Here is a 230,686-nt window from a genome sequence, read left to right as displayed (position 1 = left end):
CCCCCGAGGCCGGGACCGGACGCGGAACCGCCGCCCGACGCCGTACCGGCCCAGCCGGTGCTGCCGGGGCCGCCCGCGACGGTGCTGCCGGTGGTGGGGCCGTCGAGCTCGGGACCGCGCGGGTCGGGGTCGGTCGGTCCCGGGCAGCCGATGGAGACGGGCGGGTCGACCACGGGTGGGTGGTGGATGACGACCGGCGGCTGCTGCTGGGGTGGCGGCGTGGTCTCGGGGTGGTGGACGCCGACCAGGGTGCCGTTCGGCGGCGTGTACGACCCCCCGCTCGGCGTGCTCCCGCCCCCACCGCCGGGAGGAGTGCCGCCCCCGCCGCCGGAGGTCGGGTCGATCATCACGCTGTCCTGCGGCGCCTCGACCGGCATCTGCTTGGCGGCCGAGCCCATGTCGGCGTTGAACGTCGCCAGCACCTGCTGGGCGGCCGCCTCGCGCTCGGCCTTCTTCGCGTCGACCGCGGCCTCGTAGCCGGTGACGTTGAACGTGCCGCCGCCGGACGGCTGGTACTGCGTGCGGTCGACGTCGGTCGAGATGGAGCGCACCTGGGCCGAGTACGCGGCCATCGCGGTGCTGCCCGCGGTGGCGGCGTCCTGGAGGCCCTTCTTGATGTCCTCGATCTCGCCGGCCCGGCTGTCGAGGGCCTTGGCCAGCTCGTGGAGGGTGCCGTACGCGGCGGTGGCGGCGGGGCCCTCCCACGGCGGGTCGGCGCCCTGGAGCTTGGTGATGACGCCGCGGACCTCGGCGGCCAGACCCCTGACCCCGTCGGCGGTCTTGCCCCAGTCGGTGGCGGTGTCGCTGACGATGTAGGTCTGGAACCCGTAGATCCTGTGCAGCATCCGCTCGTGCGGACCGGCGTCGTCGGGCAGTGCTGGGGTGTAGCCCCCCTCGTCGGGAATGACCATCAGTACTTCCTCCCATCGGCGCTCGTGGCGCCCCGGCTCTGGTGTGCTGCGGTGTCGTCGGTGGGGACCGCGAGGTCCCCGGGGTCGGTGGGGGGCCCCACGGTGGCGGGGTCGGCCGTGGTCGTCGCGACCGCTCGGGCCCGCCCGCGGAGCACGAACGCGGCCGCGCCGGCGACCAGGACGACCGCCCCCACCAGGAGCAGGACCAGCGCTCCGGGGCCCGAGCCGCCGGGGGTGTCGTCGACCGCCGGGGCCGCCGCCGTGGACGGCGACGGCGAGGGCGAAGGCGAGGCGGAGGCGGAGGGGGTGGCGCTCGCGGCGGTCGAGGAGGCGGCAGCGGTGGCCGCGGCGATGGCCTCGGGCGACGGGCCGTTGACCACGTCGTCGGTGCGCACGAACGGGTTGGCGGTGGGCAGCGTCGTGGGGTCGACCTCCACGGCGTCGGCCGGGTCGAAGACGCCCCAGCCGTAGGCGGGGTTCTTGGCCGTGACCTGCGGCAGGCCCGTGCCGACCCGGCGGAACCAGGTGCGGTAGCCCGACCCGTCGTCCTTGGCCCGCAGCCCCACGTTCTGCCGGACGGCCTGCAGGACCTGGCCGGCCGAGGCCTGCGGGTGCGCCGACCAGAGCGCCGCGATGCCGCCGCTGACGAGGGCGGTGGCGACGGAGGCGCCGGACCCGACGGTGGTGCTCCGCCACCCCGAGCCGTCGTCGGCGCCCGCCATCACGTCCTCGCCCGGGGCGGCCAGCCCGATGGCGCGGTCGCCGGTGACCGAGAAGTCGGTGGTGCGGGCGTCCTGGCCGACCGGGTTGACCAGCACGACGCCGTTGCCGAGCCCCGGCCACTGCACCCGGCCCTTGCCGTTGCCCGTGCCCGCCACGACGATCGCGCCCTCGCGGTACGCCGTGAGCAGGCCGTCCTCGATCTCCTGGCCGAAGCCGGTGACGAGGCTGAGGTTGATGACGTCGGCGCCGTCGCGGGCGGCCCGGGCGATCGAGAGGCCCAGGGCCTTCTCGACGTCGTCGGTGGTGCGGAAGTCGACGCCGCACGCCTTGCGGTCGGCGTCCTCCGGGTCGTCGTAGAGGACGGCGTAGTGCCGGATGGTGGCGTCGGGGGCGATACCGCGGATGCCGCGACCGCCGGGGCCGGTGCCCTTGCCGGTGCCGGCGATCAGCGCGGCCATGCTGGTGGCGTGCTGGGCCTCCGGGCCCCGCCCGGTCGAGGACCGCAGGACGTCGGTGCTCCGGGTCGGGTCGAGGCACAGCGTGCTGGACGAGGCGACCTTGCCGGCCAGGTCGGGCACGTCGGGCTCGATGGGGCCGTCGATCACGGCCACCGTCATCCCCCGACCGGTGCCGGCGGCGTGCAGCTCGTCGACGCCCATGGCGCCCCACCACCACTCGCCGGGCAGCGGGGCGACGGCCGCGGGCAGGGCCCCGAGAGCCGCTGCGGCGTGCGGCGCGGCGTGCGCACCGGAGGGCGCCCCGAGGAGGCCGGCGGCGACACACGCCGCGACCGCCCCGAGGAGCCGCTTCCGGGCGCCGTCAGCCATTCGCCGGGGACCCCCCGGTCGTCATCGTGTCGTCCGCCGGCGGCGTGCCCCCGGCGGACGTGGCCGGGCCGGGGCCGGTGGGCCCGGCCTCCGTGGTGACGGTCGTGTCGGTGGGCCCGGCGCCGGGCTGGCCCTCGAGACGTTGCATCGCCTGGGCGCCCTCCCGCACGGGCTCCTGCTGCTCGGCCTGGTCGTGCTGCTGGGCGCTGGTGAAGCCGCTGCCGTCACCCCACTGGGCGTTGAGCTGCTGGAAGGTGTCGGCGCTGGCCTCGTCGCGCTGGCGGATCTCGGCGCCGGCCCGGGCCAGGGCGGCGCCGGCGGCCTCGAGGTCGGTGCGGATGCCCTGGAGCGTGGCCTCGTAGACGTGCTGGGCGGCGCGGTACACGGCCGCGAAGTCCTGGGCGGCCGGGATCTGCCCGAAGCTCTGGCTGGAGGTCAGCGAGTTCTGCACGCGCTTGACCTCCTGGTGCGCCGAGGTGGACCAGTCGGTCTCGTACGTCCTGCCCAGGGTCTCGACGACCGGCGGGTACTCCACCGTCCGGCCGTGGCCCGCGGGTCCGTCAGGGGTGCTCATGTCGGGTCCTCCTCGGTCGTGCTCGTCGGGGGGCGCCGGGCCCCGTCACGCCGGTCGTGCCGGCACCCGACCCGGGTGCCGGCACGAGGCGTCGTGCGTGCGGGGCGGTTCAGCCCCACATGTTGGTGTTGCGCAGCTCGCCGTTGAGGTAGTCCTCCTTGGACGAGATGACCGCGGTGCGGACGTCCTCGAGCAGGAGGCGGCACTCCTCGATCTGCTTGTCCCAGTCGGCCTGCGCCTGGCGGTAGGCCGCGCGGGCCGAACCGTCCCACTGCTCCACGTAGGGGCTGAGGTCGTTCTTCATGTCACCCAGGCGCCGCTCGAGCGCCCCGAGGCCCGTCTTCATGTCCTGGACGAGGTTGTCGATGCCGGCCCCGCCGACCTTGATGCCGTCACCACTCATGATCGTTCCCTTCCTTCGCTCAGTTGCCGAGCATGCTGGAGTACTTGCTGAGGTTCGAGGCCGCACTGGCGTCGTCGGCGTCGTACTGACGCTGCGTGCCGGTGAGGTTGGCCTCGAAGGTGTCGAGCACGTCGACGATGTCCTGCGTCTGCGTCTTCCAGGCCTCGCTGACCTGCTGGAAGCTCTGCGCCCCCTGGCCCTCCCAGTGCGCCTTGACGGCCTCCATCTGCGTCCGGAGGTCCATGACCTGCTTGCGCAGGTCCCCCCGAGCGACGGAGACGATGTCGGCACTGGCCTTGACGACGCCGGCGCCTGCCCTGAACTGGTCACCCATGATGTGTCCTTCCCTTGTGCGACGTCCTGATGTGCCGCAGCCGATTTCACTGACCCCCTGAAAGGGCTGGTGTCCTGCGGACCGGGTCCCCAAGGCCCTTGTCCCGCCCTCGACACTACGGTGCCATGGGGATGCGGCCAATGGGGAGAACTCCCCGAAGGTCGGCCCTCTATGCTCGGAAGCCGTCGGTCCCGCGCCACCTCCGTGGCGCCCGTCGGAGGGGAAGCAGATCACCGTGAGCCAGACCAGCGCCGCCGCCGCGTCCCTCGTGCGCGTGTCGGTGTCCTCGGGGACCCGGCGCGCCGATCTCGGTGTGCCGGGCGGGATTCCGGTGGTCGAGATCGTCCCCGAGCTCGCCCGCGAGCTGGGCGTGCTCGACAGCGCCCAGGCCTCGCACGGCTTCCGCCTGGTGGCCGGCGGGGGCACCGTCGTCGACCCCGACCGCAGCCTCGCCGCCCAGGGGATCGCCGACGGCACCATGCTCTCGCTCGAGGTGGTCGACCCCAGCACCGACAAGGTCTACGACGACGTCGTCGAGGCCGTCGCCGACGTGGTCGAGACCCAGTTCGCCCCCTGGACGGCCCGGCACAGCGCCGGCACCGCGGTCGGGGCGGCCACCGTGTTCTTCCTCTGCGCCGCCTGGGCGCTGTTCACCGCCCGCGACTCCGGCGCCCTCGTGGCCGCCGTCGCCGGGGCCGTGGCCGTCCTGCTGGTCGGCGCCGCCGCCGTCCTCGGCGCGCGCACCCAGAGCGCCGGTGCGCTGGCCCTCGCGCTCACCGCGCTGGCCTTCGCCGCCACCTCGGGCAGCGCGGTCGCCGCGGGCGACGACCTGTGGGGCCGGGACCTGCTGTGGGTGGGGCTGTTCGTCGCCGTGGTCGGGCTGCTCGGCGCGCTCGCGGTCCCCCAGCACCGGCTGGTGCTCGCGGCGGGTGCGGTGGTGGGCGTCGTGGCGGCCGCGGTCGGGGTGGTCACGGGCGTGCTCGGGGTGGCCATGCCCACCACCTGCGTGGTGGTGTTCGTGCTGGCCGTCGTCCTCGGCAACGTCCTCCCCTGGCTGGGGCTGTCGTCCAGCCGCCTGTCGACCCACGCGCCCCGCACCGAGGCCGAGATCGACGCCGCCGTCCCCGAGATCGACCGCGCCCAGGTGCGCGCCCAGGTCACGCGCGGCCACGACGTGATGGTCGCGACCTCGCTCGCCACCGGCGGCGCCGCCCTGCTGGTCACCCCGCAGCTGGCCGCCTCGGGGGTGTGGGGCACGGCGCTGGTCGCCGCCGGCTGCGTCGCCACCCTGCTCCGCACCCGCCACAGCCGCACCCGCACCGCCGTCGTGCTGGCCATGACCACCGGCATCGTGGGGGTGGCGCTGGCTGCCGTGGTCGCGGCCCTCGCCCATCCGGCGTGGCGGCCCGCCCTGGCCGTGCTGCTGGGGACCACCGGCGCCGTCGTCGTGGCGCTGGCCGTCCTGGCGCCGCGCACCCGGGTCCGGCTGGGGCGGGTCGCCGACGCGCTCGACGGCGTCGCGCTGGTCGCGCTGGTGCCGCTCGGAGCCGCTGCCATCGGGGTCCTCTGAGCCATGGCCACCAAGAAGGACCTCGTCGAGGCCCAGTCGTTCAGCCGGCGACGCCTCACCACCGCCTTCGTCAGCGGCGCCCCGGGCGGCCGCGAGGTCGAGCCCGACCGGCCGCTGCGGGCGGTCGTCGGCGGTCTGGCGCTCTCGGTCGTGCTGGTGCTCGGCAGCATGGCCTTCGGCTGGCTGCGCTCGTCGCTGCCGGACGACTGGAAGAACGAGCGGCTCGTCATCGCCGAGGACAGCGGCGCTCGCTACGTCTCCATCAAGAGCGTGCTGCACCCGGTCGTCAACACCACCAGTGCCCGCCTGCTCATCCCGGCCGACAAGTTCAAGGTCGTCGCGGTCCCCGACGAGGAGCTCGCCGACATCAAGCGCGGGCCGACCCTCGGCATCCTGGGGGCGCCCGACTCGCTGACCCCGCGCGACCGGCTCGTCGACAGCGGATGGCTCTCGTGCCTCGGCACCGGGGGCCAGGTCTCCACCGCCGTGGGCCCGCAGCGCGCCGGGCGCCCGGCCACCGATGCCGCGGTGCTGGTCCGCGCGGCCGGGAAGACCTTCGTCGTCGCCGGGAACCTCCGCTACCCGGTGGCCGCCCGCAACGTCTCGGCGGTGGCGGTCGCACTCCGCCTCGACGGCCGCCCACCCATCGAGGCGCCCGCCACCTGGCTCAACCTGGTGCCCGAGGGCCCGGCGCTGGGCCCGCTCTCGGTCGACGACCTCGGCAAGCCGCTGCCCGGGCTGCCGGCCGGGGCCACCGTCGGCTCGGTCCTCAAGCTCGACAGCGACGGACGCCACTACGTGGTCACCCCGCGCGGCGACCTCGAACCGCTGCCCGACGTCGCCCTCGCGATGTACCGCCTGGGGTCGGGCGCCTCGTCCACCGAGATCCCGGTGCAGGCCGCCCAGATCGCCCGCCTCCAGGTCAGCCCGCAGCAGATCGCCCCCCGCGAGTGGCCCGAGGCCCTGCCGACCGGCCTCGAGACCACCCCGTGCCTCACCCTGACCGCGGCCGCCGGCACCCCGCCCGAGGTCACCCTCACCACGGTCGTCGACCAGCCGCCGGCCTCCGAGCGCGGCCGCACCACCGTCGACACCGGCTCGGGCGCGCTCGTCCGAGCCGTCACCGGGCAGGTCCTCGGCAAGGGTCCGGTGCTGGCGATCGACCAGACCGCCACCGCCTACGCCATCGACTCCCCCGACAAGGAGGTGCTCGCCCGCCTCGGCTACCGGCCCGACGACGTCGTCCCGGTGCCCCAGGCGTGGGCCGAGCTGTTCCGCTCCGGGCCGTCGCTCGGCACGGCGGCCGCCGGGACGATCGTCAGCGGACAGTCGTGAGCGGTCGGCGCCGGGCCCTGGTGGCCCTGGTTCCCGTGGTCGCGGCGCTCGCGGCGGGCACCGCCCTCCCCGCCGCGGCGTCCCCCGTCCCGGCCGCTCGGGCCGGGGTCCCCGGCGCGGCGCCGCCCGCCGCGGGCGAGGCCTGTGAGGAGGGCCGCACCCAGTACGTCGCCGACACCCCGGCCGGCCTCATCCGGCTGGCAGCCACCCGCGCCTGGCCGTTGGCCACGGGGCGGGGCGTCACCGTCGCGGTCGTCGACAGCGGCGTGGCGGCGGCGAACGCGCACTTCCCGAAGGGGTCGGTCCTGCCGGGGCGCAGCTTTGTCGGGGGCTCGGCCACCACCGACAAGCGCCTGCACGGCACCGCCGTGGCCGGCATCATCGCCGCCCGCCCCCTCGCCTCCCGCTCCGGGGTGCAGGGCCTGGCCAAGCGCGCGACGATCCTTCCGGTCAAGGTGGTCCCCGACGAGCAGGATGACCGGGCCGCCGACGCCGACGCCGGAACCCTCGCCGAGGCCATCGTGTGGGCGGCCGACCAGGGCGCGAAGGTCATCAACGTCTCGCTCAGCACCACCCGCGACGACCCGCGGCTGGCCGCGGCGGTGGCCACGGCGACCTCCCGGGGCGCCCTCGTCGTGGCGTCCGCCGGCACCGCCACGGCCGAGGACTCGCTCCCGGTCACCGGCGTGCGCTACCCGGCGGGCTACCGCGACGCGCTCGGGGTCGCCGCCACCGACGCCGACGACACGGTCGCCAGGACGTCGGTGCGCGGTGAGCAGGTCGACGTCGCGGCGCCGGGCGTCGACGTGCTGACCACCTTCGGCGCGTGGGGCGACTGCTACCTCAGCGCCGACGACGGCTCCACCAGCTACGCCACCGGCTACGTCTCGGCCGCCGCCGCCCTCCTCGCGCAGCGGTTCCCGGCCGAAGGGCCCCGCGGCTGGGCCCACCGGCTCGAGGCCACCGCCGCCCGCGAGCGCCGCGACGCCCGCGACGACGCCGTCGGATGGGGCCTGGTGCAGCCGGTCGAGGCGCTCACCGCCGTCCTCGACGCCGGAGTCGCCGGACCACTGCTGCCCGGTGCGACCCCCACCGCATCGCCCCGGGCGGTCTCCCGCCGGGTCGCCGTGGGCGAGGAGCCCGACCCGCTGGCGGCCGACCGGCGCCAGGTGCTGTGGGTGGCCGTGGCGGGGACCAGCCTCCTGCTCGGGCTGGCCCTGGTGCGACTCCAGCGGCGGCGTCCGACCGCCTGAACCCGGATGAGCCGCGGCCCCACCGTCTGGGAGGATGTGCGGCATGACCGAGCACCTCTCCCCATCCCTCGCTGCCTCCGTCCCGGACCGACCGTCGCTCGACGGCCTCGAGGACAAGTGGGCCGCGGTATGGCAGGAGCAGGGCACCTACGCCTTCGACCGTGCGGCCGCACTGGCCGGCCCGCGTTCGGCGGTGTTCTCCATCGACACCCCGCCGCCGACCGCCAGCGGCTCGCTGCACATGGGCCACGTCTTCAGCTACACCCACACCGACTGCATGGCGCGCTACAAGCGGATGGCCGGCTTCAACGTCTTCTACCCGATCGGCTGGGACGACAACGGGCTCCCCACCGAGAAGCGGGTGCAGAACTACTACGGCGTGCGCGGCGACGCCACGCTGCACCACGACCCCGCGTTCGAGCCGCCGTTCCGCGGCGACGCCAGGAGCACCAAGGCGGCCGACGAGACGCCGGTGTCGCGGCAGAACTTCATCGAGCTCTGCGACGAGCTGACGGTGCGCGACGAGGAGGCCTTCGAGTCGCTCTTCCGGCGGATCGGGCACAGCTACGACTGGTCGATCACCTACCGCACCATCGACGACCACTCGCGGGCCACCGCGCAGCAGGCGTTCCTGCGCAACCTGGCCCGCGGCGAGGCCTACCAGGCCGAGGCGCCCGGGCTGTGGGACGTCACCTTCCAGACCGCCGTGGCCCAGGCCGAGCTCGAGGCCCGCGACTACCCCGGCGCCTACCACCGGGTCGCGTTCCACGGCGCCGACGGCCCCGTGTACATCGAGACCACCCGCCCCGAGCTCATCCCCAGCTGCGTGGCCCTCATCGCCCACCCCGACGACGAGCGCTACCAGCCGCTCTTCGGCACCACGGTGCGCACGCCGCTGTTCGGGGTCGAGGTGCCCGTGCTCGCGCACCCCGCCGCCGAGATCGACAAGGGTGCGGGCATCGCGATGTGCTGCACCTTCGGCGACCTCACCGACGTGCTGTGGTGGCGCGAGCTGCGGCTGCCCACCCGCTCGGTCATCACCCGCACCGGCCGGGTGCAGTCGGAGGTGCCGTCATGGCTCGCCGGCACCCCGGGCGAGGCGCTCTACGCCGAGGGCCTGGCCGGCAGGACGGCGTTCGGTGCCCGCGAGGCCGTCGTCACGGCGCTGCGCGAGTCCGGCGACCTCGACGGCGAGCCCAAGCCCACCCAGCGCAAGGCCAACTTCTACGAGCGCGGCGAGAAGCCCCTCGAGATCGTGACCTCGCGCCAGTGGTACATCCGCAACGGTGGCCGCGACGTCGAACTCAACGCGGCCCTGGTGGCGCGCGGCGACGAGATCGACTTCCACCCGGGGTTCATGCGCTCGCGCTACACGAACTGGGTGAGTGGCCTCAACGGCGACTGGCTGGTCTCGCGCCAGCGCTTCTTCGGCGTGCCGATCCCGGTCTGGTACCCCCTGGACGCCGACGGCGAGCCCGACTACGCCCACCCGATCGTGCCCTCCGAGGCCGAGCTGCCCGTCGACCCGGCCGCCAACCCGCCCGCCGGCTACGACGAGACGCAGCGCGGCGAGCCCGGCGGCTTCGTGGGCGACCCCGACGTCCTCGACACCTGGGCCACCTCCTCGCTCAGCCCGCAGATCGCCGCCGGCTGGCGCGACGCCGCGGGCACGGGGACCGACCCGCTGTTCGAGAAGGTCTTCCCCTTCGACGTGCGCCCCCAAGGCCACGACATCATCCGTACCTGGCTGTTCTCGACGGTCGTGCGCGCGCACTTCGAGCACGGCACCGTGCCCTGGACCGACGCCGCCATCAGCGGCTGGATCCTCGACCCCGACCGCAAGAAGATGAGCAAGTCCAAGGGCAACGTCGTGACGCCCGAGGACCTGCTCAAGGAGCACAGCGCGGATGCCGTGCGCTACTGGGCCGCCAGCGGGCGCCTCGGCACCGACGCCGCCTACGACGTCGGGCAGATCAAGGTCGGGCGCCGCCTGGCCATCAAGGTCCTCAACGCGAGCAAGTTCGCCCTCTCGTTCGGCGACGTCGACGGCGAGCTCGCCGCGCTGGTGACCCAGCCCATCGACCGCTCGCTGCTCACCGGGCTGCGCGACGTCGTGGCCAAGGCGACGGCGGGCTTCGAGGCGTGGGACTTCACCCGGGCCCTCGAGGTCACCGAGCAGTGGTTCTGGGCGTTCTGCGACGACTACCTCGAGCTGGTCAAGGACCGTGCGTACGGGGCGCAGGGCGATGCCGCGGCCGCCAGTGCGCGTGCGACCCTGCGGATCTCGCTCGACGTCGTGCTGCGCCTGCTCGCTCCGGTGCTGCCCTACGTCACCGAGGAGGTCTGGTCGTGGACCCACGACGGCTCGGTGCACCGCGCGGCGTGGCCCACCGTCGACGAGGTCCCCGGTGGCGGCGACCCGGCGCTGCTCGGGTCCGTCGGCGCGGCCCTGGCCGTGGTGCGCAAGGCCAAGTCCGAGGCCAAGGTCGGGATGCGGGCCGAGGTGCCGACGCTGACCATCGTGGGGCCCGAGGCCGCGCTCGATCACGTGCGGGCGGCCGAGGCCGACCTGCGCGCCGCCGGCAAGCTCACCGGGACCCTCGACCTCGCCGCCGGTGACGAGGTGGCGGCCCGCGACGTCGAGCTGGTGCCGGTCGCCAAGCCCACCGCCTGACCCCCGCTCCAACTTTTTCTCCCCGTGCGGGAAGGTTCACCCTCGCCGCGCAACGGTTCCGCGGCGATGGTGAAGGTTCCAGCACCGGGCGAAAAAGTGGGGATGTCGGGTCAGGCCGGGGCGGGGCTCGGCGCCACCGCCCGCTCCCGCGTCTCGACCCGCCGAAGACCGTTCGGGCGCACCGCGACCCACGGCACGTCCCAGCCCGACAGCCCCATGCGGTGCTGCACCAGGGCGTCGCGCCGCAGGTGGTCGACCCGCCCGGTGCCGGGGTCGTAGACGTCGAGCATCCGGTCCCCGTCGCCGGGCAGCACCAGCACCACGTGGCGGGGCAGGAGCCGCGAGCCGATGTAGAGCAGGCCCGGCTCACCGTCGGCCACGCAGTCGACGAGCCGGTCGAAGGCCTCGACCAGGGCGTACTCGTCGAGGCCGCGCACCGTGTCGAGGACGTACTCGGTGCCCGCGCGGGACGCGCCGTACTCGAGCTCGTGCTTGGCCCCCCAGGGCGGGGTGCCGAGGGCCCGCGGCCACGGGAGGTTGAGTCGGTGCCGCCCGGCCAGCAGCCCGTTGGTGCGCCGCATCACCACCCGCTCGTAGGCGGCGAAGCGCTCGGCCGGGGTCGACCCGGCGGGCGAGCCCGGCGGGTGCGGCTCGCCGGTGCGGACCCAGGACGCGAAGACGGGGTCGACCAGCATCCGGGCCACCGTCAGGCACGCCGAGCCACACGTCACGGGTGACTGCTGGACGGGGCCGGTGTCACCCGCACGCAGGCGGAAGGTGGTCGCCACGGCCCCATCGTGACGCCAACCGGCTCCCGATGCCATCACCGGGTGTGCTTGGGTGTGTCCGTGCTCTCCCGTCGCGCGCTCCCGCTCGGCCGTGGGGCCGTCGTCACGGCGGTGGGGACGGTCACGGTCCTCCTCGTCGTCTGGGCCTCCGCCGTGCCACTCCCCGCCCGGGTCATCTCGAGCCCCACGGCCACCTTCACGAACGACCCCACCGCCCCGCTGGACGACTCGCAGGCACCGCAGTCGCAGATCAACGCGCCGCCGTTCACCGGCACCCGCCGCGACGGCGGCCTGCTCGACGCCGTCCTCGGCTACGGCACTGCAGTCCTGCTGGGCGTCGCGGTGCTCTTCCTGCTGGCCCTGGTCGCCCGTCAGCTGCTCGACGCCTACCGCGACCGGGGCGTGGTCGTGGGCGACGCCACGGCCGGGCCGGACGTCGACCGGGTGGCGGCCACCGTCGCCTCCGACGCCTCCGGACGCCTGGCCGCCCTGTCGGGCGGCAGCCCGGCCGAGGGCATCGTCGCGGCCTGGACCCGCCTCGAGGCGAGCCTGCGCGACGCCGGCCTGCCGATGCCGCCCTCGCGCACGTCCACCGAGACCACCGTCGCGGCGCTCGGGCGCTACGTGGTGGATGCCGGCGCCCTGCACGCGCTCGCCGCCCTCTACCGCGAGGCGAGCTGGTCGCACCACCCCCTCACCGAGGACGACCGCACCCGGGCCGAGGACGCCCTGCGCGCGCTCGACGCCCAGCTGGCTCCCGCGCGGGAGGCGGGCGTGCGCCGTGGCTGACCTCCCGAGCCCGCGGGCGCGCGCCGGACTCGCCGCGGGGGCCGTCGTCCTGGTCGTCCTCCTGACCCTGGTCCGCGGGCCGGTCGTCCTCCAGGCGCTCGCCGCGGCTGCGGTCGGGGTCGCGCTGATCGCCCTGGTGCCGGTGCTCGTCCGCCGTGACGACGTCGACTGGGCCTGGTTCCCGCGCCGCGCCGACGACGTACCGCCCGAGCCCGGCATCGCGACGCTGCGCCGCACGCTGCAGCCCGAGCCCCGCGACACCGGCGCCTCCGAGCGCCTCCACGACATCGTCACCCGCATCGCCGACGACCGCGCGCCCCACGGCGTCCCGCCCGGCCCGCTCGCCACGTACCTGGCGGCGCCCCCGCGACCCACCTCGCTCGAGGAGGTCGAGCGGCTCGTGACCGAGCTGGAGGCCCTCTCCCCCGGCGCCACCCGTTCCAGCACCACCCAGCCCGGCCCCACCCCGGCCGACCCGTCCCGTCCGAAGGAGAACCCGTGACCGACATCCCCACCGCGCACCGGCGAGCGCTCGCCGTCCTCGACGAGGTCGACACCGTCGTCGTCGGCAAGCGCTCCGCCACCGAGGTCGTCCTCGCGGCGGTGCTGGCCGGGGGCCACGTGCTGATGGAGGACTTCCCGGGGCTCGGCAAGACCCTGGCGGCTCGGACCTTCGCGACCGCCCTCGGCCTGGACTTCACCCGTGCGCAGTTCACCCCTGACCTGCTGCCCTCCGACCTCACCGGCGCGTTCGTGTTCGACCAGAAGGAGGGCGCCTTCGAGTTCCGCAAGGGCCCGATCTTCACCGGCCTCCTCCTGGCCGACGAGATCAACCGCACCCCGCCCAAGACCCAGGCCGCGCTCCTCGAGGCGATGCAGGAGCACCAGGTCACGGTCGAGGGCCAGACCTTCCCGCTGCCGCGCCCCTTCCACGTGCTCGCCACGGCCAACCCGGTCGAGTACGAGGGCACCTACCCGCTGCCCGAGGCCCAGCTCGACCGCTTCCTCGTGCGCGTGGCCTTCGGCTACCCCGGCGCCGACGAGGAGCTCGAGGTGCTCCACCGACGGATGTCGCGCCGCCAGGAGGACCAGCAGGCGCGCCGCGTGGTCGACGCCGCCGAGCTGCTCGAGCTGCAGGCCGCCCTCGAGGACGTCACCGTCTCGCCCGAGGTCGCCCGCTACTGCGTGGCGCTGGCGCGCGCGACCCGCGAGCACGAGCAGGTACTGATGGGGGCCTCCCCCCGCGGGTCCCTGGCGCTGCTGCTGGTGGGGCGCGGCTACGCCGTCATCCGGGGTCGCGACTACGTGACGCCCGACGACGTCAAGGCCGTGGCGCCCGCCGTGCTCGAGCACCGGGTCGTCGCCCGTCCCGAGCTGTGGATGAGCGACGTCGGGCCCCGCAGCATCGTCGCCGACGTGCTGCGCACGGTCCCGGCGCCGCGGGTCGCGGTGCGCTCGGCGTGAACGGCGGCTGGCGCCCCACCCGGGCGTTCGGCCGGGCCGCCGCCGTCGGGCTGGCGCTGCTCGTCATCGGGACGGGCCTGCGCCGGGGCGACGTGGCGGTGCTGGGGGTCCCGCTGCTCGGGGTCGCCCTGTGGTCGGTGCTCACCGCCCCCCGCACCGCGCCCACCGCCCGCAGCCGGCTCGAGGGTGGCCCGGTGCACGAGGGCGAGAGCCTGACCTGGCGGGTCGACGTCGAGCCCGTCGCCGGCCTGCGCGAGGTGCTGGCCCACCTGCCCGCCGACCGCTGGACCGAGACCACCCCCGCCCACGGGCACGTCGTGGGCACCGCGAGGGGCGACGGCACGGCGGTGCCGGTGGCAGTCGGCGTGCGCCCCGCCCGCTGGGGGGTGCGGCGGATGGGGCCCGCGCAGGTCGCAGCGGTCGGTGACCTCGGCTCGTTCGTGTGGAGCTGGCCCGAGCAGCACACCGAGACCCTGGTGGTCGTCCCGAGGCCCGGTGACTTCACCTCCCGGGCCGCCCTGCCGCACCCGGTCGGCCTGGTGGGTCAGCACCGCTCCACCCGTCCCGGCGGCGGTACCGAGCTCGCCGACATCCGCCCCTTCCGCACCGGCGACCGGCTGCGCCGCATCCACTGGCCGGTGTCGCTGCGCACCGGCGCCCTGCACGTGACGACCACCTACGCCGACGAGGACGCCGAGGTGCAGGTCGTCGTCGACGCCGTGCGCGACCTCGGGCACCGCGACGTCGCCCGTGGGCGCCTGACCAGCCTCGACGTGGCCGTGGAGGCCGCGGGTGCGGTGGCGGCCCACTACCTCTCGACGGGTGACCGCGTGGGGCTGTCGGTACTCGGCGGTGGCGGCCTGGTCGAGGTGCCGGCCGTGGGCGGCCACCATCAGCTGGCGCGCGTCCTGGTCGGTCTGGGGCGTGCCGAGCCGGCCCGCGGGACCCTGGCCGAGGAACGGCTGCTCCAGGCCCAGCTGGCCCGGGCCGTCTCGCCGGGGGCGGTCGTGGTGCTCCTGTCGGGGCTGGTCTCGGTCGGCCCGCTCGGCCAGGCCGTGCGCCTGGCGCGCAGCGGGCACGTCGTCCTCGTCGTCGACACCCTCCCGGCCGCGCTGGCCGGCACCGGCGTCTCCGCCGAGGACGCGATGGCCGCGACCGGCATCGGGGACCCGCGGCTCGCCCGGCTGGTGTGGCGGCTGCGGCTGCTCGACCGCGAGCGCGAGGTGCGGCGCTGCGCAGCGGCCGGCGTCCCGGTGGTGCCGTGGCAGGGGGCCGGGTCGCTCGACGCCGTACTGCGCGGCCTCGGCCGGCGCCGGCGCTCCACGGCGGTGGGCCGATGATCCCGGCGACGCTCTGGCGCCGGCTGGCCCGCGGCACCGTGGTGGCCAGCGACGTGCTGGTCCTGCTCGTGGCCATGGCCGAGCTCCCCGGGGCGCTGAAGATCGCCGGCCCCCTGCTCGCCGGGGCCACCGTCTGGGCCCTGCTCGCCCCGGCGTCGTGGGGCGCGCTGGTACTGCTCGCGCTGCAGGCGCTGGTGCTGGCAACCTCGCGCACGGTACCGGCCTCGGTCACCGACTGGTCGCTGGCAGCGCTCGGCGCCACCCTGCTGCTCGTCACGCACCTGGCGCTGTCGCTGCTGGCGGCCTGGCCGCCGGGGGCGATGCTCCCCCGCTCCACCGCCGCCCGGTGGGCGCGCCAGACGGGTGTGCTTGCCGCTCTCGGCGGCGGGTGTGCGGCCCTGGGGCTCCTGGCCTCGCGCACGCCCGTGGGCTGGGGCCCGTGGGTGGGCGCCGTGGCCCTGCTGGCCGTCGCCGGGACCGCGGCCCTGCTGCGCGCTGCGGCGGGCCGCCGGGCCTGATGCCGACGACGCCCCGCCGGCATCCGGCGGGGCGTCGTGTCGGGGCTCGACCGCGGGTCGACCCGGGTCAGGCCGAGCGCTTGCGCGGGGTGCGCTTGCGGGTGGAGTCGGCGTCGTGGCGCACGATGGTCGGCAGCACGTTCTCGAGGACGACCTCGCGCGTGACGACGACCTTGGCGATCTCCTCGTCGCTCGGCACGTCGAACATGGTGGGGAGGAGGACCTCCTCCATGATCGCGCGCAGGCCACGGGCGCCGGTGCCGCGGGCCAGGGCCTGCTCGGCCACGGCCTCGACGGCCTCGTCGGTGAACTCGAGGACGACGCCGTCGATCTCGAACATCTTCTGGTACTGCTTGATGAGGGCGTTGCGCGGCTCGGTGAGGATGCGGACGAGCGCGGCGGTGTCGAGCGGCGCGACCGTGGTGATGACCGGGACGCGGCCGATGAACTCGGGGATCAGACCGAACTTCATCAGGTCCTCGGGCATGACCTCGTGGATGCTGTCGGCCAGGTCCTTGGGCGTGTGCAGCTCGGAGCCGAAGCCCAGGCCCTTCTTGCCGTTGCGCGACTCGATGAGCTTCTCGAGCCCGGCGAACGCACCCCCCACGATGAACAGCACGTTGGTGGTGTCGATCTGGATGAACTCCTGGTGCGGGTGCTTGCGGCCGCCCTGCGGAGGCACCGAGGCGGTGGTGCCCTCGAGGATCTTCAGCAGCGCCTGCTGCACCCCCTCGCCGGACACGTCGCGGGTGATGCTCGGGTTCTCGGACTTGCGGGCGATCTTGTCGACCTCGTCGATGTAGATGATCCCCGTCTCGGCCTTCTTGACGTCGTAGTCGGCGGCCTGGATGAGCTTGAGGAGGATGTTCTCGACGTCCTCGCCGACGTAGCCGGCCTCGGTCAGGGCCGTGGCGTCGGCGATGGCGAAGGGGACGTTGAGCATCTTGGCCAGGGTCTGGGCCAGGTAGGTCTTGCCGCAGCCGGTGGGCCCGATGAGCAGGATGTTCGACTTGGCGATGTCGACGTGCTCGGCGTCCTTCTTGCCGGAGGCCGCGGCCTCGCCGGCCTGGATGCGCTTGTAGTGGTTGTAGACGGCGACGGCGAGGGCCTTCTTCGCGACGTCCTGGCCGATGACGTAGTTCTCGAGGAAGTCGAAGATCTCGCGCGGCTTGGGCAGCTCGTCGAGGCCCAGCTCGCCGGTCTCGGCCAGTTCCTCCTCGATGATCTCGTTGCAGAGGTCGATGCACTCGTCGCAGATGTACACGCCGGGGCCGGCGATGAGCTTCTTGACCTGCTTCTGCGACTTGCCGCAGAAAGAACACTTGAGCAGGTCGCTGGTCTCTCCGACGCGTGCCACGAACGGGTCCCTTCCTCGGCGCTGACGACGCCGCCGACGCTACCTGTCGGCGGGTGGTGCCGCACCCATTGAACCGCCGAGCGGTGCGGCGCGTCGCACTTGTCCGCTGTCAGCGCAACGGCCCCACGGCGCGCGGCGCGGCGGTTCGAGGGCCCGCCCACGCGGGCGCGGAGGGCTATGGCCTGGACGCCTGCTGGGGTCATCCTGCCGCGCACCGGTCACGCTGCCGCACCCCGGCCCCAGGTGGCCGGTGCCCGTCGCAGTGGCCGGTGCGCTGCGGGATACCCGGTGTTCGGCCGGATGCCCGGTGCGGCCTCCGGAGTCACGCCGTCGGCCTCCCGAGGTCGAACCAGGTGCAGCAGGCCGCGGGGCGTACCCCCACCTCGGCCAGGACCCGTGCCAGCGCGGGCGGGTCCATCGCCACCGCCCAGATCCAGCGCGCGACCCTGACCTGACGGCGCAGCCGGTCCTCTCGGCGCTTCTCGGCCCACACCACCTCGCCCGCCCGGCGGGGGTCGGCACCCTCCGGCACCCGGTACTTGACCTGCCCGTCGAACTCCCCCGCCACCCCGGGCCACCCGAAGTCGGCCAGCCCGATGACGCCGTCCGCGTCCGAGTGCTCGACCTGGAGCCGGGGCCTGGGGAGGTTCAGCCGGAACATCTGCACCCGCGACAGGCTCTCCCCCGCCGACATGCTGTCGGGGTCGGCGAGGTCCCGCACCAGGGCGGCGGCCGTCCGGCCGCGGGTGCGCCGTGGCAGGACCGCGACCTCGGCCGCCAGCTCGTTCTGCGTGCACAGCCGGTGCCGCAGGGCGTGGTCGGCGGCGGCGACCGCACTGGCCAGCGACCCGGTGCGGGCCAGGTCGACGATCGTGCGCGGCACCGGAGTGACCCGCACGCCCGCCACGTCGACCGGGTCGACCTCGGGACCGACGAGCGGCCGCAGCAGGTCGGACCCGCTGACCCGGCCGGACGGCGCGTGCACGACGACGGCGGGCGGCCAGTCCTCGATGCGCGGCAGGCCCCAGAGCGCGGCGGCCGAGACGCCCGAGACGACGTGCCCGCTCCCCGGCCGGCAGCGCAGCAGGGAGGCGTGCACCAGGGACGCGTGGCGCTGCCCCGGCGTCAGGGCGCCCCAGACCGGGCGCGGTAGCCACACACCGTGCCGGACCTGGTGCCAGGACGTGCGGTCCTGGGCCGGTTCGACGCCCCTGCGCCGCAGGTCCGACCCCAGCCGCAGCCGGCCGGGGTCGAAAGGTGGTGGGGGCGCGGAGCCGAGCATCGCGTCAGCGTGCCAGGTCGGCGCGCCGGCCCCGTGGCGTCATCCACAGGCCCGTGCCCGACGCCGGTAGGCCTGCGCGGCACCGGTGATCCTGCAGGGCATCAGTCGTCCTGCCACGCACCGGCGACGCTGCCACGCACCGGCGACGCTGGCGAGCACCGGCCCCCTGGGACCGGTGCCCACCGGAGTGACCGGGGCGCGACGGAGCGGGCGGTGCGCACCGGACGCCCCGCACGCGGCGACGCCGCCCTCGCGGGTGCGGGGGCGGCGTCGTCGGAGGGTCACCGCGCGGGCGACCCCTGGGTCAGTTGGCCTTGCGGGAGGCGAGCACCTCGTCGATGAGGCCGTACTCCTTGGCCTGCGCGGCCGAGAGGATCTTGTCGCGCTCGATGTCCTTGCGGACGAGCTCGACGTCACGCCCGGAGTGCGAGGCGATGGTGTCCTCGAGCCAGCCGCGCATCCGGATGATCTCGTTGGCGTGGATCTCGAGGTCGGAGGCCATGCCACCGGTGCCCTCGATGGCCGGCTGGTGGATGAGCACCCGGCTGTTCGGCAGGGCGAAGCGCTTGCCCTTGGCGCCGGCGCCCAGCAGCACCGCGGCCGCCGAGGCCGCCTGCCCGATGACGAACGTCTGCACGTCGGGGCGGATGTACTGCATGGTGTCGTAGATGGCCGTCATGGCCGTGAACGAGCCACCGGGGCTGTTGATGTACATCAGGATGTCGCGGTCGGGGTCCTGGGACTCGAGCACGATGAGCTGGGCGATGACGTCGTCGGCGGACGCGTCGTCGACCTGCACCCCGAGGAAGATGATGCGGTCCTCGAAGAGCTTGGTGTACGGGTCGAGGCGCTTCATCCCGTAGGAGGTGCGCTCCTCGAACTGGGGCAGGATGTAGCGGCTCTGGGGGCCGGGCACGTGGAGGCGGCCGGTCAGGTCTGCGTTCATGTCTCTCTCTCGCGTCGTCTCGGCCGGGTCAGTCGGCGGTCACGGGGTTGTCGGCGTGCGCGCCGGCCATGTCGGCCTTCTTGATGACGTGGTCGACGAAGCCGTACTCCTTGGCCTCGGCCGCGGTGAACCAGCGGTCGCGGTCGGAGTCCTGCTCGATCTGCTCCTTGGTCTGGCCCGTGTGCTCGGCGATCAGCTCGGCCATCTGCTTCTTGATGTGGATGAGCTGCTCGGCCTGGATCTTGATGTCGGAGGCGGTGCCGCCGATGCCGCCCGACGGCTGGTGCATCATCACGCGGGCGTGCGGGGTGGCGTAGCGCTTACCCGGCTCGCCGGCCGACAGGAGGAACTGGCCCATCGAGGCCGCCATCCCCATCGCCACGGTGGCGACGTCGTTGGGGATCCACTGCATGACGTCGAAGATCGCCATGCCGGCGGTCACCGAGCCACCGGGGCTGTTGATGTACAGCCAGATGTCCTTCTCGGGGTCCTCGGCGGCGAGGAGCAGCATCTGCGCGCAGATGGCGTTCGCGTTGTCGTCGCGCACGTCGGAGCCGAGGAAGATGATCCGCTCCTTGAGGAGACGGTTGTAGATGTGGTCGTCGAGGCCGGCCCTCTGGCCGTCGCCCGCGGCGACGATCTCACTACTGGTCACGACTCGTCACTCCTCGTTCGTCAGGGTTCTTCTACCTTTCAGTGACCCTAACGCCCGGCCCTGTCGCCCGTACTCCCCGACCGGCGCGTGTTCGCCGTGAGCACAACCCGTGCCCCGGCGCCGCGCGAGGGCGGGCCCGCGGGATGTCCGCGGACCCGCCCCGGGTTCCCCCGGGATCAGCCGACCGGGCGGTCGGCGGCGGGGTCGGTGGGCCGCGGCGCGTTGCGCGGCAGGCCGTCGTGCTCGCGCACCGAGGGCACGACCGACAGGGCCAGGACGGCGAGGGCACCGACGACGAGAAGAGCGTGCAGCACGCCCACGTGGTCGCCGAGGAAGCCCAGGAGCGGCGGCCCGGCGATGAACGCGACGTACCCGATGGTGGCCACGACCGACATCCGCGCGGCGGCCCGGGCGGGGTCGTCGGCCGAGGCGCTCATCCCGACGGGGAAGCCGAGCGCGGCGCCGACACCCCACACGGCCGCGCCGACGAACGCGAGCCAGTCACTGCCGAAGACCACCAGGGCCGCGCCGACGACGGCCAGCGCGAAGCTGACGCGCAGCACGGGCACGCGGCCGTGGGTGTCGAGCAGGCCGGTACCGACGATGCGGCCGACGGTCATGAAGGTGAGGAAGGTGGCGAAGCCCAGGACGCCCACCCACTCGGGCACCTCGTGACCCTCGGTGAACGCGACGGCCAGCCAGTCGTTGGCCGTGCCCTCGGTGAAGGCCGCGGCCAGCACCACGACCCCGATGAGCAGGGTCCGGGGCTCCAGCCAGGCCGACCCCGGCCGCGCCGCGGGGGGCCCGTCGCCGTCGTCGACACCGGACGCGGCGACCCGTGGCAGGAACCGCGGCAGCGCCCAGGCGGCGAGCGCCACGGTGACCACGGCGGTGCCCAGGAAGTGCACGACCAGCGGCACGCTGGCCCACGACATCCCGGCCCCGACGAGCGCCGACAGCACCGTGCCGCCCGAGAACGCCGCGTGGAAGTGCGGCATCACGGACCGCCCGAGGGCGCGCTCGACGACCGCCCCCTCGAGGTTCATCGCCACGTCCCAGAAGCCCACGCCGAAGCCGAGGAAGAACAGGCCCGCGGCGACCAGCAGGGGCGGCCCGCCCGCGCTGACGACGCCGCCCACGATGACGAGACCGACGACGCCCGAGACCATGCCGACGGCCACGGTGCGGGCGGGGCCGATCCGGTCGCTGACCCGACCGGCGAGCGGCAGGCCGGACACCGAGCCGACGCTGGCCGCCAGCAGGACGGTGCCGAGCTGGCCGGCCGAGAGCCCCAGGGTGGCCTTGGTGTCGGCGATGCGCGAGGCCCACGAGGCGAAGACCAGGCCGGCGAGGGCGAAGGCGACGAAGACCGCCGTACGGGCCGTCACGAGCCGCTCGCGCGACAGGGGCGGGGCGGACACCTGGGTCGTGCTGGTCACCGCGGTCTCTCCTTCGGGGGTGGGCCGCGTCGGTCGGGGGCGGCGGATGCCATGGCGCCGGGAGCGGATCGAATCGATTCGATCGAATCGATTCGATATTGTGTCGCCCATGCCGTCCCAGCGTCAAGCCGAGCCTCGCCGGGCCACGTTGCGCGACGTCGCCGAGCGGGCCGGGGTGTCGACCTCGACCGCGTCGCTGGTCTTCAGCGGCAAGGGACCCGTCGCCGCCGCCACGGCCGACCGGGTACGGGCCGCCGCCACCGACCTCGGGTTCGCCGGGCCCGACCCGCTGGCGTCCTCGCTGCGCCAGGGCCGCGTGGGCACGGTCGCCGTCATCGTGGAGGGCCCGTTGCGCTACGCCTTCCGCGACCCCTTCGCCCTCGGCGTCCTCGACGGCCTGGCCGAGGAGCTCGACCTGGCCGGGCGCGCGATGCTGCTCGTGGCGCAGCCCGTCGAGCATCCCGAGCAGGCCGTGGCGCAGCTGGCCACCCAGGCCGTCGACGCCGCCGTCTTCCCGCTCTGCGGTACCGGCACCAACCCGCTGGTCGAGCATCTGGCCGCGCGCGGCGTCGTGATGGTGGGCAGCGGCGCACCGCTCGCTCCGGGCGTCGCGCACGTCCTCACCGACGAGCGGGCCGGGCAGCGCCTGGCGGCGCAGCACGTGGTGGACCTGGGCCACCGCCGGCTGGCGCACGTGTCGATGATGCTGCGCCCGGGCGTCGCCACCGGGCCGATCACCGCGGCCGACCTGGAGGACGCCGCCTACCCGGATGCCGCCGGGCGGTCCCGCGGCTTCCTCGACCTGGCACCGGCAGGCTCGCCGATGGTGCAGGTCGCCGAGCTCACCGTGGGGGCCGGGGAGGAGGCCGGGCGGCTGCTGCTGGACCGGCCCGCGGCGGAGCGGCCGACCGCCGTCGTCTGCCAGGCCGACGTGCTGGCCGCCGGCGTGGTGCGGGCGGCCGAGTCCCTCGGCCTGCGGGTACCGGACGACGTGTCCGTCACCGGCTTCGACGGGGTCGACCTGCCGTGGCTCGGCACCACGCTGACGACCGTGCTCCAGCCCGGGGTGGCCAAGGGGCGGGCCCTAGGGGCGATGGTGCGCCGCCGGCTGGAGGGCGAGGGACCCGTCGACGAGCCGTTCGCGGTGAGCCTCCGGGTCGGGACCAGTACCGCTCCCCCGCCCGGCTGAGCCGGCGGCTCGGACGCCTCAGTCGGCCCAGACGGCGGGGCGCTTCTCGAGGAACGCGGCCATCCCCTCGCGCGCCGACGGCGTCTGCGAGGCGTCGGCCATCGCGGCGAGCGCGACGTCGTAGGCCTCCTCCTCGGGCCGGTCGAGCTGCGCGTAGAGCACCTGCTTGCCCCGGGCCTTGCTGGCGCGGGCGCCGCGGGTGGCACGCGCCATGAGCGCGTCGACCGCGGCGTCGAGGTCGGCGTCCGGGACGAGCCGGTTGACCAGGCCCCAGTCGAGCGCGGTCGCGGCGTCGACGACGTCACCGGTGAGCGCCATCTCCATCAGCCGCTTGCGCCCGATGGCCCGGGCCACCGGCACGGCCGGGGTGTGGCAGAACCAGCCCCCCTTGCCGCCGGGCAGCGCGAAGCCCGCGGACTCGCCGGCCACGGCCAGGTCGCACGAGGCGACGAGCTGGCAGCCGGCGGCCGTGGCGAGGGCGTGCACGCGGGCGATGACGACCTGCGGCATCGCCTGCACCTGCTGCATCACGTCGGTGCACAGGCGCAGCAGGTCGCGGACGCCGTCGAGGTCGCGGGCGGCGACGTCGGCGAAGTCGTGCCCGGCGCTGAACACCGGCCCCTCGCCGCCGATGACCACGCCGGCGGCGTCGGTGCCGGCGGTCGCGCGCAGGGCGTCGAGCAGCTCGCGCAGGTGGTCCTCGGAGAGGGCGTTGCGACGCTCGGGGCGGCGCATCGTGATGCGGACGACGTCACCGTCGCGGACGACTCCCAGGGGCTGCGGCATGGGCCGAGGGTACTCCGCGGGCCCCCGCACGGCCGAGGCCGCGCCTCCCTCTCGGGGGCGCGGCCTCGGTGGTGCTGCGGGATGCGGCGGTCAGGCCTTGGCCGGGGTCTCGTCCTCGGCCGGCGCGTCGTCGGAGGCCGGGGCCTCGTCGACGACGTCGGCGACGTCCGTGACCTCGTCCTCGTCGGCGCCGCCCACCAGCTCGTCGAGGTCGATGACGGTGCCCGTGCTGTCGGTGACGACGGCCTCGTCGAGCACGGCGGCCAGCGCCTTGCGGCGGGCGACCTCCTGGACCATCGAGGGGATCTGGCCCTGCTGGTCGATGGCCTGCGCGAACTGGTTGGGGTCCATGCCGTACTGCTGCGCGCTCATCACGAGGTACTCGATGAGCTCGGGCTGCTCGACCTTGACCTCGAGCTTCTCGGCGATGGCGTCGAGGAGGAACTGCGCCTTGAGCGCCCGGCGGGTCGACTCGTCGACCTCGGCCCGGTGCTCGTCGTCGTCCATCCGGTTCTCGCCCTCGAGGTGGCTGTCGACCTCGGCCTTGACGATGCCGTCGGGGACGGGGACGTCGACGGTGTCGAGGAGGTGCTCGAGGACCTTGTCGCGGGCCTGGATGCCCTGCTCGTACTTCTTGGCCTGCTCGGCCTGGCTGACGACGTCGGCGCGGAGCTCGGCGAGGGTGTCGAACTGCGAGGCGAGCTGGGCGAAGTCGTCGTCGAGCTCGGGGAGCTCGCGGACCTTCACGCTCTGGACGGTGACGACGCAGTCGGCGTCCTGGCCCTCGCGGTCGCCGCCGGCCAGCGGGGCGGTGAAGCTCTTGGTCTCGCCCGCGGCCATCCCGACGAGCGCGTCGTCGAGGCCCTCGAGCATGTTGCCGGAGCCGACCTCGTAGGAGACGTTCTCGACGGAGTCGATCTCGTCGCCGTCGATGGTGGCCGACAGGTCGAGGGACACGTGGTCGCCGGTCTCGACGGCGCGGTCGACCCCGACCAGCGTGCCGAAGCGCTCGCGCAGCGAGGTCATCCGCTGCTCGACGTCGTCGTCCGAGACCGCGACGTCGTCGACGGTGACGGCGATGCCGGTGAGGTCGGGAAGCTCGATCTCGGGTCGCACGTCGGTCTCGACGGTGAACTCGAGGTCCTGGCCGTCCTCGAGGGGGACAGCCGTGATGTCGACCTCGGGCGCCCCGATGGCGCGCACCTCCTCGGCCTCGACGGCCTCGGCGAAGAAGATCGGGAGGGCCTCGTTGACGGCCTCCTGGACCACGGCGCCGCGGCCGACGCGCTGGTCGATGATGCGGCTCGGGACCTTGCCCCGGCGGAAGCCCGGCACCTGCACCTGGGACCCGATGGTCGCGTAGGCCTTGTCGAGGAGCGGCTTGAGCTCCTCGAAGGGGACCTCGACGGTCAGCTTGACCCGGGTCGGGCTCAGGGTCTCGACGGCACTCTTCACTGCGGGCACTCCACCTGGGGTGTCGGGGTTGACGGTCGGGCGCCGCACCCGGCCCGATGGAGGCCGGGCCGCCGGGGGCCACGCGTCGCGCGCGCCCGGAGCGACGCCAAGGGCCCATGCTAGCGGCCCCCGCGTGGCCGACCGAATCGACATCGGCCGTCACGGGCCTCCCCCGCAGGCCCTGCGGCCAGTACGGTCCCCTCGTGCACGTCCAGCAGGAGGAGCGTGCCCGAGCCGAAGGATCCACCATGCTCTCAGTGACCACCCGGGGTCGGATGTCCGCCGCCGGTGCGCTGGCCGCGGGGCTGCTCGTCGCAGCCTCGGTCAGCGGCAGCACCGTCACCGCCACCGCCGCCCCGTCCCCCGCCGTGCAGCAGTGCGACGCGGGTGCGGGCTCCAGCGCCGCCCGCGTCGCCGACGGCTCGAAGGCCGTCGAGCCCAAGCTCTACCCCGACAACGAGGCCAACGCCTACGGCGTCCTCCCCGACGCTCCCTACCTGGGCGACGGCGCCATCACCATCAGGACCGTGTTCCACATGGTCTCCGACGACGGCTTCACCGCCGCCGAGAAGGCGCGGTGGAAGACCCTCATCGCCGACCAGATGAAGGTCCTCAACGACTCCTACTCGGGGGCCACCGCCGCGGACGCGGCCGACACCCCGTTCCGGTTCCGGCTGGCCGACACCACGTGGACCACGAACCCGGCCTGGTACACGGTCGTGCCCGGCAAGAACGAGCGAGACATGAAGAAGGCGCTCCACCAAGGCGACTCGCGGGTGCTGAACGTGTACGCGGCCAACATCGGCGGCGGCCTGCTCGGCTGGTCGTACTTCCCGAAGGGCTACAACAACGGGCGCGACTACGTCGACGGCGTGGTCATGCTCGACGAGTCGATGCCGGGCGGCGTGAACCCCGACGACCCGACGAAGCCGTGGAAGTACGGCGAGGGCGACACCCTCACGCACGAGGTCGGCCACTGGCTGATGCTCGAGCACACCTTCGCGCACGGCTGCTCGGCCTCGGGCGACTACGTGGCCGACACCCCGCGCGAGGCGCACCCGCAGTTCGACTGCCCCGTGGACGCCGACACCTGTTCGGCGCCCGGGCTGGACCCCATCCACAACTTCATGGACTACACGCAGGACTCCTGCATGAACATGTTCACGGAGGGCCAGGCCGAGCGGATGAGCGACGCCTGGGTCGCCTTCCGGGCCGGCGGCAACGGGGGCAAGTAGCCCCCGCTCCCTCCCGCGCACGTCCCCTCGCGCCGGGCCGCCCCTCGGGTGGCCCGGCGCGGTGGTTCCTGCGCCAGACTGGGCCGGTGCTGTCCCTGAGCATCTCCGTGCCCGCCCGGCTGACCGACGACGTCCTCGCCGTGCTGCAGCGCGACGACTACGTCACCGGGCTGGCCGTGATGCGCGGCGCCTCGATCCTCCCGCCGGGCGACGTCGTGACCGCCGACATCGCGCGCGAGGGGGCCAACCCGGTGCTCGACGCCCTGCGGGAGCTGGGGGTGCACGAGGAGGGGACGATCCGGGTCGAGCGGGTCGCCACGTGGCTCTCGCAGAGCGGGCTGGATGCGGAGCGGCGCGCGCCGGGGGCGAGTGCCGACGCCGTGGTGTGGACCGAGGTGGGGGCCCGGGCCTACGAGGACTCGGAGCTGAACTGGACCTACCTGTCGTTCATGGTGCTCGCGACGCTGATCGCCGGCATCGCGATCGTGCTCGACTCCCCCATCCTCGTCATCGGCGCGATGGTGCTGGGGCCGGAGTTCGGGCCGGTGGCGGCGGTGGGGCTGGCGCTGGTGCGTCGCAAGGGGCACCTGCTGGGGCTGGCCGTGCGCACGCTGGTGCTGGGGTTCGTGGCCGGGATCGTGATGACGTTCCTCGCGTCGCTGCTGGGACGCGCGCTGGGCTGGGTCACGTACCAGGACGTCGTCGGCAGCCGGCCCGGCACGGCGTTCATCTACACCCCCGACAAGTGGAGCTTCGTCGTGGCCGTCGTGGCGGCAGCGGCCGGGGTGCTGTCGCTGACGTCGGACCGCACCGGCGGGCTGTCCGGCGTGTTCATCTCGGTGACCACGGTGCCGGCGGCCGGCAACGTGGCCCTCGGTCTGGCCTTCGGGGCATGGCACGAGGTGGGCGGAAGCCTGGCGCAGCTGGGGCTCAACCTGACCGGGATGGCGGCGGCCGGCTGGCTCACGCTGCTGGCCCAGCAGACGGTGTGGGCCCGGGTGCCGGCCCGGCGCCGGACGCTGGTCGGTGGGCTCGGGCTGTTGGGGCACCCACGGGACTGAGCGCGTCTGGCTGCCGGCCACGATCGACGCGTCACCTCCGCCTGGTCACGCTGATGGCGCGGAAGCCCGCTCCTGACCTGGATACATCCGCGCCATCGACCGGTTTCCGCGTCCTCGCGGTGACCGCGTGCACCGACGACGGGGGTTCGGCCGCTGCCACCGGGACGAACCCTGCCTGTCCTGCGTCGACTCTCGGAGCGGGCGACGGGAATCGAACCCGCGTAGCCAGTTTGGAAGACTGGGGCTCTACCATTGAGCTACGCCCGCGCACCTCGTCGGCGTGCACCGCGAGGCAGCGCTAGCCTAGGGCGGCGCGCACGGGAATCCGAAATCTCCACCGGTCCGACCGGACGGTTCCGCGTGCCGCGGGGTATGGCGCAGCTTGGTAGCGCGTCCGCTTTGGGAGCGGAAGGCCGCCGGTTCGAATCCGGCTACCCCGACACGTTGACGGGCCCGGCGACGAAGGAGCCGGGCCCGTGACGTGTCGGGAACGGATGACGGGAGCGGGCGCCCGCCAGCCGGGTCCCACGCTCTGCGTGGGCGGGACGAGGTGGCGGGCCCCGCGGGTCCGGCTACCCCGACACGTTGACGGGCCCGGCGACGGAGGAGCCTGCCTCGTCAGCGCACGGTGCAGCGGAACTCCGAGATCGTCCGGCCGGCGCGCAGCCCCTTGGCCTCGAAGCCGTCGTCGGGGCGCCACGCGGGCCGCTCGCCCTCGATGACGTCGAAGCCGCCGTGGGCCGCCAGCTGGCGCCGGGTGTGCTCGGCGTACCGGTCGATGTCGGTGGCCACCAGCAGCCGGCCGCCCGGTCGCAGCCGCGAGGCCACCAGGGTCAGCGTGTGCTGCTGCACGAACCGCCGCTTGGCGTGCCGCTGCTTGTGCCACGGGTCCGGGAAGAACAGGTGCACGGCATCCAGCGACGCCTGCGCCACCCGCTCGCGCAGCAGGGGCAGCGCGTCGCCGACGTACGCCCACAGGTTCGGCACCTCGGCCTCCTCGGCGGCGGCCAGCATCCGGGCGATGCCCGGCACGTGGACGTCGACCGCGACCACGTCGGCCTCGGGGTGCTTCGCGGCGTAGGCGATGGCGGCCGCGCCGTGACCGGACCCGATCTCGACCACCACGGGACCGGTGCGCCCGAACGCCTCCCGCGGCACCAGCGGGCCCTCGGGGACGACCCGGCCGGGCAGCAGCGTCGCCATCTGTTCCTCGACGAGCGGGCGGGTGCGCCAGCGGGCGGTGAAGGTGCGCACGCTCTCGCGGGGCGCATGGTCCAGGAGCGGGCCGGATGCCACGGGACGGTCTCCTCGGGGTCGACGGGCGGGGGCGCGGCCGCCTCAGACGCGCCGGACGGCGAGGGCGGCCCGGTCGTCATCCTCCCCCGAACGGGCCGCCTCGCACACATCGCGGGCCACGTCGCCCTCGCGCAGCACGGACATGGTGGCCACGCCGAGCATCCGGTCGATGCCGTCGGTGAGGTCGCGGTCGCGCGCCTCGACCACGCCGTCGGAGTACACGAGCAGGGCGTCACCCCGGTCGAGCCGCCCGCTCTGGCGGGGGAAGGTGCTGCCGGGGACGACCCCGAGCAGCGGGCCCCGCGCGCCGTCGAGGACGGTCCAGCGGGCCCGGCCGCCGGTATAGCGAGCAGGGGCCGGGTGCCCCGCGTTGGCCACCGAGTACTCCCCCGTGCCCAGGTCGAGGTCGATGTGCACGGCGGTGGCGAACCCCTCCTCCCAGCGCTGGCGGAGCAGGTAGTCGTTCGCGACGCGCAGGAAGTCGGCGGCGGGCACCGCACCGAGCAGGGCCCCGAGCGCGCCGGACAGCAGCAGCGACCGGGTCCCGGCCCGCGTCCCCTTGCCGCTGACGTCGACCAGCGCGACCTCGAGCCGGCGCCCGCACGGGTGCAGGTGGGCCACCACGAAGTCGCCGGAGAACCGGTCCCCGTGGGCCGACAGGATGCACGAGGTGGCCGCCCACCCGGCGGGCAGGTCGGGGACCTGGCCGACGGTGACGATGCGGTCGCGCAGCTCGGCGAACATCCTGTCGCCGCTGAGGCCCCGCGTCCCGACCTGGGCCCGTGAGCGCGCGACCAGCAGGCTCAGCCACATCACGGCCGCGATCGAGACCAGCGCACCCAGCAACCTCGACACCGAGATGCCGGAGTTCGGCGCCCACACCCCCACCACGACCGCACACGCGGCCAGCGCGACGTACAGCCGGCGGGGCTCGAGCAGCAGCCCCGCCACCACCAGCAGCGGGAAGACGAACGCGATCGACACGATCTCGGGGACGAGGAAGACCCCGAAACCCATGGCCGCGAGCAGGATGACCAGGGCGGGCAGGATGAAGCGCGAGGGGTCGAGCCCCGCGAACCGGGACGCGACGACGCGGCGGGTGCCGGACCCTCCGGACTCGCTGCTGCTGAACCTCAGGGACATCCCGGCTGCCATCCGTCTCCCCTCCCACCGTCGATCGGGGCCGCGCCCGACCCTAGCCGCCGGTGCCCACGCCCGCTACGAGTTCGCGCAGGTCAGCCCGCCGGTCATGCGGCAGGTCCGGCTCGGCCGGCCCCGGTCACGGCAGCGGCGGGAGCGTGCCGTCGGCCTCGAAGGCCTCGAGCATGGCGAGGCGGCGCGCATGGCGCTCCTCACCGCTGAACGGGGTCGCCACGAACGTGCGCACCATCGCCCGGGCCAGCTCGGGGTCGGTCATCCGCGCCCCGATGCTGATGACCCGCGCGTCGTTGTGCTCGCGCGCCAGGCGGGCGAGCTCCTCGTCGTAGCAGAGCGCCGCGCGCAGGCCCTTCACCTTGTTCGCGGCCATCTGCTCGCCGTTGCCCGACCCACCGAGGACGACCCCGAGGCTGTCGGGCTCGGCCGCCACCGCCGCGGCTGCCCGCAGCACGTAGACCGGGTAGTCGTCGAGGGCGTCGTAGGTGTGCGGCCCGTGGTGGACCACCTCGTGCCCCTCGGCCTCGAGGAACGCGGCGAGGTCGCCGAGCATCTCGAAGGCGGCGTGGTCGCCGCCGATGTGCACCCGCGTCATCTCAGCCCTCGGTGTCGAAGATCGGGCCCTCGGTCCGCGAGCGCTTGAGCTCGTAGAACCCGGGGGTGCGTGCCACGAGGACGCAGCCGTCCCAGAGCAGCCCGGCGGCCTCGCCCTTGGGCGCCGGGGTGACCACCGGGCCGAAGAAGGCCACGCCGTCGACGGCCACGACGGGGGTGCCCACGTCGTCGCCGACCATGTCGATCGCGCGCTGGTGGCTGGCCCGCAGCGCCTCGTCGTGCTCCTCGGAGGAGGCGGCCTCGGCCAGCGACGCCGGGAGGCCGACCTCGGCCAGGCCACCGGCGATGGCCTCGTCGAAGCCCAGCGTCTGGTGGTGGATGCGCGAGCCGATGGCGTCGTAGAGAGGCTTCACGACGTCGTCACCGTGCGCGGCGCGGGCGGCGGTGATGACGCGGACCGGGCCCCAGCCCTGGTCCATCAGCGCGCGGTACTCCTCGGGCAGGTCGCGGCCCTCGTTGAGGACCGACAGGCTCATGACCGACCAGGTGACGTCGACGTCGCGGACCTTCTCGACCTCGCCCATCCAGCGGGAGGTCATCCAGGCCCAGGGGCACAGAGGGTCGAACCAGAACTCAGCGGCGGCGCGGGGGGGTGCGGTGGTTTCGCTCACGAACTCATCCTGCCACCGCTCGGGGATGCGGGGACGGCCGCCCGCCCGTGACAGGATTGGTGGCTGCGTCCGGACCGGACGCCCGCCGCACCCACAAGGAGCTCCCCGTGCCGGGCACGAACCTCACCCGCGTCGAGGCGGCGGCCCGCGCCGCCCTCGTCGCCGTCGACACCCACGACGTCGAGCTCGACGTCACGACGGGCGCGGAGACGTTCGCGACAGCCAGCACCATCCGGTTCACCTGCTCCGAGCCCGGCGCCGAGACCTTCCTCGACTTCATCGGCGCCTCGGTCGAGGAGATCGTCCTCAACGGCACCTCGCTCGACCCGGCCGAGCACTTCGCCGACAGCCGGGTCCGCCTGCCCGGGCTGGCTGCCGACAACACCGTGACCGTGCGCGCCACCGGCCGGTACACCAACTTCGGTGAGGGGCTGCACCGGTTCGTCGACCCCGTCGACGACGAGGTCTACCTCTACACCCAGTTCGAGGTGCCCGACAGCCGCCGCGCCTTCCCCGTGTTCGAACAGCCCGACCTCAAGGCCGCCTTCGCCTTCACCGTCACCGCGCCCGCGCACTGGCAGGTCGTCTCGAACTCGCCCACCCCCGAGCCCACCCCGGCCGGCGAGGGCACCGCCACCTGGGCCTTCGCGCGCACCCCCCGCATCTCGAGCTACATCACCGCGCTGGTCGCGGGTCCGTACGACGTCGTGCGCGACAGCGTCAGCACCCGCGCCGGCGAGGTCCCCCTGGGCATCTTCTGCCGTCGCAGCCTCAGCCCCTACCTCGACGCCGACAACCTCTTCGACCTGACGAAGAAGGGCTTCGCGTACTTCGAGGAGGAGTTCGACTGCGCCTACCCGTTCGCCAAGTACGACCAGCTGTTCTCGCCGGAGTACAACATGGGCGCGATGGAGAACGCGGGCTGCGTCACCATCGCCGAGATCTACGTCTTCCGGTCCAAGGTCACCGAGGCCCTGGTCGAGCGCCGGGCCCTCACCGTGCTGCACGAGCTGGCCCACATGTGGTTCGGCGACCTCGTCACGATGCGCTGGTGGGACGACCTCTGGCTCAACGAGTCCTTCGCCGAGTGGGCCTCGACCACCTGCCAGGCCGAGGCCACGGAGTGGACCGACGCGTGGACCACCTTCTGCACGCACGAGAAGGACTGGGCCTACGACCAGGACCAGCTGAGCACCACGCACCCGATCGTGGCGCCCATCGAGGACCTGCGCGACGTCGAGGTGAACTTCGACGGCATCACCTACGCCAAGGGCGCCTCGGTGCTCAAGCAGCTCGTGGCCTACGTGGGCCGCGAGCCGTTCCGCGACGGGCTGCGCACCTACTTCCGCACCCACGCCTGGGGCAACACCACCCTCGACGACCTGCTCGTCGAGCTCGAGACCACCTCCGGGCGCGACCTGCGCACCTGGAGCAAGGCCTGGCTCGAGACCGCCGGTGTCAACACGCTGCGCCCGAACCTCGAGGTCGACGAGCACGGCCGGGTCACCGCCGCGGCGATCGAGCAGACCTCGGCCGAGCACGTCGGCACCCTGCGCCCGCACCGGCTGCGGGTCGGCCTCTACGACGTGCGCGACGGGGCGCTGGAGCGCACCGACACCCTCGAGGTCGACGTCGACGGCCCGGTCACCGAGCTGGCGGCCCTGGTCGGCCGCCCGCAGCCCGACCTGCTGCTCGTCAACGACGACGACCTCACCTACGCCAAGATCCGCCTCGACGAGCGCTCGCTGGCCACCGCGCTGGCGCACCCGCGCGGCTTCGGCTCGCCGCTGCCCCGCGCGCTGGTCATGGCGTCGGCCTGGGACATGACCCGTGAGGGTGAGATGGGGGCCCGCCGCTACGCGGAGCTCGTGCTGGCGACGCTGCCCGGCGAGAGCGACTCGACGCTGGTGCGCACCCTCATCAGCCAGCTCCGCGTCGCGGTCTTCCAGTTCACCGCCCCCCAGCACCGTGACGCCACCCGCGCGGCCACCCGCGACCGTCTCTGGGAGATCGCCCGCGACGCCGAGCCCGGCAGTGACGCCCAGCTCCAGCTGGTCACCGCCGCCGCCGGGTTCACCGCGGCCGGCGACGACCCCGCCGTCGTGCGCGGGCTCTACGAGGGCACCACCGTCCTCGAGGGCCTCGACGTCGACTTCGAGGTGCGCTGGGCCCTGCTCACCGCGCTGGCCGCCACCGGCACCGCGGGCGAGGCCGAGATCGCCGCCGAGCTGGCGCGCGAGGACACCTCGACCGCTCGCGAGCGTGCGGCCCGGGCGCGGGCCGCGGTCCCCACCGCCGAGGCCAAGGAGCGCGCCTGGCGGGCCGGGGCCGTCGACGGTGGCCTGCCCGCCGCGGTGGTCGAGATGATCGGCCTCGGCTTCACCCGTGCGGGGACGCCGGCCGAGCTGCTGCGGCCCTACGTCGAGCGCTACCTCTCGATGCTCGACACCGTCGAGCAGCAGGGCTCGCACGCCCTCATCGAGGCGCTCGTGCTGGGCTTCTACCCCCGCTCCCTGGCCGACGCCGGGCTGCTCGACGCCACCCGCACCTGGCTCGACGAGCATCCCGACGCCCCCGCCGCGCTGCGCCGCCTGGTCGCCGAGAACCGCGACCCCGTGGCGCGCGCCCTCACCGCCCAGGAGCGCGATGCCCGTGACTGACGCCACCCCCGCCCTCACCCTGCCCGGCCTGACCGGGCTGAACGCCGACGTGCTCGCCACGGTCGCCGAACGCGCCCAGCAGTGGCTCGTCACCGACGGCGTCCGGGTGCTGCTCGTGCTGGTCATGGGCGTCGTGGCGCGGTGGCTGCTGCACCGCCTGATCGGCCGGGTGGTGGCCACCATGACGTCGCGGACCGCGACCCGGCTGGCCACCAACGTCGCCGCCGGGCGGATCCTCGCGGCGGCCGCCACCGGCGTCGCGCACGAGCGGCACCGGCAGCGGGTCGAGACGATGGGTTCGCTGCTGCGCAGCATCTCGACGTTCGTGGTCGGCGTCGTCACCCTGCTGACCGTCATGGCCCTGGTGGGGCTGCCGCTGGGGCCGCTGCTGGCCTCGGCCGGCGTGGGCGGCGTCGCGATCGGCTTCGGCGCGCAGAGCCTGGTCAAGGACTTCCTGTCGGGGATCTTCATGATCTTCGAGGACCAGTACGGGGTCGGCGACGTCATCGACACCGGCGAGGCGATCGGCACCGTCGAGGAGGTCACCCTGCGCGTCACCCGGCTGCGCGACGCCGACGGCATCACGTGGTACGTCCGCAACGGCGAGATCGTCCGCATCGGCAACCGCTCGCAGGGCTTCTCGGCCGCGTGGGTCGACATGCCGGTGTCGTACCGCGAGGACATCGAGAAGGTGCTCGGCGTGGTGCGCGGGGCGTCCGAGGCGTTCGGGGCGGACCCCGAATGGTCCGACAAGCTCCTCGAGGCGCCGACCGTGCTGGGCGTCGACTCCATCACCGGCCAGACCGTCACCGTGCGGGTGCTGGCCAAGTGCCTGCCGGGCGAGAACTTCGGGGTGCAGCGCGAGCTGCGCGCCCGCATCAAGGCCGCGTTCGACGCCCACGGCATCCAGGGGCCCCCGCTGCCCCCGTTCTCGGCCGGGCCGCCGCGATGAGCCTCTACGACGAGGTCGGCGGGGCGCCGACGTTCGAGCGGCTGGTCCACGCGTTCTACGAGGGCGTGGCCGCGGACGCCCCCCTGCGGGCGCTCTACCCGGAGGAGGACCTCGCGCCGGCCGAGCGGCGGCTGCGGATGTTCCTCACCCAGTACTTCGGCGGCCCCAACACCTACAGCCAGGAGCGCGGCCACCCGCGGCTGCGGATGCGGCACGTGCCCTACCCGGTCACGCTCGACATGCGCGACCGGTGGATGCGGCACATGCTCGACGCCGTCGAGCAGGCCGGCATCCCCGAGCCGCAGGCCGAGCAGATGCGCGACTACTTCCTGCGGGCCGCGCACATGCTGGTCAACACCGACGACGGGCACGGCCACCCGCCGCTCACCCCCTGACCCGATCCCGCCCGGGCCGGCGCCGGTCCGCGTTTCGTCCCGGCTGCGGGATGGGGAAGCATGGGCGGGTGACCGAGACCACCCTGGCCCCCGCCGCTGTCGGCGCGACCGTGCACGCCGCCGACTCCCCCGACGCCCCCTGGTGGCGCGACGCCGTGATCTACCAGATCTACCCGCGCTCCTGGGCCGACGCCGACGGCGACGGCATCGGCGACCTGCCCGGCATCACCGCCCGGCTGCCGTACCTGAAGGACCTCGGGGTGGATGCCGTGTGGCTCAGCCCGTTCTACGTCTCGCCGATGCACGACGCCGGCTACGACGTGGCCGACTACCGCGACGTCGACCCGCGCTTCGGCACCCTGGCCGACGCCGACGCGATGATCGCGCGCGCCCACGACCTGGGCCTGAAGGTGCTCGTCGACCTCGTGCCCAACCACACCAGCAGCGAGCACGAGTGGTTCCGCGCGGCCCTGGCGGCGGCCCCCGGCAGCCCCGAGCGCGACCGCTACGTCTTCCGTGACGGCCGCGGGCCGCACGGCGAGGAGCCCCCGAACAACTGGCCGTCGGTCTTCGGCGGCCGCGGCTGGTCGCGGGTCACCGAGGCCGACGGGACGCCGGGCCAGTGGTACCTGCACCTCTTCGACACGACCCAGCCCGACCTGAACTGGCACAACCCCGAGGTGCGCGCGGAGTTCGAGTCGGTGCTGCGCTTCTGGTGCGACCGCGGCGTCGACGGCTTCCGGGTCGACGTCGCCCACGGCCTCGTCAAGCGCGACGGGCTGCCGGACTGGCACGGCGCCGTGGGCCTCTACGACGAGGTCCTCACCGAGGACGGGCCCGACGCCGTGGGCGACCCCGCGGTCCTGGACCACAACGCCACCGGCGACGCCCCGATGTGGGACCAGGAGGGCGTGCACGAGATCTACCGGTCGTGGCGGGCGGTGCTCGACTCCTACGGCTCCCCCGGCCGCATCCTGTGCGCCGAGGCGTGGGTCAAGCCCGAGGAGCGGCTGGCCCGCTACGTGCGCCCCGCCGAGATGCACCAGGCGTTCAACTTCGACTTCCTCGAGACCCCCTGGGACGCCGCGCGCATCACGGCCGTCGTCGAGTCCTCGCTGCGCAGCAACGACGCGGTCGGCGCCCCCACCACGTGGGTGCTCTCGAACCACGACGTCGTGCGGCACGCCTCGCGGCTCGGCCTCGACCAGTCGCTCCCCCGCACCAACGGCATCCGCGCCGGTGAGCCGCAGCCCGACGCCGCCCTGGGCCTGCGCCGGGCCCGCGCGTACTCCGCCCTGATGCTGGCGCTGCCCGGCGGGGCCTACGTCTACCAGGGCGAGGAGCTCGGCCTGCCCGAGCACACGACGATGCCCGACGACGTCCGCCAGGACCCGACCTTCCACGCGACCCAGCGCGAGGTGACCGGCCGCGACGGATGCCGGGTGCCGATGCCCTGGACCCACGACGGGCCCAGCCTCGGCTTCGGCCCGGGCGACCACCCGTGGCTGCCCCAGCCCGAGGCCTACGCCGGCCTCGCCGTCGACCAGCAGGACGGCGTCGAGGGCTCCACCCTCGAGCTCTACCGCACGCTGCTCCGGCTGCGGCGCGAACACCGGCTCGGGGGCGGCTCGCTCGCCTGGGACGCGGCGGCCTCGGCCACGGTCGTCGCGTTCCGGGTGGCCGCCCAGGGCGACCCCGGGGTCCTCGTGGTGACCAACACCGGCGCCGACCCGGTGACGCTCCCCGACGGCGAGGTCCTGGTCGCCTCCGGCCCGCTCGACGACGCCGGCACCCTGCCGGCCGACACGACGGTCTGGCTGCGGGTCGCGGCGGGCTGAGGTGCGCGCCGAGGACTACGCCTACCTGGCGGCGCCGCGGCCGCTGGCCCTGGCCCACCGCGGTGGCGCGCGGCTGGCCGCCAACGCCGGCCTCGAGAACACCCTGTCGGCGTTCGCCCGCGCGGTGGCGATGGGCTACCGCTACCTCGAGACCGACGTGCACGCCACCGCCGACGGGCAGGTCGTCGCGTTCCACGACGCCGCCCTCGACCGGGTGACGGACGCCGCCGGCCGCATCGCCGACCTCCCGTGGTCGGCGGTGCGCGAGGCCCGGGTGGGGGGCCGTGAGGCGCCCCCGCTGCTGTCCGAGCTGCTCGAGGCCTTCCCCGAGGCGCGGTTCAACATCGACGTCAAGGCCGACGCCGCCCTCGCCCCCACGGTGGCCGTGGTGCGCGCGCACGACGCCGCCGCGCGGGTGTGCCTCGGCTCGTTCTCGCCCCGGCGCATCCGGGCGGCCCGGCGCGCCCTCGGTCCGGGCGTCGCGACGGCCGCCGGGCAGATCGGGACGGCCGCCCTGCGCTTCAGCCCCGGGGTCGTCAGCCGGCTGCTGCACACCCCCGCCCCGGTGCTGCAGATCCCGGCCGAGCACCGGGTCGGCGGCCGTACCGTGACGCTCGTCACCCCGGGCCTGCTGCGCCGGGCCCACGCCCTCGGCAAGCACGTCCACGTGTGGTTCCACGACGGGGCGAGCGAGGACGCCGCGGAGTTCCACCGGCTGCTCGACCTGGGCGTCGACGGCATCGTGGCCGACCGTATCGACGTGCTGGCGGACGTGCTGGAAGTACGCGGTCACCCCCTCGGTCCCAGGTCGGAGGGCTAGATTGGCGAGGATGCGCACGGACACGACGACGACCACCGAGGGCGGCCCCCTCAGCCGTCCCTACGTCGAGGTCACCGTCGCCGTCCTGGCCCTGGTCACGATCGTCGCCTTCGAGTCGATGGCCGTCTCCACGGCCATGCCCGACGTCGCCCGCGAGCTGCACGCCGTGCGCTCCTACGGCTACGCCTTCTCGGTGATGCTCACCGCCCAGCTCCTCGGCATCGTCGTCGCCGGCGTCTGGACCGACCGCTCCGGCCCGCTCCCCGGGGCGCTGGTCGGCCAGCTGCTGCTGGCCGCGGGCGCCGCCACGTGCGGGATGTCGATGCGGCTCGACCTGTTCCTCGTCGGGCGGGCCCTCACCGGCCTCGGCGGCGGCCTGTTGGTCGTGATGCTCTACGTCATCGCCGGGCGCGTCTACCCCGAGGCCATCCGCCCGCGGCTCTTCACCTACATCAGCGCCGCCTGGGTGCTGCCCTCGCTGGCGGGGCCGCCCGTGTCGGCCTGGGTCACCGAGAACCTCTCGTGGCGCTGGGTCTTCCTCGGCGTCGTCGTCCCGGTCCTCGTGACGATCGTGGCGCTCGCCCGGGCCCAGCGGCGGGTCGACACCAGCCGCCTGCGTGAGGTCGTCAGCTCGCGCGACCACCACACCCACGTACGCACCGCCTGGGCCGGGCTCGGCGTGGCGGTGGCCGCCGGCGCGGTGCAGCTCGGCACCCACGAGCTCGTCGTCCAGTGGTCGCCCAAGACCGTCGTGGCGCTCCTCGGCCTGGTCGGGGTCGGGGCCATCGCGCCGGTCCTGCTGCCCAAGGCCACCCTCCTGATGGGGCGCGGCCTGCCCAGCGTGGTGCTGGCGCGGGCGCTGCTGTGCGCCGCGTTCTACGGCGGCATCACCTACGTCCCGCTCTTCCTCGTGGGGCAGCGGCACGCCAGCCTCCAGGTCGCCGGCCTCGTCCTGGCGGTCGGCGCCATCGGCTGGGCGGTCGGTGCCTGGTACCAGGGGCACGACAGCCTGCACCTGCCGCGCTACCGCCTGGTCGAGGTCGGCGGCGGCCTGCTGACCGCCGGCCTGCTCTGGCTCTCGCTGGTGGCGTGGCTCAACCTGCCGGCCTGGCTCAGCGTCCTCGCGTTGCTCCTCGCCGGGCTGGCGATGGGCGCCGGGGTCACCACCACCACCATCGTCGGCCTCGAGGTGTGCGGGGTCGAGCAGCACGGTGAGACCTCGTCGGCCCTCCAGCTGGCCGACGTCCTCGGCAGCGTCCTGGGCATCGCCGCCGTCACCGCGGCCTTCGCGGCGGTGCACCGGCCCGGGCACGACAACCCGCTCTTCGGTGCCCTCTTCCTCGGCCTGGCCGTGGTCGCCCTCGTCGTGGTGCCGGCCGGTCAGCGCATCAGGACGTGACCGCCGGGCGCGGTCAGCCGCGTCCACCGGTTCGACCGGAACACCCGCACCGGGCTGCCCGGGCGCAGGAACCCGAGCGAGAACGCCGCGAAGGCACCGCCCGAGCGCAGGCCGGGGACGACCTCACGGCCCCACACCCGGTCGCGCACGAAGCCCGCGGCCGCGCCCCGCTCGCGCACGGCGGCGGTGACCTCCTCGAGGCCCTCGCGCGCGGCGGCGGCCAGCTCGTCGGCATCCACCTCACCGGCCGCCTCCCAGCCCGAGCGCGGCGGGGTGACGGCCGACCAGGCGGCGATGGCGCGGGTGGGCGGCAGCGGCAGCTCGGCGGTGCCGGCGTGGCGTGAGGTGCGGTCGGTGACGGCGCCCAGCGGCACGACCACGTCGCACTCGGCGGGCGCGTCGAGGCCGAAGGTGCGCAGGCCCAGCACGGTGCCCTCGGCCAGGATGCCGCTGCCCTGGAGCACCCCCACCCAGGCGGCCAGCACCCCACCGCCGGCCTGGAGCCGCATGGCCCCCTGGTCGTCGAGGGCGCGGGCGCGGGCGGCGTAGCGGCCCAGGTCGCCCAGGGCCGCGCTGTCGACGAGCCGCAGGACCTCGCTCACCGCCGGTTCCACCGGAACGCCACGGCCTCGCCGGTGTGCGCGGCCAGCTGCTCGCGCGCCTGGGGTTCGAGCCGCCGGGGGCGCGAGGTGGCGAAGTCGTAGAGCGCCAGCCCCGTCTCGGCCACGGCGTACGTGGCCTCCCCCACGCCGGCCGGGTCGCGCACCACGTAGCCGAGGTCGAACCCGGCGCCGTGCACCGACGTGACCCACATCGCGACCTCGACTGGGTCGGGCCGGTAGGTCAGCGGCGCACGGTACTCGATGGCGTGGCGCGTGACGACGATGCCCTCGTCGAGCAGGGCCGGGCGGCCGGGGAACCACTCGCGGAACCCGATGACGCGCGCGTCCTCGAGCAGGCGCAGGTACTGGACGTTGTTCACGTGCCCGTAGGCGTCCATGTCGGACCAGCGCAGCGGCACGTCGACGACGTAGGGGTCGGCCATGGCTCCATCCTCGCAGTGTTCGGGCCGGGTGCGGTCCTAGGGTTGGGGCCGTGGACCTCGACCCGCGCACCGCCGCCCGCCTCGACCACCGCCTCGCGACCGCCCAGCGCGACGGCCGGCTGCCGTCGGTGGTGGCCGGCATCGTGCGTGGCGGCTCGCTCGTCTGGCAGGGCGCGGTGGGGACCCTCGACGGCCGGGCCGACGGCCGGCCGGCCGACGGCGACACCCAGTACCGGATGGGCTCGATCACCAAGACCTTCGTGGGGGTGTGCGTGCTGCGGCTGCGCGACGCCGGGCGGCTCGACCTCACCGACCGCTTCGAGGAGCATGTGCCCGGGTCGCCGTTCGGGCGGGCCACGCTCGAGCAGCTGCTGTCGCACGCGGGCGGGACGCCGGCCGAGACCGAGGGGCCCTGGTGGGAGCGCACCCCGGGCGGTGACTGGGACGCCCTCGTCGCCTCCCCGACCGCGCCGCGCTTCCGGGCCGGGCGCCGGTTCCACTACTCCAACGTGGGGTTCGGGGCGCTGGGGCGCCTGCTCGAGGTGCACCACGGCCGCGGCTGGGCCGACGTCGTCCGCACCGAGCTGCTCGAGCCCCTCGGGATGTCGCGCACCACGACCCGGCCGACCGGGCGCGCGGCGCAGGGGCTGGCGGTGCATCCGTTCGCCGACGTGCTGCACGCCGAGCCCGAGCACGACGGCGGGGCGATGGCGCCCGCGGGGCAGCTGTGGACCACCGTGCCCGACCTCGCCCGCTGGGCCGCGTTCCTGGCCGGCGACACCGCGGGCCTGCTCGCCGCCGACACCCTGGCTGAGATGTGCGAGCCGCACCACGTCGACGACCAGGCCGGCCAGCCCTGGACGGGGGCCCATGGCCTCGGCTGGCAGCTGTGGAACGTCGACGGCGAGCGCTTCGCCGGCCACGGCGGGTCGATGCCGGGGTTCCTCGCCGGGCTGCGGGTGCGGCTCGACGACGGCGACGGGGTGGTCGTGATGGCCAACAGCACCGCGTCCCCCGCCTTGCGCACGCTGTCGGAGGACCTGCTCGGGCTGTACCGCGACGAGGTGCCGGCACCGGTGACCGCCTGGTCGGCGACCGGGAACCCCGCGCTGCTCGAGCTCGTCGGCGCCTGGCACTGGGGGTCGTCGACCACCACGGCCCGGGCGGTCGGCGAGCACCTGGTGCTGGGCGAGCCCGGGCAGGCGCGCGGGTCACGGTTCGCGCCCGTCGGGCCGGACGCCTGGGTCGGCCTCGACGGCTACCACACCGGCGAGCCGCTGCGGGTGGTGCGGCGGCCCGACGGCACCGTCTCGCATCTCGACCTCGCCTCGTTCCTCTTCACCCGGACGCCCTACGACCCCACGGCCGACGTGCCCGGCGGCGTCGACGACCGCGGCTGGCACTGACCTCAACCTTCTCGCCCGAGCTCCCCCGCCCGGCGGCCTGTGGACGACGGGCGCGGGGATGTCGGGCGGTCGGCATACGGTGGGCGGACCATGACGACACCGACCGACGCCGCCGCCGTCCCCCTCGCCGCCGCCCCCTCCCCGGAGCTCGCCGACCGCGCCCGGGTGGCGCTGCGCCGGCTCGTGGGCCGCGACGACGCCGACTTCCGCGACGGTCAGCTCGAGGCCGTGGCGGCCCTGGTCGAGCAGCGCTCGCGGGTGCTCGTCGTGCAGCGCACCGGGTGGGGCAAGTCGGCGGTGTACTTCGTGGCCACCGCGCTGCGGCGGGCCGAGGGCGCGGGCCCCACGGTCATCATCAGCCCGCTGCTGGCGCTGATGCGCGACCAGATCGCCGCCGCGGGGCGGGCCGGCATCCGGGCGGTCACCATGAACTCCGCCAACGCCCAGGACTGGGACGAGGTCCGCACCGCCCTGGCCGACGACAGCGTCGACGTCCTGCTGGTCAGCCCCGAGCGCCTCAACAACCCGCGCTTCCGCGACGAGCAGCTGCCCGACCTGGCCCGCCGCTGCGGGCTGCTGGTGGTCGACGAGGCGCACTGCGTCAGCGACTGGGGCCACGACTTCCGGCCCGACTACCGCCGCATCAAGGACCTGCTCGAGGGGCTGCCGGCGGACGTGCCGGTGCTGGCCACCACCGCCACCGCCAACGCGCGGGTGGTCCACGACGTCGAGGAGCAGCTCGGGGTCGGCGGCCGGCCGGTGCTCACGGTGCGCGGCGGCCTCGCCCGCGACTCGCTGCGCCTGGGGGTGCTGCGGTCGATGTCGCCCGAACAGCGGCTGGGCTGGCTGCTCACCCACCTCGGCGACCTGCCCGGCTCGGGCATCGTCTACGCCCTCACGGTCTCGGCCGCCGAGGACGTCGCGGCAAGCCTGCGCGAGGCCGGGCACATCGTCGCCTCCTACACCGGCCGCACCGACCCCGCCGACCGCGAACGGCTCGAGGAAGCGTTGCGGCACAACGAGGTCAAGGCCCTGGTCGCCACCTCGGCCCTGGGGATGGGGTTCGACAAGCCCGACCTCGGGTTCGTCGTGCACCTCGGCGCCCCCAGCAGCCCGGTCGCCTACTACCAGCAGGTGGGCCGTGCCGGCCGCGCCACCGACCGCGCCGACGTGCTGCTCCTGCCCGGCCCCGAGGACAAGGACATCTGGCGCTACTTCGCCAGCGTCTCGATGCCGCGCGAGGACCAGGCGGCCGCCGTCCTCACCGCCCTGGCCACCGCGGGCCGGGCCCTGTCGACCGCCGCCCTCGAGACGGCCGTCGACGTGCGGCGCACCCGCCTCGAGCTGCTCCTGAAGGTGCTCGACGTCGACGGGGCGGTGCAGCGCGTCTCGGGCGGATGGGTCAGCACCGGCGTCCCGTGGCAGTACGACGCCGAGCGCTACGAGCGGGTCGCCGCCGCCCGGCGCGACGAGCAGCAGCTGATGGTCGACTACGAGGCCACCGCCGCCTGCCGGATGGCCTTCCTCCAGGAGTGCCTCGACGACGACACCGCCGTGCCGTGCGGCCGCTGCGACGGGTGCGCCGGCCCCTGGTACCCCACGGACATCCCGGACACCGTGGTCGGCGCCGCCCGCGAGCGGCTCACCCGCGTCGGGGTCGAGGTCGACGCCCGCGCGCAGTGGCCCACCGGGATGGACCGGATCGGGGTGCCGGTCAAGGGGAGGATCCCGGCCGACGAGGCCGTCCTGGGCGGCCGCGCCCTGGCCCGGCTCTCCGACCTCGGCTGGGGCCAGCGGCTGCGCGACGTGCTGCGCGAGGACGCTCCCGCCTCCCCCGAGCTGGTCCGGGCCTGCGTGCCCGTGCTGGCCGAGTGGGGCTGGGCGCAGCGACCGGTGGGCGTCGTCGCGATGCCGTCGCGCAGCCACCCGCAGCTGGTCGGCTCGCTGGCCGCCGGGCTGGCCGAGATCGGGCGGCTGCGGCTCCTCGGCACCCTCGACCTCGCGCACGGCGGGCCCACCGGCGAGATGGGCGGCAACAGCGCCTTCCGGCTGGCCGGGGTCTGGGAGCGCCTGGTCGTCGGCCCCGAGCTGGCCGCGGCCCTGGCCGGCTCCCCCGGCCCGGTGCTGCTGGTCGACGACGTCGTCTCCTCCCGCTGGAGCCTCACCGTCGCCGGGCGGGCCCTGCGGCGGGCGGGAGCACCGGCGGTCCTGCCCTTCGCGCTGGCCGTCGACGGCTGACGGGCGCCGCAACCCTCACCAGCCGGGCTCGCCTCGCGGAGCCCGACGTCCCGGGCCCGCTCGCAGCGCCTAGCGTGGAGCGGTGAGCCAGGAGACCGAGGAACGCGCGGCGCCGCCCCGCGACGAGACCCCCGACCCGCGGCGGTGGCGCGTCCTCGGCGTCACCCTCGTCGTGGGCTTCATGGTGCTGCTCGACGTCACCATCGTCAACGTCGCCATCCCCTCGATGCGCACCGGCCTCGACACCAGCGCCGGCACCATCCAGTGGGTCGTGTCGGGCTACGCGCTGGCCCTCGGCCTGGTGCTGGTCAGCGGTGGCCGACTCGGCGACACCTACGGGCGGCGGCGGATGATGCTCGTCGGCCTCACCGGCTTCGTGCTGGCCAGCGCGGCCGCCGGCCTCGCGCCGCACGTGGTCGTGCTCATCCTGGCGCGGCTGGTGCAGGGGTTCGCGGCCGGCCTGCTGACGCCGCAGAGCTCCGGCCTCATCCAGACCCTGTTCAGCGGGCGCGAGCGCGGCATCGCGTTCGGGCTCTTCGGGTTCACCGTCTCGGTCTCGTCGGCCATCGGCCCCATCCTCGGCGGCCTGCTCATCGCGGCCTTCGGCGAGCAGAACGGCTGGCGCTGGATCTTCCTGGTCAACGTCCCCATCGGTGCGGTGCTGCTGGTCGCCATCGCGCGGCTGGTGCCGGGCCGGGCGGACGCCGACGCCGCCGCCGACCGGCAGCTCGACCTCGGGGGCGCGGCCCTGCTCGGGGCCACCGTGCTGGCCCTGCTCTACCCCATCGTCAGCATCGAGACCGGCCAGCGGCTGTCGCTGCTGCTCCTGGTCCTGGTGCCGGTCCTCGCCGTGGCCTTCGTGCGCTGGGAACGCCGCGTCGTCGCCGCCGACCGTGCCCCGCTGCTCGACCTCGGCCTGCTGCGCACCGCCCCGGGCTACGCCAGCGGCATCCTCATCGGCGGCCTGTACTTCACCGGGTTCACCGGCATCTTCCTGGTCCTCAGCGTGTACCTCCAGGACGGCCTCGGCTACACCCCGTTGCGGGCCGGCCTGCTGCTCACGCCCTTCGCCGTCGGGTCCGCGGTCGCGTCCCCCGTCGCAGGGCGCCTGGTGAGCCGGGTCGGCCGGCCGCTGACCGTGGGCGCGCTGGTCGTGATGATGGCCGGCCTGGTCGCGCTCGCCACCCTGGCCCCCGGGGCCGAGCGCAGCGACCGGCTGTGGCTCGTCCTGGCCCTGCCGCTGCTCGTGGCCGGCCTCGGCGGGGGCGCCGTGGTCTCGCCCAACATCACCCTGTCGCTGGCCGACATCCCCCCACGGATGGGCGGCGCGGCCGGCGGCGCGCTGCAGACCAGCCAGCGCATCGGGTCCGCCATCGGCGCGGCCGTGCTGATGACGACCTACCAGGTCGTGGCCTCGCACTCCGGCGCGCCGGGGCCGGCACTGCGATGGGCCCTCGGCGCCTCGCTGGTGCTGCTCCTCGGCGCGCTCGCGGCCGCGGTCTGGTCGTGGCGCTCCGAGCCCGACTCCCGGCTCTCGCCCGGAGCGAGCGACCCGGCCTGAGCCCGCACGGGCGGGTCGACCCGCACCGTGAGCAGCGGCAGGAACAGCTGGATGACCGGGCCGATGACCAGCGCGTACAGCACGGTCCCGATGCCCAGGACGCCGCCCAGGAGCCAGCCGAACACGACGACCGTGACCTCGATGGCAGTCCGCACGAGCCGGATCGAGCGCCCGGTCCGGCGCGACAGGCCGGTCATCAGCCCGTCGCGAGGCCCCGGGCCCAGCTGGCTCCCGATGTACAGGGCGCCGGCGAACCCGTTGCCGACGATCCCGACGACCATCAGCGGGATGCGCGCCCCGAGACCGTCGACCGGCGGCAGCACGCCGAGCATCACGTCGGTGGCGAGCCCCACGACCACGGCGTTGAGGACGGTGCCGAGGCCGGGCCACTGGCGCAGCGGGATCCACAGCAGCAGCACCACGAAGCTGCTCGCGACGACCATCTGGCCGTACGACAGTGGCAGGTGCACGGTCAGGCCGTAGGTGAAGACCCCCCACGGCTCGAGGCCGAGCCCGGCCCGCAGCATGCACGCCATCGTCACGCCGAACAGGCTCAGCCCCACCAGCAGCTGCGCCACCCGGCGCACCAGGCGGCCGGCGCGGAGCTGCTCGAGAGGGGTCATCGGGACGAGGTCGACGCGGCGGCGGACGCCGTTGCGGACGAGCTGGAGCGGGGTCACCCGAGCATCCTGACGCAGAAGTGGCATGGGAATCGAGGGCCAATCGTGCCACAGTGGACCCCATGACCGACCCCACGCCCGTCGTCGGCGCCGCCCGTACCGCCCGGCTCGTGGGCGACCTCGGCAGCGCCCGCCCGGCCTACCGCGCCCTGGCCGACGCGCTGCGGGTCGCCGTCGCCGACGGCCGGATCGCTCTGGGCAGCCGCCTCCCGAGCGAGCGCGAGCTGACCGGCGCCCTGGGGGTCAGCCGCACCACCGTGAGCCGGGCCTACGAGGTGCTGCGCGACGGGGGCTACCTGGTCTCGCGACGCGGCTCGGGCTCGCTCGTGACCCTGCCCGAGGGCTCGCGCCGCCGCGGCTCCTCGAGCCTCTTCCCGGCCGACCCGCGCGACGACGTCATCGACCTCACCTGTGCCGCCACCCGCGCCCCGGTCGGGGTCGTCGAGGCCTACGAGCGAGCGGTCGGCCTCCTCCCCCGCTACCTCACGGGCGCGGGCTACCTCGTGTTCGGCGTGCCCGAGCTGCGCGAGGCCATCGCCGACCGGTACACGGAGCGGGGGCTGCCGACCACGCCCGACGACGTCATCGTGACCTCCGGCGCGGTGGCCGGCATCAACATCGTCACGAGCTCGCTGGTGCACCCTGGCGACCGCGTGGTCGTCGAGAACCCGGGCTACCCCAACACCCTCGACGTCCTGCGCCGGGCCGGGGCGCGGCTCGCTCCGCTGCCGATGGACCCCGACGGCTGGGACGTGCAGGGCGCCGTGGCCACCGTCCGCGCGGCCCGCGCCCGCGCCGCGGTGCTGGTCCCCGACTTCCAGAACCCCACCGGCGCACTGATGGCCGACGACGACCGGGCCCGGCTGGCCGCCGCACTGCGGGCCGCCGGCACCACCACGCTGGTCGACGAGACCATCGTCGAGGTCGACCTCGAGGGCGGCCCGATGCCGCTGCCCTTCGCCGCACACCTCCCCGGGGCCGTCACGGTCGGCAGCGCCTCGAAGTCGCACTGGGGTGGCCTGCGCACCGGATGGCTGCGGGCGCCTCGCGGCGGCACCGCCCACCTCGTCGAGTCCCGCGCGGCCAGCGACCTCGGCGCCCCGGTGCTCGAGCAGCTGGTGCTCCTCGAGCTCATGCGCGCCGCCCCCGGCATCACCGACGAGCGGCGGCTCGACCTGCGCGCGTCACGCAGTGCCCTGCTCGAGGCCCTGTCCCAGCACCTGCCGGACGTGCGCACCACCCCCGCCCGGGGCGGCCTCTCGCTCTGGTGCGAGCTGCCGCCCGACCTGCCGTCGAGCCGGCTGGCCGTCGCGGCCGAGGACGAGGGGCTGCTGGTCGCGGCCGGCCCCCGGTTCGCGGTCGACGGCGGGCTCGAGCGCTGGCTCCGTCTCCCCCACGTCCTCCCCGGTGAGGCGATGGCCGAGGCCGTACGGCGGCTGGCCGTGGCGGCCGGGGCCGTGCGTGCCGACCGGGGCCGCGGTCGCGCGCGGCCGGCCCGTCCGAGCAGCCACGGGCTCGTCGCCTGAGGCCGGCGCGCGGCATCCGACGGGCGTGGTGGGCCGGGCCCGGCACCTCGGTAGGGTGACGCCCGTGACCGCCGAAACGCCCGCCTCCCTGGTCGAACTGCTCGGCATCCTCGACCTCGAGGAGCTGGGGTCGGCGCAGGTCAGCGTCGGCCCCCACGGCCAGCGCACCGACACCGGGGTCGAGCTGCCCGAGACCTTCGCCGAGGACATCACCCTCTTCCGAGGGCGCAGCCAGAAGCAGCCGCACGGCCGGGTGTTCGGCGGCCAGGTGCTGGCGCAGTGCGTCGTCGCGTCGGGCCGCACCGTCGAGTCGCTGCCGGGCGAGCGCCGCCGCCTGCACTCGCTGCACGCGTACTTCATGCGCCCGGGCGACGACACCCAGCCCATCACCTTCAGCGTCGAGCGGATGCGCGACGGCCGGTCGTTCTCGACCCGGCGGGTGCACGCGGTGCAGCACGGCAAGCCCATCCTGTCGATGAGCGCGTCCTTCCAGCTGCCCGACGGCGGGCTCGACCACCAGGACCCCATGCCCGACGTCCCGGCCCCCGAGTCCGTTCCCTCGCTGCGCGACTCGCTCGAGGGCGTCGACGACCCGCGCGCCCGCCACCTGGCCGACCGGGCCATCGAGATGCGCCACGTCGAGGGCAACCTCTACACCGGCGACGGCCCGCAGGTGGCGGCCCAGAACGTGTGGATGCGGGCGGTCGGCACCCTGCCCGACGACCCGCTGCTGCACGAGGCCGTCCTGGCCTACGCCTCCGACTACAGCCTGCTCGAGCCGGTCATGCGCCGCCACGGGCTCCCCTGGACCCAGCCGGGGCTGAAGATGGCCAGCCTCGACCACGCCATGTGGTACCACCGGCCGGCCCGCGCCGACGAGTGGGTGCTCTACGCCGAGCAGTCGCCGTCGGCCCAGGGTGGCCGCGGCCTGGGCATCGGCCGGATGTTCACCGCCGACGGCACGCTGGTGGCGACCGTGGCGCAGGAGGGCATGGTCCGCGTCCCGGGCTGACCGGGGTGACCCGCGGGTGGGTCGTCGTCGGGTCAGCCGGCGGCCGGAGCCAGGTGGCCGTCGGCCATCTCGAGCACCCGGTCGGCGATCGACAGCAGCGCGGGGTCGTGCGTGGTGACGAGCGTCGTCATCCGCTGCTCGCTCGCCAGCCGTGCGATGAGGGTCATGATCTCGCGCCCGGTCTCGGAGTCAAGCTGGCCGGTCGGCTCGTCCGCGAGGAGCACCCGTGGGCGGGCGACGAGCGCCCGGGCGATGGCGACGCGCTGCTGCTGACCGCCCGAGAGCTCGCCCGGCCGCTGGTTCACGTGCCCCGAGAGCCCCACGTGCTCGAGCGCCTCGGCCACCCGCTCCTCGCGCTCGGCCGGGTCGACCTCGAGCAGGCGCAGCGGGACCCCGACGTTCTCGCGCGCGGTGAGGATGGGGACCAGCCCGAAGCTCTGGAAGACGTACGACACCGTGCCGCGGCGCAGCGCGAGCAGGCCGTCGTCGTCCATCGCCGTGACGTCGGCGCCGTCGAGCACCACGCGCCCGGCATCGGGGCGGTCGAGGCCGCCGACGACGTTGAGCAGCGTGGTCTTGCCCGAGCCCGACCGGCCGCGCACGGCCAGCAGCTCACCGGCCGCGGCCGTCAGCGACACCCCGCGCAGGGCCTCGACCCGGGCCTCGCCGGTGCCGAAGCCGCGGCTGACGTCCTGCACCACCAGCATGTCGCTCATCCCTGGTCCTCCTCGCGACGGCCGGCGGGCCAGACGCCGATGTGGTCGGTCTCGAGGTCGAGGCGGACCCGGTCGCGCAGCTCGAGCGCGGCGGTGAACTGCCGGGGCAGCTGGAGGCGGCCGGCCCGGTCGAGCACGGCGAACTCCTCGGCCACGAGCCCCTCGTTGCCGTGCTCGTCGACGGCCGTGCGCCGGCGTACCTCCGACGATGTGCGGCCGTCGCGGATGCCGACCGTGCGAGCCACCTGCTCGCTGACCTGGGCGTCGTGGGTGACGACCAGGACCGTCGTGCCGAAGGTGTCGTTGGCCCGGCGGATGGCGGCGAACACCTCGTCGCTGCTGCGGCTGTCGAGCTCGCCGGTGGGCTCGTCGGCGAGCAGCACCCCGGGGCGGTTCGCCAGCGCCACCCCCAGCGCCACCCGCTGCTGCTGACCGCCCGACATCTCGTGCGCCCGCCGCGCGGCGCAGTCGGCGACCCCGAGCACCTCGAGGGTCTCGGCGGCCCGGGTGGCCCGCTCGGAGCGCGGCACCCGGGCCAGCGACATCGGCAGCTCGACGTTCTCCTGGGCGCTCAGGTAGGGCAGCAGGTTGGCGGCGGCCTGCTGGTGGAGGAACCCCACGGTGCGCCGCCGGTAGTGCAGGCGGTCGCGGGCCGACAGCGTGAGCAGGTCGCGGCCCGCCACCCGCACGACGCCGGCACTGGGGGTGTCGAGCCCGGAGAGGATGGCGAGCAGGGTCGACTTGCCCGAGCCCGAGGCGCCGACGAGCGCCACGAGCTCGCCCTTCTCGACGGTGAGGTCGAGCCCCTGGAGGGCGACGACCTCGACGCCCTCGGCGCTGAAGATGCGGACCAGGTTGTCGCACAGGATGTACGGCCCGTCGCCGCGGCGGCTGCGGGTGGCGGAGGTGGCGGAGGTGGCGGTGCTCATGCGGAGTCCCCTCTACGGAGGTGCTGGGCGAGGTCGCCGCGCCGGGCGGCGGCGGCGTCGACGAGGAGTGCGAGGGCCCCGAGGGCCAGGACGGCCGCGGCGGCCAGGACCACCGCGAGCGGACGGGGCTCCAGGGGCAGCCGGGTGACGGCGCCGGTGACGGCCGACAGGTCCAGGGCCGGCCCGACGGCCAGCGGTGCGGCCACCCCGGCGACGGCACCCGCCAGGACACCGACCACGACCACCGGCATGACCTCGCTCCAGGCCAGGCGGCGGTCGGTGCCGGGGGCCAGGCCCAGGGTCCTCAGCCGGATGACGAGCTGGATGCGGGCGGGGCGGGTGGCGGCGAGCAGCAGGAGGAGCGCCAGGAGGGTCAGGGCGCCGCCGACGACCGAGGCGGCCAGGTAGGTGGCGCCGACGAAGGACGCCAGTGCGCCGCCCGCGACCTGGTCGACCAGCCCGTCGACGGTGGTGACCCCGGTGACGAGACCGCCCAGGCGGGTGGGGTCGTCGTGGGCGTCGGTGGCCAGGGCGGCCTGGGCGTCGCGGTCCGCCGCGAGGTAGACCGCGTTCGGCTGCACGGTGGGCAGGGCCGCGACCAGGGCGTCCAGCGGCACCAGGGCGACGACGCTCTCGCGCCCCGCCACGACCCGCGCCAGACCGGGCACGGTGGCGACGCGGTGCGCGGGCAGGGTGGTGCCCCGCACGACCAGCCCCAGGGGGCCCGGCCCGGCCGGGCCGCCGCTGAGCACCACCGGCAGCCCGTCGCCCGGTACGGCCGCCGGCGGGGTGAAGGCCAGCGGGGTGTCGCGCAGCAGGTCGGCGTAGCGGGCGGGGTCGACCGCCAGCACCGTGACCAGCGACTGGCGCCCGTCGACCTCGATGCCGCCGGTGGTCTCGACGTAGGCCGGGACGGCCGAGCGCACCCCGGGCCGCGCCGCCAGGGCGGCGACCTCGGGCGCGTCGATGCGGCCGGCGTCGACGCGGGCGTCGGCCCCCACCGCCAGCCGGGCCGCGAGGTCGCGCTGGACGCCCAGCGAGGAGCCCACCGTGGCCGTGAGCGCGACCAGGGCCGTGCCCACCACCAGGGCCACCACGGGCACGGCGGCGTCGGCACCGGTGCGGGCGGCCCGGCCGAGCCCCAGGAACGCGACCAGCCCGCGGCGCCGCTCGGCGGCCCGCGCCAACACCCCCAGCGGCCACGGCAGGAGGCGGACGGCCAGCACCCCGGCGGCCAGCGCCACGAGCACCGGCGCGACGGCGGCCAGGGCGTCGGCCCGACCGGCCACGATGTCGGCACCCCGGCTGCGCACCGTCGTGAGGGCGAACACCGCCAGCGCCACCACCAGCAGCTCGAGCACCAGCCGGCGGGCCGCCCGGGCCGGCGAACGGGTCTCGTCGGGCACCTCGCCCAGCCGGCGCACCCCCACCCACGTCGCTCCCAGCACGACCAGCCCGGGCAGCACCGCCACCGCCGCCACCTCGACCCACGCCGCCCCCGGCACCGGCCCGTCGACCAGCAGCCCGGTGGCCAGGGCCGCCAGCAGCGCGGCCGGCACCGCGGCCCCGGCGGTCCAGCCGGTGACCAGCCCGAGCACGCGGGCGGTCGAGGCGCCGCGCACCCGCAGCAGGCGGACCTGGCCGCGGCGGCGCTCGGCCCCGAGCAGCGCGCCCAGCGCCAGCACCAGCACGGCCAGGGCCGTGCCGCCGGCGGTGACGAAGGAGGCCATCACGTCGGTGACCGCGAGATCGCGCTCGTAGCGGTCGAGCAGGTCGGAGAGGCCGCTGACCACGGCGGGGCGGCGCGGCACGTCGCTCCAGAGGGCGGGGTCGCTGCCGAGGCGCACCAGCAGTGCCCGCAGAGGGGCGACGTCGGCGCGGGTGAGACGGCCGGGGTCGAGGGCCCAGCGCCAGGTGTGGGTCAGCGCCGGGGACGCCTCGGGCGGCGCGCCGGCGGGGATGCGCCACAGCCCGTCGGCCAGCGCCGCGTAGCTCGAGAGCGGGGCGAGCAGGGCGGCCTGGTCGATGATGCCGCCGTCGGCCGCGGGGATCTTGGCGACGCCGAGGAGGCGGGGCTCGGCGGCCCACGCCGGGTCGTCGGCGTCGGTGGGCTCGAAGGTCCCGGCCAGGACGACCGCGGTGGGCGTGGTCCGGCGGGTCGCCTGCGATCCCTGGCGCAGCTCGAGGACGTCGCCGACCCGCATCCCCCAGGTGCGCGCCGTGCGGTCGCGCAGGGCCGCCGGCACCACCTGCACGAGGTGGTCCTGCCCGCTGATGGTGCCCAGGGTGCGCCGCGTCGTGGCCGCGCGCGGCGCCGCGCCCTCGACCCAGCGGACCTTCTCGTCGTACGCGTCGTCCAGCCGCACCAGCGCCTCGGCCGCGCTGACCCCGAGGGGGCGGGTGCGCGCCACGACCGTCATCGGCTCGCTCTGCGCGGCGAGGTCGGGGCCGTGGTCGAGGCGGGCCCCCGTGGCACCCGCGGCGGCGGCGACGGCCCGCGTCACGGGGTCGAACGGCGGGACGGCCTCGACGCCCGGGTCGGTGGAGGGCAGGGCCACGCCCTGGGTGGCCGGCGGCACCAACCGCAGGCCGAGGTCGCGCGCGCCCGGCGGCGCGGCCCGCACGACGTCGCCGAGGGCACGGTCGCCGGCCCCGGCCGCGAGCTGCGGCACCGCCACCACGAACCCGCAGGTCAGCGCCGCGACCACGGCCAGCAGGACCGCCGTGCCGCGGCCCGAAGCGACGCCACGCCGGAGAAGGAGGAACGGGCGCGGTCGCGTCGACGCGTGCCGGCCGGTCACGACGCCTCCCCCCGCCGCAGCTCGGCGGCGACGTCGGCCGCGACCCGGCGCAGCACCAGGACCCCGACGGCACCGAGGGCGCCCGTGACCACCACCGCGAAGAGCAGCAGGCGGCACCCGGGCACGTTCACCAGCACCGACGGCACCTGCCGGTGGCCGTCGCCGCCCACCAGCACCGGCACGACGGCCACCGCCGCCAGCACCCCCAGCACCGACCCGACGGCGACGGTCAGCACGACCACCGCGACCCGCTCGGCCTCGAGCACGGCCCGGATACGGCGCGGTGAGGCGCCCAGGGCCAGCAGCACGGCGTTCTCCCGGCGTCGCTCACGGCCGAGCGCGGCCGTGGTGGCGCCCAGCCCCACGGCCGCCAGCAGTAGCGCCGCCCCCGTGACCAGCAGCATGGCGGCCCGCATCCCCGCGTTCACCGGGTCGGCGGTGCGCTCGGCGAGCACGGCGGCCGTGGTGGTCACCGTGCTGCCCCCGGGCAGGGCCGACCGCAGGGCGTCGACGTCCAGGGCGCCCCCGGGTGCGACCCACCATTCGGTGGGCTCGACGACCCGCAGCGACGGGCGCCGGTCGGCCGTGCCGCCCTCGCCGGTCGCGAGGACCGTAAGGAGGTCGAGCAGGACCGCCCGCGTGGGGTCGGCGGCGGTGGGGAGCGAGCCCACCACGGCGCTGACCACGAGCGGCACCGGCCGCCCGGACACCTCCACCTCGAGGCGGCCACCGACGGCCACCCCGGCCGCGTCGGCGACCCCGGCGGTGACGACCGCGGGGACCGCCTCAACGGCGGCCGCGTCGCCGGCCAGCAGGACGTCCGCACCGCGGGAGCGGTCGCGCAGCACGCCGAGACCGGTCAGCGGGCCGGCGTCGGTGCGGGCCCGGTCGAGCGCGAGGCGCAGCGGGGTCGCCGATGACGAGCCGTCGCCCGCCCCGGCCAGCCCCGTGGGCACGGTGGAGAGGACCGCGAGCAACGTGCTCGGGCCACCCCGGGCGGCGGGCAGGTCGACCGCCAGCTCGCGGGCGGTGACCCCGACCGCACCGAGCGGCAGGACCATCTCGAGGCCCGAGCCCTCCCGCAGCAGCACCGAGGCGTCGAGGGTGAAGCGAGGGTCGAGGACCACGCCGGGCTGCGCCTCGACCCGCAGTGTCAGCACCAGCGAGCGGGCCGGGGTCGGCAGCCCGACCCCGGTGGGGGCCGCCCGGTCGGCGACCAGACCGCGGGTGAGCGCCGCCCACGACCGGCCGCCCAGGGTGTCGGGCCGCGGGTCGGCCACTGCGGCGAGGGCCGCGGCGTCGGCCGCCAGGACGGTGACGCCGTCGACCGGGCCGATGCCGGTCGTGGTCCGCGCCACCGGCGCCACCCGGCCCTGCGCCCCGGCCGCGCGCACCAGGGTCGCGCCGGTGGCGGCCACCGTCGCATCCCCCAACGCGCCCGTGACCACGCGGACCGGCCCCCCGGTCTCGTACGACGACTGGTCGAGCAGGGCCCGGTCGGCCGTCGCGGAGCGCGACAGGGCGAGGGAGCCCATGGTCACGGCGAGCAGGACCAGCAGGACGGTGCCCGACTGGCTCGCGAGCCGCCGCGACAGCTGCCAGCCGCCCCACGCGAGGTCGAGCCCGCGCCCCCGGCCGGTCACCCGGGCCACCTGGCGCGACAGCACCGGCAGCAGCCGCAGGCAGAGGACCGCCGAGCCCGCCACGACCAGGGCCGGCGCGGCGACGCTGAGGGGGTCCGTCCCCCCCGCGTCGGAGCCCGCGCCGTCGTACCGGCGCAGCTGGACCACCCCCAGCACGCTGAGAGCGACCAGGGCGACGTCGAGGCCGGACGACCCGAGGACCCGCAGGAGGCGGACCGCCCCGCCCGCCCGGGGCGCGCCACCACCGCGGCCGACCCGCAGGGTGGTCCCGACGACCACCAGCACCCCCGCCAGGGCCATGAGCGCGACGACGACCAGCAGGGACCGGATGCCGTCGGCCGCCGTGCCCGGCAGGTCGACCCCCGCCCGGGACGCCACGAGGCGGGCCAGCGGCGGCGCCAGGAGCAGCGCCAGGACCGAGCCGACCCCCACCACCACGGCGGCGTCGGCGAGCGCGAGCACCGCCAGCCGACGCGTGGAGGCACCGCGCATCCGCAGCAGCCGCGTCTCGCGGTCGCGCAGGGTGGCCAGCAGCGAGGCGGCCACCACCAGCGACGCCGTCCCGAGCAGGGCCAGCAGCACGGTCGGGGCCAGCAGGGCCACGGTGACCCGTGCCCGGCTCAGCTCGGCCGCGGCCAGGCGGGCGGGGAGCCCGGTGGTCACGTCACCGTCGCGCAGCGGCTCCCCGGTGGCGGGGGCCGCACCGCCGACGCCGCCGAGGCGCTGCAGCCCGTCGACGACCCGCGCCACCCGGGCGCGGGTGGCCTCGCCGGACGACGCGTCGAGCCCCCGCAGGTCGGGCACCCAGCGCCAGGTCACCGTCGACGCCGGGACGAGGCCGGTGTCGAACGCCCCCGGGCCCGTGACGAACGGCCCGTAGGTGGTGAAGTCGGTGCGCCGCACCCCGGCCCCGCCCAGGGGCTCGTCGACCCAGCGGCCGGCGGCGACCTGGGTGGGGCGGAAGACGCCGGTCACCCGCACCCGCAGGGGCGCGGCGTCCGGGGCGGTGAGGTCGGTCAAGGCGAGGACGTCGCCGACGGCCGCGCCGAGCGGGGCGGCCGCGTTCTCGGGCAGGGCCACCTCGACCACCCCGCCCGGGGCCGCGGGCGTGCGGGGCCACGCGCCGGCCACCAGCCGGGCCTGGCGCGGGAGGTCGTCGAGGTCCAGCAGCTGGGCGCGGTCGGTGGCGGCCCGGCCGGCGATCCCCCGTGCCGTGGCCGTGGCGGCACGGGTCAGGAGGCCGTCCCCGCCGGTCGCCACCACGGCGCGGACCCGACGGTCGGCCGGCGCCAGCTCACCCGGCCGCAGCCCGGCGCTCAGCGCCACCGAGCGCTCCACCACCGGCCCGTCGACCTCTCCCCGCACCGCGGCGTCGGCGATGCCGCCGGCCAGCAGCTGCAGGGTGGCGACGACCAGGAGGGAGGTGAGGACCGATACCGCCACGGCCACCACGGCGGCCGGATGGGCCCGCGCGCGCCGCGCCAGGAGCGTCCACACGCCCGTACCCCTCCCCGTCCACCGTGCCGGTCCGCGCCACCCTAACGGCGGGTGGGGGCGGCACCGAGGACCGCCCGGCACCGTCTCCGGATCGTGACCCGGGGCCGGCCCGGACCGGCGCCGGGAGGCCGGCTCAGCCGACGGCGAGGACGGCCACGGACGCGGCCGGCAGCCGCACGCCGCCGGCGGAACGCTGGGCCGAGGACCACGACAGCAGCACCTCGCCGGCGTCGGCCACGGGGACCTGGCACGGCTCACCACCGAGGTTGACCGCCACCGCGTACGCCGGCGCGCTGCCGGGCGCGTGCCGCAGGACGAGCCAGCGGGCGTCCTCGTCGAGGGTCACCGCGACGTCGGCCAGCCGGGTGGGGCCGGCCGGCACGAGACGGCGGCGGAGCGCGACGAGGTCGGTGTACCAGCGCAGCATCCGCGCGTGCTCGCCCTGCCCGACCTCGGCCCAGTCCAGGACGGACCGGTCGCGGGTGGCCGGGTCCTGCGGGTCGGGGACCTCGAGGGAGGCCCAGCCGTGCGAGCCGAACTCGGCCCGCCGCCCGTCGCGCACCGCACCGGCGAGCCAGTCCTCCTCGAAGCTGGTGAAGAACTGCCAGGGCGTGGAGGCGGCCCACTCCTCGCCCATGAAGAGCATCGGGGTGGTGGGAGCCAGCAGGTAGAGCGCGGCGCCCGCGGCCTGCAGCCCCGGGTCGGCGACGAGGGCCGAGATGCGTTCCCCGGCAGCGCGGTTGCCGACCTGGTCGTGCGTCTGGAGGTAGCCCAGCAGCCGCCGCGCGTCGACGCCGACGCGGTCGACGGGCCGGCCCCAGGTGCTGCCCCGGAAGCTCGAGTACGTGCCGTCGTGCAGGAACCCGTGGGTCAGCACCTTCGCGAGCACCGCCAGCGGGCCGCGTTCGGGGCCGTCGGCGGTGCCGCCGAAGTCGGCGTAGTAGCCCTGGGTCTCGCCGGTCAGGGCCACGTGCAGCGCGTGGTGCACGTCGTCGTCCCACTGCGCCGTCATCCCCCGGCCGCCGTCGGTGACCGGGGTGACCATCCCCGTGTCGTTGAGGTCGGACTCGGCCACGAGGTCGAGCGGGCGGCCGAGCTCGACCGCCAGCGCCGCGACGGCGGCCGAGAGCTGGGCCAGGTAGTGCTGGGGCGAGTCGTCCTGGAGCTCGTGCACGGCGTCGAGGCGCAGCACGTCGACGTGGAAGTCGCGCAACCACCGCAGCGCGTTCTCGACCAGGAAGCGCCGCACCTCGGGCGACCCGTCGTCGTCGAGGTTGACCGCGGCGCCCCAGGGGGTGTGGTGGGCCTCGGTGAAGTACGGCCCGAACCGGGAGAGGTAGTTGCCGCTGGCGCCGAGGTGGTTCTCCACGACGTCGAGGCACACCCCGAGGCCGCGGGCGTGGCAGGCGTCGACGAAGCGGGCGAACGCGGCCGGGCCGCCGTAGGAGTCCTGCACCGCGTACAGCCCGACGCCGTCGTAGCCCCAGCCCCGGTCGGTGGGGAAGGCCGCGACCGGCATGACCTCGACGACGTCCACGCCCAGCGCGGCCAGGTGGTCGAGGCGTCGGGCAGCGGCGTCGAAGGTCCCCTCGGGGGTGAAGGTGCCGACGTGCAGCTCGTAGAACACCCCGCCGAGGCTGCCGGCGCCGTCGCGCGGACCCGCCCACGCGGCGTCGCTCCACGTGAAGGCGGCGGTGTCGACGGTGCGGCTCGGGCCGTGCACGCTGCCCGGCTGCCACGCGCTGCGCGGATCGGGCAGCGCCGGCTCCTCGCCGTCGAGCACGAAGGCGTAGTCGACCTGGTCGATGCCGGCGGGCAGCGACCAGCGCCACCAGCCGTCGCCGGTCGGCGTCATCGCCTCCCGGCGTACCTCCCCTGAGCCGTCGGGTGATCCGGGGATGGGCGACCACTGGATGTCGACCCGCTCGGGCAGCGGCGCCCAGAGCTCGACCGACCGTACGGTCACGAGGACGCCCCGTCGGCCTCACCGCGGACCAGCAGGGCCACCGGCCGGTCGGCCAGCACCTCGGCCAGCGGCACCCCGCCGCCGTCGCTCGCGTGCGCGCGCCCCAGCAGCAGGTCGCGCCACTCCCCCTCCGGCAGCGCCACGGTGGCCTGGCCGAACCCGCCGGCGGCCTCGAGCCTCCCGGCCGCCCGGGTGACGACCACGACGACGTGCGGCCCCCCGGCGTCACCGCGGGCGAACGCCAGCGCGTGCTCGCTGCCGGTGTCGAGGCCCTGGTAGGTGGCCTCGGGCCCGACGAACCACTCGGGATGCTCGCGCCGCAGCCGGAGCGTCAGCGCGGTGACCCGGATCTTGTCGTCGTCGAGGTCGAAGGCGGGCTCGTCGTCGAGCACCCGCGACAGGCGCAGCGCCCGGTCGGTCCAGTCGACCGGCCGCCGGTTGTCGGGGTCGACCACGGCCAGGCGCCCGATCTCGCAGCCCTGGAACACGTCGGGCACCCCGGGCATCGCCAGCTGCACGAGCTTCTGGCCCAGGATGGTCGCGCGCACGGAGGCGTCGTGGGCGGCGGTCCAGGCGTCGAGGTGGGCGTGGATGCCGGGGTCGCGCCCGACGGCGCGGGCGAACGCGACCACCTCGTCCTCGTAGTCGGCGTCGCCGTCGACCCACGCGGTGTGCACCTTGGCCTCGCGCACGGCCTTGAGCAGGTACTGCTCGAGCCGGCCGCCGGTGATCGGCCAGGTGCCGACGAGGGTCTGCCAGACGAGGTACTCGGTGGGGGCGTCGACCCGGTCGGTGCGGTAGGGGTCGGCCAGCCCACGCGCGACCTCGAGCCAGGTGGCCCAGCCCTCGGCGTCCTCGGCGAGCACCATCAGGCGGGCCCGGGTGTCCTCGGAGCGCTTGGTGTCGTGGGTGGTCAGCGTGGTCATGGCGGTGGGCCACTCGGCCTGCTGGCGCTCGCACCACGCGTGGAAGGCGGCGGCGTCGATCGAGAGCACCTCGGGGTCGCCCCCCACCTCGTTGGCCCCCGAGAGCCGGAACCACCGGTAGAAGGCGGTGTCCTCGATGCCCTTGGCCATCACCGGGCCGCAGGTCTGCTGGAAGCGCACCCGGAAGTCGTCGGCGGCCGCGCCCACGTCGGCGCGGGCCCCCGGCAGGTCACGGTCGAGCACCAGCGCGACCACCACGTCGAGGGCGTCGTGGTCACTCGGGGCCAGGATGCCGCGGGCCCGCTCGGCGGCCTGGTCGACCACCGCGGCCTGCTCGGGCTCGACGCCGCGGCCGGGCACGACGTAGGCGCGGTAGCGGTCCATCGACACCAGCAGCGCCTCGAGCGCGTGCCGCAGCCGCGGGAGGTCCTCGTCGGGCAGCACCCGGCGCACCAGCCGCATCAGGCGGTCGACCTCGGCCGCCTGCACGTCGTCGACGACGAGACGCTTGCTCTCGGTGACGACGGCGTCGAGGTCGGCCAGCTCGGGCGCGACCTCGGCCCAGAGCCGGTCGAGGGTGCCGCTGTGGTCGGGCGGGGTCAGCACCTGCTGCACGCGCAGCAGCGCGTCGTACCCGGTGGTGCCGGCGCAGCGCCAGGCGTCGGGCAGCCGCTCCTCGCCCTCCAGGATCTTCTCGACCACGACCCAGGCGTCGCCGGTGGCCCCCGCCAGCCGCTCGAGGTAGCCCCCGGGGTCGGCCAGGCCGTCGGGGTGGTCGATGCGGAAGCCGTCGACCTCGCCGTGGCCGTGCAGCGCCAGCAGCAGGGCGTGGGTGGCGGTGAAGACCACCGGGTCCTCGACGCGCACCGCCATCAGCGAGGTGACGTCGAAGAAGCGCCGGTAGTTCAGCGCCTCCCCCGCCTCGCGCCAGCTCGAGAGCCGGTAGGCCTGGGCATCGACCAGCTCGGCCAGCGGCAGCTGCTCGGTGCCGGCGCGGACGGGGAACTCGTGGTCGTAGTAGCGCAGCACCGGCTCGGCGCCGCTCGGGCCGCCGTCGTCGGCGAGGGCGATCTCACCGCGCTCGAGCACCTTCGCGAGCGTGTCGCCGAGGATCGGCATCAGCAGCCGGTCGTCCTCGGCCACCCAGTCGACGTCGAACCAGCCGGCGTACGGCGAGCGCCGACCCTCGCGCAGCAGCGACCAGAACGGGGCGTTGAGGTGCTCGGGCGCCGGCACGGCCATGTGGTTGGGCACCACGTCGACGACGACCCCGAGACCGTGCTCGCGGCAGGTCGCCACGAGCCGCTCGAAGGCGGCGCGGCCCCCGGCCTCCTCGTTGATGCGGGTGTGGTCGAGGACGTCGTAGCCGTGCAGGGACCCCGGCGCGGCCTCGAGGACCGGCGACAGGTACACGTGCGAGACCCCGAGGGAGGCGAGGTAGGGCACGTGCGCAGCGGCGTCGTCGAACCCGAAGCCACCGTGGATCTGGAGGCGGTAGGTCGACGTCGGGACGACCCGCGAGGGGTCGGGGCGGTGGGCTGCCACCGGCGTCAGCTCCGGCTGGGGATCGCGGCCGAGGTGCCGGAGGCGGGCGCCGCAGCCCCCTCGCGGGGGTTGCGCAGCACGACGACCGAGCGGGCCTGGACGAGCACGGTGCTGTCGGCGTCGTGCCAGTGGGTGTCGACGTCGTCCACGGCGGTGTCGACCTCGACGCACCAGTGGTCGCCGTACTCGTCCCCGGGCAGCACGAAGTCGTGGTCCTCGTGGTCGGCGTTGAAGAGCACCAGGAAGTCGTCGTCGACGACGGGGCGCCCGTGGGTGTCGGGGCTGGGGATGGCCGAGCCGTTGAGGAAGACCGTCATGGTGCGGGCCTGCCCGTTGGACCAGTCCTGCTCGCCCATCGGCTCGCCCGAGGGGCGGAACCAGGCGATGTCGCCCATCTCGGACTGCCCGCCGTGGTCGGCGCTGCCCGCGAAGAACCGCCGGCGGCGGAACACCGGGTGCTCGCGGCGCAGCGTGGCGACCGCCCCCGTGAACGCGAAGAGCCGGCGCTGCATCTCGTCGAGGTCCCAGTCGACCCACGACAGCTCGTTGTCCTGGCAGTAGACGTTGTTGTTGCCGCTCTGGGTGCGGCCGATCTCGTCGCCGTGCGCGATCATCGGGACGCCCTGGCTCAGCAGCAGCGTCGTGAGGAAGTTGCGCTGCTGGCGCACCCGCAGCGAGAGCACCTCGGGGTCGTCGGTCGGGCCCTCGACGCCGCAGTTCCAGGAGCGGTTGTGCGACTCGCCGTCGCGGCCGTCCTCACCGTTGGCGTCGTTGTGCTTGTCGTTGTACGACACCAGGTCACGCAGGGTGAAGCCGTCGTGGGCGGTGACGAAGTTGATCGACGCGATGGGCTTGCGGCCGTTGTGCTCGTACAGGTCGCTGGAGCCGGTGAGGCGGGAGGCGAACTCGCCGAGCGAGCCGGCCTCGCCGCGCCAGAAGTCGCGCACGGTGTCGCGGTACTTGCCGTTCCACTCGGTCCACAAGGGAGGGAAGCCGCCGACCTGGTAGCCGCCGTCGCCGACGTCCCAGGGCTCGGCGATGAGCTTGACCTGGCTGATCACCGGGTCCTGCTGGATGAGGTCGAAGAAGGCCGAGAGCTTGTCGACCTCGTGGAACTGGCGGGCCAGGGTGGCCGCGAGGTCGAACCGGAAGCCGTCGACGTGCATCTCGGTGACCCAGTAGCGCAGGCTGTCCATGATCAGCTGGAGCACGTGCGGGTTGCGCATCAGCAGGCTGTTGCCGGTGCCGGTGGTGTCGTAGTAGTGCGACCGGTCCTCGTCGACGAGGCGGTAGTAGGCCGCGTTGTCGATGCCGCGGAAGCAGATGGTCGGGCCCATCTCGTTGCCCTCGGCGGTGTGGTTGTAGACGACGTCGAGGATGACCTCGATGTCGGCCGCGTGCAGCGCCTTGACCATGGCCTTGAACTCGGTGACCTGCTCGCCGCGCTGGCCCCGCGAGTACCCGTTGTGCGGCGCGAGGAAGCCGATGGTGTTGTAGCCCCAGTAGTTCGACATCCCGCGGGCCTGGAGCGAGGTGTCCTGCACGAACTGGTGCACCGGCATGAGCTCGACGGCGGTGACGCCGAGCTGGGTCAGGTGCTCGACGATCGCCGGGTGCGCCATCGCGGCGTAGGTGCCGCGGATCTCCTCGGGGATCTCGGGGTGGGTCTGGGTGAGGCCCTTGACGTGCGCCTCGTAGATGACCGTCTCGTGGTACTCGTGGCGCGGCGGCCGGTCGTGGCCCCAGTCGAAGTAGGGGTTGGTGACGACGGCCAGCATCGTCTTGCCCAGGCTGTCGTCGGTGTTGCGCTGCTCGGGGTCCTCGAAGTCGTACGAGAACAACGCCGGGTCGTTCGCGACCTGGCCCTCCACGGCCTTGGCGTAGGGGTCGAGCAGCAGCTTGCTGGGGTCGCAGCGGTGCCCGTTCTCGGGGTCGTACGGGCCGTGCACGCGGTAGCCGTAGCGCTGGCCGGGCTGGAGCCCGGGCAGGTAGGCGTGCCAGACGAAGCCGTCGTGTTCGGGCATCTCGAGGCGCGACTCGGCGCCCTCGTCGTCGATGAGGCAGAGCTCGACCTTCTCGGCGACCTCGCTGAAAAGGGCGAAGTTGACGCCACTGCCGTCGTACGTGGCGCCCAAGGGGTACGCCGTCCCGGGCCAGATCTCCACTGGTCGCCTTCCGTGAGGGGTGTCACTGCAGGCCAGCGACGTTGCCGGCGGCGCGCGGGGCGGCCCGCGCGAGGAACCAAACCTACCCGCCGCCGGGGGTCCTCGAACCCCGGCGTCCAGGGTGGGGCCTCGGCTACTGTCGAGGCGATCCCGTGCCGACGTCCCCGAGGAGCCCCGTGTCCGAGCCGCTCGGCGCCCCCCGGGACACCGCGGTCGACATCGGCCGCGGTCTGGCCATCGTCATGATCGTCCTGGGGCACGTCCTACGGGGGGCGGCCGGGGCCGGGTTGGTCTCGGGGGGCGAGCCGTTGTTCGACGAGCTCGACAGCGCCCTCTACCTGGTGCACCTGCCGGTGTTCGCGGTGCTCGCGGGGGTCTTCGTCGGCCCGTCGGTCCGGCGCGCGGGGGCGGGGCCGTTCCTGCGGCGCCGCGCCCTGCTGTTCGGCTGGCTCTACCTGGTGTGGACCGTGCTCCAGGGGGCCGTCAAGCTGCTCACCGGCTCGCTGGTCAACACCCCGACCTCCCCGGCCGGTGTCCTGCGCCAGCTCGTCGCCCCCGACTCCCAGCTCTGGTGGCTGGGGCTGGTCCTGCTCCTGTCGGCGGCCGCGGCGCTGGTGCGGCCCTGGGAGGGCGGCGCGCGCGCGTGGGCGAGCGGGCTCGTCGCGCTGGTGGTCAGCGGCCTCGCCTGGGGCCACCAGGGCACCTACCTCTTCCTCCAGGGCCTCGGGCTCACGGCGTTCTTCTGGGCCGGGGCCGTCGCGGGCACCGACGGTTGGCGCCGGGCCACGCGGGGCGCACCGGTGGTCCTCGTCGGGGGTGGGCTCGTCGCGGCCGTGCTGCTGGTCCTCACCGACCCGATGCCGCCGACCTCCTGGACCCGCGGGCCCGACCCCACCGCGCTGGCCCTCGGCGTGGTGGCCTCGGTGGCCGGCACCGGCGCCGTCCTGGCCGTGGGGGTCCTGCTCGCGCGCGGGCCGGCCGCGCTCTCGGCCGTCCTCACCCTGCTGGGCCGGCGCAGCCTCGAGATCTACCTCGCGCACATCGTGGCAACGGCCGGGGCCCGCGTGGTCCTGCTCCAGCTGGGCGTCGGCGACCTCACCGTGCACCTGCTGGCCGGCACCGTGGCCGGCCTGGTGTTCCCGCTCGCCCTGTGGTGGGGGGCCGAGCGCCTGCACGCACCCTGGCTCTTCCGGCTCCCGTCCCGCCGTCCCGCCCCCTCGACCCGAGAGGTCGCCGCCCCGTGACCACGCCGCCCGCCGGCCCGGCCGTCAGCGTCGTGCTGTGCGTGCTGAACGGCGCCCCCTGGATCGGCCGCCAGCTCGACGCCCTGGCCGCGCAGCGCACCGACGTGCCGTGGGAGCTCGTGGTGGTCGACAACGGCTCCACCGACGGCACCCAGGACCTCGTCCGTGCCCGCATCGGCGGCTTCCCCGCCCCGCTGCGCCTCGTCGACGGCTCCGACCGGCCCGGCCTCCCGCACGCCCGCAACGTGGGCGCGCTCGCGGCCACCGCGCCCACGCTGGCGTTCTGCGACTGCGACGACGTGGTCGCGCCGGGCTGGGTGGCCGCGGCCCACCGCGCCACCGCCCACGCGGCGCTGGTCGGCGGGGTCAACCGGGTCCTCGGTGAGCCCCTCGACCCGGACGCCGAGATCCTCAACCCGGGCGGCGTCATCCGCGGCTCGTTCGGCAACGCCGTCCTGGGCTGCAACTTCGCCGTCCGCCGCGCCGACTACCTCGCGATCGGCGGCTTCGACGAGTCCCTGCCGCCCTACGGCTGCGACGACGTCGAGTTCTCGCTGCGGATGAACGAGGCCGGCCGCACCGTGGTGGGCGACCCCGACCTGCAGATCCACTTCCGGCGCACCACCGGCACCCGGGCCCTGCTGCGCAAGACCTACCTGTCGGGGCTGGCCGAGACCGTGGTGTGGGCGCGGCACGCCGACCGCTACGGCGACCAGCTCCGCGGGCGGCGGCGCATCGCCTCGCTGCTGCGCTGGCCCGGCGACACGGTGGCCGTCGCCGTGCGGCAGCGGGCGCTGCCGGGCCGGTCGGCGGCGCGCGACCTCACCACCCGGGTGGCGCGGGTGGTCGGCTGGTGGAGCATCACCCACCGCCGCTCGCTGCCGCCGCCCGGGCTCCTCGAGCACGACGGAGACCCGGGCCCCTGAGGGGCACCGGGCCTCGCGTCGGTCGGGCTCAGAGGCCGAGGTCGCGGCCGATGAGCTCCTTCATGATCTCGTTCGAGCCGGCCCAGATCTTCGAGACGCGGGCGTCGCGCCAGGCGCGGGCCACGCGGTACTCGTTCATGAAGCCGTAGCCACCGTGCAGCTGGACGCACTCGTCGAGGACCTCGTTCTGCACCTGGGCGCTGAACCACTTGGCCTTGGCGGCGTCGACCGAGGTCAGCGTGCCGGCGGCGTGGGCGGCCACGCAGTCGTCGACGTAGGCCTGGGTGACCTCGAGCTTGGTCTGCAGCTCGGCCATCTTGAACTTGTTGTGCTGGAAGGACCCCACGGCCTGCCCGAACGCCTTCCGTTCCTTCGTGTACTCGACCGTCTCACGGAAGATCTGGAAGGCGTGGGCGGTGTTGGCGACGGCCGCGCCGATGCGCTCCTGCGGGAGGCGCTGCATCATCGCGATGAACCCCATCCCCTCCTCGCCGAGGCGGTTGGCGTCGGGGACACGGACGTCCTCGAAGAAGAGCTCGGAGGTGTCCGCCTCCTCCTGCCCGACCTTGTCGAGCTTGCGGCCGCGGCTGAAGCCGGGCATGCCCTCCTCGACCATGAGCAGGGTGATGCCCTTGGCGCCCTTGCTCGGGTCGGTGCGGGCCGCGACGATCACGAGGTCGGCCTGGTAGCCGTTGGTGATAAAGGTCTTGGAGCCGTTGAGGACCCAGTCGTCGCCGTCGCGCACCGCGGTGGTCTTCAGGGCCGCGAGGTCGGAGCCGCCCGAGGGCTCGGTCATGGCGATGGCCGCGATGAGGTCGCCGCTGGCCATGCCGGGCAGCCAGCGCTGCTTCTGCTCGTCGGTGCCGAGGTCGACCACGTAGGGCGGGCACACGTCGGAGTGGATGCCGAAGCACGACGACACGGCGAAGTTGAAGCCGGCGATGACCTCGGCCGCGACGGCGTTGAAGCGGTAGTCGCCCGCGCCCATCCCGCCGAACTCCTCGGGGATGTCGAGACCGAAGAGGCCCTGCTTGCCGGCCTCCTTCCAGAGGTCGCGCTCGACCTGCTTGACCTCGAGCATCTGCTCGGCGCGCGGCTTCAGGGTGCGGTCGACGAACTCCTGCACCGAGGCGCGGAAGTCCTCGTGCTCGGCGTCGTACACGTTGCGGGGCATGGGGAGACTCCTCGGCTGGGCTGCGGCGGCGGCGCGTGGGGCCGCTCATGACTAAGCGCTTGCTTAGTCTGCCGTCGGGGGCGGCGCGCTGTCAAGGGCGACGGCGGCAGCGGGCCCCCTCCTAGGGTGGGCCCGTGGCGGACACGCTGGTGGTCATCTACCCCGGGCGGCTCCCGGTCGCCGGGGGCCGTGGCGCGTTCGTGACCAAGCGGCTCGAGGGCGTGCGCGAGTACGTGCGGCACTGGCCGGGCGAGGTCGTCCTGGTGGCACCGCCCGCCCCCTGGTCCGACGCCGCCCCCGGGTCGGAGCCGCTGCCCCTCGACGAGGTCGGCCTCGACGTCGAGGTGACCGACGACCCGGGCGCCGCCGTCCGCCGCCGGGCCCCGCGGGTCGTGCTCGCCCCGTTGAAGCCCGAGGCAGCGGCGCTGCTCGGCGCGGCGCCGCTGGTCCTCGTCAGCGACTACGCGGGCCCGGTGCGCTGGCAGAACGCGCGGTCGGACGGCACGCCCGCGTGGCGGCTGCCGCAGGTGGGGCTGGGGCTGCTGCGCCTCGAGCGGCGGCTGCGGACGCTGGCCGCCGCCGCCGACGGTCTGCAGTGCAACGGCCCGCACACCTACGCGCGCCAGGCGCGCTGGTCGTCCCGCCCGCACCTGTTCCACGACACCCGGGCCACGGACGCCGACGTGGCCGCCGCGCTCGCCGGGCCGCCCGCCGCCCCCGGCCCCCTGCGCCTGGCCTTCTCGGGTCGCTGGGTGCCGCAGAAGGGGGTGCTCGACGCCCTCGCCGTGCACGCCGAACTGGTCCGCGGCGGCGTCGACGCGCACCTCACCGTGTTCGGGGGCGGCGAGCTCGAGCCCGAGGTCCGCGCACGCGCCGGCGCCGGCGCCGGGGTCACCGTGGCGGGCCGGGTGCCCTTCCGGTCCGCGTGGGTGCCGCGGGTGCGCGACGACGTCGACGTGATGGTGCTGCCCCACCACCAGGGCGACTCGGCCTCGACCTTCCTGGAGTCGATGTCGTGCGGCACGCCGGTGGCCGGCTACGACACCGTGTACTGGTCGGCCCTCCAGCGGCGCACCGGCGGCGGATGGGTCGGCCCGGCCCGCGCCCCGAGCGCCCTCGCCGAGCTCGTGGCCGGCCTGGCCGCGGACCCGGGGGCGGTGCTCGCCGCCCGGCGGCGAGGCCTGACCTGGGCCGCGGAGCACACCGTGGAGAAGGAGTTCGCCGGCCGGGTGGGGCACCTGCGCGAGGTGGCCGGGGTGTGACCGGCGGGACAGCCCGACTAAGCGCTTGCTTAGTGCCGCCCGATCGGGCAGGCTGACATCCGTGCCCAGCCCGACCCCGCTGACCGAGACCGACGTCCTGGCCGCCATCGCGCCCGAGGGCGGGCGGCCTGGCGGCGGGGCCGACGCGTCCGACACCGCGGTGCGCATCATGCTGGCCGCGGCCGACGCCTTCGCCGCGAACGGCTTCCCGGCCACCACGACCCGCGACATCGCCTCGCGGGCCGGCCTCTCCCCCGCGGGCGTCTACGTGCACTTCGCCTCCAAGGAGGTGCTGCTCTTCGAGCTGAGCCGTCGCGGCCACGCCCGCGCCCGCGACCTGCTGGTGGAGGCCGCCCGCGACACCCCCGACGCCACGACCGCCCTGCGCGCCATCGTCGGCGGGTTCTCGCGCTGGCACGCCGAGCACCACCAGCTGGGCCGCATCGTCCAGTTCGAGTTCCGCCACCTCAGCGACGAGCACCAGGCCGAGGTCCTCGGCCTGCGCAAGGAGATCGACCAGGTCGTGGCCGACGTGCTGCGGGCCGGCGTCGCCGCCGGTGAGTTCGAGGTCGACGACGTCCGCACCACGGCGCTGGCGCTGCTCTCGATGGCCATCGACGTCGCTCGCTGGTACGTGCCGGGCGGGCGCCGCACCCCCGAGGCCATCGAGACCACGTACGGCGAGCTGGCCGTGCGCCTCGTGCGCCGCTCCGTGCGCTGAGCGGCCCCTCGGGGTGCGTCGGCCGTCCGGCCGGACTTCCCGTGTCCCCACCGACCGGCGACGGGCCGCGGATACAGTGACGCCCGTGAGCACCGTCCTGTCCAGCGCCCCGGACGCGGTGGCGACGCCGCAGCAGGACCGCACCCTCACCGATCCCTCGAGCGAGCCCACCCGCCTGGTCGACGCCCTGCTCGGCTCGGTCCTGCTCTTCGGCTGGGTGCCCGCGGTGGCGCCGTCGTTCCTCTCGCTCGGCCTGGCCGCCACCTCGGCCCTGGTGCTCGTGGCGACCACCCGGCCCCCGGCCCGTCGTCTGTCGGGGCCTCCGCACCGGCTCGGGTGGCTCACGCCCTACGTGCTCGGGACCTTCGCGTTCGTCCTGCTCGTCACGGTCCTGACCCCCGACGACTCGATCTTCGGCTGGCAGAAGCGAGCGCTGCGCCTGGTCCTCATCTTCGCGTACCTGGCGTTCCTCGCCACGGGGCGCATCCACCTCCCCTCGGTCGTGCGCGGGATGGCGGTGGGGCTGGCCGTCAACGCGGGGCTGTTCTTCGCCGGGCTGGCGCCCGACAACTACGGCAAGTACCTCTCGGGGTTCCTGCTCGACAAGAACCAGGCCGGGCTGTCGTACGCGGTGGTGGGCCTGCTGTTCGCGGGGCTCCAGCCCAGCCACCGGCGCCGCAACCTGGTGCTGGGCGTGACCGCCGCCCTGGTGTGGACCACCGGCTCGCGCGCGTCGCTGGCGGCCCTCGCCTGCGGCATCGCCTGGATGGTGCTGGCGCACCGGTTCGGGCGGTTCGGCCGCCTCGTGCTCGCCGTGGCCATCGCCCTCTTCGTGCACACCCTGGAAGCCTCGTACGCGCGGGTCGGCGTCTTCGCCGACCGCAACGGCACCGACTTCCTACGCTCGCGCATCGACGGCGCGTCCCGAACCGGGCGCGGCCCAGCATCGGCTCGAGGTACTGGCCCATGATCCACAGGGCGTACATGTTGAGCGCGATGTGCAGCAGCCCACCGTGGGCGAACCCCGAGGTGAGGAACCGCCAGGGCTCACTCCGGCCCACACTCGCGGCGAAGAGGATCTGGCTCGTCAGCCCCGGCACGACCTGCTGCAGCAGGTAGACCGCCACGCAGATGCCGATGAGCACCATCGTGACGACGGGCCGGCCGTCGGTGGCCGAACCGCCGAAGACGGTGCGCGCCTGCCGCACCGTCCTGGCCCCCTCGCGCACGCAGTCGACGCACTGGATGCCGACGGCGGCCGGCCGCTGGCACTCGGGGCACGTCGGCCGGCCGCAGCGCTGGCAGCGCACGTACGACTCGCGGTCAGGGTGCCGGGGGCACACCGGGACCTGCTCCTGCGGCGGCGGGGTCGGCGTCGGCTCGGCCACGGTTGTCCTCGGGTGGTGGGACCCGGGTCAGTCCTCGATCTCGACGCGCTCGATGACGACGTCGTCGAGCGGCTTGTCCTGGGCACCGGTGGGCACCGCGGCGATCGTGTCGACGATCTCGCGGCTCGGGCCGTCGGCGACCTCACCGAAGATGGTGTGCTTGCCGTTGAGCCACGTGGTGGGGGCGACGGTGATGAAGAACTGCGAGCCGTTCGTGCCCTTGCCCATCCGCGTGCCGGCATTGGCCATGGCGAGCAGGTAGGGGCGGTCGAAGCTCTTGTCGGGGTGGATCTCGTCGTCGAACGCGTAGCCCGGGCCGCCCGTCCCGCGGCCGACGGGGCAGCCGGCCTGGACCATGAAGCCGGGGATGATGCGGTGGAAGATCAGGCCGTCGTAGAACTTCGTCGGGTTGGAGCGACCGGCGTCGTCCTTGTACTCCTGCTCGCCCGTGGCGAGGCCGGTGAAGTTCTTGACCGTCTTCGGGGCCTCGTTCGGGAAGAGCTCGACGACGATCGGGCCGTGGTTCGTGTGCAGGGTTGCCTTCATGGCTCGATCCTCTCACGCGACCCCGATGCCCGAGATGTCCGGCCCGGCCCCCCATCAGCTGCCCCTGATGTGCCCCGAGCAGCGGAAACAGGGCAGGATGGGGGAAAGACGTCCACTTCGAGGAGGACCTGTGTTCCGCAGCAAGAGCAAGGCCGAGCAGGCCAAGGATGCCGTCGCCGACGCCACCGAGCGCGTGAGCGCCACGGCCCAGGACGCCGCCTCGCGCGCCTCCGACACCGCCCACGACCTGCGCCGTCAGGGCTCGTCGGCGACCAAGGACCTCAAGCACGCCCGCAAGGCGGCCGAGAAGGACCTCAAGCAGGCGCGCAAGGCCGCGGCCAAGGAGTACGGCAACGCCCGCGACCGCGCCTCCGACTACGCCGGTTCCGCCCGCGATGCCGCGGGCACCGCCCGCAGCCGCGCCCACGACTACGCCGATGTCGCCCGCGACACCGCCGACGACCTGCGCAAGCAGGCCCACGACGCGGCCGAGACGCTCGCCCCCAAGGTCGAGCAGGCCCGCGACACCTTCGTCGAGGACGTCGTCCCGAAGATCGCGACCGCCGTGGCCGCCATCCTCGCCGGCGCGGCCACTGCCAGGGAGCAGGCCGCCGAGGCCGCCGAGCGCGCCCCCGACGCCTACGCCGTCCTCAAGGGCGACGCCCGCGCCAAGAAGAACCGCGGCAAGGGTGGCTGGGTCCTGCTCCTGGGGGCCGTCGCCGCCGGGGCCGCCGCCTACGCCTACCGCAAGAGCACCGAGCGCCCCGACCCGTGGGCGAGCGCGGGCTCCTACACCCCGCCCAAGGCCGCCTCCACCCGCGTCAGCGACACGGTCGAGGCCGCCAAGCAGAAGGCCGGCGAGGCCAAGGACGCCGCGACCGCGAAGGCGGGCGAGCTCAAGGACAAGGCCGCCGACGTCAAGGACAAGGCGGCCGAGAAGGCCGGCGAGGTCAAGGACGCCGCCGCGACCAAGGTCGAGGAGGCCAAGGCCGCCGCCGGGCACGAGGCCGACCAGGGCACCGCCACCTGGAACGACGCCGGGACCGGCAGCAGTGGGGTCCCCTCCACCACGGGCACCTCCGAGAGCTCCGACCTGTCGACCCCGCACCTCGACGAGGGCTCCGACAAGGGCTGACCCTCCCCGCGCACGACGACGCCGGCCGCTCCCGTACGGGGGGCGGCCGGCGTCGTCGCGTCGCCTCTGATCGACGGATCGGCGCCCCCGCATCCGGCGGCGTCGCCCCGTTCGTCGGGGCCGGCCGCTCGCTGGCTGAGGAGCGGCCGGCCCCGACCACCACGGATGCTCCGACTCCCCTGCAGAGCCGAGCGTCCGGACCGTCCGCGGATCGGGGCGCCCGCGGAGGTCTCCGTCGTGACCGGACCTCCGAAGAGATGTGGAGCGACGGCAGTTGCGCCACGGGCCGGGAACGGCGGGCCCGCCGGCTTTCCGGAGCGAAACCCCGGCGGATGGGGCGAGCGTAGGACTGATCGGCCGCGAGCAACATGGCTCGACCGGGCCATGGGCGCGCCATCGCGTCGGAGGGTCGGCGCCGTGGACCCCCCGCGCGCACCGCCCCGCTGGTGACGCAGGTCACACCAGATCCTGCGTGGGCACCCTTGCCAGCGGGCATCAAGCCTTCCGACGAGGAGTCGTCCCGCCAGCGGGGCCGCGGACCCATCGCGCGGCCTCCCGGGCACCGCCCTCCGTCACCTTCGGTCAAACCGCGGCCGTGCGCCCCTCGGGGCGCCGCACGTCGCCCGGGCACCACTGCCGGGCCGCCCCGCCGGTGTCGCCGACGGGGTCCCCCCAACAGGAAGTCCCCTCATGGACAACGCCCTCACCCGAGCGCTCGCCGACATCGCGACGTTCATCCCGAAGCTCGTGCTCTTCCTCGTGATCCTCGTCATCGGCATCATCGTGGCCAAGGTCCTCGCCAAGGCCGTGAACGCGCTGCTCGAGCGGGTCGGCTTCGACCGCGCCATCGAGCGCGGCGGCATCGGCCGGATGCTCGAGTCGTCGTCCTTCGACGCCTCCGACGTGCTGGCCAAGATCGTCTACTACGCCGTGCTGCTGTTCACCCTCCAGCTGGCCTTCAGCGTCTTCGGCCCGAACCCCATCAGCCAGCTGCTGACCGCGATCATCGCGTTCCTGCCGCGGGTGTTCGTCGCGATCGTCATCATCGTCGTCGCTGCGGCCATCGCCGCCGCCGTCAAGACCCTCATCCAGGGCACCCTCGGCGGCCTGTCGTACGGCAAGGCGCTGGCCAACATCGCCGGCGTCTTCATCCTCGGTCTCGGCGTCATCGCCGCGCTGAACCAGGTCGGCATCGCCACCTCCGTCACGACCCCGGTCCTCATCGCCGTGCTCGCCACCATCGGCGGCATCCTCGTCGTCGGTGTCGGCGGTGGCCTCATCAAGCCCATGCAGCACCGCTGGGAGGGCTACCTCAGCACCGCCGAGGCCGAGGCCCCCAAGGTCAAGGCCCAGGTCGACGCCGCGCCCAGCGTCGCCGACCAGGCCCGTGCGGCCCAGGACCGGATGCACCAGCCGGCGGCCCAGGTCGACAGCCCGGTCTACGACCAGACCGGCGACACCCGCCCGTTCACCGGCGGCCCCACGGTCTGACCCCAGGCCCGATCCCGCTCGACGCCGCGGCGCCCGCACCCCCTCGGGGGCGGGCGCCGCTCGCGTGTCCCGGGAGCCTGCCGTCCGCTGCCGACGGGCCGCGGACGAGACCACGCCGTGGCCTGCGACGGGTGGAGGATGGGCGGCATGACCTCGTTCGCCCGCCGCGCCGAGCGCGTGCAGCCGTCGGCCATCCGGGAGTTCCTGGCGCTGGCCGGGACCCCGGGCATCACCTCGTTCGCGGGCGGCTACCCCGACGCGTCGCTCTTCCCGATGGACGAGCTGCGCGGCATCTACGACGCGCTGCTGACGGCCGGCGACGGGTCGGCGCTGCAGTACACCGCGTCCGAGGGGCTGCCGGCGCTGCGCGCGCTGGTCGCCGAGCGGCTGACCGCCGACGGGATGCCGTGCACCGCCGACGACGTGCTCATCACCCAGGGCGGCCAGCAGGGGCTCGACCTGGTGGCGAAGCTGTTCGTCGACGCCGGCGACGTCATCGTCACCGAGCGGCCGACGTTCCTCGGGGCCCTCATCGCGTTCAACCCCTGTGAGCCGCAGTACCGGTCGGTGCCGATGGACGACGGGGGGATGGACGTCGACGCGCTCGAGGAGGTGCTGCGCACGACCGAGCGGGTCAAGATCGTCTACACCGTGCCCGACTTCCAGAACCCGACGGGGCGGACGATGAGCCTGGCACGGCGCCGGCGGCTGGTCGAGCTCGCCGAGGAGTACGACGTGGTCGTGCTCGAGGACTCGCCCTACCGCGAGCTGCGCTACGAGGGTGAGCGGCTGCCGACGATCAAGAGCCTCGACACCACGGGGCGCGTCATCCACCTGGGGTCGTTCTCGAAGATCCTGGCGCCGGGGCTGCGGCTCGGCTGGGCGCTGGCCGAGCCCGAGGTGCGCGAGAAGCTGGCGCTGCTCAAGCTGGCCGCCGACACCCAGAACGGCACCCTCAACATGCGCGCGGCGGCGGCGTACCTGGCGCAGTTCGACGTCGAGGCGCACATCGCCGGGATGCTGCCCACGTACCGGCACCAGCGCGACCTGATGCTCGAGACGATGGCCCAGCACTTCCCGGCCGGGATCACGTGGACGCGCGCCGAGGGCGGGCTGTTCACGTGGGTGACGTTCCCGGAAGGGTTGGACCTGGCCGCGTTCCAGCGCGACGTGCTGATCCCGCGGGCCGGGGTCATCGTGGTGCCCGGGGCGCCGTTCTTCTCGGAGGCCCCTGAGGCGCACCACGCGCGGATGAGCTACTCGGGCGTGCCGGACGAGCGGATGGTCGCCGGGGTGCGGGCGATGGGCGCCCTCCTCACCGAAGCCCTCGCCTGACCGACAAGCCAGTGTCAGCACCGATGTCGGGGGCAGGGCCGCCATGGCGTGATGGTTCGGTCCCTGACCCGCGCTGGATGCGGGCCGCTCATCGAACAGGAGTTGATCGCATGTCCGTTCGCACCGCCATCGCCGTCACCGCCGTCACCGCGCTGGCGACGGTCGCCACCGCGGCACCGTCCCTCGCGTCCGCCACCTCCGAGACGAGCCACGTCACCCTCCCCGCGGCCGGGAGCACGTTCGCCTGCCAGGGGGGCGACCTCGTCGTCACCAGCGGAACGATCGACATCACGATCTCGACCACGGTCGACGGACGTGGCGTCTTCCACATCACGGGCACGATCGTCCCCCACGACGTCGTTCTCGCCGACGCGGCCGGTACCTCGTTCTGGCTCAGCGGCGCCCAGTGGTTCGGGGGCAAGGCGACCTCGCCGGACGCCGAGCCGGTCGTGTCGACCGAGACCGACCACTTCGTCGTGCACCACGCCTCAGGAGGGGTGTACGCCAAGGTGTCGGCGGTCACCCACGTCTCGCCCGGGTCCGCGTTCGCCCTCGACAAGGGTCAGTGCGAGCAGCCGGTCGACGCGGGCGCGTGACCATCGTCAGGGCCGGGGCCGCGGGGCGGTCCCGGCCCCGTCCGGGGCGGGGTGCCCGGGGTCAGCCGCCGAGATAGCGCAGCACCGCGAGGACACGACGGTTGTCGTCGTCGTTGTCGGCGAGGTCGAGCTTGGTGAGGATGCTCCGCACGTGCGTCTCCACGGTGCGCTCGGTCAGCCAGAGGCGGCCCGCGATGGCGGTGTTGCTCCGCCCCTCCGCCATGAGACCGAGCACCTCGCGCTCTCGAGGGGTGATGCGTTGCAGCCCTTCGGCACCGGAGCGCTGCCCCATCAGTCGCTCGACGACCATCGGGTCGAGCGCACTCCCGCCGGCAGCGACCCGCTCGAGCGCACCGAGGAAGTCCTCGACGTCGAGCACCCGGTCCTTCAGCAGGTACCCGAAGGCCCCGAGGGCGACCAGATCGCGGGCGTGCCGCACCTCCACGTGCTGCGAGAGCATGAGGATGCCGATGTCCGGGCGCCGCATCCGGATCCTGCGGGCCGCACGCGCGCCGTCGTCGGTGTGGTCCGGCGGCATCCGCACGTCGACCACCACTACGTCGCAGGGGGTCGACGCGACGACCGCCTCGAGCTCGTCCGCATCGCTCGCCCGGCCGACCACCTCGTGGCCGACGTCGGTGAGCAGGCTGGCGAGGCCCTCCCGGAAGAGGGCCGTGTCCTCCCCGATCACGACGCGCACGGCAGCACCGCGCGCACCGAGGTCCCCTGGCCCCTCGGGCTGACCACCGTGACCGCCCCCGCAGCGGCGGCGACCCGGTCGGCCATCCCCGCCAGGCCGGAGCCGCCCGGGTCGGCCCCGCCCACCCCGTCGTCGGTGACCTCGACCTCGAGCACCTCGTGCTGCCGGCGCACCCGCACGACGACGCGCCCGGCGGCGGAGTGCTTGACGGCGTTGGTCACCGCTTCGACCACCACGAAGTACGCGGTCGCGACGATGTCGTCGGGCAGGGGGATGTCGTCGACGTCCAGCAGGATGGGGAGTGGGGCGGTCGCGGTCAGGCCGGCCAGGGCCGGCGCCAACCCGTCGTCGAGGCACGACGGGCGGATGCCGTGGGCCAGCTGGCGCAGCTCGGCGACCGCCGTCCCGAGCTCGGCGACCGCCCGGTCGAGGACGGCGTCGACGCCGCCGGAGTCCCGCCCCAGGTGGCGTTGGGCCACGCGGAGCGACATCCCCAGCGACACCAGACGTTGCTGGGCGCCGTCGTGCAGGTCGCGCTCGAGGCGTCGACGCTCCTCGTAGCCCGCACGCTGGAGTCGCGCCCGGCTCGCCTCGGCGTCACGCCGGGCGAGGTCGGCGAGCAGCCGGGCTCGCGCAAGCTCGGCGAGCGGCGACGCCGTGCGCGTGGCCTCGTGCAGCAGCGCCGGCTCGACCACGGTGGACGTCACGTACGCCGCGACCGTGTGGCCGCTGGTGAACAGGGGCACGGCGTCCTGGGGCAGGGGAGCCACCACACCGTCCCGGTCGACCACCGACCCGTCCGACGTCAGCGAGTAGAACACCCGCAGCGACGGGTCGTCGAGCGCCTCGCGCAGCACGCTCTCGAGCCCGGTCGGGTCGGCCCCCTCCTGGTGCACGCGCCGGGCGAGGTCGTCGACGGCCTGGCGCAGGCGGTGGCGCCGCGGGTAGGCGACCCGGTCGATGACGGCCGTGACCGGGCGGCGGAGAGGGAGCACCGCGAGCAGGCTCAGGGCGGCCACCGCGGCGGAGACGACCGGGTGGCCCTGGCCGAGGAGGGCGCCGAGCGCGACTCCCACCGCCGTGGCGCACGCCAGGGCCAGCGCGCTCAGGACCGCGTAGGTCGCGGTGGCGCTGAGGGCGCGGTCCACCCCGTAGAGATCGTGCCGCACGACGGCGGTCACCGTCGCCCCCGGGATGGCCAGCCAGGTGATGACCAGCCCGACGAGGACGAGGTCGGGCACGCCGAGGACGAGGTAGCTGAACCAGCACAGCAGCAGGGACACGGGCAGCCCCGCAGCGCCGAGGGTGAAGGCCCGCACCTGCCGCCGCACGCGCTCGTCACCGTGGCGGTGGCGCACGACGGGGGCGGCGACGGCACCCATGAGCAGCACGAGCAGAGCCAGGGGGAGGCCCACGGCCAATGGCTCCGCGACGGCCGCCCACGAAGCCGGCAGCGCGCCGAGGACGTGACGGCTCGAGGTGTAGGGCGGGGGAAAGCGCTCGGGCTGCACCGCGAGCAGGAGGATCCACGCAACGGGCACGGCGAGGAGGCCGTAGAGGACGCAGCGCCACCGGGGGCCGACGAGCCGCCCGTCGGGGAAGAGGAGCACCAGCAGCGCCGCCGGTACGTAGAGCAGCATCCACGAACCCTGGGACAGCGCGACGAGCAGGTCGTTCACCGGCACCTCGCGGTGCCTGGCCACGGCGGCCGCCCAGCCGTCGCCAGCCGCGACGACGAGCGGCGAGACGGCGAGGAAGCACAGCAGGCCGCCGACGAGGTGGTGCGGGTCGTGCCGGAGCAGGAACCATCCCGCCGCGAGGGGGACGAGGGCCAAGGCGACGATGACCAGCACGTACGCCGTCATCGAGGGACCCATACCCTCCCCGGCCGCGGTGAGCGTCGCCGCAGCCAACGCACCCGCCACGAGTGTGGAAGCGGCGCCGACCACCAGGGGCCGCGTCATGAGGGAACGGTAGCGCCGGCGGGAAGCCGCGTCACGGGTCCGCTGCGGCGACTGCCGCGCCGGCTCATGCCGCCGGGAGCGGGCTGGCATCCCGGGTGGTGGCCGCCGAGGCGTGGTCACCGCTGTCGTCGCCCGCCCGGAGCGCTCGCCCGGCGACGGCGAGGGCTGCGAGCGCGAGCAGGGCGAGCCCCGCGAGGTCGACCGCCTTGAGGTCGACGACGTGCGAGAGCAGGCCGGCGACGGAGGAGGCGGCCAGCGCCGGGCCCGTCCACGCGGGCGCGGCGTGGCTGCGCCACAGCGCGACCCCCAGGACCACCGGGCCGAGCAGCATCCCGGCGAGGAAGACGACGAGGACGATCGGCAGCGCCCACGCCCGCGACGAGGTCAACGCGTCCGAGACGCTCGAGGACCCTGCGAGCGGCGACAGGAGGACGTCGTACTGGTCGGAGACGACCTGGAGCATCCCGGCGACGTACCCCGCAATCGCGAGCGCACCCCCGGCGAGGGACGCCGCGGGGGCACGCCCCCGGGTCAGCCGCATCACGACCAGGAAACCCGGCACCGCGAGCAGGATCCCGAGGAAGGACAGCAGGTCGGCCAGGTTCGTGGCGCCCGCCTGGGAGGCCGCGCGGGCCAGGGTCTGGGCCTCCGAGTCGGCGGCACCGTGCCACGGCGCGAGAGCCTCGGCCGTGAGCAGGAGCAGCGGGAAGGCGGCCAGGCAGAGAGCCGGGCCGACGTGGCGGATGGTGGCGGCGGACATGGCGCCTCCCTCGGGTCGTGCCGGCGGGGCTCTCCCGCCTTCCGGCGACGCTACGGAGCCGGGCCGGCGCGCACCTCAGCGCCAGCACGGGGATACCCGGGTCCCATCCGGCCCGGACTCTGCCCGGGCGCAGAAGATTCGGGGTCGACAGGCCGCGGCGACGAGCGGACAATGCTCGACAGCAGCGAGCCGACCCGCACCCAGGGAGAGGTCATGACCAGCACCTCCGCGCCGCATCGCCCACAGGTCGTCCGAGCGATCCTCCGCACCATCGCCGCCGCGGCGTTCGCGGCCCTCACCATCGCCTTCCTGGTCGAGCCGACGTGGCTCGAGGGGGCCACCGGCGCCGAGCCGGACGGCGGGAGCGGGGCTCTCGAGCTCACCCTCGTCCTGGTCGCCGGTGTGGCGGCCCTGGCGACGTCCGTCGGTGCCGGGCTCGCCTGGCGTCGCGTCCTCACGACGGGCGGTTGACCGTGCGACCGCTCGCCGACCTCCTGCGGGCGCTGCTCGCCATCCCCGGTGCCTTCGCCCGGCTGCTCCGCCAGCTGCTGCGTCTGCTCCTGGCCCTGTTCCGGCCGCGGCCGCACCCTCCCGACCGGCAGGACAAGGCGGCTGCGAGCCGGTGCGTGCCCATCGACGATCCCGCGATGCGGGTGCCCGACCCGCTCGTCTACTCGCAGCAGGACCTGATGGCGCGCGGGCTGCCGGTGACCTGGCAGAACCCGGACTTCACCATCCTCGACGGCGGCACGCCCGTCGGCTCGTACGACCTGCAGCCTGACCACATCTACACCGTCGACGTCCGGGTGTCGAACGCGGCGCCGGACTGCCCGGTCGTGGCGATGCCGGTCCACCTGTCCTACCTCGACTTCGGGATGGGGACGGTCAGCGTGCCGGTGGCGACCCGGCTCGTCGACGTGGGCGTCCAGGGCGGCCCCGGCAACCCGTCGCACGTCGCGTTCTCGTGGCACACCCCGGCGGCCCCCGGGCACTACTGCCTCCAGGCGCTGCTCGACCCGGCGAGCGACCGGAACCGGAACAACAACCTCGGGCAGCACAACACCGACGTCGTGCAGGCCCACTCGCCGGCGGTCGTCTCTTTCACCCTGCGCAACGAGACCAAGCGCGAGCACCGGTACCGCTTCGAGACCGACGCCTACGTGCTGCAGACGCCGAGGTGCGAGGACCTCGAGGAGTACCGCAAGGACCTGGCCCGCCACCTCGTGGCGACCCCGCTCCCGGCCGGCTGGGCCGTCGAGCTGGCCCCCGACCAGCCGGTCCTGGCGCCGGGCGGCCTCGTCTCCGTGACGGCCACCGTCACCCCGCCCGCCGGGTTCGACGGGACCCAGCGCATCAACATCCACGCCCTCTACACCGAGGGCTACCAGGACGTCCTGGCCGGGGGCGTCAGCGTCGACGTCGTCAAGCAGCCGTGAGGTGACGTGATGGCCGGATACAAGCAGTACACCCTCTGCAGCCAGCCGATGTCGTGGATGTCGCCGGCCGCCTACATCGCGACCGCCACCGCTGCGATCGCGGCCATCTTCGCCCTGCTCGGCTACGGCACCTTCCCGTGCGGGCTGATCCTCATCGAGGCGTTCGCGGCGGCCGGCGGGGTCGCCTTCTGCGACTGGTGGCTGAACATCCGGCTCGTCTGCCTCGGCGGCGACGAGAGCGTCATCGGTGCGGTGATCAGCGTCGAGACCCCCCAGGAGAAGGTCGGCAACGTGGACCTCGGTGACCCGAAGACCATCGCCAATGCCCTCGACACCGACTACTCCATCAACCTGCTCGTCTACCCGACGATGCCCGGCGTCGACCAGGCCCACCTCGAGACCAGCGTCCCGTACGGGTACCTCGCGGCCGAGACCGACGGGGTGCGCGACCACGTGGGCTTCTTCACCGGCGAGAAGGCCCGGGACAAGAAGGGCGTGCTGCCCTCGACCGCCGTCCTGCACGCCGAGTTCGAGGGGGCCGGCATCGCTGACTTCCGGGTGGGGCTGCTGGTCGCCTACGGGCTGGCGCTCGCGGCCTGGGCCCTGTGCGTGGCGCTCCCCCCACCGTTCGGCTGGATCGTGGGGGGCATCCTCGCGCTGCTCGCGCTCCTGGCCGCGCTGCTCGGAGGGGCCATTGGGGTGGGGGACGCCGGGTCACCGTCGGACGTCGAGGGCGCGCCGACCGAGATCCACCAGCCCGACGACAAGGGCCTCGGCTCCGACCTGCTCTACGTGCGGGGGCGCTGGGTCTTCGACTCTCTGCACACTGGCTGGAACGAGCTGCACCCCATCAAGGCCTGCACCGTGGTGGGGAGCTGGGATGGCGACTGGTCGTCCGACACCGTGGGCGTCAAGGACCGGCTTGATGCGGCCTTCGACGCCGCCGAGCGCGACGACGTCATCAAGCGTCAGGGGAAGACCGAGCACCAGTGGCGCGTGCACCCGCTGGTGGACGGGTGCGAGCTCAGCACCGAGCCGGCGCCCGATGGGGGTCCGGTCCTCCGCTGAGAACCGGCAGTCCGCTCACCAACCCGACCAAGTCGTGGAAGCAAGCGTGGTGCGCGGCTAAAGCCTCCCTGGGACTGCGAGTTCGAAGTAGGTGGCACGTATGAGGTCACACGCCACAGCAGCGGGGGTGTGCTCCCAGATCCGGAGGGGAGTCGCGCCCAGCTCCCGGAGCCGGTCATCTGTGTCTCGGTCCCGCCGTCGGTTGGACTCAATCTTGGCAACCCAGAAGTCTGTGCGGGTCTTCGGAATGACGAAGTGCTTCGGGCAACCGTGCCAGAAGCAGCCGTCCACGAAGACATACAGCCCCACCCGCGTGAACCCAAGGTCCGCTCGCCTTCGACGGTCGAAGGGAAGTGGCAGGTCGACGCGGTAACGAAGGCCTGCTCGGTGTAGCCGCGACCGGATGGCGAGCTCCGGCCCGGTGTCGCGTCCCCGGTTCGCGCGCATCGTGCTCCGCGCCGCAGCGCTGACCGGCGGTGACACGAACGTCTGCGCCGTCAAATACCCTAGGCGCGACACGCCCCCGCCGCGCAGGACTGCTCGCTTCTCGCCTGGCATGCTTTCAACTCTAGGAGGTTGACAGGGATGGCAGGACTCAGAGCATTGCAGGTTGCACCCTCTGCCGCACGGCTGACCGGATCACTGCGTGACATCGGGTACGACTTCACCACTGCGATCGCCGATCTCGTGGACAACTCGATTGCCGCCGGGGCGTCGCGAATCAATGTCTTCACCCAGTTCGTACCTCATGACTCCTATGTACTCATCAGCGACGACGGTCGCGGCATGTCGCAGGGCGAGTTGGTGGAGGCGCTTCGGTTCGGCACGCGACGCGACTACAAGAAGAATGAGCTGGGTAGGTTCGGACTCGGCCTCAAGACCGGCTCGTTCTCGCAGTGCCGTCGCTTGACGGTTGTGAGTCGCACCGCTCCGACGCTTGCCCGTTTCCAAGTGATGACGTTGGACCTCAACCGGATCGCGACGACCGACAGTTGGGACATCACGGTTGACGAGACCTCTCCAGCGATCGAGCGGGCAAAGGACCTGCTGCGCGAGTCCCCGGGCACGGTCGTCGTGTGGGAGGACCTAGATCGCGTCCTTCCGGAGCGCTATGCCGAGACGGGGTGGGGGCGGCGCCGCCTCAGTTCGCTCGCGTCCCGTACCGCCGACCATCTGGCCATGGTGTTCCACAGGTTCATCGCCGGCGAGGTCGGCCGCGGCGACCCGGTCGTGATCTGCGTCGATGACGCGAAGTTGGAAGCGTGGGACCCCTTCGCCCCGCACGAGCGGGAGCGGACGGTCCTCCCGGAACAGATCTTCGAGGTGGAGAACGGCTCCGGCAGCTCGGAGGTGCGCTTCCAAGGCGTCGTCCTTCCGGCCCGGGATCGGTTCTCCTCGCTCGAGCAGTTCGAACGGCTCTCCGGGCCGCAGAAGTGGAACCGACAGCAGGGGTTGTACATCTACCGGGCGGATCGCTTGGTGCAGCACGGTGGCTGGTCAGGCCTGAGAGGGATCGACGAACACACGAAACTTGCACGTGCGAGTTTGGATTTTGGAACGGACCTGGACGAGGACTTCCAGATAAACGTGGCCAAGATGCACGTAGCCCTCCCCCCTATGGTTCGGCAGATGTTGGAACGCCCGATACATGAGTTGTGCGTTCTTGCGGACGATGCCTACCGACGGTCAGCCAACACGACGGCGAGGGCAGAAGCCACGCCCAAGGGGTCCAGAGCCTCGGATATGGCGCTCCGCGACATAGGAGTTGCTTTGAAGGCGGCGCTGATCGATGACCGAGAACTAGGCGACTACAGCTCTGTTCTGCATCTGCTCCGAGCGCGGCACCCCGAGCTGGCTGATCAGTTGAGCCTTTAGCAAGCACCCTCAGCGGTCAGAAGCGTACCTACACCATGAGACGAGCGGGCAGACCCGGCACTCGGGCGCCTTGGGCGTACATACCTTTGCGCCGACCTCAATCAACGCTACTTGGGCCTTCGTACTTTCTTCGTCGAATCCGATCAAGCGTCCGACCGCGATCCGCCCATCTGAGTTCCGGTTCTTGAGCCACCTTTCAGTCCCTTGGAAGTAGCGGCCAGCAACGCGCAGAGCGCCTGTGTTGGCAACCACTGGCTCCTCTCCTTCGGGGACCGTAAGCATCGCCAGTTGAGCGGTCGTCGCGCGGAGCGTTCCGCTCGTGACCAGCCTGTTCAGCTGGGCGTCGTCGAGCGATCCCCCCGAGGCCACCACCGCCATTGCAGCTTCGACCAGTTGATCCGCCAAACCTGGCCGCCCCAGCCAGCCGACGATCTCGATGGCGCGGCCCTGATTCTCCAAGAACTTCCGAGCGGATTCCCAAGCGGACACGCTGGGCCAAAGAGCCGCGATCACGGTCGCGGATTCTGAGCCGAGAATGGTATCCCCCAGAACCACCATCCAGCGAGAGTCCGTTCGGAGCCAAGGGCTGATCGCGCTCGAACTCTGGAACCAAGCCGCCAACGCTGCCTTCGTGTCCGAAGTGGTGACGGCAAGTCGAGGTGCACCCCGCTCCACCACGTCTACAACAGCGGCTCCGACGGCGCGCGCGAGGCGAGGCGGTACAGCGTTTCCGATCTGACGGAAGGCCGACGTAGGTGATCCCGCGAAGCGGAAATGGTCCGGAAAGGTCTGGATCCGGGCCGCTTCTCTGATCGTCAAGGTCCGGTTCTGCTCCGGATGGATGTACCAGTACCCGTCTTTGGCGATGTGCGCAGTGATCGTACGCGACAAGTCATTCGCGTCAAGTCGCTTGTACTTGTCGTCAAAGATGTCGTCCCGATAGCGCTTGAGTTCCACTGGCAGCTCTGAGTAGCGGGTCTTGGTGTCGAGCTGCTCGAAGGCAGCCTCATCGTCAGGCCTCACGCGTCGCGTCACATGGTCGTAGACGCGATCTGCTTGGGCCGGGGCGACTGAACTTCGCATCTCGCGCTGGAACTCTGTCTTCGGCCCCGCATATTTTCGCCATCCAGCCTGATTCGCCTCAGAGACCCATCCGTCCTGGGGATCCACAGGTGGCAGATCTTGGATCGCATTCCCCAGAGTCACCTTTTTGCTCGACTCTGGGGGCCACGTGAACGCGAGACCGCCCAAAATCGCGACCAGTATCAAACGCTGACGGAATTGGGGGACGCCATACCGATAGGTGTCCACTACGCGAGGCTGAACCGAGTACCCCCAGTCCTCAAGACGGCGCACTATGGAGCGAAGGATGAACATCTCACGGTCGAGCGCCATATCGGGCACGTTCTCCATGATGACCGCGCGAGGTTGCGCCAAGCGAACGATCTCCAAGTAGGACTGCCAGAGGTCCCTGCGCTTGTCGTGGCGCTCTCGCACACCGTGCTTCACGAGGTAGCGCATCCTTGAACGACCAGCTTTGGAGAACGGTTGGCATGGGGGACCACCGGCCACGACGTCGATCTCGACCGAGCGAAGGATGGCACCCACTTCTTGGACCCGCTCGGGGTCACCCAAGTCCCAACCGACAGACATCCCCGCGAAGTGATGGGCGTGCGTTTCTAGGGCATCTGCATCGAAGTCAGCACCGAAGATGACCCGCATGCCGGCCTGCTCCAGGCCGAGACTCATCCCCCCCGCCCCCGAGAAGAGGTCTGCCGCCAACAGCGGGCTGTCCGCTGAGGACCGCATCCGCCGCACCAATTCCAACAGCTCTGCGGGCTCGCTGCAGTGGTCCGCGTTCCGTCGTAGGCGCAGTGCCTGACCACGCGCGAAGCGCGAAACGTTCGGATTCTCTACGGCGGTCATCGGCAAGAGTGTACGAGGAGCCGGCGACAGGCTCCTCCCAGCCAGCCGAGGACTGGGACGATCTGCACAGACCACGCGAGAAGGTAGCTGACGATCGACTCCCGAGGCCTCGAGGCCCTTCCCCACGACGACTGTTGCACCCCTTCGGCTTGACCCCTCTGTTCGGCCCCCAGAGGCTGCTGCGGATGCCTTCGTGTCGCGTCAATCACGACGCGACAGAGAGGCAGTCACAACTGACCTGTCCGACCGGCCGCGCGGGAAATGGTGGTGCTCGGAACCAGTTTTTCCCGCATAGACGGGGCTCAGTCGAAGCCGTGGTCGAGGGCGCGTTGGCGGATACTGAGGAGTCGCGCAGCTTGGCGTTCACTCGGAACCTTCGGTCGCGATCCTGTCATGAGCCCGACAATGTCGTTATCGGCAGGGGAAAGAAGGCCGTTCTCACGGCAGAACGAGTGCATGCGCCTCCATTCGTCTACCTGAACCTCGAAGACTTTGGACTGCGCCGCGATCGTGTCGTCAATTTTTTGTGTAGCACGTGCATCCCTGTGGACTTGACTCATGGCTTCGGCCGAAACCAATTCGTCCGAGAGGGACTTTGGAAGACTGTATGGGATTGACTTCACCAATTCCCAACACTGCTCGCGCTTTGCCCATTCCGTCACATTCTGGATCGGGCGATGCTCGGACGTAAGCGCTTGGAAGCACAGATGAGCGACCTCGAGGCTCGCATCAAGCACTTTGTCGGGGACGCACTGCTGATTCCATATCCCTAGAAAGTCCAAACGCGCCCCCCGAGCCTGCGAGGAGATCGTGTGAGAAAGTTTTGACATTGTGTAAGCCACGATGTTGGCAAGGTATCCGGACTGGTACCACTCGCTTCTAGCGACGCGGGTGCGAATCGTCTGAAAGAGTATGGCCTTCGCCACCAGCTCTTTGAAATACGCCTCGTTGAATTGCGAATCGTTGCACCCCCAAAGGCGCGCGACGGAATTCGCAAAGGCAAGGAAGTTTTTCTGGGCCCCAGCACTCACCTTGTGAGGCTCTTGACCCCAAGACACGGAATACTTGGCGGCGTCAGTCTTAGTCATGAGCTGAGAGCGGGGGTACACCGCTTCGAACTTCTTGGCCTCGGCCTGAGTCAGTTTTGCCTTCTCGTTCTGATATTGGCCTCGGGTTCGCTCGTAGAACCACTTCGTTTGGAAATGCGTCCCAGCCATGCTCGGAACGAGGACCTGTCGGGACAACGTCTCCATGCGAACGTGGAAGGGACTGTTGGAGAAGAAGTCCGCCTCGCTGATCCGGTTCTGACTGTTCGCGAAGCGCGAGACGTTCGGAACGAGATCCCCCGCTGTCTCAGGTTCGACAACAACGAGTTTCATCTGGACGTGGACCTTGGAGAGGTCGGGCTTGGGCGAGGTGTCACGACGCACGTAGAACAGGGAAGCTGTCGTCTGACCGCCGTTCACTATCTGGAGGTCGCGGAGTCCCAAGATCGCACCGTCGGAGCCGGTCTCCACCGCGGTGGCCGTCGCGGTGACACCGTTGTTGTAGGCGAGGAACAGCAGTGGCTCGCTGAGAAGCGTAGTTCGTATTCCCTTGTTTATGTTCCCCCGCCCGCTGAGGAACGAACGAACGTTGCTCTCCAGCAGGCGACTCCCATAACGCCCATACAGATCGGCGAGAAGATGTCCGGGGACTGCCGCCAAGTACGTCTCGAACTTTCCTTCCCCAAGGACGCTCAGGGCCGGAACTCCGCTTGGGCTCCACTCCGTCAGGTCAAGATCCAGCTGATCGCGCCCTTGGGATGACGTCGCAAGCGCCTCTAACCGCCGCAGGTCCCAGACGTGGAAGTCGACTGGGATACCGCCGACGCTGGTCGAGGGAAGCTTGGCCACTCTGGAACCCAACGCAAGGTCAGTGAACAGATACAGACGGAATCGCGTGATGGATCGTCCCCTGCTGTGGAGGTCGCGCGCCAATTGGACTGCCGGTTCGGAGGGCTCGCGGTCGTCGGGGAAAGTGCCGGCGACGGCATCGACCAAGTACGCCTCGAGCAGGCCGAAGAGGCGCTGGATCTCAGCGTTACCGATTGTTCCTCCTCCGCCGGAACCATCAAAGTGCGCGATGGCCAAGGCGACAGAGTCATCAGTATCGCCCAGATCGTGTCCATCGACCCCGCTTCGACGGCGCCCACTCTGACCCCGGAAGTGGATGGGGACGAGGTTCTCGATCTCCTCCGCCGCGGCCATCCGGTCGGCCATCTCGGCCACGAACGCTGCGGCGGTGAGATCGTTCTCGACGTCGGCCCGCACCTCGACGGTGTTCAGTAGTTCTGAGAGGAAGTCACTCACGGCTGGTCCCATCACCTTCCACGATCCACGACTCCAGTCCTCGCACGTCGAATTGGTATCTCACCGCGCTGACAGGGCTCGGCATGTCAGCGGCTCGGAGGCTGGGGAACTCCCCGTTTACCCGAAACACGGTCATTTGCTGCAGCGTGAAGCATGTCTCCTCGTAGTAGGGATCTGAGAGATCGACGCCCAAGCGTGAGATCAAGAGGTCCAGTAGGTGGCGCTCAGCCGGGTTGGCGCCGAGCTCCTCCCTCCAAGCCCGTACCAGGTCGACCAAGGAGCGGGCGCCGTCAAAGTCGGACGATCGTTCGTCGAGGTCCAGCACTACCAAATGCAGTGACTTGTCTGCTGGGTCGAGCTGCTCTGCCGACGAGACCTTGACCGTGGTGGCCTTGGATCGCTTGGCCTTCACCTCCCAGACATGCCCCGACGGAAACGTGTAGTCCTGAACACCGCCGAGTGGACCGGACCACGCACGCACGAGCTCGTCACGGGGTTTGCCCTCGCCGACTACGGTTTCGCCGGCCCACAGCTCAGCGACCAGACCGCGGAGCCGTTCCAAGTTGAGTCGTTTGGGCGGTCGTGGTCGAAGAAGCACCTGCCATTGCGCGAGGGCAAGGAGGAACTCATCGATAGCAGTGTGAGGGGGCGTGGGAGTGGCGGACCTATGAGCGAGGTCCACACCGAGCCGGACGAAGGTGGGGAACAACGACTGGTCCCCGAGCGTCCAGGTGGTCGCCCACCGCCCGTCCTCGCGTCGCGAGGAGTGCGTCGAGACATCCCGACTGACGTCGTCCAGCTTTGGATCTTCAGGAGTGATCAGCGCCATCACCGCTCGACCACGATCGTCGGCGCCAAACAGGAACTCGAGTGGATGCTCGGGATCGAAGTACTTCTTGGCCGGCGACTTCTCCGAGCACAGACGAGACCACTGTTGCTGGATGTCGTCAGTCTGCATCGGTCCCCCATTCCAACTGTGCGAGCCAGCCCTGCTGTGCAACCGTGTTGATGATGTATTCAGCGTCCGTGGAGGTGTCGTTGACGTTCACGTGTCGCCCGGGAATGGCGATCTTGGTTGCCACGACTAGGTGCCCGTCGACGTGCTCGAACCCAAGAGGTGTGACAGAGTTTTTCCACTTGGCTCGCAGCGGGTAGAGCATCAGCACAGGACGCGGCAAGCAGTGATAGACCGCCGTTTCCGGAACGTTCTTCGGGCGCTTGCCCTCTGGCCACGTCCGTGAGTCCCAGAAGGCTGCTTCCGCTGCTTCCCGGGCTTTCGTGGGAATGAAATTCAGCGACGCGACGTCTGTGGAGCCGGCCAGTCTGGCCGAAGCACCCGACACCCTGAGGACATCACCGTCAGACACGGAAAGTGTGCGCTCGGGAGGATGAAAGGAGACTCCGAGGCTCGTGTCGGGAGCACCGGTCTTCTTGCCGTTCACCAATACCACGTCCCATTTCTGCATGCTAGGTGACTTAGCGTTCCGGACGAAGGTCTGGAGGTTCTCCCCTGTCCAGATGAGTTCCCCTTGATCTGTCACCAAGGCGTCCAAGTAGTCGGCAATCGTCGACTTGGCGACTCCACGCCAACCTGGCCAGTTCATACGGTTCGCCGGTTCGGCTGAAGCACCGAGGTCCGCCAGCAGTGACTTGATGGCCGACTCATTCGTAGAGAGGCTCCCATCACTGCCGTTGAGCCGTACCGTTTCAATTCGCCGGCCGCCCAAGGAGACAGACTTCTTGAAGGTGGTCGCGGCCTTCATCTTGTTCCGAGCCGTCACCAACAAGCTCTCTGGGTGCTTCTTCACTGCCAGCCCGAAATCCGCTGGAGTCAGACGCTGGGCCTTCATCTCCGCGAGGTCATCCCGGAGTTCCCGAACGGCGTCATCGACGAATCGGAACTGATCGGCAACATCCGTGGTGATCCACAGTCGAGTGAGGTCCTCGTACCCGTCGCGGTAGCCGAACCAACGCGCCATTTGCATCAGGGTGTCGAAGGCGCCAGCACGCCGATAGAAGTAGCTGGTCGTCAGACCTTCGAGCGTCAGTCCTCGGCTCAGGACGTCCCCTCCCACGGCGATCATCCGGGGCGGCTTGTCCCAAGCCATCTCTTGGTCGATCAGGGCCTTGTCCCTGTCGGAGTTCACCAAGGTGACGCGAACGTCCGCCACGGAGGTCCACAGTGCATCAAGTATCTGCGCCCAAGAGAACCCGACTTCCGAGTACACCTGTACGTAGGTCTCTTCGATGGACTCGAGGTGTGCGTTGGGCCGCCCGTGGGCGTAATCAGCGGCGTGGAACTCGACCGCATTGCGAAGCTCGACGGCGTACTGCTCGACCAGCTCGTGAACCTGACGCTGGACGTTCTTGAACCGTGACACGTTCACCAACATTGCGCGACCTCCACCGTGGCCGCGGAGGTCTCGGACCGCGGTCGCGATGAAGAAGGTCCGGATCGCCAGTTTGAGGCTCGGCGGGAGTCCAGGTACCGAATCGTTCGGCTTGTGCTGGCGCGGGACGTAGGCCTCGGCGTCAGTCACATCCATGAGCCCGCCCTCGAATACGTCGTCGCTCGTGCCGAACGTCGCGGTTGCTCCCACATAGTTGGTGGGCGTTTCAAGGCTGTAGACGTAGTCCCTCGGAAACAGATCGTTCTCGTGGTCGTGGTCGATGAAGATGTTGGCGAAGGGAGTGGCCGTGAACGCAATGTATGAACTGCGTGTGAACTTGGCGAGGATCCCTCGGATTGCTGCGTTGATGGCCGTGGGGGAGTCCTCATCGGCCGTATTGACGGACGCATAGTCGGACTCGTCGTCGAGCAACAGCAGAGGTAGGTCTATCCGGCCGCTGGCGCCGGCCTGTTGACCCAGCCAATCCTGCACGGCGTTGAGGACGCTCTTGTTCTTCTTGAGGACAAAAACGTACGGCGATGGGGTGTTCTCCGACACCGTGATGCTCGAGGCCATAAGGCTCGACTTGCGGAAATCCTGCATCACCGTAGTCATGCTCTGCGCGTCGGCGATCGTCTCGTTGAGAAGACCGATGCCGAGGAACTTCTTGCTCGCGTGCTGGTTGGTCTGTCCGCCCTTCTGCGCGATCAGTCGGGTGTCGCGACCGATGAAGGCTTCATCCAGTCGCTCCTGTGTCTGCTGTCTCAGGCTCTCGGTGCTGCCGGCTAGCACGATGATCAGTCTGTATCCCGCGTCAGCGGCCTTGTTGAAGAGTCCCAGGTAGGTGCCAGTCTTTCCAGACTGGACCTCACCGATCACCAGGCCCCGACGCCCCCACGTGCCCCCTGCCTTGGGATCGCCGACGAGATCCAGGATCTCATCGGTCAGGTGACCCAGCTTGTCCACGATCTTCGGAGGACGGTCGTTCTGGAGCAGCCACTGCTTGTAGGCCTTCCAGCGTGTCCACTCGATCTCGCCTCGCCGTTCTGGAAGCCAGGACACGAAGTCCTCGGATGTCACCGCGGTGCCTAGGTCGACATCGATCTGCAGCCTCTGAATGAGCTCACGCGTCATCGAGTCGATCTCGTCGTCCGAAGCGGCGGGAGCCAAAATCGGTCGCAGAGCGGCGACCATGTCGCGGAGTTGCTGCTCCGTGTGCAACCCCGTGCTGAGGGCGCCGCTCGTGGCGAGCTTGAGTCGCTCCATCGCTTCGGTCTCAGCCACGCGTTGCCTCCTTGAGGATGTCAGCGCCGCGGGGGTGGTCGCTGAAGGGTTCGACGTTGATCATCGCCGCGACAAACGCCACGTCAGTCGCTGCGGACCCCGGGACTGCCGAGTAGGTCGTCCACATGTCACGGGCGATCTCGGCGATAGCAAGGTCTTCCAGCCGGTTCTCCAATACCTGATCCTTGGCCAACCGATTGAAGATGTCGTCGCCGGGCATCGTGCCCTCGATAAGGGTGAGAAGCCGCCCGAGCTCTGCCTCTCCCTGTCCCCCAGAAGCCACGAGTGCGGCGTCCACGGCCGGATGGCTCCGATTGAGCGCGTAGCTGAATCCGTGCTCGTGGGTCACGAGCTGCCAGACGTGCTGGGTCGGGCCACTCTCTTTGCGGCCTTGCCAGTTGAGGGTGTTCTTGCTCGGAACCGTCACGCGCTCGGCGAACTTCTTGAGCCGCCGCCGGACTTCAGGTGGTGGCTGCGCAGTGGCCTTCTTGATGTCCAAGGCCCATAGGTGGTCGAGCGTGTTGGGGACGTCGACTTGGACTCTCGAAAGCTTCGCCATGTCCTGCCTGGGAAGGATGCGAAACCAGGTTCCCCAGATGACGAGGCGACGAGCCCTGTAGATGTAGAACCCTTGGCTGTCACGGAGTTGGCCGGCCACCTGCAGACTGGCACGGTCGGCTGAAGACAGGGTTGTCAGTCGTGGCACGGTGTACGGCTGAACTGTGACTGTCGAGCCCTCGACCTTGAAGGACTCGGACGGCAGACGCTGCGTTCGTCGGTGACTCGAGAGGAACGGGTCGACGGCGGGAATCCCGCGACCGTTAAGCCGGATGGCGAGTGGGCGTCTGGAATCGCCGATGAAGCGGTGGAAGACGAGGCCGAGGTGATCGCGCACGCCCACCATCACTGCGTCGAGCTCGGACGCAGACGATCCGGCATGTGCTCGCAGCTGGTCGAGGTCGCGCCAGAGAACGAGAGTGCCCGTCTGCTGGGCGAGGAGCCGCTCAACGCAGGGCAACGCAGCAACCTCGGCCTCGTCCAGCAGGAGGAGGGACCACGTGCCTTCGCGGAAGAGGTGATCCAGATTCCAGGAGTAGGCGACCACTCCCTCGGGTGTCTTGCTCACCAACGTCAAGTCCCGGCATTGGGAGAGGGAAGCCGTCTTGAGTCCAAGGCCGAAGCGCCCGAGGTCCTCAGCCGAGCGCTGTTCGGTCGAGCTGCGAGCCGCCAGACGCATTGCCTCGCGAGCTGCGTCACGCGACATACCCTCTCCATCGTCGAGGACAGCCACGAAATCAGTAGGTTCGCTGGCGAACAAGATGTCGATGCGTGATGCGCCCGCAGTGATCGAGTTGTCAACGAGATCGGCGATAGCCGCCTCCAACGTGTACCCCACAGAACGCATGGAACCCATCAAATGCGGCTCAGGGGGGATGTACTCCTCAGTTGCCATAGATTCGCTGCTTCAGCTCTCAGTCGTATCCGCAAGCCCGGACGCAGAAGTGGCGCACCTCGCCGGTGGACCACTGGCCAGCCCCGGGCCCTCCACCATGCCATGTTGACGCGCATTGGTGGGCAATTGCGAGAAGCCGGCATCTTTGTCGAGGTTCGAGTGATCGCGTGTTCCGAGACGGCGGTTGCACACCTTGACAGCTGAGTCTGAAGTTGAGTCCCTGATAGTGGTGTAGCGCGGTCGCCGTCCTCGGGTTGGGGCTGGACGTGGATGCGGCCACCGCGTGATCCTTCGAGTGAACCTCTCACAGCACTCTCGAACGGAGCATCACGATGACCGCACCACACATTGTCGACCCTGCTGGGCTGCTTGGCGAGGCGTTGGCCGAAGCCTCGCCGGACCTGATGCGTTCGCTGCTGCAGTCGATCATCAACGCGTTGCTGTCCGCGGATGCGGATGCGGTGGTCGGCGCGGAGTGGGGACGCCCCAGCCCGGAGCGGGTCGCGCAGCGCAACGGCTATCGCCACCGCGAGCTGGACACCCGGGTCGGCACGATCGACGTGGCCGTGCCCAAGCTGCGCACGGGGAGCTACTTCCCGCAGTGGCTGCTGGAGCGTCGTAAGCGCGCGGAGTCGGCGCTGGTCACCGTTGTGGCCGACTGCTACCTGGCTGGGGTGTCCACCCGGCGGATGGACAAGCTGGTCAAGACCTTGGGGATCGACTCGCTGAGCCGTTCGCAGGTCTCGCGGATGGCCGCCGACCTCGACCAGCAGGTCGAGGACTTCCGCCACCGCCCGCTGGGCCCGGCCGGGCCGTTCACGTTCGTGGCCGCGGACGCGTTGACGATGAAGGTCCGCGAGGGAGGACGGGTGGTCAACGCGGTCGTCCTGGTCGCGGTCGGGGTCAACGGCGACGGGCACCGTGAGGTCCTGGGCATGCGGGTGGCCACCAGCGAGACCGGGGCGGCGTGGAACGAGTTCTTCGCCGACTTGGTCGCCCGCGGCCTGGCCGGGGTCAAGCTGGTCACCTCCGATGCCCACCCCGGGCTGGTCGAGGCGATCGCGGCGAACCTGCCCGGCGCGTCCTGGCAGCGCTGCCGCACGCACTACGCCGCGAACCTGATGAGCATCTGTCCCAAAAGCATGTGGCCGGCCGTCAAGGCGATGCTGCACTCGGTGTACGACCAGCCCGACGCCGCGGCCGTACACGCCCAGTTCGACCGGCTGATCGACTACGTCAGCGACAAGCTGCCCGCGGTCGCGCAGCACCTGGCCGCCGCCCGCGAGGACATCCTGGCCTTCACCGCCTTCCCCAAGGACGTGTGGACCCAGATCTGGTCCAACAACCCCGCCGAACGCCTCAACCGCGAGATCCGCCGCCGCACCGACTCCGTCGGCATCTTCCCCACCCGAGAAGCGATCGTCCGCCTCGTCGGCGCGGTCCTGGCCGAGCAGACCGACGAATGGGCAGAAGGACGCCGCTACCTCGGCCTGGAAGTCCTGACCCGCTCTCGCCTGACCCCCCTCACCACCACCGACCCCGAGAACGGAGCAGAACCCATGTCCGCCCTGACCGCCTAACCCAACGAAGATCACGCAGCGTTACACCACCACCGGGGACTTGACCGAGTCTGACCGCGGGACTCTCGTAGCGGGCGCTCACAGCTGTTGCAGTCGAAAGAGTCCCGTGGAGTGGTGGGCTTTGAGGTCATCTCGATGCCGACCGGTCAACCCTCGGTGAGGGCGACAGGGTCATCATGCTCGGTGGTGCCGATCTTGGCCATGGATTCTTCGGAGAGGTAGCGGCGTTCGTCGGTGGCCCATTCGTCGTGGGTGTCGGCCAGGACGGCTCCGATGAGGCGGATGACGGCGGCTTCGTTGGGGAAGATCCCCACGACCCGGGAGCGGCGCTTGATCTCCTTGTTCAGCCGCTCCAGGGGGTTGGTAGACCAGATCTTGCGCCAGTGCTCACGGGGGAACGCGGCGAAGGCGAGGACCTCGGCTTTGGCGTCGTCCATCAAGGGGCCGATCTTGGGGTAGCGGGCGGCGAGCTCGTCGCGGACCTTGTCCCACTGCTTGCTCATCGGTGCGAGGCTGGGTTGGGCGAAGATCGTGCGGAAGACCGCGGCGACCATCTCGGACTCGCCCTTGGCCACGTGGGCCAGGACGTTGCGGATGAAGTGGACCCGGCACCGTTGGTGTGAGCTGCCCTGCAGGGCACGGGAGATGGCCGCGGTCAGGCCGGCGTGCTGGTCGGAGATCACGAGCTTGACCCCGGTCAGGCCGCGCTTCTTCAACCCGGTCAGGAACGCCCGCCAGAAGACCTCGTCCTCGCTGTCGCCGACGTCCAGGCCCAGGATCTCCCGCCGGCCCTGGCTGGTGACGCCGGTGGCCACGACGACGGCCTTGGAGGTGACCATGGCCTGCTCGGTGCGCACGTGCAGGTACGTCGCGTCGAGGTACACGTACGGGAACTCGACATGGTCCAGGCGGCGGGTGCGGAACGCCCCGACCGTCTCATCCAGCCCGGCACAGATGCGGGACACCTCGCTCTTGGAGATCCCCGACCCACCGAGAGCGACCACGAGGTCGTCCACGGAGCGGGTGGAGACGCCGTGGACGTAGGCCTCCATGACCACCGCGTACAACGCCTGGTCGATCCGCCGGCGTGGCTCCAGGATGCTCGGGAAGAACGAGCCCGCGCGCAGCTTGGGGATCGCCAGCTGGACGTCCCCGGCATGGGTGGTCAACAGCCGCGGCCGGGACCCGTTGCGTTCGGTGGTGCGGGTCTCGGACCGTTCGTAGCGGCCGGCGCCGACCGCGGCCGCCGCCTCGGTCTCGATCAGCTCCTGCATCGCCACCCGGACGCATTCACGGATGAAATCGGTGCCCTCGCCGGTGCGGAACACCTCGAACAGCTCGGACACGGCAGACTGGGACAAGGCCATCGGTGAGGTCTCCTTCGATGCGTGCTTGGCGGTACACATCGAGAATCTCGCCGGTGGCCCCCTTCTATTCAGGACGCCGCGCCGTCACCCCAAACCCCACCACTCCACGGGGCGCTGTCTTGCAGTCGCACCCACGTCCAGAGGGGGATGGGTCGCGGTGGCACTCGGACGACATCTCACAGATTAAGCGAATGCCTGTCGCTTGGGGAGCGGTCAACGCAGTCTCCAGCCCCCAGACCGACGTCCCTCTTTGGAGGCGAGCACGCCGTCGTTCCTCAGATTCTGAGCCGCCCACCGAAGGTCGTACTGCCATGTGTAGAAGAGGTCGCCCGAGGCCCTGAGCTCCACCTCGTGGTGCTCCCACACATGTCGTGCAACGTCAACGATGGACAACTCTCGTCCTGCGTCGCCCAGTGCGTCGACGATCCAATTCTCCAGCTCCGCTTTCGTGGCCATGGACGAAGCTTGGCATCCAAGTCGCGCAAGGGTGGCGCTGGCCGTTCTCGGCGTCGTTCGGGAAGGCACGGAGGCTGTGTCTTCGTTGGCCTCGCCCGAGAGCAGAGGCTGTGTAGCGCCGGCGACCGTCGCTCTGCCGAGAACGGCGGGTCGCGCCGCATCCTGCCGGCGTGGGTCGACGAGTACGTCGCGATGCGCCCGGCCGAGGCGGAGGCGGACTGGCCGTGAGCCGGCCGCCGAACGGCGAGGGGTCGATCTACCCGTACCGGAACGGCTTCGCGGCGCACGTGTGGATCGTGACGCCGAAGGGTCGCCGGCAGCGCAAGACCGTCTACGGGAAGACCCGCCCGGAGGTCCATGACAAGTGGCTTCGGCTCCACGAGCAGGCGCGGCGGGGACCGATGCTTCCGGTCTCCCCGCGCCTGCGGGACTTCCTCGAGCGATGGCTGGAGGAGACCGTGCAGCCCACCCTGTCGCCTGCCACCACCTCGAACTACGAGATGTTCTCCCGGCTGTACATCGTCCCGGACCTCGGCGACCGCAAGCTCGAAAAGCTGATGGTCCGCGACGTCCAGGTATGGGTGAACACGCTGCGGGTCCGCTGCCAGTGCTGCTTCCAGGGCAAGGATGCCGCGCGCCCCGAGCCGCAGTGCTGCGCCCTCGGCGCGTGCTGCCACGAGGTCGCCTCGGACTGGACGGTCCACCAGGCGTGGCGGGTGCTGCGCGGTGCGCTGACCCAGGCGATGCGCGAGGAGCTCGTCTTCCGCAACGTTGCCGCGCTCGTGCGGGTACCCATGCCACGGTCGAAGAAGATGCCGGTGTGGACCGTCGACGAGGCGCGGCGGTTCCTGGAGTCGGCGCGCGCGGATGGTGACCCGATGTACGCCGGGTACGTCCTGCTGCTCACGCTCGGACTGCGTCGCGGGGAGATGCTCGGGCTGGCCTGGGAGGACGTCGACCTCGAGGCTGGCGAGGCGCTCATCGCGTGGCAGGTACAGCGCGTCGACCACCAGCTGCTCCGGCGACACACGAAGACGCCGTCTTCAGATGCCCCGCTGCCGCTGCCGGAGATCGCGGTGCGGGCACTCGAGCGGCATCGGGTCGAGGAGGCCAGGCGGCGGCTCGCGGCCGGCGACATGTGGGGCGACTGCGGCTTGGTCTTCACGACCCGGCTGGGCGATCCGGTCGACCCACGCAACTTCCACCGCGACTTCAAGCTGAGGGCCGCGAAGGCCGGCGTGCCTGTCGTCCCCATCCACTCCACTCGGCGGACCTGCGCCACCCTCCTTGTTGCCCTCGATGTCCACCCGCGCGTCGCGATGGCCGTCCTCCGGCACAGCCGCATCGCCCTCACTATGGAGATCTACTCCCAGGTCTCCTCGACATCGACGCGTGATGCACTCAAGCGTCTTGGAGGCGAACTCTCTGGAACTTGACGGTCGAGCCGTGCGCCTGGCTCGTGTGGCGCTGCCCGAGTCTTCGAGACCCGAGTCGATCCTTGGCAGGGCTAGGGGGATCGGCAGCGAGGACACCCAGCACCCACCTCGAAGGGAAGAATTGGCGCGCGACCTTGCTCCCCCCACCGGCAGTTGGCGGTAGCCCTTGCACGTGGTCTTGCAGATGGCCTTGCACGTGGGCTAGCAGGTTCTATCAGACACCCGCTGTGGCAGCAGTTCACTGCCGTTCAGCCGATTCTTGTTGGGCCGACCCAATGCGCTATAAATGGCACGTGAGCAAGACGGAAGCGGCATCAGGTAGCGGTAGCGGGACAGTCCCCGCCACCGCTCGCGACACACGGGATTACCTGATCCTGCGGGCGGGGCGCCCTTTCGCCCCAGTCCCCAACGTGTTCGTCCAGACCCCGAGCAAGAGCGGGTCGAAGCCCGGTCCTCTGGCCGAGTTCGTCCGCAACGGTGACAAGCGCGGTCTGCTCGCCTTCCTCTTACTGCACACCATCATCAGCAGCGGCGACCGCGACGACGGCTGGTCTTCCACGCTCGACCTTCGACTCTGGGCGCGGGCGCTCGGCACGGTGGAGACGGCCGAAGCGGGCTCGGCATCGTCGGCCGCCACGAAGATCCTCGGTCGCCTCGTCGACCGCAAGCTCGTCACGCGGCGTCGTTCGGGTCGCCAGCGAGCGGTCACCATCACTCTGCTCAAGGGTGACGGCACCAACACCCCGTACACGCGACCACAGGGGAAGTCTCCGGAAGACAGGTTTCTCCGGCTGACCACTGAGTTCTGGAACGGCGATTGGGACCAGACCTTGAGCCTTCCGGCGATCGCGATGCTTCTCGTCGCACTCAAGGAGAAGCCCGAGTTCACCCTGCCCACCGAGCACATGCCGGCTTGGTACGGCTGGTCTGCAGACACCGCCGAGCGCGGTTTCAAGGAGTTGCGTGATGCGGGCCTGCTGGATGTGGTCCAGGAGCAGTTCCCCAACCCGCTCTCCCCCACGGGGTTGTCGACCCGCAACATCTACGAGCTGCAGCCCCCCTTTGACCGCGACAGCATCACGGATGCCAAGGCCGCCCACGCTCTAACGCGCAAGAAGGCAACCCGCGGCCGGCGCCGGGCCAAGAAGAGGACGTGACTCATGTCTGCACCTGAGCCACCAGCCTTTCGGGCGTGGGTCGACGAGTCCGGATCCGACCGCGCCCAAGACCCCGGCACGTACATCCTCGCCGCCGTGGTTCTCGAGACCATCCTTGAGGACGACGTGCGCAAGACCATGCGCTCAATGCGGCTACCCGGTCAGGAGAAGCTTCACTGGCGGGACGAGGATGCGCGGCGCCGGCGCAAGATCGCGACAACCGTGGCCACCGTTCCGGCCCACAACTTCGTGGTTGTTCGCAGCACGCCGCTCGTGCTGCCCCATGACCCCGAGCGTGCACGCAGGAAGTGTTTCGAACGGCTCATCTGGGAGTTGGCTCAGATGGGCGTCGACGAGGCTGTGTTCGAGTCGCGCGGAAAGGCAGATGACGGACGCGACGCAGCAATGCTTGACAGCATGCGTCGGGCTAAGACGCTTCCGCGCCGCATCCACATGAACCACGTCCGTGGGAGGCTCGAGCCGATGCTGTGGGTGCCCGACGCCGTGTGTGGGTCGATCGTGGAGCTCCGCTGCGGCAACGAAGACAACTACGACCTGATCGCCTCAACGACCACGTTGCACGAGATCAATTAGTCTGGGGAATGACGCGAGCCCCAGGCCCTGTCGTCCGGCAGGAAGTCCTGGAGCTCACTTCCGGTTCTCACCTCAATGGAACCGGCTACGACACGATTCTTGCACAGTTCCGCGTTCTCTTCCAGTGAGATGACCGAGCAGCAGAACCCACCACAAGCACCCACTACCGCCGATCGAGCGCTTCGGCTCGCAGACCTCTGACTTGGCCTACCTCGCCCCAAGCGGACACGCGCGTCCACGTCGACCCAGCCATGTGAGAGCGCTTGGTCACTGCAGTACTTCTCTGGAGTACCGACGCGATAGAGGCCCCTCCCGAGGAGCGGAAGGGGCCTCTGACCTGCGGTGGAGCCAAGGGGACTCGAACCCCTAACCCCCTGCTTGCAAAGCAGGTGCGCTACCAATTGCGCCATGGCCCCCGGTCGGCCACCCCAAGCGCGCACAGCGCCACAGGACGACCAAGAAGGGTGATCAGCTGCGGGGGGAGTCCGTGGCCTCGGCCCAGAGCTGGTTCTCGGCCTTCTTGTCCCTGATCTGCTTCGAGATCGCGAACGCGCCGGCAGCCGACGCGACGAGGACGAGGAGCTTCTTCACGAACATTCACCGCCTGATGGGGAGGGGGTCGGTGGTGGGCCTAACAGGACTTGAACCTGTGGCCTCTTCCTTATCAGGGAAGCGCTCTAACCGTCTGAGCTATAGGCCCGTTCGCCGACCGGCGGCGCCCTCCGTGGAGCGGGAGGGCACGGTCCACGAGATTACCCCACCCGCACCCTCCCGCCCAAAACGGTTCACCGCCGGCGCCGGGAGCGCAGACGCGACGGAGGCCGGGACCATCCGGCCCCGGCCTCCGTCGGCGCGACCCAGCGGCCGCGGCAAGCATCAGTCGTCGGTGAGCGTGAGCTTCAGGCCGCCGACGAGTGCGCTCGAGATGTTGTAGAGGAACGCCGCCAGCGTGGCGATCGCGGTCATCAGGATGACGTCGACGACCCCGATGACGATCGAGAGCGACACCACGCGGGTGAAGCCGACGAAGTCGAGGATGTCGAAGCTGTTGCTGCCGTCGGCCACGACCTGGCCGATGACACCGTTGATCTGGTCGAAGACGCCCATCGCATCCAGGACGGTCCACAGCACCGCGGTGGCGATCACGCCGGCGATTCCGAGGGCCACCGACAGCAGGAACGACACCTTCATCGCCGACCAGGGGTCGACGCGCGAGACGGTCAGGCGCACCCGGCGGGCGGATGCCGGCCGGCCGGCCGGGCGCTGAACCCCACCGGCCGGGCGCTGGCCGGCCTCGACGGGACGCTGCACCGGAGCGGCGCCGGTACGGGCCGGCGCACCCTCCCGACCAGCAGGAACGGGACGGGTGGCCTGGGACTCGGTGGCCTGACGGGCGCCGGTGTCACGGCGCAGCGTGCCTCCGTCGCCCCGCCCGGCGGCGCTGTCAGCGCCCCGGGTGGCGCTCGTCGCGCCGGCGCTCGCCGTCGGAGCGGTGCGCGGCGGAGTCGATGAGCGCAGGGGGCGCCCCGCGTGGTCTGCGGTGCTCACTCACGGCCTCCTCGGTCGGTGGTCTCGTCGTCCGACGGTACGGCATCGTCACCGTCGTCGGCGACACGAGCCGCGCCCGACTCGGCCGTCGTGACCGACTCTTCACCGGCCCCACCGGAGGCCTCCAGAGCCTCGTCACCTGCGACATCGCCGGCCCCGGCACCCTCGGCGCCGGACACCGCACCGTCACCACCGGTCACAGGAGCCTCATCGGCCTCGCCGACGGCGTCGTCCTCGTCCTTCTCGGGGTTGCGCGCCACGGCCTTGACCCGGTCGCCCTTCGGCGGCTTCACCAGGATGACGCCCTGGGTGTTGCGGCCCTTGGGCGCGATGCCACTGGTGGTGGCCCGCACGATGTTGCCCTTCTCGAAGACGATGAGCAGCTCGTCGTCGCCGGTGGTCGTCAGGGCACCGGCCAGGTCGCCGTTGCGGTCGGTGATCTTCGCGACCGCGACGCCCAGGGTGGCGCGCCCCTTGGCGTTCCACTCGGTGGCGGAGGTGCGCTTGGCCATCCCGTTCTCGAACACCACGAACACGTCGGGCTCGGTGCCGTCGGCGATCACGGCCATCGCGAGCAGGGTGTCGTCGCCGCGGAACTTCATGCCGGTGACCCCGCTGGTCCCGCGGCCCATCGGGCGCAGCTGGGCGTCGTCGGCGTGGAAGCGCACCGACATCCCCTTGCGCGAGACCAGCAGCAGGTCGTCGGACGGCGAGACCAGCCCCACCCCGACCAGCTCGTCGTCGTCGCGCAGGTTGACCGCGATGAGGCCGCCCGTGCGCGGGCTGTCGTACTCGGAGAGGCGCGTCTTCTTGACCAGCCCACCCCGCGTCGCGAGCACCAGGTACGGCGCGTCCTCGTAGGAGCGGATGGCCAGCACCTGCGCGATCTCCTCGCCCGGCTGGAACGCCAGCAGGTTGGCCACGTGCTGGCCCTTGGAGTCGCGGCCGGCATCCGGCAGCTCGTAGGCCTTGGCCCGGTAGACCCGGCCGAGGTTGGTGAAGAACAGCAGCCAGTGGTGCGAGGTGGTCGCGAAGAAGTGCTCGACCATGTCCTCGCCGCGCAGCTGCGCCCCACGGACCCCGCGCCCGCCCGGCTTCTGTGCGCGGTAGGCGTCGACCCGGGTGCGCTTGGCGTAGCCGCCGCGGGTGATCGTGACGACCACGTCCTCCTCGGGGATGAGGTCCTCCATCGACATGTCGCCGTCGAAGTGGGTGATCTTGGTGCGCCGGTCGTCGCCGAACTTCTTGACGATCTCGGCCAGCTCCTCCGACACGATGTCGCGCTGGCGGCCGGGCTTGGCGAGGATGTCGGTGAAGTCCTCGATCATCGCCTGGAGCTCGTCGTGGTCGTCGATGATCTTCTGCCGCTCGAGGGCCGCGAGGCGGCGCAGCTGCATGTCGAGGATGGCCTGGGCCTGGACCTCGTCGATCTCGAGCAGCTCGATGAGCCCGGTGCGGGCGGCCTCGACGTCGGGGGAGCGGCGGATGAGGGCGATGACCTCGTCCAGCGCGTCGAGGGCCTTCAGCAGCCCGCGCAGGATGTGGATGCGCTCCTCGGCGCGGCGCAGCCGGTAGGCGGTGCGGCGCTGGATGACGTCGAGCTGGTGGTCGACCCAGTGCCGGATGAACGCGTCGATCGGCAGGGTGCGCGGCACGCCGTCGACCAGCGCGAGCATGTTGGCGCCGAAGTTGGTCTGCAGCTGGGTGTGCTTGAAGAGGTTGTTGAGCACGACCTTGGCCACGGCGTCGCGCTTGAGCACGATGACCAGGCGCTGGCCGGTGCGGCCCGAGGTCTCGTCGCGGATGTCGGCGATGCCGCTGAGCCGGCCGTCCTTGACGTGCTCGGCGATCTTCTGGGCCAGGCTGTCGGGGTTGACCTGGTACGGCAGCTCGGTGACCACCAGGCACTGCCGGCCCTGGATCTCCTCGACCTCGACGACCGCGCGCATGATGACCGAGCCGCGGCCGGTGCGGTAGGCGTCGTCGAGGCCCTTGGTGCCCATGATGAGCGCGCCGGTGGGGAAGTCGGGACCCTTGATCTCGCGCATCACCGCCTCGAGCATCTCGTCGCGGGTGGCGTCGGGGTGGGCCAGCACCCACTCGGCGGCCGCGGCGACCTCGCGCAGGTTGTGCGGCGGGATCTGTGTCGCCATCCCGACCGCGATGCCCGAGCTGCCGTTGACCAGCAGGTTCGGGAAGCGGCTGGGCAGCACCGACGGCTCGAGGGTCTTGCCGTCGTAGTTGGGGCGGAAGTCGACGGTCTCCTCGTCGATGTCGCGCACCATCTCCATCGACAGCGGCGCCATCCGGCACTCGGTGTACCGCGGGGCCGCGGCCGGGTCGTCGCCGGGGGAGCCGAAGTTGCCCTGGCCCTGCACCAGCGGGTAGCGCAGGCTCCAGTCCTGGACCAGCCGGACGAGGGCGTCGTAGATCGCACTGTCGCCGTGGGGGTGGTACTGGCCCATGACGTCGCCGACGACGCGGCTGCACTTGTTGAAGCCGCGGTCGGGCCGGTAGCCGCCGTCGTACATCGCGTAGAGGACGCGCCGGTGCACGGGCTTGAGCCCGTCGCGCACGTCCGGCAGCGCGCGGCTGACGATGACGCTCATCGCGTACTCGATGTACGAGCGCTGCATCTCGGTGTTGAGGTCGATCGGCTCCGTGCGGTCGGTCTCGATCGGCGGCTGCTCAGTCATGGACATCCTTCGTGCGGTTCTGGCGTCGCACCGGAAGGTTCAGCGTCGCTGGGGATCCGTTCCCCGGCTGAGGTGAACCTTCCGGCATGGGGCGGGGAAGGTGCAGGGGGCTCAGATGTCGAGGAAGCGGACGTCGCGGGCGTTGCGCTGGATGAAGCCGCGCCGGCTCTCGACGTCCTCGCCCATCAGGATCGAGAAGATCTCGTCGGCCGCGGCGGCGTCGTCGAGGGTGACCTGGAGCAGCACCCGGTGATCGGGGTCCATCGTGGTCTCCCACAGCTCCTGGTAGTCCATCTCGCCCAGGCCCTTGTAGCGCTGGATCGGGTTGTCCTTGGGCACCCGCCGGCCCTTGCTCTGGCCCTCGGCCAGGAGGGCGTCGCGCTCGCGGTCGGTGAACGCGAACTCGTGCGGGGCGTTGCTCCACTTGATCCGGAACAGCGGCGGCTGCGCGAGGTAGACGTAGCCGGCCTCGATGAGCGGCTTCATGAACCGGAACAGCAGCGTCAGCAGCAGGGTGCGGATGTGCATGCCGTCGACGTCGGCATCGGCCATCAGGACGATCTTGTGGTAGCGCGCCTTCTCGATGTCGAAGTCCTCGCCGATGCCCGTGCCGAAGGCCGAGATCAGCGCCTGGACCTCCTGGTTGGCCAGGGCCTTGTCGAGGCGGGCGCGCTCGACGTTGAGGATCTTGCCGCGGATCGGGAGGATCGCCTGGGTGAACGGGTTGCGCCCGCGCACTGCCGAGCCGCCGGCCGAGTCGCCCTCGACGATGAAGACCTCCGAGACCGCGGGGTCCTTGGCCTGGCAGTCGCGCAGCTTGCCGGGCAGGCCGCCGCTCTCGAGGACGCGCTTGCGGGTGGCCTCGCGGGCCTTGCGCGCGGCCATCCGGGCGGTGGCGGCCTGGATGGACTTGCGGACGATGTCCTTGCCCTCGGTGGGGTGGCGCTCGAGCCAGTCGCCGAAGGAGTCGGTCATCGCGCGCTGCACGAAGCCCTTGACCTCGGAGTTACCGAGCTTGGTCTTGGTCTGGCCCTCGAACTGGGGCTCGCCGAGCTTGACGGAGATGACGGCGGTGAGGCCCTCGCGGACGTCGTCGCCGGTGAGGTTCTCGTCCTTGTCCTTGAGCTGGTTCTGCTTGCGCGCGAAGTCGTTGACCAGCTTGGTCAGCGCCGCACGGAAGCCCTCCTCGTGGGTGCCGCCCTCATGGGTGTTGACGGTGTTGGCGTAGGAGTGCACCGACTCGCTGTAGGAGGTGGTCCACTGCATCGCGAGCTCGAGCGAGAGCGCGCGCTCGGCGTCCTCGACCTCGATGCTGATGACCTCGGGGTGCACGGGCTCGGTCTTCTTGCTGCCGACGAGGTGGTGCACGTAGTCGACCAGGCCGCCGTCGTAGCGGTAGGTGACCGAGCGGGCCGTGGTGCGGCGCGCGCCGGTGGTCTCCTCGGTGTCGTCGACCGCCTCGACCTCGGCGATGTCGCCGTCGACGCCGTCGAGGTCGGGCTCGCCGTCGTGCACGACGCGCTCGTCGGTGAGCGAGATGGTCAGGCCCTTGTTGAGGAACGCGGTCTGTTGGAAGCGCGCGCGCAGGGTCTCGTAGTCGTACTCGGTGGTCTCGAAGATCTCCGGGCTGGCCCAGAACGTGACGGTGGTGCCGGTGCGGTCGCTCTCCTCCATGCGCTGGAGGGGCCCGGTGGCGACGCCGCGCTCGAAGGTCATCCGGTGGGCGAAGCCCTTCTGGCGCACGCACACGTCGAGGCGGGTCGAGAGGGCGTTGACGACCGAGGAGCCGACGCCGTGCAGGCCACCGGACACCTTGTAGCCGCCGCCGCCGAACTTGCCACCCGCGTGCAGCTGGGTGAGGACGAGCTCGACCGCGCTGACGCCCTCGGTGGGGTGGATGTCGGTGGGGATGCCGCGGCCGTTGTCGCGCACCCGCACCGAGCCGTCCTCGCGGAGCACGACCTCGATGGTGTCGGCGAAGCCCGCCAGGGCCTCGTCGACCGCGTTGTCGACGATCTCCCAGACCAGGTGGTGCAGGCCGCGCGCGCCGGTGGAGCCGATGTACATGCCCGGGCGCTTGCGGACGGCGTCGAGCCCCTCGAGCACGGTGATGGCCGCGGCGTCGTAGGCCGGGCCGCCGGCGTCGGGTGCGGAGGAGCTGATCGCCGGGACGTGCGGGGCGTCGGCCTCCGGGGTGGCCGTCTCAGGGGCGTCGAGGGCCTCGGTGGGCTCGGGCACGTCGGGGTTCTGGTCGGGCTGGTCGGCCACGGATCTCCTTCGGGCAGTCCACACCGGCCGGGCGGTCGGGGTGGCTCACGGCTCGCGTGGGAGCACCTGTGCCCCGCGACGCGATGTCTGCCCTCCATCCTACCGGTCGGGGCGGACAGAACACGGCCTGGGAGGCCCGTGGCGGCCATTTTCCGGTGCTGTCCCCGTGCCTGATGACTCCCCACCCGCACCAGGGGCCCCCAGCGGCCCTGACCGGCCTTCGTGACGCGCGGCGCGGTCAGCCGTCATGCCGGGCGTCGAGGGTGCGCTCGAGCAGCCCGCGCACGTCGTCGGGCAGGGCCGGCTCGGGCAGCCGCACCGCCAGCGGCGGAAGCGCGCAGGAGACGTCGTAGCAGAAGGCGTCAGGGACGTCGCGGGCCTCACGGGCGGCCTCGGCGACGCTCTGCAGGCGCCCGGTCGCGAGCAGCGAGCGCCAGTGCCGGGTGTCGGCCTCGGGCAGCGCGGCCAGCGGGACGGTGCTCTCGCGGACCATGCCGGCGATGCCACCCGTGCGCCGGACGGTGACCTCGGTGGAGTGCCCGGGGGCGGGAGAACCGCCATCCGGCGGGGAGCCGCCGCCCGGCGTCGGGGCGGGGGCCGCCACCCCCGCGGTGACACCCACGCCCTCCCAGGCCGCCGTGACGGCCGCCGCCTCGGCCGAACCCTGGCCGTAGCGGGCGGAGGCGGCCGCGACGGTCAGGGCCGCGAAGGCCGCGAAGTCGCAGTCGGCCTTGATGTCGCCGGTGATGGCGTCGTACCAGATCCGCCCGGCGACCTCCCAGGCGTTTCCGCCCAGCGCCACCGCCAGGTCGTGGAAGGCCTTGTTGGGGATGCCGGAGTTGGTGTGCACCCCGCCGTTGTCGTCGGAGGTCTCGACGTAGTCGCGCAGGTGCGCCGGCTGCGGGTCCTTGCCGAGCCGCGGGTCGTCGTACGCCGTGCCCGGCGCCGCCATCGACCGCAGGGCGACACCCTGGACCCCGGGCGCCAGCAGGTCGGCGCCGATGAGCCAGTCGGCCTCGGCGGCGCTCTGCCCCAGCAGGCGCTGCTTGACGAGCACCCCGAAGACGTCGGAGACCGACTCGTTGAGCGCCCCCGACTGCCCCTGGTAGTTGAGCCCGGCCGTGTACTGGGTGACCCCGTGGGCGAGCTCGTGGCCGATGACGTCGACGCTGCGGGTGAAGCCCAGGAAGATCGTGCCGTCGCCGTCGCCGAACACCATCTGGCTGCCGTCCCAGAAGGCGTTGTCGTAGTCCCTGCCGTAGTGCACGCTCGCCAGCAGCGGCAGGCCCTTGTCGTCGAGCGAGGCCCGGCCGTACGCGTCGTGCCAGAGCCGCCACGTGGCGCCCAGCCCGTCGTAGGCCTCGGTGACCGCGGCGTCGGCGGTGGCCGGGCCGCCCTCGGCCCGCACCCGGGTGCCGGGCAGGTCGGTGGTCCGGGCCGCGTCGTAGACGGTGCGCTGGGGCGCGTCGCGGGTGGCCCGCGGCGGCGGGGGCGTGGCACCGGGATGCCCGGGCCGCAGCTCGGCCGTGACCCGCCCGCGGCGCAGCTCGGCGTCGACCGCGAGGGTGCGGGCCGCGCGGCCCGCGAGGTCGGGGTCGTCGCTCTGCGCCAGCGCAGCGAGCAGGTACGGCGGGACGATGGTGCAGCACGGGACCGTGAGGTGCGCGGAGCGGGGCGAGGTCGTCATCCCTCCACGATGCCCCCGGGTACCGACACCCGCGACCGGAGCGGCCGTGGTCGCGGGAGCCCGGCGATGCACGACCTCGGCCGTCAGCGTTTCAGCGCCGCCGCCATCCGCTCCTGGGCGATCTCGGAGTGGAAGAGGCGCCCCGACAGCGTCGCGGTGGCCGGCCCCTCGGTGTCGAACAGCCCGACCAGGTCGGCGGTCAGCAGCCGCTTGGCCACCGTCAGCCCCTGCCGGACGCCGGCGCGGAGGTCGTCGAGGACGGCGGCGACGGCGGCATCCATCCCGGCCTCGTCGACGACCCGGGTGACGAGGCCGCCTTCGAGCGCCTCGGCCGCGGTGAACGTGCGCCCGGTCAGGAACCAGTCGGAGGCCGCGCGGGCCGTGAGCCGGTGACGCAGCGGGATGGAGATGACGGATGCCGCGAGCCCGAGGCGCACCTCGGTGAGCGCGAACGACACGTCGTCGCGGCACACCACGAGGTCGGCGCTGGCGACCAGCCCCAGGCCCCCGGCGCGGACGGGCCCGTCGAGCCGGACGACCACCGGGACCGGCAGGGCCGCGATGCGCCGCTGGAGGTCGATGATGCCGAGCGCCGACTGCTCCATGTCGACGGTGGCCGCCTCGGCCAGGTCGGCACCCGAGCAGAACACCCGGTGCGACGAGCGCAGCAGCACCCCGTGCAGCGACTCGTCGTGCGCCACGGCGTCGAGGTGCTCGCCGAGCTCGGCCACCAGGCGGCGGCTCAGGGCGTTGCGGTTGGCCGGGGAGTCGAGGGTGATGACGGCGATGCGGTCGTCGTCGGCGCGCGTGACGAGCGGCGCGTCGGCGGCGGAGGGCTGGGAGGTCGGGTCGTCCACCATCCGACCGACCCTAGTGCCGCCGCCCCCCTCGTCGAAAGGAGGCGACACGCACGGCATCCGGCCCGGACGTCCGCGTGTCACCTCCACTCGACGAGCGGCAGGACCTCCGGCGAGGACCGCCGGCGAGGACCGGCGGTTCAGCCGTAGGTGTCGCGCGGGCCGCGGCCGTCCTGCACCCGGTGCCGCCCGCGGGACCAGGGCGGCGCGCTGGGCCCGACGATGCGCAGCTCGGTGACGGTGCCCTCGCCGACGTCCTCGGCCAGCCGGCCCATCAGCGACGTCTCGAGCATCCGCAGCTGGGTGGCCCAGGCGGTGGAGTCGGCCCGCACCGTGAGCACGCCATCGGCGAAGTCGGTGGGATGGCAGTGCGCCGCGACCTCGGGCCCGACGATGGCCGGCCAGCGCCCGATGACAGAGCCGACGGCGACCTCGGCCGCCCAGCCGCGCTCGGCCACGAAGCGGCCGATCTGGTCGCCGAGCAGCTGCGGGTCGCGGCCCCCGTCCTTGCGCCGGTCGGCCGGGACGTCGCGCTGGCGCCGTCGGGGCTTCAACCCGGGGCGCAGCCCCTTGGCGCGCGCCCCGGCGCGGGCGCGGGCCAGGGCCTCGGCGGTGGCCAGCACCGGGTCGGCGACCTCGGGGCGCACGGCCTCGGGCTCCGCGGCATCCGCCACATCCCCGGCACCCCCCGCACCCCCCGCATCCCCGGCATCCCCGGCGGCCACGTCGGGCTCCGCGCCGTCGTCGGGCTCAGGCGTCATCCGCCACGACCTCCTCGACCGAGCCCAGCGTGACCTTGAAGGTGCGCCCGGCCAGGGCGGCCGGGACGTCCTCGGGCACCGCGGCGGTCACCAGCACCTGCTCGGCGTCGCCCACCATGGCGGCCAGCCGCTCGCGCCGGCCCACGTCGAGCTCGGCGAAGACGTCGTCGAGCACCAGCACCGGGTCGTCGCCGAGGTCGGTGCGCAGCAGCTGGAAGGCCGCGAGCCGCAGCCCGAGCGCGAACGACCACGACTCGCCGTGGCTGGCGTACCCCTTGGCCGGCAGCTCGCCGAGCGAGAGCAGGACATCGTCGCGGTGCGGCCCCACGAGGCACTGGCCGCGCTCGACCTCCTGGTCGCGCACGGCGGCGAGCGACGCGAGGATCTCGTCGTGCAGCTCGGGGATCTCGGGCACCTCACCCGCGGCCAGCCGGGCCGCGGTCCCCTCGCGCAGCGACGAGCGGTAGCTGACCCGGGCGTCGGACTGGCCGTTGCTGACCTCGTCGTAGGCCTTGGCGAGGTACGGCCCGAGGTCGCGCAGCAGCCGCAGCCGCGCGTACAGCAGCGAGGAGCCGACCGTGGCCAGCTGGGCGTCCCAGATCTCGAGGGTGTGCAGCGCGCTCGCGGCCTCCGACGCGGGGTCGAGCGCCTCGGCCCCCGGGCGCGGACGCCGGCCCCGGGCCCGGCGCGAGAGGTAGGGCTGGGCCGACTTCAGCAGGGCCGAGCGCTGCTTCACGATGCGGTCGTACTCCTGGCGCACCCCCGCCCAGCGGGGCTGGCGCGCCACCAGCAGGTCGTCGAGGAAGCGGCGCCGCTCGCCGGGGTCGCCCTTGACCAGCGCCAGGTCCTCGGGGGCGAACAGCACCGTGCGGAGCGAGCCCAGGACATCACGGGGGCGCACCGGCGAGCGCCCGAGCCGGGCCCGGTTGGCGCGCCCCGGCGTGATCTCGAGCTCGACCATCGTCTCGCGGCCGTCCTGCATCACCGCCCCGCGCACCACCGCCCGCTCGGCCCCGGCCCGCACCAGCGGGGCATCGGTGGCCACCCGATGGCTCGACAGCGACGCGAGGTAGCCCAGGGCCTCGACCAGGTTGGTCTTGCCCTGCCCGTTGAGGCCGACCAGGGTCGTGACGCCGGGCTCCAGCGGGAGCTCGGCGGTCGTGTAGCTGCGGAAGTCGGCGACCGACAGGTGCCGGACGTGCACCCTCCCGCTCAGCCCTTCTTCGTCGTGCGCTTCCGCGCGTCGCCGGTGGTGCCCGGGGAGGCGGGGCCGGCGGTGGCCGCCCGCGCGGCCTTCTTGGCCGCGGTCTTCTTCGTGGGGGCCTTCTCCTTGGGCTTCGCGGCCCGGCGGGAGGCATCGGCGCTGGCCGGCCCGGTGGCGTCGGCGGCGCGCAGCTTGCGGCCCTCGGCGAGGGTCATCACCTGGTGGCCGCCGAACCCGCCGCGCAGCGCCGCGACGGCCTGCATCGTCGGCGAGACCTCCTGGCGCGAGGCGAACCGGGCGAACAGCGAGGCCGAGATGACCGGCATCGGCACGGAGAGCTCGATGGCCTCCTCGACCGTCCAGCGGCCCTCGCCGGAGTCGGCGGTGTAGTCGGAGACGTCGTCGAGGGTGGGGTTCTCCTCGAGGGCGTCGACCATGAGGTCCAGCAGCCAGGACCGGACGACGGTGCCGCGGCTCCAGGCCTTGAAGGCCCCCGGGACGTCGTCGACGATGTCCTTCTTGGTGAGCAGCTCGTAGCCCTCGGCGTACGCGGCCATCAGGCCGTACTCGATGCCGTTGTGCACCATCTTCGTGTAGTGCCCGGCGCCGACCTTGCCGGCGTGCACGAAGCCCTCGTCGCGCGGGCCCTCGGGGCGCAGCGCGTCGAAGATCGGCATGGCCTTGCGCACGTTGGCCTTGGTGCCGCCGGCCATCAGGCCGTAGCCGTTCTCGAGGCCCCAGATGCCGCCGGAGACGCCGCAGTCGACGTAGCCGATGCCCTTCTCCTTGAGCAGCTTCTCGTTCTCGAGGTCGTCGGTCCACTTGCTGTTGCCGCCGTCGATGACGAGGTCGCCCTTGTCGAGGAGGTCGGCCAGCGCGGCGACGGTGTCACGGGTGGGGGCGCCGTGCGGCACCATCACCCACACCACGCGGGGGGCCGAGAGCTGCTTGACCAGGTCGGCGAGGCTGGAGGAGTCGGAGACGGCCTTGTTGCGGTCGTAGCCCACGACCTCGTGGCCCGCGCGCCGCAGCCGCTCGCGCATGTTGCCGCCCATCTTGCCCAGGCCGACCAGTCCCAGCTGCATCCGAAGCTCCTCGTGTGGGTGGGGTGAAGCGGTGCGTCCCCAGCAGGCTACTCAGGTCGCGGGCGCGGGTCAGGAGGCGTAGCGGACCGGCATCAGCACGTAGCGGTACGAGGTGTCGGCCTCGCCGTCCTGCTCGGGCTGGCCCGAGAGGACGGCCGGGCGCGAGGCCTGGGTGAACGAGATGCGCGACCAGTCGGTACCGACGGCACCGAGGCCGTCGAGCAGGTACGTGGGGTTGAACGCGATCTCGATCTCGGGGCCGGTGAGGGCGCACTCGACGGCCTCGGACGCCTGCGCGTCGTCGCCGGTGCCGGCCTCGATGGCGACCTGCCCGTCGCTGAACCGCAGCCGGACGGGGGTGTTGCGCTCGGCGACCAGGGCCACGCGCTTGACGGCCTCGACCAGCTCGGAGGTCTTGATGACCGCCTCGGTGTCGGAGGTGGTGGGGAAGATCGAGGAGACCTTGGGGTACTCGCCGTCGAGGAGGCGGGTGGTGGTGCGCCGGCGCCCGGCCTCGAAGCCGACCAGGCCGTCGCCACCGGCGGCGGCGCCCAGCGCCACGTCGATCGAGCCGCTGGCGCCGAGGCTGCGGGCGGTCTCGCTGAGGGTGCGGGCCGGGATGAGGACCACGTGGTCGACGTCGGTGGCGGTGGGGTTCCAGTGCAGCTCACGCATGGCCAGGCGGTACCGGTCGGTGGCGAGCAGCGTCATGGTGTCGCCGTTCACCTCGACCCGCACGCCGGTGAGGATCGGCAGGGTGTCGCCGCGGTCGGCCGCGATCGAGACCTGCGCGACGGCCTGGGTGAAGAGGTGGCCGTCGACCGAGCCGGTGGGCTCGGGGCTGGCCGGCAGGGTGGGGTAGTCGTCGGCCGGCATCATCAGCAGGCTGAACCGCGAGGCACCGCAGGTGACCTGGACCTTGTTGCCCTCGGTGGAGACGTCGATCGGGCGCGCCGGCAGGTTGCGCGAGATGTCGGCCAGGAGCCGGCCGAGCACGAGCACGGTGCCGGCCTCGGCGACGTCAGCGGCGACCGTGACCCGGGCCGAGACCTCGTAGTCGAAGGCGCTGAGCGTGAGGGTGCCGTCGTCGCCGGCCTCGAGGAGGATGCCGGCGAGGACCGGGACCGGCGGGCGGGCCGGCAGCCCGCGGGCCACCCAGGTGACCGCCTCGGCCAGGACGTCGCGCTCGACGCGGAACTTCACGGCATACCGCCCTATCCGGCGCGGCCTGCCGCGCCCATGTGGTGCATCGGGATCGTGCCCGTCCGCACGGGCGCTCGTCGGCGCCCCCGAGGCAGACGGGAGCATGACATTAGTGCACCGGCACCGGGGGCGGTACCGATGTCGCTGCATCCGGTCGGCATGGCTCCTCCCGCCGTGCTCGGAGGGTTCTCTCCTCGTTCCCGGGCGGGTCGCAGCAGGGACCTGATCGGGGCGGACCCCTTCATCTCCAGGTCTCATCGTTGTTGTAGGAGCTGTGGATCCTGTGGACGACTCGCTGTCGGTGCAGGTCAGCGCGGCGCGCCGGGGTGTGGACGGGCCCGGGACGACTCGGTGCACGACGGGCGCTGCCTGTTGACGGCCAGCGGGCGTTCACATCCGGTCCACCGACCGGCGGCGCGTCGTCCACGGCGACCCGCCGTCCGTCCACAGCCGTCCACAGGGCCTGTGGACAACTGGGGGCCTCGGGCGCTGGTGGGACGGCTGGGGCCGGAGTTTTCCACAGGCTTGTACCCATGGGTGGATGACCGTTGTCTAAGGTTGTCGGCCGCGGCCGGGCCGGTGGCGGCCTGCGTCCGTGCGTGTCGGGCGGGCCCGGCGCTCGACCGTGGCGGGGCTCGTCCTGTGGACGGGGTGGGGAGGAGCGGGGGGTTGTCGAAGGTTCGGCTGTGGACGAACCGTGTCCGACGGGGGACGGCGTGCGTCAGCGCGACTGCTGCTTGATCCGGTTGGTCAGCTCGGTGACCTGGTTGTAGATGGCGCGCCGCTCGGCCATCAGCTGGCGGATCTTCTTCTCGGCGTGCATCACCGTGGTGTGGTCGCGGCCGCCGAACTGCTGGCCGATCTTGGGCAGCGAGAGGTCGGTGAGCTCGCGGCACAGGTACATGGCGATCTGGCGGGCGGTGACGAGCACCCGGCTGCGCGACTGGCCCTGGAGGTCCTCGATGGTCAGCCCGAAGTAGGCGGCCGTCTGGGCGATGATCGTCGCCGGCGTGACCTGGCTGGTGGAGTCGTCGGGGATGAGGTCGCGCAGCACGATCTCGGCCAGGCTCATGTCGACCGGCTGGCGGTTCAGGCTGGCGAAGGCCGTGACGCGGATGAGGGCGCCCTCGAGCTCGCGGATGTTGGTCGAGATGCGCGAGGCGATGAACTCGTGCACGTCGTCGGGGACGCTGAGGCGCTCCTGGATGGCCTTCTTGCGCAGGATGGCGATGCGGGTCTCGAGGTCGGGGGGTTGGACGTCGGTGAGCAGCCCCATCTCGAAGCGGCTGCGCATCCGGGCCTCGAAGCCGGTCAGCAGCTTCGGCGGCACGTCGCTGGTGATGACGACCTGCTTGCTGGCGTTGTGCAGGGTGTTGAAGGTGTGGAAGAACTCCTCCTGGGTCTGCACCTTCCCCTGCAGGAACTGGATGTCGTCGATGAGCAGGACGTCGACGTCGCGGTAGCGGCGTTGGAAGTTGGCGGCCTTGTCGTCGCGGATGCTGTTGATGAAGTCGTTGGTGAACTCCTCGGAGTTCACGTAGCGGACCTTGACGTTGGGGAACAGCGCGCGGGCGTAGTGGCCGATGGCGTGTAGCAGGTGGGTCTTGCCCAGCCCGGAGTCGCCGTAGACGAAGAGCGGGTTGTACGCCTTGGCCGGCGCCTCGGCCACCGCGACCGCCGCCGCGTGCGCGAAGCGGTTGGACGCGCCGATGACGAAGGTGTCGAAGGTGTACTTGGGGTTCAGCCGGGTCAGCTCGACCTGCTCGGGCACCTGGGTGCCGGGCCGGGGGCGCCGCATCCCGGGGACCTCGACCAGGGCCGGACGACCGTGGTGGTCGCGACCGGCGCCGCTCTCGTCGTCGTCGATGAGCTCGAGGTCGTGGATCTGCTGGCGCCGGTCGGCGGCCCGCTGGTCGTGCCCCGGGTCGTTGTGGTCGGCGGCGTCGTCCGCGGCGCTCCCGGCACCGGGCTCGCGGCCGTCGAGCGGGAGGTCGGCCAGCGAGGGGTCGACGGTAACGGCCAGGCGGACGTCACGGCCGAGGCGCTCGCTGAGGACGTGAGTGACGCGGTCGCGCAGCCGGGTCTCGACCTGGTCCTTGGTGAAGTCGTTGGGGACCGCGATCAGGGCGGTGTCGTCGAGCAGGCCGACCAGCCGGGCCAGGCCCAGGAACGCGCGCTGCTGGACGGGGATGCCGTCGTCGTCGAGGGCCTCGAGTGTGGCGGTCCACAGCTCGGTCATCATCCTGTCCGCCACGTGTTTCCCGTCCTCGTTCCGCGTATCGTCGCCGTGCGGCACCGTGTACGGGTCATCCGTCCACACGGTTGTCCACAGGTTGTGGGTTCGGCGCGGCGCGGGCGCTCCCCGGAGTGTCGTCGCTGGATCCGCCGATGCTCCGTGCGATGGTAGAGGGTTCCTGGTCCCGTGGCGAACCGGTGCACGGGTTTGGTCGGGGCGCTCCGCTCGGGTACCGTGATGCGGTCTGTTCGTCGGCGTTTTTCGCCTGCCCGCGGCCGCCCCACCACGGGGCTCCCGGGCCTCCGATGACCGCCGATCAGGCACCCCCGACCCGCGGGCCTCCCGGCCCGTCCACCGCGAAAGAGATCATCGTGAGCAAGCGGACCTTCCAGCCCAACAACCGCCGCCGGGCCAAGACCCACGGCTTCCGTCTCCGGATGCGGACCCGTGCGGGCCGCGCCATCCTCGCGGCCCGTCGTCGCAAGGGCCGCTCCGAGCTCTCGGCCTGAGGCCGCTCGGTGCTGCCGGCGCCGAGCCGACTGCGTGAGCGGGCGGACTTCGCGACGGCAGCCCGCGGCCGCGGCAGTGTCCGCGCCGGCTCACGGCTGCTCGTGGTCCACGCCACCCGAACCGACGCGCGTGCGGATTCCCCGCCGCGGGTCGGTTTCGTCGTGTCCAAGGCCGTCGGCAACGCCGTGGTGCGCAACCGCACCAAGCGCCGGCTCCGCTCGCTGGTCGTCCCACTCCTCGGGGGCACACCCGCCGGGGTCGACGTCGTGGTCCGGGCCAACCCGGCGGCTGGTGCCGCGACCTTCGGCGACCTCCAGTCGGCGCTGAACCCGTTGTGGCACAGGGTGATCGGTCGCTTCGGGAGTTCGTCGTGAGCCCCGGCCGGCTGCTGGCATGGCCGGTGCTGGTGCTCATCAAGGGCTACCAGCGCTTCATCAGCCCGCTGCGGCCGCCGACCTGCCGGTACTACCCGTCATGCTCGGCCTACGCCGTCACGGCCATCGAGCGTTTCGGCCCGCTGCGCGGCGGGTGGATGGGTGCGGCCCGGCTGCTGCGCTGCCACCCGTGGGCGGCCGGCGGCGTCGACCACGTGCCCGACCGCGACCCCGGCACCGGCCGGCCGGTGCCGGGCACCACCGGGTCGAAGCCCTACGCAGGAACTCCGGCAGCCCCGGGTTCGTCCCACATCTGACCATCCCGTCACCGCGGTGACATCATCCGCCGGCTCCGGCCGGCCCGTCGAAGGACACCATGGGCGATCTGTTCAACAGCATCCTGGCCCCGATCGAGTGGCTCGTCGCCTGGATCATGTTCAGCTTCCACCAAGCGCTCACCGCCATCGGCATGCCCGAGGCCTCGGGCTGGACCTGGGGGCTGTCCATCGTCGGTCTGGTGATCGTGATGCGGGCGGCGATGATCCCGCTGTTCGTCAAGCAGATCAAGGCCTCGCGCAAGCTCCAGCTCATCCAGCCGGAGATGCAGAAGATCCAGAAGAAGTACAAGGGCAAGACCGATCCCGAGTCCCGTCAGGCGATGACGCAGGAGACGATGGACCTGTACAAGAAGGAGGGGACCAACCCCTTCTCCTCGTGCCTGCCGATCCTGGTGCAGTCCCCGTTCTTCTTCGGCCTCTTCCGCGTGCTGAACGGCCTCCAGAAGATCTCCACGGGGGAGACCGACCCGATCGGGCCCATCACCAAGCAGGTCGCGAGCCAGGCCGAGAAGGCCTCGATCTTCGGGGCGCAGCTGTCCGACCACTTCCTCGGGGCGGACAGGCTCTCGACCCAGATCGTCACGATCGTGCTCATCGTCCTGATGTCGGCCACGACGTTCACCACCCAGCGCCAGCTGATGACCAAGAACATGCCGCAGTCGGCGCTCGACAGCCCGTTCGCGAAGCAGCAGAAGATGCTGCTCTACATCTTCCCGGTCGTCTTCGCCGTCTCCGGTGTCAACTTCCCCATCGGTGTCCTCATCTACTGGTTCACCACCAACGTGTGGTCGATGACGCAGCAGTTCTACGTCATCCGCCGGATGCCGGCGCCGGGCTCTGCGGCCGAGCGGGCCTACCACGAGCGGCTGAAGAAGAAGGGCAAGGCCATCCCGGGAGCCCCGGTGGTCACCGAGGCAGAGGCGGCCGAGATCGACGAGACTCCCGTGGGCCAGCGCGTGCAGCCGAAGTCGAAGAAGCGCGCCAAGGGCTCCGGCAAGGTCGTGGCCCCCGGCTCGGCTGCGGTGAAGGACCCCGCGGCGGCGCCTGCGGCACCGAAGACGGCGCCCCAGCAGAGGGCCGCCGGAACCGTCCGTTCGGCCAAGTCCGGCACGAAGTCCGGTGGGGCCAAGAAGCCCAAGAAGTCCGGGCAGAGCTCGCCGTCGGCGGGCTGACGCCCCCGGGCCGGCACGGCCCGCCCCCAGAACCCCTTCACCCCAGCACCTTTTGGAGAGCCCATGAGTGAGCAGCGCACCGAGGACAGCGAGCACGTCACCGACGAGGCCGCGGCCGTCAGCGACACCCCCGAGACCGTGGTCAGCAGCGATGTCGACACCACCGAGCCAGCGACGGACGTGGCGGACGAGTCCCTGATCGAGCGGGACGAGGACGAGAACGAGGGCGCCGACTCTGACTCTGACTCTGACGAGCGTGCGGGCGACGAGGGCGCCACCGGTAGCCGCCGGGGCGGCCGTCGGGCCCAGCTCGTGCGTGAGGGCGAGGTGGCGGCCGACTTCCTCGAGACGCTGCTGGACATCTGCGACCTCGACGGTGACCTCGACGTGGACGTCGACGGCGACCGGGCCGCGGTGTCCATCGTCGACAGCGAGGACGGCCGGGTGCCGCGTCGCCTCGTCGGACCCGACGGCCAGGTCCTCGACGCGCTCCAGGAGCTCACGCGCCTCGCGGTCCAGTCGGAGACCGGTGAGCGCAGCCGCCTGATGCTCGACGTCGCGGGCCACCGCGCTGAGCGCCGGGCCGCTCTGGTGACCATCGCCAAGGAGGCCATCGCCAAGGTGAAGGACTCCGGCGAGTCGACCTCCCTGTCGCCGATGAGCGCGTTCGAGCGGAAGGTCGTGCACGACGAGGTGCTCGCGGCTGGTCTCGTCTCCGAGTCCGAGGGCTCGGAGCCGCGACGCTACGTCGTCATCGCGCCGACTGCCTGAGGAACCGTTTCACGTGAAACACGACGGGCCAGACCCGATCGAACCGCCGGCCGCACCTTCGGGTGCGGCCGCGGTGTTCGGGGAGCGCCTGGAGCTGGCCGAGCGCTTCGTGGCGATCCTGGCCGACACCGGCGTCTCGCACGGGTTGATCGGGCCCCGAGAGGTGCCGCGCCTCTGGGAGCGGCACGTCCTGAACTGTGCGGTGATCCAGGACGCCTTCCCCGACGGGGCGCGGGTCGTCGATGTGGGCTCGGGCGCCGGGCTTCCCGGTGTCGCCCTGGCGATCGCACGGCCCGACCTCGACATGCACCTGGTGGAGCCCATGCTGCGCCGCACGACCTGGCTCGACGCGGTCGTGACAGAGCTGGGCCTGAGCGGGGTCACGGTCCATCGAGGCCGCGCCGAGGAGCTCGCCGGCACGGTGGAAGCCCCCTGGGTCACGGCGCGGGCGGTGGCGCGGCTCGACAAGCTGGCCCGCTGGTGCGTCCCCTTGCTCAGCCCGGGCGGCACCGTGGTGGCGATGAAGGGACGCAGCGCGGCAGAGGAGCTGGAAGAGGACCGCCGCGCCCTGGCCCGTCTCGGCCTGGCGACGGCGGTGGTGAGCGAGCACGGCGCCGAGGTCCTCGAGGAGCCGGTACTGACGGTCGACCTCACCTTCGGCCCGACGCGGTCCAGCACCCGAGGGGGCCGTACGACGACCGGTCGCCGGAGCGGCAAAGGACCGCGCAGGGGGGCCAGCGGGCCGGGGACGAGCGGCCCCGGACCCACCAGCGTCTGAGGCCTACGCCGGCCCACCGACGGTGCCGTGGGGATGTCCTGGGCGTTGGGTCTGTTTCACGTGAAACAACGTGGTCCCCAGGGCGCGGACGCCAGCAGCGGGCGCCCGTGCTCGGAGTGGATCGGCTCCACCGCGTTTCACGTGAAACACATCGTCGGCGGTGTGCTTGGCCCCGCGTCCGGAGGGCCGCGCTCCCGCGTTTCACGTGAAACGGCACAGTGAACGGGGCACTCCGCCGATCCGCCATCCACAAGTTATCCACCACGTGCCGGACCAGCGGCGCGGGGTGCCGCCGGTGCCAAAGGCGCACAACGGTGCGGCACTTCGCCGCGGGTTCGCCGCGGAGGCGCGCTGACGGGTGACACCGTCCACCGGTTGTCCACAGCGGGGAGGGGCTCTTGGCGTGTCGGGCGGCTGTGGGGTTGGATGGGTTCGTTGTCGTCAAGGAGGGTGGTCGTGTGAGCGCGGTCGCAAGCAGGGAAGCAGTGACCGTCGCGGGGGGCTTGGGTTTCCCTGGTCCGGCCGGAGAACCATCAGGGAGGCTGGGCTGGCCTCGCACCGTTTCACGTGAAACGACATCGACCCCGCATCCCGCCGAGCCGTCGGGTGACGATCCCTCGGCGACCTCCTCGGCGCTCACAACGAGTACTCTCGAGGACGGTGTCGACCGCCGGGTCACCGCCTCCGCCGGGGGGAGCGCGCCGGCTGCCGTCACCGGCAGCCCCGAAGGCGACCGCCGTGACACCAGGTCGCCGGATCGGACCCACGACGACACCGAGGAGCGAGCAGCCATCGCCGCATCCATCCCTGGCGCCGACGCCATGACCCCCCTGGCGCAGGCCGTGGCCGCCGACGCCCGTAAGCGGATCACCCTGAGTGGCCGCACGGTGCCCCGCCCGAGCCGTACCCGCGTGCTGACGGTCGCGAACCAGAAGGGCGGGGTCGGTAAGACCACCACCACGGTCAACATCGCCGCCGCCCTCGCACAGGCCGGCAGCACGGTCCTGGTCATCGACCTCGACCCGCAGGGCAACGCCAGCACCGCGCTCGGGATCGACCACCACTCCGAGGTGCCGAGCATCTACGACGTGCTGGTCGACGGGGAGCCGCTGGCCGACGTGGTGCAGGCCTGCCCCGACATCCCGCGCCTGCTGTGCGCGCCGGCGACCATCGACCTGGCCGGTGCCGAGATCGAGCTCGTCTCGCTCGTCGCGCGCGAGACCCGTCTGCAGAAGGCCGTCGCGGCGTACATCGATCAGCGCGTGGCGGCCCAGGACCAGCTCGACTACGTGCTGGTCGACTGCCCGCCGAGCCTGGGCCTGCTCACCGTGAACGCGTTCGTCGCCGCCACCGAGGTGTTCATCCCGATCCAGTGCGAGTACTACGCCCTGGAGGGGCTCTCGCAGCTCCTGAAGAACATCGAGATGATCCGCAACCACCTCAACCCCTCGCTGCACGTGTCGACCATCCTGCTCACCATGTTCGACGCCCGGACCCGGCTCTCGGCCCAGGTCGCCGACGAGGTGCGTACGCACTTCTCCGAGCAGACCCTGCGGGCGACGGTGCCACGCTCGGTACGGATCTCGGAGGCGCCGAGCCACGGTGAGACCGTCATGACCTACGACCCCAACAGCAGCGGGGCCCTGTCCTATCTCGAGGCGGCCGTCGAGCTCGCCGAACGGGGCGTGCGCGCCCAGACCACGGAGGAGTCCGCGTGAGCGAGAAGCGTCGCGCCCTGGGTCGCGGGCTGGGTGCCCTCATCCCCACCCAGCCGGCCACCGACCGTCCTGTCGACGTGTTCTTCCGCGACCGTGACGAGGGCCCCGCGGGCGCGCAGCAGAACGGGCAGCCCGGAGCGGCCGGCCAGAGCGCCGACGCCGCGGCTCCGGCCGCGTCCAGGCCTGACGGTCCGGTCCTGAAGCCGGTGCCGGGCGCCGAGTTCGCCGAGATCCCGCTGGACGCCATCCGGCCCAACCCCCGCCAGCCGCGCACCGTCTTCGACGAGGACGCGCTGGCCGAGCTGGTGCACTCGATCCGCGAGATCGGGGTGCTGCAGCCCATCGTGGTGCGGCCGGCGCCGGACGCGACCGCCGACAGCGAGGTGCGGTTCGAGCTGATCATGGGGGAGCGGCGCTGGCGCGCGTCACGTGAGGCCGGCAAGGAGACGGTGCCCGCCATCGTGCGGTCGACCGACGAGGACGACCTCCTGCGGGACGCCCTGCTCGAGAACCTGCACCGCAGCGAGCTCAACCCTCTGGAAGAGGCGGCCGCCTACCAGCAGCTCCTCGACGACTTCGGCTGTACCCAGGAGGAGCTGGCCCGCCGCATCGGCCGCTCCCGGCCGCAGATCTCGAACACGCTGCGCCTGCTGAAGCTGCCGCCGGCCGTGGCCCGCCGCGTCGCCGCCGGCGTGTTGAGCGCGGGCCATGCCCGCGCGCTGCTGGCCGTTCCCGACGCCGCCGCCATGGAGCGGCTGGCGCAGCGCATCGTCGCCGAGGGGCTCTCGGTGCGCTCGGTCGAGGAGATCGTGGCGGTGGGCGATGCCGACACCCCGCCCGCTCGTCGCAACACCCCGCGGGCCGGAGGCCGGCGCCCACAGCTCGACGACCTGGCCGCTGACCTGTCGGACCGGCTCGAGACCCGGGTGCGCATCGCCCTCGGCCAGAAGAAGGGGCGCCTGACGGTGGAGTTCGCCTCGGTCGAGGACCTCAACCGCATCCTGTCGGCCATGCACCTGCGCGAGGAGACCGACCGCGCGTCCTGACTGTTCAGCCGAGAACCGTTGCCGCGCAACGGTTCACCAGAAGGCAGTACCTCCGGACCGCGAACGGCCCCGACCCCTCAGGGGGCCGGGGCCGTCGTCGTGCGACGAGCTGTACTCAGCCGAGGAAGGCCTCGAGCTCGCGCAGCAGGACGGGCTTGGGCTTGGCGCCGACGATGGTCTTGACGATCTCGCCACCCTGGTAGACGTGCATGGTGGGGATGCTGGTGATGCCGAGCTTGCCGGTGATCTGCGGGTTCTCGTCGGTGTTCAGCTTGACGACGGTGACCTTGTCGCCGTGCTCACGGGCGATCTCCTCGAGCACGGGGGCGACGGCGCGGCACGGGCCACACCAGGGAGCCCAGAAGTCGACCAGCACGGGCTTGTCGCTCTGGATGACGTCGGCGTCGAAGGTGGCGTCGGTGGTCTGCGAGACGTCTGCCATGGGATGTCCTTTCGTGGCCTGCGGCCGGGGTGGGGCGGTGGTGCGGGGGCGGGGTCCTGGTCCATCCTGCCGGGCGGTGCCGACAGCGGGACCGGGGGTCAGTGGGCCAGGAAGCGCTCGGCGTCGAGCGCCGCTGCGCACCCGGAGCCGGCAGCGGTGATGGCCTGCCGGTAGGTGTGGTCGACGAGGTCACCGCAGGCGAAGACCCCGGGGACGTTGGTCTTGGACGTACGACCCTCGGTGAGGACGTAGCCCTCGGCGTCGAGGTCGACCAGTCCCTTGACCAGCTCGTTGCGCGGGTCGTGCCCGATGGCGATGAACAGCCCGGTGACGGCGAGCTCGCTGGTCTCCCCGGTGACGGTGTCGCGCAGCGTCACGCCGCTGATCTTGCTCTCGCCGTGGATGGCGTCGACCGCACTGTTCCACGTGAAACGGATCTTCTCGTTCGCCTCGGCGCGCTCGACCATGATGCGGCTGGCGCGCAGGGCGTCGCGGCGCACGATGACGGTGACGGAGCGGGCGAACTTCGTGAGGAAGGTGGCCTCCTCCATCGCGGAGTCCCCACCGCCGACCACGGCGATGTCCTGGTCGCGGAAGAAGAACCCGTCGCAGGTGGCGCACCACGAGACGCCGTGGCCGGAGAGCCGCTTCTCGTCGGGCAGCCCCAGCTCGCGGTAGGCGGACCCCATGGCCAGGATGACGGCCCGGGCGCGGTACTCGTTGCCGGCGGAGTCGCGGACCAGCTTGACGTCGCCCTCGAGCTCGACGTGCTCGACGTCGTCCGTCACGATCTCGGCCCCGAACCGCTCGGCCTGCGCGCGCATGTTCTCCATCAGGTCCGGACCCATGATGCCGTCGCGGAAGCCGGGGAAGTTCTCGACCTCGGTGGTGTTCATGAGTGCCCCACCGGCGGTGACGGCACCCTCGATGACCAGGGGCTCGAGGTTGGCACGGGCCGCGTAGACGGCAGCGGTCCACCCGGCGGGGCCGGAGCCGATGATGATGACGTTGCGGACGTCGGAGGTCACGAGACACATCCTGTTGTGGTCGAAACGGCGGAGAACCGCTATATGCGGTGTTGTCGGAACCGATCCTAGGGCGCGGATGTTCCCGCCGTCCGGCCGCCTCGCCGGGAGCGGTCGCCCGCTGTCGTCAGCCGGCCGGGACGGGACCCGCCAGGACCTGCGGAGCGGTCGCCGAGCACCCGGGCCGGACCGCCCAGGCCGTGCGCGCCCCCGAGGCCGAGGTGGCCAGCACCAGCACCGCCGGCTCCCCGTCGACGGTGGCGGACGCCAGCAGAACGCGGTCGCCGCGGGGGATGCCGAGGGCCGAGGCGCAGGCCCGACCGCCCGCCGGGGTCGCGGTGGCCAGACCGCCGGCGGCCGGGGCCACGCCAGGGGGCGCCGCGTCGCTGCGGACCGTGGGCACCGACGACGGGAGCTCGGTGGCGACGGCGGCGAGATCGGCCGAGGACAGCACGAGGCCCCCGCCGACGACCTGTACCCGCAGGGCGTCGGACCCGACCACGAGGGTGGAGGCCGCCGTGAGGCCGCTGGCGTCCTCGCTGCGTTCGACGGCCGCGGACCCCGCCTGCCCGCCGCCGGCGGTGTCGGCGAACCCCAGGGCCGCGGGGAGGCCGCCCGGGCGGGTCGTCCCGAGGACGAGACCGCCGGCGCCCAGCAGCACGACGGCGGCAGCCGCGGCCCCGAGCAGCCGCAGGGAACCCCGTCGGCGGAACGGCACCACCCGGCCGGCACCCGCGTCGACCCCGGGGCCTCCGCCGGCTGCCGCACCGGCCGTGCGAACGGCGCCGGGCAGGGCCACGACTGTGGAGCGGTGGCCCTCCTCGTCGGCCCGCAGCTCGGGCGGGCACTCCGGGGCGGCCCAGCCGGTGGCCAGCCGCGCCTCGTCGGCCAGGGCGGCCTCGATGCGCCGCACGAGGCCGTCGGGCATGGGTCCGGGGTCGGGAAGGCTCCCGAGCAGCGCACGCATCCCGGTGGGGTCGTGCTCGATCGGGTCGCTGTCGTCGTGGGGGTGGTTCACGAGCTGCTCCAGCGGGGGCCGAGGGCGGACAGGGGGCGACGCTGGGGGCCAGGAGGGGGGCCCGCACAGACGCCTGGTCGGTGGTGGGACGTCACGAGGCCCCCTGCGGTTCCGTGCGACCAGGCACCGGCGGCGGGGGCGGCGGCTCCATGCCGGCGCCCGCCGTGTCGGGCCGGGGCCGCAGCATCGCCGCCAGGGCCTCGCGGCCGCGGAAGCAGCGGGACTTCACCGTGCCCTCGGCCACGCCGAGCACCGCGGCCGCCTCGGCGACCGACAGGCCCTGCATGTCGACCAGCACCAGCGCCGCCCGCTGCGCCTCCGGCAGGCGTCCCAGCGCATTGCGGACCACGATGGCGGTCTCGGTGGACGCGTGGTGGTCGTGGCGGTCGGGCAGGTCGATCTCGGCCAGGTCACCGGCCCGCCGGACCGCCGCCGTGCGCTCGCGGCGCAGCCGGTCGAGGCAGGCATTGACGACGATGCGGTGCAGCCAGGTCGTGACCGCCGCCTCACCCCGGTAGCCCTCGGCCCGCCGAAAGGCCGAGACGAAGGCCTCCTGCACGGCGTCGGCGGCCATCTCGCGGTGGCCGCAGGTGCGGATCGCGACCGCGTACATCCGGTCGCGGTGCCGCCGGAAGAGCTCACCGAAGGCGGCCCCGTCGTCCCCCTCGACGTGCCGCGCCACGAGGGCAGCGTCGTCGAGCTCGCCGAGGTCCTCGATGGTCACGGGCGCCACACTCAGCCGGTGACGACGACCTCGTTGAGCCACGCACGCCGCTGGCGGTTCTCGTCGACGTGGAGGCTGGTGTACCAGAGGACGATGTACTGGCCCGAGACGTCGGCCGGGACCGGGAAGTCGAGGCGGCCCTTGGCGTCGGTCTTGGCGCCGATCTTGGTGGCTCCCTCGAGGGAGGCGTCGGCCCCCACGTAGACCTCGACGTCGACCGCCTTGGGCACCGTGAGCTGCACCTCCTGGGGCTTCTTGTTGGGCCCGAGGTCGACGATGAGGCCGACCCCCTTCTTGAGGCCGCCGAAGTCGTCGGTGCGGTACTGCTCGGACTTCCAGCCGGTGTCGGGGTTGCCGTCGTAGGTCTTGGGGGTGAGCTGGTCGTTCTCGTTGTTGTCGCCCTCCGGGTCGTAGGCCGACACCTTCAGGATGGCGAGCGGCTCGGCGGCCCCGGCCGACCCACTGGCGGAGGGCTGCGCGGAGCCGCTGGGCGAGGGTGACGCGCCGGCTCCGGTGACGGCGCTCGGGCCGGACAGGCCGAGGTCGGTGCGCGAGCCGATCTGCTTCACCCCGATGACGCCGATGACCAGAGCCAGCACGAGGAAGACGCCCACGATCGCCAGCGCCAGCTTGGACTCGTCACGGGTCAGCGGCGCCGCGGGCTCCATCGGGGCGGCCGCGTGCGGACGCTCGGTGTCGGGGCTGAGCTCGGAGACCTTGTCGACCGCCCGCTTGGCGAAGTCGGTGACGGCCGAGCCCACCGTGCCGAACGCCGCCGCGGCGCCCGTCGCAGCACCCGCCGACCCGGGGTCGGTGCGGCCGCCATCGGCCGGGCCGGCGTCGGTCGCCCCGCCCCCGCTCCAGACCGCGTGGCGCTCGGCGGGAGCATCGGCGTCGTCGGCGACGGGCTCGGCGCGGCCCTCGGTCTCGTCATCGGTCCCGCGCACCGCGGCGGTGCGGGCGCTGAACCAGCCCCCGACAGCCGCGGCGGCGCCGGCGGCGACCCCAGCGGCACCCGCGGCCATCCCGGCAGCGCGGGCCCCGGCCCCGGTGGGCTCGTCGGCCACCGGCACGTCCGCGGCATCCTCGTCGTCCAGCCACGCCGGGGGCGGGGGGCGACGCGGGCCGTCGGCGAGGGGTGCGCCGGCCTCGGGAGAGGTCGGCTCGTCGAGAGCGGTGAGGTCGGCGGTGGACCCGCCGGGATCGGACGACGGGTCGGCGTCCCCTCCGATGACGGGGAGGGTGGCGGTCGAGCCGAGCGCGGCGTCCGCGGCCGCACCCTCAGCGGTGACGGACGACGCACTGGGGGCGGACGTCGCGGTGGCGGACGAGGCAGGCGGCGTGGCAGCGGCCGGCAGGAGCGGAGCGACCGGCGCGGGCGGAACCACCGGCGGCCCGGACACGGGCTCGACGGTGGACGGTACGACGGCATCCTGCGGGCGCTGTGCGACGACGGGTCGGCCGACCACCTGGCGCGACGGCCACGGCGCGACCTGGCGCGCGTAGTCACCGGGGCTGGTGGGGCCCTGGTCGTCGTTGAGGGTCAGGCGGCACAGGGCGTCGAGGTCGCGGGGCACGCCGGCGGAGATCTCGGACGGCGAGGCGACGCCGCCGGGGACGCGCGGGGCCGGGCCCAGCCCGGAGCCGCCGGCACCCAGCGGCCACAGGCCGGTGAGTCCCGCATAGGTCAGCCCGACGACCCCGACGGCGTCGCGGCGGCTGGCCTCGTCGGGCTCGAGGCCGTCCTCGCCGGCGCGCACCCCGGCGACCTCGAGCCCGCGCAGGACGTCGTCGGGGGTCAGGTCGAGGTGGTGCACGCCGCGCTGGCGGGCGGACTCGAGCGCCGAGGCGACCTCACCGGTGATGCGGCGGACCTCGTCGCCGGGGATGCCGCCGTCGGTGACGAGCTGAGCCAGGGTGCGGGCGTCGTCGAGGCTCTCCTCGACCACGAAGGCCACGTCGGCGTCCTGGCCGACGTCGAGGATGCGCACGAGGACGGCGTGCGAGATGGCCCCTGCGCGCCGGGCGGCATCCAAAAAGGCTGCCGCGCGGTGGTCGTCACGCGCGATGACCATGACCGAGACGGAGCGTCCGAGGGTGGAGTCCTCGGCGGTCCAGCGCTCGGTGCCGCGGTCCTGCGCGAGGCGGCGCTGCACCGTGTAGCGCCCACCGAGGACGGTGCCGGGGCCCACACCCTTCACCGTGGCTCCTTCCGGTCGTCCGTCACGGCTGCCCCACCGGTCACGCGGCGGAGTCCGACCATCGTAGGGGGTGCCTCAGCCGCGGCGGAGCCCGCGCAGCCGCCTCCCCACGGGTGCGAGCAGCGCGTCGACCTCCGGGACCCGCAGCAGGTGGGCGACCGCCCAGGTACCCGCGAGCATCAGCACGCCGGCGACCCCGAGCACGACGACACCCTCGAGCAGCGCCTGCGGCCCGCGGTCGGCACCGAGCCCGGGCAGCAGCAGGTGCACGGCCAGGGCGAGCACCCCGGCGATCACCGCCGAGGGCACCGCCAGCTTCACGTAGGTGACCGCGATGGAGCGCAGGCCCAGGGAGCCGTGCTGCCGGCGCAGCACGACGAACCCGATGACCGAGCCCACGAGGTAGGCGAACGCCTGCCCCAGCCCGACCGTGAAGGCGGTGGCCCGCGGGTCGACGAAGGCCGCCGCGAGCGTCACCAGGGCGGCGGTGGAGGTGACGACGCACTGGATGCGGAAGGTGAGGTGCGTCTGCGTCTGGGCGTACAGCACCCGGTCGTTGAGGAAGCCCCAGCCCATCGGGATCATCAGCCACAGCACGCCGTAGAGCACCACGGCCACCTGCGCGGTCTGGGCCAGGGTGTTGGTGAAGAACAGCGAGCTCGCGACCAGCGGGGCGAAGGCCAGCAGGAAGGCCAGCCCCGGGACGAGCAGCACCGACGGCGCCCGCATCCCCTGGTCGTGGTAGCGCAGCACGGCGCGGTGGTCGCCCACCGCCGCGGCCTCCGACAGGCGGGTGTACAGCGCCGTGATGAGCGAGACGGTGACGAGCCCGTGCGGGAGCAGGACGATGAACTGGGCGTTGGTGAAGGTCGCGAGGCTGGGCACGCTCTCGCCGAGGCGCGCGCCCTCGGCGCCCGCGCGGGTCAGCACCCGGCTGGTGACGATGAACCCCAGCTGCTGGACCGCGATCGAGCCGATGGTCCACTTGGCGATCGAGCCCATCTCGCCGAAGCCGTGCCCGCGCACCCCCCACAGCCAGCGGTAGCGGAACCCCATCCGGTGAAGCGCCGGGAAGAGCCCGAGGCACTGGATGACGATGGAGAGCGTGGCGGTCCCGGCCAGGATGCCGATCATCGTGCCGGTCCACCGGCCGGGGGGCGCCGACAGCGGCAGGTCCACCGCGCGGAACCAGAGCAGCCCCGCCACCGCCACCACGTTCGCCAGCGCCGGCGCCCAGGTGAAGGCCGCGAACCGCCCGTTGGCCGTCAGCACCTGGCCCAGCACGGTGTAGAGGCCGTAGAAGAACAGCTGCGGCATGCAGATGACCGCGAACACGACCGCCAGGCGCACCGCCGCGGTGTCGCTCGGGCTGTAGAAGATGCGCACGACCAGCGGCGCGAGCGCCGTGAGCAGGACGGTGGCGACGCCGAAGAACACGACCGAGACGGTGACGACGCGGTTGACGAACTCGTCCCCGTCGGGGCGCTGGCGGGCCCGGACGATCTGGGGGACCAGCACCGCCTGCACCGCCCCGCCGGCCAGCAGCAGGTAGAACTGGTTGGGCAGGGTGTTGGCGGCGGTGAAGGCGTCGGCGGTCAGGCCCGAGAGGCCGATGACCGAGGCGAGCAGCGAGGTGCGGGCGAGCCCGACGACGCGGCTGACCAGCGTCGCGGCCGCCATCACCGCCCCGGAGCGTCCGACGCTCTGGGCGGGGGCGGGGGCGCTCACCCGGCGTCCCCGGCCAGCCGTTGCCAGGCGAGGCGGGCGATGCGCCGCTCGTTGGGGAAGGTCAGGTGGCGGTGGGCGTCCTCGAGCGCCAGCCACGCGACGTCGATGGCCTCGTGGTCGGGGTCCTTCTCGATGGTGAGGAAACCGCCGGTGGCCTCGAGCAGGTAGTGGTGCACGTACTTGTGGATGCGCCGGTCACCGGCCGCGAACCAGTAGTCGATGGTGCCGAGCTCGATGAGGACGCGGCCCTCGATGCCGGTCTCCTCCTCGACCTCGCGCACGGCGGTCTCGGGCAGGGTCTCCTCGCCCTCGATGTGGCCCTTCGGGAGGCACCACTCGACCCGGCCGGCCCGGTTGCGGCGGGCGATCACGGCGATGCGGGCGCGCCCCTCGTGCACGTCGACGACCACGCCGCCGGCACTGCGCTCCTCGACGGCCGGGAGCCGCCGCGGCGGGACCCCGGTCGGCTCGGCGGCGGCGTGACTCATCTGGTCACTGTAACGAGTGGGCCGCGGGGGACCGGGAGGCTCGGAGGGGCGCCGACGCGGCCGGAGGCGTCCCGCGGGGCCGCCGTCACCGCCTACCCTTGACCATCGTGTCCACCCGCCAGCCCCCGGCCGCGCTGCTGCGCCAGGCCGTCGCGCATCTCGCGCCGGTGCTCCCCGTCCTCACCGAGCTCGGGCAGCGCTTCGCGGACGCGGGGCACGAGCTGGCGCTGGTCGGCGGCCCGGTGCGCGACGCGTTCCTCGGGCGCGTCTCGGCCGATCTCGACCTCACCACCTCCGCCCGCCCCGACGAGACCGAGCGCCTCCTGAAGGCCTGGGGCTCGGCCACCTGGGACATGGGGCGCGCGTTCGGCACCATCGGCGCCCGCCGCGGCCAGCACGTCGTCGAGGTCACCACCTACCGGGCCGACGCCTACGACGGCGTCACCCGCAAGCCGGTCGTGGCGTTCGGCGACTCCCTCGAGGACGACCTGGTGCGGCGCGACTTCGCCTGCAACGCCATGGCGCTGCGGCTTCCCGAGGTGCAGTTCGTCGACCCGCACGGTGGCCTGACCGACCTCGAGAACCGGGTCCTGCGCACCCCCACGACGCCGGAGGTCTCCTTCGGCGACGACCCACTGCGGATGATGCGGGCCGCGCGCTTCGTGGCCCAGCTGGGCTTCGTGCCCGACCCCGCCGTCCTCGTGGCGATGCGCGAGATGTCGGCGTCCATCGAGCGGGTCTCCGCCGAGCGGGTGCGCGACGAGCTGGTCAAGCTGCTGGTGGCCGACCACCCGCGGGCCGGGCTCGAGCTGCTGGTCGCCTCCGGGCTCGCGGCCGTCGTGCTGCCCGAGCTGCCCGCCCTGCAGCTCGAGGTCGACGAGCACCACCGGCACAAGGACGTCTACGTCCACTCGATGATCGTGCTCGAGCAGGCCATCGACCTCGAGGGCCCCCCCGGCTCCACACCCGAGGACGTCCCCGGCCCCGACCTGGTGCTGCGCCTCGCCGCGCTGCTGCACGACATCGGCAAGCCCGCGACCCGCCGCTTCGAGGACGGCGGCGGCGTCTCGTTCCACCACCACGAGGTGGTCGGCGCCAAGCTCACCGCCAAGCGGATGAAGGCACTGCGCTTCGACAAGGAGACCATCAAGCAGGTCGCCCGCCTGGTCGAGCTGCACCTGCGCTTCCACGGCTACGGCGAGGGCCAGTGGACCGACTCGGCGGTGCGGCGCTACATCACCGACGCCGGCGACCTGCTGCCCCGCCTGCACCGGCTGACCCGGGCCGACTGCACCACCCGCAACGTCCGGAAGGCGCGGCGGCTCTCGACGGCGTACGACGACCTCGAGACCCGCATCGACCGGCTGCGCGCCGAGGAGGAGTTCAAGGCGCTGCGCCCCGAGCTCGACGGCCACGAGATCGGCGAGGCCCTCGGCATCCGGCCGGGGCCGGTGCTCGGGCGGGCCTACGCGTACCTGCTCCAGGTGCGTACCGACGACGGACCGGTCGGCCCGGACGCGGCGCGCGAGCGGCTGCTGGCCTGGTGGGCCGAGCAGCCGGAGTCCCGCCAGAGCTGAGGGCCGCCGCCCGGACCTACTCCTGCGGGGTCGCGTCGGTCTCGGGGGCGCGCTTGATCGCGGAGATCTCGAACTCGAGGGTGATCCGCTCGGAGACCAGGACCCCGCCGGAGTCCAGCGCCATGTTCCACTGCAGCCCGTAGTCGCGGCGGTTCACCTTGCGGGTGCCCTCGAAGCCGGCCCGCATGACCCCGAACGCGTCCTTCTCGACGCCGGTGAGGGCGATCGGGATCGACAGGGTCTGGGTGACGTCCTTGATGGTGAGGTCGCCGGTGACGAGGTAGGCGTTGTCCTCGACCTCTTCGACGCGGCTGCTCACGAAGGTGATGTCGGGGTAGGTCTCGACGTCGAAGAAGTCGGCGCTGCGCAGGTGCTCGTCGCGCTGCGGTGTGCGGGTGTCGACGCTGGCGGCCTTGAGGGTGATCTCGACGTGCGAGTTCGCCATGTCCTCGAGGTCGGCGTGCACATGACCTTCGACCTCGTTGAACGAGCCACGCACGGTCGTGATCATCGCGTGGCGGGCCGAGAAGCCGATCCGCGTGTGCTGGGGGTCGAAGTCCCAGTCGCCGCTGAGCGTGGTTGCGGTGTCGGTCATGGCGCCTCTCCACCAGGTCGGGTGCAGCGGACGCTGCTCGCGGCAGTGTGGCAGAGGGGGCGGGGGTTGCACGAGGGTTCGGAGGGAACTGGCCGCGCCGGGTCCGGCCGGCGGGGAGTCCTCCCCATCGCCGCGACCCGCGCCGCGGTCTAGGCTCTCGGAGTCCACCGTCGTCCGAGGGGAGCACCTCGTATGCCCGTCCTCGCCCATCCGGGCCCGAGCGCCCCCGCGGCGCCGGCCGTGCACCTCGAGGCGCCCGACGGGTGGGCGGCCGTCCCCGCCGGCGACGCCCTGCTGCGGCTCAGCGGGCCCGGCTCGCAGGAGCGCCCCGTCGAGATCGTCGTGCGCCAGCTGGTCGAAGCCCCCGACACCACGACCGAGACGGTGGTGGCCGACGCCACCGCGGCCCGCGGCGGCGAGGTGGAGGACCCGTTCGTGGTCGACCTCGGCGGCCGGGAGTGGCACGCCCGCAACGTCTCCTGGGACGAGGACGGCACCCCGGTGGTCGAGGTGCACCTCGCGACGCCGCTGCCGGCCGCCGATGGCTGCGCGCCCCACCTCCTGGTCGTCGGGCGGGTCGGCGGCGCCGGCCTCGACGACGACTACGACGCCCTGCAGGCGGTCCTGGAGTCGGTGACGGTCGAGGACGTCCCGTGACCCCCGCCGGGCGCGTCCTGCGCGGCAGCTCGATGCTCGTGCGGGCCGCCGCCGCCACCGACGTGGGCAAGGTGCGCGAGCACAACGAGGACAGCATCCTGGCCGGCACCCGCGTGTTCGCGGTCGCCGACGGGATGGGCGGGCACGCCGCGGGGGAGGTCGCCTCGAAGATCGTCGTCGAGGCGCTCACCGAGCTCGAGGACCACCCGCCCACCCGGCCCGAGGACGTCGCCGAGGCCCTGCGCGAGGCCAACCGCCGCATCCTGCGGGCCCAGGCCGAGCACCCCGAGCTGCGCGGGATGGGAACCACCGCCACCGGGGTCACCGTGGTCGACACCGGGGGGCGCGAGCACTGGGTCGTCTTCAACGTCGGCGACTCGCGCGTCTACCGGGTCGCCGACCACCGGATGCACCAGGTCACCCGCGACCACTCCGAGGTCCGTGAGCTGCTCGACGCCGGGCTGCTCGAGCCGTCGGAGGTCGCCGGGCACCCCCTGCGCAACGTCATCACGCGCTCGCTGGGCACCGACCCGGGACCGGAGATCGACGTGTGGATGCTGGCGCCGACGCCCGGCGAGCGTTTCGTGATCTGCAGTGACGGGCTGTCGGGCGAGCTCGAGGACCGCGACATCATGCTGCTCGCGCGCCAGCACGCCGACCCGCAGCGCGCCGCCGACGAGCTGGTGGCGGCCGCGGTGCGTGCCGGTGGGCGCGACAACGTGTCGGTGGTCGTGGTGTCGGTCGACGCCGGCGCCGAGGACGACGACGCGGACACCCACCCGCGCTCGGGGCTGCCCCGGCGGTGACCCGCACGACCCACCGGGTCGGGTCGGGTCGGGTCGGGTCGGGTCGGGTCGGGTCAGGAGGTGTACAGGGTGTGCACGCGCTCGAAGATGGCGCCGTCGTCGCGGTGCACCCGGCTGAGGACCTCCACGCCCTCGAGGTCCCACTCGCGGCTGCGGTAGCGCTCGAGCTTGTCGACCAGCGCCTGGAGCACCGGCAAGGTCGTGCCGGCGGTGACGCGGGCGACGGTGAACTTCGGGACGAAGCGGCGCCGGTCGACGTAGAAGCCGAAGTCGCTCACCATCGGGGGCAGCGCCTTGGCGACCGCGATCATCCCGTCGACGTCGCCGACGATGCCCAGCGAGACGGTCGGGTCGTCGGGGGACTCCAGGGCGACGGCGCCGGCCAGCCCGATGCGCGGCGTCATCCCGATGCCGGCCACCAGCTCCACGAGGTGCTCACAGAGGGCCTCGACGTCGGGCCGCGTGAGGTTGCCGAGCCCGATGAGCGGCAGCCGCAGCGCGCCGGTGGGCACGACGTCGAGCTGGGCCCGCGCCCCGGGGGTGCCGTCGATGATCGCCTCGATCTCGTTGACGACACCTTCGGGCGGGACGAGCGCCACGGAGACCTGCACCGACATACCTCCTGAGCCATGGTCGACGAACGGCTCATCGTCGCACGAACCCGGCCGCCACGGCGGCCGGACCGGGACGCCGGTGGGCCGTTCGACGGCGATGGTCCGACCGGGCGGCCGAGGGCGCGAGTCGCCGTTACCCTGTGGCGTGTTCGCCACCCCGCCCCGTCGCCCGAGGAGCTGCACGTGACCTCCGTCCGCTCGGCCCTGCGTGAGGGCTACGTGGAGATCACGGCTCCGGGGATCACCGCGGTCGTCGAGGTCGCCGACCGCCACCTCGACGCCCTGACCAACGCGGCGGGCGACGGCGTGATGCCGCTGTTGGACCTGCTCTGCTCGCGCGGGCTGCTCGTGATGCCGTCGTTCGGCATCGTCACCACCGGCGGGGACGCCGTGCGCGTGCTGCTGCACGGCCCGGTCACCGCCGTCCTCGGCGACGGCCGGGTGGTGTCCTCGGGCGGCCGCGAGCCGTGGAGCGACATCGACGTCGCGGATGCCGGCGACGAGGTGGTCCTCACCGTCCCCGAGCCCGAGCCCGCCGTCGCGCGCGGATGGCGTCGCCCGGCCCGCCTGCGGACCGGCGCGGTCGCGGCGGCCGAGACCGCAGCCGCCGAACCGCGTGTTCCCGAGCAGCGGGTGGAGCCGGAGCCGGAGCCGGTCGTCGAGCTCGAGCCCGTTCCGGAGCCGGAGCCGGAGCCCGTCGTGGAGCCGGAGCCCGTTCCGGAGCCGGAGCCGGAGCCCGTCGTGGAGCCGGAGCCCGTCGTCGAGCCCGAGCCCGTTCCGGAGCCGGAGCCCTCCGCCCCGCTGGCCGCGCCCGTCGTCCCGGCCGACCTGACCCTGCCGCCGCCCGAGGACGCCGCCGGCAGCTCCCCCGCCGAGCGGGTGCCCCCGTCGGCGCCGCCCGAGCGCAGCATCATCGACTCGGTGCCGTGGCGCCGCGGCGGCGCGGAGTCCCCGGCCCCCGCCCGGCCGGTCACCAGCGTCTATGACGCACCCCCCGCCCCGGGGACTGAGGTCCCGGTCGCCGAGCCCGCACGCCCGGTCGCGCCGGAGGTCCCGGACCCCCCGGCCCTCCCGGAACCCGCCCCGGCCCCGCCGACCCCCGTGGCCGAGGAGTCGCCGGTCGCCGACGTGACCACCTCGCGCGACGCGCTCCCGCGCAACGACGAGGACCTCGACCGCCCGGTGGTCCTGGCGGTGCTCTGCCCGGCCGGCCACCACTCCCCGCCGCACGCCGGCCGGTGCCGGTCGTGCGGGCGCGAGATCCCGCCGCAGCAGCCCACTCCCATCCCGCGCCCGCAGCTGGGGGTGCTGCGCATCTCCAGCGGCGGCAGCGTCCCCCTCGACCGCGGCGTCCTGCTCGGTCGCGCCCCGCGCGTCAACGAGGAGCTGCCCCCCAACCAGCGCCCGCACCTCATCCGGCTCGGCGGCGACCGGGACATCAGCCGCAACCACGCCGAGGTGGTCCTCGAGGGCTGGCACGTCCTGGTGCGCGACCTGGGCTCGACCAACGGCACCACCGTCGCCCTGCCCGGCGAGGAGCCGGTGCGGCTGCGGCCCACCGAGGACCAGGGCATCGAGCCCGGCACCGTCATCACCCTCGCCGACGAGGTCTCGCTCACCTACGAGGTCGAGGGATGAGCGGAACCGCCGCGCCGGACATCCCCGGCCTGGAGTTCGTGCGCCCGCTCGGCTCCGGCGGGTACGCCGACGTCTACCTCTACGAGCAGCAGCAGCCGCGGATGAACGTGGCGGTCAAGGTGCTCAAGCGCCAGGGCCTGACCGCCGCCATCCGCCGCCAGTTCGTCGACGAGGCCAACACCATGGCCCAGCTCGCCGACCACCCCTTCATCGTGCAGGTCTTCCGGTCCGACCAGACCGCCGACGGCGGCGCCTACCTGGTCATGAAGTACTACCCGCCGCCGAACCTCGCGCAGCGGGCCAAGGCCGAGCGGCTCTCGGTCGAGGAGGTCCTGCGCAGCGGCATCCAGATCGCCAGCGCCGTCGAGACCGCCCACCGGGCCGGCATCATCCACCGCGACATCAAGCCCGCCAACGTGCTGGTGAGCCAGTACGGCCAGCCGGGGCTCACGGACTTCGGCATCGCCGGGCGTGGCGGGCACGCCGAGGACGTCGACGAGGACGTGGGGGTCTCGGTGCCGTGGTCGGCGCCCGAGGTGCTGTACGGCCAGTCGAACGGCGACGCGCGCAGCGACGTGTACTCGCTGGCGGCCACCCTGTGGCACCTACTGGTCGGGCGCTCGCCGTTCGAGCAGCCCGGGGGCGACAACTCCGCCTACGCCCTGATGCCCCGCATCCGAGCGACCCCGGTACCCGCCACCGGGCGGGCCGACGTGCCCGTCTCGCTCGAGCGGCTGCTGTCGCACGCGATGGCCAAGAACCCCGACGGCCGCCCGCAGACCGCACTCGAGCTGGCCCGTGGGCTGCAGGCGGTCGAGCGCGAGCAGCGCCTGCCCAGCACCGCCGTGGTGGTGCTCGACGAGACCGGCCGGACCGCGGTCAGCGCGCTGCCGCAGGCCCGCGGCGCCGACGACCACGACCGCACCAGCGTGCGTGCCCTGTCGGTGCCGACGGCGCCCGTACCGGTCGGCGCCCCCGCGCACGGCGAGGACGAGGACGACGAGGACGCCCCCGCCACCATCAGCGGCGGCGTGGTGCTCGGCGTGCTGGCGCTGCTGGTGGCCGTCACCGTCGGCGTGGTCGTGTGGGCGGTGAACCGCGGCGGCGACGAGGGCCAGGCGCCGGTGGCACGGCCCACCCGCTCACAGACCGGCGCTCCGAGCCGGGCCGTCGACTACCCCGAGCAGCCGGCCATCGACGCGCGGGCGGTCGCGGGTGGGGTCACGTTCTCGTGGAACTACGTGGGGGCGGAGAAGGGCGACTTCTTCCAGCTGCGGGTGGGGGCCTCCGAGGCCGCCGTCCCCGAGGCCGAGGTCATCACGGTGAAGACCGGCTCGCGCTACACGGCCAAGGCCGCCTCCGGTACGACGGTCTGCGCCCAGGTGAAGGTGTCGCGCAGCACGGGGGTGCCGTCGCCGTACTCGACGATCCGCTGCGAGGCCGCCGGATGACGACGACGAGGGGGGCACGATGGGTGTGACGGTGGAGTTCTGCGGCGAGGAGTTCGCCGCCCCGGAGGACCGGCCGCTGACGATCGGGCGGGTGGCCGACGTCGAGATCGACGACAACCCCTACCTGCACCGGGTCTTCCTCCAGGTGCACCACGAGCACGGGTTGTGGTGGCTCACCAACGTCGGCTCCACGCTGACGGCCACGGTGGCCGACACCAAGGGCCTGTTCCAGGCATGGCTCTCGCCCGGGGCGCGGATCCCGCTGGCGCTGGAGGCCTTCACCGTCTGGTTCACCGCCGGGCCGACCACCTACGACTTCGACATCCTGGTCGAGGACACCCCGTTCGTGTCGGTCGAGACCGCCGCCGACCTCGAGCCCGAGGACTCCGCGGGGCAGACCACGGTCGGGCGGGTGTCGATGACCCCCGACCAGAAGCTGTTGGTCGTGGCCCTGTGCGAGAGCTTCCTGCGCACCACGTACGCGGGGGGCGGCCAGATCCCGTCGTCGGCCGACGCCGCCGCCCGGCTCGGCTGGACCGTCACGAAGTTCAACCGCAAGCTCGACAACGTGTGCCAGAAGATCGCCGACGCCGGCACCCGGGGGCTGCACGGGGGGCCCGGCAAGCTCGCCAGCAACCGCAAGGCGCGCCTGGTCGAGCACGCGCTCTCGACCCGGATGGTGACCGAGGCCGACCTGGCGATGCTGCCCGAGGCCGCCCCGCGCGGCTGAGGCCGCGCGGACCTTCGGACGGGCCCGGCCCAGCGGGGAGACCTCCCCTCCCGACTCGCAGAGAACGGGGCGCTCGCGCGGTTACCCTTGTCCGCGGGGTGCCGGTGGATGGGGGTCCGTGCGAGCACCCGGGGAGCACATCGACGTTGGGAGAGAACGTGGCACGGGCCGGAGTGGCACGCGCTCGCGCGGCCCGCAACCGCGCGCGCCGGCGCACGGCGGCTGCCCTCGTCGTCACCCTGATGGCCGGCGGCCTCGCGTACGCCGCGGCCGCCAGCGACGGCAGCACCGTGCACGAGACCGACCTCAACGACGCCGGCGTCTGGGTCAGCTCGGCCGCGCAGGCGAAGTTCGCCAAGGCCAACGTCCCCATCGGCCAGCTCGACACCGGGGTCGCCACCGACGCGGGCAGCGGCGCCGGCCTCGACGTCCTCCAGGACGGCGCGGTCGTCCTGGGCATCGGCACGGGTACCGGTGAGCTCTTCCCCATCGACGTGCGCACCTCCACCGCCGGCGACCCGGCCGCCACGATCCCCGCCGTCCCGGCCGGCAAGGGCCGGTTCGTCCCGCGCCCGGTCGACCTGCGCGGTGGCACCCTGGCCATGCTCGACCCCGCCGCCGGCAAGGTCTACGCCCAGCGCGTCGACCCCGAGGCCGGCACCGACAACTTCCCCGGCGTCGCCGTGGGCGCCAAGCCGGTCGCGACCGTCGGCCGGAACGGCGCGCTCGCCGTCGGGCTCGACGGCGTCGTCCACGTCGTCTCCGGGGCCGACGGCTCGGTCACCTCGGTGGCCCCGAGCCCCACGGGGTTCGGACGGCCGGTCGTCACGCGCACCGCCCTGCGCACCGAGACCCCCGACATCACCGCCGTCGGCACCCGGTTCGTGGCCTACGACGCCGCGAAGGACCGGGTCTACACCGCCGCGAAGCCCGACGGTTTCGACGCCCAGGTCACCGTCGACGGCGCCCGCCTCGCGGCGCTGCAGCAGCCCGGGCCGGATGCCGACACCGTCGTCGTCGAGTCGGCCGACCGCGCCGTGCAGGTGCCGCTCGACGGCGGGCCGCCACCCGGCGGGGTCGTCGTCGGCGAGCAGGTCAACCGCGTCCCCGGGGCCGTGCTGGTCACCCGCCCGGTGGTCCTCGACGGCTGCGTGCACGCCGCGTGGGCCGAGCAGGAGCGCGTCTTCTACGGGGCCAACTGTGGCCGCGTCGGTGACGAGCCCACCACCACGCTGCCGGCCGACGGCAAGGAGCCGACCCGCGACGGCGTCGCCTTCCGGGTCAACCGTGGGCTCGTCGTCCTCAACGACCTCGACAACGGCGGCGTGTGGGACCTCGAGGACAAGCCCACGAAGATCGATAACTGGGATGCCCTCACCCCGCCCACCCGCCAGGACGACAAGAACACCAAGAAGGACCAGAACCTGGTCGACGAGGCCGCGCTGGAGCAGCCGCCCACGGCCAAGCCCGACCCCGAGACCGTGCGGCCGGGCCGGACCAGCAAGCTCCACGTGCTTGACAACGACACCGACACCGCGGGGTCGGTGCTGGCCATCGACCAGCGCGACGTCACCGCGCCGTCGATGAAGGGGGTACGGGCCACGGTCTCGGCCGACGGGCAGGCCATCGACGTCGCGGTGCCGGCGAACACCGCCGGCGAGCAGTTCGAGTTCTCCTACAAGGTCAACAACGGCAAGAAGACCTCCAAGACCGCCGCCAAGGTCTCGGTCCGCATCGTCGGCGATGACGTCAACGGCGCGCCGGCGCTGCGCCCCGGTGGGTCGCGGGCCGCCCAGCGGGCCTACCCCGTCATCGCGGGCAAGCGGCTGTCGGTGCCGGTGCTGGCCGACTGGCGCGACCCCGAGAACGACGTCCTGGCGGCCCGCGCCGACGTCGAGGGCGGGGTCGTCGACGGCCAGGGCCGCATCACCCTCAGCGCCCCGGTCGACCCCGGCCGCCAGCCCGTCGCCTACGTCGTCACCGACGGCCGGGGCGGCACGACCAAGGGCAGCGTCAACGCCCTGGTGATCTCTCCCAGCGGCGACTCGAAGTTCGTCGCCCCCACGACCCAGCCGGATGCCGTGCGCGGGGTGGTCGGCAAGCCGCTCGAGGTCGAACCGCTCGGCAACGACATCGCCGGTGCCGACCCCGGCGAGCCCGACGCCACGCTGACGCTGCGCTCCGAGGTGCGCCCCGTGGGTCCGCTGCAGGTCGACACCGACCTCGCCACCGGCCAGGTCACCGTCACCGGCTCGGCCCCTGGCACCTACGAGCTCATATACTCGGCCACCACCGGCGCGGGCGCGGCGGCCGGCCGCATCCGGGTCGACCTCGTGGCTCCGCCCGAGGGCGCCCCACCCGTCGCCGTGCCCGACACCGCCACGCTCCACGACCAGTCGGCCACCCTCGTCGACGTCCTGGCCAACGACTACTCCCCGCGCGGTGACGTGCTGGTCACCGCCTCGGTGCAGGCCACCGGCGAGAACGGCTGGCTCCAGCCGTCGATCTACCAGGGCCGGTGGATCCGGCTCGAGGCCCGTGAGCCGGGGCCGGTGGGCACCGACGCCGCCCGCCGGGGGCAGGTCGTCTACACCGTGAGCGACGGCACCCAGCGCACGACCGGGCAGATCGACGTCCTCCAGCAGGGCCCCGACGACACCGCCCTGCCGCTCCTCGAGGACGACCGCGCGACCGTGCGCGAGGGCGACACCGTCTCGATCCCCGTGCTCGACAACGACACGATGGCCGATGGCATCCCGCTCGTGCTCGACCCCGGCAGCGTCAAGGTCATCAGCACGGGTGACGAGCAGCGGGCGTTCGCCTCGGGCAACGTCATCCGCTACGTGCCGGAGGCCAAGGGGCTCACGGCCGACACCTTCGTGACGATCGAGTACGCCGCCTACGCCGAGGGGATGAAGGACCGCGCCCAGACCGCCCGGGTGCGGGTGCAGGTCACGCCGCTGCCGAACGCCCAGCGGATCGACCAGGCGCCGGTGGCCCGCAGCTTCACGGCCACCGTCACCGCCGGCGACCCCATCACCATGACGGTGCCGACGTTCGGGGTCGACCCCGACGGCGACAGCGTCAGCGTGACCGGCGTCGTCGGCGCCGACGGGGGAGCGGTCGACCTGACCCTCGGCCGCGTCGTGCGCATCGGGCCCACGACGATCACCTACGAGTCGTTCCCGCTGGCGGCCGGCACCGAGGTCGTCACCTACGAGGTGCGCGACCGCTTCGGGGCCACCAGCCGGGCCTCGGTACGGGTCGGCGTGGTGCAGCCCGGAGACCCGCAGCCCCCGGTGGCGGTGGCCGACGAGGTCCTCGCGGCGCCCGGCAAGACCGTCACCGTCAAACCGCTGGTCAACGACCTCATCGCCCGCGGCGACGTGGTCGACCTCGAGACTGCCTCGCTCAACGACGCCGCCACCCTGCGCCAGTGGCGCGTCGACGACAACCGCACCGTCACGACCAAGGTCCCCGACGACACCACCACGCCGCACCGCCTCGTCTACGGCATCAGCAACGGCATCTTCGACCCCTCGCGGGCCTCCATCCTGGTGCGTCCCGTCAAGGGCTGGGTCAACCCGCCGGTGGCCAACGACGACGTCGCGGCGCCCAAGCCCGGCGAGACCGCCACCCTCGTCGACGCTCTCGCCAACGACACCGACGTCGACTCCGACCCGGCCACGCTGCAGATCGTCGAGGTGCTCTCGCCCGACGCCCGCTACGACCCGTCGACCCGGCGGGTGTCGGTGAAGGTCCTCGACCATCCCTACGCCGTGCCCTACGTCATCGAGGACGAGGACGGCGCCCGGGCCATGGCCGTCATCAACGTTCCTACCGGGGCCAACGGGCAGCCCTTCGTGGTGCAGAACGGCCTGATCGAGATGGACCCCGACTCCACGCTCACGGTGCCGCTGAACGACTACGTCAAGAGCCCGCGGGGCCGCGTCGTGTCCGTCACCACCGCCCGCACGGTGTCGTCGTCGCCGGCGGAGAACCTCGAGGTCACGGCCACCGACAACCGCACGCTGCAGCTCACGTCCCGCAACGGCTACGTGGGCCCGGCGGCCGTCATGCTCCAGGTCACCGACCAGGACGCGGTCGGCCAGAAGGACTTCGGCACCGCGTACGTGTCGGTGCCGGTGCAGATCGGCCCCAAGGTGCCGTTGCTGCGCTGCCCCGACGGCGCCGTCACCCTCCTGGCCGGCGGTCTCGAGCGCACCATCGACATCCCGACGTTCTGCCACGCGTGGCTGCCGGTGGGGGTCACGTTCGACAACGTCGACTTCGAGACCCGCTGGGAGACGAAGGCCGACGCCACCCTGCGCACCGACGGCGAGGGGGGCCGGCGCATCGTGCTGGGCGCGGCCTCCGACGCCACCACGTCGCAGGGCCGCCTCGTGGTCTCCTCGCGCGGGATGCCGACCCCCTCCGGCATCAACGTGCGGGTGCTCGGCGGCGAGGCGCAGCCGCCGGCGCGCCTGCGCCCCATCACCGTCAGCGGGCTCACCGAAGGCGAGTCGCGCACCGTCGACGTCTCGGCCTACCTCGACTCCCCGCTGCGCGACCCCTCGTGCTCCATCACCGCTGCCGCCGTCGAGAGCGGGACCGGCCTCACCACCTCGGTCTCGGGATGCCGTCTCACCCTCACGGCCGGGGCCGAGCCCTCCCTCACCGCGTCGGTGGCCATCACCGTCAGCGACGGGCCCAACCGGGCGGCCGACGGCCGGGTCTCGGTCACCCTGCTCGGCCGTCCCGGTGCCCCGCGCCAGGTGGCCGCGGTCGCCGACCGCGACGCCGGGGGCCAGGCGCGGGTGGCGTGGCTGCCGCCCACCTACGACGGGGGCTCGGCAGTCACCTCGTACGTCGTGCGCTGGACCGGGGGCTCGTCGGGGCAGCTCAGCTGTTCCGCCTCGCCCTGCACGGTCACCGGCCTGACCAACGGCAAGGACTACCGCTTCACCGTCGCCGCGGTCAACGGCATCGGGGAGGGCGACCCGTCGGCTCCCAGCGGCGCCGTCCGGCCCGACACGCTGCCGCGCCAGGTCACCGGTGTCGCGATGGAGAGCCGGGGCGACGGCACGCTCGGCATCCGCTGGGATGCCCCGGAGAACGAGGGCAGCCCGCTGACCAAGTACGTGGTCCGGCTGATCTCCTCGACCGGCCAGACCAGGACGGTGGACGTGCCGGCGAGCTCGCTGCGTACGACCGTGACCGGCCTCGACAACATGGCCGAGCAGTCGGTGCAGGTGCAGGCCTGGAACGAGCTCGGCGCGGGGCCGTTCGGGCCGGCGGTCACGATGCAGTCGGCGGGCACCCCGCCCGCCCTGCCGGCCCCGGGCATCCAGGCCAGCGGCCCCGGCCCGGCGCAGGACTCGGCCACCCTGACCATTACCTGGGAGCAGGGCTCGCCCAACGGGCCGCCGACGACGAAGTACACCCTCTACCAGTCGGTCGGCAACGGCGCCTGGACGGCGGTGCAGGACACCGCGCCCGACGTGCGCCGCGCCGATGTCGTCATCCCCTACGACGGCAACACCTACCGCTACACCGTCACCCTCACCAACGGCGCCGGTCTCGAGGGGCCGCGGACCAACTCCTCGTCGTTCACGTCCGTCGGCCAACCCTCGACCCCGACGCTCAAGGCCAGCACCCCGGGCCCGGACCGCCGGGTCACCCTGACCGTGGGTGTGGGCCAGCCCCGAGCGGGCTCGTTCTCGTCGATCCGCTGGTCCGGCGGCGGCCAGAACGGCACCTACACCTGTGGGTGCACCCCCGGCTCGCAGGTGAGCTTCGCGGTGGGTCCCTTCGACACCTCGCCCACGAAGAGCTACCAGTTCACCGTGTGGACCGTGAACTCGGGCGGCAGCCAGTCGAACCAGGCGAGCGACGGGGGCGTGCCCTACGGCAACACCCTCACCCCCACCGGGATGGGCGGCTCGCGCAACGCCAGTAACGACATCACCTGGAGCTGGAACCTGCCCACCAACGGCCGCGCCGTCAGCGCCGTGCAGCTCGAGGTCGACGGCAGCCAGGGCGGGTGGCAGGCGCCCCGCACGACGTACACGATGAACAGCGCCGCACCGGGCAACCACACGGTGCGGGTACGGGCCCGCTCGAGCGACGGCGCGGCTGACTCCGGCTGGGCCGGAGCCACCGTCAACGTGCCGAACCCCACGCCCGAGATCTACAACGTCCGCAAGGGCACGAACGGCACCGACCCCAACGGCATCGGCTCGTGCCGGTACTCGCCGGGCTGCCCGCGCGTGCTGTTCGACATCCGCAGCTTCCCCGGCAACACCTCGTGGAAGGTGCGGGTGTGGACCGGCGGAGGGTACGTCGACTCCTCCGTGACCCTGGTCACCAACGGCGCCGGCAACGACTACTCGTGGCCGACCACCGGTGTCATCGTCGCGAACGGCAACGGCCCCGTGGCCGTCCGCCTCTGCCCGGTCGGCGGCGGCGCCTGCTACACGTCCAGCTATGTCTCCTGGTGAGCCCCCCCACACCTCGACGCACCACCGGAAGGAACTCCCACGCATGACCGTCACCCCTGACCAGGCCGCCTGGTTCTCGCAGACCTTCGGCGCCATGGTCGCCAACGTCGACAAGGCGGTACTGGGCAAGGAGCACGTCATCCGCCTCGCGCTGACGTGCATGCTCTCCGAGGGGCACCTCCTCCTCGAGGACTTCCCGGGCACCGGCAAGACCCAGCTGGCCCGCGCCATGGCCGGCACCGTGAAGGGGACGAACTCGCGCATCCAGTTCACCCCCGACCTGCTGCCCAGCGATGTCACCGGCGTCACGATCTACGACCCCAACATCAAGAAGTTCGAGTTCCACCAGGGCCCGATCTTCGCGACCATCGTCCTGGCCGACGAGATCAACCGCGCCTCCCCCAAGACCCAGTCGGCGCTGCTGGAGGTCATGGAGGAGGGGCACGTCACCGTCGACCGGACCCGGCACAGCGTGGGCGAGCCGTTCATGGTCATCGCGACCCAGAACCCCATCGAGCAGGCCGGCACCTACCGCCTCCCCGAGGCCCAGCTCGACCGCTTCCTGATGAAGACCACGCTCGGCTACCCCGACCACGAGGCCACCGTGCGGGTGCTGCGCGACGCCGCCACCCGTGACCGCACCAAGGCGCTCGAGCCCGTCGTCACGTCCGAGGTCATCTCGGACATGGCGGCCCTGGCCGACGACGTGCACGTCGACGACGCGATCCTCGACTACGTCTCGCGGCTGGCCGAGGAGACCCGGCGCCACGTCAGCATCCGGCTCGGGCTCTCGGTGCGTGGCTGCCTGGCCTACGTGCGGTGCGCCAAGACCTGGGCCATCAGCCAGGGCCGCGACCACGTCGTCCCCGACGACGTGAAGATGCTGGCGCAGCCGATCCTGAACCACCGGCTGCTCGTCACCGCCGAGGCCCAGTTCGCCGGGATCACCGTCGGTCAGGTGATCGACCAGATCCTCGCCGAGGTGGCACCCCCCACGGAGCGCATCCCCGCATGAGTGGCACCACCGGGGCGGAGGAGGCCGAGGCGACGGTCCGACGCTCGGACCTGACGCCGCCCCCCGCCGGGCCGTCACGCTCGGCCCCTACGACCGAGCCTCCGAAGCAGCCCAAGGCGCCCAAGGCACCCAAGGCCCCTCGCGCCTCCCGGCGCGGGGGTCGCAAGGGCCCGCGCATCGCCCTGCCGACGCTGCGCACCACCGGGCCCGGCCGGCCCCGCGCCGCCGAGCCCGCCTCCGGGGCACGGGTCCGCCGCCGGGTCGACGGCGAGACCCGCACGATCACCCTGCCGCGCGTGCAGGTACCGAGCGCCCTCACCGACACCGGCGCCCGCATCCTCGTCCTCACCGGCAGCCGCATCCGCCCGATCGCCGACCAGACCCGCCCCGTGTGGCACCCGGTGATGCAGGTCCTGCGCTGGGTCTCGCCGCTCGGCTGGACGGTGCTGGTCGTCGGCCTCGTCGCCTGGTGGCTGTCGGCGCGCTACACCTGGGTCGAGCTCGCGATGGTGGCCACCGGCTGCCTGGTGCTGGTCCTGGCCTGCGTCCTGCTGGCGATCGGCCGCTCGAAGCTGCTCATCCGGGCCGAGGTCGAACCGACCCGCGTCACCGTCGGGGACCCCGCCACCGGACGCGTCACGGTGCGCAACACCGGCCGCCGCGGGATGCTCCCGCTGCTGCTCGAGCTGCCCATCGGCCGGACCGCCGCCCGCTTCACCCTCCCCGCCCTCGGCGCCGGCCGCACCCACGAGGAGCTCTTCGTGGTGCCGACCGCCCAGCGCGGCGTGGTCCCCGTGGGGCCGGCCACCACCGTGCACGGCGACCCCCTGGGCCTCGTACGCCGCACGGTGGCCTGGACCGAGCGCACCGAGCTCGTCGTCCACCCGCGCACCGTGGGCCTCGAGAGCCTCGGCGCCGGCCTGCTGCGCGACCTGGAGGGCCAGGTCACCCCCGACCTGTCGATGTCGGACCTGGCCTTCCACGCGCTGCGCGAGTACCAGCCCGGCGACGACCGGCGCTACGTGCACTGGCGCTCGTCGGCCAAGCACGGGCGCCTCCTGGTGCGCCAGTTCCTCGACACCCGCCGCTCGCACCTGGCCGTCATCGTCGACACCGACCCCGACGTCTACGCCGCCGTCGATGAGGACGTCGAGCTCGCCATCTCGTGTGCGGCCTCGCTGGCGCTGCGCTCCATCCTCGACGAGCAGGACACCACGGTCGTCTGCCACGGGCAGACGGCCTCGCGCACCACCGGCCCCCTCACCCTCGACGCCCTCGCGCGCGCCGCCGTCGGCCGGCTCGACCTCTACGCGTCGGTCGGGGAGGCCGCGGCCCTGGCCCCGGACGCCAGCATCGCCGTCCTCGTCACCGGCGTCGAGCGGCCGTTCATCCAGGTGCAGCGCACCCTCGACCAGTTCGAGCCGGAGGTCGTACGCGTCGCCCTCGTCGTCGACCCCGACGTACCGGTCGGGGTGCGGCGGCTGGGGTCCATCGTCATCCTCCACGTGCGCGAGCTCAGCGACCTGCGCCGCGTCCTCTTCTCCGGAGCCCTCGCGTGACCGCCTCCACGCCCGACCAGCCGGCCGCCCCCAGCCTGGCCGCCGCGCTGCGCGGCGGCGACAAGCCCCGCCGTCGGCGCCGCGACCCCGAGGCCCCCGCGCGCTGGCGCACCGCCGTCCCCGACCGCGACACCCTCGTCGACCTCGGCTTCGCCGCCGTGCTCTGCGCCATCGCCCTGGTCGGGATGCGCACCGGCTTCCTCGGCGCCGAGTGGGTCGTCGCGGCGGGTGCCGGGCTGGTCCTGGGGCTGCTGGTCGGCCACCTGGGCGCAGCCTTCCGCTGGATGGCGCTCACCACCTTCCTGGTGCTGGCGGCCGTGTACTTCCTGCTGGGCGGCCCGTTCGCGGTGCGCGACAGCCTCCTGGGCGGGGTCGTCCCGACGCCGCAGACCTTCGTCGACCTCGCCACCTGGGCGGTCACCGGCTGGAAGAAGTGGCTGACGCTGCTGCCCCCCGTCGACGCGCGCGGCCCGGTGCTGGCCCTGCCCTGGCTGGCCGGCCTGCTGGGCGGCGCGCTCACGCTGGGGTTCGCGCGGCGGTGGGCCAACGTGCCGCTGACCGCGGTCGCCCCGCTCCTGCTGCTGGCCGCCTCCATCGCCTTGGGCACCGAGGAGACCGCGGCCCGCTTCGTGCAGGGCGTCGGCTTCGCCGCCGCGCTCGTCGCGTGGCTCGTGGTGCGCTCGCAGCGCAACCGTCCCCCGATCCAGAACGGCGCGGGGCAGCAGGCCCGCCTGCTCACCGGCGCCGGGCTCGCGGCGGTGGCACTGCTCGCGGGCGCCGTGGCCGGCCCGGCGCTGCCGGGGTTCGACGGGGCCGAGCGTCGTGAGGTGGTGCGGGCCCGGCTGGTGCCGCCGCTCGACGTCTCGCAGTTCGCCAGCCCCCTGCCGGGCTTCCGCCGCTACACCGAGCCCAACGACGCCAAGCTCTACGACGAGGTCGTCCTGCGCGTCCAGGGCCTGCCGCCGGGCCAGCTGGTCCGCTTCGCCACCCTCGACCGCTACGACGGCCTGGTGTGGGGCGCCGCCGACCGCGACGCCGACGGGCTGCCCTTCCAGCAGGTCGGCTCGCGCATCGCCGCCACCGGCGGGGGCCGCCACGTCGATGTCGACGTCACCGTCCCCGACGGCGGCTACCGCGGCAACTGGCTGCCCACCGTCGGCGCCCCCACCAGCATCGAGTTCAGCGGCCCGCGGGCCGAGGAGCTGGCCGACGCGCTCTGGCTGAACACCGGCACCGACACCGCGGTGGTGCCGGCCGGGCTGCTCGGGGGCGAGAGCTACCGGATGGGCGCGCTGGTGCCACCGATGCCGGCCACCACCCTCCCGGAGGACCTCGACGTCGCCACCGGGGCCTCGCCCGGGGTCGACGCCGACTTCCTCGACGCGCGCATCGACGCCTGGACCAGCCGCGCCGACGGCGGGGCCTGGTCGAAGCTGCGGGCCTTCGCCACCGCCATGCGCACCGAGGGGACCTACACCGACGGCGGCACGCCCAACAGCTACGAGAAGGTCTACCTGCCGGGGCACGCCATCTCACGGCTGACCCGCTTCGTCGGCTCGAGCAAGCTCGCCGGCAACGACGAGCAGTACGCCGCCACCCTGGCCCTGGTCGGCCAGCGGCTCGGCATCCCGTCCCGCGTCGTCATGGGCGCGGCGCCGGAGGCCAACGGGGACGTGCGCGGCAAGGACGTGCACGCCTGGGTGGAGGTCCGCCTCGACGACGGGAGCTGGTACGCGCTCACCCAGCAGACCTTCGTCCCGAGCCGCGACAAGGCCCCGAGCGAGCAGCAGCTGAAGACCGAGGAGCAGAAGGTCGGCGCCCAGGTGCCGCCGCCCGCCGGGGTCAGCCCGCCGTCGGTGCTCCAAGGCCCGGACCAGGCGCAGAACGCCACCGACGTCACCAAGCGCAGGAAGAACCCGTTCGACGTCACCGCGTGGCCGCTCTGGCTCCAGGTCCTGGCCGGCCTGGTGCTGCTCGCCCTGCTGGTCGCGTTCTACGTGCTGGCCCTGCGCCGGCTCAAGGGACGCCGCCGGCGGGCCCACGCCATGACCGGCCCGGTGCCGACCCGGGCGGCCTGGGTGTGGCGCGACCTGGTCGCCGAGGCCCACTCGCTCGGGGTGGCCGTGCCGCGCGGGGTGACCCGGCGCGAGCAGGCCGCCGACATCGACGCGGCCGTGGCCGCCTCCCTCGCCGCCCGCACCCCGGCCGAGGGGGCACAGCCCCCGCCGGTCCCGCCGGTCGCCACCGGTCGCCCCGGGGTGGCCGCCTCCGAGGTGGCGGCGATGGTCGACGCCGTCGTGTTCGGGCCCGGCGAGGGCGACCCCGAGCGCACCGCGGCACTGCACATCGAGAGCGAGGCCGCGCGCGCCACGATGCGCGCCGGGGTCGGCCGGTGGACGCGGCTGCGCTCGGACGCCGACCCCCGGCCCTACCTGGTCCGCGCCGAGACCCGGGGCCGCCGAGGGCGCTGGTGGCGACGGCTGCGGCTGCCGGCGCCGGCGCGACGCGGGGCCGGACCCCGCACCGCCTGACCGGCCGGTGCGGCACACGACGGAGCGGGTGACACCTCAGGGGTGTCACCCGCTCCGTCGTCGTCCCGGCCATCGGGCCGGCCGCGGACACGCCGGGTCACCGGCTCGCCCGACCCGACCTCCGGGACGTCGTGCTGCCCTCGGTCAGCAGACCGCGCAGTGCCCGTACTGGATGGCGCTCGCCGGTGCGGCGGAGGCGACGGCCGCCGGGGTGGCGACGAGGACGGTGAGGAGACCGAGGACGGAGAGGAAGCGGCGCATGATAGATGTCCTTTCAGAGGGTGATGGGCCGAACGCGAACATCTTGGCAAAGTTCGGCGCCCACGTCGCCCGCGGAGGGCGCGTGGCCCCCGATGTCGTCCCGGCCGTAGGGTTTGGGCCATGACCGCCGAACGGCACCTGCGGCACCTGCACGCGATGTCCGCCGACCCGGCGCGGTTCGACCTGTTCGAGCAGCTCAAGGTGCACGAGCGGCCGATGACCACGGCCGAGCTCGCCCGGCTGGTCCCCACCGCCCGGCGCGGCATCCAGGCCCACCTGGGCGCGCTGGCCGACGGCGAGTGGATCGAGCGGGTCGAGGGTGAGGGCCGGTCGGCGGTCTGGCAGGCCCCGCAGGTGGCCATCGAGTGGGCCGAGGAGGACGGCTCCGACCCCGCGGTCGCCCGGGCGCTCGAGGACCTCTACTGGATCGCCCTCCAGCGCCGGATCAACCGCATCCGCCGCTTCGACGCCGAGCGGCAGACCGGTGAGTGGCCCGAGGAGTGGGTCGCGGCCACCATCGGGCGCGACTACTCGCTGTGGCTCACGGCCGATGACCTGCACGAGCTCGACGCCGCCCTGGTCGAGCTGTTCGAGGGCTTCCGGGCCCGGTCGGTGGCGCGGCGGGTCGCCGAGGGCACCGACCCGCCCCCCGGGGTCGAGCTCGTGTTCGTCACCAGCTCGGCCTTCCCGCTCTCGCACGACTGAGCGAGCCGCGGCGGTCAGCCGCGCTGCCCCCGGGCCTGCATCGTGAGGCGCTCCAGGGCCAGGTCGAGCTCGCGCTGCACCCGGGCGCGGGTGGCCGGGACGAAGAAGTAGTCCATGGTCACCTCGACCGGCGAGTGCTCGTTGACCACCTGGATGACCGCCCACAGCACGCTGGTGCGCGGGTCGGGCTGGGTCCCCTGGCGGATGCGCTGGATCTGCACGTGCGGGGTGGGCCCCCGCAGGGCCGAGACGGCGCGGGCCAGGTGCACGTTGTTGTCGAGATCGCGCAGGACGCCGTCCTCGTCCAGCCACTTCACGGTCGTCAGCAGCCGGTTCAGGGCGGACGCGATGTCGGGCAGCGGCACGGTGGTGTCGTCGGCGGACGGCGGCTCGGTGACCATGGCCGGCTCCTTACGGGGGTCCGAGGACGGGGCCCACCCGCATCGTCTCACCGTCGGGAAGAACTTGCCCAGCTCGTGAGCCCCTACGGAGACGACGGCGCACTACTCTGGCATCCGCAGGTCGTTGCTTTTCATCCGTGAAAAGCTCTTGCAGGAGGAACGGCCGGCCGCACGCGGTGGAGCGGGCGACCCGCAGGGGGTTCGCCCGCTCCGCCCGTGCACCGAGGACGACGCGGTCAGCGCTCCTCGGTCCCCGCGATGAAGGCCTCGAGCTTGGCGCGGCCGAGGTCGTCGGGCCGCTGCTCCGGCGGCGACTTCATCAGGTAGGACGACGCCGACAGCAGCGCCCCGCCGATGCCGCGGTCCTTGGCGATCTTGGCCGCCCGGATGGCGTCGATGATGATGCCGGCCGAGTTGGGGGAGTCCCAGACCTCGAGCTTGTACTCGAGGTTCAGCGGCACGTCGCCGAACGCGCGACCCTCGAGGCGCACGTAGGCCCACTTGCGGTCGTCGAGCCACGCCACGTAGTCGGACGGGCCGATGTGCACGTTGCGGTCACTGGTCTTGCCGGCCAGCGCCCCGGTGAGGTTCGAGGTCACCGACTGGGTCTTGGAGATCTTCTTGGACTCCAGGCGCTCGCGCTCGAGCATGTTCTTGAAGTCCATGTTGCCGCCGACGTTGAGCTGGTAGGTGCGGTCGAGCCGCACGCCGCGGTCCTCGAAGAGCTTGGCCATGACGCGGTGGGTGATGGTCGCGCCGACCTGGCTCTTGATGTCGTCGCCGATCACCGGCAGGCCGGCGGCCTCGAACTTCGCGGCCCACTCGGGGTCGGAGGCGATGAAGACCGGCAGGGCGTTGACGAACGCGACCCCGGCGTCGATGGCGCACTGGGCGTAGAACTTGTCGGCCTGCTCGGAGCCCACCGGGAGGTAGGAGACGAGGACGTCGACCTTCGCGTCGCGCAGCACCGAGACGACGTCGACCGGGTCGGCGCCGGACTCCTCGATGGTCTGGCGGTAGTACTTGCCGAGACCGTCGAGGGTGTGGCCGCGCTGCACCGTGACGCCGGTGGTGGGGACGTCCGCGATCTTGATGGTGTTGTTCTCGGAGGCGTTGATGGCCTCGGCGAGGTCCTTGCCGACCTTCTTGTCGTCGACGTCGAACGCGGCGACGAACTCGACGTCGCGCACGTGGTACTCGCCGAACATGACGTGCATCAGGCCGGGCACGGTCGTGGACGCGTCGGCGTCCCGGTAGTAGTGGACGCCCTGGACGAGCGAGGACGCGCAGTTGCCGACACCGACGACGGCGACGCGGATGGAACCCATGGTTTTCTCCTACGGGGGCTTGCAGCGGGATGGACGGGTGGACGGGTGGTCCCGAGCCGACGGGGGGTCGGCGACCCGGGGCCTACGGCTGGGGGCCGGGGTCGGTGGGGTGGCGCCGTTCGGCGTCGATGAGCTCGGTGAGCCAGCGCACCTCGCGCTCGGCGGTCTCCTCGCCGTGCTGCTGGAGCGCGGCGGTGTAGGCGTCCAGGCGCTCGCGACCCCGGCTGGAGCGCTCGCGCACCCGCTCGAGGTTCTCCTCGAGGCGCGAGCGCCGGCCCTCGAGGATGCGCAGCCGCACGTCGCGCTCGGTGCGGGCGAAGAAGGCGAAGCGGACGTCGAAGCCGTCGTCCTCGTAGGCGCTGGAGTCGGAGCGGGCGACGAGCTCGGCGAAGTGCTCCTTGCCCGCGGCGGTGAGCTCGTAGACCACCCGGGCGCGGCGCCCGCTGGGCCCGGGGTCGGCGGTCTCGGCCACCAGGCCGCGCCCGAGCAGGGACTTCAGCGCGGGGTAGAGGGTGCCGTAGGACAGGGCGCGGAAGGGGCCGAGCGCGGTGTTGAGCCGGCGGCGCAGGTCGTAGCCGTGGGTCGGGCCCTCGTGGAGCAGGCCGAGGACGGCGAGCTCCAGCAGGTGTGCGCGACGCGTGACCACGACGACTCCTTCCCGGGGACGAGCTGGGGACCGACCGGCCCTGCTCTGACGTTCCCCGGCGAACGGTAGCACCGATATATCGGAGCGATACATACGGGTGGGGGTCGCGACACCCTTCGTCCGGCGCTGCCGGGTGGGCGGGCCGGCCCCCGGTCGACGGCACGTCTCCGTCCCCGTCGTTGGGGTTTTCCCAGGCTGGGCGGTCATACTTGCCTGCGGACGTGGCTCAGCCGCGCCCTCTTCGCGCCCCGACCCCGAAGGCCCCATGAGCGATCGACAGCCCCGTACCCGAGCCGACGCCCGGCGTGCCCGTGCCTCCCGCGGCGCCTCCACCGCCCCCCGCGGCCGAGGCGCCGCGGCCCGGCCGTCCCGCCGGCGGGTCTGGCTCAAGCGGAGCCTCTGGGGGGTCCTGGCCCTGGGTGTCCTCGGCGCCATCGGGATCGGGATCGCCTACGCGATGACCGACATCCCCAAGCCCAACGAGATGGTCACGGCCCAGGCGAGCATCGTCTACTACGCCGACGGCAAGAACGAGCTGGCCCGGCTGTCGGACGACGGCGGCAACCGGGAGTCGGTGAAGCTGTCGGAGATCAGCCCGAACATGCAGCACGCCATCCTGGCGGCCGAGGACCGCAACTTCTACCAGAACAGCGGCATCAGCCCCACGGGCATCGCACGGGCGATCTGGGTCGCGGTCAAGGGCGGCTCGGCGACCCAGGGCGGCTCGACCATCACGCAGCAGTACGTGAAGAACTACTTCCTGACCCAGGACCGCACGATCACGCGCAAGGCCCGCGAGATCCTCATCTCGCTGAAGATCGACAAGCAGCAGTCCAAGGACCAGATCCTCGAGAACTACCTCAACACCATCTACTACGGCCGCGGGGCGTACGGCATCCAGACCGCCTCGAAGGCCTACTTCAACAAGTCGGCCAAGGACCTCACGCCGGCCGAGTCCGCGCTGCTGGCCGCGGTCATCCGGGGGCCCTCCCTCTACGACCCCTCCCTCGGGGCCGAGCAGAAGGCCAACGCGCAGAGCCGCAGCAACTACATCCTGGACGCGATGGTGTCGCAGAAGTGGCTCACCCCGGCCGAACGGGCGAAGGCGACCTTCCCCGAGGTCCAGAAGCCGCGGACCCGCAAGCTCAGCGGGGTGCAGGGCTACATCGTCGACCTGGTGAAGAAGGAGCTGGTCAACAAGTACAAGCTCACCGAGTCCGACATCCAGCGCGGCGGCCTGCGGGTGGTCTCCACCATCGACCGGGCCAAGCAGAACGCGGCGATCAAGGCCGTCGCGGACGAGAAGCCCGCCCAGGCCGACGTGCACACCGGGCTGGTGTCGATCACCCCGGGTGACGGGGCCATCCGGGCGTTCTACGGCGGTGAGGACTTCGCCAGGCGCCCGCTGAACAACGCCTCGCAGGCCAAGATGCAGGCCGGGTCGACCTTCAAGATCTTCTCGCTCATCGCGGCCCTCCAGTCCGGCGACGTCAGCACCGCGAGCCGCTTCGACGGCTCCAGCCCCCAGTACTTCCCGGACTTCGCCGACCCCAACGGCACCACCGAGGCGGCCCGGCGCGGCCGGGTCACCAACTTCGGCAACGAGCAGTTCGGGCGCATCGACCTGCTGACCGCCACCCAGCACTCGGTCAACACCGTGTTCGCGCAGGTCAACAAGATCGCCGGCCCCGAGAACACCATGAAGGCCGCCCAGGCCGCGGGGGTGCGCTCGAAGCTCGCCCCCAACATGTCCAACGTGCTCGGCACCGACTACGTGACCGTCGTCGACATGGCCGACGCCTACGCGACCATCGCCGCGCAGGGGGTGCGGGCCGAGCCGTACTTCGTGCGCGAGATCCGCTTCCAGGACTCCTCCATCCCGACCATCAAGGTCGAGAAGAAGACCCAGAAGGTGTTCGACACCAAGCTCATGGCCGACGTGATCGACGCGATGCAGCAGCCGGTCAAGCCCGGCGGCACCGCGCAGTACGTGGGCCAGAACCTCGGCCGCCCGGCGGCCGGCAAGACCGGGACGTCGGAGTCCTTCCGGTCCGCCTGGTTCGACGGGTACGTGCCGCAGCTGGCCACGGCCGTGGGCCTCTACCGGTCCGATGCCAAGACCGGCGACGAGCTGCCCATGGAGAACCTGCCCAAGGACGGCGACATCACCGGAGGCACCTACCCGGCGCGGATCTGGACCGCCTACATGAAGGCGGCGCTCGCGGGCCTGCCCGTGGCCGACTTCCCGGCGCCGGCGCACATCAACAAGGACGCCCTCCCGCCGACCCCCACGACCACCCAGGCTCCGCAGACCACGCAGGCCCCGGCGCCGACGACGAGCGCGCCGCCGACCACCAGCGCACCGCCCACGACGGTCGCACCCCCGCCCACGCCGACCCCGAGCAAGACCAACGGGCCGCCGACGTCGCCGGGCCCGTCCCCGTCGACGACCGTCACCCTGCTCCAGCCGACACCCGGCCCGAGCTGACCCCGCCGTCGCGGTGAGCGTCGGTCCCGGCCTGCGCGCCCGGCTCCCCGAAGGCCTCCTCACGGCCATCGGGGGGCCGCGCGGCGTGCGTGCCGCGCGGCGACCGGCTCGCACGGGCGTCCCCCCCGCCCTGGTGCTGCTCCTCGTGCTGCCCCTCGGGGTGGCCGCGCTGCGGCAGGCGTCGTGCGCCGCCGACGGCTGGGCCGGGCGCGCCGCGCTGTGGCGGCAGTGCGCCTCGCCGCTGATGACCGCGGTCGGCGTCGACGGGCCCCAGGGCCTCCTGGCCTACCTGACCGGCCGGGTGGGCGGCGACCTGCCCCTCGTGCCGGGGTTCGTCACGTCGGCGCTGACCACCCTGGCGCCAGGGTCGGGCCTCCAGCAGCAGCGGGGGGTGCTGGTCCTCTGGGCGGTCGCGGCGGCCGTGCTGCTGGCCGGGCTGGTCGTGGCGGTCGCGACGGTGCGCGACACCCCGCGGGCCGACGCCGTGGCCCTCGCGCTGTCGCCGGTGCTGGCCGTCTCGGTCCTGCTGTCGGTGCAGCTCGTCCCGGTGGCGCTCGCCGTGGGCGGCCTGTGGGCGTGGCAGCGCCGGCGGCCCGAGCTCGCGGGGGCCCTGCTGGGGGTCGCGGTCCTGGGCGGACGGCCCGCCCTCCTGGTCCTGCTCGCGGTGGCGCTGTGCCCGCCTGTGGGCGTGGCCGACGCCGTGCGCCGCCTGCTGCGCGCCGCAGGGACGGCGCTGCTCCTGGTGGTGGGCCCGGTCGCGGCCGTCGACCTCGGGCTCGTCCTGCGGCCCCTCTCGGCCTGGTGGGGCGGCGGGGCCGATGCGGGATCGCCGTGGTTCGTCCCCGAGCTGGCGCGCCATCCGCTGGGGTCGGTGCCCGTGGCCGTCGTCTCGCTGCTCGGGATGCTGCTCGCCGGCGGCCTGGTCGCGGTCCTGGCCACCCGGCGCCCGCGCCCGGTGGCCGCCGACCTGGCCCTGCTGGGCGTGGTGGTGGTGCTGCTCACCGGCGCCTCGTTCCGGCCCGCCGACGCCGTCTGGCTGGTGCCGTTCGTGGCGCTGGCCGGCATCCGTTGGCGTGACCACCTCGTGTGGGCGGGCGCCGAGGCCGCCCACGCGGTGGCCCTGTACACCTGGCTCGACGCCGCCACCGACCCCGCCAAGGGTCTGCCCGCCGGGTGGTACGCGACCGCCCTGTCCCTGCGGCTGCTGGCCGTCGGCCGCCTGGCGTGGGTGGTCTGGGCCCGCGCGAGTTGGGAGGTGCCCCCACCGGCGGGTACCCTTGAGCGGTTGCCCTCCGAACGCCCTGTGGACAGATCCCGGGTCGTTGTGGGCGACGATGCATACCCTCCTGTCACGGAAGGACCGTGACCGCTCAGACCGAAGGAGGCGGGTTAACGCATGCGTCAGTACGAACTCATGGTCATCCTCGACCCCGAGCTCGACGACCGGACCGTCCAGCCCTCGCTGGAGAAGTTCCTCAAGGTCGTCACGACCGACGGTGGCACCGTCGACACGATCGACGTCTGGGGCCGGCGCCGCCTGGCCTACGAGATCAAGAAGAAGGCCGAGGGCATCTACGCCGTCGTCAACTTCACCTCCGAGCCGGCCACGGCCAAGGAGCTCGACCGCCAGCTCGGCCTCAACGAGTCGATCATGCGGACCAAGCTCATGCGCCCCGGCGCCTGAGCCTGCGGTCTCCGGTCAACGACCAACCCCAGAAGGGACACCCGTCATGGCAGGCGACACCACCATCACCATCGTCGGCAACCTCACCGCCGACCCCGAGCTCCGCTTCACCCCTTCCGGTGCGGCCGTCGCGAACTTCACCGTCGCGTCGACCCCGCGCCAGTTCGACCGCCAGTCGAACGAGTGGAAGGACGGCGAGACCCTCTTCATGCGCTGCTCCATCTGGCGCGACGCGGCCGAGAACGTGGCCGAGTCCATGCACCGGGGCACCCGCGTCATCGTCACGGGGCGGCTGAAGTCGCGCTCGTACGAGACCAAGGAGGGCGAGAAGCGCACCGTCATCGAGCTCGAGGTCGACGAGGTCGGCCCGTCGCTGCGGTACGCGTCCGCGAAGGTCACCAAGGCCGAGCGCGGGAGCGGCGGCGGCGGTGGCTTCGGCGGTGGCGGCGGCTTCCAGCAGAACGACCCGTGGGCCACCGGTGGCTCCGCCCCCCAGGGCGGTCCTCAGGGTGGCGGCCAGCCGGGCGGTTTCGGCGGTGGCCAGCCGGCCCCGCAGCAGCCGGCCCAGGGTGGCCAGCAGGGCGGCGGCTGGGGCCAGGCACCGAGCTACGACGAGCCTCCCTTCTGATCGTCGGGGCCCCCGGGCCCCGACCGCACCGAACGCACCACCAGACATCCATCCCTGGGAGACCAGGGCTCATCCGCCGGGCCCGCCCGGCAGAAGGAGAGCACCACGATGGCCAAGCCCGCCATTCGCAAGCCGAAGAAGAAGGCCAACCCGCTCAAGGCGGCGAAGGTCGAGAACATCGACTACAAGGACGTCGCGCTGCTGCGCAAGTTCATCTCCGACCGCGGCAAGATCCGCGCCCGGCGCGTGACCGGTGTCTCCGTCCAGGAGCAGCGCCTCATCGCCAACGCGGTCAAGAACGCCCGCGAGATGGCGCTCCTGCCGTACTCGAGCTCGCCCCGCTGATCCGACGCCAAGGAGCATCGAACGATGAAGGTCATCCTCACCCACGAGGTCTCCGGCCTCGGTACCGCCGGTGACGTCGTCGACGTCAAGGACGGGTACGCGCGCAACTTCCTCTTCAAGCGCGACCTCGCGACCGCCTGGACCAAGGGCGGACAGAAGCAGGTCGACTCGATCGCCAAGGCGCGCGAGTCCCGCGCCGTGCGTTCGCTCGAGGAGGCGCAGTCCATCAAGGGCAACCTCGAGTCCAAGCCGGTCACGGTGACCGCGCACGCCGGCACGAGCGGCCGCCTCTTCGGCGCCGTCTCGACCGCCGACATCGCGGCCGCCGTCAAGGCCGCGGGCGGGCCCGAGCTCGACCGCCGCCGGATCGAGGTCCCGACCCCGATCCGCGCCACGGGCGGGCACACCGTGCTCGTCCGCCTCCACCCGGAGGTCCAGGCGAGCGTCGACCTCGACGTCGTCGCCGGCTGACGCACCGCACACCAGCACCACCACGAAGGCCCCGGACCCCGGTCCGGGGCCTTCGTCGTGCCCGCGCGGTCGGTGTCGGTGGCGCACCGTAAGGTCGGCCGCATGGCAGGGACGACGGCACGACGCAGCGCTCGCGGCACCGCAGCGTACCGCTGCAGCGAGTGCGGCTGGCAGACGGCCAAGTGGGTCGGCCGCTGCGGCGAGTGCCAGGCCTGGGGTTCGGTCGGCGAGACCGGGGGCGTCACCGCCCGCACCAGTGCCACCACGGTCGAGCGCCCTGCGGTCCCCATCGGCGAGGTCGACCTGACCCGCGCGGCCGCGCGCCCCACCGGGGTGGCCGAGTTCGACCGGGTGCTGGGCGGCGGGCTGGTCCCCGGCGCCGTGGTGCTGGTCGCCGGCGAGCCCGGCATCGGCAAGTCCACCCTCCTGCTCGACGTCGCCGGCCGGGCCGCCCGCTCGGGCGAGCACGGCGAGCGCCGGGTCCTGTACGTCAGCGGCGAGGAGTCGGCGGCCCAGGTGCGGTCCCGGGCCGAACGCATCGAGGCCATGGCGCGCACGCTCTACCTCGCCTCCGAGACCGACCTCGGCACGCTCCTCGGCCAGGTCGAGCAGGTCGAGCCCGAGCTGCTGGTCGTCGACTCGGTGCAGACCATCTCCAGCGCCGAGGTCGAGGGCTCTGCCGGCAACGTCGCGCAGGTCCGCGAGGTCGCCGCCTCCCTCATCCAGGTCGCCAAGGCCCGCGGCATCGCCGTGCTCCTCGTCGGCCACGTCACCAAGGACGGCTCGATCGCCGGCCCCCGCGTGCTCGAGCACCTGGTCGACGTCGTCGTGCAGTTCGAGGGCGACCGGCACTCGCGGCTGCGGCTGGTGCGCGCCGTCAAGAACCGCTACGGCCCCACCGACGAGGTCGGCTGCTTCGACCTCTCCGACGTCGGCATCGTGGGTCTCACCGACCCCAGCGGCCTGTTCCTCTCGGGGCGCACGGCGTCGGTCCCCGGCACCTGCGTCACCGTGACCCTCGAGGGGCGTCGGCCACTGGTCACCGAGGTGCAGGCGCTGGTCACCGCCTCCAGCCTGGCCACCCCGCGCCGCGCCACCAGCGGGCTCGACGCCGCCCGGGTCAACATGGTCCTGGCCGTCCTCGACAAGCGGGCCCAGGCGCCCATCGGCGGCAGCGACGCCTACCTCTCCACCGTCGGAGGGGTGCGGCTCACCGAGCCCGCCGCCGACCTGGCCGTCACCCTGGCCCTGGCGGGCGCCATCACCGACCGGCCGCTGCCCGGGGGGACCGTCGCGTTCGGTGAGGTGGGGCTGGCCGGTGAGGTCCGCCCCGTCACCGGCGCGCACCGCCGGCTCGCGGAGGCGGCAAGACTGGGCTTCACCCGGGCCGTCGTGCCCCCCGGGGTGCTGGGGGCAGGCCCGGTGCCCGAGGGCATCTCGGTGCTCGAGGTCGGCACCGTCGCCGAGGCCGTCGGCCGGGCGTTGCACGACGTCCCGGGCCGCTGACCGCCCCCTCCCGGCCGGCCCATCCGGGCGCCGAGATCGAGACCGCGCCGTGACACGACGCCGGATAGGATCCTGCGGGACCGTCGGCGTCATCCGCCCCGGCACCGGGGACCACCCACGACCGAGGAGGACGCATGGCCGGCTCGCCCAATGACGACGAGCTCCTGCGCACCACGCTCGCGGCCGTCGCCCCCGGCACCGAGCTGCGCGACGGCCTCGAGCGCATCCTGCGCGGCCGTACCGGCGCCCTCATCGTCCTCGGCCACGACCGGGTGATCGAGCAGATCGCCACCGGCGGCTTCCCCCTCGACATCGAGTTCTCCGCCACCCGCCTGCGCGAGCTCGCCAAGATGGACGGCGGGGTGGTGGTCGACCGCGACGTCACCCGCATCCTGCGCGCCGCCACCCAGCTGCTGCCCGACGCCGGCATCGAGACCATGGAGTCGGGCACCCGGCACCGTACCGCCGAGCGCGTCGCCAAGCAGACCGGCTTCCCCGTGGTGTCGGTGAGCCAGTCGATGCGCATCATCCAGCTCTACGTCGCGGGTCGCCGCGTGGTCCTCGAGGACTCCAGCGCCATCCTGTCCCGCGCCAACCAGGCCCTGCAGACCCTCGAGCGCTACAAGTCCCGCCTCGACGAGGTCACCGGCACCCTCTCGGCCCTCGAGATCGAGGACCTCGTCACCGTCCGCGACGTCGCGAACGTCCTGCAGCGCCTCGAGATGGTGCGCCGCATCAAGGACGAGATCGCCGAGTACGTCGTGCAGCTCGGCACCGACGGGCGCCTGCTCAGCCTCCAGCTCGAGGAGCTCACCGGCGGCCTGTCCGACGACCTGGGCCTGGTCATCCGCGACTACCTGCCCGAGACCAAGGCGGGCTACTCCCACGAGGAGGCCGTGGCCAACCTGACCGCCATCGACAGCACCGAGCTGCTCGACCCGGCGGCCGGCGCCAAGGCCATGGGCTTCACGGTGGTCGGCGACTCCCTCGACTCCTCGGTCAGCCCCTTGGGGCACCGCCTGCTCTCGAAGGTGCCGCGCCTGCCCGGTGCCATCGTCGAGCGGCTCGTGGTGCACTTCGGCTCGTTGCAGAAGCTGCTGGCGGCCAACATCGACGACCTCATGGACGTCGACGGCGTCGGCGAGGGCCGCGCGCGCCTGGTCCGTGAGGGCCTCTCGCGCCTGGCCGAGACGAGCATCCTCGAGCGCTACGTCTGACGTGCCGGGCGCTCCCCGCGTGGCGGCTCCCGTCTCGGTGCTCCACGAGCGGGTCCTGACCTGGTTCGACGCGCATCGGCGCGTGCTGCCGTGGCGCGACGGCCGCACGGACGCCTGGGGAGTCCTGGTCAGCGAGATCATGCTGCAGCAGACCCCGGTGGTACGGGTCGAACCGGTGTGGCGGGCCTGGATGGAGCGCTGGCCGACCCCGGCCGCGCTGGCCGCCGAGACCCCGGGCGAGGTGGTGCGGGCCTGGGGCCGGCTCGGCTACCCGCGGCGGGCGCTGCGGCTGCGCGAGGCGGCCGTGGCCGTCGTCCGCGAGCACGACGGCCGGGTGCCCGACACCGAGGAGGCGCTGCGCGGGCTGCCCGGGGTCGGCTCGTACACCGCGGCCGCCGTCGCCGCGTTCGCGCACGGGCGGCGGACGGTGGTGGTCGACACCAACGTGCGACGGGTGCTGGCCCGAGCCGTGCAGGGACGGGCCCACGCCGCGCCCGCCCTCACCGCCGCCGACACCCGCCTGGCCACCGCGACCGTGCCGGCCGACGTGGCGACCTCGGTGCGGTGGAACGTCGCCGTCATGGAGCTCGGGGCGGTGGTCTGCCGCGCCCGTGGGCCGCGCTGCCCGGAGTGCCCCCTGCTGGACGTCTGTGCCTGGGTGGCCGCGGGCAGCCCGCCCGACGACGGGCCGCCGCGCCGGGGGCAGGCGTGGCACGGCACCGACCGGCAGGTCCGGGGAGCACTCGTCCAGGTGCTCCGGGAGACGAGCCGGTCGGTACCGCGCGACGACCTCGTGGGCCGCGCGCTCGAGGCCGCCGGCCTCGACCCGGCCCGCCACCGGGAGCAGGCGGACCGGTGCCTCGCGGGGCTGGTCGAGGACGGCCTGGTCGAGCCGGTGCGGGGCGGCCGCTTCCGGCTCCCCGCCTGAGCCCGCGATCAGGCGGCGTGGGTCACGGCAGGTAGTAGTTGGGGTTCGGCACCTTGAACGTGCGGTCGGCGTACCCACCCACCAGGTCGCTGTACTGGTCGCCGAAGTTCGCCACGATGTCGTAGCCCAGCGACTCGATGTGCGCGCGGGTGGCGGCCTTGTAGTGGATGGTGGTGCACTTGCCGCCCGGGTCGGTGGCGCAGGCCTGCTTCAGGTAGTCGGGGTAGGCCGCGACGTCGGGCTTGGTGAACAGGCCGTCCTCGCCGTCCGGGAGCGTGGTCGGGGCCGGGAAGCCGGCGTCGACGCCGACGCCGTCGGCGGTGAGGTTGCCCAGGGTCGCGGCCTCCTGCGAGGTCGGGCGGCCGGTCAGGAAGAACACCGCGTAGCCCTCCTGGGCGGCGTGGGTGGCCATCGCGACCATCCCCGGGGTGGCCGGGAAGCGCTGCTCGGTGACGAACTGCCCGTTCGTGGCCGGGTTGTAGGCCCAGTTGCTCGCGACCTCGTAGTTCCAGGTGGTGAGGCTGGTGTCGTCGACGTCGAGGACGATCGCCTTCGTGGCGCCCGAGCCGCGCGTCCCGGCGTGGCGGCGGGCGTCGAGCCAGCGCTGGCCCGCGCGGGCCACCGACTCCGCCTCGAGCGCGTAGTTGCCGTCGGGGGCGAAGGTGCCGGTGCCCAGCGGGTCTCCGTAGTAGTTGCGGATCTGCTGACGCAGCACGTCGATGTTGGTGACCTGGTCGGCGTGCCGCGGCGTGGTGGTCCGGATGGCGGGCTGGGCGGTGGCCGCGTAGGCGACACCGCCGCCGACGAGGGCGGAGCAGACCACAGCGGTGGCGACGGTGGCGCGGCGGCCGAGGGACAGGGTGCGGACGGTCATGGGGTTCTCCTCGCAGCGGAACGTGACGGCGGCACGCTAGCCGCGGGAGGGGTCCGGTGGCGGGGCGGCGACGGGCGGCTCGCCGGTGCCGCTCAGGGGTCTCTCAGCCCCCGACGGGTAGGGGTCTCCGGCCCGCGCGGGCCCGTGGTGCCGCAGAATGCCGGCATGCCCGAGGGACACGCTCTACGCCCTGGCGCGCGACCTGCACGCGGCCTTCGCGGGGACCTCACCGGTCGTCACGAGCCCGCAGGGCCGCTTCGCCGAGGGTGCCGCCCTGGTCAGCGGCCGCCGGGTCCTCGGCGTGACCTCGCGGGGCAAGCACCTCTTCCTCGAGCTCGAGGGCGACGCCTGGGTGCACGTGCACCTCGGGCTGATCGGCACCTTCACCGTCGACCACGGCGCCTGGACCGCCGAGGCGCCCGTCGTCGGCCAGGTGCGGATGCGGCTGGCCACCGACCAGCACGTGGCCGACCTGCGCGGCCCGACGGTGTGCGCCGTCGTGACCCCCGAGGAGGTGGCGGCCGTGCTGGGCCGCCTGGGGCCGGACCCGCTGCGCCCCGACAGCGACCCCGAGGTCGCGTGGCGGCGCATCTCGCGCTCCGGGCGCAGCATCGGTGAGTTGCTGATGGACCAGTCGGTGCTGGCCGGGGTGGGCAACGTGTACCGCTCGGAGGTGCTGTTCCGGCAGCGGCTGTCGCCCGCCACCGAGGGCCGGCGCTTCCGCCGCGCCTCGTGGTCGCTGGTCTGGGACGACCTCGTGCGCCTGCTGCCCCTCGGGGTGGCCACCGGGCGCATCGTCACCGTCGAGGACCAGGTGCTCGAGGTCGAGGCCGCCCTCGGCCGGGGCGAGGTGCCCCACCTGGAGGAGCGGACGTCCTCGGTCTACAAGCGCGACGGGCAGCCGTGCCCCCGCTGCGGCGCGCGCATCCGCACCCGGGTCGTGGCGGGGCGGAACCTGTTCTGGTGCGGTGGCTGCCAGCGACGCCGCTGACCGGCCTCCGGCTGTACGCCCAGGGCGAACGCGCAGGCCCGGCGGAACACCCCGGGACCGGGTGTGCGTTGTGCCCCCTGTAGGACGCCACCACCACCCCTTCGACAACCGGGGGGACTCGGTCAGGTGGCGCGACTAGCATCGAGGGGACTCGACGTCAGGAGTAGCACCATGTTCGAACGGTTCACCGACCGCGCCCGCCGCGTCGTCGTGCTCGCCCAGGAGGAGGCACGAGGCCTCAACCACAACTACATCGGCACCGAGCACATCCTCCTCGGCCTCATCCACGAGGGTGAGGGCGTCGCGAGCAAGGCGCTCGAGAGCCTCGGGATCAGCCTCGAGGCCGTCCGCGAGCAGGTGCAGGAGATCATCGGCCAGGGCCAGCAGGCCCCGACCGGTCACATCCCGTTCACGCCGCGGGCCAAGAAGGTCCTCGAGCTGAGCCTGCGCGAGGCGCTGCAGCTCGGCCACAACTACATCGGCACCGAGCACATCCTCCTCGGCCTGATCCGTGAGGGCGAGGGCGTGGCCGCGCAGGTCCTCGTCAAGCTGGGCGCCGACCTCTCCCGCGTGCGCCAGCAGGTCATCCAGCTCATCTCGGGCTACCAGGGCGGCAAGGAGGGTGCCTCCTCCGGCCCCGGCGCCACCCAGGGCGGCCCCGCCGAGGGCACCCCCGCGGGCTCGCTGGTCCTCGACCAGTTCGGGCGCAACCTCACCCAGGCCGCGCGCGAGGGCAAGCTCGACCCGGTGATCGGGCGCGAGAAGGAGATCGAGCGGGTCATGCAGGTGCTGTCCCGCCGCACCAAGAACAACCCCGTCCTCATCGGCGAGCCCGGCGTCGGCAAGACCGCCGTCGTCGAGGGCCTGGCCCAGGACATCGTCAAGGGCGAGGTGCCCGAGACCCTCAAGGACAAGCAGCTCTACACCCTCGACCTCGGCGCTCTGGTGGCCGGCAGCCGCTACCGCGGTGACTTCGAGGAGCGGCTGAAGAAGGTCCTCAAGGAGATCCGTACCCGCGGCGACATCGTGCTGTTCATCGACGAGATCCACACCCTCGTCGGGGCCGGCGCGGCCGAGGGCGCGATCGACGCCGCGTCCATCCTCAAGCCGATGCTCGCGCGCGGTGAGCTCCAGGTCATCGGGGCCACCACCCTCGACGAGTACCGCAAGCACATCGAGAAGGACGCCGCCCTCGAGCGCCGCTTCCAGCCGATCCAGGTCGCCGAGCCCACGCTGGCCCACGCGATCGAGATCCTCAAGGGGCTGCGCGACCGCTACGAGGCCCACCACCGGGTGTCCATCACCGACGCCGCCCTGGTGGCGGCGGCCAACATGGCCGACCGGTACGTCAACGACCGCTTCCTGCCCGACAAGGCGATCGACCTCATCGACGAGGCGGGCGCGCGACTGCGCATCCGCCGGATGACCGCACCGCCGGACCTGCGCGAGTTCGACGAGAAGATCGCGGCGGTCGTGCGCGAGAAGGAGTCGGCCATCGACGGCCAGGACTTCGAGAAGGCCGCGCGGCTGCGTGACGACGAGAAGAACCTGCGCAACGAGAAGGCCAAGCGCGAGGCCGAGTGGAAGTCCGGCGACATGGACGTCATCGCCGAGGTCGACGAGGAGCTCATCGCCGAGGTCCTCGCCGCGTCGACGGGCATCCCGGTCTTCAAGCTGACCGAGGAGGAGTCCAGCCGCCTGCTCCACATGGAGGACGAGCTGCACAAGCGCGTCGTCGGCATGGACGAGGCCATCAAGTCGCTCTCGCAGGCCATCCGCCGCACGCGGGCCGGCCTGAAGGACCCGCGCCGCCCCGGTGGCTCGTTCATCTTCGCCGGCCCCACCGGCGTCGGGAAGACCGAGCTGGCCAAGACGCTGGCCGAGTTCCTCTTCGGCGACGAGGACAGCCTCATCCAGCTCGACATGTCGGAGTACAGCGAGAAGCACACCGTCTCGCGCCTCTTCGGCTCGCCTCCCGGCTACGTCGGCTACGAGGAGGGCGGCCAGCTCACCGAGAAGGTCCGGCGCAAGCCGTTCTCGGTCGTGCTGTTCGACGAGGTCGAGAAGGCCCACCCCGAGATCTTCAACAGCCTGCTGCAGGTGCTCGAGGACGGCCGTCTCACCGACAGCCAGGGCCGGATGGTCGACTTCAAGAACACCGTCATCATCATGACGACCAACCTAGGCACCCGCGACATCTCCAAGGGCACCCTCGGCTTCTCGGCCGGCCCCGACACCCGGTCCGACTACGACCGGATGAAGGCCAAGGTCACCGACGAGCTGAAGCAGCACTTCCGCCCGGAGTTCCTCAACCGCGTCGACGACACCATCGTCTTCCCGCAGCTGAGCCAGTCCGAGATCGTCCAGATCGTCGACCTCGAGATCGCCAAGCTCGACAAGCGGCTCAAGGACAAGGACATGGGCATGGAGCTCACGCCCGCGGCCAAGAACCTGCTGGCGACCAAGGGCTACGACCCCGTGCTCGGTGCGCGCCCGCTGCGGCGCACCATCCAGCGCGAGATCGAGGACGTGCTGTCCGAGAAGATCCTGTTCGGCGAGCTGAAGGCCGGCGAGATCGTCGCGGTCGACGCCACCGGCGAGGAGAAGGACGCCACCTTCACCTTCCAGGGCACGCCGCACAGTCGGGGCATCGAGCTCCCGATCGTGGCGGCCGAGGTCTCCGAGGCCTGAGGCAGGCCCGCCCGTCACCCGAGGCCCCCGACCACCCGGTCGGGGGCCTCGGGCCGTGCTGGGGCCGCCCACGCCGGGCCCCGCGCGGGCCGGTGCACGCAAATGCCTCCGGGGAATGTCGCCCACCCTCCGCGAATTCTCCGGATGCATTCTCGGGCGCCCGCCGGCGGCCCCGATGTGCGGACCAGCGGCGTCCACCGGCCCCAGGAAGACGGGACAATGAATGGTCAACGATCGGCCAGAACGATACGACGAGGAAACCTTGACGGTTTCTTTACCCACAAATGCACGTCTCTGGCCCATCATTTGAAGAGCAAGGGCCTCCGGGGCCTCTTGCAGCGGCCCGCCACCACCCCTGCGGTGGCGGGCCGCGCCCTTGCCCCCGGCCGCCGCGGCGCCGAACCCCCCGGGGCCGGCGACGCGCCGGCCGCACTACAGTGCCGATCGTGACCTCGGACGCCGCCGCCCCACCTCCGCCCCCGGGGGTGCTCGTCCGACCGGCCCGCACCGCCGACGTCCGGGCCATCCGCGCGCTGGTGGCCCCGCTGGCGGAGGCCAGGGTGCTGCTGCAGAAGGAGGCGGTGGCGTACTACGAGTCGGTGGTCGACTTCGTGGTCGCCGAGGTCGACGGGCGGGTCGTGGGCTGCGGGGCGGTACACGTGCTGTGGGAGGACCTGGGGGAGGTCCGCACCCTCGCGGTCGAGGCGGGCGTCGTGGGCCGCGGGGTGGGGTCGGCCATCCTCGTGCGGCTCGTCGAGCGGGCCCGTGAGCTGGGCCTGTCGCGCCTGTTCTGCCTGACCTTCGAGACCGAGTTCTTCGGGCGGCACGGCTTCACGGCCATCGAGGGCCAGGCGGTCGAGCCCGAGGTCTACGCCGAGCTGCTGCGCTCCTACGACGAGGGCGTAGCCGAGTTCCTCGACCTCGAGCGGGTCAAGCCCAACACCCTCGGCAACGTCCGGATGCTGCGGGTGCTCTGAGCCCGGCGGCGCGAGCGGCGCACGGCCAGCACCACCGCGCTGCCGAGGGCGGCCACCAGCAGCAGGGCCGCCGCCGGCAGCGCGGCGCCCAGGGCCGGCGCCCAGCCGGCCCGGTGCGACACGTCGGCCGCGGCCGCGACGGCCGGGGCCACGCGGCCGTCGGCGAGCAGCGCGGTCGCGTGCGCGGTGCGCTCGGGCACCTCCAGGAGGCGGGCACCGAGCTCGCTGAACGGGTCGTCGAGGGCGGCGGCCCGGGTGCGGGCCCGGGCGACGGCGGTGATGGCAGCAGCCGCAGCGGGCAGGGAGGTCCCCAGCGCCCGGTAGTCGTCGTCGACGCTCGCGCGCTCGTAGGCCTGCCGCACCGCCGCCGGTACCGGCAGCCCGGTGCGCTGCGCGGCGTCCTGGACGGCCGCGGCGCCCGCCCCCAGGGGCGCGATCTCGCCCCGCACCGCCCGGCTGCGGTCGAAGTCCCAGGAGCTGAGGGCGTCGCGCAGCCCCTCGGGTGGCAGCCACGCGCCGTCGGCCTCGTCGAGCGCGGAGTAGGCGGCGCGCTCGCGGGCGCGCGGCGCGAGCAGGGCCACCTGCTTGCCGTCCAGGACCCAGGTGGTGAAGACCTTCGGTGCGGTCGTGACGCCGCCGCGGGTCTCGACCAGGTCGAGCCAGTCCGACCAGGAGGTGCGCCCGGCGCTGGGGGTGACGGTGCCCGGCGGGTCGTACGCGCGCTCACCCCGGATGCCCGCGCCGACCACCGCGGCGAAGCGCTGGTCGTCGAGCGACCCGAGCAGGGCCTTCATGGCAGCGTAGGAGGCCGGGTAGGCGTAGGTCTCGAGGTCGGTCGAGCGGCTCCCGGCATCCCCGTCCCAGTCGTTGAGCGCGACGGCCCCGGTGCCCCGGCGCGAGACCACGGGGTGCTTCGTGGGACGGCCGCCGGTGCGCTGCACGGTCCGCTCGGCGATGACCTGGGCCAGGCCCTCGTAGAGCCAGCGCTGGTCGAAGCGGTCGCCGGACACCCAGGCGTGCGAGAGCTCGTGGTAGATGAGGTCGTCGTCCAGCTGCTCGCCGACGACGATCTCGTCGCCCTGGGGGTCGAACCAGCCGTCGTACCCGCGCAGCGACGGCGAGGCGTCCTCGCGGATCTGCTCGAGGCCGCCGGGCCACGGGTTGCCCACCAGGGTCTCGAGGGTGGGCAGGCCCGTGCGGACGGTGGTGGACACGAAGGAGGACCACAGGTCGTCGTCGGGGAAGGCCGACAGGGTGAACGACAGGTCCTCGACGCGCACCGTGCTCTCGCGCACCTGGTCGGGGTCGCGCAGCGAGACGACCGACCACAGGCCACCGTCGAAGGTGTTCCGGGTGGCGGTGTACGTGGAGACGCCGCCGCTGGTCTCGTCCTCGAAGCCGTCGACCGTGCTGGTGAACGACATGGCCGACGGCGCGACCACCTCGACCCGGTTGCTGCCCTCGTCGCCCGGGCCGTAGGCCACGAACGTGGCGTAGCCGGGCCCGACGCGGGTGCTGTCGGTGGAGCGGGGCGCGCGGCCGCGGATCTCGTACGTCAGCACGATGCGCCGGCTCTGGCGGTAGCGCAGGTCCGGGAAGGTGATGCGGGCCAGTGCGATGCTCGGGTCGTCGGTGCCGCCGACGCGCACGTCGAGCCGGGAGCCGTCGCTCTGGGCCCGCACCCGGGCCGAGCTCTGGGGGATGGGGACCGAGTAGCCCTGGAAGAAGTAGGTGTAGACACCGCCGCCGCTCTGGCGGTCGGGGCTGACGTTGCTCAGGTCGAGGGTCATGGTGGCCCGCACGACCTGGGCCTCCGCGTCGTAGACATAGCGGCTGGTGGCCGCGACGGTCAGGCCCTGCTCGGCCCGGGCGACGGGCGCGCCGACGACGAGGGTCGCCGCCACCACGCCGGCGGCGGCCAGCGCCCCCAGCGCACGGCGCAGCGTCGTCATGGTCATCCCTCCGCGCGCGTGCTCGGCCCCACCCCGGCCGATGGCTCCGGCCACGATGGTAGGTCTCGCGCGCCCCGGCGGCACGGGTTTCTCGCGGGACGCGCCCGGGGCGGGGGCGGTCCTCGATGCCGCCCGACTCAGCTGGCCTTCTTCTCGGCCTTCTTGGCGGCGGTCCGCTTGGTCGCCGACTTCTTGGCGGCGGCCTTCTGGGCAGGGGCCTTCTTGGCGGCCGACGTCGTGGTGGCGGTCTTCGACGCCGTGGCGCTCTTCGCCGGGGCGGGTGCCTCGCCGCGGGCGGCCTTGGCCTTCTCGACCGAGCGCGACAGGGCTGCGAGCAGGTCGACGACCTCGCCGGACTCCTCCTCCTCGACCGCCGCGACGCGCACCTCGCCGCCCTCGACCTTGGCCCGCACGAGCTCCTTGACGGCGAGCGCGTAGTCGTCCTCGTACTCGCCCGGGTCGTAGTCGCCCGCGAGCTGGTCGATGAGCATGCGCGCCATGTCCATCTCCTGCTTCGAGGCGTGGGTCTCCTCCTGGACGTGCGCGAACTCGGCGGCCCGCACCTCGTCGGGCCAGAGCATGGTCTGCATGACGATGACCCCGTCGCGCACCCGGAGCACGGCCATCGTCATCCGGGTGCGGATGGAGACCGTGACGATGGCGACGCGCTTCTCGCTCTCGAGGGCGTCGCGCAGCAGGACGTAGGGCTTGGTGGCGGACTTGTCGGGCTCGAGGAAGTAGGACTTGTCGAGCCACATCGGGTCGATCTGGTCGGCGGGGACGAACTTGGTGACCCCGATCTCCTTGGAGGTCCTCGAGGGGAGGTCGGCGAAGTCATCGTCGGTGAGGACGACCATGTCGCCGTCCTCGGTCTCGTACCCCTTGGCGATGTCGTCATAGCTGACCTCCTCGCCGTCGATCGAGCACATGCGCTTGTAGCGGATGCGGCCGCCGTCCTCGCGGTGCACCTGGCGGAACTGCACGTCGTGGTTCTCGGTGGCCGAGTACAGGCGCACCGGCACGTTGACGAGGCCGAAGGAGACCGCGCCCTTCCAGATCGCTCGCATGCCCAGCGCCACCTTCCGGTCCTGCTCGTCGTCGTCCCTGGTCAGCCTAGGCCCGGACGGCGTCCCGGGGGAGGGGCCGCCGCACCCGGGTGGGTGCGGCGGCCTCCGGTCAGCCCTCGCCCGCAGCGACGGTCCCGACGTCGTCGGGGCCGTCGAGGCGGAGCACGACCGTCGACCCCGGCGGGGCGGACTGGACCAGCCGGATGCGGGCCAGCGCGGGGTGGCTCTCGAGGAGTCGTGCGCCGTTCGCGAGCGAACGCAGCGCCGCGCTCTCGGCCCGCGCGGCCTCGAGCTGGGCCGCGCCGCGCGAGCGCGCCGCCACCAGCTCCAGGGCCGCGGACCGCAGCTCGCCGGGCAGGACGACGTCCTTGACGACGACCTCCCGGACCTCGATCCCGACCTCGCGCGCCACGGCGTCGACCGCCGCCGTGAGCGACCCCAGAGGCAGCGCCGCGCCCCGGCGGCCGAGCTCCTCGGCCCCCAGCCCGGCCAGCGCCTCGCGCAGGGCCACCTGGGCGGCCAGGTAGACGGTGCCGCCCGGGTCGGACGACCGCTCCAGCCACGCCACGGGGTCCACGACGGCCCACCGCAGGGTGGCGGAGACCCGCACGCTCACGCCGTCGGCGGTCAGGACCTCCTGCGGCGCGAGTGCCAGCAGCGACTCGCGGCGGTCGACCGCGTGCCGCAGCACTCCGCGGCGCCGGCGGTGGCGGCCCGGGCCCAGCACCCGGAGCAGCGCGCCGTGGCGGTACTCGACCACGGACTGGTGGGTGGGGACGGTCAGGTGGAACAGGGACATCGGGCACCTCCTCGGGGGCCGGGTGGGACGGAACGGGTGGGACGGAACGGGTGGGACGGACGGAGGGAACGAACAGGACGGGACGGACCGGGGTGACGCCACCGGGCGGCGGCTGCCGACGGCGGGGTGCCGGCGCTCCGGACGGGCAGCACCGGACCGCAGGGCCGCAGGCGTCCGAGGTCCGACCGGTGGCGCCTGGGGAGTCGAACCCCGGACACCAGGTGCCCGCCGGTGGAGGGCTGAGGATCCACCACGGACGGGCGACGCGCAGGACCGTCCCGGTACCCCGGGGTGGGCTGCTTCCCGACCGTTGTCCGTCGAGAAGGATACCGCCCCGGCGGGGCGCCCCGCCACCGGTTTTCCGTCGGTCAGGGCAGGGGTACGGCGGCCGCGGCCGCCACCAGGGCGTCGAGCGGGGCGGGGAGGGCGCCGGGGTCGAGGCGCTCCACCAGCCGGGCGGCCAGCCGGGCCTTGCGTCCCGACCCGGAGCCGGCGAAGCGGTGCAGCTGGTCGGCCACGGGGCGGCCCCGCCACTGCGGCATCCGGGTGAAGGTCTCGAACGCCGCCCCCTCGCCCATCCCGGCCAGGGTGTCGACGACGGTCCCGGGTCCCAGCCCGCGGATGAGGACCTCCTCGAGGTCGCGCTCGCAGACGAAGACGCCGTGCCACGCCAGCTCCTCGACGCTCTCGGCCCGGACCCCGTGCCGGCGCAGCGCCCCGGTCGCGAAGCGGGTCTCGCCCTGGTCGACCAGGGCCAGGACGTGTGGCCCGGGCCCGCCGAGCCGGTCGAGGAAGCGCAGCAGGTTGGTGACGCCGCCCATCGGGGTGACGCCCACCCCGGGGGCCCGGTCGCGCAGCAGGGCGCGCACCACCACCGCGTCGCTCTCGCCCTCGACCAGGACGACGGGACGCGCCACGGCACCCGGGCGGGGCGGCTCCATCCGCGGACGGTAGCCCAGTGCGCGCCGCGTCCGGGCCCGGGCCACGCGCCGCACGGCAGGATGGGCCCATGCGCCCGATGCTCGCGACCGCCGCCGACGCGCCGCCGCGCGGGCCGGAGTGGGTGCACGAGGTCAAGTGGGACGGGATGCGGGTGCTCGTCGACGTCCGCGGCGGCCGGGTGGTCGTCACGTCGCGGACCGAGCGCGACGTGACTGCGGCCTTCCCCGAGCTCGACGGCCTGGCCGGCACCTACGACGACCTGCTGCTCGACGGCGAGGTGGTGGCCATGGACGAGGGGCGCCCGAGCTTCCACGCCCTGACCGAGCGGATGCACGTCACCCAGCGGCGCAAGGCCGAGACGCTGGCCGCGACCCGGCCGGTGACCCTCATCGTCTTCGACCTGCTGCGCCTCTTCGAGCAGGACCTCACCGGGCAGCCCTGGACCACCCGGCGCCGCCTCCTCGAGGAGCTCGACCTCACCGGCCGGTCGTGGCAGGTGCCCGAGGTCCACGACGACGGCGACGTGCTGCTGCGCGTCACCGACGAGCAGGGCCTGGAGGGGGTGGTCAGCAAGCGCCGCAGCGCCCGCTACCTCACCGGCCGGCGCTCCCCGGACTGGCGCAAGGTCGCCCACCGGCGCACCTACTCGGTGCTGGTCGGCGGCTGGCGTCCCGAGGCGGGCTCCGGCGCCTCGTCGGCCGACCGGCTGGGGGCGGTGCTCGTGGGGTTGCCCGACGGCGAGGGCGGCTGGCGCTACGCGGGCCGCGTCGGCTCGGGGCTGGCCGGGGCGGCGGGCGAGGCCCTGCTGCGCCGCCTGCGGCCCCTCGAGTCCGACACCCCGCCCTTCGCCGACGAGGTGCCCCGCATCGACGCGTCCGGGGCCACGTGGGTGCGCCCGGCCCTGGTCGTGGAGGTCCGCACCCTCATGCTCACCGCCGACCACCGCCTGCGCCAGCCGACCTACCTCGGCGTCCGGCACGACCTGACGCCCGCGGAGCTGCAGGAGGTCGAGGATGGCGGCTGAGCCCTCGGTGACCCGGGTCGAGGTGGGGGGCCGCCGGCTACGGCTCACCAGTCTCGAGAAGGTGATGTACCCCGCCACCGAGACGACCAAGGGCGAGGTGCTCGACTACTACGCGCGCGTGGCGCCGGTGCTGCTGCCCCATCTGGCGGGGCGCCCGGTCACCCGGGTGCGCTGGCCGCACGGGGTCGCCGACCAGATGTTCTTCGAGAAGAACGTGCCCTCGGGGGCGCCCGCCTGGCTGCCCCGGGTGGACGTCGACGACGTCACCTACCCGCTGGTGCCGGGGGTCGCCGAGCTGGCCTACCTGGTCAACCTCAACTCCCTCGAGCTGCACGTGCCGCAGTGGACGGTCACCGACACCGGCGAGCGCGAGAACCCCGACCGGCTGGTCATCGACCTCGACCCCGGCACCCCGGCCGGCCTGCACGAGTGCGCCCAGGTGGCCCTCCTGGTGCGCGAGCGGCTCGAGCGCCTGGGCCTGGACCTGTTCCCGGTCACCTCGGGGAGCAAGGGGATGCAGCTCTACGCGGCGCTCGGCGGCGACCTGACCTCGGACCAGGTGCGCGACCTCGCGCAGCAGCTCGCGCAGGAGCTGACCAAGAAGCATCCGGGCCTGGTGCTCTGGAAGATGACCAAGTCGCTGCGCCCCGGCAAGGTGTTCCTCGACTGGAGCCAGAACGTCGCCGCCAAGACCACCATCAGCCCGTACTCGCTGCGCGGGCGCGAGCTGCCGCACGTGGCGGCGCCGCGCTCCTGGGACGAGGTCGAACGCGGCGCCGACGCACCGGGTGCGCTGACCCAGCTGATGTTCGACGAGGTCCTCGAGCGGGTCGAGCGCGACGGGGACCTCGTCGCCGACCTGCCCTGACCGGGGCGCCCGGCCGCCAGGGGCGCGCCCGGCGGCTCAGGACCGCTTCGCGAGCCGCAGCCAGGTGTCGACCACGGTGTCGGGGTTGAGCGACATCGACTCGATGCCCTCGTCGAGCAGCCACTCGGCCAGGTCGGGGTGGTCCGAGGGGCCCTGCCCGCAGATGCCGACGTACTTGCCGCGCTCGCGGCAGGCGCGGATGGCCATCGAGATGAGCGTCTTGACGGCTGGGTCGCGCTCGTCGAAGGACCCTGCGACCAGGGCCGAGTCGCGGTCGACGCCGAGGGTCAGCTGGGTCAGGTCGTTGGACCCGATCGAGAAGCCGTCGACGTGGTCGAGGAAGGCGTCGGCGTTGACGGCGTTGGAGGGCAGCTCGCACATCATCACGACCTGCAGGTCGTTCTCGCCGCGGGTCAGCCCGTTGCGCCCGAGCAGCTCGATGACGCCCTCGACCTCGGCCACGGTGCGCACGAACGGGATCATCACCTTGACGTTGGTCAGGCCCATCTCGTCGCGCACGTAGCGCAGCGCCTCGCACTCCATCGCGAAGCACGGGGCGAACTCCTCCGACAGGTAGCGGGCCGCGCCGCGGTAGCCCAGCATCGGGTTCTCCTCGTGCGGTTCGTAGCGCTCGCCGCCGAGCAGGCCGGCGTACTCGTTGGACTTGAAGTCCGAGAGGCGCACGATGACCGGCTCGGGCGCGAAGGCGGCCGCGAGCATCGAGACCCCCTCGGCCAGGCGCTGGACGAAGAACTCGCGGGGCCCGGGGTAGGCGGCGATGCGCTCCTCGATCTCGGCGCGCAGGGCCGGCTCCTGGTCCTCGAGCTCGAGCAGGGCCCGGGGGTGGATGCCGATCTGCCGGTTGATGATGAACTCCAGGCGCGCCAGCCCGATGCCCCGGTGCGGCAGGCGCGAGAACTCGAAGGCCTGCTCCGGGGTGCCGACGTTCATCATGATCCGCGTCGGGATCTCGGGCATCTCCTCGAGCGTGGTCTCGGCGACGCTGAACTCGCGCAGCCCGTCGTACACGTAGCCGGTGTCGCCCTCGGCGCACGAGACGGTGACCTCGCGCCCGTCGGCCAGCTCGGTGGTGGCGCTGCCGGTGCCGACCACGGCCGGGATGCCGAGCTCGCGGGCGATGATCGCCGCGTGACAGGTGCGGCCACCGCGGTTGGTGACGATGGCGGCGGCGCGCTTCATGATCGGCTCCCAGTCGGGGTCGGTCATGTCCGCCACGAGCACCTCGCCCGGCACGAACTCGTGCATCGACCCCACGTCGCTGAGGACGCGCACCGCGCCGGCGCCGATCTTCTGGCCGATCGCCCGGCCCTCGACGACCACCGGCCCGCGCTCCTCGAGGCGGAACCGCTGCTGCACCCCGCCGGCCGCGCGCGACTTGACCGTCTCGGGCCGGGCCTGGAGCACGTAGATCCTCCCGTCGACCCCGTCGCGGCCCCACTCGATGTCCATCGGGCGGCCGTAGTGCTCCTCGATGCGCAGAGCGGTGCGGGCCAGCTCGGTGACCTCGTCGTCGGTGAGGCTGAGCCGGCGCTGGTCCTCGGCCTCGACCGGGACGAACTCGGTGGTGCGGCCCACCGTGGCGTCGTCGGTGTAGACCATCTTCGTGGCCTTGGCCCCCACGCCCCGCTTGAGGATGGCCGTGCGGCCGGCGCGCAGCGCGGGCTTGTGCACGTAGAACTCGTCGGGGTTGACCGCGCCCTGCACGACGCCCTCGCCGAGGCCGTAGGCGCTGGTGATGAACACCGCGTCCTCGAAGCCGGACTCGGTGTCGATGGTGAACATGACCCCGGAGGCGCCGACGTCGGAGCGGACCATCCGCTGCACCCCGGCCGAGAGCGCGACGACGTCGTGGTCGAAGTCGCTGTGCACCCGGTAGGCGATGGCCCGGTCGTTGTAGAGCGAGGCGAAGACGAGACGGATGGCGTGCAGCACGTTCTCGATGCCCCGCACGTTGAGGAAGGTCTCCTGCTGCCCGGCGAACGAGGCGTCCGGCAGGTCCTCGGCCGTGGCGCTCGAGCGCACCGCCCAGCTGACCTCGCCCCCTGCGTCACTGGCCTCGCCGACCAGCTGCTCGTAGGCGGCCCGGATGTCGCGCTCGAGGTCCTCGGGGAACTCCTGGGCCTCGACCGCCTCGCGGATCTCGCGCCCGACCTCGGCCAGGCGGCGAGTGTCGTCGACGTCGAGGTCGCGCAGCAGCGTGGAGATGCGCTCGGCCAGCCCGGTGTCGCCGAGGAAGCGGCGGTAGGCCTCGGCCGTGGTGGCGAAGCCGTCGGGCACGGCCACCCCGGCGGCCGAGAGGTGCTGGACCATCTCGCCGAGCGAGGCGTTCTTGCCCCCGACGGACTCGACGTCGTCGAGGCCGAGCTCACGGAACCAGCGGACGGTGGTGCTCATGGGCGGGGGTCCTTTCGGGGGCGGCGCGACGGTGCGGCGGAGGACAGGATGACAGCCCTGGTCAGGCCGAGCCCGTGAGCTGACGCGTGTGCATGATCACGGCCGCCATCTCCTCGACCGACATCCCGGCGGAGTCGATGACGGGGAGCTGGTGGGCGCGGTAGAGCTCCTCGGCCCGCTTCAGCTCCCAGGTGCACTGCTGGAGCGAGGCGTAGGTGGAGCCGGGGCGGCGCTCGCTGCGCACCTGGCTGAGCCGCGCCGGCGTGGAGGTCAGGGCCACGCAGCGGTCGAGGAAGGGACGCACCGGCTCGGGCAGCACGGTCGAGCGCAGGTCCTCGTCGACCAGCGGGTAGTTGGCCACCTTGACCCCGTGCTGGAGGGCCAGGTAGAGCGAGGTCGGCGTCTTCCCGCAGCGCGAGGGCGCGACGAGGATGAGCTCGGCGTGCTGGAGGTTGCGCAGGCTCGCGCCGTCGTCGTGCTCGAGCGAGAAATCGATGGCCTTCATCCGCCGCTCGTAGCGCTGGATGTCGCCCAGCCCGTGCAGGGCCGGCACCTTGGGGCTGGCGTTGACGTGCAGGACCCGCTCGACGATGTCGAGGTGGGTGCCGAACAGGTCGATGAAGGCGCACCGGGTGCCGAGCAGCACCTCGCGCAGCTCGTCGTCGGCCACGCTGGAGAAGACGATGGGCGTGACCGACTCGGTCATCGCGGCGTCGAGCTCCTCGACCACCCGGTGGGCCTGCTCGACCGTGCGGATGAACGGGATCTTGCGCCGCACGAAGGCCACGGTGGGGAACTGGCTGATGATCAGGTTGCCGAGGGTCTCGGCCGAGATGCCGGTGCCCCCTGCGAGGAAGAACACCGGGGTGGCCGGCCCGGGCTCGTCGGTCGACGCCGGGCGGGGGTCGGGCGGATGCTCCATGACAGGACCATACGGACCGGACCGGCCGCACGCGACGCCCGGCTGCCGGGGATCGTCGGCGGAATGGTGGTGATCGAGGAAATAGGGGTCTCGGAACCGTGGCCACCGATTCCGGGTCCCCTTTCCCGGGCCGGGAATCGAGCCCCGCGGAATCAGGGGTTCGAGCGGGGCACAGGGGGTGCGCTCAGGCGGGGGCACCCGGCGCACTCGGCACACCCGGGAAGGGCGTAGATCAGGCAGCAGGACGCGCGGGGGAGGACGCCCGGCGCGAGCCGGCCGGTCGCCGCCTCGGCCTCCCGGCGGGCGGCGTGCCACATGTCGTCGACCAGGGCCGTGCGGGTGTGCGCGCCGAGCCGCACGCGGGAGGGGTACTCGGCGGCGATCGGCCCCGCCACCGCCCGGTAGTCGGCCTCGGCCGCATCGAGGCGGCCCGCGAGGTCGCGTCGGTCCGCGACCAGCCCGGGCAGCGCCACGACGTCGGGGACGAGCGAGCCCCCACGGGAGAAGGTCAGGCCGGCCAGGTCACGCACCCGCCAAGGCCCCGCGGCGGCGGCGTGGGCGGCGGTGTGGGCCGGCACCTGCAGCAGCCACTGGAGCACAAAGACCGCCGCGACCGCGGGCGGCGCCGCGCCGTCGTACCAGCGGGCGTGCAGGCGCGAGAGGGCGGCGGCCCAGTCGAGGGCGCCGGTGGTCGTGAGGGGGTGCTCGAGCGGGCGCGGCCCCACCCGGAAGGTGAGCCACGCGTGCCGGGCGGACATGCGAGCGGCGGCGACACCCGGGTCGGGTGCCGCCGCCGTGGTCGAGCGCTCGCTCGTCAGGAGGTGGCCTTCTCGTAGGCCTCTTGGACCTCGGTGGAGATGCGGCCGCGGTCGCTGATGTCGTAGCCGTTCTGGCGTGCCCAGTCGCGGATGGCGCCGACGTCGCGCCGGCCGGGGCGGGCGGTGGTGGTGCGGGCGGTGCGGCGACCGCCGGTGCGCTCGGCGTGGCCGATCCACAGGGCGAGCGAGTCGCGCAGCTTGGACGCGTTCTCCGTGGTGAGGTCGATCTCGTAGCTGACGCCGTCGAGAGCGAACGTCACGGTCTCGTCAGCCGGGGACTCCTTGTCGACGTCATCGACGAGGAGGACCTGAACCTTCTTGGCCATGGGGTGTTCCTTCGGGGTGGGTTCTCATTTCCGGGGCACACGAGAGCATGCACCAGAACGGGTATCGACAGACGATAGTCCAGGTAAAGCCAGGGTAAAGAAGAAACCGGGAAAACTCTCAGGAATCAGCCGGCGGGGCGCTCACGATTGTCCGGGTCGGCGCTTTCTCGGGTCTTCTCGGCGGCGTTTTCCGCGGCGTCCTGCGCCTCTTCGAACCGGCGCTGGGCCAGCCGCTCGTTGCGGTCGCCCTCGATGATGCGCTTCATGATGACGTAGAAGAAGGTGGCCACGAAGATGGTGGGGACCAGCGCGGCCAGATAGGGCCAGACGACGTCCACGCTCAGGCCTCCGGCTTCAGGTGCGGGAACAGGATGGTCTCGCGGATGCTCGCCCCGGTGAAGAACATGACGAGGCGGTCGACGCCCAGGCCCAGCCCGCCCATCGGAGGGGCGCCGTACTCGAGGGCCCGCAGGAAGTCCTCGTCGAGCTGCATGGCCTCGGGGTCGCCGCCGGCGGCCCGCAGCGACTGCGCCGTGAGGACCTCGCGCTGCACGACCGGGTCGACGAGCTCGCTGAACCCGGTGCCCCGCTCGACCCCGCCGATGATCAGGTCCCACGCCTCGATGAGGCCGGGCTCGCTGCGGTGCGGGCGGGCGAGCGGCTGGGCGATGGCGGGGTAGTCGCACAGGAAGGTCGGCTGGAGCAGGCGGGGCTCGACCAGCTCGCCGAGCAGCTCGAGGAAGACCTTGTCCTTCTCGAGGCCGGGGTCGACCTCGACCCCGTGGGCCGCGGCGTACCCGAGCAGGGTCTCCTTCGGGGTGTCGATCGTGACCGTCTCGCCGACGACCTCGGAGACCCCCTGGTAGACGGGCAGCCAGCGCCACTCGCCGCCGAGGTCGACGGTGCCGGCCGGGGTCTGCACCACCCGGGAGCCGAGGGCGTCGGCCACGCCGAGGTAGAGGTCGTGCATGAGGCCGGCGATGGAGGTCTGGTCGCCCCACGCCTGGTAGGCCTCGAGCATCGTGAACTCCGGGGAGTGCGTGGCGTCCACACCCTCGTTGCGGAAGATCCGGCCCATCTCGTAGACCCGGTCGACGCCGCCGACCACGGCCTTCTTGAGGTTCAGCTCCAGGGCGATGCGCAGCACCATCTCCTGGTCGAAGGCGTTGAGGTGGGTGCGGAACGGGCGGGCCGCCGCGCCCCCGTGCACCAGCTGCACGACGGGGGTCTCGACCTCGAGGTAGCCCTGGCCCTCGAGCACGCCGCGCAGCGCCCGCAGCGCGGCGGCCTTGGTGCGCACCATGTCGCGGGCCTCCTGGCGCACCACCAGGTCGGCGTAGCGCTGGCGCACCCGGCTCTCCTCCGAGAGCTCCTTGTGCAGCACCGGCAGCGGCCGCAGCGCCTTGCTCGCCATCCCCCAGCGGGTGGCCATCACCGACAGCTCGCCGCGGCGGGAGCTGATGACGCGACCCTCGACCCACACGTGGTCGCCGAGGTCGACGTCGGCCTTGAACGCGGCCAGCGCCTCGTCGCCCACCTCGGCCAGGCTGAGCATCACCTGGAGCCGGATGCCCGCGCCCTCCTGGAGGGTGGCGAACGCGAGCTTGCCGGTGGTGCGCACGAACACCACGCGCCCGGCCACGGCCACGACGTCCTGGGTCTCCTGGCCCGACTCGAGGTGGCCCCAGTGCTCGCGCACCTGCTCGAGGGAGTGCGTGCGCGGGACCGACACCGGGTAGGCCTCACCGGCAGCCAGGAGGCGCTCGCGCTTCTCGCGACGGATCCGCAGCTGCTCGGGCAGGTCGGTCTCGACGGGAGCGGGGTCGGGTGCGACGGTCACGAAGGACAAGCGTACGGGCGCGGGCGGGGCGCGCCGCGACGGGTCAGGGGGCCGGGACGAGGACGTCGCGCACGATGTGGTCGAGGGCCTCGTCGGCCTCGAGGAACTGGCGCAGGGTGACGCGGGTGGCCCCGAAGTCGTCGAACTCGCGGGGGGTCATCCCGCCGACCTCGTAGGCACGCACGAAGTCCGGGATGGTCTGCAGCGACGCGACGACGTCCGGGTCGACGGGCTCGTCGATGCGCGCCACCGGCTCGTACCCGCTGGCCTGGAACCTCTCCTGCCACGCGAACGGGGGGGAGAGCACGATGTCGCCTCCGACGAGCTCGGTCCACTGCAGCTGGTTGCGGTAGGCCGCGGCCAGGAGGCGCGCCTGGTAGCCCCGCTCGCGGAAGACCCCGTAGGCCCTCTTGAAGGCCGCGACCCCGGCCCACTCGAGGTGCTCGGGCTCGATGTCGATGCCGTCGCGCTCCACGACGGTCTTCATCCAGTCGTCCAGGCGGCCGACCATGATCGTGACGACCGGCCCCATCGACGCGGTGTCGCCGCCCTCGGCCCGGCGGCGGTCGAGCCCGCGCTGGATGGCGGCGCCGGCCTCGACGGCCTGCGAGACGGTGAACGAGACGGTCACGTTGATGCTGACGCCACGCGCCGTGGCCTCCTCGATCGCCTCGATGCCGACGCTGGTCGCGGGGATCTTGACGATCACGTTCGGGGCCAGGGAGGCGAAGTGCTCGGCCTGCTCGACGAGGGCGCCGGCGTCGCGGTGCAGCCGGGGGTCGGTCTGCATCGACAGCCGCCCGTTGCGGCCGGCGTGCTCGCCGAAGGCGGGCTCCAGCAGCTTCGCGGCCTCGACGGAGACCTCCTCGACCACCTGCCAGCCGATCTGCGACTCGCTGAGGGTCGGCTTCTCGGCGGCGATCTCGGCGATCCGGCCGAGCCAGCGCGGCAGGTCCGAACGGATGGCCGCCAGCGCGATGACCGGGTTGCAGGTGGCGCCGACGGCCCCCCAGCCGATCGCGGCGGCGAGCTCGGACATCGTGCAGGAGTCGTTCCACAGGGCCGTGGGAGTGGTCTCGGTCATCGTGCGCAGGGGCGAGGGGTTCACTGCGGTCCTCCGTGGTGGGTGGTGACGCCGACCGGAGCGAGGGCGGCGAGGGCACCGCGGGGCTTCCGGGACATGGTCGGCCTTTCGCTCATGACATCCGACGCCACGAGTATGAATGTACTGACATTAGCAGTGTCGCGGTCGCGCGGGGCGGTGCGTGGCGGCCCGGTCAGCCTTCGTGGACCGTGACGTCGAAGGCGTACTGGTCGTAGCGGTAGCTGTGGTCGCCGAACTCGACGGCGGTGCCGTCGGCCGCGTACGCGCGCCGGGTCATCGTGAGGAGGGGGTCACCGGCCGCCAGGCCGAGCAGCCGCCGCTCCCGCGCGCCGGGGCGACGCGCGCCGATGGTCTGGTGCGCGATGACCGGGCGCGCCCCGCGGGCCCGCAGCAGCGCGTAGAGGCTGGTGTCCACGAGCTGCTCGGGATCCAGGTCGGCGAAGCGGGGGGCCAGCCAGTTGTGCATGAGCGCCGTCGGGGTGTCACCGACCGTCCGCAGCCGTTCCACCGAGACGAGCGGGGTGTTCGCCGCGACCCCGAGGGCCTCGGCCGCCACGGGGTCGACCGCCACCGTGCTGAACGACAGCACCTGGGTGGTCGGCTGATGGCCACGCCGCACCATGTCGTCGTAGAGGCTGGTGAGCTCGTCGCGACGGTGGATGACCTGGCTCGCGACCGTGGTGCCCACGCCGCGTCGCCGCACGAGGAGCCCCCGGCTCACGAGCTCGGCGATGGCACGGCGGACCGTCGGGCGCGACAGGTCCAGGCGTTGCGCGAGGGCGAGCTCGTTCTCGAACGCGTCCCCCGGCTGGAGCCGGCCGTCCTCGATCGAGGCCGTCAGCTGCTCGGCGAGCTGGTGGTAGAGCGGGACCGGGCTCGCGCGGTCGATGGTGACGGGGATGACGTTCACTCGTGCAGTGTAGGGCGACGAACTACTACGAGTGCGGATGATCGATTGTCCTGACAATTGGCGGTCGCGGGGCGTCATCTGTGAGACTGGGTCGACACCTCCCCGACAAGGATCTGATACCCGTGACCACCACCCCCACCCGCATCACCCACCTGCTCAACGGCGTTCCCTGGGAGGGCACCGCCGAGCGCACCAGCCCGGTGTTCAACCCCGCCACGGGTGAGCAGACCGGCGAGCTCGACCTCGCCTCGGCCGCCCTCGTGGACGAGGTCGTCACCCACGCCCACGAGGCCTGGGCCTCGGGGTGGGGCAGCATCTCGCTGGCCAAGCGCACCCAGGTGCTCTTCCGGTTCCGCGAGCTGCTCAACGAGCGCAAGGAGGACATCGCCGCCCTCATCACCGCCGAGCACGGCAAGGTGCTGTCCGACGCCCTCGGCGAGGTGACTCGCGGCCTCGAGGTCGCCGAGTTCGCCTGCGGCATACCGCACCTGATGAAGGGCGGCTTCACCGAGAACGCCTCGACCAAGGTGGATGTGTACTCGATCCGGCAGAGCCTGGGCGTCGTGGCGGTCATCAGCCCGTTCAACTTCCCGGCCATGGTGCCGCTGTGGTTCGTGCCCGTCGCCATCGCCTGCGGCAACGCCGTCGTCATCAAGCCGAGCGAGAAGGACCCGTCGGCCGTCAACGCCGTCGCCGAGCTGTGGACCGAGGCCGGCCTGCCCGACGGCATCCTCAGCGTCGTGCACGGTGACAAGGAGGCCGTCGACGCCTTCCTCACCCACCCTCAGGTGAAGGCCGTGTCGTTCGTCGGGTCCACCCCGATCGCCAAGTACGTCTACGAGACCGGCACCGCCCACGGCAAGCGGGTCCAGGCCCTCGGTGGCGCCAAGAACCACATGCTCGTGCTCCCCGACGCCGACCTCGACCTCGCGGCCGACGCCGCCGTCAACGCCGGCTTCGGCTCGGCCGGCGAGCGCTGCATGGCCATCTCGGCGCTCCTCGCCGTCGACACCATCGCCGACGAGCTCATCGAGAAGATCAAGGACCGCGTCGGCAAGCTCGTCACCGGCGACGGCACCCGCGGCTGCGACATGGGCCCGCTCGTCACCGCCCAGCACCGCGACAAGGTCACGTCCTACCTCGACGCCGGCACCCAGGCCGGCGCCACGCTGGTCATCGACGGCCGCGAGGGCGACGTGGACGCCGACGCCGACGGCTACTTCCTCAAGCCGACGCTGTTCGACCACGTCACCACCGACATGTCGATCTACCAGGACGAGATCTTCGGCCCCGTGCTCTCGGTGCTGCGGGTCAAGACCTACGACGAGGCGTTGGCGCTGATCAACGCCAACCCGTACGGCAACGGCACCGCGATCTTCACCAACGACGGTGGCGCCGCGCGGCGCTTCCAGAACGAGGTCGAGGTCGGGATGATCGGCGTCAACGTGCCGATCCCCGTGCCGATGGCCTACTACTCCTTCGGCGGCTGGAAGAACAGCCTGTTCGGCGACACCCACGCCCACGGCATGGAGGGCGTGCACTTCTTCACCCGCGGCAAGGTGGTCACCTCGCGCTGGCTCGACCCGAGCCACGGCGGCCTCGAGCTCGGGTTCCCCCAGAACGTCTGAGCCGCCGGGAGGACCGGGAGCGCCGGGTGGGCCGTCGGCCCGCCCGGCGCTCCCGTCACATCAGGGGGCGGTATCCCTTGTGCGGGGGCGGCGACTGTGCCACGCTGTGCTGGACCGTTCCAGCAGATGAGAGAGAGCCCCATGGCCTTCGTCGACCGCATCGCCTCCGCCCCCATCTCGTGGGGTATCTGCGAGGTACCGGGCTGGGGGCAGATGCTGCCGACCGACCGGGTGCTCTCCGAGATGACCGGTCTGGGCCTGCGCGCCACCGAGTACGGCGCCCCCGGCTTCCTCCCCACCGAGGCTTCGGGCATCCGCTCCGTCCTCGACGGCCACGGCATGTCCCTGCTGGGCGGGTTCACCCCCCTGGTGCTGCACGACCCCGCCCGCCGCGAGCAGGCCACCGCGTACGCGCGGTCGGTGGCCGAGCTGCTCGGCGCGGCGGGTGCCACGACGTTCGTCTCGTGCCCCGTCATGGACGACGACTGGTCGGTGCCGCGGACCCTGACCCGTGAGGAGCACCAGCACCTCGTGCGGATGCTCGGGGTCGTCGACACCATCTGCGACGAGCACGGCCTGACGCAGGTGCTGCACCCCCACGTGCAGACGGTGGTCGAGACCTCGCCCGACGTCGAGCGGGTCCTCGAGAGCTGCGACGTGAACTGGTGCCTCGACACCGGGCACCTCGCCATCGGGGGCACCGACCCCGTCGACTTCGCCCGGCGCGCGGCCGACCGGGTCGGCCACGTCCACCTCAAGGACGTGCGGATGGACCTCGTCCCCGCGCTCATGGACCGTTCGACCTCCATCATGGAGGGGGTCCAGGCGGGGCTGTTCCCGCCCCTCGGCCAAGGCGACCTGCCGCTGGGCGACGTGGTGCGGGAGCTCGAGCAGGCCGGCTACCAGGGGTGGTACGTCATCGAGCAGGACACGGCCATCACCGGGGCGATGCCGGAGCCGGGCGAGGGCCCGGTCCGCGGCGTCGAGGAGTCCCTGCGCTACCTGCACGAGGTCGTGGCCCCCTCCCTCGAGCCCAGCGCGTGACGAGCGCCCCGGTGGACCTGCTGGCGGTGGGCCGGATCAGCGTCGACCTCTACGCCCAGGAGGCGCACGCCTCGTTCCTGGAGCCCCAGACCTTCGTCAAGTCCATCGGGGGCAGCCCCACCAACGTCGCGGTCGCGGGGGCCCGTCTCGGGCTGCGCTCGGCCCTGGTCACGGCGGTCGGCGACGACCTGCTGGGCGCCTACGCCACGGCCCGGCTCGAGGAGCTCGGTGTCGTCACCCGCCACGTCGCGAGCCGGCCGGGCGCCCAGACCCCGGTCGTCCTCGTCGCCCTGGAGGACCCGGCCGAGCCGACCATCGCGTTCCTCCGGCCCCCGGACGCCCCGGACACCGACATCGCGCCGGCTGCCGTCGACGACGCCACCCTCGACTCCTGCGCGGTCCTGTGGGTCAGCGGCAGCGCGCTCGCGGTGGGGGCCACCGCGGCCACCACCATGACGTGGATGCGGCGCCGGGCCCGCCGGCCCCACACGGTGCTCGACCTCGACCTGCGCCCCTCGCTGTGGCCCGACGTGGCCACGGCGACGCGGTCGGCGCAGGACGCCATCGCGGTGTCGAGCGTCGTGATCGGGAACCGGGCCGAGTGCGCCATGGCGGTCGGGACGGGCGAGCCGCACGGCGCCGCCGACGCCCTGCTCTCGCGGGGCGTCGCGCTGGCCGTCGTCAAGATGGGCGCCGACGGCGTGCTCCTCGCCACCGCCGACGAGCGGGTCGTCGTCGACCCCATCCCCGTGGCGGTCCGCTGCGGCTCCGGTGCCGGTGACGCGTTCGGCGGCGCCCTTGCCGCCGGCCTGGTGCACGCGTGGTCGCTGGAGCGGATCGGCCGGCTCGCCAACGCCGCCGGCGCGTTGGTGACCTCCCGTCTGACCTGCGCCGACGCCATGCCGACGTTGCCCGAGCTCGAGGAGTTCGCGGCGCGGTCCACGAGCGAGCGAGCGGGGAGTGGCCACCGTGGGTGAACACCACACCGTGCTCAGCGCGGCGGACTACCGCGCCCTCACCGAGGCGCGCGTGCGCGAGCCGCGGTCGCTGCGCCGGGCCCTGGCCGAGCGCCGCCGCCGCCCGCTCGTGGGCGCCGACGGCCGGATGCTGCTGCTGGCCGCCGACCACACCGCGCGCGGGAAGCTCGCGATCGGCTCCGACCCGATGGCCGCCGTCGACCGGCACTCGTTGCTCGAGCGCATCCTGACCGGGCTGGCCGACCCCCGGGTCGACGGTGTCCTGGGCAGTGCGGACGTGCTCGAGGAGCTCGCCCTCCTGGGGGCCCTGGACGGCCGCCTGGCCGTGGGCACGATGAACCGCGGGGGCATCGTGGGCGCCCACTGGGAGCTCGACGACCGGCTGACCGCCTACGACGTGGAGCACGTCGTCTCCACCGGGCTCGACGGCGGCAAGACCCTGCTGCGGGTCGAGCCGACCGACCCCGCGGTGCCGCGCACGCTCGAGATGGTGGCCGCCATCACGACGGCTCTGGCCGACGCGGGCCTGATGTCGCTGGTCGAGCCCCTGCCCTACCTCAAGCGCCCCGACGGGACGGTCGAGCGCGACCCCTCGGAGGACGCGCTGACCCGGATGGTGGCCATCGCGAGCGGTCTCGGCTCGTCCTCGGCGTCCACGTGGCTGAAGATCCCCGCCACCGCCGACCCCGCCCGGGTGGCGGCGGCCACCACCTGCCCCGTCCTGCTGCTCGGCGGCGACGCCGGCCGCGACTGGCCCCGGGTGTTCGACCGCTGGCGCACCGCGCTGGAGGTCCCCAACGTGCGCGGCCTGGTCCCGGGCCGGGTCCTGCTCTACCCCGAAGAGCTCAGCGTCCGTGACGTCGTCGGCCGGGCCGGCGACCTCGTCCACCCCTCGTCCACCCACCCCAGCATGGAGGTCCCCGCGTGAGCAACCACCACCGCGCACGAGCCCTGTCCACCGACGACAGCCTCGTGACCGTGACGCCGGCCACCGCCGGCTGGACGTACAGCGGCCTGGAGGTCTTCGACCTCGGGTCGGGCCCCGTCACCCGCGTCCTGGAGGGCGTCGAGGCGGTGCTCGTCCCCCTCTCGGCCACCGACGTGGCCGTCACCGTCGACGGTGAGGGGCACACCCTGCGGGGTCGCACCGGGGTCTTCGCCGCGGTCTCCGACTGGATGTACCTGCCGCTGGGCTCGCACGTGGTGCTCGAGGGCGAGGGGGGCGAGATCGCCCTCTGCACCGCGAAGGCCGAGCGGCGCTTCCCGCTGCGGGTCACGCCGGCCGACGAGGTCCAGGTCGAGGTGCGCGGCGGCGGCCGGGCCACCCGCCAGGTCACGAACATCGCGACCCCGGGCTCCTTCGACGGCGCGGACCGGATCAACGTCTGCGAGGTGCTGACTCCCGGCGGCAACGTCTCGTCCTGGCCCCCGCACCGCCACGACGGCATCGGCGACTGCGCGCCGACCAACGAGGAGATCTACTACTTCCGGATGGGCCGGCTGGACTCCCCCCACGGGCACCCCCACGGGCAGGGCCTGTTCCGGGTCTACACCGTCGACGGCTCGTCCGACGAGACCGTCACCGTGCTCGACGGCGACGTCTACCTGGTGCCGCAGGGGTACCACGGGCCGTCCACCGCACAGCCCGAGTACCCCATGTACTTCCTCAACGTGCTCGCGGGCCCGGGAGCGGAGCGCACGATGGGCTTCTGCGACGACCCGGACCACCACTGGATCCGCGACACCTGGGGCGAGGCCGGCCAGGACCCCCGGCTCCCGATGACCTCGGCCGACGGGCGGGTGGCGCGATGAAGAAGCAGATCCGGATCGCCGTGCTCGGGCTCGGCTGGATGGGCCAGGCGCACTCGCGCTCGGCCCGGCGCATCCCGACCCACTTCCCCGACCGTTCCTACGACCCGCGCCTCGTGGTGTGCGCCGACCCGGTCGCGCAGCGCCGGCAGCAGGCCGTCGAGGACTTCGGCTTCGAGCGCGCGGTCGAGGACTGGCGCGAGGCGGTGGCGGCCGACGACGTCGACGCCGTCTGGGTCACCGCGCCCAACGCCCTGCACCTGCCGATGATCGAGGCGGCGACCGCCGCCGGCAAGGCGGTCTTCAGCGAGAAGCCGATCGGGGGCAAGCCCGAGCACGCCGTCGAGGCGCTGCGCCTGGCCCGCGCCAGCGGCGTGGCCACCGGCGTCGGCTACTGCTACCTGTGGTCGCCCCTCGTGCTCCACGCCCGCCATCTGATCGCCAGTGGTGCGCTCGGCGAGATCACCCACTACCGGGGCCGCTTCCTGTCGATGTACGGCAGCGACCCGCTCGGGCTGCTCACCTGGCGCTTCTTCCTGGACCAGGCCGGCTACGGCGTGACGAGCGACATCCTCAGCCACTCGGTCGCGCTGGCCCAGTTCCTCGTGGGTCCGGTGAGCGAGGTCGTGGGGATGGCCAACACCACGATCCCGCGGCGTCCCCTCCCCACGGGGGCCGCGAGCCACTACGGGGTCGGCTCGCCCGAGGACCCCACGGGCGAGGTCGAGAACGAGGACTTCGCCTCCATGCTGTGCCGCTTCGCCGGTGGGGCCACCGGCACCTTCGAGGCCAGCCGCACCGTCGTGGGCCCCGAGAGCCAGAACGCCTTCGAGGTCTACGGGACCAAGGGCTCGCTCAGCTGGAACCACGAGCGGATCAACGAGCTCGAGCTCTACCTGGTGACGGACTCCCCGAACTCGGGCTACACGACCGTCTACGGCGGCGAGCGCTTCCCGTACCACGGCGCGTTCGTCCCCGGCCAGGCCAACAGCATCGGCTTCGAGGACCTCATCGCCATCCAGGACCACGCCTTCCTCGAGGCGCTCGCCACCGGCGCCGACTTCAGCCCCGGGTTCGCGGAGGCGGTCGACGTCGTCAGCGTGCAGCAGGCCCTCATCGACTCGTGGGCCTCCCGCGGCTGGCAGCCGGTCACCGACCTGAAGGAGACGACCCGATGAGCACCGTCCGGATCACCACGGCCGAGGCGCTGGTGCGCTTCCTGGTCGCCCAGCGGACCGTCGTCGACGAGCAGGAGGTGCCCCTCTTCCCCGGCGTGTTCGCCATCTTCGGCCACGGCAACGTCACGAGCCTGGGTCACGCCCTGGAGCAGCACCGTGACGAGATCCCGGTCTGGCGCGCCCAGACCGAGCAGGGCATGGGCCTGGCCGCGGTCGCCTTCGGCAAGGCCACCCGCCGGCGCCAGGTCATGGTGGCCACGAGCTCGATCGGCCCGGGCGCGACCAACATGGTCACGGCCGCGGGGGTGGCGATGGCGAACCGCATCCCGGCGCTGTTCATCTCCGGTGACGCCTTCGCCTCGCGGCTGCCCGACCCCGTCCTGCAGCAGGTCGAGCACTTCGGGGACCCGACGACGACGGTCAACGACAGCTTCCGCCCGGTCGTCCGCTACTGGGACCGCATCACCCACCCGGCCCAGCTCCTCAGCTCCCTCCCGCAGGTCGTCCGGACCCTCCTCGACCCGTCCGACTGCGGCCCGGTGTTCCTCGGCCTGCCCCAGGACGTCGCCGCCACGGCCTTCGACTACCCGAGCAGCTTCTTCGACGAGGTCGTGCACACCGTGCCCCGCCCCCGGGCCGCCAGCAGCGAGCTGGCCCGGGCCGCCGAGCTCCTCGCCGCGGCCGAGCGCCCGGTCCTCGTCGCCGGGGGAGGGGTCCACTACTCCCTGGCGGAGGCCGAGCTCGCGGACTTCGCGCTGCGGCACGGCATCCCCGTCGTCGAGACCGTGGCCGGCAAGTCCTCCCTCCTGGCCGACCACCCCCGCTACACGGGCCCGATCGGCGTCACGGGGGCCGACGAGACCAACGAGGCCTGCGCCCGCGCCGACGTCGTCCTCGCCGTCGGGACCCGGCTGAACGACTTCGTCACCGGGTCGTGGACCCTCTTCGACGCGCAGGCGCGCCTCATCGGGCTCAACACCGCCCGCTTCGACGCGACCAAGCACCGCAGCCTCCCCGTCGTCGGTGACGCCCGCGAGAGCCTGGTCGAGCTCTCGGGCCTGCTGGGCTCGTGGACGGCGCCCGAGGCGTGGACCGCCGCCGGGGTCACCCTCCGCGAGCGCCTCGAGGCCCGGGTCGCGGGTCGGGTGGCCGACGACGGGGTCGCGCCGCTCAGCTACGCGCAGGTGGTCGGGGCCGTGCACCGGTCGGCGACGGAGAAGGACTACGTCATGACCGCGGCCGGCGGCCTGCCGGGCGAGCTCAACATCAACTGGATGAGCAAGGCGGTGGCCAGCTTCGACTGCGAGTACGGCTTCTCGTGCATGGGTTACGAGACGGCCGGAGCCTGGGGCGCGGCCATGGCCCGGCCGGAGGGCGAGGTCTACTGCCTCGTCGGCGACGGCTCGTACCTCATGCTCAACAGCGAGATCTACTCCTCGGTCCTCTCGGGCAAGAAGTTCGTCCTGGTCGTGTGCGACAACGCCGGGTTCGCCGTCATCGAGCGTCTCCAGCGCAACCAGGGCGGCAACTCCTACAACAACATGCTGCGGGACTCCCTGGGCCCGAACAGCGACGTCCGGGTCGACTTCGTGGCGCACGCCGCGTCGTTGGGCGCCCGCACCGCGCGGGCCGGCTCGATCGCCGAGCTCGAGGCGGCGCTGGAGCAGGCGCGTGGCCACGACCGCACCAGCGTCGTGGTCGTCGACGTCCGCGAGTCGGACTGGACCGAAGGGAACCTGTTCTGGCAGGTCGGCGTCCCGGAGGTCAGCGACCTCGGGTCCGTGCGGGACGCGCGGGTCGCCAGCGACGACGGGCTGACCGCCCAGCGTCGCGGCGTCTGATGCCGCCGGCGGCCACGGCACCGGCACCGAGGGGCCCCACCCCGAAGACCCCCCGCCCCACCATCCGGGACATCGCCGCGCGGGCCGGCGTGTCCAAGTCGCTGGTGTCCCTGGCCCTGGGCGGGGCGCCCCGCGTCGCGCCGGGGACGCGGCAGGCCATCCTCGACGCGGCCGAGGAGCTCGGGTACCGGCGCAACGCCGCGGCGCAGGCTCTGGGCGCCCACCGGACCCGCACCATCGGCGTCTTCGTGCTCGACCTGCACAACCCCATCACCGCCGACCTGCTCCAGGCCGTGCAGGCGGAGGCGCGCCGGCGGGACTACCGCACCATCGTCGTCGTCGGCGACGAGGACGCGGCCGCCGAGCGCGCCGAGCTCGAGAAGCTGCTGGAGTTCCGCGTAGAGGGCATCATCGCCCTCGGGCACCGCCTCCCGGACGGCGCGCGGGAGGCCTTCACCGCCGACTGCCCGGCCGTGGTCATCGGCAGCCAGCAGGAGGGTGTCCCCCACCTCGTCTCGATGAGCAACGACGACGTGGCCGGGGCGTCCCTGGCCGTCGACCACCTGGTGGCGCTGGGTCACGAGCGGATCGCCCACATCGACGGAGGGTCGAGCGCCGTGGCCCGGGACCGACGGCGGGGCTACCGCGCCGCCATGCGGCGCCACGGCCTCGCCGAGCACATCACCGTCGTCAAGGGCTCGTTCACCGACGAGGGCGGCTACCGGGGGGCGTCCCAGGTCCTGGCCGGGTCGGACCCGCCGACGGCCCTGTTCGTCGTCAACGACCTGGCGGCCCTCGGCGTGCTGGCCGCGGTGGCCGACCGTGGCCTCGCCGTGCCCGGCGACGTCTCCGTCATCGGCTACGACGGCACCCGGATGGCCGGCCTGCGGGCGCTCGGGCTGACCACGGTGGCCCAGCCGCTCGACGAGCTCGGCACCCGCGCGGCGGCGCTCCTCTGCGGCCGGCTCGAGGGCGAGCCGCCGGGGAGCCCCGTCACGAGGCTCACGCCGACCCTCGTCGTGCGCCGCACGACCGCGCCCCCCGCGTCGCGCCACCCCGGCGGGCCCGGCCCGGGCCGCGGTCGCGGGGTGACGACCTCGGGAGGAACCGCCCGCCTCAAGGCTTAATGTCATGACATTCCCGATAGGATGCAGCATGCCGTCGCACCTCCCTTCGCCTCGTGTCCCCGACTCGCTCGCGGCTCCGCCCCTGCGGTGGGGCGTGCTCGGCACCGGGTGGATCGCCGACCAGTTCGTCGCCTCGCTGCGGGCCAACACCCGGCAGGTGATCCAGGCCGTCGGGTCCCGCTCGATGGCCTCCGCCCAGGCCGCGGCGGCGCGCTGGGAGGCGGCCGGTGCCCACGGGTCCTACGAGGCGCTGGTCGCGGACCCGGCGGTCGACATCGTCTACGTCGCCACCCCGCACAACTTCCACCTGCCCCACGCGCTGCTGGCCATCGCCGCGGGCAAGCACGTGCTGATCGAGAAGCCGGTCGGCCTCGACGCCGCCGAGGCGCGCGCCATCGGCGAGGCGGCCGAGGCGGCCGGGGTGTTCTGCATGGAGGCCATGTGGACCCTGTTCCTGCCGAAGTTCGACGTCGTGCGTCAGCTCCTCGCCGACGGTGCGCTGGGCGAGGTGGTCGCGGTGCTCGCCGACATGGGCGAGCGGTTCGACCCCCCGCACCGCATCACCCGCCCCGAGCTGGCGGGTGGCCCCCTGCTCGACCTCGGCACCTACGCCGTCACCTTCGCGACGTGGATCCTGGGTGCCCCGGATGCCGTGCGCGCCGTGGCCACCCCCGCGCCCGGGGGGACCAACGGCCAGCTGTCCATCGCCCTGCGCACCCCCGCCGGCGGGACGGCCGCCCTGCAGACCACGATCCTCGCCGACAGCGCCACGACCGGCAGCATCATCGGCCGGGAGGGGCGCCTCGAGCTGGGGAGCCGCTTCTACCTCCCGGGCCCGGCCACGCTGTACCCACGCCAGGGCCCGCCCCTGCACTGGGCCGAGACCAAGGTCGAGCACGCCGCCCTGCACTTCGAGGCGGCCGAGGTCGCCCGGCGGGTGAGTGACGGCGAGACGTCCTCCCCGCTGCGCCCGTGGGCCGAGACGGTGATGACCCTCGACGTGATGGACCGGGTGCGCGAGGCGACCGGGCTGCACTTCGAGAAGGCCCGGCTCGCTCGCGACGCCTGAGCGGCGGCCCGAGCACCGCCCGTTCCCGGCCGCGTCGGCCCGGCCGACCGACCCCTGCTGCCTCCCGGCCCGGGGGCGCTCAGACCTGCCTGTGCCCTGGTAGGTCATCGTTATGACACGTTGTCATCACATTTTGGATCATTTGTCAGGACAAGCCTTGCCAGGGGGGTGGGGAGTGGGTCACAGTACCGAGTGGCACGCGCTAAGCAGTAGGGCGAGCCGGCGCAACGCAGCGCACAGCGGGCCGGGCCCGCGATCAAGGAGGAAGCATGAAGGCTCCCAAGCTGGCCCTGGTGGTCGTCGCGTCGACCGCTCTGGTGCTCGCAGGATGTAGCGGTGGCACCACGGCCGACCAGAGCACCGCGAAGTCCACCTCCGCAGCGGCCGGCGGTGGCGACAACAGCGCGATCAAGATCTGCATGTACACCCACGGTGACGGTGGCGGGTTCTGGTCGGTCGCGAAGAAGGGCGCCGAGAAGGCGGCCGCCGACCTCGGCGTGACCCTCGACTACCAGGAGTCGAACAACGACGCGCAGAAGCAGGCGCAGCTGATCGAGGCCGGCGTCACCGGCGGCTGCACGGGGCTGGCGGTGTCGGCCCCCAATCCCGACGCCATCAAGGACGCCCTGAAGAAGGCGACCGCGGCCGGCATCCCGATCGTCACCATGAACTCGGGCAGCGCGGTCTTCCGGGACCTCGGTGCCATCACCCACGTCGGCCAGGACGAGTTCATCGCCGGCCAGGAGGCGGGCAAGAAGTTCAAGGAGATGGGCGTCAAGAAGGTCCTCTGCCCGCTCCACGAGGCGAACAACATCGGCCTCCAGCAGCGCTGCGACGGCATCAAGGACACCTTCGGCAACGTCGAGAACCTCCAGGTCACCGCGGGTCTGGCCGATCTGGCCAAGAGCCAGGCGGAGATCCAGGCCAAGCTCGAGTCCGACCCGTCCATCGACGCGGTGTTCGCCCTGAACGCCGACATCGCCACGGGGGCGGCGCTGCCGGCCGCCGAGGCCGTCGGCCGCCCGATCAAGATCGGCACCGTCGACCTGTCGGGCGAGGCCGTCACGGACATCAAGGACGGCAAGATCGCGTTCGCCATCGACCAGCAGCAGTTCGCCCAGGGCTACCTGCCCGTCGTGCTGCTCTACCTGAACAAGATCAACGGCCACGTCCTCGGTGGCGGCCAGCCGATGTACACCGGCCCCGGCTTCGTCACCAAGGACAACGCCGACCTGATCCAGAAGCTGGCGGAGGCCGGCACCCGCTGACGGCCGCGGTGGCGGGGCGCCCGTCCGCCCCGCCACCGCTCCGTCCCCCTCCCGGCCACCGAAAGGTCCCCCATGTCCACCACGACCGCACCCGCGGCGACCGGCACCGACGAGCGCCTGGTCGCGGTCTCGAGGTTCACGCGAGTCCTGCGGCGCCCCGAGCTCGGGGCCCTGCTGGGCGCCATCGTCATCTACGTCATGTTCGCGCTCGTCGACACCACCGGTGTCTTCGTCACCATCGCCGGCACCGCCCGCTGGACGGACGTCGCCGCCTCCGTGGGCATCGTCGCGGTCCCCGTCGCCCTGCTGATGATCTCCGGGGAGTTCGACCTCAGCGCGGGCGTCATGGTCGGTACCTCGGGCCTCTTCGCCGGGCTGCTCACCACCCAGTACGGGTTCAGCATGTGGCCCGCCATCGGGCTCACCCTCCTCTTCGCGGCCGGCATCGGGCTGGTCAACGGGTGGCTCGTGATGCTCACCGGCCTGCCCTCGTTCATCGTCACGCTGGCGATGTTCTTCTCGCTGCGCGGCATCAACCTGGGTGTCACCAAGATGCTCACCGACACGGTCCGCGTCGCGGGGATCGACAAGGTGCCCGGGTACGACTCGGCCGCGTCGGTGTTCGCCTCGACGTTCTGGGCCCCCTACGACTTCCGGACGTCGGTGCTGTGGTGGCTGGCCATCACCGTCGTCGCCACCACCGTGCTCACCAAGCTGCGCTTCGGCAACTGGGTCTACGCGGTCGGTGGCGACCAGACCGCCGCCCGCAACACCGGGGTGCCGGTGCGCCGCACCAAGATCGCCATGTTCGTCTGCACGTCCCTGGCCGCGGCCCTCGTCGGCATCATCACGCTGCTGCGCCTGAAGTCGATGCAGGCGGGCCAGGGCGTCGGCGAGGAGTTCACCTTCATCATCGCGGCCGTCGTCGGCGGCTGCCTGCTCACCGGTGGCTTCGGGTCGGCGATCGGCGCGAGCATCGGCGCGTCGATCATCGGGATGGCCTTCATCGGGATCGCCTACGCCGGCTGGAACACGGACTGGTCCTGGCTCTTCCTCGGGGTCATCCTGTTCATCGCCGTGCTCGTCAACACCTTCATCGGCCGCCGCGCCCAAGGAGCCCGCAAATGAGCGAGTACCCGCCCGTCCCCGACCACCAGCGGGCGGGACCCGTCGCCGGGGCGCCTGGCGCGTCGCCCGTCCCGGGCGAGGACGTCCGGCCGGCCCTCGAGCTGCGCTCGGTGAGCAAGGCCTTCGGGAGCGTGCTCGCCATCCGCGACATCACCCTGCGGGTGGACCCCGGCACCGTCACCTGCGTGCTCGGTGACAACGGGGCCGGGAAGTCGACGCTGATCAAGATCCTCAGCGGCGTGCACCAGCCGACCGAGGGCGAGCTGCTGGTCGACGGCGAGGTGCGCTCCTTCACCACGCCGCGCGAGGCCCTGGCCGCCGGGATCGCCACCGTCTTCCAGGACCTCGCGACGGTGCCGCTCATGTCGGTGTGGCGCAACTTCTTCCTCGGCAACGAGCCGATGCGCGGGGTCCCGCCGCTGCGGTTCCTCGACGCGCGCACCGCGCGGGCCGTCTGCCGCGACGAGCTGCTCGCGATGGGCATCGACATCCGCGACCTCGAACAGCCGGTGGGCACCCTGTCCGGTGGCGAACGCCAGGCCGTCGCGATCGCCCGGGCGGTGCACTTCGGGGCCAAGGTCCTGATCCTCGACGAGCCGACGAGCGCCCTCGGGGTGAAGCAGTCGGGCGTGGTGCTCAAGTACGTCCTCCAGGCCCGGGAGCGGGGGGTGGCCGTCGTCTTCATCACCCACAACCCGCACCACGCCTACCTCGTCGGTGACCGCTTCTACCTGCTGAACCGCGGCCGCCTCACCGACGAGTTCGTGCGGGGCCGCGTCGTGCGCGAGGATCTGGTGAAGGCCATGGCCGGCGGAGCGGAGCTCGAGGCGCTGGCACACGAGCTGGAGTCCGTGAACAGGTGAGCGACGTGGAGGCGACCGTGAGTACGCGAGATGCAGGATTCGGAGTCCCGACCGGCCCGGAGCCCGAGGTACGACGCGTCGGGCTGCTGGGCTGCGGCCGGATCGGCCGCCTCCACGCGGGTCTGCTGGCGGACACCCCCGGCTTCACGGTGGCGGGTGTCGCCGACGCCGTGCCCGAGGCGGCCCGCGCCGTGTCGGCCTCGACGGGGGCGCCGCTGATGTCCATCGACGAGGTGCTGGCGTCGCCGGACGTCGACACGGTCGCGATCTGCACGAGCACCGACACCCACGTCGACCTGGTCGTCGCCGCGGCCCGCGCCGGCAAGGCCATCTTCTGCGAGAAGCCGCTGAGCCTGAGCCTGGCCGAGGTCGACCGGGCCCTGGCCGCCGTCGAGGCCGCCGGGGTCCCCTTCATGGTGGGGTTCAACCGGCGCTTCGACCCCGGCCACGCGTCGGTGCGCGATGCCGTCCGCAAGGGTGAGGTCGGCGACCTGCACGTCCTGCGCATCACCAGCCGCGACCCCGCGCCGCCGCCGCCCGCCTACGTGGCCGTCAGTGGCGGCATGTTCCTCGACATGGTCATCCACGACTTCGACATGGCCGGGTTCATCGTCGCCAGCCCGGTGGTCGAGGTGTACGCGCGCGGTGCCGTGCGGGTCGACCCGCTCATCGGCCAGGCCGGCGACATCGACACGGCGGTGACGATGCTGGTGCACGAGGACGGGACCCTGACCACCATCGACAACAGCCGCGAGGCGGTCTACGGCTTCGACCAGCGCATCGAGGCCTTCGGCTCGGGTGGTGTCGCGGTGTCGGACAACCCGTCCCGCCACGCCGGCTGGCGCCGTACCGCGGAGGCCACCATCGGGCAGCCGCTGCCGTGGTTCTTCCTCGAGCGCTACCACGAGTCCTACCGCCGCGAGTGGGTCGCCTTCCACGACTACGTCGTCGGGGGCGGTGACTCGCCCTCCGGCACCGACGCGGTGCGGTCCTGCACCGCGATCGCCCTGGCCGCCGGGCTCTCCCTCCGCGAGGGCCGGCCCGTCCGGGTCGACGAGATCGGATGACGCGCGCCCGCATCGCCGTCACCGGTGCCACCGGGTTCGTCGGCGGTGCGGTCGCCGCGGTCCTGACCGCGAAGGGCCACGACGTCGTGTGCCTCGTGCGCAGCGACCCCGGGCCGGGGTTCCCGTGGCCCGCACGCCGGGTCGACCTCCAGGACACCGGCTCGGTCGCCGGCGCACTCGAGGACCGCGACGGGGTCGCCCACCTGGCCATCCTCAACGACTTCGCGCGGATGTACGCGCAGCGGCGCGAGGCGCACGACGCCTACGTGGGGCTCACCCGCCGGGTCGTCGACGCCGCCAACGCCACGGGATGCACCGTCGGGTACGTCTCGACCGACTGGGTCCTCGACGGGACCGGTCACCTCGCCACCGAGGACGAGCCGCCCAACCCGGTCAACTTCTACGGGGTGCTCAAGGCGGCCTCCGAGATGGTCGTGCTCGAACGCGCCCGGAGGGGTTTCGTCGCCCGCGTGGGCGGCGTCCAGGGGGTGCACCGCACCCGCCCCGCGGGGCCGCGCGCCCAGGACGTCGGGTTCGGGTACTTCGTGCTGTCCCTCGTCGACGCCCTGCGCGCTGGTGAGCGGTTCACGGTCTGGGAGGACGCCGCCATCAACTCGGTGGCCACCCCGATCACCTCCAGCGAGATCGGGGCGCTCCTGGGCCGGGCCTTCGACCGGGAGGTCGACGGGGTGCTGCACTTCGCCGGGGCCACCGCGGTGACCCGGCGCGAGCTCGCCCACGCCACCTGCGACGTCTTCGGCCTCGACCCCTCGCTGCTCGACGTCGGGCCGCCGCCCGAGCACGCCCGGCTCCCGGCTCCGGTGCCGTACGACACCAGCATGTCGGGTGAGGTGACGATGGCGCGGCTCGGCACCCGCGCCCACACCGTCGGTGAGCAGCTGCAGGCGCTGCGACGGGAGCGCGACGAGGGGCGGGTCGTCGCGCTCAGCTGACGGCGGGCGACGGGCGACGGGCGGCTGGTCGAGATGGGCCGCCCGCGCTCAGGCCCCGTGGCTGCGGGTGCGCGCCTCCTGCGCCGCCAGCCGTTCCTGGAGCTCGGGCAGGCCCACGCCCTCGGTGATCGCCTGGTGGACCACGTCGGCCTGGGTCCGCGGCGACAGGCCGCCGACCGGCTGGTCACGGTCGAGGTTGGTCGGGAAGGCGTAGCCCTCGGCGCCGGCGGCGACGACGTCGGCCACCCGCTCGGGCGCCATCCCGGCCGCGCGGCGTTCCATCAGGGCCGGGTACACGGCCTCGACGACGCGGCGGCGGTCGACGGTCTCCATCGCCCGGCCGAACGCCGACGACACCTGCAGCAGGTTGGCCATGCGCCGCACGGAGGTGGTCCGGTTCGTGCCCGCCGCGTGGAAGAGCGCGGGGTTGAAGAAGGCGGCGTCCCCCGTGGCCAGCGGGAGCTGCACGTGGTGGGTGACGAAGTACTCCTGGAACGCGGGCAGCCAGTACGCGAGGTAGCCGGGCTCGTACTTCTGCGAGTGGGGGAGGTAGAGGGTGGGGCCGGACTCGACCGGCATGTCGCAGTGCGCCACCGCGCCCTGCAGCGTCAGCCCGGGCGAGAGGCGGTGCACGTGGGCCGGGAACGCGGCCGAGACCTCGGGGCTCTGGAAGCCGAGGTGGTAGTCGCGGTGCACGGTCTGCCCGGCGCCGCCCGGCGTCACGACGTTGACCTGGCTGGTGACCTGGTAGCCCGGGCCCAGCCACGCGCTGGCGGCCAGGGCGAGGACGTCGTTCGCGTAGTAGTCGACGAAGGCCTCGGGGTCGGCGACCGCCAGCTTCTCCAGCGCGTTCCACACCCGCTCGTTGGCTCCGGGGGCGGCGAAGTGGTCGCCGGCCGGTCCGCCCCGGGCCTTCTCCTGCGCGATGATGCGCTCGAAGACGGCGCTGACCCGGTCGACAACCGCCGGCTCGAACGCCGCGGTGAAGACCACGATCCCGGGCCCGTCGGCCAGGGCCCGGGCCACCTCGGCGCGCACCGCCCGCCGGCCGTCCTCGTCGGTCGTCGCCGCGCGCACCGCCGCGGCGTCGTAGGTCAGCACCCCCTGGGTCACGCCCGCCGCGTGCGGGTAGTCGGCCGGGTCGGTGCCGACGTCGACGACGCGCAGCAGGTCGTCGAGGTCGCAGTCCTGCGGGCTCAGGTAGCCGGAACGGGTGCGGTGGGTCGTGCTGGTCACGGGGGCTCCTCGTCGTCGCGGGTCGGCGCGTGCGTCGTGCTCCAGCCTGGGCCGGTCCGGGGCCGGTGGCGAGGCGCGGATCCATCAAAAAGACCTCAACGCGCCGGTCCGGTCTCTGGCCAGCCGCGCCCGGGCCCGCGACGATGGGGCATGGTCCGCCGCAGCCACCGGGTCCGCGACGTCGCGGAGCAGGCCGGGCTGTCGACGGCCACGGTCGACCGGGTCCTCCACGCGCGCCCGGGCGTGAGCGCGCGAGCGGTGCGGGCCGTGGAGACGGCCCTGGCCGAGCTCGACCGGCAGGCGAGCGCCGTGCACCTGTCGCACCGGTCCCTGGTGGTCGACGTCGTGCTCGACGCCCCCGGGCGCTTCCGCGCCGCCGTGCACGACGCGGCCCGGGAGGCGGTGGGGATGCTGGGGGCGGCGACGGTGCGGGCCCGCTTCCACGACGTGGAAGGTGCCACCCCGCGGGCGCTCGCCCACCTGGTGGACGGGCTGGGGTCGGGCGGGCGGGTCAGCCACGGCATCCTGCTCAAGGCGCCGGATGACGAGCACGTGGGGGCCGCCGTGCGGCGCGCCCTCGACCGCGGTCTCCCGACGGTCACCCTGGTCACCGACATCGCCTCCTGCGGGCGGGTCGCCTACGCGGGGCTCGACAACGCCGCCGCGGGTGCGACGGCGGCCTACCTGTTGGGGCACCTGGCCGGGCGCCGCCCCGGCGTCGTGCTGGCCACCCTCAGCCACCGCACGTTCAGGGGCGAACGCGAGCGGCTGGCAGCCTTCGAGGCGCGGTTCGCGGTGGCCGCCCCGGGCCTCGCCGTGGTCCTGGTCGGGGACCTGCGCGGCGAGGACGAGGCCACCGAGCGCGCCGTCACGAACGCGCTCGAGCACGGGGCGCCGGTGGCCGGTGTCTACTCCATGGGTGGGGGCAACACCGGCGTCGTGCGGGCCCTCGCCGCGGCCGGTGCCGAGGGCGTGCCGTTCGTGGCCCACGACCTCGACGCCGACAACCTCACGCTCCTGCGCACCGGGGCCATCACCGCCGTGCTGCACCACGACCTGCGTACCGACCTCCGCTCGGCCCTGACCCAGCTGCTGCGGGCCCACCGCCTCGTGCCCGGCGCGCCGACCACCGTGCGCTCGGCCCCCCAGGTGGTCACGCCCTGGAACATCCCGCCCCGGCTCGGCGGCCGAGCGGCGGCCGACGCCGGCGCAGAAGGCGCCGCGGACGGCCCGCGGCCGGCCACGGGAGGCTCCTGACCGGGTCGGCGCCCCTCGCGGTCACCGACGCGGCGCCCCGCTGCGGGCCGCCGCCCGTAGGACACTCGCCAGCGCCGCCAGGTCGCCCCCGGCCGCGCGGGCGGAGTCCAGGTCGACCTCGGCCCCGGCGGCGATGGCGGCCGCCGCGGCCCGCACCGGGCGCGCCACCCCCGGGCCGGTGGCCACCCCGCACACGGCCCGCAGCCGGCCCGTAGCGTCGAGCGACAGCACCACCGGCGCGTCGGCGTCGCCGACCAGCACCTCGGTGGCGCCGGCCGGCGCCACCCCCATCGACTGCATCGACGCGTCGCCCTGGTCCGACCACGACCAGGGGACGTCGTCGAAGGGGTCGTCGAGGCCCAGCGCCGTCGCCGCGGCGACCGCACCCTGGCGGCCGGCCGCCGTGTAGGACTCGAGGCGCTCGCCGCGGCCCCCGCCCGCGGCCCGCATCCGCACCACGTCGCCGGCCGCGAGCACCGCCGGGTGCGAGGTGCGCATGGCGGCGTCGACCACCACCCCGTCGTCGACGGTGAGGCCGGCCGCCACGGCCAGGGCCGTACGCGGTGCCACCCCGACGCCGGCCACGACCGCGTCGGCGGTCACCACGGACCCGTCCGACAGGTGCACCCCCGTGACCCGCCCCGCGTCGCGGCGCACCTCCTGCACGGTGACGCCGGTGCGGACGACCACGCCGGCGGCCTCGTGCCGCCGGGCCAGCCACGCGGCCACCGGCGCCGGCACCCCACGGGGCAGCAGCCGGTCGGCGGCCTCGACGACCTCGACCGCGACGCCGCGTGCCACCGCGGCCGCGGCCACCTCGAGCCCGATGACGCCACCGCCGACCACCACGAGGCGCCCGGCGGTGCCGAGCGCGGCGGTGAGCGCGGCGGCATCGGCGGCGTCGCGCAGGGTCAGCACGCCCGGGCCGTCGGCGCCGGGCACCACGAGCCGGCGCGGCTCGGCCCCGGTGGCCAGGACCAGCGCCTCGAACGCCCACGTCGTGCCGTCGTCGGTGGTGAGCACCCCGGCGGCAGGGTCGATCGCCTCGACCAGGGTGCGCGGGCGCACGAAGATGAGCTCGAGCCACGGGGCGCCCGGCGGCAGGAGCGAGGGGATGTCGGCGCCGGGGTCGAGGAGGACGTCCTTCGACAGCACGGTGCGGTCGTAGGGTCCGCGCGGCTCGGCGGTCAGCACGGCGACCGAGGCCCCGGCCTCGGCGAAGCGGCGGGCGGCCCCGGCAGCGGCCGGCCCGCCCCCGACGACGACGAACCGCGGCGACTCCATCAGCCCGAACCTAGCCGACGAGCAGCGCGACGGCCGCAACAGCCGAGGTGAGGAGCACCGCCACGTCGAACCCGCGCTGGCTGATCCGGGCCACGGTGGCGGACCCCACCACCCCGCCGAGCACGACCAGCGGGGCCAGCAGGCCGGCCCGGGCGACGTCGGCGCCGTGCAGCAGGCCGAGCCCGATCGAGAACGGCACCTTCACGAGGTTGACCACCAGGAAGAACCAGGCGTTGGTGCCGAGGAAGCGGCGCTTGTCGATGCCGGCGGCCGACAGGTAGAGGGTCATCACCGGCCCCGCGGCGTTGGCGGTCATCGTCGCGAACCCGGCGGCGCTGCCGGCAGCCCAGGCGGCGGCCGGATGGCCCGCGGCCCGGGCCGCCCCGGCGGCGCCTTCGTCGCTGCCGGCCCGGCGCCGCCGCGACCACAGCTGGAGCCCGAGCAGCACGAGCAGCACGCCACCGATCGAGCGGCGCAGCGTCTGGTCACCGACGTGGGCCAGGAACAGCGAGCCCAGGGCCAGCCCGGGCAGCACCGCCGGCAGCAGGCGCCGCACCAGCGCCCAGTCGGCGTCGCGGCGGTAGTGCCACACCGCCACGAGGTCACCGACGATCAGGACGGCCAGGATGGCGGCCGTCGACTGCCGCGCCGGCAGCACCGAGGCGAAGAGGGCCACGGCCAGGACGGCCAGTCCGCCGAGCGCGGTCTTGGAGTACCCGATGACAACCGCGCCCACTGCCATGAGGGCCAGGCCCACGAGGGTCCCGCCGAAGAGGTCGAGCATCCCCGCAGGCTACGGGCGACGCGGTCCGGGTGCTCCGAGCGACCACGAGCGGCCCGATGCCGGGCCGCCACCGGCTCAGACCCGGCCGAAGTCCTGGGTCCAGTAGATGCCGTAGCTGCCGCCGCGGCCGACGCCGACGCCCACCGCCACGTTGGCGCAGGCCAGGATGTTGGCGCGGTGCCCGGAGCTGTTCATCCAGGCCGCCATGACCGACGAGGCCGAGGGCTGGCCGGCGGCGATGTTCTCGGCCGAGCCGTACAGGTAGCCCTGGGCCCGGATGCGGTCCCACGGCGAGCGGCCGTCGAGCGAGGTGTGGCTGAAGTAGTTCCGCGTGGCCATGTCGACGCTGTGCAGGCGGGCGGCCTCGGCCAGGCGGGTGTCCCAGTGCGCCGCGGGGCAGCCGGCCTTGGCACGCTCGACGTTGACCAGCGTCAGCACCTCGCGCGCCATGGTCGCGTCGGGGCTGGTGGTCGTGGTCGTGCTCCGCTGCACCCACGTCACCTTGGCGACGCCGCCCGGGCGCGGCAGCGGGCGCGCGTCGGCGGGGGCGGCGAGGGCGACCGCGGCCGCCACGACGGACCCGACCGCCAGGGCGCGGGCAGAAGGAGCGAGGAGGTCTCGGAGCACGGGGATCACCTTCGGGGTGGGCCGCGGGGCGGCCCGGGGGTACGGGGGGCGGGGGACGACGCGCCCTGCCCGCCTCATCCGCGCCCACGATGACACGGCACCGCCCGTCAGGAGGCCCGAACGCGAAGGACCCGCCCCTCCGGGGGAGGGGCGGGTCGGTCGCGCGGAGGGCGGTCTCGCGTCAGCGGCGGGCGCGCCGGCGCTTCTGCTGGGCCTTCTTCAGCTCGAGGCGCACGATGTCGCGGCGGCGACGGCCCTCGACCTTGTTCGGCAGCGAGAGCTCGACGACCTTCCAGTACACCGAGGCGGCCTGCTTCCAGAGGCTGCCGGTGACGTAGGGCAGCTCGTGGCGCTCCATCAGGTCCTGGATCCGCGGGGCGATCTGGGCGTACCGGTTGCTCGGCATGTCGGGGAACAGGTGGTGCTCGATCTGGTGGCTGAGGTTGCCGGTCATCACGTGCATGGCCTTGGAGCCGCTGATGTTGCCCGAGCCCAGCATCTGGCGCAGGTACCACTCGCCGCGGGTCTCGCCCTCGATCGAGGTCTTCTCGAAGGTGGAGATGCCGGGCGGGAAGTGCCCGCAGATGATGACGGTGTTGGTCCACACGTTGCGTACCAGGTTCGCGACCAGGTTGGCCGTCAGCGTGGTGCGGGCCGAACCGGTGACGGCCGACATCGCGGGGTGCACCAGGTAGTCCTTGGTCGCCTGGCGCTTGATCTTCTGCAGCACCTCGGAGCGGTTGGCGCGGAACTCGGCCTTCTGCTCGTCGGTCATCCGGTTCTTCGTGGCGACGTACTTGCCGAGCTCGAGGTCGTAGGCGGCGATCGAGTACTCGAACAGCAGCGCGTTGCCCACGTGCCAGATCGGCTGGAACAGCGAGAAGAGGGTCCACTTCTGGTCCTCGTCGACGCGCAGGATGCCGTAGCCGAGGTCGTTGTCGCGGCCGAGGACGTTGGTGAAGGTGTGGTGGATCTCGTTGTGGCTGTGCTTCCACTGGCTGGCCGGGGAGGCGTTGTCCCACTCCCACGCGGTCGAGTGGATCTTGGGGTCACGCATCCAGTCCCACTGGCCGTGCATGACGTTGTGGCCGATCTCCATGTTCTCGAGGATCTTGGCCACCGACAGCCCGGCCGTGCCGAGCCACCACGCGGGCCGGATGCCCTTGACCTTGACCCCCGAGAAGAGCAGGACGGCGCGGCTGCCCATCTCGAGGTAGCGCTGGGTCTTGATGACCTTGCGGATGTAGGCGGCGTCGCGCTCGCCGCGGCTGTCCATGACCTCCTTGCGCAGGGCGTCGAGCTCGTGGCCGATGCCCTCGATCTGCTCGGGGGTCAGGTGCGCCGCGGGGTTCGGGCGCCCGGACTTCTTCAGGGCCGGGCGCTGCGGGCGCGGGGTGTCGCTCTGGACGCGCAGCCGCGGGTTGATGCCCTGCGGCTTGGTCGAGGCGTGGCGTTCGGGGGCGAGGGTCATGAGGGTGGGTCCTTCCGTGTCGCTCGCGGGGGCTGGGCTGGGTCTCGGGGGCTGGGGGTGGGGGGTCACGGTTCGGAGCATCCGTACGGAGGCACCGAGGGGCGGGTCAGATGTCGATCTCGCAGGAGCCGGCGACGGCGTTGACGCAGGTCTGCACGGGCAGCGGCTCGTCGGACTCGTGCACGGTGACCTCGCCGGTGCGCAGGTCGCGGATGGCGCCGGCGCGCATCGGCAGGACACAGCCGAAGCAGATGCCCATCCGGCAGCCGCTCGGCATCAGGATGCCGGCCCCCTCGCCGGCGTCGAGGATGGGGGTGGCGCCGTCGGCCTCGAGGGTCAGGCCGCTGCGCGCGAAGGTGACGGTGCCGCCCTCGCCGGGCTCGACCACGCTGGGCCGGAAGCGTTCGACGTGCAGGCGCTCGGGGATGCCGGCGTCGGCCCAGTGCGCCTCGGCGGCGTCCAGCAGGGCGGTCGGGCCGCACAGCCAGGTCTCGCGCTCGCGCCAGTCGGGGACCAGCGCATCGAGGCGGTCGAGCTCGAGCATCCCGTGCACGTCGTCGAGGTTCAGGCTCAGCGCCATCCGCCCGCTCTCATGGTGGGCGGCGAGCTCGGCGGCGAAGATGACGTCACGCTCGCTCGGCGCGCAGTGCACGTGGGCCACGTCGCGCAGCTCGGTGAGGTGGTTGCGCAGCATCCCCATGACGGGGGTGATACCGCTGCCGGCGGTCAGGAAGAGGACCTTGGCCGGGGCCGGGCTGGGCAGGGTGAAGTCGCCGGTCGCCTGGTCGAGCATGACCAGGGTGCCGGGGCCGGCCTCGCGCACGAGGTGGCGGCTGACCTTGCCCTCGGGGATGGCCTTGGTGGTGATGGCGATGCAGCCGGCCGGGATGCCCGCAGCCGGCGAGCCGTCGGCGCGGTGGGTGAGGCTGTAGGCGCGCCAGTGGCGCACGCCGCCGATGTCGATGCCGATGCGGATGTACTGGCCGGGGACGTGCCCTCTCCAGCCGCGCCCGGGCCGGATGACGACGGTGGCGGCGTCGGCGGTCTCGGGGCGGACCTCGACGATGCGCCCGCGCAGGTCGGCGCCGCTGCGCATCGGGTCGATGAGGTCGAGGTAGTCGGCGGGGACGAGGGGGGTCGCGAGCGCCTCGGCCAGCTTGCGGGCGCCCCGGACGACGCCGCCGAGCGGGCCGTCGGTGTGCGCCCCGAGGCGCGGCCGGGTGGCGCCCGCGGACGGGGTCGCTCGGTCGATGCTCGGTGCACTCATGTACCCGAGCGTAACCTACGTTGGCGTAACTTACGAGTCCGTAGGTTGCGGCGTGTTCCGCCTCCCCGTGCGTCAGTGGTCGCCGGCCATCAGGCGGCCGATCTCGGTGCGGTCGGCGTCCCGGCCATCCATCTCGGCCACGACCGCGCCCCCGTGCACGACGGCGATGCGGTCCGCGAGCGAGAGCACCTCGTCGAGCTCGGCCGAGACCAGCAGCACCGCGGCGCCGGCGTCGCGGGCCTCGACGATCCGGCGGTGGATGAACTCGATCGACCCCACGTCGACGCCCCGGGTGGGCTGGGCCGCCATCAGCAGGCGGGGCTTGAACGCCATCTCCCGGGCCACGACGACCTTCTGCTTGTTGCCGCCCGAGAGCGAGCCGGCCGTCTGCATCACCCCCGAGGAGCGGATGTCGAACTCCTCGCGCAGGGTCTCGGCGTTCTCGCGGATGGCGTCGAACTGTCGCACGCCCCCGCGCGCGAACGGCTCCTGGTCGTACTCGTTGAGCACGAGGTTGTCGGCGATGGAGTATGAGCTGACGATGCCGTGCTTCTCGCGGTCCTCGGGGATGTGGCCCACGCCCGCGTGGTGGGTGCGGTGCGGGTCGGCGGTGGTCAGGTCGAGGTCGCCGAGGCGCATCGTGCCCGAGACGACCTTGCGCATCCCGGCCAGGGCCTCGACCAGCTCGCGCTGCCCGTTGCCCTCGACCCCGGCGACGCCGACGATCTCGCCCGCGCGCACGGTGAGGCTGAAGCCGTTGACGGCCACGAGGCCGCGGTCGTCCTGCACGTGCAGGTCCTCGATCTCGAGCACCGGCGCGCCCGGGGTGGCGGTGGCCTTGTCGATCGAGAGGACCACCTCGCGGCCGACCATCATCGTCGCGAGCCCCCGCGCGTCGGTGGCCGCGGTGGCGACCTCGCCCACGACGGCGCCCTGGCGCAGCACGTAGACGCGGTCGGCAACGGCCAGCACCTCGCGCAGCTTGTGGGTGATGAAGACGATGGACGTGCCCGAGTCGGCCAGCTCCCGCATGACGCCGAGCAGCTCGTCGGTCTCCTGGGGGGTGAGCACCGCGGTGGGCTCGTCGAGGATGAGCAGGTCGACCTTGCGCGAGAGCGCCTTGAGGATCTCGACGCGCTGCTGGGTGCCGACCGGCAGGTCCTCGACCACGGCGTCGGGGTCGACGGCCAGCCCGAACCGGGCCGACAGCTCGCGCACCATCGTGCGCGCCGAGTCGACGTCGAGGAAGCCACCCCCGCGGGTGGACTCGTGGCCCAGCATCATGTTCTCGGCCACCGTCATGACGGGTACCAGCTGGAAGTGCTGGTGCACCATGCCGATGCCGCGGCGGATGGCGTCGCGCGGGTCCTTGATGGGCGCGGTGTCGCCCTTGACCGACACGGTGCCGGAGTCGGGGGTGATGAGCCCGAAGATCTGGTTCACCAGGGTCGACTTGCCGGCGCCGTTCTCGCCGAGCAGGGCCACGATCTCGCCGCGGCGCACCGACAGGCTGATGTCGCGGTTGGCGTGCACCGCGCCGAAGCTCTTGCTGAGCCCCTGGACGTCGAGCAGGACCTCGCCGACGTTGCCCTCGCCGAAGCCGGACTGCTCGGGCGGCAGCCCGAGGATGGCCTCGTTCGTGACGACCGAGGCCAGGTGCTCCTGGGAGGTGTCGTGGCCGACCGGCCGCGGGGTGCCCTCGGTGGGCGTCGGGTCGCTCATCACTGGTCCTTCTTCACGTAGGGCTGCCCGGCGGCGGCCGGCCCCCGCACCCGACCGGCGGCCAGGGCCAGGACGACGAGGGTCGCGACGTAGGGCAGGGTGCCGGTGAGCTGCGGCGGGACGTCGAAGCCCCCGGTCTGCTGCAGCTGCGAGGCGACGGCGTTGACGAACCCGAAGAACAGGGCCATCGCCACGGCCCGCAGCGGTCGCCACGCCCCCATGATCATGATCGCCAGCGCCAGGAAGCCGCGCCCGGCGGTCATCCCGCGCTCGAACGAGCTCGACGCGTCCATCGAGAGGTACACCCCGGCCAGGCCGGCCAGCGAGCCGGCCAGGGTGACGTTGACCAGCCGCAGGCGCTCGACGTTGATGCCGGCGGTGTCGGCCGCCGACGGGTACTCGCCCACGGACCGGGTGCGCAGGCCCCAGCGGGTGTGGAACAGCCCGACGTGCACGACGACGGCGGCGATGATCGCGACCAGGGCGATGGCGCTGCGGCCGCTGAAGAAGGTGTCGCCGATGAGCGGGATCTGCGACAGCAGCGGCACCTCGATGTTGGGGATGACCCCCGGGAGGGTCTTGCCCGACACCAGGTAGAACGAGGTCAGGCCGGTGGCGATGATGTTGAGCACCACCCCGGCGATGATCTGGTCCATCCGCCAGCGGACGGTGGTCCAGGCCAGGAAGCCGCCCGCGAGCAGGCCGGTGCCGATGCCGGCCAGGATGCCGACGGCCATCGAGCCGGTGGCCGCGGCGCTGAAGAAGCCCGCGAAGGCCGCCAGCAGCATCTGGCCCTCGATGCCGATGTTGACCACGCCCGAGCGCTCGCCGATGACGCCCACCAGGGCCGCCAGCACGAGCGGGATGGCGTAGCCCCACGCGGCGCCGTACATCGACGGCGCGATGTCGTTCTTGGCGTAGTAGAAGACGTAGGCGGCGACCAGCACGACGGCGGCCACGACCAGGGTGGTGCGGTTCTTGGCGACCCAGGTGCCCATGTCAGCTCCCCCAGCTCGTGGTGGCGACGCTCGTCTTGGCCGCCCGGCTGCGGAACAGCCACCGGCCCAGGACCGGGATCGAGACCATGAGCAGGATGATGGCGAGCAGCAGGTCGACGATCTCGGGCGCGATGCCGGTGTTGAACTGCAGGCCCGCCGCGCCGGTGCGCAGGACGCCGACCAGGAACGCGGCCGGGATGGTCGCGAGGGGGTTGGCCCGCGCGAGCAGCGCGATGGTGATGCCGTCGAAGCCGAGGGTGCCGACGATGGCGGGCTCGAAGCGGTGCAGCGTGCCCTCGGCCTCGAGGGCCCCGCCGAGGCCGGCCAGGCCGGCCCCGAGCATCATCGACAGCACGACGACCCTGTTGATCGGGATGCCGGCGTACCCGGCCGCGCTCTTGTTGGCCCCGACGGTGTTGAACCGGAAGCCGAGGGTGGTGCGCGAGAGCATCCACCAGCCGGCCACGGCCAGCACGACGGCGATGGCGAACCCGATGGGGACGCCGCCGAGCGCGCCCAGCTGGGCGGCCTCGGGGATGGGCTCGGTCTGCGGGATGCCGCTGGTCTTGGACGACTCGCCCTGCAGCGGGCCGACGACCAGCCAGAACGTGATGCCCGCGATGATGTAGTTGAGCATGATCGTCGAGATCACCTCGTGCACGCCGCGGTAGGCCTTGAGCACCCCCACGAGGAGCCCGACCAGGGCACCGAAGACGATGCCGACGAGCATCCCGAGCAGGGCGCCCAGGAACCCGGTACCCCCGGCCACGTAGGCCACCCAGGCGCCCATCACGGCGCCCATGGCGAACTGGCCCTGGCCTCCGATGTTGAACAGCCCGAGCCGCAGCGGCAGGACGACGGCCAGCCCGGTGAGGACCAGCGGCGCGGTCTTCTGCAGCGTGCGGGTGAACGCGCCGGGGGTCACCAGCGCCTCGCGGACCAGCGTCTCGTACGCGAACCAGGGGTTGACGCCCTGGTAGCGGATCAGCGCGGCCCCCACGAGGAGCGAGATGACGAGCGCGACGAGGATGACCACGCCGCTCTGGTGGCCGATGAGGTAGGCGAGCAGGCCGCCACGGTCGCGCGGCTCGCGGGGCGCGGGCTCCGCGGGCGGCGACGGCGGCGCTGCCGTGCTGGTCTCGGACATGGGTCTCCAATGACTCGGGGTGCCCACAGTCTGACCTGAGCCGGACGCGGGCGGAAGTGCGGGGGTACCGGATCCGCGGCGGCCGTCTGGGCAGGTTCTGCCGTTCGCCGCGGCCCGGTCACCGGCGGGGACGTGCCGAGGGGGCGGGCATCCGGGTCGGGATGCTCGCCCCCTCGGGACGGGTGGTCACGCGCGGTGACCGCTGAGCGACGTCAGAGGGTCACGCCGGTCTTCAGCGTGCCCGCCTCCATCTGCTTGACGACGTCGGCGACCTTGGCCTTGACGTCGGCCGGGATCTTGCTGTCGAAGTCGTGGAACGGCGACAGGCCCGCCTTGCCGAGGGTCTGCAGACCCTCGAAGTCGCCCGCCTTGGCGGTCTTGACGGTGTCGGTGACGCCCTGGCTGATGAGCTTCTCGGCCGAGGTGATGAGGCACGGCTGGGCCGCGGGGACGGTGTCCCACTGGTCGGTGTCGACGCCGATGCAGAACACGTCGGTGCCCGCGCCGGAGGCCTTGGCGATCTCCTGGAGCGCGCCGTTGCCGGTGTTGCCGCCGGCGCCGAAGATGATGTCGGCCTTCTGGGCGAGCATCTTCTTGGCCTCGCCCGCGCCCCATACCGGGTCGTTGAAGGCGTTGTCGGCGGCGGGGTGGTAGACCGTGGCGACGGTGACCTTGGGGTTGGCGGCCTTGGCGCCGGCCTCGAAGCCCTTGGCGTACTTCTGCACCGGCGGGATCTCGAGACCCAGGACCTGGCCGAGCTTGTTGGTCTTGGTCATCAGGCCCGCGAGGTAGCCGGCGCCGTAGCCCGCCTGGTCCTCGGGGAAGACCAGCCCGGTCACGTTCTTGGCGGTGACCTTGGTGGCGTCGTAGCCCTGGTCGACCCCGATGAACTTGGTGTCGGGGTTGGCCGTGGCGGCCGCGGTGGTGGCGTCGGCCATGAGGAAGCCCACGGTGACGATGACGTCGTACTTCTTGTTGGTGAACTGCGAGATGTTCGCCGCGTAGTCCTTGGCGTCCTGGGTCTCGATGTACTTGTAGAAGCCGCCCTCGTCCTTGGCGGCGGCCATCGCACCCTCGTGGGCCGACTGGTTGAACGACTTGTCGTCGACCTTGCCGGTGTCGGTGACGAGGCCGACGCAGAACACGGCGGGGTCCGCGCACTTCGAGTCGTCGGTCGGGGCGCCGGCAGCGCCGGCGGAGCCGGAGCCGGAGGCGGTGGAGCCGCCGCCGGAGGTGCCGGTGCTGCCGCCGCAGCCCGCGAGGGCCAGGGCGAGCGCCGCGGGGACCGCGACGAGGTAACGCGTGGACTTCATGGAGGATCCTTCGGGAGGTCGGGTCAGACCTGCGGATCCTACGACCAGTTCGGCCTCCCACCGCACACGCCACGGCTTCGTTGCGCGGTCGTTACCGACGGGTCGCCCGTCGCCTACCAGCCGGGCCCGGCGGACCACCCGGCGTCGACGGTGACGGTGGTGCCCGTGATACCGGAGGCATCCGCTGAGGTCAGGAACGCGATCGTGGTCGCCACCTCGTCGGCCGTGACCGGGCGCCCGAGGGCCGACGCGGCGCGGTAGCGGGCGACGCCCTCGGGCCAGGCCGCCTCCAGCCCGTCGCGCTCGACGAGGCCGGGCGCCACCCCGACGACGCGCACCCCGCGGGGGCCGAGCTCGGTGGCCGCCGCCCCCACCAGGTGGTGCAGGGCGGCCTTGGCCACGGCGTAGGGGGCGTGGGTGGGCATCGCCCGCAGCCCCTCGATGGAGCCGACGAGCACCGCGGCGCCGCCCGCGCCCATCCGGGCGGCGGCCTGCCGGAGCAGCACGGCGGTGGGGCGCAGCCCGGCTCGGTGGTAGGCGTCCCAGGCGGCGGCGTCGAGGTCGTCCCAGGCCACGTGGTGCTGGGGGAAGGCGTTGAGCACGACCACGTCGGGGGGGCCGAGCGCCGCCTCGCAGCGGTCGAGCAGGTCGGCGCAGCGGGCGTCGAGGCCGCTGGGGTCGTCGAGAGCCACGTCGAGGTCGGCGTGCAGGGCCACGGCGCGGCCGCCGGCGGCCTCCACCTCGGCCACGGCGGCCGCGGCCCCGTCGGCGTCGCCGCGGTAGTGGACCGCCACGTCGTGCCCGGCGACGGCCAGGGCCCGTGCCACCCCCCGCCCGAGGCCGCCGCTGGCGCCGGTGACCAGCGCGGTCACCGGAGGCGCCTCATCGCATCCGCCCGACGGGTTCCTCGCGGGTCAGGGTCTCGATCTCGGTCGTGAACTGCGGGTACTCCTCGACCAGCGCCCGGCGCTCGCCGAGCTCGAAGTGCTCGGGGCGGAAGGCCGGGGCGCACCAGCACGACAGCAGGGTCCAGTGGCCGAGCGTCGTCGCGCCCATCCAGGTGCCCTTGCGGACCAGGATCTGCGCGTGCTCGGCGCCGAGGTAGTTGAGCACCCCGGAGCCCCCGGGCCGCAGCCGCAGCAGCGCGGCCGGCGCCCCGCCGAGCCACTGCCAGCCCTCGTCGATCGCGAGCCGGTGCATGGCCGAGAAGCCGTCGGGGCGGTTCGTGAGCAGCACCGTGATGCCGTTGAGGGCCTGGGTGCGCGGGCCGGCGACGTACCAGGCGCCCTCCTCCGGGATGGGCACCATGCCGAGGCGCTCGATGACCTCCTCGGCGCTCTCGTCGGGGGGCTCGATCTCGGGGACCTGGGTCATGACGCCTCGGCCGCCGCGCGGGCCGCCGTGGCGCCGCGGTCGCGGGCGCGGGCCAGCAGGTCGGCGGTGTCGAGGCGGGTGCTGACGCCGTCGCGGACCACGACCTCGCCGTCGACCAGGACGTCGGTGACGTCGGCCCGCCCGGCCGCGAAGACCAGCAGCGCGGCGACGTCGTGCACCGGGGTGAGGTGCGGCTTCCCGAGGTCGAGCAGCACCAGGTCGGCCCGCTTGCCGGGCTCGACCGAGCCGATGAGGTGGTCGAGGCCCAAGGCCCGGGCCCCCTCGATGGTGGCGGCGCGCAGCACGTCGTGCGCACTCGCGACGTCGGGGCGGCCGCTGGTGAGGCGGGCCAGCAGCGCGGCCTGGCGCATCGCCTGCCACATGTCGAGGTCGTTCGAGCTCGAGCAGCCGTCGGTGCCGATGCCGAGCCGCACGCCGGCGTCGCGCACCTGCTCCCAGGGGAGGGCGCCGCTGGCGAGCTTCTGGTTCGAGCCGGCGCAGTGGGCCACCGTCGCGTCCGCCGCGGCGAGGAGGGAGAGGTCGTCGGGGCTCAGGTGCACCCCGTGCCCGGCCACGAAGGGGATGTCGCCGGTGAGCCAACCCGCGCCGTCGAGGACGGCCGTGGGCGTGGCGCCGTGGCGGGCCAGCACGTCGGCGTTCTCGGCGGCGTTCTCGGACACGTGCGTCGTCAGCACCGGCCTCACCGGGGCCGCGCCGGGGGTCGGCTGCGCACAGGTCTCGCGCAGGGTGGCGACCACCTCGGCCAGGTGCTCCGGCGAGCAGGTGTAGGTGGCGTGCGGCATCGCGGCCAGCGGCACCTCGGGGCCGCCGATCTCGAGCAGGGCGGTACGCCAGGCCCGCAGCAGCGTCAGGCGCTCGTCCCAGGCGAGGCCGTCGGGGCCGGGGCCGTCCATGAAGACCGGCCCGATGACGTGCCGGCTGCCGGCGGCGACCGCGCCGCGGTGGGCGGCCTCGTGGTGGAAGTACATGTCGAGCTGGGTCGTGCAGCCGCCGAGGAGCGACTCGAGCGCCCCGAGGGTGGCGCCGAGCTCGACGGTGCCGGGGTCCATCACGGCCCCCTCGGCCGCCCAGACCCGGGTCAGGAAGGCCTGGAGGTCGACGTCCTCGGCCAGCCCGCGCAGCAGCGTCATCGGCAGGTGGGTGTGCAGGTTGACCAGGCCCGGCAGCAGCAGGCGGCCGCGGCCGCCGATGACGACCGTCTCGTCGGGCGTCGCGCCCGCGGTGGGATGCGGGGCCGGCTGCGGCCCCTCGCGGTCGCCGACCGCGGTGATGAGGCCGTCCTGCACGACGACGGTGACGTCGGTGAGCACGGTGTCGTGCTCGTCGACGGTGAGCAGGTACGAGACGTCCTGGATGACGACGGTCCTCACGCGGGCTCCTCGGGCTGGTCGGCGTCATCGGTGGCGAAGGTCGCCCGGGTGTGGACCAGCTCGTCGAGCACGGCCAGGACGGCGGCGCGGCTGCGGGCCAGCACCACCTCGATCTCGTCCATGGTGATGGGCTCGTCGGAGGGCCCGACCCCGGTGGCGGGGTTGACCACCAGGGACACGGCCGCGTAGCGCAGCCCGGCCTCGAGGGCCAGGGTCACCTCGGGTACGCCCGTCATCCCGGCCACGGTGCCGCCGGCCAGTCGGGCGAGGCGGATCTCGGCGGCGGTCTCGAAGCGCGGGCCCTCGAAGGCCGCGTACACCCCGCCGTCGCGCATCGGCTGCCCGACGGCGGCCGCCGCCTCGAGGATCTCGCGGCGGAGGCCGGTGTCGTAGGGGGCACTGACGTCGGTGTGCACGACGCCTTCCGGGCCCGAGCCGTCGAAGAAGGTCAGCGGGCGCTGGCGGGTGAGGTCGAGGAAGTCGTCGAGGCAGACGAGGTCGCCGGGCGCGAGGTCGGGGTCGATCGAGCCGGTGACGTTGACGGCGACGACGTCCTCGACGCCGAGGTCGGCCAGGGCCCGGATGTTCGCCCGGTAGTTTACGAGGTGGGGCGGCACCGAGTGGCCGGCACCGTGCCGGGTGAGGAACACCACGGGCAGGCCGTGCCAGTGCCCGCGCACGACCCGGGCGGCGCCCCAGGCGGTCTCGACGGTCTCCTCGGTGGGGCCCTCGAGCGCGTCGAGGTCGTAGAACCCGGTGCCGGCGACGACGGCGAGCGGGGGCAGGGTCATGCCTCGCAACGCTACCGGGCGACGTGGCCACCGGGCACACCGATCGCCGGCCCCGGTGGCAGGATGCGCAGACATGGGTGAGGTGGCGCTGGCGGCGACCGGCCCGGTCTCGTTGGCGGCCGGCCGCGAGGTCGCGCGGGCGGGCGGGAACGCGGTCGACGTGGCCGTGGCCGCCGCGCTCGCGGCGATGGCCACCGAGCCCGGCATCGTCTCGCTGGGTGGGGGCGCCTACGTGGCGGTCTGGGCCGCCGGCGAGGAGCCGGAGGTCGTCGACGGCAACGTCGAGATGCCCGGCCGCGGCCTGGCGCCGGAGGCCTTCGGCGGCGGGGTGCGCGAGGTCTTCACCGAGTACGGGGGCGGCGTCACCATGCACGTCGGCCCCGGCTCGGTGGCCACCCCGGGCGCGGCACTCGCGTGCGAGGACGCCGTCACCCGGCACGGCGTCGCGTCGTGGGCCGACGTCGTGGCACCCGCCGCCCGCGCCTGCCGGGACGGGTACCGCGTGGGCGGGGCGGCCGCCCGCTACCTCGGCTTCGTCGCGCACTCCCTCTTCGGCGCCGACCCCGAGGCGCACACCGTGGTCACCGGCCCCGGCGGCGCCCCGCTGGCGGTGGGCGAGACCGCCACCAACGGCCCGCTCGCCGACCTGCTCGACCTCGTGGGGCGCGAGGGTGCGGCTGTGCTCTCGACCGGCGAGGTGGGGCGGGCCATGGCGGCCGACCTCGCGGCGCGCGGCGGCCTCGTGACCGACGCCGACCTCGCGGCCTACGCCCCGGTGGTCCGCACGCCACTGCGGCGGGTCGTGGGCGACTGGGACCTGGCCGTCAACCCGCCGCCGTCGGTGGGCGGCCCGATGCTGGCGGTGATGCTCGGCGAGCTGGCCCGGGTCGGCGGCTACGACTGGCCCGACGTGCTCCGGGCCCAGGAGGCCGTGCTGCGCTACCGGCTCGAGGTGCACGACGAGGCCGACGACCTCGAGGCCGCGGGCCACGCGCTGCTGGCCGGCATCGACCGGCACGGGCTGGCGGGGCTGCCGACCTCGGCGTCGACCGCGCACGTGTCGGCCGTCGACGCCGACGGGCTGGCCTGCGCGATCACGATGTCGGCCGGCTACGGCGCCGGGGTGACGGTGCCTGGCACCGGGATGCTGCTCAACAACGCCCTCGGCGAGCCCGAGCTGAACCGGCTCGGGCTGCACGCGCTGGCCCCGGGCACCCGGCTGGCCTCCAACATGGCGCCCACCACCGGCCGCACCCGCGACGGGCGGGTCATCGCCGTGGGCTCGCCCGGAGCCGACCGCATCACCACCGCCCTGATGCAGGTGCTGGGCCAGGGCTGCCTGCACGGCGCCGACCTGGCCGCGGCCATCGAGGCGCCTCGCCTGCACGTGCGCTTCGAGCCCGACGGTCGGCCCGTCGTCGAGCACGAGGCCGACCCCGGCATCAGCGCGGCGGTGGCCGCGGCCGGCCTGGCCGCCCACGACCACGGCGCGCTCTCGATGTACTTCGGCGGGGTCGGGGCCGCCTACCGCCGCGAGGACGGCCGGCTGCAGGCGGCCGGCGACCCGCGGCGCGAGGCCGCGGTCGCCGTCCTGCCCTGATTGGGGGGGCGGCCCCGGGCGTCCGCCCCCGGTGCGTCGCACCCCGTCCCGCGGCCATCCACGAGAGAGTGCGGGGGTGAGCCAGGCGCCGGGGAGCCACCACCGCGAGGTGGTGCGCCTCGCCGGGCCGGCGTTCCTCGCCCTGGTCGCCGAGCCGCTGTTCCTGCTGGTCGACTCGGCCGTGGTGGGCCGGCTCGGGGTCGAGCCGCTGGCCGGGCTGGGCATCGCGAGCGCCGTCCTGCTCACCGCCGCCAACGTCTTCGTCTTCCTCGCCTACGGCACCACCAGCGTCGTCGCGCGCCGGCTGGGGGCCGGGTCACGGGCCGGTGCTGTGTCGGCCGGCATCGACGGCACCTGGCTGGCGGTCGGGCTGGGGGCCGTCACGGCGGTGCTCGTGGGGCTGTTCGCCGGCGACCTGGCCGGGGTCTTCGGCGCCTCGCCGGGGGTGCTCGACGAGGCCGTCACCTACCTGCGGGTCTCGGCCCTGGGCCTGCCCGGGATGCTGGTCGTGCTGGCCACCACCGGCGTGCTCCGCGGCCTCCAGGACACCCGCACCCCGCTGGTCGCGGCCGTGCTCGGCTTCTCGGCCAACGCGGCCCTCAACATCTGGTTCGTCCACGGCCTCGGCTGGGGCATCGCCGGGTCGGCCTGGGGCACCGTCATCGCCCAGACCGCGATGGCGGCGGGGCTCGCCGCCGTCCTGGTCCGCGAGGCGCGGCGTGCGCGGGTGCCGCTGCGCGCGCATCCCGGCCGGGTCCTGGTCGCCGCCCGCGGTGGCGTGCCCCTGCTGGTGCGCACCCTGGCGCTGCGCGGTGTCCTCCTCCTCACGACCTGGGTGGCCGCGGGCCTGGGCGACGTGCCGCTGGCGGCCTACCAGGTGTCGGCCACGGTGTGGTCCTTCCTCACCTTCGCGCTCGACGCCCTGGCCATCGCCGCGCAGGCCATCACCGGGCGGGCCCTGGGCGCGGGCGACCTGGTGACGACCCGCGCCGCGACCCGGCTGATGGTGCGCTGGGGCGTGCTCGGCGGCGTCGTGCTGGGCGTGCTGCTCCTGCTGGTGCGCCCCTTCGTGGGCCCGCTGTTCACCTCCGACCCCGAGGTGCAGGCGGCCATCGACACGGCGCTGCTGGTCGTCGCGCTCGGGCAGCCGCTCTCGGGGTACGTCTTCGTGGTCGACGGCGTGCTGATCGGCGCCGGCGACGGGCCCTGGCTGGCGCGCGCCATGCTGGTCAACCTCGCCCTCTACCTGCCGGTGGCCCTGGCCGTGCACCTGGCGGGCGACTGGCTGCTGGGCGACGGGGGTCGGCAGGGCACCGGCGACGCCCTGACCTGGCTCTGGCTGGCCTTCACCACCTTCATGGCCGTGCGCGCCACGCTGATGTGGCTGCGGGTGCACACCGATCGCTGGATGGTCGTCGGCGCCACCTTCTGAGGGTCGGGTCGGTCAGGCCAGGCCGAGGGCGCGGGCCTCCTCCCACAGCTCGTCGCGCACGCGGGGGTGGGCGGCGTCGCGGATGAGGTGGCGGCACTGGGCGCGCTGGTCGTGGCCGTAGAGCTCGGCGATCCCCTGCTCGGTGACGACGGCGCTCTGCTGCACGCTGGTGACCGGCTCGTCGAGCAGCGGGACCACGGTCGAGCAGTCGGCCTTGGGGTGCCAGGACCGCAGGGCGATGAACGCCTGGCCGCCGGGGGAGTGCAGGGCGCCGACGACGAAGTCGGTCTGGCCGCCGAAGCCGGAATGGATGCGCGCGTCGATCCGCGAGGCGTTGGCCTGGCCGAAGAGGTCGACCTCCAGGGCGCTGTTGACCGAGGTCATCGCGCGCTGCCGGGCGATGAGGGCGGGGTCGTTGGTGGTCTCGGTACGCGTCATGCGCACCCGCGGGTTGCCGTCGGCCCAGGCGTAGAGCTCGTCGGAGCCGAACAGGAACGAGGTGATGAGGGGGTGGTCGGGGTCGAGGGCGCCGGCCCGGTCGAGCGCGACGACCCCGTCGGAGAACATCTCGGTCCACACCCGCAGGCCCCGGCGCTCGGCCAGCGCCGCGATCGTGGCGTCCGGGATGCTGCCGATGCCGGCCTGCAGCGTGGCGCCGTCGCCGACCCGGCTCGCGACCCGCTCGCCGATGAGGCGGCTGTCGTCGTCGGGCGCGGGGGGCGCGAGGCTGGGCAGCGGGGCGGTCACCTCGACGGCCAGGTCGACGGCGGTCACGTCCAGGAGGGCGTCGCCGCCGGTGTAGGGCATCGCCTCGTTGACCACCGCCACCACCAGGCCCGAGCGGGCCCGGCAGGCCTCCACGGCCGCGGGCAGGACGTTGACCTCGATGCCGAGCGAGAGCATCCCGTCGCGGGGCGGGGCGCAGTGCACGACCACGACGTCCGGGGCGAGCGGGCCGCGGTAGAGCACCGGCACCATCGACAGCCGGCTGGGCACGTACGAGAGGTCGCTGTGCCGGCGCATCCCGGGCCCGACGAAGCATGTCTCGGCGGTCACCCCGGGGCGGTCGGGGATGCCGGCGGGCGCGTTGAGGGCGTGCAGGACGTAGCTCTCGCAGTGGGCGTCGAGCAGCCGCACCACCTCCCACGGCACCGCGACGTTGCCGGAGACCACGACCCGGGGACGCCCCGGGAGGGCGGCCAGGTGCCGACCGAGCTCGTCCGTGCCGACGGTGCGCATGGGCTCATCATGCTCCCGGCCGGCCGGGGGTGCGTCGGCACTTCCTCGGGGTGCACGGCCGACCTACCGTGGAGGCATGTGCCGCAACATCCGCCAGCTCCACAACTTCGAGCCGCCCGCGACCAGCGAGGAGGTGGCGGCCGCGGCCCTGCAGTACGTGCGCAAGGTCAGCGGCGCCACGCGCCCCTCGCAGGCCAACGCTGAGGCCTTCGCCCGGGCCGTCGAGGAGGTCGCCGAGGTCACCCAGCGGCTGCTCGACGCCCTCGTCACGGCCGCGCCGCCCAAGGACCGCGAGGTCGAGGCGACCAAGGCCCGGGCCCGCGCGGCGGAGCGCTACGGCCGCACCGGCTGAGCCGCGAGCCGCCGTTCGGCCCCCCGACGGGGCGCCACGCCTGTGGATGGCGACACGCCCGGGACTTTCTCACGTGCACACCCCGTGGACGACGAACCTGCAGGTCAGGACGTTGTCAGGGCCGGCCCTCGGCGGTTGTCCACAGGGTTGCCCACCGTCGGTGCACAACGTGCCCGGCGGTTCTCCACAGGTCATCCACCGCTTGTCCCCAGCCGTTCGGACGATGTGCGCGCCTCGACTTTGAGGGGGCGGCGTCGCCGTCCTACGGTGACTCGGCAGGCCCCGGTCGGGGTCGGTGTCGGACCTCTCTGGTGGTCTTGGTCCCGTCCGGTCGAGCAGGTCCGGGTCCGGCGGTCCGGGTCATCCGGTGGACATCGAGAGGGGTTGGGCGCGTGAGCATCGCCGAGCTGGGCACCGGCTACACCGGGTCCGAGCGAGCCCCGGACGACCGCGTCCCCCCGCAGGACCTGCACGCCGAGCAGTCGGTGCTGGGCTCGATGCTCCTCGACAAGGACGCCATCGCCGACTGCCTCGAGGAGTGCAAGGCCCACGACTTCTACCGGCCGGCGCACGAGGCGATCTTCGACGCCATCCTCGACCTGTTCGGGCGCGGTGAGCCGGCCGACGCCATCACCGTCGCCGACGAGCTCGGCAAGCGCGGCGACCTGGTGCGGGTCGGCGGCCAGGCGTACCTGCACCAGCTCATCCAGTCGGTCCCCACGGCCGCCAACGCGGGCTACTACGCCGAGATCGTGCACGAGCGCGCGGTGCTGCGGCGCCTGGTCGAGGCCGGCACCCGCATCGTGCAGATGGGCTACGCGCAGGGCGAGGGCGACATCGCCGACATCGTCAACCGCGCCCAGGCCGAGGTCTACGGCGTGGCCGAGCAGCGCGGCGGCGAGGACTACCACGTGCTCGGCGAGCTGCTCAACGAGACGATGGAGGAGATCGAGGCCGCCTCGGGGCGCACCGACGACCTCATCGGCGTGCCCACCGGCTTCATCGAGCTCGACGAGCTCACCCACGGGCTGCACCCGGGCCAGATGATCGTCGTCGCGGCGCGCCCGGCCGTCGGCAAGGCGCTGGCTCTCGACACCCCTCTGCCGACCCCCGACGGATGGACGACCATGGGCGAGGTCGCGGTCGGGGACCGGCTGTTCGGTGCTGACGGCCACGTGACGACCGTGGTGGCCGCCACCGAGGTCATGGTGGGACGCCCCTGCTTCGAGGTCGAGTTCTCCGACGGGACGGTCGTGGTGGCCGACGCCCAGCACCAGTGGCTCACCGACACCCGGTCCTCGCGGCGCTCGGCGCAGGCCGCCCGTGCCGGCCGCAACCGGATGCGCCATCAAGGGACGTTCGCGGCGGTGCGCACGACCGAGGAGATCGCGGCGACTCTGCGGACGCCGACTGCGGAGGCCCGGCTCAACCACAGCGTGCGCCTCGCGCAGCCCCTGGTGGGGCCGGAGGTCGACCTGCCCCTCGCGCCGTACGTTCTCGGTGCCTGGCTCGGCGACGGCACCTCCGCCGCGGCGCAGATCACGACCGCCGACGCCGAGATCGTCATGTACCTGGAGGCCGAGGGGCTCACGGTCACCCCGACCTCTTCGCCCATGCGGTACTCCTTGAGGCTGCCGGAAGCACCGGTGACGCCGCGTCACTGCGTGGTGTGCGGTGACGAGTTCGTGCCGCGCACGAGCCAGGTCAAGACGTGCGGGCGGTCGTGCGGGGGGAGGGCCAAGGGGACCGAGCAGCTCGAGCCCCGCTGCCCGGACTGTGGCGCCCTGTGTACGGGGTTGCGACGGTGCCAGGCCTGTCGTAGCGACCACGGGACGGTCGTGGGGCTTCTCCGCTCGGTGGGCGTGCTGGGCGACAAGCACATCCCCGGTGCGTACCAGCGGGCGTCCGAGACGCAGCGCAGAGCCCTGCTGGCCGGGCTGCTCGACACCGACGGCACGGTGACGGCGACCGGATGTGTGCAGTTCACCACCACCAGTGCGCGGCTGCGTGACGACGTCTGCGAGCTCGTGTCGGGGCTGGGCTACCGGTACGGGATCTCCACCAGGACCGTACGAGGGCGTACGGAGTCCAGTTCCACGGCGTTCACCCTGACGTTCTCGGCCGACGAGGATGTCTTCCGGCTGACTCGCAAGGTCATCCGGCACAAGGAGCTGCGCGGTCGCCGGTTCCAACGACGCGACTCCCGCTTCATCGTCGACGTGCGTCCGGTCGAGCCGGTGCCGGTGCGCTGCGTCGAGGTCGACAACGCCGACCACCTCTACCTCGCGGGCCGCACGATGGTCCCGACGCACAACTCCACGCTCGGGATCGACATCGTGCGGGCGGCGGCCATCAAGCACAACATGGCGGCGGCGGTGTTCTCGCTCGAGATGAGCCGCACCGAGATCACCATGCGCATCCTGTCGGCCGAGGCCACCATCCAGCTCCAGGACCTGCGTCGCGGCCTGAAGAACCAGGAACAGTGGACCAAGCTGGCGCGGATCATGGGCAAGATCTCCAACGCCCCGCTGTTCATCGACGACAGCCCGAACATGTCGCTGATGGAGATCCGGGCCAAGGCGCGCCGGCTCAAGCAGCAGCACAACCTCAAGCTCATCGTCATCGACTACCTGCAGCTGATGACCAGCGGCAAGAAGGTCGAGTCGCGCCAGCAGGAGGTCGCCGAGTTCTCGCGGGCCCTGAAGCTGCTGGCCAAGGAGCTCGAGGTGCCGGTCATCGCCATCAGCCAGCTGAACCGTGGCCCCGAGCAGCGCACCGACAAGCGGCCCCAGATGTCGGACCTGCGTGAGTCGGGCTCGATCGAGCAGGACGCCGACGTCGTCATCCTGCTGCACCGCGACCGCGGCGACGCCGAGCGCGAGGGGGAGGCCGACGTCATCGTGGCCAAGCACCGCAACGGCCCCACCAAGGACATCGTGCTGGCGTTCCAGGGGCACTACTCGCGCTTCAGCAACATGGCCCAGGACAACGGCTTCTAGGTCGCCGGTCCCTCGGATGCGCGCGGCGGGTGCGCGTTCGGGAGCCGGGTGAGCGTTCGCGAGCCGGTTCGGTGGCGGTGAGCCTTCTGCAGCAGGCTCGGGCGCATCGACCCGGCTCGGCTCCCTCGACCGGGCTCGCCACGAACCGACGCCAGCGCGGCTCGGGTCAGGCCAGGCGGTCGCCGAGCAGCGCGATGAACTCGTCGGCCATGGCGAGCCGGCGCTCCAGGTCGGTGCGCCGCGCGGTGGCGTCGGCCAGGGTGCCGACGAGCCTCGCTCGGGCCTCGGCCACCCCGGCCTCCGAGCCGGCGTCGAGGGCCTCGATGTCGCGCAGCGCCGCCGCCATCTGCTCGAGGGTGAAGCCCAGCGGCTTCATCCGGCGGATGAGCAGGATCTTCTCGACGTCGGCCTCGGTGTACTGGCGGAACCCGCCGTCGCTGCGCCCCGACGGCCGCAGCAGCCCCACCTCGTCCCAGTGCCGCAGGCTCCGCAGCGACAGCTCGGTGCGCGCGGCGACCTCGCCGATCTGCATGGTCGGCCGGGGGTCGGGCGGTGGCGCGTCGGGGGTCACGGGGTCGCTCTCGCTGGCACGGAGGTGAAACCTCACGTTACGTGAGGGTAGGGTTGTCGCAGACTTCCGCCGGCGATGGTGCCGGCCGCGCCCAGGGCGCACCCCCACCCTCTCAGCCCCACCGGGGCGTCGGCACGCGACGCCTCGAGACGGCCTCCCCGAACGGAGCACCGTGAGCACGTCCACGCCCGACGCCCCCGTGGCCGCCCCGGCCACCCCCGCCACCCCGGCCCTCGGCGTCCGCGCCGCCCTGCGCTCGCCGGCGCTGCTGCGCACCGAGGTCCTGGCGGGCCTGGTCGTGGCCCTGGCCCTGATCCCCGAGGCCATCTCGTTCTCGATCATCGCCGGCGTCGACCCCCGGGTCGGCCTCTTCGCCTCGTTCACGATGGCCGTCTCCATCGCCGTCCTGGGCGGGCGCCCGGCGATGATCTCGGCGGCCACGGGGTCGATCGCCCTGGTCGTCGCCCCCGTCTCGCGCGAGTACGGCCTCGACTACCTCGTCGCCACCGTCCTGCTCGGCGGCCTCCTCCAGGTGGTTCTCGGCCTCGCCGGGGTGGCCCGGCTGATGCGCTTCATCCCGCGCTCGGTGATGGTCGGCTTCGTCAACGCGCTCGCCATCCTCATCTTCCTCGCCCAGCTGCCGCACCTGGTCGACGTGCCCCTGGCCGTCTACCCGATGGTCGCCGTCGGCATCGCCGTCATCGTCGCCCTGCCCCGGGTGACGCGCATCGTGCCGGCACCGCTGGTCGCGATCGTCGCGCTCACCGGCTTCACGCTGCTGGCCGCCGTGAGCGTGCCCACCGTCGGTGACGAGGGCGCGTTGCCCGACAGCCTGCCGACCCTGTTCGTCCCGGATGTCCCGCTCACCCTGGACACCCTGCGCGTCATCGCCCCCTACGCGCTCGCCATGGCCGTGGTCGGCCTCCTCGAGTCGCTGCTCACGGCCAAGCTGGTCGACGACATCACCGACACCCCCTCGCACAAGACCCGCGAGTCCTGGGGCCAGGGCGCGGCCAACGTCGTCACCGGGCTCTTCGGGGGCATGGGCGGCTGCGCGATGATCGGGCAGACCATGATCAACGTGAAGGTCTCGGGGGCCCGCACCCGCATCTCCACGTTCCTCGCGGGGGTCTTCCTGCTCGTGCTCGTCGTGGGCCTCGGCGACGTCGTGGCGCTCATCCCCATGGCGGCCCTCGTCGCGGTGATGGTCATGGTCTCGGTCGGCACCTTCGACTGGCACAGCATCCGCCCCGCCACCCTGCGCCGGATGCCGCGCTCCGAGACCGCCGTCATGGTCTCGACCGTCGTGGTGGTCGTCGCCACGAACAACCTCGCCATTGGGGTGGTCGTCGGCGTGCTCGTCGCGATGGTCCTGTTCGCCCGCCGCGTCGCGCACCTCACCGACACCCACCGCGAGCTGGTCGAGGCCGCCGACGGCAGCGTCACGGCCCGCTACACCGTGACCGGCGAGCTCTTCTTCGCCTCCAGCAACGACCTGTACACCCAGTTCGACTACGCCGCCGACCCCGCCCGCGTGGTCATCGACCTGAGCCGCTCGCACATCTGGGACGCCTCCACGGTCGCCGCGCTCGACGCGATCACCACCAAGTACGAGCGCCGCGGCACGACGGTCGGGATCGTCGGGCTGAACCCCTCGAGTGCCGCGCGGCACGGCCGGCTCACCGGCTCGCTCCCCTCGCACTGACGCCGGCCCGGTCGGGCGGGCGACCGCCCGCTGCGCACAGCGGTATCGCAGCCGACGCGTAGCGGGCTCGGCGACGGTGGGCTCGTGCGGGTCGACACCGGCACGGGGGCGACCACGTCCCCGCAGGGGGGAAGGGCGGCTACGGGCGAGGTCTCGCCCGTTGTCCGCCGACATCGAAGGGGAGAGCTGTCATGTCAGATCGTCAGGAACCATCGAGAACGCCCAGCCGTCGCCTCGTCCTCGGCGGGGGTGCCACGCTCGCCGGGCTCACCGTCGCCGGAGTGGCCGGCGCCCCGTCCGCCCTGGCCGCGTCGTACGTGCGGCCGGTGAAGAACCCCACCGCTCACCCGATCACGGCGGCGTGGCGGATCCCCGGCAGCTGGCAGGCGGGCTACCACACCGGCGTCGACATCGGCTGCCCCGTCGGCACCCCGGTGTACGCGACCATCGGCGGCGACGTCCGCACCGGCCGGGCGAGCTGGGGCTCCGCCTACGGGACCATGATCCTCATCAACGACAACGTCGACGGCTCCGACTGGGGCTACTGCCACCTGTCGAAGCGGGTGGTCTTCGACGGCCAACGGGTCGCCACCAACCAGCTCATCGGGTACTCGGGCAACACCGGCAACACCACCGGCCCGCACCTGCACCTCGAGCGCCGCCCCCGCTACGGCGGCTACGGCACCGACAAGAACCCCAACCTCTGGCCCTGACCCGTGGGCGGCCTCCCGCCACGGGCCAGGGGAGACCGCTCAGCGGGCGATGCGCTGGACCAGGGCGTCGGTGCGGCTGGACACGAACACCGTGCGCGACCCGGGCGCGACGGCCACCGAGTTCGGCTGTCGCACGGTCGGGTAGCGGGCGACGATGCGCGGGTCGTCGCCCGCCACCGACACCCCGACCACCGCGTTCGAGCCGCTCAGCGTCACCCACACCAGCCCTTCGCCGGGGTCGGCGGCCAGACCGTAGGGGCTCGGCCCCACGGCGAAGTCCGCCACCTCCCGCAGCGGGTCCACCGAGAGCAGCCGGAGCCGGCCCCCACGGGTGTCGGCCACCGCCAGCCGGGTCGGTGCCGCGAGCACGGCGTGGGTGGGCCCGGCGCCGGCGGCGACGCGGCCGACCCTCGCCATCCGGTCGAGGTCGTAGGCGCTCACCGTGTAGTCGCCGACGTCGACGACGAGACCGAGGCGGCCGGCCGCCACCACGCCTCCGGGCTGCACGAGGTCGTCGAAGGTGTGCACGACGCGCCCGTCCCGCACGACGCTCATCGACCGGCTGAACTCGTCGGCCACGAGGACCTCACCGGCGGCGGTGCCTGCCGCGTCGTGCGGCACGTGGCCGACCGGCGTCGAGCGCACGGCACCGGTGCGCAGGTCGACCTCCGAGACGGTGTCGCCCGCCTCGTTCGGCACCAGCACGACCCCGCCGGGCGGCATCAGCCCGAGGTGGCGCACCGTGCCCGCCACCCTCACGGACCGCCGCTCCGCCAGCGTCGTGGGGTCGAGCACCACGATGCGGTCCGGGCGCCGTGCCCCCACGACCAGCGACGCCGTGAGCTCGTCGAAGACCATCCCCTCGGCCGCGTAGCCCGCCGGCGCGACCTTCCCCGCCGCGGCCACGGTGGGGGTCGGGGCGTCGGCCGGCTCGGCGCCCTTCTTCGCGGGGGACGACGGAGGCTTCCCGCCGGCGCCCTCGGCCGAGCAGCCCGCCAGCGCCAGGGACCCGAGCAGCAGCACCGCTCGGCGGCCGGGGGCGGAAGGAGTCACGGGGCCGAGTCTGCCCCGCCCACGCGGCTGCCTCCACCGCGGGCCACGCCCGCACCACCCGGGCCGCGGCCTCAGCCCAGCTGCACCCGGGCGAGCGCCGCGCCGCGCCCGGTGGCCTCGTCGGCGTGGTGGCAGGCGACGGTGTGACCCGGCCCCCGCGAACCCAAGGTGGGCTCGACGTCCTGGCAGACCTGCGTGGCGAGGGGGCACCGGGTGTGGAAGCGGCAGCCGCTCGGCGGGTCGGTCGGCGACGGGGGCTCGCCGACCGGCACCACCCGGTCCCGGCGCCGGCGCTCGCCCCGCCGCCCCATCCGGGGCGACGCGGCGAGCAGGGTCTGCGTGTACGGGTGGGTCGGGGCGTCGAAGAGGATCGCGGACGGGGCGTCCTCCACGACGGTGCCGAGGTACATGACGGCCGTGCGGTCGGTCATGTGCCGCACCACCCCGAGGTCGTGCGCGATGAAGACGATGGCGAGGCCGAGGCGCTCCTGGAGCCCGCGCAGGACGTTCACCACCTGGGCCTGGACGGACACGTCGAGGGCGGAGACCGGCTCGTCGCAGACCAGGACCGACGGCTCGAGCGCGATGGCGCGGGCGATGCCGATCCGCTGCCGCTGGCCCCCGGAGAACTGGTGCGGGTAGCGCGACATCATGTCCGGCGACAGCCCGACGGCGTCGAGCAGCTCCGCGACGCGCTCGCGTCGCTCGGTGGCCCCTCGGTGGGTCCGGTGCACGACGAGCGGTTCGCCGACCAGGTCGAGGACGGTCATCCTCGGGTTGAGGGAGAGGTAGGGGTCCTGGAAGACCATCTGCACCTGCCGGCTCAGCGCCTGGCGGTCGCGGCCGCGGGCCGAGGTGACGTCGCGCCCGGCGACCGTGATGGTGCCCTGGTCGGGGCGCTCCAGGCCCACGAGCATCCGCGCGAGGGTCGTCTTCCCGCACCCGGACTCGCCGACGATGCCGACGGACTCGCCGGGGGCGACGGACAGGGACACGTGGTGCACGGCGCTGACCCGGGTCCGGCCGAACCCGGGAGGGCCGCTGACGAACGTCTTGCTGACGTCGTCGCAGACGAGGACGGGGTCAGGCGTGGGCATCGAGCACCTCCGATGAGCGCAGGCAGGCCGCGGACCGGCCCGGGCCGACCTCGGTGAGCGGGGGACGGTCCTCCCGGCAGGCCGGCAGCGCCCAACCGCAACGTGGGTGGAAGGCGCAGCCGGGGGGCAGGTGGCCCGGGCGGGGCGGAGTACCGGGGATCACGGCCAGGCTGCCCCCGACCGCGTCGACCTGAGGGACCGAGCGCAGTAGCGCCTCGGTGTACGGGTGGGCCGGCCCGTCGAAGAGGTCGTCGGCCCCCGCGCGCTCGACGATGCGGCCCGCGTACATGACGGCGACCTCGTCGGCGACCTCGGAGACCACCCCCAGGTCGTGGGTGATGAGCAGGACACCCATGTCGAGCTCGGTGCGGAGCCGGTCGATGAGCGCCAGGATCTGCGCCTGCACCGTGACGTCGAGAGCCGTCGTCGGCTCGTCGGCGATCAACAGCTCGGGCTCGAGGGCGATGGCCATCGCGACGAGCAGGCGCTGCCGCATACCGCCGGAGAACTGGTGGGGGTAGTCGTCGACCCGCTGGCGGGCGCCGGGGATCCCGACCAGGGCCAGCATCTCGGCGGCCTGCGCCCGGGCGGCGCGGCGGGACGCGCCCCGGTGCTGCCGGTACAGCTCGCCGATCTGGTGGCCGACGGTGAGGACCGGGTTCAGCGCGGACAGCGCGTCCTGGAAGACCAGGCCCACCGTGTCGCCGCGCAGACGCCGCAGCTGCTCGGGGCTCGCGGTGAGGACGTCGTGGCCGGCCACCTCCAGGACGCCCGCGCGGACCTCGGTGCGCCGCGGGTCGTGCAGCCCCAGGACCGCGCGCGCGGTGGCGGACTTGCCGGACCCGGACTCCCCCAGCAGCGCGACGAGCTCGCCGCGACGCACGTCGAGGTCGACGTCGCGCACGGCCGGCACCTCGCCCCGTCGGGAGCGGAAGGTGACCGAGAGGTCGCGGATGCGCAGGGCGGGCGTGCCCGGCGCACCGGAAGGTGCGGGGCGGGCGGGGTCGGTCGAGGCGGTGCTCATCGGTCTCCTCCGAGGCGGGGCTCCGACGATGATGGCCGATCGCACGCCGGGACGGAAGGGCTTCTGCCGAATTTCTATCAACCTCTTGACGTACATGCCGGATAGTTGCCATTCTGAGCGCCAGAACGCCCAATGCTCTCACCCACCGTCAGGAGTGCCCATGCTCGACCCGTCGCCGCAGTACACGCCGTACCGGTCCTACAGCCATCTCGAGGCCGGCGTCGACTTCCCGGACATCCCCCTCGCCCAGCAGGTGGGTCGGGTCCCGGCCTACGAGGGGCTGGACCTCTCGACCACGCAGAAGGAGCGCACCGAAGGGCTGCTGCGCGAGTCCATGGTGATCTCCCTGCACGATCATCCCTCGATCTTCCCGGAGGACCTGCACCGTGACCTGCGGGCCTACATCCGCACGGGTCGCGAGTTCACCGGGTACGAGGGCCTGTCCCGCTCGGGCATGACGGCCGTGTTCGACAACGTCATGGACGGCACCTGCTGCATCAGCAGTGACGGCGGCTGGAAGTGGACGGACGTCCTCCACGACCTCGGCATGCGGATGTCCGATCTCGCCCGCCAGGACTACCTCATCAAGGGCGAGTCGCTCGCCGACATCCGCCGGGCCCACGACGAGGGCCGGATGGCGCTGGTCTTCGGGCTCGAGGCCGCGACGATGATCGAGAACGAGGTCGACCGGCTCGACATCCTGCACGGTTTCGGTGTCCGGCAGATCGGCATCGCGTACTCCGAGGCCAACTACCTGGGCTCGGGGCTCAAGGAGCGCGGGGACGGTGGTCTCACGTACTTCGGCGAGCGTGCCGTCACGCGGATGAACCAGCTCGGCATGGCCATCGACATCTCGCACTCCGGTGACCGCACCAGCCTGGACGTCATCAAGCACTCGAGCAAGCCGGTCTTCATGACCCACTGCGGCTCGCGCGAGGTGTGGCCGACCAACCGGATGAAGCCCGACGCGGTGATCTCGGCCATGGCCGAGCGCGGCGGCGTCATCGGCCTCGAGGCCGCTCCGCACACCACGCTCTCGCCGGCCCACCCGAAGCACTCGCTCGAGTCGGTGATGGACCACTTCACCCACCTGGTCGACGTGGTCGGCATCGAGCACGTCGCCTTCGGTCCGGACACCCTCTTCGGTGACCACGTGGGCCTGCACGACGCCTTCAGTGGCAACCTGTCCATCGGCCAGGCCCACGGGCACGTCGAGTACGAGAAGCAGCCCTACGTCGACGGGCTGGAGAACCCCGCCGAGTGCTTCTACAACATCATCGGCTGGCTGGTCAGCCACGACTACTCCGACGACGAGATCCGAGCCGTCGTCGGCGGCAACATCATTCGTGTTCTAGAGGAGGTGTGGTTCTGATGCGTTCACCACGACTGGTAGGCGGCGTCGTCGCCGCCCTGGCGGCCCTGGCCATGACGGCGTGCGCCCCGAGCGCGCCCCAGCAGGGCTCGGCCGCGTCCGGGAGCGCCGGGGGTGGGGACACCCTGCGGATCGCGACGACGACCGACGTCGTCAACCTCAACCCGATGCTCGGCAACTCGCGCACCGACTCGTGGGTCACCGACCTCATGTACCCCCGTCTCATGACGATCGCCGCGGACGGCAGCAAGAAGCCGTACCTGGCGAAGTCGTGGGGGTACAGCGACGACGGCAAGACCGGCTGGTACGAGATCCGGGACGACTTCACCTGGAGCGACGGCACCAAGCTGACGGCCAAGGACGTCGCGTACACGATCAACACGATCAAGACGAAGAACCCCAAGGGTGGCGTCGTCAACGGCTTCATGGGCAGCGTCGACTCGGCGAAGGCCGTGTCCGACACGCGGGTCGAGATCGCCCTGACCCGCCCGGACAGCATCGTCGTCCCCGAGGTCGGCTTCTGGATGACCGTCGTGCCGGAGCACGTGTTCAGCACGCACGAGAACATCGACGACTTCGCCAACGACTCCAACTGGGTCAGTGCCGGACCGTACAAGCTGTCCAAGGTCGCCAAGGGCCAGAGCTACACCCTGGAGCGCGTGGCCGGGTACCCGGTGGCACCGGACGGCAAGCCGACGCTGGCCGCGGTGGAGTTCAAGGTCTACCCCGACGTCAACACCGAGATCCTCGCGCTGAAGAAGGGTGACGTCGACGTCATCGCGAACGCGCTGCCCCCGGCACAGGTCGACAGCCTGCGCAGCACCGACGGCATCGCGGTGGAGGAGGTCCCGGGCCTGGGCTTCACCCACATGACCTACAACATGAAGCGCAAGCCGCTCGACGACCCCCGGGTCCGCCAGGCGCTGGCGCACGCGGTGGACTACGACTCGATCCGCAAGGTCGCGGTGCAGGGTCAGGCGGTCACGGCCAACAGCAGCCCGATCACCGACTCCCTGAAGCAGTACGCGAACCCCGACCTCAAGGAGTACTCGTACGACCCGGAGATGTCCAAGAAGCTCCTCGCCGAGGCCGGCGTCTCCAACCCCACCTTCACGATGATCTACTCGCTCCAGGACCCCGTGGTCTCGGCGTGGACCTCCATCGTCAAGGAGGGTGCGGCCAAGGCCGGCATCACCATCGAGCTGAAGGGCATGGACCGCAACACCTACCTCGCCAAGACCTCCGAGGGTGACTACGACATCTACGCCGGGTCCTTCGCGATCATGGACGAGCCGGTCTCCAACATGGCCCTGCAGTACCTCCCCGACGGGGCGATCAACTACTCGCAGGTCGACGACCCCAAGCTCACCTCGCTCATCCAGCAGGCGCAGGGGACGGTCGACCCCGAGCAGCAGATGGCCCTCGTCCGCCAGGCGGCCGCGTACGTCCACGACGAGATGATCGACAACATCATGTACGTCCAGAACCTGTACGTCGCCCACCGTGCGGACTGGACCGGCTTCGTGACGAAGCCGAGCGAGCTGCTCTCGATCATCGACCCCGAGTCCCTCGCCCAGGTGACCCGGAGCAAGTGACCCGCTGCGGTCGGCGCCCGGTCATCCGGGCGCCGACCGCACGACCCCAGGGAGCGCCATGCCACCCCTCGCCCTCTTCGTCCTCAAACGGGTCGGCCACGGCCTCGTCACGCTGTGGTTCGCCGTGACGATCACCTTCCTCCTCCTCCGGCTGCTCCCCGGTGACCCGGCGACGGCGATCGCCAGCACGAACATGGACGCGCAGATGCGCCAGGAGCTGCTCACCAAGTACGGCCTCACCGACCCGCTCCCGGTCCAGTACGCGAAGTACATCGGCCAGCTCCTGCACGGTGACCTGGGCACCTCGTTCAGCCAGTCGCAGCCGGTGACGACGGTCCTCATGGCGCGCCTGCCCTGGACCGTCCTCCTCGCCGGGTCGACGGTCCTCCTCACCGTCCTCATCGGCATCCCGCTCGGGGTGACGGCCGCGACCCACGCGCAGGGCGCCCTCGACCGGGCCGTCCAGGTCCTCGGCGTCACCGGGCAGTCGCTGTTCGTCCCGAGCGTCGGCATCTTCCTGCTCTACGTGTTCGGGCTCCAGCTGGGGTGGTTCCCCATCGGGGGCGCCTACGGGGAGGGCGTGTACGGCGCCGCGTGGTACCTCGACGTGCTGCGGCACCTGGCCCTCCCGCTGCTCAGCCTGGTCATGGTGTCGATCGGGTCCTACGTGCTGACCCTGCGATCGACGCTCATCGACGCGCTCGGCGAGGACTTCTGCAC

General features: G+C 73.1%; 189 protein-coding genes, 4 tRNA genes and 3 pseudogenes (2 of these 196 cut by a window edge). 98 read left to right on the top strand and 98 right to left on the bottom strand.

Annotated elements, in window-relative coordinates:
- From ATL31_RS14455 to ATL31_RS14435, 5 genes are all read right to left on the bottom strand, one after another.
- Positions 1-911: the 5' portion of a WXG100 family type VII secretion target gene (locus ATL31_RS14455; protein ID WP_101396461.1), read on the bottom strand. It extends 451 nt beyond the left edge of the window; 911 of the gene's 1,362 nt are visible here — the first part of the coding sequence; the start codon lies at positions 909-911; its stop codon lies off the left edge, out of view.
- Entirely contained in the window at positions 911-2,461 is a 1,551-nt protein-coding gene (locus ATL31_RS14450; RefSeq protein ID WP_101396459.1) for a S8 family peptidase, read from the bottom strand. Before ATL31_RS14450 ends, ATL31_RS14455 begins: the two co-directional genes overlap by 1 nt.
- Positions 2,454-3,035, bottom strand: coding sequence for a hypothetical protein (locus ATL31_RS14445; protein WP_101396457.1), 582 nt, complete (start codon positions 3,033-3,035; stop codon positions 2,454-2,456). Before ATL31_RS14445 ends, ATL31_RS14450 begins: the two co-directional genes overlap by 8 nt.
- 109 nt (positions 3,036-3,144) lie before the next feature.
- Positions 3,145-3,438, bottom strand: coding sequence for a WXG100 family type VII secretion target (locus ATL31_RS14440; RefSeq protein WP_101396455.1), 294 nt, complete (start codon positions 3,436-3,438; stop codon positions 3,145-3,147).
- Between the two features lie 19 nt (positions 3,439-3,457).
- Positions 3,458-3,772, bottom strand: a complete 315-nt coding sequence (locus ATL31_RS14435; protein WP_101396453.1) for a WXG100 family type VII secretion target — start codon at positions 3,770-3,772, stop codon at positions 3,458-3,460.
- Between the two features lie 235 nt (positions 3,773-4,007).
- Here ATL31_RS14435 and ATL31_RS14430 point away from each other — a divergent pair, with 235 nt between their 5' ends.
- From ATL31_RS14430 to valS, 4 genes are read left to right on the top strand one after another with little or no spacing between them, the layout of a single operon-like run.
- Positions 4,008-5,342: an EsaB/YukD family protein gene (locus ATL31_RS14430; RefSeq protein ID WP_101396451.1), complete on the top strand. Its 1,335-nt coding sequence runs from the start codon at positions 4,008-4,010 to the stop codon at positions 5,340-5,342.
- A 3-nt stretch (positions 5,343-5,345) separates the two neighbouring features.
- Positions 5,346-6,677, top strand: a complete 1,332-nt coding sequence (gene eccB / locus ATL31_RS14425) for a type VII secretion protein EccB (RefSeq protein ID WP_101396449.1) — start codon at positions 5,346-5,348, stop codon at positions 6,675-6,677.
- Entirely contained in the window at positions 6,674-7,930 is a 1,257-nt protein-coding gene (locus ATL31_RS14420) for a S8 family serine peptidase (protein ID WP_143598403.1), read from the top strand. The genes eccB and ATL31_RS14420 overlap by 4 nt, the downstream gene beginning before the upstream one ends.
- Before the next feature lie 43 nt (positions 7,931-7,973).
- Positions 7,974-10,604 carry a valine--tRNA ligase gene (valS, locus tag ATL31_RS14415; RefSeq protein WP_101396445.1) on the top strand — a complete coding sequence of 877 codons (2,631 nt, stop codon included), beginning with the start codon at positions 7,974-7,976 and terminating at the stop codon, positions 10,602-10,604.
- A 110-nt stretch (positions 10,605-10,714) separates the two neighbouring features.
- On the opposite strand, the gene ATL31_RS14410 is transcribed toward valS, so the two are convergent.
- Complete coding sequence (locus ATL31_RS14410; protein WP_245862511.1) at positions 10,715-11,392, bottom strand: hypothetical protein; 678 nt, start codon at positions 11,390-11,392, stop codon at positions 10,715-10,717.
- A gap of 60 nt (positions 11,393-11,452) precedes the next feature.
- Between ATL31_RS14410 and ATL31_RS14405 the strand changes: the two genes are divergently transcribed.
- Genes ATL31_RS14405 through ATL31_RS14385 form a run of 5 tightly spaced genes read left to right on the top strand, consistent with a single transcriptional unit; the run spans position 11,453 to position 15,503 of the window.
- Positions 11,453-12,181, top strand: a complete 729-nt coding sequence (locus ATL31_RS14405; protein WP_101396443.1) for a DUF4129 domain-containing protein — start codon at positions 11,453-11,455, stop codon at positions 12,179-12,181.
- The gene (locus ATL31_RS14400) at positions 12,174-12,683 is read left to right on the top strand and encodes a hypothetical protein (RefSeq protein WP_101396441.1); all 510 of its coding nucleotides are present in this window, start codon (positions 12,174-12,176) and stop codon (positions 12,681-12,683) included. The genes ATL31_RS14405 and ATL31_RS14400 overlap by 8 nt, the downstream gene beginning before the upstream one ends.
- On the top strand, positions 12,680-13,645 hold the full coding sequence (locus ATL31_RS14395; RefSeq protein WP_101396439.1) for an AAA family ATPase: 966 nt from the start codon (positions 12,680-12,682) through the stop codon (positions 13,643-13,645). The genes ATL31_RS14400 and ATL31_RS14395 overlap by 4 nt, the downstream gene beginning before the upstream one ends.
- Entirely contained in the window at positions 13,642-14,985 is a 1,344-nt protein-coding gene (locus ATL31_RS14390) for a DUF58 domain-containing protein (RefSeq protein ID WP_101396437.1), read from the top strand. Before ATL31_RS14395 ends, ATL31_RS14390 begins: the two co-directional genes overlap by 4 nt.
- Entirely contained in the window at positions 14,982-15,503 is a 522-nt protein-coding gene (locus tag ATL31_RS14385) for a hypothetical protein (RefSeq protein ID WP_101396435.1), read from the top strand. Before ATL31_RS14390 ends, ATL31_RS14385 begins: the two co-directional genes overlap by 4 nt.
- A 67-nt stretch (positions 15,504-15,570) precedes the next feature.
- Here the strand turns inward: ATL31_RS14385 and clpX are convergent, their stop codons facing one another.
- The 5 genes from clpX to ATL31_RS14360 form a co-directional block, all read right to left on the bottom strand.
- Positions 15,571-16,860: an ATP-dependent Clp protease ATP-binding subunit ClpX gene (clpX, locus tag ATL31_RS14380; protein ID WP_101396433.1), complete on the bottom strand. Its 1,290-nt coding sequence runs from the start codon at positions 16,858-16,860 to the stop codon at positions 15,571-15,573.
- 322 nt (positions 16,861-17,182) lie between these two features.
- On the bottom strand, positions 17,183-18,142 hold the full coding sequence (locus tag ATL31_RS14375; RefSeq protein WP_101396431.1) for a hypothetical protein: 960 nt from the start codon (positions 18,140-18,142) through the stop codon (positions 17,183-17,185).
- Between the two features lie 304 nt (positions 18,143-18,446).
- On the bottom strand, positions 18,447-19,088 hold the full coding sequence (locus ATL31_RS14370; protein ID WP_101396429.1) for an ATP-dependent Clp protease proteolytic subunit: 642 nt from the start codon (positions 19,086-19,088) through the stop codon (positions 18,447-18,449).
- 28 nt (positions 19,089-19,116) lie between these two features.
- Positions 19,117-19,743 carry an ATP-dependent Clp protease proteolytic subunit gene (locus ATL31_RS14365; protein WP_101396427.1) on the bottom strand — a complete coding sequence of 209 codons (627 nt, stop codon included), beginning with the start codon at positions 19,741-19,743 and terminating at the stop codon, positions 19,117-19,119.
- 176 nt (positions 19,744-19,919) lie between these two features.
- Positions 19,920-21,182 carry an MFS transporter gene (locus ATL31_RS14360; RefSeq protein WP_245862509.1) on the bottom strand — a complete coding sequence of 421 codons (1,263 nt, stop codon included), beginning with the start codon at positions 21,180-21,182 and terminating at the stop codon, positions 19,920-19,922.
- A 109-nt stretch (positions 21,183-21,291) separates the two neighbouring features.
- Here ATL31_RS14360 and ATL31_RS14355 point away from each other — a divergent pair, with 109 nt between their 5' ends.
- A complete protein-coding gene (locus tag ATL31_RS14355) occupies positions 21,292-22,371 on the top strand; it encodes a LacI family DNA-binding transcriptional regulator (protein WP_101396423.1) in 1,080 nt (359 codons plus the stop codon).
- 18 nt (positions 22,372-22,389) lie between these two features.
- Here ATL31_RS14355 and ATL31_RS14350 read toward each other — a convergent pair whose 3' ends face one another.
- Together ATL31_RS14350 and tig are read right to left on the bottom strand one after the other, a co-directional pair.
- Positions 22,390-23,157, bottom strand: coding sequence for an enoyl-CoA hydratase-related protein (locus tag ATL31_RS14350; RefSeq protein ID WP_101396421.1), 768 nt, complete (start codon positions 23,155-23,157; stop codon positions 22,390-22,392).
- Between the two features lie 90 nt (positions 23,158-23,247).
- A complete protein-coding gene (gene tig / locus ATL31_RS14345) occupies positions 23,248-24,612 on the bottom strand; it encodes a trigger factor (protein ID WP_101396419.1) in 1,365 nt (454 codons plus the stop codon).
- A 248-nt stretch (positions 24,613-24,860) separates the two neighbouring features.
- On the opposite strand from tig, the gene ATL31_RS14340 reads away from it, so the two are divergent.
- On the top strand, positions 24,861-25,847 hold the full coding sequence (locus ATL31_RS14340) for a zinc metalloprotease (RefSeq protein WP_245862506.1): 987 nt from the start codon (positions 24,861-24,863) through the stop codon (positions 25,845-25,847).
- A gap of 86 nt (positions 25,848-25,933) precedes the next feature.
- Entirely contained in the window at positions 25,934-26,908 is a 975-nt protein-coding gene (locus ATL31_RS14335) for a DUF389 domain-containing protein (RefSeq protein WP_101396415.1), read from the top strand.
- Positions 26,909-27,104: 196 nt separating this feature from the next.
- Here the strand turns inward: ATL31_RS14335 and ATL31_RS14330 are convergent.
- A tRNA-Gly gene (locus ATL31_RS14330) sits at positions 27,105-27,175 on the bottom strand.
- 99 nt (positions 27,176-27,274) lie between these two features.
- Here ATL31_RS14330 and ATL31_RS14325 point away from each other — a divergent pair.
- A tRNA-Pro gene (locus ATL31_RS14325) sits at positions 27,275-27,348 on the top strand.
- A 178-nt stretch (positions 27,349-27,526) separates the two neighbouring features.
- On the opposite strand, the gene trmB is transcribed toward ATL31_RS14325, so the two are convergent.
- The 4 genes from trmB to ATL31_RS14305 form a co-directional block, all read right to left on the bottom strand.
- Positions 27,527-28,204 (bottom strand): tRNA (guanosine(46)-N7)-methyltransferase TrmB, encoded by a 678-nt coding sequence (trmB, locus tag ATL31_RS14320; RefSeq protein ID WP_245862504.1) that lies wholly within the window; start codon positions 28,202-28,204, stop codon positions 27,527-27,529.
- A gap of 42 nt (positions 28,205-28,246) precedes the next feature.
- The gene (locus ATL31_RS14315; RefSeq protein WP_101396413.1) at positions 28,247-29,359 is read right to left on the bottom strand and encodes a PP2C family protein-serine/threonine phosphatase; all 1,113 of its coding nucleotides are present in this window, start codon (positions 29,357-29,359) and stop codon (positions 28,247-28,249) included.
- Between the two features lie 124 nt (positions 29,360-29,483).
- Entirely contained in the window at positions 29,484-29,954 is a 471-nt protein-coding gene (locus tag ATL31_RS14310) for a ribose-5-phosphate isomerase (RefSeq protein WP_101396411.1), read from the bottom strand.
- Position 29,955: 1 nt separating this feature from the next.
- On the bottom strand, positions 29,956-30,585 hold the full coding sequence (locus ATL31_RS14305; protein ID WP_281256271.1) for a mycothiol-dependent nitroreductase Rv2466c family protein: 630 nt from the start codon (positions 30,583-30,585) through the stop codon (positions 29,956-29,958).
- A 107-nt stretch (positions 30,586-30,692) separates the two neighbouring features.
- Between ATL31_RS14305 and pepN the strand changes: the two genes are divergently transcribed.
- Genes pepN through ATL31_RS14275 form a run of 6 tightly spaced genes read left to right on the top strand, consistent with a single transcriptional unit; the run spans position 30,693 to position 38,649 of the window.
- A complete protein-coding gene (gene pepN / locus ATL31_RS14300; RefSeq protein ID WP_101397692.1) occupies positions 30,693-33,245 on the top strand; it encodes an aminopeptidase N in 2,553 nt (850 codons plus the stop codon).
- A complete protein-coding gene (locus ATL31_RS14295; RefSeq protein WP_101396409.1) occupies positions 33,232-34,197 on the top strand; it encodes a mechanosensitive ion channel family protein in 966 nt (321 codons plus the stop codon). The genes pepN and ATL31_RS14295 overlap by 14 nt, the downstream gene beginning before the upstream one ends.
- Entirely contained in the window at positions 34,194-34,592 is a 399-nt protein-coding gene (locus tag ATL31_RS14290) for a globin (protein WP_101396407.1), read from the top strand. Before ATL31_RS14295 ends, ATL31_RS14290 begins: the two co-directional genes overlap by 4 nt.
- A 50-nt stretch (positions 34,593-34,642) precedes the next feature.
- A complete protein-coding gene (locus ATL31_RS14285) occupies positions 34,643-36,430 on the top strand; it encodes a glycoside hydrolase family 13 protein (protein ID WP_101396405.1) in 1,788 nt (595 codons plus the stop codon).
- A gap of 1 nt (position 36,431) precedes the next feature.
- Complete coding sequence (locus tag ATL31_RS14280; protein WP_101396403.1) at positions 36,432-37,250, top strand: glycerophosphodiester phosphodiesterase family protein; 819 nt, start codon at positions 36,432-36,434, stop codon at positions 37,248-37,250.
- Positions 37,251-37,260: 10 nt separating this feature from the next.
- Positions 37,261-38,649 (top strand): MFS transporter, encoded by a 1,389-nt coding sequence (locus ATL31_RS14275; protein ID WP_101396401.1) that lies wholly within the window; start codon positions 37,261-37,263, stop codon positions 38,647-38,649.
- Here the strand turns inward: ATL31_RS14275 and ATL31_RS14270 are convergent.
- Complete coding sequence (locus ATL31_RS14270) at positions 38,631-39,251, bottom strand: DUF8185 domain-containing protein (protein WP_101397690.1); 621 nt, start codon at positions 39,249-39,251, stop codon at positions 38,631-38,633. The two genes, ATL31_RS14275 and ATL31_RS14270, sit on opposite strands and share 19 nt — an antisense overlap.
- A complete protein-coding gene (locus ATL31_RS14265) occupies positions 39,248-39,694 on the bottom strand; it encodes an acyl-CoA thioesterase (protein ID WP_101396399.1) in 447 nt (148 codons plus the stop codon). Before ATL31_RS14265 ends, ATL31_RS14270 begins: the two co-directional genes overlap by 4 nt.
- Positions 39,695-39,744: 50 nt before the next feature.
- Between ATL31_RS14265 and ATL31_RS14260 the strand changes: the two genes are divergently transcribed.
- The 3 genes and pseudogenes from ATL31_RS14260 to ATL31_RS14250 all read left to right on the top strand — a co-directional run.
- Positions 39,745-41,100, top strand: a complete 1,356-nt coding sequence (locus ATL31_RS14260; RefSeq protein WP_101396397.1) for a serine hydrolase domain-containing protein — start codon at positions 39,745-39,747, stop codon at positions 41,098-41,100.
- Positions 41,101-41,190: 90 nt separating this feature from the next.
- On the top strand, positions 41,191-43,338 hold the full coding sequence (locus ATL31_RS14255) for a RecQ family ATP-dependent DNA helicase (RefSeq protein ID WP_101396395.1): 2,148 nt from the start codon (positions 41,191-41,193) through the stop codon (positions 43,336-43,338).
- An 82-nt stretch (positions 43,339-43,420) separates the two neighbouring features.
- Positions 43,421-44,707: pseudogene (locus ATL31_RS14250) on the top strand (MFS transporter); the annotation flags it as partial.
- Positions 44,708-44,736: 29 nt separating this feature from the next.
- On the opposite strand, the gene yczE reads toward ATL31_RS14250, so the two are convergent.
- Positions 44,737-45,579, bottom strand: coding sequence for a membrane protein YczE (gene yczE, locus ATL31_RS16575; protein WP_245862500.1), 843 nt, complete (start codon positions 45,577-45,579; stop codon positions 44,737-44,739).
- Positions 45,580-45,641: 62 nt separating this feature from the next.
- On the opposite strand from yczE, the gene yczR reads away from it, so the two are divergent.
- Together yczR and ATL31_RS14230 are read left to right on the top strand one after the other, a co-directional pair.
- Positions 45,642-47,105 carry a MocR-like transcription factor YczR gene (gene yczR / locus ATL31_RS14235; protein WP_101396391.1) on the top strand — a complete coding sequence of 488 codons (1,464 nt, stop codon included), beginning with the start codon at positions 45,642-45,644 and terminating at the stop codon, positions 47,103-47,105.
- A gap of 64 nt (positions 47,106-47,169) precedes the next feature.
- The gene (locus tag ATL31_RS14230; RefSeq protein WP_245862497.1) at positions 47,170-48,117 is read left to right on the top strand and encodes an acyl-CoA thioesterase; all 948 of its coding nucleotides are present in this window, start codon (positions 47,170-47,172) and stop codon (positions 48,115-48,117) included.
- Between the two features lie 32 nt (positions 48,118-48,149).
- Here the strand turns inward: ATL31_RS14230 and ATL31_RS14225 are convergent, their stop codons facing one another.
- From ATL31_RS14225 to glgX, 7 genes are all read right to left on the bottom strand, one after another.
- Positions 48,150-48,833 (bottom strand): ABC transporter ATP-binding protein, encoded by a 684-nt coding sequence (locus tag ATL31_RS14225; RefSeq protein WP_101396389.1) that lies wholly within the window; start codon positions 48,831-48,833, stop codon positions 48,150-48,152.
- The gene (locus ATL31_RS14220) at positions 48,830-49,762 is read right to left on the bottom strand and encodes an ABC transporter ATP-binding protein (protein WP_101396387.1); all 933 of its coding nucleotides are present in this window, start codon (positions 49,760-49,762) and stop codon (positions 48,830-48,832) included. Before ATL31_RS14220 ends, ATL31_RS14225 begins: the two co-directional genes overlap by 4 nt.
- Entirely contained in the window at positions 49,759-52,563 is a 2,805-nt protein-coding gene (locus ATL31_RS16695; protein ID WP_101396384.1) for a hypothetical protein, read from the bottom strand. The genes ATL31_RS14220 and ATL31_RS16695 overlap by 4 nt, the downstream gene beginning before the upstream one ends.
- The gene (locus ATL31_RS14210) at positions 52,560-55,703 is read right to left on the bottom strand and encodes an FtsX-like permease family protein (protein WP_101396382.1); all 3,144 of its coding nucleotides are present in this window, start codon (positions 55,701-55,703) and stop codon (positions 52,560-52,562) included. The genes ATL31_RS16695 and ATL31_RS14210 overlap by 4 nt, the downstream gene beginning before the upstream one ends.
- Positions 55,704-55,836: 133 nt before the next feature.
- On the bottom strand, positions 55,837-57,669 hold the full coding sequence (gene treZ / locus ATL31_RS14205) for a malto-oligosyltrehalose trehalohydrolase (protein ID WP_101396380.1): 1,833 nt from the start codon (positions 57,667-57,669) through the stop codon (positions 55,837-55,839).
- Positions 57,666-60,140 carry a malto-oligosyltrehalose synthase gene (treY, locus tag ATL31_RS14200; RefSeq protein ID WP_245862492.1) on the bottom strand — a complete coding sequence of 825 codons (2,475 nt, stop codon included), beginning with the start codon at positions 60,138-60,140 and terminating at the stop codon, positions 57,666-57,668. The genes treZ and treY overlap by 4 nt, the downstream gene beginning before the upstream one ends.
- A gap of 5 nt (positions 60,141-60,145) precedes the next feature.
- Positions 60,146-62,305 carry a glycogen debranching protein GlgX gene (gene glgX, locus ATL31_RS14195; RefSeq protein ID WP_101396378.1) on the bottom strand — a complete coding sequence of 720 codons (2,160 nt, stop codon included), beginning with the start codon at positions 62,303-62,305 and terminating at the stop codon, positions 60,146-60,148.
- A gap of 176 nt (positions 62,306-62,481) precedes the next feature.
- On the opposite strand from glgX, the gene ATL31_RS14190 reads away from it, so the two are divergent.
- Both ATL31_RS14190 and ATL31_RS14185 read left to right on the top strand, forming a co-directional pair.
- A complete protein-coding gene (locus tag ATL31_RS14190; protein ID WP_101396376.1) occupies positions 62,482-63,549 on the top strand; it encodes an acyltransferase family protein in 1,068 nt (355 codons plus the stop codon).
- Positions 63,546-64,475, top strand: coding sequence for a glycosyltransferase family 2 protein (locus tag ATL31_RS14185; protein ID WP_158239853.1), 930 nt, complete (start codon positions 63,546-63,548; stop codon positions 64,473-64,475). Before ATL31_RS14190 ends, ATL31_RS14185 begins: the two co-directional genes overlap by 4 nt.
- 28 nt (positions 64,476-64,503) lie before the next feature.
- Here ATL31_RS14185 and ATL31_RS14180 read toward each other — a convergent pair whose 3' ends face one another.
- On the bottom strand, positions 64,504-65,649 hold the full coding sequence (locus ATL31_RS14180; protein ID WP_101396372.1) for an acyl-CoA dehydrogenase family protein: 1,146 nt from the start codon (positions 65,647-65,649) through the stop codon (positions 64,504-64,506).
- A 134-nt stretch (positions 65,650-65,783) separates the two neighbouring features.
- On the opposite strand from ATL31_RS14180, the gene ATL31_RS14175 reads away from it, so the two are divergent.
- The 3 genes from ATL31_RS14175 (at position 65,784) to ATL31_RS17000 (ending at position 68,602) form a co-directional block, all read left to right on the top strand.
- Positions 65,784-66,911 (top strand): glycosyltransferase, encoded by a 1,128-nt coding sequence (locus ATL31_RS14175; RefSeq protein ID WP_101396370.1) that lies wholly within the window; start codon positions 65,784-65,786, stop codon positions 66,909-66,911.
- A gap of 61 nt (positions 66,912-66,972) precedes the next feature.
- Positions 66,973-67,632 carry a TetR/AcrR family transcriptional regulator gene (locus tag ATL31_RS14170; RefSeq protein ID WP_245862490.1) on the top strand — a complete coding sequence of 220 codons (660 nt, stop codon included), beginning with the start codon at positions 66,973-66,975 and terminating at the stop codon, positions 67,630-67,632.
- An 85-nt stretch (positions 67,633-67,717) separates the two neighbouring features.
- Positions 67,718-68,602: a hypothetical protein gene (locus ATL31_RS17000; protein ID WP_101396368.1), complete on the top strand. Its 885-nt coding sequence runs from the start codon at positions 67,718-67,720 to the stop codon at positions 68,600-68,602.
- Positions 68,603-68,615: 13 nt separating this feature from the next.
- Here ATL31_RS17000 and ATL31_RS17155 read toward each other — a convergent pair.
- Together ATL31_RS17155 and ATL31_RS14155 are read right to left on the bottom strand one after the other, a co-directional pair.
- Positions 68,616-68,780 (bottom strand): annotated as a pseudogene (locus ATL31_RS17155) (rhomboid family intramembrane serine protease); the annotation flags it as partial.
- 267 nt (positions 68,781-69,047) lie between these two features.
- Positions 69,048-69,566, bottom strand: a complete 519-nt coding sequence (locus ATL31_RS14155; protein WP_101396366.1) for a peptidylprolyl isomerase — start codon at positions 69,564-69,566, stop codon at positions 69,048-69,050.
- Between the two features lie 130 nt (positions 69,567-69,696).
- Here ATL31_RS14155 and ATL31_RS14150 point away from each other — a divergent pair, with 130 nt between their 5' ends.
- From ATL31_RS14150 to ATL31_RS14135, 4 genes are all read left to right on the top strand, one after another.
- Positions 69,697-70,701: a hypothetical protein gene (locus ATL31_RS14150; protein WP_101396364.1), complete on the top strand. Its 1,005-nt coding sequence runs from the start codon at positions 69,697-69,699 to the stop codon at positions 70,699-70,701.
- 690 nt (positions 70,702-71,391) lie between these two features.
- On the top strand, positions 71,392-72,192 hold the full coding sequence (locus ATL31_RS14145; protein ID WP_101396362.1) for a mechanosensitive ion channel family protein: 801 nt from the start codon (positions 71,392-71,394) through the stop codon (positions 72,190-72,192).
- Between the two features lie 147 nt (positions 72,193-72,339).
- Positions 72,340-73,527, top strand: coding sequence for an aminotransferase-like domain-containing protein (locus tag ATL31_RS14140; RefSeq protein ID WP_101396360.1), 1,188 nt, complete (start codon positions 72,340-72,342; stop codon positions 73,525-73,527).
- A 110-nt stretch (positions 73,528-73,637) separates the two neighbouring features.
- On the top strand, positions 73,638-74,123 hold the full coding sequence (locus ATL31_RS14135; protein ID WP_101396358.1) for a hypothetical protein: 486 nt from the start codon (positions 73,638-73,640) through the stop codon (positions 74,121-74,123).
- Positions 74,124-74,184: 61 nt separating this feature from the next.
- Here ATL31_RS14135 and ATL31_RS14130 read toward each other — a convergent pair whose 3' ends face one another.
- The 3 genes from ATL31_RS14130 to ATL31_RS14120 all read right to left on the bottom strand — a co-directional run bounded on the left by ATL31_RS14130 (position 74,185) and on the right by ATL31_RS14120 (position 77,547).
- Positions 74,185-74,814: a response regulator gene (locus tag ATL31_RS14130; RefSeq protein WP_425440333.1), complete on the bottom strand. Its 630-nt coding sequence runs from the start codon at positions 74,812-74,814 to the stop codon at positions 74,185-74,187.
- On the bottom strand, positions 74,811-76,787 hold the full coding sequence (locus ATL31_RS14125; RefSeq protein ID WP_143598402.1) for a sensor histidine kinase: 1,977 nt from the start codon (positions 76,785-76,787) through the stop codon (positions 74,811-74,813). Before ATL31_RS14125 ends, ATL31_RS14130 begins: the two co-directional genes overlap by 4 nt.
- Positions 76,788-76,851: 64 nt before the next feature.
- Complete coding sequence (locus tag ATL31_RS14120) at positions 76,852-77,547, bottom strand: hypothetical protein (RefSeq protein ID WP_101396350.1); 696 nt, start codon at positions 77,545-77,547, stop codon at positions 76,852-76,854.
- A 213-nt stretch (positions 77,548-77,760) separates the two neighbouring features.
- On the opposite strand from ATL31_RS14120, the gene ATL31_RS14115 reads away from it, so the two are divergent.
- Genes ATL31_RS14115 through ATL31_RS14105 form a run of 3 tightly spaced genes read left to right on the top strand, consistent with a single transcriptional unit; the run spans position 77,761 to position 80,051 of the window.
- Positions 77,761-78,018 carry a hypothetical protein gene (locus tag ATL31_RS14115; RefSeq protein WP_101397678.1) on the top strand — a complete coding sequence of 86 codons (258 nt, stop codon included), beginning with the start codon at positions 77,761-77,763 and terminating at the stop codon, positions 78,016-78,018.
- Complete coding sequence (locus ATL31_RS14110) at positions 78,015-78,983, top strand: NEW3 domain-containing protein (protein ID WP_143598401.1); 969 nt, start codon at positions 78,015-78,017, stop codon at positions 78,981-78,983. Before ATL31_RS14115 ends, ATL31_RS14110 begins: the two co-directional genes overlap by 4 nt.
- Before the next feature lie 9 nt (positions 78,984-78,992).
- Entirely contained in the window at positions 78,993-80,051 is a 1,059-nt protein-coding gene (locus ATL31_RS14105; protein WP_101396346.1) for a hypothetical protein, read from the top strand.
- A gap of 57 nt (positions 80,052-80,108) precedes the next feature.
- Here the strand turns inward: ATL31_RS14105 and vsr are convergent, their stop codons facing one another.
- Complete coding sequence (gene vsr, locus ATL31_RS14100; protein WP_101397676.1) at positions 80,109-80,498, bottom strand: DNA mismatch endonuclease Vsr; 390 nt, start codon at positions 80,496-80,498, stop codon at positions 80,109-80,111.
- A gap of 138 nt (positions 80,499-80,636) precedes the next feature.
- On the opposite strand from vsr, the gene ATL31_RS14095 reads away from it, so the two are divergent.
- Positions 80,637-81,926 (top strand): ATP-binding protein, encoded by a 1,290-nt coding sequence (locus tag ATL31_RS14095; RefSeq protein WP_101396343.1) that lies wholly within the window; start codon positions 80,637-80,639, stop codon positions 81,924-81,926.
- A gap of 9 nt (positions 81,927-81,935) precedes the next feature.
- Here the strand turns inward: ATL31_RS14095 and ATL31_RS14090 are convergent, their stop codons facing one another.
- From ATL31_RS14090 to ATL31_RS14070, 5 genes are all read right to left on the bottom strand, one after another.
- Complete coding sequence (locus ATL31_RS14090) at positions 81,936-83,852, bottom strand: DNA cytosine methyltransferase (protein WP_101396341.1); 1,917 nt, start codon at positions 83,850-83,852, stop codon at positions 81,936-81,938.
- 302 nt (positions 83,853-84,154) lie between these two features.
- Positions 84,155-86,203 carry an AIPR family protein gene (locus ATL31_RS14085; RefSeq protein WP_158239852.1) on the bottom strand — a complete coding sequence of 683 codons (2,049 nt, stop codon included), beginning with the start codon at positions 86,201-86,203 and terminating at the stop codon, positions 84,155-84,157.
- The gene (locus ATL31_RS14080) at positions 86,196-87,161 is read right to left on the bottom strand and encodes a PD-(D/E)XK motif protein (protein ID WP_101396337.1); all 966 of its coding nucleotides are present in this window, start codon (positions 87,159-87,161) and stop codon (positions 86,196-86,198) included. The genes ATL31_RS14085 and ATL31_RS14080 overlap by 8 nt, the downstream gene beginning before the upstream one ends.
- Complete coding sequence (locus ATL31_RS14075; protein WP_101396335.1) at positions 87,151-89,877, bottom strand: Z1 domain-containing protein; 2,727 nt, start codon at positions 89,875-89,877, stop codon at positions 87,151-87,153. Before ATL31_RS14075 ends, ATL31_RS14080 begins: the two co-directional genes overlap by 11 nt.
- The gene (locus tag ATL31_RS14070) at positions 89,870-91,330 is read right to left on the bottom strand and encodes an ATP-binding protein (RefSeq protein WP_101396333.1); all 1,461 of its coding nucleotides are present in this window, start codon (positions 91,328-91,330) and stop codon (positions 89,870-89,872) included. Before ATL31_RS14070 ends, ATL31_RS14075 begins: the two co-directional genes overlap by 8 nt.
- Positions 91,331-91,662: 332 nt before the next feature.
- On the opposite strand from ATL31_RS14070, the gene ATL31_RS14065 reads away from it, so the two are divergent.
- A complete protein-coding gene (locus tag ATL31_RS14065) occupies positions 91,663-92,910 on the top strand; it encodes an IS256 family transposase (protein WP_101396331.1) in 1,248 nt (415 codons plus the stop codon).
- A 146-nt stretch (positions 92,911-93,056) separates the two neighbouring features.
- Here the strand turns inward: ATL31_RS14065 and ATL31_RS14060 are convergent, their stop codons facing one another.
- The gene (locus ATL31_RS14060; protein ID WP_101394420.1) at positions 93,057-94,277 is read right to left on the bottom strand and encodes an IS256 family transposase; all 1,221 of its coding nucleotides are present in this window, start codon (positions 94,275-94,277) and stop codon (positions 93,057-93,059) included.
- A gap of 680 nt (positions 94,278-94,957) precedes the next feature.
- On the opposite strand from ATL31_RS14060, the gene ATL31_RS14045 reads away from it, so the two are divergent.
- The 3 genes from ATL31_RS14045 (at position 94,958) to ATL31_RS14035 (ending at position 97,920) form a co-directional block, all read left to right on the top strand.
- The gene (locus tag ATL31_RS14045) at positions 94,958-96,169 is read left to right on the top strand and encodes a tyrosine-type recombinase/integrase (protein ID WP_101396327.1); all 1,212 of its coding nucleotides are present in this window, start codon (positions 94,958-94,960) and stop codon (positions 96,167-96,169) included.
- 293 nt (positions 96,170-96,462) lie between these two features.
- Positions 96,463-97,326: a hypothetical protein gene (locus tag ATL31_RS14040; RefSeq protein ID WP_143598399.1), complete on the top strand. Its 864-nt coding sequence runs from the start codon at positions 96,463-96,465 to the stop codon at positions 97,324-97,326.
- Positions 97,327-97,329: 3 nt separating this feature from the next.
- A complete protein-coding gene (locus tag ATL31_RS14035) occupies positions 97,330-97,920 on the top strand; it encodes a hypothetical protein (protein WP_101396323.1) in 591 nt (196 codons plus the stop codon).
- 343 nt (positions 97,921-98,263) lie between these two features.
- Here ATL31_RS14035 and ATL31_RS14030 read toward each other — a convergent pair.
- The 13 genes and pseudogenes from ATL31_RS14030 to dnaA form a co-directional block, all read right to left on the bottom strand.
- A tRNA-Ala gene (locus ATL31_RS14030) sits at positions 98,264-98,336 on the bottom strand.
- Positions 98,337-98,388: 52 nt separating this feature from the next.
- A complete protein-coding gene (locus ATL31_RS16685; RefSeq protein WP_245862486.1) occupies positions 98,389-98,517 on the bottom strand; it encodes a DLW-39 family protein in 129 nt (42 codons plus the stop codon).
- Between the two features lie 26 nt (positions 98,518-98,543).
- Positions 98,544-98,620 (bottom strand) — tRNA-Ile (locus ATL31_RS14025).
- 176 nt (positions 98,621-98,796) lie between these two features.
- Positions 98,797-99,468 (bottom strand): DUF3566 domain-containing protein, encoded by a 672-nt coding sequence (locus tag ATL31_RS14020; protein WP_245862474.1) that lies wholly within the window; start codon positions 99,466-99,468, stop codon positions 98,797-98,799.
- Positions 99,465-102,164, bottom strand: a complete 2,700-nt coding sequence (gyrA, locus tag ATL31_RS14015; RefSeq protein WP_101396321.1) for a DNA gyrase subunit A — start codon at positions 102,162-102,164, stop codon at positions 99,465-99,467. Before gyrA ends, ATL31_RS14020 begins: the two co-directional genes overlap by 4 nt.
- 111 nt (positions 102,165-102,275) lie before the next feature.
- The gene (gene gyrB, locus ATL31_RS14010) at positions 102,276-104,432 is read right to left on the bottom strand and encodes a DNA topoisomerase (ATP-hydrolyzing) subunit B (RefSeq protein WP_425440332.1); all 2,157 of its coding nucleotides are present in this window, start codon (positions 104,430-104,432) and stop codon (positions 102,276-102,278) included.
- A gap of 238 nt (positions 104,433-104,670) precedes the next feature.
- Entirely contained in the window at positions 104,671-106,119 is a 1,449-nt protein-coding gene (locus tag ATL31_RS14005; protein ID WP_101396319.1) for a protealysin inhibitor emfourin, read from the bottom strand.
- Positions 106,120-106,202: 83 nt separating this feature from the next.
- On the bottom strand, positions 106,203-106,979 hold the full coding sequence (locus tag ATL31_RS14000; protein ID WP_101396317.1) for an enoyl-CoA hydratase-related protein: 777 nt from the start codon (positions 106,977-106,979) through the stop codon (positions 106,203-106,205).
- A gap of 137 nt (positions 106,980-107,116) precedes the next feature.
- Positions 107,117-107,737, bottom strand: a complete 621-nt coding sequence (locus ATL31_RS13995) for a DciA family protein (protein WP_101396316.1) — start codon at positions 107,735-107,737, stop codon at positions 107,117-107,119.
- Entirely contained in the window at positions 107,727-108,941 is a 1,215-nt protein-coding gene (gene recF / locus ATL31_RS13990; protein WP_101396314.1) for a DNA replication/repair protein RecF, read from the bottom strand. The genes ATL31_RS13995 and recF overlap by 11 nt, the downstream gene beginning before the upstream one ends.
- 8 nt (positions 108,942-108,949) lie before the next feature.
- Positions 108,950-110,029 (bottom strand): annotated as a pseudogene (gene gnd / locus ATL31_RS13985) (phosphogluconate dehydrogenase (NAD(+)-dependent, decarboxylating)); the annotation flags it as partial.
- A 66-nt stretch (positions 110,030-110,095) separates the two neighbouring features.
- On the bottom strand, positions 110,096-111,229 hold the full coding sequence (gene dnaN, locus ATL31_RS13980) for a DNA polymerase III subunit beta (protein WP_101396311.1): 1,134 nt from the start codon (positions 111,227-111,229) through the stop codon (positions 110,096-110,098).
- Between the two features lie 721 nt (positions 111,230-111,950).
- Positions 111,951-113,468, bottom strand: coding sequence for a chromosomal replication initiator protein DnaA (gene dnaA / locus ATL31_RS13975; protein WP_101396309.1), 1,518 nt, complete (start codon positions 113,466-113,468; stop codon positions 111,951-111,953).
- A gap of 368 nt (positions 113,469-113,836) precedes the next feature.
- Here dnaA and rpmH point away from each other — a divergent pair, with 368 nt between their 5' ends.
- From rpmH to ATL31_RS13935, 8 genes are all read left to right on the top strand, one after another.
- Positions 113,837-113,974 (top strand): 50S ribosomal protein L34, encoded by a 138-nt coding sequence (rpmH, locus tag ATL31_RS13970; protein ID WP_013885212.1) that lies wholly within the window; start codon positions 113,837-113,839, stop codon positions 113,972-113,974.
- A gap of 9 nt (positions 113,975-113,983) precedes the next feature.
- A complete protein-coding gene (gene rnpA, locus ATL31_RS13965) occupies positions 113,984-114,349 on the top strand; it encodes a ribonuclease P protein component (RefSeq protein WP_101396307.1) in 366 nt (121 codons plus the stop codon).
- Positions 114,346-114,666: a membrane protein insertion efficiency factor YidD gene (gene yidD, locus ATL31_RS13960; protein ID WP_101396304.1), complete on the top strand. Its 321-nt coding sequence runs from the start codon at positions 114,346-114,348 to the stop codon at positions 114,664-114,666. The genes rnpA and yidD overlap by 4 nt, the downstream gene beginning before the upstream one ends.
- Positions 114,667-114,725: 59 nt before the next feature.
- Positions 114,726-115,859, top strand: coding sequence for a membrane protein insertase YidC (gene yidC / locus ATL31_RS13955; protein ID WP_101396303.1), 1,134 nt, complete (start codon positions 114,726-114,728; stop codon positions 115,857-115,859).
- A 63-nt stretch (positions 115,860-115,922) separates the two neighbouring features.
- Positions 115,923-116,630, top strand: a complete 708-nt coding sequence (locus ATL31_RS13950) for a Jag family protein (RefSeq protein ID WP_245862471.1) — start codon at positions 115,923-115,925, stop codon at positions 116,628-116,630.
- 73 nt (positions 116,631-116,703) lie between these two features.
- Entirely contained in the window at positions 116,704-117,408 is a 705-nt protein-coding gene (rsmG, locus tag ATL31_RS13945; RefSeq protein ID WP_342749479.1) for a 16S rRNA (guanine(527)-N(7))-methyltransferase RsmG, read from the top strand.
- Positions 117,409-118,229: 821 nt separating this feature from the next.
- Positions 118,230-119,126: a ParA family protein gene (locus ATL31_RS13940; protein WP_101396301.1), complete on the top strand. Its 897-nt coding sequence runs from the start codon at positions 118,230-118,232 to the stop codon at positions 119,124-119,126.
- Complete coding sequence (locus ATL31_RS13935) at positions 119,123-120,172, top strand: ParB/RepB/Spo0J family partition protein (RefSeq protein ID WP_101396300.1); 1,050 nt, start codon at positions 119,123-119,125, stop codon at positions 120,170-120,172. Before ATL31_RS13940 ends, ATL31_RS13935 begins: the two co-directional genes overlap by 4 nt.
- 115 nt (positions 120,173-120,287) lie before the next feature.
- Here the strand turns inward: ATL31_RS13935 and trxA are convergent, their stop codons facing one another.
- From trxA to ATL31_RS13900, 7 genes are all read right to left on the bottom strand, one after another.
- Positions 120,288-120,614: a thioredoxin gene (gene trxA / locus ATL31_RS13930; protein WP_101396299.1), complete on the bottom strand. Its 327-nt coding sequence runs from the start codon at positions 120,612-120,614 to the stop codon at positions 120,288-120,290.
- Positions 120,615-120,712: 98 nt separating this feature from the next.
- Positions 120,713-121,651 (bottom strand): thioredoxin-disulfide reductase, encoded by a 939-nt coding sequence (gene trxB / locus ATL31_RS13925; RefSeq protein WP_101396298.1) that lies wholly within the window; start codon positions 121,649-121,651, stop codon positions 120,713-120,715.
- Between the two features lie 115 nt (positions 121,652-121,766).
- The gene (locus ATL31_RS13920; protein ID WP_101396297.1) at positions 121,767-122,657 is read right to left on the bottom strand and encodes a hypothetical protein; all 891 of its coding nucleotides are present in this window, start codon (positions 122,655-122,657) and stop codon (positions 121,767-121,769) included.
- A gap of 91 nt (positions 122,658-122,748) precedes the next feature.
- Positions 122,749-123,375 carry an RNA polymerase sigma factor SigM gene (sigM, locus tag ATL31_RS13915; RefSeq protein WP_101397669.1) on the bottom strand — a complete coding sequence of 209 codons (627 nt, stop codon included), beginning with the start codon at positions 123,373-123,375 and terminating at the stop codon, positions 122,749-122,751.
- A 17-nt stretch (positions 123,376-123,392) separates the two neighbouring features.
- Positions 123,393-125,582 carry a protein kinase family protein gene (locus ATL31_RS13910; RefSeq protein WP_143598398.1) on the bottom strand — a complete coding sequence of 730 codons (2,190 nt, stop codon included), beginning with the start codon at positions 125,580-125,582 and terminating at the stop codon, positions 123,393-123,395.
- A 75-nt stretch (positions 125,583-125,657) separates the two neighbouring features.
- A complete protein-coding gene (gene murJ / locus ATL31_RS13905; protein ID WP_143598397.1) occupies positions 125,658-127,310 on the bottom strand; it encodes a murein biosynthesis integral membrane protein MurJ in 1,653 nt (550 codons plus the stop codon).
- A complete protein-coding gene (locus ATL31_RS13900; RefSeq protein WP_101396294.1) occupies positions 127,307-127,798 on the bottom strand; it encodes an NUDIX hydrolase in 492 nt (163 codons plus the stop codon). The genes murJ and ATL31_RS13900 overlap by 4 nt, the downstream gene beginning before the upstream one ends.
- Positions 127,799-127,905: 107 nt before the next feature.
- Here ATL31_RS13900 and ATL31_RS13895 point away from each other — a divergent pair, with 107 nt between their 5' ends.
- On the top strand, positions 127,906-129,375 hold the full coding sequence (locus ATL31_RS13895) for a CCA tRNA nucleotidyltransferase (RefSeq protein ID WP_245862468.1): 1,470 nt from the start codon (positions 127,906-127,908) through the stop codon (positions 129,373-129,375).
- 16 nt (positions 129,376-129,391) lie between these two features.
- Here ATL31_RS13895 and ATL31_RS13890 read toward each other — a convergent pair whose 3' ends face one another.
- Positions 129,392-129,970 (bottom strand): YceI family protein, encoded by a 579-nt coding sequence (locus tag ATL31_RS13890; protein WP_101396293.1) that lies wholly within the window; start codon positions 129,968-129,970, stop codon positions 129,392-129,394.
- Between the two features lie 192 nt (positions 129,971-130,162).
- Between ATL31_RS13890 and ATL31_RS13885 the strand changes: the two genes are divergently transcribed.
- Together ATL31_RS13885 and ATL31_RS13880 are read left to right on the top strand one after the other, a co-directional pair.
- Complete coding sequence (locus tag ATL31_RS13885; protein ID WP_101396292.1) at positions 130,163-130,627, top strand: hypothetical protein; 465 nt, start codon at positions 130,163-130,165, stop codon at positions 130,625-130,627.
- Positions 130,624-131,433, top strand: a complete 810-nt coding sequence (locus tag ATL31_RS13880) for a PP2C family protein-serine/threonine phosphatase (RefSeq protein WP_245862465.1) — start codon at positions 130,624-130,626, stop codon at positions 131,431-131,433. The genes ATL31_RS13885 and ATL31_RS13880 overlap by 4 nt, the downstream gene beginning before the upstream one ends.
- A 53-nt stretch (positions 131,434-131,486) precedes the next feature.
- Here ATL31_RS13880 and ATL31_RS13875 read toward each other — a convergent pair whose 3' ends face one another.
- Positions 131,487-132,044, bottom strand: a complete 558-nt coding sequence (locus ATL31_RS13875) for a 2'-5' RNA ligase family protein (protein ID WP_143598396.1) — start codon at positions 132,042-132,044, stop codon at positions 131,487-131,489.
- Between the two features lie 186 nt (positions 132,045-132,230).
- On the opposite strand from ATL31_RS13875, the gene ATL31_RS13870 reads away from it, so the two are divergent.
- The 8 genes from ATL31_RS13870 to ATL31_RS13835 all read left to right on the top strand — a co-directional run bounded on the left by ATL31_RS13870 (position 132,231) and on the right by ATL31_RS13835 (position 148,437).
- Complete coding sequence (locus ATL31_RS13870; protein ID WP_101396290.1) at positions 132,231-133,685, top strand: FHA domain-containing protein; 1,455 nt, start codon at positions 132,231-132,233, stop codon at positions 133,683-133,685.
- A complete protein-coding gene (locus ATL31_RS13865; protein WP_101396289.1) occupies positions 133,682-135,136 on the top strand; it encodes a serine/threonine-protein kinase in 1,455 nt (484 codons plus the stop codon). Before ATL31_RS13870 ends, ATL31_RS13865 begins: the two co-directional genes overlap by 4 nt.
- Positions 135,137-135,155: 19 nt before the next feature.
- Entirely contained in the window at positions 135,156-135,866 is a 711-nt protein-coding gene (locus ATL31_RS13860) for an FHA domain-containing protein (protein WP_101396288.1), read from the top strand.
- Positions 135,867-136,024: 158 nt separating this feature from the next.
- Entirely contained in the window at positions 136,025-142,366 is a 6,342-nt protein-coding gene (locus ATL31_RS13855; RefSeq protein ID WP_143598395.1) for an Ig-like domain-containing protein, read from the top strand.
- A 43-nt stretch (positions 142,367-142,409) separates the two neighbouring features.
- Positions 142,410-143,381 carry an AAA family ATPase gene (locus tag ATL31_RS13850; RefSeq protein WP_101396286.1) on the top strand — a complete coding sequence of 324 codons (972 nt, stop codon included), beginning with the start codon at positions 142,410-142,412 and terminating at the stop codon, positions 143,379-143,381.
- Positions 143,378-144,940: a DUF58 domain-containing protein gene (locus ATL31_RS13845; RefSeq protein ID WP_101396285.1), complete on the top strand. Its 1,563-nt coding sequence runs from the start codon at positions 143,378-143,380 to the stop codon at positions 144,938-144,940. Before ATL31_RS13850 ends, ATL31_RS13845 begins: the two co-directional genes overlap by 4 nt.
- Complete coding sequence (locus tag ATL31_RS13840; RefSeq protein WP_101396284.1) at positions 144,937-147,471, top strand: transglutaminase-like domain-containing protein; 2,535 nt, start codon at positions 144,937-144,939, stop codon at positions 147,469-147,471. Before ATL31_RS13845 ends, ATL31_RS13840 begins: the two co-directional genes overlap by 4 nt.
- A 381-nt stretch (positions 147,472-147,852) precedes the next feature.
- Positions 147,853-148,437 (top strand): helix-turn-helix domain-containing protein, encoded by a 585-nt coding sequence (locus tag ATL31_RS13835; protein ID WP_101396283.1) that lies wholly within the window; start codon positions 147,853-147,855, stop codon positions 148,435-148,437.
- 14 nt (positions 148,438-148,451) lie between these two features.
- Here ATL31_RS13835 and ATL31_RS13830 read toward each other — a convergent pair whose 3' ends face one another.
- The 3 genes from ATL31_RS13830 to ATL31_RS13820 all read right to left on the bottom strand — a co-directional run bounded on the left by ATL31_RS13830 (position 148,452) and on the right by ATL31_RS13820 (position 150,812).
- Complete coding sequence (locus ATL31_RS13830; RefSeq protein WP_101396282.1) at positions 148,452-148,838, bottom strand: hypothetical protein; 387 nt, start codon at positions 148,836-148,838, stop codon at positions 148,452-148,454.
- 236 nt (positions 148,839-149,074) lie between these two features.
- A complete protein-coding gene (locus ATL31_RS13825; protein ID WP_101396281.1) occupies positions 149,075-150,166 on the bottom strand; it encodes an inositol-3-phosphate synthase in 1,092 nt (363 codons plus the stop codon).
- 82 nt (positions 150,167-150,248) lie between these two features.
- Positions 150,249-150,812 carry a PadR family transcriptional regulator gene (locus ATL31_RS13820; protein WP_245862463.1) on the bottom strand — a complete coding sequence of 188 codons (564 nt, stop codon included), beginning with the start codon at positions 150,810-150,812 and terminating at the stop codon, positions 150,249-150,251.
- Positions 150,813-151,077: 265 nt separating this feature from the next.
- Between ATL31_RS13820 and ATL31_RS13815 the strand changes: the two genes are divergently transcribed.
- The 9 genes from ATL31_RS13815 (at position 151,078) to ATL31_RS13775 (ending at position 160,079) form a co-directional block, all read left to right on the top strand.
- Positions 151,078-153,300: a transglycosylase domain-containing protein gene (locus ATL31_RS13815; protein WP_101396279.1), complete on the top strand. Its 2,223-nt coding sequence runs from the start codon at positions 151,078-151,080 to the stop codon at positions 153,298-153,300.
- Positions 153,301-153,313: 13 nt separating this feature from the next.
- On the top strand, positions 153,314-154,666 hold the full coding sequence (locus tag ATL31_RS13810; RefSeq protein ID WP_101396278.1) for a hypothetical protein: 1,353 nt from the start codon (positions 153,314-153,316) through the stop codon (positions 154,664-154,666).
- A gap of 30 nt (positions 154,667-154,696) precedes the next feature.
- Positions 154,697-154,984 (top strand): 30S ribosomal protein S6, encoded by a 288-nt coding sequence (rpsF, locus tag ATL31_RS13805; protein ID WP_101396277.1) that lies wholly within the window; start codon positions 154,697-154,699, stop codon positions 154,982-154,984.
- A gap of 46 nt (positions 154,985-155,030) precedes the next feature.
- On the top strand, positions 155,031-155,612 hold the full coding sequence (locus ATL31_RS13800) for a single-stranded DNA-binding protein (RefSeq protein ID WP_101396276.1): 582 nt from the start codon (positions 155,031-155,033) through the stop codon (positions 155,610-155,612).
- A gap of 108 nt (positions 155,613-155,720) precedes the next feature.
- Positions 155,721-155,957, top strand: coding sequence for a 30S ribosomal protein S18 (rpsR, locus tag ATL31_RS13795; protein ID WP_055809865.1), 237 nt, complete (start codon positions 155,721-155,723; stop codon positions 155,955-155,957).
- A 24-nt stretch (positions 155,958-155,981) separates the two neighbouring features.
- Positions 155,982-156,428, top strand: coding sequence for a 50S ribosomal protein L9 (gene rplI / locus ATL31_RS13790; protein WP_101396275.1), 447 nt, complete (start codon positions 155,982-155,984; stop codon positions 156,426-156,428).
- A gap of 102 nt (positions 156,429-156,530) precedes the next feature.
- Positions 156,531-157,934, top strand: a complete 1,404-nt coding sequence (gene radA / locus ATL31_RS13785; RefSeq protein WP_101397663.1) for a DNA repair protein RadA — start codon at positions 156,531-156,533, stop codon at positions 157,932-157,934.
- 134 nt (positions 157,935-158,068) lie between these two features.
- The gene (gene disA, locus ATL31_RS13780) at positions 158,069-159,151 is read left to right on the top strand and encodes a DNA integrity scanning diadenylate cyclase DisA (protein ID WP_101396274.1); all 1,083 of its coding nucleotides are present in this window, start codon (positions 158,069-158,071) and stop codon (positions 159,149-159,151) included.
- A 19-nt stretch (positions 159,152-159,170) separates the two neighbouring features.
- The gene (locus ATL31_RS13775) at positions 159,171-160,079 is read left to right on the top strand and encodes an HhH-GPD family protein (protein ID WP_245862460.1); all 909 of its coding nucleotides are present in this window, start codon (positions 159,171-159,173) and stop codon (positions 160,077-160,079) included.
- A 22-nt stretch (positions 160,080-160,101) separates the two neighbouring features.
- Here ATL31_RS13775 and ATL31_RS13770 read toward each other — a convergent pair whose 3' ends face one another.
- On the bottom strand, positions 160,102-160,953 hold the full coding sequence (locus ATL31_RS13770; protein ID WP_101396272.1) for an HAD family acid phosphatase: 852 nt from the start codon (positions 160,951-160,953) through the stop codon (positions 160,102-160,104).
- Positions 160,954-161,110: 157 nt separating this feature from the next.
- Here ATL31_RS13770 and ATL31_RS13765 point away from each other — a divergent pair, with 157 nt between their 5' ends.
- The 3 genes from ATL31_RS13765 (at position 161,111) to ATL31_RS13755 (ending at position 165,612) form a co-directional block, all read left to right on the top strand.
- Positions 161,111-161,944 (top strand): Fpg/Nei family DNA glycosylase, encoded by an 834-nt coding sequence (locus ATL31_RS13765; protein ID WP_101396271.1) that lies wholly within the window; start codon positions 161,111-161,113, stop codon positions 161,942-161,944.
- 171 nt (positions 161,945-162,115) lie between these two features.
- Complete coding sequence (locus ATL31_RS13760; RefSeq protein ID WP_101396270.1) at positions 162,116-164,635, top strand: ATP-dependent Clp protease ATP-binding subunit; 2,520 nt, start codon at positions 162,116-162,118, stop codon at positions 164,633-164,635.
- Between the two features lie 443 nt (positions 164,636-165,078).
- On the top strand, positions 165,079-165,612 hold the full coding sequence (locus tag ATL31_RS13755; RefSeq protein WP_170062531.1) for an amino-acid N-acetyltransferase: 534 nt from the start codon (positions 165,079-165,081) through the stop codon (positions 165,610-165,612).
- Here the strand turns inward: ATL31_RS13755 and ATL31_RS13750 are convergent.
- The 4 genes from ATL31_RS13750 to ATL31_RS13735 all read right to left on the bottom strand — a co-directional run bounded on the left by ATL31_RS13750 (position 165,525) and on the right by ATL31_RS13735 (position 170,371).
- Positions 165,525-167,564: a hypothetical protein gene (locus tag ATL31_RS13750; RefSeq protein ID WP_143598394.1), complete on the bottom strand. Its 2,040-nt coding sequence runs from the start codon at positions 167,562-167,564 to the stop codon at positions 165,525-165,527. The two genes, ATL31_RS13755 and ATL31_RS13750, sit on opposite strands and share 88 nt — an antisense overlap.
- Positions 167,565-167,701: 137 nt before the next feature.
- Positions 167,702-168,631 carry a non-homologous end joining protein Ku gene (gene ku / locus ATL31_RS13745; RefSeq protein ID WP_101397661.1) on the bottom strand — a complete coding sequence of 310 codons (930 nt, stop codon included), beginning with the start codon at positions 168,629-168,631 and terminating at the stop codon, positions 167,702-167,704.
- 109 nt (positions 168,632-168,740) lie between these two features.
- Positions 168,741-169,430: an SPFH domain-containing protein gene (locus ATL31_RS13740; RefSeq protein WP_101396267.1), complete on the bottom strand. Its 690-nt coding sequence runs from the start codon at positions 169,428-169,430 to the stop codon at positions 168,741-168,743.
- Between the two features lie 368 nt (positions 169,431-169,798).
- Entirely contained in the window at positions 169,799-170,371 is a 573-nt protein-coding gene (locus tag ATL31_RS13735; protein ID WP_101396266.1) for a hypothetical protein, read from the bottom strand.
- 68 nt (positions 170,372-170,439) lie between these two features.
- Between ATL31_RS13735 and ligD (ATL31_RS13730) the strand changes: the two genes are divergently transcribed.
- Positions 170,440-171,396 carry a non-homologous end-joining DNA ligase gene (gene ligD / locus ATL31_RS13730; protein WP_101396265.1) on the top strand — a complete coding sequence of 319 codons (957 nt, stop codon included), beginning with the start codon at positions 170,440-170,442 and terminating at the stop codon, positions 171,394-171,396.
- Positions 171,386-172,264 carry a non-homologous end-joining DNA ligase gene (gene ligD / locus ATL31_RS13725; protein ID WP_101396264.1) on the top strand — a complete coding sequence of 293 codons (879 nt, stop codon included), beginning with the start codon at positions 171,386-171,388 and terminating at the stop codon, positions 172,262-172,264. Before ligD (ATL31_RS13730) ends, ligD (ATL31_RS13725) begins: the two co-directional genes overlap by 11 nt.
- A gap of 36 nt (positions 172,265-172,300) precedes the next feature.
- On the opposite strand, the gene ppsA is transcribed toward ligD (ATL31_RS13725), so the two are convergent.
- The 8 genes from ppsA to ATL31_RS13685 form a co-directional block, all read right to left on the bottom strand.
- Positions 172,301-174,679 (bottom strand): phosphoenolpyruvate synthase, encoded by a 2,379-nt coding sequence (ppsA, locus tag ATL31_RS13720; protein WP_101396263.1) that lies wholly within the window; start codon positions 174,677-174,679, stop codon positions 172,301-172,303.
- 61 nt (positions 174,680-174,740) lie between these two features.
- Positions 174,741-175,601, bottom strand: a complete 861-nt coding sequence (locus tag ATL31_RS13715) for a pyruvate, water dikinase regulatory protein (RefSeq protein WP_101396262.1) — start codon at positions 175,599-175,601, stop codon at positions 174,741-174,743.
- Between the two features lie 152 nt (positions 175,602-175,753).
- Complete coding sequence (locus ATL31_RS13710; RefSeq protein WP_101396261.1) at positions 175,754-176,359, bottom strand: (2Fe-2S)-binding protein; 606 nt, start codon at positions 176,357-176,359, stop codon at positions 175,754-175,756.
- A gap of 56 nt (positions 176,360-176,415) precedes the next feature.
- On the bottom strand, positions 176,416-176,745 hold the full coding sequence (locus tag ATL31_RS13705; RefSeq protein WP_101396260.1) for a histone-like nucleoid-structuring protein Lsr2: 330 nt from the start codon (positions 176,743-176,745) through the stop codon (positions 176,416-176,418).
- Between the two features lie 125 nt (positions 176,746-176,870).
- Positions 176,871-177,083, bottom strand: coding sequence for a hypothetical protein (locus tag ATL31_RS16680; RefSeq protein ID WP_101396259.1), 213 nt, complete (start codon positions 177,081-177,083; stop codon positions 176,871-176,873).
- A gap of 2 nt (positions 177,084-177,085) precedes the next feature.
- Entirely contained in the window at positions 177,086-178,585 is a 1,500-nt protein-coding gene (locus ATL31_RS13695) for a lysine--tRNA ligase (protein ID WP_245862457.1), read from the bottom strand.
- 43 nt (positions 178,586-178,628) lie between these two features.
- Complete coding sequence (locus tag ATL31_RS13690) at positions 178,629-179,693, bottom strand: transaldolase family protein (RefSeq protein WP_342749478.1); 1,065 nt, start codon at positions 179,691-179,693, stop codon at positions 178,629-178,631.
- A 169-nt stretch (positions 179,694-179,862) separates the two neighbouring features.
- Positions 179,863-180,600 carry a GntR family transcriptional regulator gene (locus tag ATL31_RS13685; protein WP_245862455.1) on the bottom strand — a complete coding sequence of 246 codons (738 nt, stop codon included), beginning with the start codon at positions 180,598-180,600 and terminating at the stop codon, positions 179,863-179,865.
- Between the two features lie 122 nt (positions 180,601-180,722).
- On the opposite strand from ATL31_RS13685, the gene ATL31_RS13680 reads away from it, so the two are divergent.
- From ATL31_RS13680 to ATL31_RS13615, 14 genes are all read left to right on the top strand, one after another.
- On the top strand, positions 180,723-182,228 hold the full coding sequence (locus ATL31_RS13680) for a CoA-acylating methylmalonate-semialdehyde dehydrogenase (protein WP_101396256.1): 1,506 nt from the start codon (positions 180,723-180,725) through the stop codon (positions 182,226-182,228).
- 126 nt (positions 182,229-182,354) lie between these two features.
- Entirely contained in the window at positions 182,355-183,272 is a 918-nt protein-coding gene (locus tag ATL31_RS13675; protein WP_101396255.1) for a TIM barrel protein, read from the top strand.
- Positions 183,269-184,249, top strand: coding sequence for a PfkB family carbohydrate kinase (locus ATL31_RS13670; protein ID WP_101396254.1), 981 nt, complete (start codon positions 183,269-183,271; stop codon positions 184,247-184,249). Before ATL31_RS13675 ends, ATL31_RS13670 begins: the two co-directional genes overlap by 4 nt.
- Positions 184,242-185,177 carry a Cgl0159 family (beta/alpha)8-fold protein gene (locus ATL31_RS13665; RefSeq protein WP_211284040.1) on the top strand — a complete coding sequence of 312 codons (936 nt, stop codon included), beginning with the start codon at positions 184,242-184,244 and terminating at the stop codon, positions 185,175-185,177. The genes ATL31_RS13670 and ATL31_RS13665 overlap by 8 nt, the downstream gene beginning before the upstream one ends.
- Positions 185,174-186,061, top strand: coding sequence for a 5-deoxy-glucuronate isomerase (iolB, locus tag ATL31_RS13660; protein WP_101396253.1), 888 nt, complete (start codon positions 185,174-185,176; stop codon positions 186,059-186,061). The genes ATL31_RS13665 and iolB overlap by 4 nt, the downstream gene beginning before the upstream one ends.
- Complete coding sequence (locus ATL31_RS13655) at positions 186,058-187,236, top strand: Gfo/Idh/MocA family protein (RefSeq protein WP_101396252.1); 1,179 nt, start codon at positions 186,058-186,060, stop codon at positions 187,234-187,236. The genes iolB and ATL31_RS13655 overlap by 4 nt, the downstream gene beginning before the upstream one ends.
- A complete protein-coding gene (gene iolD, locus ATL31_RS13650; RefSeq protein WP_101396251.1) occupies positions 187,233-189,077 on the top strand; it encodes a 3D-(3,5/4)-trihydroxycyclohexane-1,2-dione acylhydrolase (decyclizing) in 1,845 nt (614 codons plus the stop codon). The genes ATL31_RS13655 and iolD overlap by 4 nt, the downstream gene beginning before the upstream one ends.
- The gene (locus tag ATL31_RS13645) at positions 189,077-190,204 is read left to right on the top strand and encodes a LacI family DNA-binding transcriptional regulator (protein WP_101396250.1); all 1,128 of its coding nucleotides are present in this window, start codon (positions 189,077-189,079) and stop codon (positions 190,202-190,204) included. The genes iolD and ATL31_RS13645 overlap by 1 nt, the downstream gene beginning before the upstream one ends.
- A 28-nt stretch (positions 190,205-190,232) precedes the next feature.
- Positions 190,233-191,273, top strand: a complete 1,041-nt coding sequence (locus ATL31_RS13640; protein WP_101396249.1) for a Gfo/Idh/MocA family protein — start codon at positions 190,233-190,235, stop codon at positions 191,271-191,273.
- Positions 191,274-191,542: 269 nt separating this feature from the next.
- A complete protein-coding gene (locus ATL31_RS13635) occupies positions 191,543-192,541 on the top strand; it encodes a substrate-binding domain-containing protein (protein WP_101396248.1) in 999 nt (332 codons plus the stop codon).
- A 72-nt stretch (positions 192,542-192,613) separates the two neighbouring features.
- Complete coding sequence (locus tag ATL31_RS13630) at positions 192,614-193,669, top strand: ABC transporter permease (protein ID WP_101396247.1); 1,056 nt, start codon at positions 192,614-192,616, stop codon at positions 193,667-193,669.
- The gene (locus tag ATL31_RS13625) at positions 193,666-194,532 is read left to right on the top strand and encodes an ATP-binding cassette domain-containing protein (protein WP_101396246.1); all 867 of its coding nucleotides are present in this window, start codon (positions 193,666-193,668) and stop codon (positions 194,530-194,532) included. The genes ATL31_RS13630 and ATL31_RS13625 overlap by 4 nt, the downstream gene beginning before the upstream one ends.
- A gap of 17 nt (positions 194,533-194,549) precedes the next feature.
- Entirely contained in the window at positions 194,550-195,599 is a 1,050-nt protein-coding gene (iolG, locus tag ATL31_RS13620) for an inositol 2-dehydrogenase (protein WP_101397657.1), read from the top strand.
- Positions 195,596-196,552, top strand: a complete 957-nt coding sequence (locus tag ATL31_RS13615; RefSeq protein ID WP_101396245.1) for an SDR family oxidoreductase — start codon at positions 195,596-195,598, stop codon at positions 196,550-196,552. The genes iolG and ATL31_RS13615 overlap by 4 nt, the downstream gene beginning before the upstream one ends.
- A gap of 48 nt (positions 196,553-196,600) precedes the next feature.
- On the opposite strand, the gene ATL31_RS13610 is transcribed toward ATL31_RS13615, so the two are convergent.
- A complete protein-coding gene (locus ATL31_RS13610; RefSeq protein WP_101396244.1) occupies positions 196,601-197,788 on the bottom strand; it encodes a phytanoyl-CoA dioxygenase family protein in 1,188 nt (395 codons plus the stop codon).
- A 150-nt stretch (positions 197,789-197,938) separates the two neighbouring features.
- Here ATL31_RS13610 and ATL31_RS13605 point away from each other — a divergent pair, with 150 nt between their 5' ends.
- A complete protein-coding gene (locus tag ATL31_RS13605) occupies positions 197,939-199,045 on the top strand; it encodes a LacI family DNA-binding transcriptional regulator (RefSeq protein WP_101396243.1) in 1,107 nt (368 codons plus the stop codon).
- Between the two features lie 21 nt (positions 199,046-199,066).
- Here ATL31_RS13605 and ATL31_RS13600 read toward each other — a convergent pair whose 3' ends face one another.
- From ATL31_RS13600 to ATL31_RS13540, 13 genes are all read right to left on the bottom strand, one after another.
- The gene (locus ATL31_RS13600; protein ID WP_101396242.1) at positions 199,067-200,329 is read right to left on the bottom strand and encodes an NAD(P)/FAD-dependent oxidoreductase; all 1,263 of its coding nucleotides are present in this window, start codon (positions 200,327-200,329) and stop codon (positions 199,067-199,069) included.
- A gap of 10 nt (positions 200,330-200,339) precedes the next feature.
- Positions 200,340-201,113 (bottom strand): sulfite exporter TauE/SafE family protein, encoded by a 774-nt coding sequence (locus tag ATL31_RS13595; protein WP_101396241.1) that lies wholly within the window; start codon positions 201,111-201,113, stop codon positions 200,340-200,342.
- Between the two features lie 75 nt (positions 201,114-201,188).
- Positions 201,189-201,740 carry a CAP domain-containing protein gene (locus ATL31_RS13590; protein WP_245862450.1) on the bottom strand — a complete coding sequence of 184 codons (552 nt, stop codon included), beginning with the start codon at positions 201,738-201,740 and terminating at the stop codon, positions 201,189-201,191.
- Between the two features lie 181 nt (positions 201,741-201,921).
- Positions 201,922-203,211: a fatty acid desaturase family protein gene (locus ATL31_RS13585; protein ID WP_101396240.1), complete on the bottom strand. Its 1,290-nt coding sequence runs from the start codon at positions 203,209-203,211 to the stop codon at positions 201,922-201,924.
- 106 nt (positions 203,212-203,317) lie between these two features.
- On the bottom strand, positions 203,318-204,478 hold the full coding sequence (locus tag ATL31_RS13580; protein ID WP_143598393.1) for a ferredoxin reductase: 1,161 nt from the start codon (positions 204,476-204,478) through the stop codon (positions 203,318-203,320).
- A gap of 72 nt (positions 204,479-204,550) precedes the next feature.
- On the bottom strand, positions 204,551-206,200 hold the full coding sequence (locus ATL31_RS13575; protein WP_101396239.1) for an ABC transporter ATP-binding protein: 1,650 nt from the start codon (positions 206,198-206,200) through the stop codon (positions 204,551-204,553).
- Complete coding sequence (locus ATL31_RS13570; protein WP_101396238.1) at positions 206,200-207,198, bottom strand: ABC transporter permease; 999 nt, start codon at positions 207,196-207,198, stop codon at positions 206,200-206,202. Before ATL31_RS13570 ends, ATL31_RS13575 begins: the two co-directional genes overlap by 1 nt.
- Before the next feature lies 1 nt (position 207,199).
- A complete protein-coding gene (locus ATL31_RS13565; RefSeq protein WP_101396237.1) occupies positions 207,200-208,345 on the bottom strand; it encodes an ABC transporter permease in 1,146 nt (381 codons plus the stop codon).
- 212 nt (positions 208,346-208,557) lie between these two features.
- Positions 208,558-209,658: a BMP family ABC transporter substrate-binding protein gene (locus ATL31_RS13560; RefSeq protein WP_101396236.1), complete on the bottom strand. Its 1,101-nt coding sequence runs from the start codon at positions 209,656-209,658 to the stop codon at positions 208,558-208,560.
- A 113-nt stretch (positions 209,659-209,771) separates the two neighbouring features.
- Positions 209,772-210,530: an SDR family NAD(P)-dependent oxidoreductase gene (locus ATL31_RS13555; RefSeq protein WP_101396235.1), complete on the bottom strand. Its 759-nt coding sequence runs from the start codon at positions 210,528-210,530 to the stop codon at positions 209,772-209,774.
- Positions 210,531-210,540: 10 nt separating this feature from the next.
- A complete protein-coding gene (locus ATL31_RS13550) occupies positions 210,541-211,032 on the bottom strand; it encodes a cupin domain-containing protein (RefSeq protein ID WP_101396234.1) in 492 nt (163 codons plus the stop codon).
- Positions 211,029-212,423 (bottom strand): amidohydrolase family protein, encoded by a 1,395-nt coding sequence (locus ATL31_RS13545; protein ID WP_101396233.1) that lies wholly within the window; start codon positions 212,421-212,423, stop codon positions 211,029-211,031. The genes ATL31_RS13550 and ATL31_RS13545 overlap by 4 nt, the downstream gene beginning before the upstream one ends.
- On the bottom strand, positions 212,420-213,214 hold the full coding sequence (locus tag ATL31_RS13540) for an S-methyl-5'-thioinosine phosphorylase (RefSeq protein WP_101396232.1): 795 nt from the start codon (positions 213,212-213,214) through the stop codon (positions 212,420-212,422). Before ATL31_RS13540 ends, ATL31_RS13545 begins: the two co-directional genes overlap by 4 nt.
- A gap of 73 nt (positions 213,215-213,287) precedes the next feature.
- Between ATL31_RS13540 and ATL31_RS13535 the strand changes: the two genes are divergently transcribed.
- Positions 213,288-214,814, top strand: a complete 1,527-nt coding sequence (locus ATL31_RS13535; protein ID WP_101396231.1) for a gamma-glutamyltransferase — start codon at positions 213,288-213,290, stop codon at positions 214,812-214,814.
- 76 nt (positions 214,815-214,890) lie between these two features.
- On the top strand, positions 214,891-216,246 hold the full coding sequence (locus ATL31_RS13530; protein WP_245862448.1) for an MATE family efflux transporter: 1,356 nt from the start codon (positions 214,891-214,893) through the stop codon (positions 216,244-216,246).
- Between the two features lie 12 nt (positions 216,247-216,258).
- Here the strand turns inward: ATL31_RS13530 and ATL31_RS13525 are convergent, their stop codons facing one another.
- Positions 216,259-217,485: an acetyl-CoA hydrolase/transferase family protein gene (locus tag ATL31_RS13525; protein WP_101396230.1), complete on the bottom strand. Its 1,227-nt coding sequence runs from the start codon at positions 217,483-217,485 to the stop codon at positions 216,259-216,261.
- Positions 217,486-217,561: 76 nt separating this feature from the next.
- Here ATL31_RS13525 and ATL31_RS13520 point away from each other — a divergent pair, with 76 nt between their 5' ends.
- Together ATL31_RS13520 and dnaB are read left to right on the top strand one after the other, a co-directional pair.
- Positions 217,562-217,837, top strand: a complete 276-nt coding sequence (locus ATL31_RS13520; RefSeq protein WP_101396229.1) for a DUF2277 domain-containing protein — start codon at positions 217,562-217,564, stop codon at positions 217,835-217,837.
- Between the two features lie 392 nt (positions 217,838-218,229).
- On the top strand, positions 218,230-220,836 hold the full coding sequence (gene dnaB / locus ATL31_RS13515; protein WP_101396228.1) for a replicative DNA helicase: 2,607 nt from the start codon (positions 218,230-218,232) through the stop codon (positions 220,834-220,836).
- A 166-nt stretch (positions 220,837-221,002) separates the two neighbouring features.
- Here the strand turns inward: dnaB and ATL31_RS13510 are convergent, their stop codons facing one another.
- Positions 221,003-221,368, bottom strand: a complete 366-nt coding sequence (locus tag ATL31_RS13510) for a MerR family transcriptional regulator (protein WP_101397650.1) — start codon at positions 221,366-221,368, stop codon at positions 221,003-221,005.
- Between the two features lie 211 nt (positions 221,369-221,579).
- Here ATL31_RS13510 and ATL31_RS13505 point away from each other — a divergent pair, with 211 nt between their 5' ends.
- On the top strand, positions 221,580-223,112 hold the full coding sequence (locus ATL31_RS13505) for a SulP family inorganic anion transporter (protein WP_425440331.1): 1,533 nt from the start codon (positions 221,580-221,582) through the stop codon (positions 223,110-223,112).
- 191 nt (positions 223,113-223,303) lie between these two features.
- The gene (locus ATL31_RS13500) at positions 223,304-223,825 is read left to right on the top strand and encodes a M23 family metallopeptidase (protein WP_101396227.1); all 522 of its coding nucleotides are present in this window, start codon (positions 223,304-223,306) and stop codon (positions 223,823-223,825) included.
- Positions 223,826-223,864: 39 nt separating this feature from the next.
- Here ATL31_RS13500 and ATL31_RS13495 read toward each other — a convergent pair whose 3' ends face one another.
- The 3 genes from ATL31_RS13495 to ATL31_RS13485 all read right to left on the bottom strand — a co-directional run bounded on the left by ATL31_RS13495 (position 223,865) and on the right by ATL31_RS13485 (position 226,999).
- Positions 223,865-224,878 (bottom strand): YncE family protein, encoded by a 1,014-nt coding sequence (locus ATL31_RS13495; protein WP_101396226.1) that lies wholly within the window; start codon positions 224,876-224,878, stop codon positions 223,865-223,867.
- Between the two features lie 71 nt (positions 224,879-224,949).
- Entirely contained in the window at positions 224,950-225,975 is a 1,026-nt protein-coding gene (locus ATL31_RS13490; RefSeq protein WP_101396225.1) for an ABC transporter ATP-binding protein, read from the bottom strand.
- Positions 225,962-226,999, bottom strand: coding sequence for an ABC transporter ATP-binding protein (locus ATL31_RS13485; RefSeq protein WP_101396224.1), 1,038 nt, complete (start codon positions 226,997-226,999; stop codon positions 225,962-225,964). The genes ATL31_RS13490 and ATL31_RS13485 overlap by 14 nt, the downstream gene beginning before the upstream one ends.
- Positions 227,000-227,159: 160 nt before the next feature.
- Between ATL31_RS13485 and ATL31_RS13480 the strand changes: the two genes are divergently transcribed.
- The 3 genes in view from ATL31_RS13480 to ATL31_RS13470 are tightly spaced (at most 58 nt apart) and all read left to right on the top strand, a layout consistent with a single transcriptional unit that may run on beyond the window.
- Complete coding sequence (locus tag ATL31_RS13480; protein ID WP_101396223.1) at positions 227,160-228,371, top strand: dipeptidase; 1,212 nt, start codon at positions 227,160-227,162, stop codon at positions 228,369-228,371.
- The gene (locus ATL31_RS13475; RefSeq protein WP_101396222.1) at positions 228,371-229,966 is read left to right on the top strand and encodes an ABC transporter substrate-binding protein; all 1,596 of its coding nucleotides are present in this window, start codon (positions 228,371-228,373) and stop codon (positions 229,964-229,966) included. Before ATL31_RS13480 ends, ATL31_RS13475 begins: the two co-directional genes overlap by 1 nt.
- Before the next feature lie 58 nt (positions 229,967-230,024).
- Positions 230,025-230,686, top strand: partial view of an ABC transporter permease gene (locus ATL31_RS13470; protein ID WP_101396221.1) — the 5' portion only. 304 nt of this gene lie beyond the right edge of the window; only the first 662 of its 966 coding nucleotides appear in the window; the start codon lies at positions 230,025-230,027; its stop codon lies off the right edge, out of view.

Source organism: Phycicoccus duodecadis (assembly GCF_002846495.1).
In the GTDB taxonomy this organism is placed as follows: Bacteria; Actinomycetota; Actinomycetes; order Actinomycetales; family Dermatophilaceae; genus Phycicoccus; species Phycicoccus duodecadis.
This window is presented reverse-complemented; position numbering and strand designations above follow the sequence as displayed.

Coding starts and splice junctions, on each gene's coding strand:
- ATL31_RS13770 (WP_101396272.1), bottom strand. CDS start 160,953: ATGACCGTCCGCACCCTGTCCCTCGGCCGCCGCGCCACCGTCGCCACC.
- ATL31_RS13480 (WP_101396223.1), top strand. CDS start 227,160: ATGCTCGACCCGTCGCCGCAGTACACGCCGTACCGGTCCTACAGCCAT.
- ATL31_RS13885 (WP_101396292.1), top strand. CDS start 130,163: ATGCCCGTCCTCGCCCATCCGGGCCCGAGCGCCCCCGCGGCGCCGGCC.
- ATL31_RS13605 (WP_101396243.1), top strand. CDS start 197,939: ATGGTCCGCCGCAGCCACCGGGTCCGCGACGTCGCGGAGCAGGCCGGG.
- ATL31_RS14225 (WP_101396389.1), bottom strand. CDS start 48,833: ATGAGCGACATGCTGGTGGTGCAGGACGTCAGCCGCGGCTTCGGCACC.
- ATL31_RS13815 (WP_101396279.1), top strand. CDS start 151,078: ATGAGCGATCGACAGCCCCGTACCCGAGCCGACGCCCGGCGTGCCCGT.
- dnaA (WP_101396309.1), bottom strand. CDS start 113,468: ATGACCGAGCTGTGGACCGCCACACTCGAGGCCCTCGACGACGACGGC.
- ATL31_RS13835 (WP_101396283.1), top strand. CDS start 147,853: ATGACCGCCGAACGGCACCTGCGGCACCTGCACGCGATGTCCGCCGAC.
- ATL31_RS14285 (WP_101396405.1), top strand. CDS start 34,643: ATGGGGAAGCATGGGCGGGTGACCGAGACCACCCTGGCCCCCGCCGCT.
- ATL31_RS14440 (WP_101396455.1), bottom strand. CDS start 3,438: ATGAGTGGTGACGGCATCAAGGTCGGCGGGGCCGGCATCGACAACCTC.
- ATL31_RS14350 (WP_101396421.1), bottom strand. CDS start 23,157: ATGCCGCAGCCCCTGGGAGTCGTCCGCGACGGTGACGTCGTCCGCATC.
- ATL31_RS13850 (WP_101396286.1), top strand. CDS start 142,410: ATGACCGTCACCCCTGACCAGGCCGCCTGGTTCTCGCAGACCTTCGGC.
- ATL31_RS14035 (WP_101396323.1), top strand. CDS start 97,330: ATGTCTGCACCTGAGCCACCAGCCTTTCGGGCGTGGGTCGACGAGTCC.
- ATL31_RS14005 (WP_101396319.1), bottom strand. CDS start 106,119: ATGACGACCTCGCCCCGCTCCGCGCACCTCACGGTCCCGTGCTGCACC.
- ATL31_RS14370 (WP_101396429.1), bottom strand. CDS start 19,088: ATGAACGCAGACCTGACCGGCCGCCTCCACGTGCCCGGCCCCCAGAGC.
- ATL31_RS13940 (WP_101396301.1), top strand. CDS start 118,230: ATGACCCCCCTGGCGCAGGCCGTGGCCGCCGACGCCCGTAAGCGGATC.
- ATL31_RS13830 (WP_101396282.1), bottom strand. CDS start 148,838: ATGGTCACCGAGCCGCCGTCCGCCGACGACACCACCGTGCCGCTGCCC.
- ATL31_RS13520 (WP_101396229.1), top strand. CDS start 217,562: ATGTGCCGCAACATCCGCCAGCTCCACAACTTCGAGCCGCCCGCGACC.
- ATL31_RS14155 (WP_101396366.1), bottom strand. CDS start 69,566: ATGAAGGCAACCCTGCACACGAACCACGGCCCGATCGTCGTCGAGCTC.
- ATL31_RS13750 (WP_143598394.1), bottom strand. CDS start 167,564: ATGACGACGCTGCGCCGTGCGCTGGGGGCGCTGGCCGCCGCCGGCGTG.
- ATL31_RS13735 (WP_101396266.1), bottom strand. CDS start 170,371: ATGGAGCCGCCCCGCCCGGGTGCCGTGGCGCGTCCCGTCGTCCTGGTC.
- radA (WP_101397663.1), top strand. CDS start 156,531: ATGGCAGGGACGACGGCACGACGCAGCGCTCGCGGCACCGCAGCGTAC.
- ATL31_RS14275 (WP_101396401.1), top strand. CDS start 37,261: ATGCGCACGGACACGACGACGACCACCGAGGGCGGCCCCCTCAGCCGT.
- ATL31_RS14125 (WP_143598402.1), bottom strand. CDS start 76,787: ATGACGCGGCCCCTGGTGGTCGGCGCCGCTTCCACACTCGTGGCGGGT.
- trxB (WP_101396298.1), bottom strand. CDS start 121,651: ATGTGTCTCGTGACCTCCGACGTCCGCAACGTCATCATCATCGGCTCC.
- ATL31_RS14375 (WP_101396431.1), bottom strand. CDS start 18,142: ATGCTCGGCTCCGCGCCCCCACCACCTTTCGACCCCGGCCGGCTGCGG.
- ATL31_RS14080 (WP_101396337.1), bottom strand. CDS start 87,161: ATGCAGACTGACGACATCCAGCAACAGTGGTCTCGTCTGTGCTCGGAG.
- eccB (WP_101396449.1), top strand. CDS start 5,346: ATGGCCACCAAGAAGGACCTCGTCGAGGCCCAGTCGTTCAGCCGGCGA.
- ATL31_RS13560 (WP_101396236.1), bottom strand. CDS start 209,658: ATGAAGTCCACGCGTTACCTCGTCGCGGTCCCCGCGGCGCTCGCCCTG.
- ATL31_RS13595 (WP_101396241.1), bottom strand. CDS start 201,113: ATGCTCGACCTCTTCGGCGGGACCCTCGTGGGCCTGGCCCTCATGGCA.
- ATL31_RS14450 (WP_101396459.1), bottom strand. CDS start 2,461: ATGGCTGACGGCGCCCGGAAGCGGCTCCTCGGGGCGGTCGCGGCGTGT.
- ATL31_RS14060 (WP_101394420.1), bottom strand. CDS start 94,277: ATGGCCTTGTCCCAGTCTGCCGTGTCCGAGCTGTTCGAGGTGTTCCGC.
- ATL31_RS14435 (WP_101396453.1), bottom strand. CDS start 3,772: ATGGGTGACCAGTTCAGGGCAGGCGCCGGCGTCGTCAAGGCCAGTGCC.
- gyrA (WP_101396321.1), bottom strand. CDS start 102,164: ATGACTGAGCAGCCGCCGATCGAGACCGACCGCACGGAGCCGATCGAC.
- ATL31_RS13490 (WP_101396225.1), bottom strand. CDS start 225,975: ATGCCCACGCCTGACCCCGTCCTCGTCTGCGACGACGTCAGCAAGACG.
- ATL31_RS13715 (WP_101396262.1), bottom strand. CDS start 175,601: ATGGAGCATCCGCCCGACCCCCGCCCGGCGTCGACCGACGAGCCCGGG.
- ATL31_RS13675 (WP_101396255.1), top strand. CDS start 182,355: ATGAGAGAGAGCCCCATGGCCTTCGTCGACCGCATCGCCTCCGCCCCC.
- ATL31_RS13845 (WP_101396285.1), top strand. CDS start 143,378: ATGAGTGGCACCACCGGGGCGGAGGAGGCCGAGGCGACGGTCCGACGC.
- ATL31_RS14095 (WP_101396343.1), top strand. CDS start 80,637: ATGGCAGGACTCAGAGCATTGCAGGTTGCACCCTCTGCCGCACGGCTG.
- trxA (WP_101396299.1), bottom strand. CDS start 120,614: ATGGCAGACGTCTCGCAGACCACCGACGCCACCTTCGACGCCGACGTC.
- ATL31_RS13600 (WP_101396242.1), bottom strand. CDS start 200,329: ATGGAGTCGCCGCGGTTCGTCGTCGTCGGGGGCGGGCCGGCCGCTGCC.
- ATL31_RS13575 (WP_101396239.1), bottom strand. CDS start 206,200: ATGAGCGACCCGACGCCCACCGAGGGCACCCCGCGGCCGGTCGGCCAC.
- ATL31_RS13655 (WP_101396252.1), top strand. CDS start 186,058: ATGAAGAAGCAGATCCGGATCGCCGTGCTCGGGCTCGGCTGGATGGGC.
- ku (WP_101397661.1), bottom strand. CDS start 168,631: ATGCGAGCGATCTGGAAGGGCGCGGTCTCCTTCGGCCTCGTCAACGTG.
- ATL31_RS14290 (WP_101396407.1), top strand. CDS start 34,194: ATGAGCCTCTACGACGAGGTCGGCGGGGCGCCGACGTTCGAGCGGCTG.
- ATL31_RS14090 (WP_101396341.1), bottom strand. CDS start 83,852: ATGACCGCCGTAGAGAATCCGAACGTTTCGCGCTTCGCGCGTGGTCAG.
- ATL31_RS13760 (WP_101396270.1), top strand. CDS start 162,116: ATGTTCGAACGGTTCACCGACCGCGCCCGCCGCGTCGTCGTGCTCGCC.
- ATL31_RS13635 (WP_101396248.1), top strand. CDS start 191,543: ATGAAGGCTCCCAAGCTGGCCCTGGTGGTCGTCGCGTCGACCGCTCTG.
- ATL31_RS14070 (WP_101396333.1), bottom strand. CDS start 91,330: ATGGCAACTGAGGAGTACATCCCCCCTGAGCCGCATTTGATGGGTTCC.
- disA (WP_101396274.1), top strand. CDS start 158,069: ATGGCCGGCTCGCCCAATGACGACGAGCTCCTGCGCACCACGCTCGCG.
- ATL31_RS13630 (WP_101396247.1), top strand. CDS start 192,614: ATGTCCACCACGACCGCACCCGCGGCGACCGGCACCGACGAGCGCCTG.
- ATL31_RS14000 (WP_101396317.1), bottom strand. CDS start 106,979: ATGGTGGACGACCCGACCTCCCAGCCCTCCGCCGCCGACGCGCCGCTC.
- ATL31_RS14445 (WP_101396457.1), bottom strand. CDS start 3,035: ATGAGCACCCCTGACGGACCCGCGGGCCACGGCCGGACGGTGGAGTAC.
- ATL31_RS14355 (WP_101396423.1), top strand. CDS start 21,292: ATGCCGTCCCAGCGTCAAGCCGAGCCTCGCCGGGCCACGTTGCGCGAC.
- ATL31_RS13995 (WP_101396316.1), bottom strand. CDS start 107,737: ATGACGCCTGAGCCCGACGACGGCGCGGAGCCCGACGTGGCCGCCGGG.
- vsr (WP_101397676.1), bottom strand. CDS start 80,498: ATGCGCGCGAACCGGGGACGCGACACCGGGCCGGAGCTCGCCATCCGG.
- ATL31_RS13585 (WP_101396240.1), bottom strand. CDS start 203,211: ATGACCCTCGCCCCCGAACGCCACGCCTCGACCAAGCCGCAGGGCATC.
- ATL31_RS13765 (WP_101396271.1), top strand. CDS start 161,111: ATGCCGGCATGCCCGAGGGACACGCTCTACGCCCTGGCGCGCGACCTG.
- ATL31_RS14145 (WP_101396362.1), top strand. CDS start 71,392: ATGGACAACGCCCTCACCCGAGCGCTCGCCGACATCGCGACGTTCATC.
- ATL31_RS14120 (WP_101396350.1), bottom strand. CDS start 77,547: ATGTCCGCCGCCACCATCCGCCACGTCGGCCCGGCTCTCTGCCTGGCC.
- ATL31_RS13640 (WP_101396249.1), top strand. CDS start 190,233: ATGCCGTCGCACCTCCCTTCGCCTCGTGTCCCCGACTCGCTCGCGGCT.
- ATL31_RS13485 (WP_101396224.1), bottom strand. CDS start 226,999: ATGAGCACCGCCTCGACCGACCCCGCCCGCCCCGCACCTTCCGGTGCG.
- ATL31_RS13950 (WP_245862471.1), top strand. CDS start 115,923: ATGAGTGAGCAGCGCACCGAGGACAGCGAGCACGTCACCGACGAGGCC.
- yidC (WP_101396303.1), top strand. CDS start 114,726: ATGGGCGATCTGTTCAACAGCATCCTGGCCCCGATCGAGTGGCTCGTC.
- ligD (WP_101396264.1), top strand. CDS start 171,386: ATGGCGGCTGAGCCCTCGGTGACCCGGGTCGAGGTGGGGGGCCGCCGG.
- ATL31_RS13550 (WP_101396234.1), bottom strand. CDS start 211,032: ATGACCCAGGTCCCCGAGATCGAGCCCCCCGACGAGAGCGCCGAGGAG.
- ATL31_RS13500 (WP_101396227.1), top strand. CDS start 223,304: ATGTCAGATCGTCAGGAACCATCGAGAACGCCCAGCCGTCGCCTCGTC.
- ATL31_RS13800 (WP_101396276.1), top strand. CDS start 155,031: ATGGCAGGCGACACCACCATCACCATCGTCGGCAACCTCACCGCCGAC.
- ATL31_RS13615 (WP_101396245.1), top strand. CDS start 195,596: ATGACGCGCGCCCGCATCGCCGTCACCGGTGCCACCGGGTTCGTCGGC.
- ATL31_RS14315 (WP_101396413.1), bottom strand. CDS start 29,359: ATGGCAGCCGGGATGTCCCTGAGGTTCAGCAGCAGCGAGTCCGGAGGG.
- ATL31_RS13525 (WP_101396230.1), bottom strand. CDS start 217,485: ATGCGCACCGTCGGCACGGACGAGCTCGGTCGGCACCTGGCCGCCCTC.
- ATL31_RS14180 (WP_101396372.1), bottom strand. CDS start 65,649: ATGCCCCGCAACGTGTACGACGCCGAGCACGAGGACTTCCGCGCCTCG.
- ATL31_RS14265 (WP_101396399.1), bottom strand. CDS start 39,694: ATGGCCGACCCCTACGTCGTCGACGTGCCGCTGCGCTGGTCCGACATG.
- yczR (WP_101396391.1), top strand. CDS start 45,642: ATGACCGACCCCACGCCCGTCGTCGGCGCCGCCCGTACCGCCCGGCTC.
- ATL31_RS14140 (WP_101396360.1), top strand. CDS start 72,340: ATGACCTCGTTCGCCCGCCGCGCCGAGCGCGTGCAGCCGTCGGCCATC.
- ATL31_RS14295 (WP_101396409.1), top strand. CDS start 33,232: ATGCCCGTGACTGACGCCACCCCCGCCCTCACCCTGCCCGGCCTGACC.
- ATL31_RS13865 (WP_101396289.1), top strand. CDS start 133,682: ATGAGCGGAACCGCCGCGCCGGACATCCCCGGCCTGGAGTTCGTGCGC.
- ATL31_RS13570 (WP_101396238.1), bottom strand. CDS start 207,198: ATGGGCACCTGGGTCGCCAAGAACCGCACCACCCTGGTCGTGGCCGCC.
- ATL31_RS13540 (WP_101396232.1), bottom strand. CDS start 213,214: ATGACCCTGCCCCCGCTCGCCGTCGTCGCCGGCACCGGGTTCTACGAC.
- ppsA (WP_101396263.1), bottom strand. CDS start 174,679: ATGAGCACCACCGTCCGCTGGTTCCGTGAGCTCGGCCTCGACGACGTC.
- iolD (WP_101396251.1), top strand. CDS start 187,233: ATGAGCACCGTCCGGATCACCACGGCCGAGGCGCTGGTGCGCTTCCTG.
- valS (WP_101396445.1), top strand. CDS start 7,974: ATGACCGAGCACCTCTCCCCATCCCTCGCTGCCTCCGTCCCGGACCGA.
- ATL31_RS13825 (WP_101396281.1), bottom strand. CDS start 150,166: ATGGGTTCCATCCGCGTCGCCGTCGTCGGTGTCGGCAACTGCGCGTCC.
- ATL31_RS13510 (WP_101397650.1), bottom strand. CDS start 221,368: ATGCAGATCGGCGAGGTCGCCGCGCGCACCGAGCTGTCGCTGCGGAGC.
- rplI (WP_101396275.1), top strand. CDS start 155,982: ATGAAGGTCATCCTCACCCACGAGGTCTCCGGCCTCGGTACCGCCGGT.
- rpsR (WP_055809865.1), top strand. CDS start 155,721: ATGGCCAAGCCCGCCATTCGCAAGCCGAAGAAGAAGGCCAACCCGCTC.
- ATL31_RS14255 (WP_101396395.1), top strand. CDS start 41,191: ATGACGACACCGACCGACGCCGCCGCCGTCCCCCTCGCCGCCGCCCCC.
- ATL31_RS14105 (WP_101396346.1), top strand. CDS start 78,993: ATGGCCGGATACAAGCAGTACACCCTCTGCAGCCAGCCGATGTCGTGG.
- rpsF (WP_101396277.1), top strand. CDS start 154,697: ATGCGTCAGTACGAACTCATGGTCATCCTCGACCCCGAGCTCGACGAC.
- ATL31_RS13535 (WP_101396231.1), top strand. CDS start 213,288: ATGGGTGAGGTGGCGCTGGCGGCGACCGGCCCGGTCTCGTTGGCGGCC.
- ATL31_RS14135 (WP_101396358.1), top strand. CDS start 73,638: ATGTCCGTTCGCACCGCCATCGCCGTCACCGCCGTCACCGCGCTGGCG.
- ATL31_RS14385 (WP_101396435.1), top strand. CDS start 14,982: ATGATCCCGGCGACGCTCTGGCGCCGGCTGGCCCGCGGCACCGTGGTG.
- ATL31_RS13475 (WP_101396222.1), top strand. CDS start 228,371: ATGCGTTCACCACGACTGGTAGGCGGCGTCGTCGCCGCCCTGGCGGCC.
- ATL31_RS16685 (WP_245862486.1), bottom strand. CDS start 98,517: ATGTTCGTGAAGAAGCTCCTCGTCCTCGTCGCGTCGGCTGCCGGCGCG.
- ATL31_RS13890 (WP_101396293.1), bottom strand. CDS start 129,970: ATGACCGACACCGCAACCACGCTCAGCGGCGACTGGGACTTCGACCCC.
- ATL31_RS14065 (WP_101396331.1), top strand. CDS start 91,663: ATGACCGCACCACACATTGTCGACCCTGCTGGGCTGCTTGGCGAGGCG.
- ligD (WP_101396265.1), top strand. CDS start 170,440: ATGCGCCCGATGCTCGCGACCGCCGCCGACGCGCCGCCGCGCGGGCCG.
- ATL31_RS13565 (WP_101396237.1), bottom strand. CDS start 208,345: ATGTCCGAGACCAGCACGGCAGCGCCGCCGTCGCCGCCCGCGGAGCCC.
- ATL31_RS13625 (WP_101396246.1), top strand. CDS start 193,666: ATGAGCGAGTACCCGCCCGTCCCCGACCACCAGCGGGCGGGACCCGTC.
- ATL31_RS13580 (WP_143598393.1), bottom strand. CDS start 204,478: ATGAGTGCACCGAGCATCGACCGAGCGACCCCGTCCGCGGGCGCCACC.
- ATL31_RS13860 (WP_101396288.1), top strand. CDS start 135,156: ATGGGTGTGACGGTGGAGTTCTGCGGCGAGGAGTTCGCCGCCCCGGAG.
- ATL31_RS14340 (WP_245862506.1), top strand. CDS start 24,861: ATGCTCTCAGTGACCACCCGGGGTCGGATGTCCGCCGCCGGTGCGCTG.
- ATL31_RS14310 (WP_101396411.1), bottom strand. CDS start 29,954: ATGACGCGGGTGCACATCGGCGGCGACCACGCCGCCTTCGAGATGCTC.
- ATL31_RS14115 (WP_101397678.1), top strand. CDS start 77,761: ATGACCAGCACCTCCGCGCCGCATCGCCCACAGGTCGTCCGAGCGATC.
- ATL31_RS13900 (WP_101396294.1), bottom strand. CDS start 127,798: ATGAGTCACGCCGCCGCCGAGCCGACCGGGGTCCCGCCGCGGCGGCTC.
- ATL31_RS14220 (WP_101396387.1), bottom strand. CDS start 49,762: ATGAGCACCGCCACCTCCGCCACCTCCGCCACCCGCAGCCGCCGCGGC.
- ATL31_RS13740 (WP_101396267.1), bottom strand. CDS start 169,430: ATGTCCCTGTTCCACCTGACCGTCCCCACCCACCAGTCCGTGGTCGAG.
- ATL31_RS13645 (WP_101396250.1), top strand. CDS start 189,077: ATGCCGCCGGCGGCCACGGCACCGGCACCGAGGGGCCCCACCCCGAAG.
- ATL31_RS13705 (WP_101396260.1), bottom strand. CDS start 176,745: ATGGCCAAGAAGGTTCAGGTCCTCCTCGTCGATGACGTCGACAAGGAG.
- ATL31_RS13710 (WP_101396261.1), bottom strand. CDS start 176,359: ATGTCCGCCCGGCACGCGTGGCTCACCTTCCGGGTGGGGCCGCGCCCG.